This window comes from Phycisphaeraceae bacterium, from assembly GCA_019454185.1.
Classification (GTDB): domain Bacteria; phylum Planctomycetota; class Phycisphaerae; order Phycisphaerales; family UBA1924; genus JAHBWV01.
The window spans coordinates 229,787-460,472 of sequence record CP075368.1 but is presented as its reverse complement, the minus strand read 5'-3'; the positions used below and the strand labels follow the sequence as shown (position 1 = coordinate 460,472).

Below are 230,686 nucleotides of genomic sequence, written 5' to 3'. Positions count from 1 at the left end.
CCGCGAAGCTCGCGCAGCGCACGCTCACGCACGGCCTCGTGCGTATTCACGGCCGCCGCGATCCCGCGTGGGTCGAGCGCTTTCTGCCCACCATGGACATCAGTGTCCTCCTCAGCGAGTTCGAGGGCACAAGCGTCACCATGCTCGAAGCCATGGGCGCCAGCGTTGTCCCCGCGGTCACGCGCGTCCGCAGCGGCGTTGACGAGTGGCTCACCGACGGTGAGTCCGGAGTCGTCGTTCCCATCGGCGCGGTCGATGAGATGGCCGATCGGCTCGCGGCTCTCTGGCACGACCGGAACGCCGGGGGCTCACTCCTTTCCGATATGGGCCGTCGCGCGTGGGAACGCGTTCGCGACACTCTCTCCCTCGACAACGTTGCATCCAAGTACTGCGCCGTCTTTGACGCAGCGCTCGCAGAGCCCCTCGATCGAACACCATCCGACGCTGCACTCCGCATCATGGAACCGTGGCAATGGCTGAAGCCCTGGAACGATGACCCCGCCGCCGCCGACGCGTACGCCCTGCAGGCACTCCGCGATGCCGGATACAAGCGCATCGCGCGGGGCCGCCCCGCGTCAGTCGACGGGCTCGCGTGCGATGCTGTTCTCGTCCGCGCCTTCGATCCCTCCCCTACGCCCGAGGAAGTGGCTACCTGGCGCGCCTCAGGTCTCGGTGTCGCCCTCTCGCCCATGCTCGTACCCACGCCTCATGAATCCCATCTGCACCGCGCCGTCCTGGACGCCATCCACCGTGGCCGCCGCCGCATCGCCATCTACGGCACTGGCCGCCACACCCGCGATCGCCACGCCCTCTTCATTGAGGGCCGCTGGCCCGTCTGGCCCTTCGTTGGCTTCATCGACGACAAGCCGCCTGCTCACGCTCGCCTCTTCGGGTTGCCCATCGTCTCACCCGCCGCCGCCCTCGAAGAACTCGAACCCGATGCCATCGTCCTCTCCAGCGATGTCTTCGAGGAGCAGCTCTGGAAGAACGCCGCTCCCTTCCGCGAAGCGGGCATCGAGGTCATCCGCGTTTACACCGCTGCACCCGTCGACAATCAACCGACGCAACTCCCCCACCCTTCCCGCGTCGCGGAGATCGCCGCACCACTCCCGATAATCTGATCCTTCCGATCATCCCGGGCTCAATAACCCCCTCCGGACAGGCCGATAAGTGCCATCAGGTCCGCGAGCCATGCTTGCGCCGCCATCCGGAGGACACCCATGAGCCAGAAGCCGCAACTCCCCATCGACCACGGCCAGTTCGAAGAACTCGTCCAGCGCATGGTCACCATGGGCAGCACCCCGATTGCCCTCTACGGCGCGGGCGACTTGGTTCAGCACCTCTGCCCCCTCATGCACGCCCCCCAAGGCGTCCTCGCCGGCATCATCGACGACGACGCAAAAAAGATCGGCAAGACCTGGGCCAGGCTCCCCGTCCTCGAACTCGGCGATGCCCTCGCCAAAGGTGTCAAGGGCGTCATCATCACCGCCGCAGGCCCTGGCTTCGAGAAAATCTGGGCCAATCGCGGCCGCCTCCGCGAAGCCGGCGTCTATCTCCTCGCCTATCCCAAACCCTTCGTCGACAAGGGGTGGGACGGCACGCTCATCGAGCAATACGAATACTCCATCGCCACCTCACGCGGCCTCAACCCTGTCTACGACCGCGAGTATCCGCCCGCCAATCCCGTCGCATGGCCTTCGCTCCTCGAACCACTCATGCAGCATGTGAAGCCCGGCATGACCGTCTGCGAGATCGGCAGCGGCACAGGCCTCTGGACCCAGCACGTCATCGAGAAGGCTGGCAAGTACCACGCCGTGGACTACGCCGCACGCCTCTTGTACGAGGCGATCGAACACCGCTTCAGCAAGCACCTCGGCAAGCTCTCGCTCCACCACGACGAAAAGGCCAAGCTCGGCGGCATCCCCGACGCGTCCGTAGACCTTGTGTATTCCATGGACGTTTTCGTCCACTTCAAGGCCGACCTCGTCCACCAGTTTCTTGAATCCATCACCCGCGTCCTGAAGCCCGGCGGCAAGGCCCTCATCCATTTCGTGACGTGGAACGACCGCGCCATGCAGATCTGGCGCGAGCAGCACCGCCCTGACATGGACGGCAAGTACGGCATCATGTTCTACAACTCCATGGACCAGCTCCGCGTCAGCGCCAAGTCGCTCGGTCTCAGAATCGAGCAGGTTGGCCCCGAGATCGGTTGGGCTTTTCTTGCTCGCTTCGAGAAGCCCTGAGAAAAGCCAGCACCGGAAGCCCCGAGCCATGACGCCGCATCCTCACCCATCTCACACGCCGCGCTCACGCGGCATCGACTACATCGTCCTCGCCTCCGCCAAGTCCGGCACCACCTGGATGCAGCGCCTGCTCTCCGCTCACCCCCAAGTACACTGCTCCGAATCACGCCTCTTCGGCCGCTACTTCGACAAGGACAATCCCAGCGGCCCGAATCTCACGGTCGAGTCCTACATCGAGAACCTCGCCCGCCACTACCACCCGCCCGTCCCCACCCCCGACGCACCCGCCTTCTACCAGTCGCTCCTTCATAACGTCATCGACGCCGTCGCACAGACCGCTCGCGATGCATCGGGCAAGCCCCTCTACGGCGAGAAGTTCACGCCCTACCTTGGGACCGGCCAGCACGCAATTGAGCAACTCCATCGGTACAACCCCGCGCTCAAACTGATCAACCTGGTTCGCGACGGGCGAGACGTGGTTGTCTCGGGTGCGGCTCATTGGTCGAATCTGCAACTGCGAACCGCCACTCACGAGAGTGCGCCCGAGATTCGTGACGCTCTCAGCAACCGGCGTGTTCTCGCTCAACCCTTCGAGTTCTTCACCGAGCTCTGGATCGACTCCGCAACAGCCGGCCAGCGAGCAAACTCGCTCTTCGACAGCGTGCTGACCATCCAGTACGAACAGATGCTCGCATCTCCGATCCAGACCACAGTAAGAGTGCTTCGCTTCATCGGGGCTGACCCCGCTCACGCCGAACGATGCGTCGAATCCGCATCATTTCGTGCGCTCTCGGGCGGCCGGAACTCCGGCCAGGAAGATCCGACCAGCTTCTTCCGCAGGGGTGTCGCGGGTGATTGGCAGACATGGCTCTCCGATGAGCAGATAGCCGCATTCGACGCACGAGCCGGCTCGCTGCTCGAATCGCTCGGCTACGAGCGATCCATCACGGCTTCCGCCACCACATGACGACATCAGAATGCGCCCGCCGGACAAGGTACTCATCCGGTGTGAATCGCTCCGCCCACCACTCGGGCCCGCGAACGGTGCGGTGCAGGTTCTCGCCGTGTTGATCCACCATCCCCGCAGGGCGGCATGACGCCGTGCAGAACAGCAAGCCGCCGGCCCTCAGCACGCGCCGGAGTTCATCACGCATTCCCACAACATCAGACTCATCGATGTGCTCCAGCACGTCGAAGCAGGTCACCAGACCGAACTGTCCGTCAGCAAAGGGAATCCTCTCGCCTTCCATCAGACGCACGCGATCCCCTGATGTCCGAGCCGCGGCCCGCTCGACGGCCACGCGGCTGATGTCCGTTCCATAGGACTCAAGCCCGAACAGGTTCCCCGACAACAACTGAACGACAAAGCCGACGCCACACCCAACGTCCAACGCTGGACTTCCGGCCGCACGAATGCGATCGCTCCACATCAGGCAGGCGGCGTATCCGGGAGAGTTCTCGGCGGCGTTGTACCGGGGCTCCGACGAGATGACGTGGTCATAGATGTCCTGATAGTCGGTCGGCAATGCGGGACCTCCATGGCTGGCGTCCCTTCCTATCGGCCGAACCATTGGGATTCGCATAATGGCGGGTTGCCGCCGCCCGGCAAGCCGATGAAAAGGACATGCCGCTGACTACTCCCCATACGGATTCGCGCCCGCAAGCCAGTGAGATCCAGACGCTTCGCAGAGTGCTCGTCGAGAGGGCCGCCGCCCTCTGCGATGCCCGCAACTACCGGCGCATCGCTCTGTACGGCGCGGGCCGCCACACCCTCCCCATCATCCGCCAACCCTGGCAATGGCACGATGTTCAGGTTGTCGCGATCCTCGACGACACACCCCGCGTTCCATCGCTCCGTGGCGTACCCGTCCTGCGCCCCCACGACCTCACCCTTACCCCGCCGGGCTCCATCCACGCCGTCGTGATCAGTTCTGAAACCTACGAATCCGAGATCTACGAGCGCGCCATCCGTAACCCCGCCCTCCGCGGCATCCCCATCCTCCGCATCTACAGCGAGCCCGCCCCCGCGCGCCCATCCCCCGCCGACATCTACGCCCGCCTCATCACCCGCTGGGGACTCACCGAATCCGACGCCCGCTGGCTCGCCGAGAATCGTGACGAACGCCACGACGCCACACTCCCGATGCTCCCGCCGGAGCGCACAGAACTCCACCTCCGCCGCTACGAGTTTGCCGCACGCTACGTCGCGGGTCGCCACGTCGTAGACGCCGCGTGCGGCACCGGGTACGGTTCCTCGCTGCTCACGATTCAGGGTGCCGCAGCCAGCGTCACCGGGATTGACATCGACCCTCGCGCAACCGACTACGCCACGCGCCGCTTCGGCTCACCCAACACCAGGTTCATCTGCGCCAGCGCCACAGCAACGGGCCTTCCAGCCAACTCATACGACGTCGGCGTCAGCTTCGAGACCATCGAGCACATCCAAGACGCTCCCGGACTCTTGAACGAGTTCGCCCGCATCCTGAAGCCCGGCGCAACACTCGTGCTCAGCACACCCAACAACGCGGGGCTCACCAAGCACCACGTCCACACCTTCACCCAGCAGTCACTGGGTGAACTCCTCTCCACTCGCTTCACCGACATCCAGTGGCACGGCCAGTGGGCACGAATGGCCCCGCCTGCCTCAGAGCCCGCTGCGGGTATTCGCCCGGTCGAACCCGACGAATCACCCGAATACCTCATCGCCGTCGCCACGCCGAAGAAGTGAGTGCAAGACACCACCGACTCAGGGTTCACGCGCACACACACCGAGAGATCCGCTCACCAGATTCACGATTCTCTCAATCGCCACGCGATACGTGAACTGCTTCCGCACACGCCCCGCGATCCCAGCCGACGCGCTCTCGCGCCAACGCGGCCGCGTGATCGACCGTTCGAGAGCCCCCTCCAACTCCATCTCGTTCCTGTACATCGTCTCGCTTGGATCACCAAGCATCCACGCGACATCCGGCTCCAATGGCATCTGCTCCCACGCCAGCCGCGCCGCCCCCAGCAACGCCTCCGTCGTCGGGATATTCGGCCTGCTGCCCCGCTCATCACCCATCCGCTGCCACAGCCCCGCCATCCGCATCGCCTCAGGATGATCCGCCACAGCGTACAGATGCATCCGTGGCTCGCCCACGCGGCACGCGTGTGCCACGCCCCCGTCCGCCAGACGCATCGCCGTGAACCCGTGCAGCATCGCAAAGTCGTCCCACTTCGCGCGGCACAATGGCATACCGCCTGACAACGCGCACTCCATCACCCGCTGATGGAACGGCCAGTGAACCGAAACGTGCAGGTGCGCGCCCGCCGACTGATACGACGCCCGTAACTCATCTCCGTGCTCGATCGGGCGTCCCGCGTACCTCGCGAACGCCCCGTGCCCATCCCACCCTCGCCCGTGTATCTTCAGTTGCCAACCCCTGCGCTCACAGATCGCCGCGGCCCACCGCAGGGTCTCATGGCGGAGCAATCGGTCCGCAAGCGGCAGCGTGTACTGATTGCATATCCGTGTCAGCACGCGCGGATCCGCGTCCCTTCCGATCACATGGCGAGCAGCATCTTCTGTAATCTTCCGCAGCGTCGCTTGCAGTGGAATCTCAGCCGCCCTCGCCGCCGCCTCGCGCACCCGTGGCTGCAACGCCTCAAGCGTCGCCGCCACCGCAATATCCCCTGCCATCGCCGATACCCGCTCGTGCAACCGCTCCGGCGTCTCGCTGTGGTGGCTCACATACGCCACGTCACAAGCAAACGCCTCTCTCGCCGAAGTGTCAGCCGGCTCAGTGCGGAACTTCCTCTCCGATGCCACCACCGGAAGCATCAGACTCCGCTCTCGCGGATACCCGAACTTGGCAAACAGGTCGTGGTTCGTGTGCCCGACAAGAAAGTCCATCTCGCCCTGTGCCCCGCCCACCTGATCGTCGTAGATCTCCGCCATCGCGTCCTGGACCCAGCACACCATCGGGATCCCAGCGGGGATCATCCCCTTGAGGTTCGCACGCGTGCGGTTGATGACCAGCACCATGTCGGGCGCATACTCGCGGATCTTCCGCAGATAGCCAACTGTCGAGAGCAGCGATGACTCATCCGGCTCGATCAGAATCTCCGCCTCGTGTCCCGCATCCCTCATCGCCTCAGCAATGTCGAGGGCAGAATGCTTGACAAAGGTCGTGTACCTGCACGTCGCCACGAGAAGCCGGAGAGGTGTGCCAGTTCCTCCAAGCGCCGACGCATAACGCTCTCGCCACACAGCCGGCGTCCGCGCCGAGGCATCACGGTCAAACTCGCCGACGAGCCGCGTCTCCTCCGCTTTCTGCGCGACAACGGCATCTCGGACCACACTCTCAACAACCGGCGATCCTCCCGCGCCGCACCCGCGGCACACGATCACCGGCCCCTGAATCTGCGTCGCGTTCCGTGCCTCCAGATCCGCTCGGAACCGCACCACCGCATCCTCACCAACGAACAGATGCACGCGTGCTTGGCCCAGAACCTCTCGCACATCACACACCGAAAGCCCGTGCAACAGCGCGCCAAGGTCCGGCTCAATCACGTTGATCCGCGCCCAATACCCCGAGTCCAGACACGCAAGCCCATCAGCCACATGCCGCAGAACCCACGGATTGAACCCCTCGATCGTGACGGGCCGAGGCCACGCGGAAACCACGGGGTCTCCCTCTGACCTTGTGCTCTGGGATCGCGCCGGAGGCACCTCATTGACAAATCGCACCCACCCGCCGCTCCCCGCCGCCCGTTCCGCGGGATCGCACCATCGCACCAGCACCGCGCCGCTTAGCGTGCGAAAGCACTCACGTCCGGTGGTCGTCCCACGCCACAACCGGACGAGTTCGACCGGAGCGTGAGAGAGGTCCAATCCTCGCAACTCGCAGGCGGAGAGGTTCGCCCGCAGCATCGCTTCACGCTCATCCACGCCGACACGATCATCCGCCAGCCGCTCAATCGCCGTCCGTACCGACATCACCACCGGGTCGCTGGCGACTTCGGATGGCAGTTGTGCGATCTGCTCGGACGCCGCGGTCCGAAGCCCGAGTTTCGCGTAGTTCGCCGCCAGGAGAAAACGAACTCCGGCATCCGATGGGTGCGCCGCCAGCGCTCGGTGCGCCAGTCCGACAAACTCCCACGGCCGATCGGATTGTCCGATCGCGACGATTTGAGCGCGCGTCACCGAGCCGCTCTGGACGCTCGCGCCAGCACCAGAGTTCTGGCTCTTCGGTACATCGACAACAGGAGTCGTTTCGGGCATCCGTTTGGTATCGTCGGTCCGCCCCATCACCCTGCACATTCAAAGCCCACACGCCGCCAGCACGCCCTCTCAGGCCCCGAAACGGCGCCGATCGACCAATCTCGCCCCATCCGGCCGGAGTTCCACGACAAACAGATCACCGTACTGGCTGTCGTCGATCACGATGGCATCGTTCACGCCCAGAGCCCGCACGATCTCAGGGATCGTGTTGCTATGCCCGGCAATCAAGACCGCGCGCCCTCGCGTGCCGCGACGCACCGCCGCCGCAACTTCGGAGGCGTGCGCCGCGATGTCGCGGCCTGCTTCGATGACCGTCTGTCGCACGCCCGCCCGATCCGCAAGCGGCTTTGCCGTGAGCTGCGTCCGAGTAAACTGCGTGACATACACCGCATCGATCGGCTCTCCGAGCAATGCCACTGCCAATGCCCCCGCCCGCGCAAGTCCCGCCTCCGTCAATCCGGGGTCCGCACCCTCCGACTCCTTCTCGGCGTGACGCACGAGATACACCATGATGCCTCTATCCGGTACGCCAAGCGTCACCTCAAACGCCTCTGACACCGAAGACACCCCCGCAGCTGTCACGCGTGAGTCCGCGGCATACACCCTGCGGAGTGTTGCCGAAACCGACAGCGCACGCAGACCTGAGTCCCCAAATTGCGTGCCTGTCACAACCAAGGTCTCGAGCATTGGCAATGAAGCGAGCAACCCGGCCACTGAGTCGTCTATCCCCGTTCGGTTGAGAGTGAGCGAACGCAGCGATTCGGCGCCAGCGATCGCGGCAAGATCTCCGCTTGTCAGAGCCGAACCCGAAAGATCCAAACGCTGAATACGAGGGAGGATCGGACTGAGCATCGCGAGCGCGTCGCCATCGCACGCTGGCGACATCAACGACAGATTCGCGTCGAGAAGATCCGACTCAGCCGAGACGGGTTCGATCCTTGCTCCGCGAGACCGCAGAGATCGCAACACCGTGATCTGCTCTGCTGACCACGCCTGTGCGCCCGGATCATCTAGGGATAGAGGGCTGTCCACGAAGGGCTCCGAACCCCCTCCACGTTCGCTCGAGCCCAGTGTTGGAAGTACATCATCGACCCGCGCCCCTTCGTTGTTCCTTTCCCGAGCGAGAGAGACGATCCACGCCTCGATCAACGCAATCTCACGCGCAGCCAGTCGCTCACCCTTCGGGGGCATCGCGCCGTCCTCGCTCTGGCTCATCTTCACCCTGGCGATCAGGTCGCTCCGCTCTGGCTCGGCGATGCTCAGCACCCACGGCTCCGCGTCCATTGCCCTCTCAAGTGAATCAAGTCGAAGCGAAGCGCGAGCACGCGAAGGACCGTGACATTCAACACATCGCGCCTCAAAGATCGGAAGCACGTCTCGGTCGAACGACACCGGGCCCGCAATCCCTGCCCCGACCGCACTCCCTTCCCGTGGCGCACGCGGATCCTCATCTCTGATTGGCTCGCTCCTCAGGGGCTCAGCACCCATCTTCAGCGGCGCGAGCAAGTACCCCTCTCCGTACACCATGCTCCCGCCGAGATGCCCTGTAAATCCGATCGCTCCAGCAGCCGCCAAGAGGAGGACCCGAAACACCACGAGCGCACGCCTCGATTTGGAAGCACCCAGTCCAACCACAAACGCGAGCAGCGCACCCGCTCCGCCCCCGATACCCACCCATCGATGCAACTCCAGCGTCTCTGCGTTGCTGGCATGGTTCTCAAAATCACCATTGAGCCATCCGCTCGCTATAGCCGCAGCAGCCGTGAGCACGCCAATCCCCAGCATGTTGATCGATGTTCGCGCCGGTGTCGGCCGCCTCAGGATCGCTCGCCCCGTCTCGATTCCAGCAGCTACCAGCACCATCGCAATCGGGAAGTGAACCAGCATCGGATGCATACGACCGCCGATCCGAAGCAGCGTATCAATCGTGCGAGGACCGGCACCCGCTCCCGTTGCGGCACTCTGTGCCGCGGCGATCCCAGCGATGATCAGCGTCGTCACGCCCACCATCCCGAGCAAACGAGCATCCATCCGTGCCTTCATTCCGTGCTCCCTCGTCGAGATCCTTTATCCCACACGTCGTAGCAACGTCACACGCCCGTTCGGGACCCATTCCGCAACCAGGATGTCCCCGTTCTGCAGGAAAATCGCTGTGTGCGGATGGATGAACTTCCCATCGACAAACTGCTCGCGTGGCTTCCCACGCAACCCCGACGGGTGCCCATCGCCCAGGTGCACCACCGGCTTCCCATCTATCCCAACGAGCGTCACCACGCTCTCAAGATCCGGCACCAGCAGCAACTCGCCCCGCGTCTTGAAGTGACACGGCATACGGATCCCATCTGTCACAAACTCAAGGTGCTCACCATCCAGCGTGAACCGCTGAATCCTGCGATTCGAGCGATCCGCCACCAGCAGCGTCGGTCCCTGCCCACGCGTCACAATCCGATCGTCCACCCACAGCCCATGCGGGCACAGCACCTGCCCGGGCTCCTTTCCGGGCCCGATCGGCGTCGAGATGTACTTTCCATCTGCTGAGTACCTGTGCACATACGACGCGCCGTACCCGTCGCCGACCAACAAGTCTCCGCCGGGGAGGAACGCCACGTTCGTCGGGCACCACTTCTCCCGCGACTCATACTTCCCCGACTCCATCGGGCAATCCGCCTGCCATACCACCTCCCCCATCAGGTCCGTCTTCACGACCAGCCGCCGCGCTGTGTCGCAGTGATACAAGTACTCAGCTCCACCCTCCTCACGCACATCCAGCCCGTGCGCACCGCCCCTGAACTCATCCCCCCACGCATCCAGGAACTCGCCCTCAGGCGAGAACACCGCTACTGCCTGCGCCCGCTGGCTCTCCGCATTCACCGTGTGCGCTACATAGATCCTCCCAGCAGCATCCTGCGCAAGACCATGCGTGTCGCCCCACAGCAACTCCTTGGGCGGCATCAGCCAATCGTGCACACACTCGTAGGAGTGTGCCCCGTCGCCGAGCGGATTCCCAAGAACCGGGTGTCGCAATCCTGCCTTGTCCGACGCCCGAACCGAAGGAGCGAACAGGGCTGAACCTGCCCCCGCCGCCGCCAATCCGACCGTCGCCCGAATGAACTCGCGTCGTTTGATCATCCTTTCAGAATACCAGTGAACGCCAAAGGCCGCATGGCGCCGGCTCACACCGGGATTGGTTGAAAAGCACCCATTCGTTACACTACTTGGCATGCTCGACACCGTCCGCACCCTCGCCCGAGCCATACGACGACTCGCTCTCCCTGTCGTCGCTCTCCTGATCACATGCCCCATCACTCACGGCGCACACTCGGAAGAGCCGGCTCTTCAAGTCCCATCAAGCCCGCTTCTCTTCAGTCGCGATGTCCGTCCCATCCTCTCGAACAACTGCTTCAAGTGCCACGGACCAGACGAACAGACTCGCCAGGCGGGGCTCCGGCTCGACACACGCGATGGCGCGCTCGAAGCCATACGAGCAGGGAACCCCGACGCGAGTCTCCTTATCCGACGGATCGAGACATCCGACGAATCTGAGCGAATGCCGCCGCCCGAAGTCTCCACACACGGGCTCTCCGATCCGCAGATCGCAGTCCTCCGCAGGTGGATCTCTGAGGGCGTCACATGGAGCGAGCACTGGTCCTTTGTGCCGCCAGTCCGATCAGATCCGCCTCCCCCGTCGAACCCCGCGTGGCCGCGCCGTCCGCTCGACAACTGGGTCCTCGCCTCGCTCACGGACGCAGGACTCGAACCCTCCCCCGAGGCAGATCGCCGCACGCTGATCCGTCGCGTCTCACTCGACCTCATCGGGCTCCCACCCACGCCCGAAGAGACGGACGCTTTCGTCAACGACGCGTCGCCGGACGCCTACGAACGCGTTGTTGACCGACTCCTCGCCTCCCCTCGCTTTGGCGAGAAATGGGCCCGCTGGTGGCTCGATCTCGCACGCTACGCCGACACCAAGGGCTACGAGAAAGACGACCGCCGCACCATGTGGCCCTATCGGGACTGGGTCATCCGCGCTCTGAACGACGGCATCCCCTTCGACCGCTTCTCCCTCCTCCAACTCGCCGGAGATCTCCAAGCCGAACCGACAACCGACGATCTCGTTGCAACAGCGTTCCATCGCAACACCATGACAAACGACGAGGGTGGCACCGACGACGAAGAGTACCGCACCGCAGCCGTCATTGACCGTGTCAACACCACGATGGAGATCTGGCAGGGGCTCACCATGGGCTGCGCCCAGTGCCATACCCATAAGTACGACCCGATCACACACACCGACTACTTTGCCTTCGCCGCCATCTTCAACAACACCGAAGATGCGGACCGGTATCCCGTCGAGTCGCCCGTCCTGCCCCTCCCCAGCGATGAGCAACGCAGCAAGATCGACGCGCTCAACGCGGAGATCGCACGCCTCCAAGCCGCGGCCGAAACCGAGCCGGCACTCGCAAAGGACCTTGAGCCACAGCTCGCGGAGCAGCGAAAGCAGCTCGGCGACCTCCAGAATGCCGTGATCAAGATCCCCATCATGCGAGAACTCCAGGGAGATCAGCGCCGCACGACACACCGCCTTTCCGGTGGAAGCCATCTCGCGCCGCAGGAAGCTGTCCAACCCGGCATTCCGGCGATGCTCGCGGGTGTGAGCGAGTCGAATCCAACAAACCGCCACGAACTCGCCGCGTGGCTCTTCGACCCGGACAATCCGCTTACCGCTCGCGTCATTGTCAACCGCGTCTGGGAGCAGCTCTGGGGCGAGGGGCTCGTCACGACACTGGAAGACTTCGGCACACAGGGCGCGTGGCCCACTCACTCCGAACTCCTCGACTCACTCGCGATCGCCTTCCGCGACGGCACCTACTCCGACGCCACCTCACCGCATCCGTGGGACTTCAAACGCCTCCTCCGAGAGCTTGTCACGTCGTCTACATACCGACAATCCTCTGCCTCATCACAAGGTTCATACGCAGACGATCCCGCGAACCTGCGGCTCGCCCGCGGGCCTCGCCTGCGACTCGACGCGGAAACCATCCGCGATCAGGTGCTCGCCGCCTCTGGACTGCTCTCCTCGAAGATGTATGGCCCCTCAGTCTTTCCTTATCAACCCGATGGGCTCTGGATCATGATCTACAGCGGCGATCGATGGAACCAGAGCACCGGCGAAGATGCCCACAGACGCAGTCTCTACACCTTCATCCGACGCACCGTCCCGCACCCGGCCATGACCACGTTCGACGCCCCGAGCCGTGAGGTCTGCATCTCAAGACGCATCCGCACCAACACGCCGCTCCAGGCCATGGTGACCCTCAACGACCCACAGTTTGTGGAAGCGTCGCAGGGCCTCGCTCGCCTCGCCATCCGCGCCCACGTGGACGATGCCTCACGCGCCGCCTTCATCATGCAGCGAGTCCTCTGTCGCCCACCCACAGCCGATGAACTCGCAGCCATGCTCCATTCTCTCGCCTTCCTCCGCACTCGCTACGCCGACAGCCCCGATGACGCACTCGCCGCCGCGACCGAACCGCTTGGCCCGCTCGACCCGGCTATTCCACCATCCGAAGCCGCCTCGTGGAGCGTTCTCGCGTCCGTCATCCTCAACCTCGACGAAGCCCTCACCAAAGAGTGACACCGCGTGCCATCCAACCCCTCAAACCCGCCCCGAGACCCTCACCTTACTCCGTCCCGACTCTCCGAAGCACGCGACGTCACACGCCGCCATTTCTTCGGCGAACTCAAGAACGGCGTCGGCCTCATCGCGCTCGCATCGCTCCTCGGCAACACATCTCGCGCGAACGCCTCGACCGTCTCGCCAGAGCCGTTGCCGGCAGACCTCTTCACCTCACGCATCCCCCACTTCGCGCCGAAGGCAAAGCGCGTCATCTACATGCACATGTCCGGCTCCCCGCCCCAGCAGGATCTCTTCGACTACAAGCCGCGCCTCAACGAACTCGACGGCCAGCTCTGCCCCGATTCGCTTCTCGAGAAAGAACGCTTCGCCTTCATCAAGGGCCATCCGAAGATCCTCGGATCGCCCTATCGCTTCGCAAGAGTCGGCCAGTCCGGCATGTGGTGCTCCCAACTCCTCCCCAGTTTCGCATCCATCGCCGACGAAGTCACGCTGATCCGATCGATGCACACCGATCAGTTCAACCATGCACCAGCGGAACTCTTTCTCTACACCGGCTCACCACGCCTCGGCAGGCCATCCATCGGCTCATGGGCCGTCTACGGACTCGGCTCTGAGAATCAGAATCTCCCCGGCTTCGTCGTCCTCCTCTCGGGCGGCTCAAATCCCTCCTCAGGCAAGTCTGTCTGGGGGAGCGGTTTCCTCCCGTCCGTCTATCAGGGATGCCAGTGCCGCTCCGAAGGCGAGCCGATCCTCTACGTCAACAACCCGAAGGGCGTTGACCGCCCCACCCGCCGCGAGGCACTCGACCTTCTCGGCCACCTGAATCGAACACGCCACGCATCGCACAACGACCCAGAGACACTCAGCCGCGTCGAGCAGTACGAACTCGCCTTCCGCATGCAGGTCTCCGTCCCCGAAGTGATGGACATCTCAGCAGAACCAAGCCACATCCTCAGCATGTACGGAGCCGATCCCGCGGCTCCCAGCTTCGCTCGAAACTGCGTCCTCGCCCGACGCATGCTCGAACGGGGCGTCCGCTACGTCCAACTCTTCGACCACGGCTGGGATGTCCACGGCACACACCCCGGCGACGACATCATCACCCAACTGCCGATCAAGTGCCGACAGACCGATCAGGCAGCCGCCGCCCTCGTGCTCGACCTCAAGCAACGCGGCATGCTCGAGGACACGCTGGTCGTATGGTCCGGCGAGTTCGGCCGCACCGCCATGAACGAAGAACGCGCCGGCTCAAAGTTCCTGGGACGCGACCACCACCCCCACTGCTTCACCATCTGGATGGCCGGTGCCGGACTCAAACGCGGTTATGTCCACGGTGAGACCGATGAACTCGGCTACCGCATCACTCGCGACCCCGTCCACATCCACGACCTTCAGGCCACCATGCTGCACGCGCTCGGCCTCAACCACGAGAAGCTCACGTACCGATTCCAGGGACGCGACTTCCGCCTGACCGACGTCCACGGCCGCGTCATCCACGAGCTCTTCGCGTGATCCAATCCACGCCCCGCGCCCAACGCCCACGCCCCACCCAAGCGCCTCCGCGCCGCGGCACACAACCGCCACTTTCCTGCTGAGGAAACGCCAATTTCCGACCCACTTCGCTTCCGTGCATTGACCATCCGCCCATGGGTCCCTAACATCGCCCCACGATTGCGGGGTAGAGCAGCCTGGTAGCTCGTCGGGCTCATAACCCGGAGGTCGTAGGTTCAAATCCTACCCCCGCTATTTGAACAAGAAGCCGACCCTTGTGGTCGGCTCTTTGTTCAATGGGGATTGGACCTGACCTACGACTCGGACGCGAAGCGGACGAAGTCGGAGGTTCGCGCCGAAGGTGCTGCGGAGCGAGCAAAGCGAGCGCAGCAAAATCCTACCCCCGCTATTCGCATAACCCCCGGGTCGCAAGACTCGGGGGTTGTTCGTTTTCCTGGAGAGGGACCATCAAGAGCCACTCATCAGCAGGAATCGTGGTACCACCGCGGACTTCGATCCCACTACCCTATTGTCTGAGCATGATTAGGCCGTCCCTCGTTGTCCGACTCTCCGTAGTTGGCTTCATCGCCGTTGGCGGCTTGAGCTATTCCGGACCCTTCCGGACTACTGCCAGCACCGCCGCGGATGCCTCGCACATCCCGATGGCCGTGAAATCCGGAGCGATGAGGCCTGTCATGCGCGAGGGCAAGACCGAACCGCGCATCCGTCTCGCCGATGCGATTGCTCAGCCCCACCTGTTCGCGGTTGGTGCGATGGCGGGGCTGGCCGGGGAGATCACGATCGCCGACGGCGAGGTGTGGGTCTCCCAAGTCGTCAACGGCCAGCCGGTCACTTCCGGCCCCGCTCCCGGGCCGGGCGACCACGCGACGCTGCTCGCCGGATTCAGCGTCGAACGCTGGTACACGGTCCCCCTGACCCAGCCCCTTGCCGGAGAGGCTCTCGATGCCGCCATCGAGCAAGCAGCACGCCAGAGGGGCATCGACACCGCAAAGCCCTTCCCCTTTCGCATCAAAGGCGATTTCGCCGCGCTCGATATGCACATCATCAACGGCTTCTGCCCGCATGGCGGCGGTGAAGCGGACGCAGCCCTCCAGCCCTGGAAGAGCAACTTCGCGATGCCGGTGCATGCACGCGTCGTCGGTATCTTCGCCCGCGGTGCCGAGGGGGTGCTGACGCACCACGGCACCGCAGTTCACGCCCACGCTCTCACGGATACGCCGGACGGGTTGGTCACCGGCCACATCGACGCCATGGGGGTTGCCGAGGGTGCGGTACTGCTGCTGCCAGCCCAGTAGCAACGCCCGCGGCACCGGACCTTCATCATGATGACTCTCGATACGGCGTGAACTCATTCCGCGCACAGGGAGAGAGAGTCTGACGATAGCACCACGTTCCCCATGCCCCTCGAGCTTGATGTCCACGCCACTGAATACTGATTCCCATACTATTGCGTGAAGCGATGGAGATCGATCTTGCCGATGCCGTGGAGTCTCGCGCCGACCTCTTGCCGCTTTGGCAACGGCTGCTCCATCCATCTGCCGTGACCCACTTTCTCGGTGGCGAAGCAACAGACGCAAGATCCCTCGACTCAGACAACACCGGCACCGCCCAAGGGCACACCTTCAGAATCAAAGGCGTTGGTGGAGGGGTCTTTCACGCCCGCTTCGACCGGCAAGAAGAACACACAACCGTTGCCTATGTCGTCTGGAGCGAGAAGATGCCGGAGTCACCGATACTCCTCACATACACGATCGACACATCAGCAGATCGAACGCTACTCAGAGGTGTCCTCGCGATGGACATACCCGTGGATGAGGTGCTCGCATCATTCGGACCGATCGCACTGATCATGAAACCGTTCGCTCCTGAACTCGCCCGAAGATTCTCGGCCAGGCAACTCCGCAAGCAGCTGATCGCGATTGCTACCCAGACCCACTGAAACCCTGGCCAATGCGTGCGCCGTCGCGGGTCGGCGATCATCTTATTGGACAATCGACACACATTGTGGACACCACACACCTTTGTGCGTGGGACGAACTCGGTCCACGACGCTGGATCTTCCCGTCTTCCCGATCCCTCTGTCCTGCCATAACCTCGACAGACAGTGCGATCCCAGCCCCGCATCCATTCTGGACGTTTTCAGCGTGACATCCGAATCCAGTTCATCAAACACCTCGAACTCCACGCGGCATCGTCGAGCTTGGTGTAATGTGACGCCCCGTGCCGGCGGCCGGAGCCGCCCAAAGGTATCGGAGATCCTTGCGTGTCCGACTTACCCCATCACGCTCATGCCGCGGCTGACGCTATGGATCCGGGGTCCGTCTCGCAGACCAACAGCATGGACCTCACCCGCTACGCCGAAGCCCCTGGCCGACGAATCCGTGCCGCAAACGTCTTCCCCTATCTCTCGATCCACCTGGTCTGTATCGGGCTGCTCTGGGTCGGCTGGTCTTGGGCGGCTGTGATCGCCTGCGTTGCGCTCTTCTTCGGTCGCATGTTCATCATCACGGCGTTCTACCACCGCTACTTCTCCCATCGCACATTCAAGACCAGCCGCGCCGTCCAGTTCATCGCCGCTTTCATCGGCACAACAACAGCGCAGCGCGGCCCACTCTGGTGGGCGGCACATCATCGCAATCACCATCGCCACTCCGACCATCCCCCGGACGTCCACTCGCCCGGCCTGTGGGGCCTGCTCTGGTCCCACATGGGCTGGTTCCTCAGTGATGACGGCATCAAGACAGATTGGAAACAGGTCCCGGACTGGGCAAAGGTCCCCGAACTCGTCTGGCTCGAGCGATGGCACCTGCTCGGACCTGTCACCCTGGCTCTCGGCTCCTTCGCCGCAGGATCTCTCCTCGCATCATTGGCCCCTTCACTCGGAACCTCCGGATGGCAGATGTTCGTGTGGTGCTTCGGCGTATCAACAACACTCCTCTATCACGGCACGTTCACGATCAACTCGCTCGCACACACCATCGGACGCCGTCGCTTCGCTACATCCGACGACAGCCGGAACAGCTTCATCCTCTCCATCCTGACGCTCGGTGAAGGATGGCACAACAACCACCATCACTACCCCGGCACCGTCCGTCAGGGCTTCTATTGGTGGGAGATCGACCCCACGTACTACGGCCTTCGCGCCATGCAGGCGTGCGGCCTCGTCTGGGATCTTCGTCCCGTTCCGGCAAAGGTGTACGAAGACGCCCACTCTCACGCCCCGCGAGTACGAGAAGAATCCATACGCATGCGCCGACTCCGTCGCGAGGCCCGTCAGTCGATGAACGCCCGTCGCCGAACGGGTGAGGGGGCCGCGTCGTGAGGATCGCGATCATCGGCTCTGGCATCTCCGGCCTTGTTGTCGCCCATCGACTCCATCAGGAGCACGATCTCACGATCTACGAGTCCGCAGGGCACGTCGGAGGGCACACCCGAACACTCACCATCGACCACGAAGGTCGGGGAATCCCCGTCGATACCGGCTTCATCGTCTTCAACACACGAAACTACCCGCTCTTTACCGCGCTCCTCGACGAGCTCGGTGTAGAGTCGCAGCCGACCACCATGTCATTCAGTGTTCGAGACGATGCGCGTCGCTTTGAATACGGCGGCGGCTCTCTCAACGCCATCATCGCCCAACGCGCGAACCTGTTCCGCCCCCGCTTCTGGCGAATGATCGCCGGCTTCCGTCGCTTCGCCACCGAAGCCCCGCGCGCGATCGAATCAGGCGATGAATGGACAACGCTTGGCGCATTCCTTGAGCGCGAGTGCTATCCCGCGCCGTTCAGAGACCACCTCATCGTCCCGATGGCCGCCGCGATCTGGTCCACGCCGGATGCCGACATCCTCGGCCTCCCTCTTGGCTTCTTCGTCCGATTCTTCTCAAACCACGGCATGCTCTCCGTGCGAGAGCGTCCTGTTTGGCGAACGATCGTGGGTGGCAGCCGCACTTACGTCGCTCGCCTGACAGCCCCATTCCAGAGCCGCATCCGACTTCACACACCCGTCCATTCTGTTGTGCGTCTTCGCGATGGCGTCCGTATCCGGACCGCAACCGAAGAACACAGCTTCGATGAGGTCGTCTTCGCCTGCCACGCAGATCAGGCCCTCCGCTTGCTCGAGGATCCCACACCCGCCGAACGCGAAATCCTCGGCTCTCTTCCGTACCGCCCGAATGAAGCGATCCTCCACACCGATCAATCACTCCTGCCCAAGTGTCGCCGAGCGTGGAGCGCGTGGAACTACATCGCTCGCCATAGCAACACACCGGGCGTCGCGGTGACCTACGACATGGAGATCCTCCAGCGTCTTGGAGCACGCCGACACCCGTGCGTCACATTGAACAGCAACGGCTCTGTCGATCCCGCCACGATCATCGACCGCCACACCTTCGAGCACCCGGCATTCGACGTCGCATCAATCAAAGCCCAGCAGCGCCACGCCGAGATCTCGGGAGTGCTTCACACGCACTATTGCGGCGCATACTGGTTCAACGGATTCCACGAAGACGGCGTCCGGAGCGGCACCCGCGTCGCCGACGCTATCCGGGCCTCTCGCAACACCTTCCAAGCGACCCCTCAACTCGCAAGTTCGCTTTAGTCCCGCATCGCATCATGACAACACCATGCAGCGTTCAAACGTCATTCCAGTTCTACCGGCTGCGGCGAAGAAGCTGCCAGAAGCCGCACAAGCACCCATACTTCCTACCCCGTCCCGACGATCGAGTGCGATCTACGTCGGCACCGTGAGACATCGTCGGTTTGCACCGCTCGTCCGCACATTCACTTTCCCCCTCTATATGCTCTGGCTCGATCTAGACGAGATCGAGGAGACCATGGCGACAGGCCGGCTGTGGGGAACCGATCGACGCAGACGAGCCCTGGCCCTTGGCAGATTCAAGCGCAGCGACTACCTCGGCGACGCCGCCAAGGACCTCAAGCAAGAGGTGCTGACTCGGGTCGAAGACGCGCTCGGCTTCCGGCCGAACGGCCCTGTGCGTCTGCTGACACACGCGAGACAGTACGGCTACGCCTTCAATCCCGTGAGCTTCTACTACTGCTTTGAACACAACCAGACGACCGGAACGGAGACTCTCACGTCGATCGTTGCCGAGATTACCAACACACCCTGGAAGCAGCGTCACGCACACGTCCTCGACTGTCGCGCCCGTGCCGGAGCTGCCAACGCACCGCCCCTCTGCGAGAGACGGCGACCTCTCCGCTTCAAGTTCGACAAGGTCTTCCACGTTTCGCCCTTCATGCCCATGGGGCTCGCCTATGACTGGGCATTCTCGATGCCATGCTCGCACGAGGGTTCTCGCCTCGGCATCCACATGACGCTGCGAGAGACCACACACGGTGAGAGCGTTCAAGGGATGGGCACGCATGGAACGCCCGATCGGCGTGTCTTTGACGCGACCCTGAGACTCGATCGCCGTGAGATCGGTCCTTGGACGCTCGACGGCATGCTCCTGCGATTCCCTTTGATGACCGCGCGCGTGACGCTCTCCATTCACTTGCACGCGCTCCGTCTCTGGTTACGTCGCGTTCCGGTCTTTCGACACCCCGGCCGTCGTATCGCCAGCAACCACACACATGTACCCACCGACCGTCCCAGTGGCTCGTGAATCCGGTCAGCATGCCCGACTCGAATCCACCCGAAAGCACTTCAGACGCCCTCGGAGTCCAATTCATGACAACATTCCACGCCGCGAGCGAGCGTGACATCAAGAGACGGACTCCAACGCCACTGGAACGCGCAGGCCAGCGGATTGTGCGCTCAACGCTCTCACGCATCACACATGGCTCACTCACGGTGCAGGACGGAGAAGACTCGACCGTCGCAGGTGACCGCCAGAAGGGACCTCACGTTTCAGTCAGAATCCTGGATCCGGTGTTCTACAAACGTGTGCTGATCGAGGGGCCGGCCGGTGCGGCGGAGTCATACATCGATGGAGAGTGGACGTGCGATGATCTGGCCGGGCTCTTCGAGCTGCTTCTGATCAACCGCGACGCGCTGGAATCCACTCAGTCCGCGCTCTCTCGCACGACAGCGCGATTGGCCGGCCTGCTCAACACGGTTCGACGCAACTCGCGGGCCGGAAGCACCCGCAACATCCGGGCCCACTACGACCTCTCAAACGAGTTCTTCGCGCTCTGGCTCGATCCCAGCATGCTCTACTCCGCGGCATACTTCGAGCGCGCCGAGATGTCGCTCGAAGAAGCCCAACTCGCGAAGGTCGATCGTTGCTGCTCAAAGCTCGACCTCAAGCCCAACGATCGCCTGCTCGAAATCGGCACCGGTTGGGGAGGAGCCGCCATCCGCGCCGCCGAACGCTTCGGATGCAGTGTTGTCACGACGACGATCTCGGAACAGCAGTTCCAGCTCGCGACTGCCCGCGTGCGAGAGCGCGGGCTTCAAAACAGGGTCAGCGTGGTCAGACTCGACTACCGAGACCTCGAACGCGACTACGGACGCGGCTCATTCAACAAGATTCTGTCGATTGAGATGATCGAAGCGGTCGGCCACGAATACCTCCCCCGCTACTTCCAGACAATCTCGCGTATGCTCACAATCGACGGGCTCGCCGTGATCCAGGGCATCTGGATCAGAGACCAGAGGTACGACGCTGCGCGGCGCACCGTGGACTTCCTCAAACGTCGAATCTTTCCCGGCTCATGCCTGCTCGGACTCACCGCTGTCACACGAGCCGTTCGAGACAACACAGACCTCTCACTCATCCACATGGACGACATGGCGCCGCACTATGTGCGGACACTCCGAGAATGGAACCGTGCGTTCCATGCTCGCGTGAACGAGATCCGATCGCTCGGGTTCGACGAACGCTTCATCAGAATGTGGCGATACTACTTCGAATACTGCGAGGGCGCGTTCCGCGCCAGGCACTGCGGTGATTACCAGTTTCTGCTCGCCAAACCACTGGGCAGACCGAGCATCAACTCCTGCGAACACCCCTGATTCATCTCACCTGCCCAGAAACACCTCGCGAACAGTCAGAGCATCGCGGCATCGAATCAGCAGAAACACAAGCGTGGCCAGGTTCCCGAGCATGCAGACCGCCACGACCCACATCACCCGTGCCCAGACGCGTCGCTCAAGCAGGCACAACCACACCATGACGAACAACAGGCCCACGCCGAGGTCAGCGAGTGTCGTGATTCCCCACCACGAACCCGCGACGAGACGCAGGCCCGCGATCAACCCCATCTCAAGCGATGAGACAACGATCAACCCGATCATCGCGGCAATCAATACACAGCAGACACTCGCAAGCACCTTCACTCCCATGTTCGGCTCCTCTGAAACGCCTCTACTGTCCAGACTTCAAGAGTCTTCGCACACCCCGAGGCACTCGATTCGACATCAGGAGACCCCATGCCGACGCTGACACCTCTCGAACAGGTTGTGTGGCTGCTTGTCGCATCGGTCCTGCTCTTCGGGCTGCTTTGGCTGGCGCAACGAAAGACCGGCGACGCCGGAATCGTTGATGTCGGTTGGTCATACGCGGTCGCGCTCGGAGCAGTGTTTGCCGCCGCGACCGGAGAGGGCTCGACTCACCACCGTCTCCTCATCGCCACGATGATCGGGCTCTGGGGCCTCCGCTTGGGCACACACATCCTGACCGACCGGGTCCTCACCGGCCACGAAGATGGTCGGTACCAGATGGCCCGAGAGCGATTCGGCGACCGTTTCCAGCCCTTCATGCTCATCTTCTACCAGTTTCAGGCGCTCAGTGTGCCGCTGCTCTGCCTCGCCCCGATCGCAGCCGCGACGACCACTCGCAACGGACTCGGCACCCTTGCTCTTGCCGGGCTCGGGCTGTACCTCATCGCGGTTGCGGGCGAATCACTCGCCGACCTGCAGTTGAAGCAGTTCAAGAAGCACACTGCAAACAAGGGCAAGACGTGCCGCGCAGGGCTCTGGAAATACTCAAGGCACCCGAACTACTTCTTCGAGTGGCTTCTGTGGGTCTCGTACGCACTCGTCGCAGCGGAGTCGCCGCACTGGTGGCTCGCGCTCGTGCCCGTCGCCACGATGTACCTTCTGCTGACTCGCATCACCGGCATCCCTCCCACAGAGGCGCAGTCCGTTCGCTCCAGAGGCGATGACTATCGCGCATACCAGAAAGAGACCAGCGCGTTCTTCCCTTGGTTCCCAAGGCCGTCTGCCCTCTCTCACACATCGGTCCCCCAACAGCGAAACTCCGAGGATCAGGCATGAGCACCATCAGTGGCCCGCACCCCCGGTCGGGCGGCATTAATCCACCAGTCCAGCGAGTAACTGCCGACCGCTCGCTCCCCGACGCTCCCCAGGCATGGTACGAACCCCTCCTGAACCGAGGCCTTATCCCCGACCCGATCCTGCGCTGGCAGATCCGGCAACGACTCCGGGCGCGTATCCGCCACGAATGCCGCGGAACCATCGAGGATCGCCACCAGCGATTCAGAGCGTTCGTGAACGACCTGCGATCGAGCCCCGTCGCGATCGAGACAGATGCCGCAAACATCCAGCACTACGAGGTCCCCGCACGATTCTTTGAACTCGCGCTCGGACCACGCCTGAAGTACAGCGGCTGCCTCTGGACTCAGGGCGTCCGGACACTGGCGGAAGCCGAAGAAGCGATGCTCGCCCTCACATGCGAGCGAGCCGAGATCAGAGACGGCATGGAAGTGCTCGATCTCGGCTGCGGCTGGGGCTCACTCTCGGGATACATCAAAGAGAAGTTCCCCAACTGCCGAGTCTCCAGCGTCTCGAACTCAGCCCTCCAGCGTGCGTTCATCGAACGCCGCAGAGACGAGCGAGGCATCACCGATTGGGATGTCATCACACAAGACGCCAACCGGTTCATCGAAGAAGCACGCTTCGCCGGCCGTTTCGACCGGATCGTCTCCATCGAGATGTTCGAGCACATGAAGAACTACCAGGCATTGCTCGCCGGCCTCTCCCGAATGCTCAAAGACGACGGACGCCTCTTCGTCCACATCTTCACGCACCGAGAGATCGCCTACCACTTCGAGCGAACCAACGACTGGATCGGGCGATACTTCTTCACGGGCGGCACAATGCCCTCCGATCACCTGCTCCACCACTTCCAGGACGACCTCGTCCTGCAGGATCACTGGCGTGTCTGCGGCACCCACTACCAGAGAACCGCGAACGCTTGGCTCACGAATATGGATGCCCACGCCGACGAGATCGAAACCGTGATGCGTGAGACATACGGCAAGGATGCACAGGCCTGGACACAACGCTGGCGAGCTTTCTTTCTCGCGTGCGCAGAACTCTGGGGGCTCAACCAGGGCAACGAATGGCTGGTCTCGCACTACCTCTTCCGGAAGCATGCATAACGCTCGGGCAAGGCGCCCGAGGTTCTCCCGAAAAGAATCCCGTCTATGAAGGGTCGCCCCCTTCGCTTCATGAACTCGCGATTCGCTGCGACCGTATGTCCTTGACGAGTGAGAGTCCGATACAGATTCAGCACGCGGCACTCACACCCGTACGTCGAGGAGAAGTATCCATGCAGTACATGGTCATAGAGCGCTTCCGAGACGGGTGCATACAAGACGTCTACCGCAGATTCAACGAACGCGGGAGACTCGCGCCCGAAGGCCTTCACTACATCGCAAGCTGGATCGATGAAGGGCTCACGACCTGCTACCAGGTCATGGAGTGTCAGGACCGCTCCCTCATCGACACCTGGATCGCGAACTGGTGCGACCTGGTCGAGTTCGAGGTCATACCGGTCATCAACTCGACCGAGGCAGCGAAGCGGGCCGAGTTCCTGTAACGGCATGCTTGTCCAGAACCTTCTCGAGAATCAGCACCCGTCCGCGCTGCCCAATGAACACCCGCTCGATATGCGAGCCGCCCACGCGCGAGCAGGATTCGTGCGAGCCCGGTACGCTATCGCTCCGTGCGGCTCACGCAAGCCGCGTATCGTCTCAGTCGCCATCTGTAGTATGGGAGCCGGCCATGCATCGTCCTGTGTCAAGAGCGTTCGGAGCCGCGATCGCCGGAGGAATCACCATGCTCACAGGATGCGCCACACCGCGAGAGCGCACCTTCGGCGAAGATGCCGCGTTCCTTGCCCGACACTCAGAGACTGTCGAGATCACCTCTGCCGATGGCCGGGCACGCATCGTGGTCGCCCCGCAGTATCAGGGCCGCGTGATGACCTCAACACTCGGTGGTCCGAACGGCCTCTCCTACGGGTACCTGAACGACGATCTGATCAAGTCCGGCAAACCGGTGCCGAAAATCAGCGTGTGGGGCGGCGAAGACCGCTTCTGGCTCGGGCCGGAGGGTGGTCAGTTCGCCATCTTCTTCAAGCAGGGAGACGAGTTCACGCTGAAGGACTGGCAGACGCCCGCGCCCATCGATTCGGTCGCATATGAAGTCGTCTCCAAGACCTCAGACTCCGTAACACTCAAACACGACTGCACACTCACTAACTACTCAGGCACCACCTTCGACGTGCGTATCGACCGGACGATCCGAATCGTCGAACAGGATCGCGTCGCAAGAGACCTCGGCATCAACCTCGCCGGATGCGATCTCGTTGCGTTTGAATCCGAGAACACGATCACAAACATCGGCACGGCCCCGTGGCGACGCGAGACCGGCCTTCTCTCCATCTGGATCTTGGGCATGTTCAAGCCCTCGGACACCTGCACCGTAGTGATCCCCTACAAGCCCGGACCAGACGAATCACACGGACCCGTGGTCAAGGACGATTACTTCGGAAAGGTCCCCGAAGACCGCCTGACGCTCTCCGACGAGGCGATCTTCTTCAGAGGCGACAGCAGAATGAGAACAAAGATCGGCGTAGGCCCAGGGCGAGCGCTCCCGGTATGCGGCAGTTGGGATCCCGAACGCGGCGTCCTGACCCTCGTCACATACACGCTGCCCCCGGGTGTCAACCTGTCGAGCGAGTACATCAACAGCATGTGGGAACACCAGCAGAATCCATACGCCGGCGACGTCATCAACAGCTACAACGACGCCCCCGGCAAGCACGGCCCCACCTTCTACGAACTCGAAACCTCTTCACCCGCGCTGGCACTCGCACCCGGACAGAGCGCAACCCACATGCACCGAACGATCCACATCTCAGGAGACCGCTCTCAACTCGACGCCATCGCAAGGCGTGTGCTGAAAGCGAACCTGTCCGAGATTGAAAACGCACTCCCCTGACCATTCGCGGACGCTGTCCCCACTCGATGGTCAGCGTGTGCGTCGGAGCAGATACCTCTCAACATCGCCATTCGCCGCGTCGAGCAGGAACTCGTACTCCACGATCTCCCACCCGCCGTTGACCATCGTGTCCACAATCGACATGCGGTTGTACTCCTCGACCACGGGCTGACCCGCCGCCTTGACGATCTCCTGCCAGCGTCGCGCTCGTGCATCGGAAGTCAAGAACGTCGCATCCGTCCCTACGAAGGTCAGCACACCATGCTCGACCCTCGGAGCCACGCGCGCATGCCCCGGCTGTCTCGTAAAGCCCAAGAACACCGCGCTCGACGCCGCAAGACCAATCACAACGGCCAACGTTGCAGGAAATCGCCGACCAAACCCTCGATTCATCATGCACCTCCGGTAGCTGTGTGTCCCGGAGTTGTACCAGAACCGAAGAGAAACAGTGCGATCCGCCGTCACGGCCGTGTCACTTAAACCTCGCCGCGCGGGCACTCACTTCGCAGGCACAAGCCGGATCACATGGTCCGGCTGGTTCAGCACCACATAGATCGAACCATCAGGACCCGTGACAACATCCCTCACCCGACCCATCCCGTGAATCAGTTCCTCTCGCTCAACAACGGATTCGCCCTCGATGCGCAGCCGCTCAACGGTCTGCCCAGCCAGGCCACCCGCGACCAGGTCGCCCCTCCACGCCGGAAACGCCTCGCCATCAGGACCCGCACGCACAGTGTCAAGCCCGCACGCAGCGATGGAGGGGAGCCAGACATACACCGGCATCACGAAGTCCTGACCCTCGGTGGGCCACGGCGTGCGGAATGGCGCATCGCTGTAATTGATTCCGAAGGAGACCAAAGGCCACCCGTAGTTCTTCCCACGTTGCACGAGATTCAACTCATCGCCCCCGCGCGGCCCGTGCTCCGTGTCCCACAGCCGACCATCCAGGCCGAATGCCAGTCCCTGCGGGTTGCGATGCCCATACGACCAGATCGCCTCGTACACGCCGCTCTGCCCGACAAACGGGTTGTCCGCGGGGATGCGCCCGTCGTCATGGAAGCGGAAGATCTTCCCGTTCGGCCGATCCAGACGCTGCGCAAGATCCATCACACCCCGCTCACCCATGCAGAAGTACACGAGCCATTCCGGCTCCGCCCCGTTGATCGAAGCATGCTCAAAGACGATGCGGCTCCCGAAGTGGATATCCCCGTTGCTGTAGTGCTCAGACTTCGCCTCGAAAATCGTCTCCTCATCCGTCCAACGCCACTCAGATCCCTTGCCCTTGATCCTCCCTCGCACGACCTTCGTGAACCCCGGTCCACGAGGCCCGCTCCCCTGAGCATCAGAGAACGTGAGATAAACCCAGCCGTTCGAGCGGTACTCGGGATGCACGGCCACATCCATCAAGCCGCCTTGACCTCGATTCCGTACCGCTGGCACACCAGCCACCGGCGAACTCAGGGATTCTCGTGCCCAGACCTGCAGAGCCCCGGAGCGGCTCGTCACAAGCATCACGCCCGAGGGCGAGCCCTCAGGACCGGCGGCGGGCACAAAATCAACCGACCACGGGATGTCGAGGCCTCGCGTAATCACGCGCTCGACCCTGAACCGCTCGTGCGCTGTCGCATACACACCGTCGCGATCCGGCTTCGGCGAGCCGGTTCGAGCCCGCTCGTTCGCGGCCCGCAACTCGCGTATATGTACGACCAGCGACCAGATCTGCTCGTCCGTGAGTGCCCCCCCATACGCGGGCATCCCCGACTCCACAATCCCGTTCTTCGTCGCATCAAACAGATGGCGATCGGTCGGACCGGTCAGCCACTCGTCATCCAGCATGCTCGATGCGTTGCCGCCCTGTGCATTCTGCCCATGACACGAGACGCAGTTGTTGTTCCAGAGCTGGGCCGCTGTTTGTCCGTGCGCCACAGCTGAATACCCGAACGGGGTGAAAGCAACGACGACCGCGAGGAGCAAGCGGCCTGCTCGCGCGGTGGGCTTGAAAATCGACATGCGAGGGTCTCTCCGAACCCCTGTCGTGAAGGAATGACGTGGGGCGTAATCGGGACATCTCGAGCAAAGGCGGCTGGGGTGAAGCCGACTGAAAATCGGTCAACACGGCCGGCGGGATTCGAACCCACGACCTGCGGTTTAGGAAACCGCCGCTCTATCCAACTGAGCTACGGCCGCACGGAGGATGCTAGGGCGAGTTGCCGCCGTTTGAACGCCCGTTCTGGAGCAGATCAGGAAATGATCCGCAGCATATCCCGCACAGAGTCTACCGCGCCCCCTCCCCCGAGGGGGCACCGGGCCATTGCATGCCGATCACCGGTCCGTGAAATGCCGCATGAAGTGAACGACCGTCCTTGCGAGGATGTCTGTCTCGATATTGACTCGGCTGCCGACGCGCAGATCTCGCAAAGTGGTCAGGTCGAGCGTCGTCGGGATCAACGCGACATCGAACGATGAAGCCGCCACATCCACCGAAGCGATAGTCAGGGAGACCCCCTCGACAGCGACCGAGCCCTTTGGCGTGATACAGGGGAGCAGTTCCGAAGGCGCCTCGATGGTGACTCGCCATTCCCCGACCTCTTTCACGCCTCGTACGATGCCTACTCCTTCCACGTGCCCCTGCACAACGTGCCCGCCCATCAGCGTCGCCGCCGTCGCCGCCCGCTCCAAGTTCACCCGCGTTCCAGGGCCGATGAAGCCCAGCGTCGTCTTGGAGAGCGTCTCGGGCACCACATCGAAGCGCAGCAGGCCCGACGCCGTCCCTGGTCGTGGGGCGAGCGTCAAACAGCAGCCGGAAACAGAGATCGACTCGCCCGGTGCGAACCCAACGCCCCATCCCCCGGCATCGATCAGGAGCTCGGATCCGGTCTGGGTCGGGTTGAGTGCGTGGAGGGAACCGGTGCACTCGATGATGCCTGTAAACATGCTGCAAGGGTAGTTCGCAGGGTTGAGAGGGGCATCAGAGGGGGTATCAAGGCAAGCACCGGGCTTGACTGGCAGGGAACCCCTGTCCATACTGCCACGCCCCCGGATTCCGCCCGCGTTCGGCGGCTTGGGGCATCGACGTGGGAAGAAGTAAGGTTGGGTTCCATGCGCGACCAGCAGAATCGGTCCTCCCTGAGCCGCTCGCTCATTCTTCTCACCTGCGCGACCATCGCAACCTGCTGCCTTGCAACGGGTTGCGAGACCACTTCCTCGCGAACCAAGTCCGCAGTCCCTCAGGACCCCCAAGCCGACGCCTTCGGGCAACTCGGTTACAAACTCGACTGGAGGGGCTTCGCCTTCGTTGACAAAGGCCAGAAACCCAGGTTCATGGAGCCCATGGGAGATGTGCTGGCTTTCCAGGAATCCGGCAGCACGCTCTCGATCCTCGAAGCGAGCAACGGAGGCGTCCGCTGGGCCAGCCAGCTCGCCGGACCTCTGACACTCTTTACAACCCCTACACGCGAAGGACGCTTCATCCACGCCTCCGCAGAGACCGAGCTCTTCACCCTCGCCATCGACACCGGCACGCTCGTCGGCAGAGAAAGCTTCGAGCGAGTGATCACAACCAGGCCAGTCCAGGACGGCGACCTGCTGATCTACGGCACATCCGTCGGCGAGGTCATGGCCCACGTCCGTGGCCTCGGCGTCAAGCTCTGGGGTTTCCGCACGTCCGGCGCAATCGAACGCGCCCCGGTCCGTATCGGCTCGGCCGTCGGTGTGGTCGCGCAGACGGGCGACACCGTCATCCTCGACGCATCGAGCGGCTCGCTCCTCGGGCGAGTTCGCCTCTTCGGCGGCGTCACCACCGACCCGGTATCCGACGGAAACCTGATGTTTGTCGCAGGCAGCGACCAGTCGCTCTACGGCATCGACCCCGACGGTGCCAGAATCGCCTGGCGCATCCGCACCTCACGCCCCCTCACCGTCCAGCCCTCCGTCATCGGCGGCATGCTCTACTGTGAACTTCCCGAACGCGGCCTCTGCTCGATCGAGCCCTCGACTGGCAACGTCAGGTGGGAAAACAAAGACCTTCGTGGAACGGTCGTCTGCTCCAGAGGGGTCAACGTCATCGTGTGGGATGGACGCTCCGCATCGCTCATCGAGCCATCGACCGGTGACATCCTCTCAAAGGTCGAGTTGCCGGGCGTCTCGATCCTTTCCACAGATGGATCCACAGACCCGGTGATCTATGTCACCGACGCAAAGGGCAAAATCGGAAAGTATCTCCCTCGTTAAGCGAAGGGGGTGCCCCTGGAGGCGAGGCGAGATGTCGGACCATGTGCGGATCGCCCGTGCGCTCCTGAGCGTCAGTGACAAAACGGACCTTGTGCCATTCGCACGCGCCCTCACCGAGCGAGGGGTCGAACTCATCTCGACAGGTGGAACCGCGAAGGCCCTTGCCGACGCCGGGCTTCCGGTCACGCCGATCGACGCCTTCACCGGCTTCCCCGAGATGCTCGACGGCAGGGTTAAGACGCTGCACCCGGCGATCCACGGCGGCCTGCTCGCGCTCAGGTCAAACCCCGACCATGTCTCCACACTCAAGGCCCACGGCATCCGAGAGATCGATCTCGTCTGCGTGAACCTCTATCCCTTCGAACAGACGATCGCTCGCGAAGGCGTCACCGATGCCGAAGCCATCGAACAGATCGACATCGGCGGCCCTTCCATGATCCGCTCAGGAGCGAAGAACTTCGCCTCCGTGACCGTCGTCACGAGCCCGGATCAGTACGACCGCGTGGTCTCAGAACTCGCCGCACATGACGGCTGCACGACCTACCGCCTCCGGGCCGAACTCGCGGCAGCCGCCTTCAGCCGGACCAGCAAGTACGACGCCGCGATCGCCACACATCTCGGCAAGCGCGACGGTTCCCCCTTTCCCCCCGTGCTCTCGCCGCGCCTCGTGAAGCAGGAAGAGCTTCGCTACGGCGAGAACCCGCACCAACGCGCCGCCCTCTATGTCGATCCGACCTCGCAGGAAACAAGCATCGGAAACGCACGCCAGATCCACGGCAAGCAACTGGGTTACAACAACATCCTCGATGCCGCCGCTGCTCTCGATCTCGTCGCCATGATGCGCGGCCTCCCCCGCGAAACCGCTCACATCGGCGCGTGCGTCGTCAAGCACACGAACCCATGCGGAGCCGCGATCGGCCGCTCGCCCCTCGCCGCCATCGACGGGGCAATCGCGGGTGATCCCCTCGCCGCGTTCGGCGGCATACTCGCGTGCAACGGCGAGATCGACGAAACAGCAGCAGAGAGAATCGTCCGAGAAGGCACCTTTTTCGAGGTCGTCATCGCGCCGGCCTACACGCCCAACGCTGCCGCGATGATCGCACAACGCTGGTCGAACGTGAGGATCCTCGAAACAGGTCCGTTCCGATCCGGCCGCACCGGCAGGGTGGAACTGCGCTCGATCTCCGGCGGGATGCTCGCACAGGACCAGGACACACGCGTCGGCGACACATCCGGCTGGACACACACCTCAGGACCGACCCCAACCGAGCAGACACTCGCCGCCGCCGCGATGCTCGAAATCGTCTGCCGCTCGCTCTCAAGCAACGCCATCGCAATCGGCGGCATCGACTCAACGACTGCCGATGGCGGTTGCCTTCGTCTCTTCGGCGCGGGCGCGGGACAGATGGACCGCCTCGCTTCCTGCCGCATCGCCACCCAGAAGGCAGGCCCGCTCGCCTCGGGTGCCATCGCCCTCTCTGACGCCTTTTTCCCCTTCCCGGATGGCCCCACCGTTCTGATAGATGCTGGCGTGCGCGTCATCGTCCATCCCGGGGGCTCGAAGCGCGATCAAGAGACCTTCGACCTCTGCGAAAAACGGGGGGTCACCTGCCTCATCACCGGAAACAGACACTTCAGGCACTGAATCCCGGCATCCAATGCCCCTCCACAGCATTTCTCGGACGCCCAGCCCCAAAGCCGCACCGTACCGATCGAAGGGGGCCTCAACCGACATGCCGGGTGCGAAGTCTTTGTGAGCAAGAGATTTGGCATTCCCTTCGGACTTGATAGGCAGCGAGCCGATCTGTAAGGTTACGGGTGCGTGGCGGAGCCACGACTTGAGAGGGAGATATGCAAGGCGACACAGCCGAGCATGGAATCGGCCTTCCGGGGCACATCCTCGACGACACGGATGTCGCTGTCTCTTCGTCGGGCGGGCTCGCCATCGTTCCCGGCATGCTCGGCGCTGACGGCATGAACGCAAAAGTGCTCGTGCTCAACCGGGCGTTCGCCGCCGTCCGCGTCGTCTCCGCGCGCAGAGCGTTCTGCCTCCTCGTCCGCAACATCGCCGAGGTCGTCCACGTCGAAGACGGCAAGTACCTGAATTACGACTTTGAGTCGTGGTGCGAGATCGCCGAGCTCCAGCGCCAATTCGAACGCGAACGCCACGACTGGGTTCGCACCACCCGGACAGAGATCGCCGTGCCGCGCATCGTGCGCCTCCTCGGCTACGACCGCCTCCCCGCCCAGGTCGTGAAGCTGAACCGACGCAATCTCTTCGCTCGCGACCGCAACACCTGCCAGTACTGCGGCCGCCACTTCTCCACAAGCGAGCTGTCGATAGACCACGTCGTGCCCCGCACACAGGGCGGACAAGACACGTGGGAAAACCTCGTCTGCGCCTGCATCAGATGCAACGCTCGAAAGGGCGGCAGAACGCCCGATCAGGCGAGCATGAAACTCGTCCGCCGTCCCATCCGCCCCAAGCGCAACCCGCTCGTGACCCTGCGCCTCGGCAGCGAGAAGTACCAGTCGTGGAAGGCATTCCTCGACCACGCGTACTGGAGCGTCGAACTTCGCTGATCGTGTGTGGATCGCACCCGCTCAAGCCGTGCCCGACACACAAATCCAACGCCCCAAAGAGCCGAGCAGGTGTTCTTGCTCTACCTCTGCGCCTTCGCAAACCCATCCGCTTTGGACGCGAGGTCAAAGTCCTTCATCGTGATCCCGCCCGCATCGTGCGTCGAAAGCGTCAGCGTGACCTTGTTGTAGCGAATCAGAATGTCCGGGTGGTGCTGCGACCGCTCCGCCTCCTCAGCAACCCGCGTCACAAACCCCATCGACTGAACAAAGTCCTGAAAGCCGTATGTCCGATGGATCGCCTCGCCGGTCTCAGACCATTCGGGGAGCTTCGCCAGCTCTGCCTGGATCTGATCCTCGTTGAGCTTTTGCATGGCAACTCCGGCTGCGATGTGGTCGGCCCGGACAGCGGGCGTATGAGGTATGCTACCCGATGCCGGCGCGCAACGCACCCGGGCGTGCCGCACGGGAGAGACGACTCCTTGACGACCTGTGGATGAAGCACCCCCACATTCGAAGACCAGACTCGCGCCGTCCCCCACCGGCGCGCTGCACCTCGGAAACGCCCGCACATTCCTCATCAACTGGGCGATGGCACGTCAGGCCGGATGGAGCGTCCTGCTCCGCATCGAAGATCTCGACGGTCCCCGCATTAAGCCGGGTGCCGACACACATGCCATCGACACACTCGCATGGCTCGGCATCGACTGGGACGAAGGCCCAACCTGGCAGTCGAGTACGCCCGACGTCTATAGAAACGCGATGCAGCGCCTGGCAGAGTCCGGGCTCGCCTACCCCACGGCGCTCTCCCGCTCAGAAGTTGATCGACACACCGCCGCGCAGACCGACGCCGCATCCGCACCGCAAGATGGCTCGCGAGAGGTCCGATTCCCCGCGAGTCTCAGGCCCCCCATCGACCGAGCCGCGATGAACCGCGGGTTCGACAACGACGCCGCGACATGGCGATTCGTCGTCGAGCCGGGCGTGGTCGACCTCCAGGATCGCTTCGCCGGGCACGCTTCATTCGACATCTCGCAGATCGCTGGCGACTTCATCGTCTGGACAAAGCAGCGGGTTCCGGCCTACCAGCTCGCCGTCGTCGTCGACGATTCAAGGCAGGGCATCACCGAGGTCGTCCGTGGCGATGATCTCCTGGACTCTGCCGCAAGACAACTGCTGCTCTACCGTGCCCTCGGCCTCCCCAACGAGCCGACCTACACACACCTGCCGCTCGTCAAGGGTCCCGACGGGCGTCGTCTGGCCAAACGCCACGGCGACACGCGCCTCGACACCTATCGATCGCTCGGCGTGATGCCCGAACGCGTGATCGGCCTGATCGCCTACTGGTGCGCCATGATCAACAGGCCCGAGCCCATCACCGCAATCACGTTCCTCCAGGCATTCTCCCTCGATAAGATCCCCAAGGAAGCGATCACTTTCACGCCGGAGGACGACGCATGGCTTCGCAGGGGCGTTCGATGATGGGCAAGCTGATCGGTGTCTTGGCTTTCCTCGCCGTCGCCGGAGCGATCGCCATCTCTATAGGCGGCGGGCTGGGCGACGGATCAAAGGGCAACGAACGAGTCGTGCTTGCCCCCACAATGACGGTCAAACTGAAGGACAAGCCGTTCAAGCTCGAGGTCGCCGCTACCAACGAGGCGCGAATCAAGGGCATGGGAGGTCGCACCGAGATCCCCCCCGGCACCGGCATGCTCTTCGTCTTCCCGAGGGCTCAGCGTCTGAGCTTCCTCATGCGCGACTGCCCCATTCCCATCGACGTGCTCTTCATCGATGCCACCGGCCGCATCACGGCGATCCACACCATGCAACCCGAGGAGCCGCGACGCCCCGGCGAAGACGACTACGCCTACGACGCACGGCTCAAGAAGTACTCAAGCCGCTTCCCCGCCCAATTCGCGATCGAGATCGAGGGCGGCATGGCCTCGAAACTCGGAATCACAGAGGGCGAGAAAGTCGCCATCGACACAGCCAGACTCTCCAAGGCGTCAGAACTCGAACGCGTCAGAATCGGATCCAAAGACTTCTACCTCGAACTTGCCGCGAGTGATCCGGTCAGGATGATGGGACTCTCAGGACGCGTCGAGATCGCCGAAGACAGCGGCATGCTCTTCGTGTTTCCGGACGCGACCGAGCGACACTTCGTCATGCGCGACTGCCCCATCCCCATCGACATTATCTACCTCGACTCGTCGGGCAGGATCCTCTCCTTCCACGAGATGCAGCCCGAACCACCCCGCGCCCCCGGCGAAACCCCGGATGCATACGAGAATCGCCTGAAGCCCTATCCAAGCAACGGACCGATGCAGTTCGCGATCGAACTCCGGGGCGGCACAATCCGCACGCTCGGACTTCAACCGGGCGCAACAATCGGCATGGATGCCGAGCGGCTGAAGCGGCTCGCACGCTGAGCCGATCCCCAAACAAGGTCCGCGCACATCGGGCCACCAAGGGGAGCAGGATGACGCATCGGACGCTGATCGTCGCGCACGGCGAAGGGCAATCATCGCGGTGCGACGCGCTCCTGGCTCGGATCCTGGAGCAGTGGCCTCCCGAGTACACAGCACCAACCGTGAGAATGGTCGATCACGGCTCGCTCGCGCTCGAGCGTTCCCTCGCCCAGCATCCGACCCTCGTCGTGGGAGACCCGACCCTGCGCGGCGCAAAGCTCACGCAGCTCCTCGACATGCTCGACGGCAGATGCGTCCCCGCCCTCGTGCTCCAGGAGAGCGGCGCCGATCAGGCCGAGACCCCCGGCATCATGGTCTGGAACGCCGACGCGTCGCCCGCACGCATCGCCACCGCGCTCTGCACACTCGCCCTCAGACAGCACACCGTCCAACGACTCGCCCATGAACTCGCGATCGCCCAGCACTGCCAGGGAGGCATGCACGGCGAGATCTCACGCATGCACGAGGAGATGTCGCTCGCGGCAAAGATCCAACGCGACTTCATGCCGCGCGGCACCATTGAAGCCCGCGGCTTCGACATCGCCGTTCTCCACCAGCCCACCGGATACGTCTCCGGTGACATGCACTGCGTGCGACAGATAGACGACCGAACGATCGGCGTTCTCGTCGCAGACGCCGTCGGACACGGCGTCCCCGCGGCACTGCTCACCATGATCATCGCTCGTTCCATCCAATCAGCACCCGCTCATGTCATGGCCGATCCCGGCGCAATGCTCGACCGACTGAACGTGGACCTCATGACGGCTCAGTCCGGCGCGACCAGATTCGTGACCGCGATCTACGCGACAATCGACACAGTATCGAGAGTCGTGAAAGTCTCTGGCGCTGGACACCCACCGCCGCTCCTGATCTCAAAGAGCGGCGTCGAACGCGTCGAGACCGACGGCCCGCTTCTCGGCGTCTTCGATGACGCCAGCTTCGGCGTGACAGAACTCACGCTCGCTCCCGGCCGCACGCTGCTCATGTACACAGATGGGTTCGAGACCTGCTTCCCAAAGGCCGGCGCAGACGCCCACGAGATACGCATGCCCACGACAACATACGTCGAGCATTTCGCTCGACTCTGCGACCCAAAGAGCGCGGCATCGCTCGAAGAGTCAATGGCCGAACTCCGGGGTGTGCTCCTCGAACAAGCCGGCTCGCTCCACCAGGCCGACGATGTCACCGCTATGGCGATCGCCGCTAGAGACGCCGACGCTCAGGCGATGCGAAGAGCCGCTTAAAGCTCGCGGCCCTCATTCAACCGACCCGATACGCCTCAGTCCCTGATGCGATTCTCGACCATTCGGTCGTACTCGATCAGCCCGTCCTTCAGACGCACCACACGCTCGCACCGCTTGGCGATCGAATCGTCGTGCGTCACCATGATGAGCGTCATGCCCTGAGAGTGAAGATTCTCGAAGAGTCTGAGAATCGCCCGGCCGGTGGTCGAATCGAGGTTTCCGGTCGGCTCGTCAGCCATCAGGATGACCGGATTGGTCACGAGCGCCCTCGCGATCGCAGAACGCTGCTGCTGCCCGCCCGAAAGCTCGCTCGGCCGATGCCCCACTCGATCATCCAGCCCGACGAGCGCAAGTGACTCGATCGCCCGCTTGATCCGGTCGTGCTTCGGAACCCCCTGGTAGAAGAGCGGCGTCGCGACGTTCTCCTCAATCGTCAACTGCGGGATCAGGTTGAACGCCTGGAACACGAACCCGATCTTCCGCCCCCGGAAGACGGAGAGTTGCTCATCGGGCATCGTCCGGGTGTCCTCACCATCGACCGTGTACGACCCCTCCGACGGCCGGTCGAGGCACCCCAAGATGTTCATCAGCGTGGACTTGCCGGAGCCCGACGCACCCATGATCGCGATGTACTGGCCGCGTGGGATATCAAGATCGATCCCCCGAAGGGCCTCAACCATCACGGTTCCGTCCGGCTTGCGATAGACCTTGCGCACGCCTCGGAGCTCTGCGACGTTCTTCGTGCTGACTGGTGCGGCTGCGGTTGGCATGGGTCGGGAGTCTACAGGGTGAGGCAGGCAACGGTTTCGGCATCGGCAAGCCGTGCCACGAAGGAAACGGGATCAGAGGTTGTCACGGATCTCCGGACGCAGCCGCTCAAGCACCATCTGCCCGAAGGCAATCGACGCAACCGTCCACAAGAGCATCAAAGCCCAGGTGCCCAGAGTCGGCAGGGTCCCCGCGAGGAACAGATCCCTCACCGCGTGAAGAAACGGATACACCGGGTTAAAGGGGAACGTCGCCCGGAACCACTCCGGCACGATGCGTGGATCATAAACGATCGGAACGGTCCAGAAGCCGATCAGCAGCGCGATCTCAACGATCTGACGCACATCCCTCACAAAGACGAACACGGTCCCCAATGCCATCCCCAGCCCCATACCGAACAGCAGCAGCAACGCCAGCGGCAACGGGAGGAGCAGCCACGTCACAAACGGTCCATGGCCCAGCACCAGTGCCAGACCAAGCAGGAGCACCATGCTGATCACCAGCGAGATACCCGCGCTCAGCACCGACTGCGCGACATACACCTCCTCGTCGATCGCAAGCTTCCGCAAGTACGCCGCGCCGCCGACAAGGGCGTGCGTACCCCGGCTCACCGCCTCCGAGAAGGCCGTCCACGGAAGCAGGGCAGCGCACAGGTACAACGTAAAGTGAATGCCCGTGAAACCGCCCCCGTCCCGCCCCGTCATAACCTGACCGAAGACGATCGTGAAAACCGCGATCAACGCAACCGGACGCAGGATGTTCCACGCCGCGCCCGCCGCGGATCCCACATGCCGATGACGCACATCACGCCACGCTGTGCGGGCGATATAGACGCGATGGCGATAAAGTGCGGCAAGCATCGAGGGACGATGGTAGTGCGCCGACACCGTGAAGCAGGCCACCCGCATCTGCCTGTGTTCATGCCCAGCCGCCGATGGCGACCTTTACTTGCTACGAATGGATCAGGCACGGACCACATCCCATCCCCCGCTCCTCTCGATCGTGACGCCGGTCCGTAATCAGGCACAATTCCTCCCACGCTGCCTGGCATCGGTCCGCGACCAACCCCACGGCATCGCCGAGCACATCGTGATGGACGGCGCAAGCAGCGACGGATCCGCCGAGATTCTGCACCGAGCGCACGGCCTCTCACACCTGCGTTCCGAGCCGGATCGCGGCCAATCCCACGCGATCAACAAGGGCTTCACCCTCGCGCAAGGACGCTTTGGCGCATGGCTGAACGCAGACGACTGGTACCTCCCCGGCGTGCTCCGAGAGGTCGCCGCCTTCCTGCTTGAGAATCCCGAGACCGACATGCTCGTCTGCCGCGCCAGGTTCGTCTCACATGATGGGCGGGTCGTTCACGAGCCGATCCCACCGGAGCGGATCGACGAGCCGGCCCTCCTCTCGCTCCGATCAGCGTGGTTCGCCGGGCACTCCATCGCGCAGCCGGAGGTCTTCTTCCGTCTTGATCTCTTCCGCGAAGTCGGAGGGTTGGACGAAGAGAACCACTACTCGATGGACCACCACCTCTGGCTGAAACTCGTCGAGCGCGGCGCACGCGTCCGCCAGATCCGCACCCTTGTCGCGTGCCAGGGCGTACATCCCGGGCAGAAGACCGCCGATCGGCTGCTCGCGACGCGCTCAATCGTCACGGGTTCTCGCGCTTGGCTCGATCGACGCGCGCAGCACTGGCCGTTGCAAGCCCCGCACGTCCGGGCCGAGATCGAAGCACTCGAACGCAAACTCGAACTTGCCGCACGCTACACCCTATCGATCGACCACGCCTTCGCGCGCGAGGGCCTCGGCCCAGTGCCCTCCGCGCCGCTTGCTCCCCCGCCGCGCACGACGCCTCCCGGTTGGCTCGAAGCGATACAGACAGCATGGAACACCGGTACGCATCCCTCGCAATCCACGCTACTCGTCTCCCCTGAGACGCACTCAAGTGAAGCAGATCAAATCATCACAAGGTTCGGCGGAACCCGTATCACTCCCGACACGCTGCTCAACTCCCCCGCTCCCGCAAACGTCTCGCGTCTGATCCTCCACAGAGCGCTCGGCGATGATCCCGATGCCGAAGCACTGTTCCGCAAAGCGTGCGCCGCGCTCCGCCCCCGCGGCCTGCTCATCGTCTCGGCAGAGGTCTCACCCTCGGAGCCGCACGACCTCTACCTCAAGCGTCTCAGAACGAGAGCCGCCAACAAAGTGACGCAACCCGATGATTTCATCATCGGCCCCCGTGCCGACGCCACGCTCCGGCCCCTGCTCGAGTCGAGCCCGAATCCGTTGATCGCCCACCCCTGGCCCCGAGGGCTCGACCTCGACTCCATGCTCAGCCGCGTTGACGACAAGATCACCCCGCTCACCGACACTCATTTCGGCGGATACAACCAGCTCCCGCTCGCTCCGTTTCCTGTCGTGCCGAAGCTCGGACCGAAGGATGCGAGCGGCTCATTTCGCGACTGCTGGCGCACGATCTCGCTGATGGTCAACCGATAATCGCCGTCAGATCCCGAGCGACTCGCGAATCACCGAATACAACCCGGTGTTGTCGATGATGGGCCCGATTCGCTCCGATCCTGGACCGATCGCCGTGACCTCCACCATGTCGGAGGTGTGATTCGGTGAGAGAAACGCCACCCCGAAGTGGTTCGCCAGCACCGACCCCAGCACAAGCATGCCCGAGTTCGCCGGCGCGAACGGATCCACACGCTCCTTGTTCGCCGCACGGAGCACCATCTCCGCCTCGTGATCCCTCAGCGTCACATCTGTCGCCTCGCGAACGCTCTGCACGAGAATATCCGGACGCTCCTCGGTCCGAGCCGCTGCCAGACGCGCAGCGATCCACTCGAAACTGTGACGCACGCCAAGCAACCGCCCGAACCCCTCGTTGCCCGCCTTCTCGTAGAGCGTCAACCCGGGATTCCCGTTGCCGTGATCCGTCGTGACGATCAGGAGAATCGAAGGATCTCTGGCCACAAACTCCAGCGCGACCCCGATCGCTTCATCGAAATCCAGCTGCTCCGCAATCAGCGATCCCGCATCATTATCATGGGCCGCATGATCGACGCGCCCCCCCTCGATCTGCACCAGAAACCCTCGATCCGACCGCGAGAGTCGATCGAGTGCCGCACGGGTCATCACGCCGAGAGAAGGCACGCTCGGGGTCCGATCGAGCACCCACGGCACATGATCACGCCCGAACAGCCCGAGCAGTCTCCCCGCGCCCTCACGCCCCGTGCCCACATCCTCAGGCACAAGCGAGAGCGCGCCGGCACTCCTCGCAACTGTCACGTCCGCGTGAGGAGCCAGTGCCGCTTCATTGAAGTATCGCTCGCCGCCCCCTAGAACGACATCCACACGCCGCTCAAGAATCTGCGACGCGATCTCGCGCTCCTGATTCCTCGATGGCATGTTCGCCACAAACCCCGCTGGCGTCGCGTGAGTGACACGCGTCGTCGTAACCAGCCCCGTCGCCAATCCCGCTCGCTTCGCCGTGACAAGCACCGGCTCGAACTGATCGCCGTCCGGCGTAATGTTGACAGCCCCGTTGTTGACCTTCTGTCCGATGCCCCAAGCCGATGCAGCCGCCGCTGAGTCCGTCACATACGAATCCGCCGCATCAGTCCGCGCAGAGCTTCGCACCACGCCCGGCACATTCCACAACGACACCCAACGAGAACCTATCCCCGTCCGAAGGCGGCACGCAGCGTCCGCGAGCGTCAGCGTGCCCATCGACATCCCATCTGAAACCATGAAAATAACCGACCTGGCCCGCTTCCCGGACGCCGCGCGACCCCGCTCAGTGCCCCTGGCCGACCCGACCAGCCCCGCCGCGCCGGCAATCGCTGGAAACGACTTGAGAAAGCTGCGGCGTCTCATCGCACACAGCGTAACACAGGTGAATCCTGGACGCACCGGTGATCGCAACAAGATTCCGCGAACAACCCGGCATCAGCAGGATCACCCCACGCCCACGTCAGCCGTGGGACCCTCACCTCAGAACCTCAAGAGATCCGCGATCGCGACGCGAACACCATCCACTCAAGCGTCAGAACCACCAACAACGCGCCGACAAACCACGGCCACAGCTCGCGACGTGTCTCCGACGCCGACGATGCCTCTACCGGCTGCGAGCCGATCGAGAGGCGATCGCTCGTGCGGCACAGCGTCTCATCCCCCTTCAACACTGCAACCGGAACAGGGTGAGACTCCCCATCCTGTTCCGATGCCAACTGGTACACGCCCGCAAGCGGCTGGGCCGGAATCGAAACATCACCTGAGCGATCCGAAGAAACCCGCCTTCCCTCAGATGCTCCCGGTGGCCGAAACACATATGTCGCGCCCCGCGAAGGCACCGACAGAGAAATCGGTTCACCGGCAGACCACACCCGGCCGGACTCGCGCTCGGTCCGGCGCGTCAGCCAGTCGACCGCATTCTCCACAAACAGCGGCCACGACGGCTGAAGCGGCCAGTTGGAAGACGCCACAGGAAACGAAACCGCCACCCAACGACCGGCTCCCGCCTCCGACGCACTGACCGCGATCCCCGCATCGCTCCAGACGATCGGGTCAACCCTTGCCCCGCTCGAATACTCGTACCGCGGCATCTGCGATGCCAGCACCGTGTCAAAAGCGACGTGACGTGTCAGCAAGTGCTCGCGGTCCCAAGCGATGATCCTGCTCCCGGTAGGCCCTTCTCGTTCGAGCTGCACAAGCGGATCAGGCGGCAGCACACCAAACGCGAGCACCGGCACGCCGATCGCTCTCGCACGAGCCCACCACGGCTCGACCGCCGAAAGCACAACAAGATCCGCGAACAGTTCCGCATCATCACGTGTGCCGGCCAGCGCGTTCCACGCCACCGCAGAAACCACACGTGTCGTCGCACGCGGCAACTCCGTCAGCACATCCAAGAGCGGCCACGCACCATCCGCATCAGGGTCACCCGACGGCGTCACAAGCATGATCCGCAGCGGTCGCGACGCCCGAACCCAGATGGACGCCTCATTGTCGGCCTCAAGCACGTCGGCCCTCTCGATCCGAACAGTGATCAGAGCATCCGAAGCGATGTCGATATCCGCAACCACAGAGGCCTCCGGCTGAGCCCCCGCTCGGGGCTCGATCGTCACCGCCCGGCTCACAACAACATCGTCTCCGGCGCGAAAGGTGACGATCACATCACGCCGGACATCCGCAGAACTCAGCACCCGCGCAAAGACGCGGATCCGCGAAGGCATGTCGGCCGAGCGACGCGCCGCGAGCGCGACGATCCCCACGTTGTCAGCCAGGATCCCGGGATCTGGCCCGACCCTCTGAAACTCAATGACCGCGCCCGGAATCGCAGCACCCTCAACCGGAGCTGGCGCGCCGTCGCTGATGACCACAACGCGTGCCGGAGGCGCAGACTCATCCCCGTCGTCCGCGATCATCGCACGGACCAGCTCCATCGCCGCGCCCAAGCCCCGATCATCCTCATGCGTCGGTGTGATCTGGTCAAGAGCACGCTCAAGCAGCCGCCGGTCCGACGTGAACTCCGAGAGCATCACCGGACTCGCGCCAAACACCACGATCGCCGCCGCTGATCGGTCACCCCGTCCGAGGTCACGGATCGAACGCCTCGCCAACTCGACCGCCCCCCTCAGCCGGGTTGTCCGCCCCCCCGACGATTCGACATGGTCCATCGCACCCATCGAGGCCGATCGGTCGATCAAGAACACAACACGCGTCGCCGACTCCTCACCGCCCTGAGAGATCGGGCGCCCGATCGCCGCCGCAAGCAGACCGATCGCCAGAGCGTGCAACAGCAGCAGCCAAGAAGCCCGAAGCATGCGGAGCGGCACATTGACCTCAAGGTCCCGCGCCGATGACTCCCAGAAAAGCGTCGACGCAACCCACACGGGGCGTCGCCTCAGGCGCAGCAGCGAGAGCGCGATCAACAGCGAAAGGCCGATCGCCGCCGCGAGAATCGCGCTGGTCGGAGCAAGAAACGTCACGCAGGAGTCTACGTCCGCCTGTGGGCCGATCCCGAGATACGATCGTTCCGAGTGACATCCCACCCGAGCCCAGATCAATCGATCGTTGGTCCATCCATCGTCAACGGGGCCACCGGCGATCCCTCCGCCCCGGTCGCGGCCGACGAACCGGACCAACCCATCGTCCTCGAAGCGCACGGGCTTACGAAGCGTTTCAAGATCTACAAGAAACCCGCGGACCGACTCGTGGAATGGGCGACGCTCGGCCGCTCCCAGAGACACAAGCCATTCGTCGCGGTGGATGACGTCTCGTTCTCACTGAAAAAAGGCCGATGCCTCGGGCTCGTCGGCGCGAACGGCGCAGGCAAGAGCACCCTCCTCAAGATGCTGACAGGCGTCCTCCGCCCGTCCGCAGGTTCCTATCGCATCCGCGGCCGCGTGCTCTCGCTCCTCGAACTCAGCGCAGGTCTCGACGGCGAGATGACAGGGCGAGAGAACATCCGGAGCATGGCGACGCTCCTCAACTTCCCGCGCGAGTTCGCCGCCCAGCGCACGCCCGAGATCCAGGCGTTCTCAGAACTCGGCGAGTTCTTCGATCGCCCCGTCCGCCAATACTCGACCGGCATGCGCGCACGCCTCGGCTTCTCGATGTACGCGTGCTTCCGTCCCGACATCTTCATCGTGGACGAGGTGCTCTCGGTCGGCGACGTCTTCTTCCGGCAGAAGTGCGCGACCCGCATGCGCCAGCTCCTCGAAGAAGGCATGACGATGATGTTCGTCAGCCACGATGCACAGGCCGTGCTCAACCTCTGCGATGAGGCAATCCTCCTCCAGAAAGGCCGGATGGTCTTCCACGGACCGCCCGAAGAGGTCATGCGCCGCCACCACTCATCGCTCTCTCAGCCGGTGAAGTGGACCAGAAAGCGGTCCCAGAATGCCGCCCAAAGCCCGGCTGAAGCCAGATCCCTCTCCCGTGAAGAGAGCCAACTGGTCGGAGCCGACATCATCGGTGCCCGCCACGATCATCGCCACGGCACCGGAGAAGGCCGGATCATCGCCTGCCGCGTCACAGACAGCCAGAACCGCGACACGACGACGATCGCCATCGACGAGAAACTGACGTTCCACATTCTCGTCGAGGCCGACCGCGCCGTCGAACGACCGAGCGTCGGTCTTCAGTTGTACGACCGCCTGAACAATCTCGTCTTCGCCGCCGCCACCGCCCAGCTTCGGCACAAACTCCCACCCCTCTCCCCGGGTCAGCGCATGGTCGTCTCTCTCACCCTTTCACTCTCCGTGAAAGAGGGCGCGTACACCTTCGGGCTCTCGCTGGCTGAGCCCGGGGCCGACGGTTCCAGCCAACCAACATACCTCGACTGCCTCGATCTCCTCGGGCCTCTCGAGGTCTCAACTCCCGCCGATCAGAAGCGGACGTTCTTCGGCATCGCACGCCTCCCCATGAGCGCGCACCACGCCCTCATCCCGAACGATCAGGCGGCATCGGCAAGCCCGTAACACCCGGCCTCGCGGGCGCGAGCACCCACGGCAGCGGGAGATTCCGTCGTGCCATCCGCAGCGGAACGACCGAGCGAAACGCACGCTCATCGATCAGAATCGGGCGCTCCTCACACTCCACCTCGTCGCACGACCCAACCTCCGTCACAACACTCGGATCGACCGCGCCCGTCGCTCCGTGCTGAACGAGCCAACACGCCATCTCATCAGAAGTCGGATCCTCGTTGCCGGTCTCTTCCCTGTACCGGTCAAAGAAATCCGCCCTCGCGGCAAGAGAGCCGCGGATCGGTGGCGATGCTGCCAAGGTCTCCAACGTGGGCGTACCGAACGGCATGACCATCCCGTCTCGCGCCCGCTCCCACCCGATCGCAAAGTCAGCCACACCCCTGCGGACGACACCCGCAAGCAGCGAGGCATCTCCCCCGATATGCCGCACATCACGCACGCTCCGCGCTTCCTCGCGGACTCCACGTCGGATCGCCTCGCCGAAGACCCGCTCGCGGACAGACACCGCCCTCCCATTGCCGCAGAACCACGCCACACGCGCCGACGATGCCTCCCCCATCCGTGCCCGCTGCTCGCACGAGAGTGCGGCATGCCTCGACATCGCCTCTGCGAGCGAGCCCGGGTCATGGGGAACAAAGATGTGTCCCTCAATCCCCTCTCGCACAAGTTCCGCGATGCCCCCGACCGCCGGCGCAATCACCGGCAACCCCTTCGCCATCGACTCCACAACGGCATACGGAAAGTTGTCAACCGCACCCGGCGCAACGCACACATCCGCCCTCTGGCGTGCATCATCAAGCCGTGCTCGGTCCAGCTTCCCGAGGTGAGACACCCGCGCCCTCATCTCCGCAGGGAGCATCGTGCTCATGCACCGCTGCGCGAACCACGCACCCGTGCGCCAATCCCTCGTATCCTGCCCCGCAATCTCTGCGGAGACATCGATCCCGCGCCTGCAGGCAATCGCGATCGCTCGTACCAGAACGTCAACCCCCTTTCGGGGCTCCGCTCTTCCGATCATCAGGCACCGAAGCCCACCCATCTCCCCATCGACACGCCCTCCCCCGTCGAGTCGCCGCTCGCTCTTCACACCGATCGAACCAAGCGGATACGGCACGTTCTCGACAGATCCGATCCCCCACCTCTCTCGAGCCCACGTGGCAAGATCAACAGACGGAGCGATCACCAGGTCGGCCCACATCGCAGACTCACGCTCCGCCCGTCGCAGCTCGAGTGCCGCACGGTTCGGCGGAGACTCCCGGTTCTGCTCATCGATCCACGCATTCGGAGAATGCAACTGCACCACGTACAGCGGGCTCGCACCATCCGCACGCCGCGCCACCTCCGCACCGAGCCGACGCTGGTTGAGCGTCCACCACAGGATCGCCCCGCACTCAGGACCCTCAACCACATCGATCGCATGCTCCCCGACAAGCCCCGGCAGCGCGTCCGCCACCTGCCTGCTGAAGATGCTCCACGGACCGAGGTGCGAGAAACACGCCCGCGTGATCGGCCCGTCGATCGATGGCGCGGGACAAGACCAGTCATCGCCGACGATGAGTGGCAGCCGGACAACCAGAATCCTGGAATCCGCCGCATGCGCCACCCTCGACTCGCATCCATCTTGCGACATCGTGACGACAACAACGCGGTGCCCGGCATCCGCAAGCGCGACCGCTGCCTGCTCGGTATACGTCCCGATGCCCCCGCCGAAGAAGGGAGGAAATTCGCGAGAGATCAACGCGATGTTCATTCGCGAATCCCCTCACGATTCAACGAAGATCCGCTCGTCTCCTGCCCGATCGGTGCAGACGCCCCCCACCTCGCGATCAACTCACGCCGCTCATGGATCGCCGGCGATCCCTCACCGAGCCGATCAAGCACATACCGAACAAGCCACGCAAGGCCGATCGGGCGCAGCCGCTCCGGATCCTCGCCCACACTCCTCATCCGCGTAGCGCACACACGAGGCAGCGTCGCCACGCGCTTTCCCTGCCCCACGAGCGCAGAAGCAAGCAACCACGAAGCCGCGCAATCCAAGACAGCATCCGCCGGCCCACCTCCATACATCGAGAAGGCATCCAGAGAGGCCGCACGCACCACGATCGGCCCGACCGCCATCGGACGCGCAAGCAGATCAACAAGCCCGAGATCATCCCCAGACACCCCGCCCACGCGAACAACCAGCCCTCCATCACCCTGCGCGACACGCGCCACCGGATCGTTCCACACCCACCAGGCAGCCGCGCCATCCAGCCCCGGATCAACGCGCATCACCTCCGCCAGAGCCGACTCCATCCCCGGCTCCGGAACCCATCGCGGCCCGGGCACAATCACCACCAACCGACGCTCATCGCGCGGAACGCTCGCACACGCGCCGAGCAGTCTCCGAAACGATCCCAGCGAACCATCCGCTCTCAGACAGAGCCACTCCGCAGCCCCGTCCGGCTCTTGCTCCATGCTGGGTCTGGCATTCATCATCTACACGCGGGCTTTCGCGGTTGTCGGGAACCGTTGTTTCAACATAGTATGGGCTGTTCGCCGGGTCCGAGCGGACCTGTGCATGGAGACGCGATGTTCAGACCCAGAGACCCCGAATCCGCACTGATCCTCCTGCACATCCCCAAGACCGCGGGAACGACGCTCGCCATCATCCTCATCGGACACTACGGACAAGAGAACACCAAGGCCGTGACAGGTGGCGACCCCGGACGCGAGGCATTCGCCCAGGAGCCCGAAACCGAGCGGCTCCGACCCGCACTCTTCATCGGGCACCAGCCCTTCGGCATCCACGAGCACGTGCCCCGTAGATGCGACTACGTGACCGTCATCCGCGATCCGGTCGCGCGTGTCGTCTCGCACTACCACCACGTCCTCAACGAAACCTCCCATTACCTCCACAGCATGGTCAGAAGCCGCAAGATGACCCTGCTTCAGTACGCCCAGAACGCCATCGGCACCAAAGAACTCGACAACGGCCAGACTCGCATGCTCGCCGATTACTCGCTCAACGCCAGAACTCCGGTGCGATCCGGATCACGCGATCTGCTCGAAAGCGCGAAACAGAATCTCGAAACACACTTCTGCGCTGTCGGGCTGACCGAGCGGTTCGACGAGAGCATGGTGATGCTGGCGGATAGTCTCGGCTGGAAGTCCATCCCCCCGTACCTCCCGGCGCGGGTCTCGGGCAGAAGCGGTCGCTACCCCCTCTCCCGAGATGTCACCGAAAGAATCCGGGAGATAAACAGTCTGGATGCCGAGCTCTACGAGTGGGTCGCCGCACGCTTCGAGCGTCAGGCCCAGGAATACGGAACGACCCTCGCGGACCGCGTCGCCCGGATCCGGGACCAGAACGCCTCCGCCGCCTCAGCCGCAGCCGCCCCCTGAGGGGTCAAAGCCGACGCCCCCCCACCACCACCCGTTTCATCGATCTTGCGGGGCGTACTTTCCACCGACCAAGAGCCGCACTAGCATCACGCCCTTATGGACCTGAGCAAGATTGTGACCGCACAACTTCTCGTGAACGTCGCCGTGATCCTCGTGGTCGTCCACGTGATCCTGTTGACGGTCGCGTACCTCATCTACCTCGAGCGGAAAATCTCCGCCTACATCCAGGACCGCGTCGGACCGAACCGAGTCGGCTTTGACTTCGGGCTACCCATCCTCCAGAAGCTGACCTTCGGCTTCGGATTCTGGGGGCTCGGACAGCCGCTCGCCGACGGGCTCAAGTTCCTCCTCAAAGAGGACTACACCCCGTCAGGCGTCGACAAGATCCTCTTCACGCTCGGGCCCATGTTCTCGATCATCCCCGCGCTCATGGGCTTCGTGATCCTCCCATGGGGCGGCGTCTGGGTCATGCCCGAACTCACACTCCCCTTCATCGGCACCATCGCGGGCGGCCCCGTCCTCGTCGCCGGCGCCAATGTCAACGTCGGCATCATCTACATGCTCGCGGTCGCATCCGTCGGTGTGTACGGCGTCTCCCTCGGCGGCTGGGCAAGCAACAACAAGTACTCCTTCCTCGGCGGCATGCGCGCAACCGCTCAGATGATCTCCTACGAAATCCCGCTGGGCCTCGCCCTGCTCGCCGTGCTGCTCATGGTCGGCTCACTCACCCCCGAGCGCATCATCGGCTACCAGCTCGAGCACGGCTGGCTCGTCTTCAGCCAGCCCCTCGCCTGCGTGATCTTCTTCATCGCGATCCTCGCCGAGGCCAACCGCGCCCCATTCGATATCGCTGAGGCAGAGAGCGAACTCGTCGGCGGGTACCACACCGAATACTCGGCCATGCGATTCGCCATGTACTTCCTCGCCGAGTACGCCCACATGATCACCTCCTGCGGGCTCTTCGCACTGATCTTCCTCGGCGGCTGGGACGTCGCACCCTTCCACAACTTCCTCCCGCTCGAAACCTCCAGCATCCTCGTTGTCCTCGCCAAGTTCGGCATCTTCTACTCGAAGGTCCTCGTCCTCATCGCCTTCATGATGGTGATCCGCTGGTCGCTGCCCCGTCTTCGCTACGACCAGATCATGCAGGTCGCCTGGCAGGGCGTCATCCCGCTCGCGCTCGTGGTCGTCGTGCTGACCAGCGTGATGGTCTACTTCCGCCTCACCGACGTCGTCCCCATGCTCATCGCCAACGCCGTCGCGATCGGTGCAGTGCTCTGGATTCTCCCACGCCTCCCCCGCAACGAGCCCAACCGCAAGATCCGCCTCGCTGGCTCTCGCTTCTACGCCCCGGATGGGCACGACATCGAGACCGCCCCGACGGATCCCATGGCGCTCGAAGACAGGCCGTACGAGGGATCACTCCCCGCGCACTGATCGCCCCTCGCTCATCCGGTTCCGGCTGAAATCTCGCGAAGTCTCAAGCGCCGGCCGTCTGCGACGGCTTTGCCTCTGCCGTAGACGCAACCCGCGGAGCCCCGATCGTCGCTCGCGTCGGGATGGCTCGCACATTCGTCACAAGCAGCGACATCGGTCGCTCCCCGTGACGCCACTTCCAGACGTGCAACTCCAACGCATTCACGCCCTTCTTCAAGTGCGTGATGAACGCGATCGCCGGCTTATGCCCCGCCGGTGTCTGAGGAACCTCACGCTCGGCAACCACGCCCCGCTCCCCTACGAGCCGCACGCGCTGGCCCTGCTCAAAGTTCCGATACCTGATCACCACCCGATGTGGCCCCGCATCCGCCACGTCCACCTCGAACCTCGCCACCGGCCCGAGGATCCAACGACACCTGGGCAGCTCCTGCTCCGGATACGGCCCCTCCCAGTGGTCAAACCCGCTGACCGCGCGCCACCCCGGCTCAACGGAAGCAAGCCGCTGAGGCGATGGAGGCGTCCGGGTTCCGACACCAAGATCCATCCTCGCACCGAGCCGCAGGGCCTTCTCAAGCCCCGTCTCACGAAAGAACTCCCGCCAGCGATGCGCCGCCGCAGTCATCGACCACTCATTGCGAACATGAATCGGCCCGAGCAGTGAAAGCGTGCGCCGCAGCTCATGATCCCGATACAGCGTCTCGATCGCCCTCGCGAGCGATGCCGGCTCGCACGCATCAGCAACCAACCCGGTAACGCCGTGCGTGATCGCCTCGGGCACGCCATCCACCGGATACCCGACCGAGGGCGTGCCGCACGCAGCCGCCTCCACAAACACCTGCCCAAACGCCTCCTCAAGCGATGGCCCGACAAAGATGTCGCACGCGCTGTACAGCATCGCCAGACGCATCGGGTCATCCATGTACCCCATCGCACGCATCCCGGGTATCGGCGCCGGACGATCGGGCGGCAGGTGCCCCACACACACCACCAACGCATCGCACAGATCCAGAGACTTCATCGCCTCCGCAAGATGCGCAAGCCCCTTCCGCTCATCGTCCAGAGACGACGCGCTCGAAAGCACGATGAACGCATCCTGCGGCAGCCCCAGCAACTCGCGGCACAACCGCCGATCCCGAGGCACAAAGACGTCCGTCTCAAACCCGTACTTGATCCAGGAAACCGGCGGACGAACACCCGTCATCGCACACAACGGATCGCGGGCCACCGCCTCCTCAGCGACCCCGGCCACGTGCCTGCTATCCCCGGCCACAGCCAGCTTCGGCGATGAACTCAGCACGCGCCGCTTCGAGTTCCACATCGGTGCGATCGCCTCGGGCTTCGCATCCGGATAGCCCGGCGGACACGTGCATCGATCCGAACAGCCGGAGAGATACGCCCGGCATCCACCCGTGTACGCACACCTTCCGGTCACCAGCCATAGATCGTGCATCACGAAGACAGTCTGGAAACGACCCGCGATCAGCCCGATCGTCTCCGCACTCACCCCCGCTCCATGCAGATTCCCGATCACCACAAGATCCGGTGAGTGACGCTCAATCTGCTCCAAGACAGACTCGCCCCCCAGCCGGGTCTGCTCCCGCGTCGGATGGACACTCGTCGCGGCCAGCACCACCACGTCATGCCCCATCTCGGTAAACGCCGCCGCCACTCGCTTGTGAGCAATCCCCGCCCCATACGTGTAACCGATGTCATTGAAGAGCACGACCTTCAGCCGCACCCTCCCCTCCGGACGCGCCTTCGGGACCGTGAGCGAACGCTCCCTCGCAAACTCATCCCGAACCCTCGGAAGCTCCGCCCGGTAGTTCTCCGCCACCGCGGTCTTCTGGTCGTCATGGACCCGGAAATGCGCGATCGGGCTCGCGATCACACGCATCTTCGCCCCGGCGTGCGCAAAGCGCAGCCAAAGCTCGTAGTCCATGCTGTAGAAGGCGTCCTCCCTCACATGCGCGCCTGCCCGCTCCCACAGCTCCCGCGTGAACATCACCTCGGGCTGATAGAAAAACCGTCCCCTCAGCCACGAGCCCTCAAGATCGAGCAGCTCGCCCACAGAAAGCGGCCCGTTCGGACATGCCGTCAGATGCCGATGAACAATCTCCCCGTCCCGATACAACTCGCACACACCCGCAACCATGTCCGACTGATGACGCCAGAACGCCAGCGCAGCCGCGTGCAACGCCCCCGGCGCGAGCATGTCATCCGAATTCAGCCACGTGAGTATCTCACCCGTCGCAAGACGCATCCCCTTGTTGATCGCGTCGGACTGCCCCCTGTCCTTCTCCGAGACGACATGCGCCAGCCGCTCCCTGTAGCGAGCCAGTATCTCCCCGGTCTCGTCCGTCGATGCCCCATCAACAACAATGTGCTCAACGCTGGGATACCCCTGGTTGATGACCGAAAGCAGCGTCTCCTCGATGAACCGCCCCTGGTTGAACGTCGGCGTCACGATCGAGATCCGAGGCCACGGCGAACCATCGGGGAGCGTCGCGGGCAATCGCGCCGCGTCGGGCTCGATCCTGGGCCAGCGAAGCCCGGGCATCCCCGAGCCATTCGCCCGAAACGCCCCGCCCGAGCCGCCGTCCGATGGAGACACGCCGTCAGTCATACGCCTCCCTGCCCGTTTCGGCCGGGCTCGCGAGAACCCGCACCAGCGATCTCCTCACGCGAATCCCTCGGCTTGACCTCGCGAATCTCACGCTCCCACGGCATCGTCATCGCAACCCCGAATCGCTGCCCGATCTTCCTCCAGCGCGAAGCAAGAAGCTCGCCGAGGCGCTGACGCAACGTCACGTTCTCAGCCGCGAGCGCATCCGCCCTCGCCCTCTGCCGATCGCGTGCGGCAACCGCCGCCGCCGCTTCCCGCTTCGCCTCAGCCGCCTCCTTCACGAGCCGCGCGATCTCCGCATCTCGTGCGATCACGACCGCGTCGAGCGCGTCCCTGTCCGTCCTCGCGCGAGACACATCGTTCCGCAGCGTCTCCGCACGCGCCTGCGACTGGATCACCGCCTGCTGCATCCGCGCCAATTCCTCAGCAATCCTCGCGGCACGAGCCGAATCCACGAGCGCTGCCGCCCTCGCTGCCGCGGTATTCGCATCCGCCTCCCGCAACTCCCGACGAGCCCTCTGGACCTCGTCCATCGCCTCGCCGACACGGGCACTCTGGATCTCCAGCTGCGCCCTCAACTCGCCCGCAACACCATGAACTCGATGAAGCTCCGCCCCGAGCGTGTGCAACCCGCGCACCTGCTCACGCATCTCCTCGATCTGCGCGCGGGCCGCCGCCAGTTCCGCCTCCCTCGCAGTTGCCAGCGATTGCGCGTGATCGGCCACACGATGCATCCGCTCCAACTCCGCACCGATCTCCGCGACTCTGGCCCCCTCCGCCTCCGCCGCCGCCAGGCGCGACATCAAAGCCGCGTGCTCCTCGGGCGACACCGCGACCCCGCCGTCCTCAAGCGCCCTGATCCGATCACGAAGTCTCGCCACCTCCTGGTGCGCAAGGGTCAGATCAGCCCCGACTCTGTGCAGCCGATCGAGCTCAGACCCCAACTCCGAAATCCGCGCACGAAGCTGCGCGATCTGCGCGTCTCGATCGCGGATCGTCGCGGCTCTCGCATCCAACTGTGTCTGCAGATCTGCCGCGTCGATCGCCTGCGCCTCGATCGCATGCTGCAATGCGAGAATCAACCGAGACGCCTCGCGCAGCGAGCGGGCGTTCTCGATCCCCATGGCGATCTTCGTCACCGCCTCCGAACACGCCGCATCGATCGCAGCCGCCTCCGCCTCCAGCATCTCGCGATGCTCATCCGCCTCGCGATTCCGTCCATATCCGACCGAACCCAGCAACGCCCTCTCCACACCCTCGCACCGGTCCTTGTGGCTCGCCCAGTTGCGGTCACCCTCAAGGAGCGATCTGGCACCATGAAGATCCGACAACTCGCCAATGTGAGACCAAGCCCCCGACCCGAGAACCGCGAAAGCATCCGGAGCAAACGCCGCGACCACCCCCTCGTACTGCTCATCGGACGGACGCGAATCACAGACACGAACCTGCTCAGACCCCCCAGCCCTGAACGCCCCCAAGACCGCCGGCCTTACAAGGTCCAGCACATCATGCCCGTGCCGTCGCAGCGACCGCCCGAGCGCAACAGCGTCCGCAACGTCATTCGGGTCGTCGGAATGAAACAGGGCGATTCGCATCGGGGCTCGCGTGGCGCGTCTGGAATGGACCTTAGCCGTTGTGAGGCCCGGATGCCAGAGCCCCGCCCACACCATCCGCGACCGGCCGGTAGTCGTGCGTCACACGAACCACCCCATCCGGACCGCACAAAACCGTCACCGCGGTGATGCTCACCGTCCTTGCGTCCTCCCTCGCCATCCGCACGCTTATTTCCGGACGTTCCGGCCACACATGGTCATGAAACGCGTCCTGCGCCGGTGGACGCGGCTCGCCCCGGACCATCGCGTCAAACAGCCCGAGCCGCGGCACAACCCGGTCGTCCCCGAGCCCCGAGCTGACAAAGCAGATCGGTGCCGCATGGTCGAGCGTCCAAACCGGAGCCGCCCGATCCCAGAAAAGATCCGCGATGCGCACCCCGGCACTCTCCCCCCGATCCGGCACGATCGCGACCAATCGGAACGGCGGATACGGATCCAGACTCTCCCCTCGCGTGGCGTCGATCATCGCCTCTATCGCGTCAAGCCCGATCAGCCGTTCGATCAGCTCTCCCCGAGAACGCGCACGCCTCGGAAGCGGAACCGGCCGACCGAGGTTCCCGTTCAAGAGACACAGCGTCACACCCCTCTCGGTCGTCGCGACCCAGGTCCCACCCCCAACCGGATCGCGAGGCGACAACACACGCACCCCGCCCAAAGTCCGCCACGCCGGCGGCTCACCCGGCGCGCGAGATCTCTGCTCGTCGCGGCTGGTCACCAGCCGATACGACGGCCCCACACCAGCAAGAGCAACAATCGAGACAGTGCACACGATCAATCACTCAACGACGCGACGACTCATAGTTGAGCGTCGACGGGGCCTTGCCGAACTCATCGCCGACCTCCAGCCCGAACTCCGCCGCGATCGTCTTCATCATCGTGTTGTGATGGATCGCGTGGTGCGTCGCAAACGCCAGCTCACGCCCCAGCGTCGATGCGAGCACCGCATCCCCACCATCCGATGACAGCATCACGCGGATACGCACGGGAGACCCCAACTCGGCCTCTCCCAGCGACGCGATCATGGACTGCATCGACCGGATCGCCGCAAGCGCGGACTCGCGCTCGGTCTCCATGGGCACGTTCCGGGCCCGATGGTCGTAATCGATCGGCTCGCTGCCTAGATGACCGTGCAACGCCGCCGCAAAGTGATCGAGCGAGTGACGGACGTGCTTCCCGATTGTCCCGCCGCGGATCGTCGTCGCGTCCGCCGTGTACACACGCTCCGGAATCGACTGAATGAACGCGGCACACTGATCGAGCAGCGCAACCGCAGCAATCCCGACCAAACCAACCGACGACTGTTCCATACACAATCCTAGGTGCTGCACCGACCGGGAAGATCAGCCCCTTTTCGCGTGCCTTTCGCAGTGCGAACGCCGTCCTTGTACGCCGCTCCCACACCCGAGAATCGCCGCAAGGGAGCCGCCCAGAGCAACAAGACAACCAAACACCACCACCTCGAACCTCTGAAACACAAGCCCGAGCACGACAAACCCGAGCACGATCCCCAGAACAACCGAAACAAGCGCACGAGCTTCCATCACGCGGCTCCATTCCCAGATGTACACCTCTGAACAGAGCACACAGCATCCGGCTGCGAAAGATGGCCGAGAACTCAGCAAATACCATCAACTTTACAACACGCATCCGGATCGTTCAGACACGCGCCGCTTCGAGCACACCCGCAACGATCTCGCGATGATTCGCGCAGCGCGGGCACTTGTGCTGGCCACCCAGCTTCCCCTTGGCTTCCAGCCAGCGGTGGAACGTCCCCACAGGAACGGGCGTGATCGTCGGCGCCACCATCCCGAGGTCATCCGTCCGCTTCGTCGCATAGTCCACGCACTGCGACTTGAGCCCCGCGTCAAACCGCTCCGCGAACCTCACCGAATCACGCGCGAACGCCTCTCGATCCACCTCGACCACCAGCTCCAACCCGCCCCTCCGGCCGCCCTCCGGATACACCGGCGCAGCCGTGAACTCGCCCACCACAACGCCGGTCTCTCTCGACGCCTCGGCGACCGCGTTCTCGATGTGCTCCACGATCAGGTTCTCGCCGAACGCATTGATGAAGTGCCGATGCCTCCCCACGATCCGCAACCTGCACGGGCCGTCTCCGCCCTCGCCGTCCGGACCGCCCGGAATCGTGTCGAACTCGACAACATCGCCGATGATGTACCGCCACAACCCCGCGCACGTTGACATCACCACCACGTACCGCTGCCCCTTCTCGACCTGGTCGCACGTAAACGCCCTCGCGTCCGCTCGATCAATCTCTTCAAGAGGCACAAACTCGTAGAAAATCTCGGTATCGCACATCAGGCGCAACCCGGGGTCGCCCGGCGTGTCCTGCATCGCGATGAACCCCTCCGAAGCCGGATACAGCTCGAAACGCGTCGGGATGTCATCCCCATCCGGAGCCCCGCTGAACGCATGACGCACACGCCCGCCGAACGGCGCATACTTCACCCCACCATGGACAAACACCTCGAGGTTCGGCCAGATCTCGCGGATCGTGCGACGATTCCCGCCCCGTCGCTCCGCGTCCAGTTGCACCACTCGCTCGAACAGCACGATCGCCCACGAGGGCATGCCGCTGATCATCCTCATGTCCATCTCAAGACACGCCCTGGCCATCGCCTCGATCTTGCTCGGCCAGTGCGACATCAGCGCGATCTGCTTCCCAGGCGCATAGATCTCCGAGAGCGGCCAGCGAATCAACGGCGTCACGATCCCGGAAAGATCACCCGTCCGTATGCCGTGCTCATTCACAGCCAGATCGCTCGAACCCCCGAGAAACAGACACTTCCCACCGAAGAGCCGCGAAGTCGGCACCCCGAAGCGATACAGGTGCGAGAAGATGTCCAGCGACGCTCGGTAGTTCGAACGCAGCATCGCCTTTGAAACCGGTATGAACTTGTCGCCGGCGGTTGTGCCGCTCGTCTGCGCAAAGTCCATCACCCTGCCCGGCCAGAGCAGATCCGGCTCGCCACCCTCACGCATCCGCGTGATCGTCTCCTTGAACGCGTACCAATCCGCGATCGGCACCTCGCCCCGATACGCCCGCAGCATCTCCTCCCCCGGTGCCCGCCCGATCCTGCCAAAACCGCGTGCCGCCCCGAACTCGCACGCTGAAGCCGTGTTCAGCAGCCGCCGAAGCTGCAACCGCTGCAGACGAGCCGTATGCGCTCGCCAATACTCCCGATCGCCCAGCAGTCGCCGGCGCTTCCGGAGATACGCCTGCAGTCCGACACCGATCAACGACGTCAGCCGTGCGGGCGGCACCGCCCGACCCGAAGTCGCACGTTCTGCTGTTGAGGCCTCTGTGCTCGTCATGGCAGCGTCAGCGTATGGCTCAGACCAGCGAAACTGTCAGGTCCCGTTCTCGCGCCGATCGAACTCGTCCAGAAACCCGTTCATCGCCGTCGCAAACTCGGCCGGGCACTCGATCATCGGCGCATGCCCGCACTGCTCCAGCCAGACAAGTCGCGTGTCCGGAATCTTCGCGTGGAACTCCTCCGCGGCCTCCGGCGGCGTCACAATGTCCTGCCTGCCCCAGATCAGCAGCGTCGGGCACGAGATCTGAGAGATCTTCGGCCCGAGATGATTCCGACGTGCCGTCCGCGACAACCGAACCATCGCACGCGCCCCGCCCCGAACCGACAACTCCTGATGCGCCCGATCCAGATCCGCCTCACGCATCTTCGATCGGTCATGAAACAGCTCGCCGATCTTCTCGCCCAGCCACTCCCGAGACGGCCGGATCTGAATCTCACGCACCATGGTGCGTTCCAGAAGGCCCGACGCGCCGGCGAGCACCAGCCCCGCCACAAGATCAGGCCTCTCGATCGCAACCCGCAACGCCACGTGACCGCCGAACGAGTTGCCCACAAGAATCGACGGCTCAGGATTCGACGACAGGTACCGGATCGTCATCTCCGTCACAGCGTGGATCGTGCAATCCTCCCCGCGAAGACTCAACAGGGGAATCTCCAGCATCTCGCACGCCGCACGGTGACGGATCGATCGGACCACATCCTCCCAGTGATCGTTCAGACCGACCAGTCCGTGCAGAAACACCACACGCCTGCCGGTGCCCGCCTGCTCGACCTTCGCCTCAATCGGCGTCCCCTCAGGCCCGTACAGAACGCGGCTCCCGACCTTGAAGTCGGAGATCGCAAAACCGAGTTGATCGCTGCCGGTTGACAATGGTCGCTAGGGCTCCAGTCTGACCAAGATAGTAACCACAAAGGTCGTCCAAACCAAACCCGATCCCTCGCCACCCTCACGAACCCGTAATCTACACCAACGGCCTCGAGTGCTCGGCCACCACGCACCCATCCTCAAGCTTCACCACCCGGTCCGCACGCGCCGCAACATGCGCATCATGCGTCACCATGATCACCGTCTGGCGGCTCTCCGCACGGATCCTCCCCAACGCATCCAGAATCGCATCCCCAGTCTTGCGATCCAGATTCCCGGTCGGCTCGTCCGCCAGCAACAGCCGCGGCTCATTCATCAGCGCTCTCGCAATCGCCACACGCTGACGCTCACCACCCGAGAGTTCCGCCGGCCGATGCCGCAGGCGGCTACCAAGCCCGAACGCCTCGAGCAAACCCGTCGCCCGCGCACGCACCCCGGCCTGTCGCGCCGAGAACGCAAACCCGTGCCTCACCATCGAAGCGATCATCACGTTCTGCAGAACATTCAGCTCCGGCAGCAGGTGGTAGAACTGAAACACGAAACCGACCGTTCTCGCGCGGTACCTGTCCAACCCGCCCGCCGACATCCCGTAAATCGACTCGCCCTGAAAGCGGATCACCGACTCCGCACGATCCGGGCTGTCAAGCCCCCCGATCAGATGCAGCAGCGTGCTCTTCCCCGACCCCGACGCCCCGAGAACCGCCACAAACTCACCCTCTTCAACAGAAAGCGAAGCCCCGCGCAGCACCGGCACGCTCACACGCCCCAGGCGATACGTCTTCCGCAGATTCTGCACTTCCAGCAACGGCATCAAACAACCCCATCACTCAAACCGCAGTGCCCGGACCGGAGACAGACACGCCGCACGAATCGCCGGGATCATCGCTCCCACTACCGAAGAAAGCACACCACCCAGCATCACGATCGCCGCCTTGTCCGACTCCACCTCGTTCGGAATCTCCACGAAGTAGTACACCCGCGGATCCCAGATCGTCAGCCCCAGCGCCTCCCCCATCCAATCGTGGATCGGATTGATGTTGAGCACGATCGCATACGCCAACGCGCCCCCGAGCAGAGAACCCATCAGCCCGATCGCCAGACCGTACGAGATCCAGATCATCGCAACGCCCGAGCGGCTCGCGCCGATCGAACGCAGCACCCCGACGTCCTTCGTCTTCTCGCTCACCATCGACCAGAAAATCGCCAGCACCAGAATCACCGCCGTCAGCGAGATGAACGAGAAAATGAACAGAACCAGCCCCGTCTCCTTCTTCACCGCCGAGATCAGCGTCCGGTTCTGATCCTCCCACGTTGAGATCCTGATGTTCTCCGCAGGCGGCACCCTCGCGTGCTTCGCCGCGAACGTCGCATAAATCTCCCTGCACCGCTCCGCAAGCAGTCTCGGATCCCCCTCTGAATCCACACCACGCACCAGCACCGTCGTCACCCGCGCCGGATCGATCAGCATCGCAGGCCCCGCCGCGAGCGACTCGAGCCCCGTCACGGGATCGATGACGACCCTGAACGGGTCATCCTGCCCATCCGGATCGATCCGCTCCGCCTGATCCATGTTGAGCATGTCCTGCACAACATCCAGGTTCACAATCACTGTCTGCTTGTCGATGTCGTACAACCCCGACTGAAACTCATTGGCAACCGGAATCTTCCGCGTCTTCGTATCAACCGTCCGCCCGCTCCCGTCCAGAGCCAGCAGGTTCAGCGTGATCGTCTCATCAAACATCAACACCTGCACATCGCGAGTCGTCCCGTCCGGCTGCGGCACAACCACCACGCCCGGCGTGTACCCGCCCCACAACTCGCGGATGTTGTACCCCGAGACCTCAATCCCCAGAACCGCCGCGCCGACCTGGCGATCCGTGTTCGCGTCATACTCCTTCAGGCCCAGGCCATCCCGATACTTCTGCTGCCACAACCCGTGGCTCCGGTTCCGCCAGTCTCGCTGCTGCTTGTCCTTCGGGTGAGGTGCCGCGAGCGGCTTCCAATACAGCGTCTCCGCGTACCCCGTCACACGATCGAACGACGGGCCATCAACACCCTTGATGACAACCAACTCCGTCCGATCCCCCGGCAGATGCGCAAGCCCGTACGACTCGATCATCGGGCACGCCGCCTCGATCATCGGGTCCGCCTCGAGCATCTCAATCAGATCCTCGTAATGCGCAAAGCCCACATTCGGCCACACGATCGCCACGTCGCCGATCATCGTGCGCCCGCTCTTCACCAGATTCTTCAGAAACCCCCCCATGACAGACCACGTGATCAGCACCATCGCCGTGCACAGCACGACCGCGATCGCCGCCAGAAGGGGCATGATCTTGCTCGTGAGGTACTTGCGCGTCAGGAGAAGCTGGTACACAGGTGTCGAGTGTATGGACGACACCCCCGCAAGGTCCTGACCGAGCAAGGCCGCGCTGAATCCCGCAACCCTCCCCACCTGCGAACAATGCGGCATGTCGCTCGAAACCAAGACCGCCGCCGTCGCCGCATACGCCCGAAGCGTTGACTTCGGACGCGTCACGCTCGACTACGAACGCTACCGACCCGGCCCCCCCGACACGCTCTACGACCGCATCGACGCGCTCCACCGACTCCAGGATGCCCAAGCCATCGACGTCGGAGCGGGAACCGGCGCGGGAGCCATCGCCTTCGCTCGCCGAGGAGCACGCGTCACCGCCATCGACCCTGCCCAAGACCAACTCGTTGCGCTTGCACGCGCCGCAACCGCTCACTCCCTCACCATCCAGACTCGCCCCGCTCGCGCCGAAGAAACCGGCCTCCCCGACCACTCCATCGACCTCTACCTCGCCCTCCAATGCTGGCACTGGTTCGATCGACCCCGCGCCGCACAGGAAGCCATGCGCATCCTCAGGCCCGGCGGCCTCATCGTCTGCGCCTCCTTCGATTACCTCCCCCATCGCTCCGAGCTCGCTCGCGCCACCGAAGAACTCATCCTGAGGCACAACCCCAACTGGCCGATGTCCGGCGGACACGGCGTCCATATCAACCCCCTGAACGACCTTCCAAACGCCGGATTTGTCTCAGTTGAGCAGTTCTCGTTCGAGCACCCACAACCCTTCAACCACGAAGAATGGCGAGGCCGGATGCGCACCTGCAACGGCGTCGGCGCGAGTCTCGACGCCGCCCGTGTCGCCTCGTTCGATGCCGACCTCGCCGCCATGCTGCAGGCCCGCTTCCCTGACACACCCATCCACGTGCCCCACCGCGTCTGGGCCGTCACCGCAAGACGCCCCTGACCAGCGAGACACACCCTCTGCCCAGCGCGGAACCCACACCCCGACGCGATCCGATACGCTCGTACAGTCATGCACATGCTCCTCCCCCCGAACCGCTCCATCCGCATCGTGCGACTCGAAGCCGTCGAGGGAGATGCCGCCGAAGCAAAGAGCCGCTGGGTCTCTGTCTTCTCAGGCCGCGACTGGGCCGTCGGAGCCGAAGTATTCAAACAGTCCCCGCAGAGCTCCGTGCTCAGAAGCATGGTCCTCTCCCGCGACCTCGTCCTCAAGACGCGTCAGGCCTCAGGGCTCAAGGCCCTCGCGCAGTCGCTCAGCCAATCCGGGCGCGAAGAACGACAGTGGTCCGGCTCTGAGTGGCTCCGCTCCATCGGCCTCTCCGCACCGAACTGCGTCGCCATCGTCGCCGGTTCCCGCGACGGAGCCCCTGTACGCACGCTCGTCACCGAATACGTCCCAGGACACACACTCCTCTGGCAGATCGCCAGGGGGCTCGTCAAAGAAGATCCCGAATCACCCCCATCCCGTGCGATCGCATACGAGACCGGCCGCGGCATCGCCCAGATCATCAAGTCCGGCAGGTTCAACCGCGACCACAAGCCCTCGAATCTCGTGGTGGTCGCCGCCGGCCCCCCCGTCGCCCGGATCTCGATCGTCGACGCAGTCGCCATCCAGCCATACAAGCCCGCCGAACGCGCTCACGCGCTCGCACGCATGATCGCATCGCTCCAGATCGAGCCCGCGGGCATCGGACACCCCATCCCGCACACCTTCCTGAAACGCATCGTCGACGCCATCGCCCACGAGATGGTCGGCCCCGCCGACGCAGAATCCTGGTCACGCGACATGCTCTCCAGTGCCGAGCAGCACGTCCAGAAGCACGGCGACCCCACACCCCAGCACGATCCCCTCGTCGGCTCGCATTAGAGCGGTTGAAGTTCAGGCGTAGCGTCCGGAGCGTCGGCGAGACAAGCGTGGCGCGGAGGCCGAAGCAGGCGTATCCCCAGTGATACGCCGATACAGGCCGACAATGCCACGCGAAGTCGCAGCCAGCTCTGGACGCTACGAATGGACTGAAACTGCTCTAACACTTGCGTGCGATTACCAGTTCCCGCACCCCCGACGCGCTCTCACTCCCGGCTCGCTCGCGTACAACCAGCCCCCCAGACCCGCGGCAGACGTACCCTTCTCAATCTCAACGCCCCCCGACCCGGGAACCACCACATGACCGACCGCCTCGGTGTCCTCAAAACGTACAAACTCTTCATCGGCGGCAAGTTCCCCCGCACCGAGAGCGGCCGCTCCCTCCCCGTCACCGACGGCGATGGCAGACCCCTCGCACACGTTTGCCACGCCTCTCGAAAGGACCTGCGAGACGCCGTCGAAGCCGCACGCGCCGCCCTCCCCTCCTGGACCGCAGCAACCGCGTACAACCGAGGCCAGATCCTTTACCGTCTCGCCGAGATGCTCGAGTCACGCCGCGACGAGTTCAAGAACCTCCTCAAGGGCACATCCAACCCAACCATTTCCCCCGACGCAGAAGTTGCCTGCTCAATCGACCGGCTCGTCGCCTTCGCCGGCTGGGCCGACAAGCACGCCCAGGTCCTCGGCTGCAACAACCCCGTCTCCGGCCCCTACTACAACTTCACCTCGCCGGAGCCCGTCGGCGTTGTCGCCGTCATCGCCTCGGACGATGCCCCGCTCCTCTCGCTCATCTCGCTCGCCGCGCCAGCCCTCTGCGCCGGCAACACCATCGTCGCCATCGGCGCAGAATCCAACATGCCAGTCGCCTCCGCGCTCGGAGAGGTCTGCGCCACCAGCGATGTGCCCGGCGGCGTGATCAACATCCTCACCGGTCTCAGATCCGAACTCATCCCACCCATCGCCTCTCACCGCGACATCGACGCCGTGCACGCCGCAGGACTCTCCGCAGTTGCCGCCGAGTCACTCCGCGCCGGAACCGCCGAGAACCTCAAGCGAGTCCAGATCCGCTCGCTCAGCAACGACGCATGGCTCGACGCCGCCGCCTGCGAGTCCCCGTGGTGGATCGAGCCCTTCGTCGAAATGAAGACCATCTGGCACCCGAGCGGTGCCTGAACAGACCGACAGGTCCCGCCTCACCTCACCTGCGCCGCATCTGCGGGTAGATCAACAGCCGATCATGCACCGTCAGCATGATGTCGTGGGCACCATCACCCGTCAGGTCGCCGACCCATGAGGCCGACGGCTCGTACTGACGCCCATCACCCCGCATGAACAACCTGGACTCGAAGACCTTGAACTCGGTCGCGGGCACGATCCGCCTCGACGCCGTCAGCGACAGGATCATGCACATCTGCTCCCGCGCATCCAGCACCACAAGATCGGTGAACCCGTCCCCGTTCACATCACCAACCTCAATGTCATGCTCAAGCCGTGTCTCGCTATCGGCGCGGAACACCGACACCTGCTCGAGCGCGGGCCGCGATCCCTGCAACGCAACCAGCGCGTACCCATCCTCAGCAACCGCCAGAATCCCCGGACGCCCATCTCCTCCGAACGCGCCCGCCCAGATCGGACCAACCGGGAAGCCCAGCACACGGATGTTGTCCGCGATCTCCCACGTCTCGCCAGACCTGGCCAGACGCAATAGACGCCCTCCGGCTCGGTCAGAGACCACGATCGACGCCTCTGCACCGCTTCCGAGAATCGACGCCCCGACGAGCGACGTCGCCGCCGCGCCCGAGTCCGGTACGTTCACCTGCTTCACCACGCGCCACCCGCTGGCAGCGTCGTACACGCAACCCCGCACGAAGTTCTGATCCGCGATGATCAACTCGATGCTGCCGTCCCCGTTCATGTCCAGAAGGGCCGTGTTGTCCGGCCCCGCCGCCTGGATCAGACCGAACTGCTTCATCTCGTCCTTGGTCAGCAGCTGCATCTCGTCCGCACGCTCCGCCCCCGCGTTCCGAACCATCATCAAGGGCTCGCCCGGCGTCAGCAGCAGGAGATCCATCTGCCCGTCACGATCCGCATCAACCGCCGTGATCGTCTGGGGCGGCCGAGTCACACCCTTCAACGCCAGCGAGATCGGCTCGCCCGAAGGACGATGCAACTCAAGCACATGGTCCCGCTTGTCCTTCACGATCACACCCAGCGTCGGGCGGGGCGAACCGCTCGAGCCGAGATCCGCATACCCGATCGCCAGCGGCGTCGATCCCGGCGTCGCGAGCGTGATCGGCGAAGGGAAGCCGATCCCTCCGCTCTCAGCATCGAATCGCGAGACCCCCACCGTCTTCTCATCCTCAGACAGAACGAACACCTCCGGCGCGCCCGCGCCGTCCCACGATCCGACCGCGATCGACTTCGGATTCTTCAGCGTCGGCTGGCGACGCCCCGGAGTCATGCCGACACCGCCCTCCTGCACATGCAACGCGATCGCATTCCCCCGAAAGTCCGTCGCCAGCATGTCCAGCCGCCCATCCCCGTTCAGATCCGCGATCGCCACCGACCGCCCCTTGGACGCGCCATCCACAAAGCCACCGACCGCCGCCTGCAACGACCGCTCCGCGCTCGCATCGTTTGAACGCTCTGCGATATCCGAAGCCGTCACGTCGTACAGCACCACCCGCCGCGATGCACGCTCGATCACCGCGATCGACGCGCCCGCACGCCCGGGAATCCTCACCGGCTGAACCTCCGTCAACGGCGGCATCTCAAACCGCAGCTCCGAAGGCAGCAACCCCTGCTTGCTCCCCCTCGCGCCCGCCGCAGGCCGAGGATCCTCGGTCTGCAGCCACAGCCGCAGCGGCGACGCATCGTCCGGCGCGGCCGCAAGCACATCCATCCGTCCGTCCCCGTCAAAGTCCTCCGCAAAGACCGCGACAATCTGCCCCGAAGATCCCATCTCAATCGGGTTGCCCAGCACACCCTGCGCCGAAAGCGGGAAGACCTGCACACGCCCCCCGGCGACCGCGATCACCTCAGGATCCGCGTTGCCCACCACATCCGCAATCACCAGCGCAGACTGGCTCGACGTCAGGTCCCGAACCCTTCTCCTGTTCCCGATCTCGAACTCCCCCTTGTCATTCTGCCGAAGCACAAACAACTCCGCCGGTGAAGACCCGGCACACACCAGGTCGATCCGACCGTCGCGGTCCACATCGAACGCGCGAATCGCGCCGACACGGTTCGACACACTGATGTTGACCGAGTCATACCACGGATTCGGAGGCAACTCGTTCACGCGATACGCCCGCGATGCCTCGTCCACGCTCCGCTCGGTCGCACGAAGGTAGTGGATCTCGATCCGGCTCTTGCCGTTGTTCACCACCGCGATATCCGGCCGCCCATCGCCGTTGAAGTCCGCGACCGTCACCGGCCCGCACCCGTTCCCGACAACGATGATCCGGTGCGCATCGAACCCGAAGTACGACGCGATCGGCTCGCTCGGTTGCCCGCTGCACACAACGCCCGCCTGCAGCACCGCTACCGATGCAGCCAGCACGCGCACCTGCACTGAACCAGATCTCCATCCGTTGGCACGGTGTACGCTCGAACCCATGCTGCCTCCCTTTTGCGGGCGGGACCAAAGTGCGAACCGAAGGGCCCGCACGCACGATACACTGTAGTGGCTCAGCCAACGAGCCGCGACCAATCGGGAGAACGCACTGATGCAACGGACGCCCTCTCTTCCCACGCTTCTCGCGGCATTCACCCTCGCCGCCGCACTCGCCTCGCCTCCCGCCTTCGCCGCCGACCAACCCGGCAAAGACGGGCTCGTCGGCGACACGCTCGTCCTCACCGACGGACGCTCCATCACCGCCCCGATCCTCAAGGAAACCGCCGAGACGATCTGGCTCGATCTCGGCCACTCCGTCGTAGAGATCCCCCGCTCTCGCATCGATTCGATCGTCCGCGCTCGCCGCGACGAACTCGCGACCGAGGCATCCGCCAAAGACCTCTACCACGTCGCCCTCGACCTCCCCGAACGCGCCCCGCGCGAGCAGGCCGAACGCTTCGGCGACGCCGTCATCAAGGTCTCAACCCCCTCCGGCCTCGGCTCCGGCTTCATCATCAGCCCCGACGGCTACGCGATCACGAACGCCCACGTCATCCAGAAAGAATCCCGCCTCAAGTGCACCGTCTGGGAAAAAGGCGAGAAAGAACTCCGCCGCATCCTCGTCGAAGATGTCGAGATCATCGCCGTCAACAACCACACCGACCTCGCCCTCATCAAAATGAAGCACCCCGACGGCAAGCCCTTCAAGCACGTCTACATCCAGTCGCGTGAAGAACTCGCCGCCGGGCAGTCCGTCTTCGCCATCGGCAACCCGCTCGGCCTCGAGCGAACCCTCTCCCGCGGCGTCATCTCCACGACCCAGCGAAGCTTCGAGGGGCTCACCTTCATCCAGACCGACACACAGATCAACCCCGGCAACTCCGGCGGACCCCTCTTCAACGACCGCGGAGAGGTCATCGGCGTCACCAACATGGGCATCCCCTTCGGCGAAGGGCTCAACTTCGCCATTCCCGCTCGCTACGTCATCGATTTCATCCGCAACCGCGACGCGTTCGCGTACGACAAAGAGAATCCGAACTCCGGCTTCTCCTACGCCCCGCCCCCGGCTCGCACAAACTTCGGGCCGACGCCCGGACTCGACGACAGCACCGCCGGCAACCGCTGATCACGCCCGCCGCAACCCCAGCCCGCAACCCCCGCCACACACCCGACCCCATCCGCGCCGACACGTGCAACCAGGCGCAGACCAGGAGTACCCGATGCGCCGCCCCTCCATGACCGCCCTGCTCTCCGCCGCTTCTCTCACGCTCCTCGCCGGCCTCTGCCACGCCGCAGATCCCGTCATCGCCGATGTCGCGCCCTCCGAGTCGATGCTCGTCGTCTCCGTCAAAGACTGGTCAGCACTCAAGGCCCAGTTCGATCGCACCGGAATGAAGACGCTCTGGGCCACCAACGAGGTCCAGGCCCTCGTCAAGGATCTCGCAAAGGACGCCGCATCCGGATTCGACGAGATGCTCCAGGAACTCGGCGTCACCAAAGACGACATGGTCTACCCCAGCGGCAGCATCGGCATGGCCATGTTCTTCACCCAATCCCTCGACGCCGTCGCCTCACAGATCAACACGCTCGAAGGCGACCTCGATATCGACGCCATCTTCCTCGCCGATTTCGGCGACGATGCCGACAAGTTCGCCGACCTGATCGAGAAAGTCTGCGATTTCGCCTCCGACAAGCACGGCGCAGAGATCCGCCAGACCCCGCACGGCGGGCACACCATCACCTCCATCATCCGCGAGGCCGAAGCCGACGACGCGAACGACGACGAATTCGAAGACTTCGATTTCCCCGGCGTCGGCATGATGATGCCCTTCGAGTCCGAATCCGGCGCATACTCCATCCACATCGTCCGCCTCGGCTCAACCTATCTCGCAGGCGACTCGCTCGATTCCGTTCAAGCTGCGATCGATCGCGCCGCCGACGCCGGCAGGCCCTCCATCGCGGAAGACACCATCTACATCAAGAGTCTCGCCCAGCACCCCGCCGATGCCGGAGCCACCGTCTTCTTCCGCGCCGGAGATGCCTTGAAACTCTTCGCCGCCAACACCACCGCACAGCAGCGCGAGTGGGACGAGACCGCGCCCGACATGTCCATCATGTTCGACGCCCTCGGCCTCCTCTCGATCCAGTCCACGAGCTTCGGCATCCGCCTCGACACCCCCGCCGCAATGGCCGAGGCAACCAGCGGCATCCTTGTCCCCGAGAAAAAGGGAATCCTCTCCCTCCTCTCACGCGGCACACCCGCATTCCAGAACCCCTCATTCGTCTCCGCTGACGTCTCCGCCATCTCGCAGATCGTCGTCGATTTCTCGCGCATCCCCGCCATCGCGCGAGGCGTCATCGAGACCCTCCCAGAAGATGCCCGTGAACAAGCCCGCATGGCACTCGCACAGGCCGAGCCCATCGCGCTCCCCATCATCGAGGCACTCGGTTCCGACATCTACATCGCACAGACAATCACCCAGCCACTCAGCCCGGATAGCCAGAAAGCCCTCTTCGCCATCCGCATCACCGACTCGCTCGTCTTCACCAACCTCGTCACCGCCTTCGGCGCACAGATCGGCCTCCAGGTGAGAGAGTTCCAGGGAACCCAGATCTTCGAGCAGGACATGTTCGGCATCACAGGAGGCATCTCGCCCGAGTGGCTCTTCATCGGCCAGACCTCAGATGTCGAAGACGCCCTCCGCCGCCTCAGCGCGCCCGGCGATGATCAACTCAACGCCCAGCCGGAGTTCAAATCCGCCGTCACCATGCTCCGTGGCGACGCCGTCCTCAACCAGTACCAGGACACAGAGAGAGCAATCCGGTACACGATTTGGTCCTTGCAGAACCAGGACAAGATCGCCGATGCCCAACTCGATGCACTCGACATCGACGAAGAGTTCAAGCAGCAGATCCGCGAAGCCCGCGGCTCTACCCAGCGCGACTGGGCTCGCCTCCTCCCGCCTCCCGAACTCATCACCGAGCACATCGGCGACACCGTCACCGAACTCCGCCCCACGCCCGACGGCTACCGGGGCCAAACCCTCATGCTCCGCCCCAAGCGCTGATCAACCACCCACTCACGCCGGAACACGCGCGACATCGCCAGCCGCTGAGTCCGCGTCGTGAACCGACGGCTGACGCGCCTCCGCCTCGCGCTCGTCCCACACAATCACAAGCCGACGCCCACCGAGCGCAAGGATCGCCTCAAGCTGACGCTCAATGCTCCGCCTCGCCTGCTCCACATACCTCGCGTCCGACTGCCTGAACAAAAGCCCCGCCTGCTCCTGCGCCTGCTGCATCAGCGCGGTCTGCCGGGCCGCATTCATCGGCACAACATCCACAAGCCCGAACACACGCCCGTCCTGAATGTCATACGGCGTCACATCCAGCAGACGCAACATCCCCTCGACCGGCGGCAGGCAAACCTCAACCGATCCATCACGCCGCTCCCGAACCCGATCCGGCCCCAGACTCGAAAGATCCACCCCGTACTGCTTCTCAAAGTGGAAGATCATCGCGATCTTCGCCTGACTCACCAGCAAAGGCGGCAGCCAGCCGATCCCCGCAGTCGCGGTCACGATCTCTTTCGCGCACACCTCAAGACCCACCAGACGACCCACAGGGCGCACCCGCTCCGTGATCATCCGGATATGCGTCGTCGTCAGCTCACTCGACTTCTTCTGACGTCGAAAGTGGCCGCGAACGGCAAGAAACGCGATCACAACAAAGGCGAACGCGAGAACGAGCGTGAAAATCCAGATCTCGAGCATGATGCCCGATCATTCGGAGACGCGATCCGCGCCTTTCGCTGTGGCCGACTCCGGCGCGCCCGGCTGCCCGGCCGGAACGCCGTAACCGAACGCCCGTATCACCGCATCAGCCCCGAAACAGAACAGCCCCCCGAGCACAAGCACGACCACGAACAGCACACAATTCTTGATCACCTCGGCGGCACCGGTCTGAGTGCTCCCAAGCCACCCGCCCCCCATCCCGAACCAGTACACAACAAACGCACCCACCGGTGCCAGCAGCATCCCGCCGACGATCAAACGCCTCCAAGCCCTCGCATCACGCGCCAAGACGGCCAACGCCCCGGAGCCGGCAACCATCGCCGCCGCCGCCGCACGCCCCACAAACCACGGATCAGTCACCACACCCCGTGGTGAAGAGTGAAATGGCAACCGCCCCATCCCCGTACCCACAAACCAAGCCAACGCAACAAGACCAGCACAAAGCCCGCTCCCGGCACGATATCGACCGAGGCCGAGCAACACGCCGAACACCGCAGAGGCCGCGATCACGACCTCGTATCCAAATGTCCCCCACTGTGGGGATGGATCCGCGCTCAGCGTCACATAGACACCAGCCGCCGCGCTCAACAGAACCCCGGCGCTCCCGACAAGCACAACGCCCCGCAAGGCACGCGGCATCGGAGGCGGATCAACTGGCAACATCGGCTCATTCATAATCTGGTCACACGCTCCATCCCCCAGATGCTATCGGCCTTCAGTACGGGCGCGCTCGCGTTGTGTTCGCACTTCTCACGCCCTGGCACACGGTGTGCGACAGCCCCTCTCCCGAATCTCCAAGCCCCGACGCGCAAATTGTGCCTTGAGAAGCGCACCGCTTCCCACCTCACGCACTTCGAGCCAACTCGCCGCGAGGCATGGAGATAAGGGTATCGGAACGCCGATTCAAGGCCCAGTGAAGGCCTGGCGCTCCGCTTGCCAGTTCCCTGACCAGGAGGGATCGCCATGTCAGGCATATCCACCGGCGTTGGACTCATCAGCGGCATCAACACCGGCTCACTCATCAACCAGATGCTCAGCATCGAGGCCAAGCCCAAGCAGTTCGCGCAGTCGCGCGTCTTCGGGTTGCAGCTCCAGCAGACCGCCTACCTCGACCTCAACTCTCGTCTGAGCGCACTCAAGACCATCGCCAACAAGTTCCGCACCGCCAAGACACTCCAGAGCAAACAGGCCACCACCAGCGATGGCTCCGTGCTCAAGGCGACCGCCTCCAACTCGGCCGCACAGGGAACCTATCAGTTCATCGTCGATCGGCTCGTGAGCACGCAGCAGATGCTCTCAAAGGGATTCGCCAACAAGGACTCAACGTCCGTCGGCGCCACAACCCTCACCTTCGAGACCGCCGCCGGCGGCCTTGTGCGCGACACCGCGCTCGCCGATCTCAACGGCGGCAACGGTGTCACAAGAGGCAAAATCGTCGTCACCGACTCCGTCGGCGGCACACAGACAATCGATCTCTCTACCGCCGGCACAGTCTCCGAAGTCCTCGACGCGATCAACGGCGCAAGCGGGCTCGCAGTCACCGCTCGCGTCGAGGGCGGCAGATTCGTCATCTCCGACAAGGCCGGCGGCTCAATCACCGTCGCCGACGCCGTCGGCTCCACAACCGCAACCAGTCTCGGCATCGCGGGCACAGGAACCGGCAGCATCGCGGGTGCAATCGTCTACTCGATCGGCGAAGACACCGCACTCGGCTCGCTCAACGACGGCAACGGCGTCTTCATCTCGGACGCGATCGGTGCCGCACGCTCAGACTTCCGGATCACCATCGACGGCTCCACAAACGTCCAGGTGAACATCGGACCAAAGTACAACTCCGGAGGCACACAGACCGAAGGCGCCGCCTCCACCGTCGGCCAGGTCCTCACACGAATCAACGAGGCCCTCGCCGCCGCCGGATTCGCTGATATCCAGGCCTCGATCGCGCCGGACGGCTCACGCCTCCAGATCATCGACGACCAGGGCACACGCACGATCGCAATCACCGAGACCGGCTCCGGCTCCACCGCCAAAGACCTCGGCATCCTCACCCCCTCGCCCGCCACAGGCACGCTCACCGGCTCGCGCGTCCTCGCCGGCATGAACAGCACGCTCACCCGCAACATCAACGGCGGCTCCGGACTCGGCTCCGACGGAGCAATCGATTTCACCCTCCGCGACGGCTCGACATTCAACCTCACCCTCGCCGCCGACAGCACCATCGACGACATCATCTCCGCGATCCAGAACGCCTCGGGCACGCTCGCCGGCGGAGGACCCAAGGTCTCCGTCACCATGAACGCCTCGGGCACCGGGCTCCAGATCAAGGACAACACCACAGGCAGCAGCCAACTCATCATCTCCGGCGCAGCCGCGACCTCGCTCGGCATCGACACCACAGGCACAAGCGCCGCAACCGTCTCTGGCAAGAACCTCCAGCACGCCTACGTCACCGCCTCCACACTCGTCTCCACGCTCAACCAGGGCAAGGGCATCGGCACCGGCGTCTTCGAGATCCGCGACTCCACCGGCGGCACCGTAGACATCGACATCGGCACCGACACCAAGAACGTCGGCCAACTCATCGCCGAGATCAACTCAAGCGCATCCGGCGCAGGCCTCCGCGTCCGCGCACGCATCAACGCAAACGGCGACGGCATCGAGATCTACGAGAACATCCCCGACGGACAAACACCGGGATCCTCCAAGATCAAGATCACCGACCGCTCCGGCGGCGTTGCCGCCGCACTCCGCATCGCCGGCGAAGCCAAGGACGTCGGCCCGGAGAACAAGATCGACGGCTCATACGAGCGCACCGTCGAGATCGACGCCGACGACACCCTCCAGGATGTCGCCAACAAGATCAACTCCGCAGGCATCCAGCTCGCCGCGTCGATCGTCAACGACGGCACCGGCTCAAAGCCCTTCCGACTCTCGCTCACCTCAAAGACCAGCGGCAGCGCAGGCCGCGTCCTCTTCGACAGCGGAACCCTCGACCTCGGACTCAGCACCATCGACAAAGGCAGCGACGCCCGCATCATCTTCGGCGGCTCCAACGCCGCCAGCGGCCTGCTCCTCACCAGCTCCAGCAACACCTTCTCGAACGTCGTCACCGGGCTCACGATCGACGCCGTCGGCGTCTCCGAGAACCCGGTCCGCATCTCCGTCTCGCAGAACACCGACTCCATCGTCACGGAGATCCGCGCCTTCATCGACGCGTTCAACACCGTCCTCACGCGAATCGACGATCAGAGCAAGTACAACCAGGAGACCAAGACCAAGGGCGCGCTCCTCGGCGACCAGACCTCGCAGTCGCTCCGCCGCAGTCTCCTCACCACCATCCAGAGCAAAGCGATCGGTGCCTCCGGCACATACGACGATCTCGCCGATCTCGGCGTCCGCGTCGGCTCCGGCTCACGCCTCGAACTCGACGAAGAACGCCTCAGAAACGCCCTCGCCACCGACCCCGCCTCCGTCGAGCAGGTCCTCGCCGGATACACACAGGGCGACGCCGAGCAGTACGAAGACCTCGGCAACGGCATCAAGGTCAAGATCCAGAACCCCGAGGGACCGTTCACAGTCCTCGGACTCGCAGGAAAGATCGAACGCCTCGCAAACACCTACATCGACTCCGTCAGCGGCATCCTCACCGGCCGCAAACGCTCCATCGACACCCAGATCGAGTTCCAGAACAAACGCATCGCCGAGATCGACGTTCGGCTCGCCTCACGCAGGCAGGTCCTCCAGGCCCAGTTCGTCGCCATGGAGCAGGCCATCGCGCAGCTCCAATCCCAGCAGAGCGCGATCTCACAGATCGGCCTCCTCGGATAATCCCGCACCTCATGTATCAACGCGCAGAACACGCGCCGCACCACCAGACCCTCCCGCTCAACCCGCCCCCCCCAACCGCCGATAAGCACCTCATGACCGCCACACAAACCCTCTCGACTCAGGCCAACGCCTACCTCAAGACCAGGGTCATGACCGCAAGCCCCGAGGAGCTCCGCCTGATGCTCCTCGACGGAGCCGCACGCTTCCTCCGCCAGGGAATCGACGGCCTCGAAGCCAAGGACTACGAACGATCCTTCAACGGCATCTCGCAGTGCCGCGCGATCATCATGGAACTGCTCACCGGTGTCCGACCCGAGCAGGCCCCCGAACTCGTCGAGCGTGTCCAGTCGCTCTACTCGTTCCTCTACGCCGAACTCGTCGACGCCTCATTCTCCCGCGACGTCAAGCGCCTCGGTAAGGTCCTCGGCCTCATCGAGTTCGAGCGCGAGACATGGCAGATGGCCATGCAGAAGGTCCGCGCCGAAAGAGAGGCCGCAGGCCGCACACCCGCCTCCGAGCACGCCGCCCTCGCAGCCCAGGGCTGAACCAGTCGCAACCGCTCACCGCGACATCGACATCGCACGCGTGATCCCCACCACCGTCGATTCCATCAGGAACGCGAGGCTCACGTTCGCATCCATCAGGCGGTCGGCCTCGCGGATCACATCCACCGCATCGCACACACGCTCCAGCCGCTGCGCACCACCCTCCACCGATCGAACCCGCCAACGCAGCCCCTCCGCCGCCACGCTCAGCACCAACCGGCCCGCATCCTTGTTCGCCTGCTCCTTGCTCGCGTTCGGGTTCGCCGACACATGCGCCGCCGCGATCTCATCCGCAATCGACGCCATCGCCGGCCCGAGTTCGACCACAAACTCACCCGACATCACCCGCTCCAGCATCGGCAGAATCCGCGGCCCCCACTCTCCCATCCCACAAGCCAGACCACCCATCAGCACACCCGGAGATCCATCCGCCACCCGCAGCAGCCACTCCATCGTCCGCTGATCAACTCCAGCACTCGCCGAAGCAAACTCCTCGCTCCCACGCATCCACGCCGACAACGCCTCATCAGAAAGAGGCCCGAAGCCCACCCGCTGGCAGCGGCTCCGAACCGTCGGCAACAACCGCTCCTCCACCGAAGTCACAAGAATCAGCAGCGAGCCCTCGGGCGGCTCTTCCAGCGTCTTCAACAACTGATTCTGCCCGCGAGGATCCATCAACTCCGCCTCATCAACAATGAACACCTTCGACGCAAGCCCGCCCTCGTGCAGCGTCGCAGAGATCTCGATCGGATCGATCAGGTACTCCTTCGTCACACCAGTCGGGATCGTCGTCTGCTTCCGCTCGCGGACCTCGCGGTCCTCGCTGAACTTCGCCAGCTCCTTCACGATCACATGAAAGTCCGGGTGCGTCCCCGCCCGCAGCAACCGCTGCACGCGGCTCTCCGGATCCGGCCTCGGAACCCCGTCCTCCCCCACCCGCGTCGTCGGGTCCAACGCCGCCGCCGCAAACCCGAGCGCGGCCATGAACTTCCCCACACCCTTCGGGCCTGCAAAAATCCACGCGTGATGCAGCCGTCCGGTTGTGAACGCCGCCCCAAGCACCGAGATCGCACGCTCCTGGCCGATCAACTCATCCAGCGGCCTCGGACGTGGCACCACAATCGCCGCAAGCTCCTGCTCCGCATCCCCACCACGCCCTCTCGACGCACGCTTCGCGCCCGCCTTCGGAGCGGCCCTCGAAGCCCCCGCGCTCGCACCAGATCCTGAGGCCTTCTTCGCCATGCGCTCAGCGTAGCACCATTCCGCGCACAGCCGCTCCCGGCACCGCCCCGCTCACACGCTCCGCAGCTTGTTCAGCCCGTTCAGCGCCGCGACCTTGTAACACTCCGCAAGCGTCGGATAGTTGAACACCGCGTTCACCAGATACTCCACCGTGGCATTGAACGCCATCGCCGTCTGCCCGATGTGCACCAACTCCGTCGCACCGGTCCCGATGATGTGCACACCCAGGATCACGTGGCTCTCTTGGTGAATCAGGAGCTTCAGCATCCCGATCTCGTCACCCAGCAACTGCCCCCTCGCGATCTCGCGATACTGCGCGACCCCGCTCTCATACGGGATCTCATCCTTCGTCAACCGCTCCTCGGTCCAGCCAACCATTGAGATCTCAGGTATCGCATAGATCCCGTAAGGCAGCAGATCGTGCACCTGCTCGTACCGCTCGCCGAACATGTGGCACGCCGCGACCCGCCCCTGCTCCATGCTCGTCGAAGCGAGCGCGGGGAATCCGATCACATCCCCCGCAGCATAAATATGCCCGACCGACGTCTGGAAGTGCTCGTTGACCCTGATCCGCCCGCGATCATCCGCCTTCAGTCCCGCCTTCTCAAGGTCCAACTCCTCCGTACACCCCTGCCTCCCCACGCAGTACAACAGACTATCAGCACGCAGCGTCTTCCCGCTCTCGAGCGTCGCCTCCACCATGTACTCATTGCTCGCTCTCGCCCCCGGAGGCGGCGCAATCCGCTGGATCTTCACCACCTTCTCGCCCATCCGCAGCGTCACCCCCGCCTGCCTCAGATGGTACTGAAGCGCCTCCGTGATCTCCGCATCCACAAAGTCCAGCAACCTCCCACGCCCCTCGATCAGCGTCACCTTCACGCCCAGGGCGCACAGCATCGACGCATACTCCGTCCCGATCACGCCCCCTCCAACCACGATCATCGAGTGAGGCAGCGTCTCGAGCCCGAGCAACTCGTCCGACGTGATGATGTCCGTCGTGTCGAACTCAACACCCGGCGCACGCGCCGGCCGAGTCCCCGTCGCCACAATCACGAAATCCGAGTGGATCAGCTCCACCGAATGCTTCTTCGTCACCTCAACCGTGTGCGGATCGACGAACCTCCCCTGGCCCTGGATCGAATCGATCCCGTTCCGCTCAAAGTGCCGCCTCACAATCTCCACCTCAGCGCGGATCACCTGCTGGCAAGACGCGATCAACTTCGGCAGCGTGACGTGCCCATGCGCCTCGCGGAAGTCGCCCATCGCAGGAACCGGCGTCGCTCGTCCCACAGCGCACAGAATCGCCTCACGCAGCGCCTTCGACGGAATCGTCCCCGTGTTGATCGCTACCCCGCCGATATCGTGCCGCTCAACGACACACACCTTCTTCCCGAGCTTCGCCGCCTGAATGGCCGCCTTCTGCCCGGCAGGCCCGCTCCCGATCACGCACAGGTCATAGTGACGCATCACCTCAAAGCCCCTTCGTCTCTCGATCATCCGCCCGAACTCTTACCCGTGCGCCGCACCACAGCGGACACCAGGACGCACACCTCCGCCCCGCGGCTCATGCACGCCCGCGCACAGGTTATCGGCCAGATGCGCCCCCGGTCGGAACCAAAGCACCCACATCCCCACCCAATCACCTACCATCGCACCACTCACGGGCTCGCGCCCGTAACCTTCACAATCCCCAAGACCAGTGCCAGGACCCACCTCCCATGCGCGCCGCAGAAGTCCGCTCAACCTTCATCGAGTTCTTCAAGTCCAAGGGCGGCCTCTCAGGCACCCCGGACGCCGGACACCGCTTCGCCCCCTCCTCGCCCTGCGTCCCCGTGGACGACCCGACCCTCCTCTTCACCAACGCCGGCATGAACCAGTTCAAGCCGATCTTCCTCGGCAACGTCCCCGCCGGTCACCCCCTCGCCGGACTCAAGCGCGCCGTCAACAGCCAGAAATGCATCCGCGCAGGCGGCAAGCACAATGACCTCGACGATGTCGGCAAAGACACCTACCACCACACCTTCTTCGAGATGCTCGGCAACTGGTCCTTCGGCGACTACTTCAAACAAGAAGCCGTCGAATGGTCATGGGAACTCCTCACCAAGGTCTACAAACTCCCCAAGGAAGCCCTCTACGCCACCTACTTCGAAGGCAACGAGAAACTCGGCCTCCCCCCCGACGACGAAACAAAAAACCTCTGGCTCAAAGTCCTCCCGCCAGACCACGTCCTCCCCGGCAACATGAAGGACAACTTCTGGGAAATGGGCGAAACCGGCCCGTGCGGCCCCTGCACAGAGATCCACGTCGATCGCCTCACCGCCATGGGTCTCGAGAAACGCAACGCCGCCCACCTCGTCAACTCCAGCGACCCCGATGTCATCGAGATCTGGAACAACGTCTTCATCCAGTTCGATCGCCAAGCCGACGGCTCGCTCCGCCCCCTCCCCGCCAAGCACGTCGATACCGGCATGGGGCTCGAACGCCTCGTCTCAGTCCTCCAGAACAAACGCTCCAACTACGACACCGATGTCTTCCACCCCATCTTCGAAGCCATCCAACTCGCCACCAACGCTCGCCCCTACCGAGGCAAGCTCGGCGCACAAGATGCCGACCTCGTAGACACCGCCTACCGCGTCATCGCCGACCACATCCGCACGCTGACATTCGCCATCACCGACGGCGCAACGCCCTCCAACGAAGGCCGGGGGTACGTCCTCCGCCGCATCCTCCGCCGCGCTGTCCGCTTCGGACGCCAGAAACTCAACGCCAAGCCCGGCTTCTTCGCCAACCTCGTCCCCATCGTCGTGCAGCATTTCGGCGATGCATTCCCCGAACTGCGCAAAGACCCGCAGCGCGTCCAGAACATCATCCTCGAAGAGGAAGAATCCTTCGGACGCACGCTCGACCGAGGCATCAAGCTCTTTGACGAAGCGGCATCACGCACCGCCGACCAACAGGTCTCCGCCTCCGACGCCTTCCAGCTCTACGACACCTACGGCTTCCCCATCGATCTCACCCTCCAGATGGCCGAAGAACGGGGCCTGAAGGTCGACATCGCCGGCTACGAAAAGCTCATGGCCGAGCAGAAGGAACGCTCCCGCGCCGGCTCGAAAGAGACCGCCGCGACCGGGCTCTCCCTCGACGGCGATGCCGTCGCGCGGCTCGGCAAGATGAACATCGTGCCCACCGACGACTCAGACAAGTTCCACGGACGCGATGTCCGCGCCCGCGTTCTCGCCATCTGGAACGGACACAACTTCGACCAGCACGTCTCCGCAGGCGTCACCCTCAACAAACGCGTCGGCATCATCGTCGATCGCACACCCTTCTACGCCGAAATGGGAGGCCAGGTCGCCGACCACGGACGCATCGTCGTCTCTCGCGAAAGCCGCGAGAGCGCACGCGACAACCACGATGGAGGCGAGTTCCGCGTCGAAGACGCCAGGTCCTTCGGCGGCTACGTCCTCCACGTCGGCATGATCCTCAAGGGAGAGATCCGCGTCGGAGACGATGTCATCCTCCACCTCGACCACAACCGACGCAAGGCCGTCGCATCCAACCACACCGCAACCCACCTCCTCAACTTCGGCCTCCGCGCTGCCCTCGGCGAGCACGTCGATCAGAAGGGCTCCCAGGTCGAGCCCGACCGCTTCCGATTCGACTTCTCAAACAACGGCCCCGTCGAGCCAGCGCACATCGCCGCCGTTGAAGAGACCGTCCGACGCCAGATCGCCCAGAACCTCACCGTCTACGCAGACATCGCTCCCCTCTTCGTCAGCAAGCAGATCAACGGCCTCCGCGCTGTCTTCGGCGAGACCTACCCCGATCCCGTCCGCGTCGTCTCCATCGGACAGCCCGTCACCGACCTCCTCGAAAGCCCCGCCAATCCCGCGTGGCGCGAGCTCTCCGTCGAGTTCTGTGGCGGCACGCACGTCGGCTCCACCTCCGAGATCGGCGCCTTCGCCCTCGTCTCCGAAACCGGTGTCGCCAAAGGCATCCGCCGCATCGAGGCCCTCACCGGCGTCCCCGCCGAAGCCGCGATCAAGACGGCGGACGATCTCGAATCCCGCATCGCCGGCGCATCAAGCGCCTCCGACGATGACCTCCCGAAACTCGCCACCGAGATCGGCAACGAGATCGACCAGTTGACCATCCCCCTCACCCGCAAGCACGCGCTGCGCGCCAGACTGGCCGACCTGCAGGAGCGCGTGAAAGCCGCCCAGAAGCGCGCCGCAGGCGCAAGCCGCGAAAAAGCCGAGCAGATGGCCCGTCAGGTCGCCGAAGCAGCCGCCTCGTCCATGGACGATTTCATCATCGCCACCATCGAGACCGGCTCCGACCGTGCGGCCCTCCAGGCAGCCGTCAACGTCATCCAGCAGAAGGCCGGCCGGGTCGCCATCCTCCTCCTCTCTCCCGACGAGGCGGAAGGCAAGGTCTCGATCGTCGCCGCTGTTCCCAAACCCCTGATCGACAGAGGGCTGAAGGCCGGTGACTGGGTCAGGGAGACCGCCGCCGCCTGCGGCGGAAAGGGCGGCGGAAAGCCCGATACCGCCCAAGGTGGCGGCTCCGACCTCTCGAAACTCAAAGACGCCTCCAAGGCCGCACGGACCTACGCCGCCCGCGTCCTGAACGGCGGCTGAAAGCCCCCATGCCCCGCGATCCCGATCACAACCAAAGCCCCGCAAAGGACTTCGAAGCGGATGGCGATCCCCCGATCGACCCCGACACCCTCGCTCCGCCCCCCCTGCCCGATGTCCTGAAACGCCCCGGCCCCTCCCAGCCCTCACGCCCCGGCACCCCGATCCCCAGATCGTCGGCGATGCAATTCGGGCGTGTCTTTGCCATCGGCATGGACTTCGTCTACGGCGTCGTCGGATGCGCTGCCCTCGGATGGGCCATCGATTGGTGGTTCAAAACCGCCCCGCGCTGGCTCCTCATCGGTGCCGGCATCGGCATCGTCGTCGCCATGTACCGATTCATCCGCGAAGGGATGAAGTTGTCCAGAGGCGACCAGAACCGACGCCCCTGACACATTCCGGCAAGGATCGTCAAATCCGAGCATGTGAACACTCGCCGGACGTGGGTCCCTTCGCTATTGTTTCGCCCCCCGGAACGGCCCTCGTAGGTCGCCCGGTCAGCGTTCAGGACTCGGACTCCCCAGCATGACGTCGATGGTTGCCCAACCCGCAATCCGGCTCCCCGTTCCGACCCTCGCCGCCGGCGCGCTCGCGCCAGGCATCGTTGTCGGCTCAGGCCTCGCCGCCTTCTGGTGGATGCGCTCCGCCGAAGCCGGGCAGGCCGCCACCATCGGAGCGGGAATCGCCCTGCTCGCCGCACTCGCTTGGGTCGGTGCCATGGCATTCCTCCCCCGCCGCAACGCCGCCAAGTGGTCGTTCGTCCTCGTCCTCAGTTCCTCCGCTCGCATGCTCGGCTCTCTGGCATTCGCGCTCGGCCTCTTCCTCGCGCTCCCCATGCAGAAGGCACCCTACTGGGGAACCTTCCTCGCCTGCTCGCTCACCATCCTCGCCGTCGAAACCATCGTCTCATACTCCGCCCTCAAACGTGCCGCACACGCCGCAGGCACCGAGGACTCCGCCCGATGATCGACATCCCCCTCGCAACCCTCTTCACGCTCGCTGCCGACAGCCCCGTCGACCACGTGGTCAACCACCCGTTCCTGAAGAGCGACAGCGGTGTCTGGCTCTGGTCCGCCCACGTCGGAACACTCGTCCTCGCAGGCCTCATCCTCCTCATCCTCGGGCCCATGATCGCTCGCCAGATCGGCACCGGTCCGGAATCCGAGGGCAACGATCGCTACATCACCAAGGGCCGCCTCGCACAGACCGTCGAAGTCATCTGCCTCTACCTCCGCGAAAAAGCCGTCCGGCCGCTCCTCCACGATCGCACCGATCGCTTCATGCCCTTCCTCTGGACCATCTTCTTCTTCATCCTCGTCAACAACCTCCTCGGCCTCATCCCCATCCTCGACGTCATCCATCTCATCAACAGCGACTGGAAGGCCGAGCATCGTGCCCCCATCGGCGGCACCGCCACCAGCAACATCGCCGTGACCGCCGTCCTCGCCTTCATCTCCTTCCTCGTCATCAACGCCGCGGGAATCAAGGAACTCGGCGTCGGCGGCTACCTCAAGCACCTCACCGGCGGCGCGCCCGCCTTCATCTGGCCCATCCTTGTCCCGGTCGAGATCCTCGGCACCTTCATCAAGCCCGTCGCGCTCGCCATCCGACTCTTCGCGAACATGACCGCAGGCCACGTCCTCCTCGCCACACTCTTCATGTTCGTCGGCATGTCCCTCAAGACCGGCCTCGCAGTCGGTGCGCCCGTCACGCTCATCTCATGCATCGGCGCCGTCGCCATCATGTTCCTCGAACTCTTCGTCGCTTTCCTCCAGGCATTCGTCTTCATGTTCCTCACAACCGTCTTCATCTCCCAGCTCTCCCACCACGGCGACCACGACCATGCCCACGATCACGCACACGACCACTCGCACGGGGGACACCCACACCCCGCGCACTGACCCGATCAACAGACCTGCCCACGACGGGGAAGGGCACAGGTCGAAACCATCTCCCGCCCCGCGCACTCTTGTCGCGGCGCTCTTCCCCGGGGAAACACTCAGTCACTCGTTCCAGAAAGGCACTCGACCCATGAAGACCATGATCAAGAACGTCCTCGTCGCCTCCGGCCTCGTCGCCCTCTTCGGCACCGCCGCACACGCCCAGGCGGCCCCCGCAGACACCATCGGCAAGGGCCTCGCTGCCATCGGTGCCGGTCTCGCCGTCGTCGGCGGCGGCATCGGCATCGGCCTCATCGGCAAGGGAGCCGTCGAGTCCATCGCCCGCCAGCCCGAGGCCGCCGGACCCATCGGCACCAACATGATCCTCACCGCCGCACTCGTCGAAGGCGCCACGCTCTTCGCCGTCGTCGTCGGCCTCCTCGCCGCACTCTGATCGTCTCACCGTCCGCATACCACCGTGGCGGCCTCGAAAGACGCCGCCGCGGCTTCCTCTCCCCATCCGGGGAGCTCTATCGATCGATCACCCCACGGAGATCCCTCCGATGACGCGCCTGTTCCGTATCCTCGTCGCTCTCACGCTCCTCGCCTTCACCCCCATGGCCCTCTCCGGCAGCGTTGCACACGCCGCGCCGGATACCTCGCACGCCGGCGACCACGGCCACGAGACCGTCGGCCCCGTACCGACCGTCAAGCAGGCCATGGCGCCCGCCCTCGCCACAGTCATCGTTTTCGCGATCGTCCTCTTCATCCTCTCCACCCAGGTCTGGCCCAAGATCACCAAGGGCCTCGCCGATCGCGAAGCCAAGATCCGCGCCGAGATCCAGAACGCCGAAGACGCCCGCAAGCAGGCCAAGGAAGCCCTCGAGCAGTACCAGCAGAACCTCGCCGAGGCCCGCGCCGAGGCCAACAAGATGATCGAGCAGGCACGCCTGCAGCAGCAGACACTCGCCAACGAACTCAAGGCGAAGGCCGACGCCGAACTCGGAGCCATGCGCGAGAAGGCCATGCGCGACATCGACGCCGCCAAGCGCTCCGCACTCTCCGAGATTTACGCCGAGTCCACCGCCCTCGCGACAACCATCGCCGGCAAGATCCTCCGCCGTGAACTCGGCGTCTCCGACAACCAGCGACTCGTCGACGAATCGCTCGCCGAACTCGGCAAGAGCCGCAACTGATCGCCTCGGGTGGGTCGGCTCTCCATGCCGACAAGTCTTGGTCGTTTCAAGTCCGACGGAGCCCTCCATGCCCCTCATCGAGTCACAGCCCGACGCACTCGCACGCACTTACGCACGCTCGCTCTTCGATCTCGTCGATGCAACAGGCGGCCGCGGAGCCATCGAGACCGTCCTCGGTCAACTCGAAGACATCCTCGAACTCGCCCGTCAGGACGCCCGCTTCAACGAGTTCCTCGCCTCACGCGTCGTCCCCGCCGGCCAGCGTTCCGAGTCTCTCCAGCGAATCTTCGGCAACCGTGCAGATCCGCTCGTCGTCAACTTCCTCAGGGTCCTCAACGACAAGGGCCGCCTCTCGCACCTCCCCGCCATCGTCGCCTCATTCGACGCTCTCGCACAAGAGAAATTCGGGCGCATCGAGGTCGATGTCTTCACCGCAGAGCCCCTCACCTCCGAAGGCCTCTCCGCCATCAAGAACAAGCTCGCCTCCTCGCTCGGCAAGGACATCGTCCTCCATCCCTACACCGACGGCGCCATGATCGGCGGCGTCAAGTTCCGCATCGGCGACCAACTCGTCGACGCCTCCATCGCCACACAGCTCCGGCACATGCGCGACACCCTCGACGGCCCCGGCGCATCCCGCCTCCGCGCCCGCGCCAAGGACGTCCTCGGCGGCTGATCTCCCGCTGCACACCGCTTCCCACGCATAGCATCGCCCTTCGCCCGCTCCGAGAACGGACGGTGCAACGACGATGCACGGACGCGACCACCAACAACCCGAAGAGCCCGCGCTCACGCACGATTCATCACCAGACGGTGCCGGCGCTATAGCCCCCGCTCCGCCCGGCTCCCTCCTGCCCGATCCGACACAACTCGAACAGATCGCCCCCGTCGCGCCCGCGCCGTCCCGTCCCTCTCGTCTTGGCGTACTCCGCCACGCCCACTACCGCACCATCTTCATCGCGGCCTTCGGCTCCTACCTCGGCAGCTGGTTCGAGTTCGTCGCCATCCGCTGGATCGTCTCGCAGCAGACCAAGTCCGAGGCGTGGATGGGGTACCTCGCCGCCGCGCAGCTCGGCCCGACGCTCATCCTCGGCATGTTCGGCGGCCTTGTCGCCGACAGCGTCAATCGCAAGACCCTGATCGTCGTCACGCAGGTCTGCATGATGCTCATCGCCCTCGCGATGGCCGCTGCCGCGTACTTCGGCTTCGCGACGCCCCGGGTGCTGCTGCTCCTCATGCTCGCGAGCTTTTTGCGTCATCGCTTCATTGCCTGTGTGTGTCGATCAAGGATGATGATGGCTTGGATCCATCGACGGACTCGCTCGATGCCGCGCACGTGCGGCGGGATAAGCCCCACATGGTGGGTCATTTCCAGGCGTGCAAACACACGCTCGATCACGCGCCGGAGTGACAGCAGGCCCCTGCCGAAGCCCGTCATGCTCTGCTCCAGCATGTCGATGGCTCGACGGCGGTCCGGATGCGTTCCGGACCGCCGCACGCCGCGACCCACGCGGCAGTCCTTCCGCGGAACCACCAGTTGTCCGCCCTTGCACGCGCAGAGTTCATAGAGCTTCACGCTGTCGTAGTTCGAGTCGGCCAGCACATACCCGTTCAACTCCATGTCTCGCATCATCCGCTTGGCCATCACTGCTTCATGGCAGTGCATGGGCGTGAGACGCCAGGAGACGATCGAGCCCGCGAGATCGCAGATCGCATGGAGCTTGTAGCCGCGCAGTCCCCATGCGCCGAAGGTCGCGGTCCGGTCTCCGGAGTGCGAGGCGACGCGCAGGGCCTTGCCGTCAAGAGCCAGCACCAACGCTCCCGATGCAGAGACCAGATTCTCCGCCTCCGCCGCGGCAAGTAACGCCTGGACGCTGGTGGTTCTCAGCCGCCGGCTCATCCTGCTTGGCGAGGGCAATCGACCACGCCGCCACAACGGCCATGCATCGCGTCGGCACGCCCAGGAGGTGGGTCGTCGGTGCAAGACGGCCCAGAGAAAGGTCAGCACGATGTCCGCATCGGTGAAGGTGAAGCGACCGCCACGCGGGCTCCGATCCAGCTTCCGCACGCTCGCCGCCAACACCCTCCAACTCGCGTTGTCCATGCTCGGTCTCCTGTCTGGCAGCTCCACCAGTGGGACCGAGCATGGCATGAGCCATCAGATCGCGCAAGTCTCCACAATGGAAACACTTGGAACACATGGCGCAAAATGCTCTCGCGCACGGCATCGCTGTTGCCTTCAACATGCCGGCGTGGCAGGTGCTCACGCCGCGTCTGGTCCCCCGCGAGGATCTCTCGAAGGCCATCACCCTCAACGGCATCTCCTTCAATGCCGCACGCGTCATCGGCCCCGCCACCGGCGGCCTGATCATGAAGGCCTTCCAGGGCTCGGCCCCGGTCGCGCTGGCCGGCACCGCGATCGTCGCGGCGGACGCCCTGGGACCAGCAGCCCCCGCCGCAACCGAGAGCACCGCATCCATCAGTCGGGGCGTCTCCGCGCTTCTTCTCTTCAACGCCATCACGTTCATCGGCGTGCTGCTCGCGGTCCTGACGACGCCCGATGCGCCCGCCCCCGCCGCTCTCCGCGGCGCGTGGAAGAAGCCCGGCATCGCCTGGAAACGCACCGCCGAGGCCCTTTCGTGGACGTGGCGACGCAAGGGGCCGCGGGCCGCGCTCGTCGCGATCGTGATCTTTGCTGTTCTCGCGACGCCCATCATGCAGCTCATGCCGCTGATGGTCTCGGAGGTGTACGCCAGGCAGGAAGATGTCTTCGGCCTGCTGCTCGCGCTCATGGGGTGCGGCGCGGTCGTCGGGGGCTTCGCGATGAAACTCATCCCGAAGTGGTACCCCATGCACCACTTCATCCCGCTCAGCATCCTCGGTGCCGGGCTCTCGATCCTCACCTTCTCGCTCATCAACGTCGAGACCTACGCCTACCCCGTCATGTTCATCATCGGGATCTTCTGGATGTGGGGCTTCAACGCCTGCAATGTGGCCATCCAGCACCTGGTTTCAGAGGAGATGCGCGGGCGCGTCTCCGCCGTCGTCAACAGCATCGCGCTCGGGCTCATGCCCGTCGGCACGTGGGTCGCTTCCGCGGCGGGCCACAGCGCGGAGCACGCGCTGAAATCCGTGCGCCCCGAGTGGATACACACGGGATCCGCGACGCAGCTCGGGCTCGCGATTGTGTCCGCAGCACTCATCGTCGCGGCTCTCGTCATGCTCATCTGGCGCACGCCCGAAGTCGATGGCATCGAGCCCGGCCAGCCGGGCTACGACCGCAAGCCGGGATTGTGGCGCGGGATCACCGCGTCGACGCATCGGCCACGCAGATAGAGCCGCGACTGTGAGCGAGTGGGTTGGCTTGAATGGAGCCCCGAGCGCAAGCCCGGCAGTGCTTCACTAGGGAGGGGCGTGGAGAAGTGGGCAATATCGAACGCGAAGAGAACGCAGAGGTCTCAGAGAGCGCCGAGTGGCGCGGAGGAAGAGGTTCACCACTGATCGCAGACTCGCCTCGGCGAGGGGCCACGGAGGACCACGGAGGAGAAGATGAAGGGGATGCGGAAGGGGCTGGGGGGCAAAGGGATGGAGGGGCTGGGGTCCGCTCGCTGACGTTTGCGGCTCGGTTCGAGTCGGATGCCTCGGCCTGGAGCACTGGTTCCGTCTCGCTGGGCTCGGCGGGAACCAGTGGCACCCGAACATCATGTGGCACCGGAACAACCTGTGGCTGGAGCACTGGTTCCGCTTCGCTGGGCTTGGCGGGAACCAGTGGCACCCCATCATCCAGTGGCACCGGAACAACCTGTGGCACCGGAACAACCTGTGGCCGGAGCACTGGTTCCGCCTCGTTGGGCTCGGCGGGAACCAGTGGCACCCCATCATCCAGTGGCACCGGAACAACCTGTGGCACCGGAACAACCTGTGGCCGGAGCACTGGTTCCGCCTCGTTGGGCTCGGCGGGAACCAGTGGCACCCCAGCAATCTGTGGCACCCCGACATCCTGTGGCATCCGAGCATCGTGTGGCACCCGAACAGAGTTTGCGTGCGCGACGGCGAGGATGGAGTCGTCGATGGGGAGGATGCGGGAGAGGCGGTAGAGGTGGTGGCAGGCGCGGCGTGCGCCCTCGGCTCTGCGGAGTTCGAGGCGCTGGGCTTGCAGCGATGTGTCGGCGAGGATCGCTTCGCCGGGGAGGAACGAGCGAGCGGGGTGGGCGTTGAGGTGCGAGGGTGGGAGCGGGTCGTGGCGGGACGCGCCGGGCGCGAGGTGTTCGTGCTGAGCGCGGAGTTCGCGGGCGTGGGCGCGGGTCTCGGTGTAGTCGTCGATGATGGTTTGCAGGACGCCGACGGTGGAGGCGAGAGAGACGGAGGCGGCCATGCGCGTGTGGGCGCAGCCGCCTTTCTCGATGGCGAGCATCTTTTCGCGCGTGTCGGGCTCGGTGAGCCACATCGCAAGGATGTCGACGGCGATGCGGAAGTCGCGCGCGACCGAGCAGAGCGATGAGCCGGGGTGGCAGAGCGCGGAGAGGATGGGGCTGTGGAGGTGGGCGGGGATGAGGGAGGAGGGGGATGGGGAAGGGGCAGAGGGGCAAAGGGACGGAGGGGCAGAGGGAGGTGGATCACTCGCCATCGGGCGAGTGGCACGAGGAGGTGCAGAGCCACCGCTCTGGCCCCCCACGGCGGAGCCACCAAGAGAGGAATCATCAAGAGTTGCCGCGGCGTGTGCGACCATGGGTACGGGTAATGTACGTTATGACGAGGCCCGTGTCAATGGGTTTTGTTTGGTATCGGTGACCTTTCTTGTAACCTGCGTGTTGTACGTTGGTTGCGCTGGATCATCGCGTTCTTGGCGGGAGAGAGGTCGGGCGGAATCGCGAGGACGTTGTGTTCTGCACACGGTATGCTATAGTGCTGGGGTGAACAGCCGCGAGGTTATCCGGAGGTTGGTTGCCGACGGGTGGGTACTTGCCCGCACGAAGGGGAGTCACCACCAGTACCGGCACGCGACGAAGCCGGGGCTGGTGACGGTGCCGCATCCGAAGCGGGATCTGCCGACCGGAACGCTGCGGAGCATCGCCAAGCAAGCCGGATGGAGCAAGCCATGAACTACCCAGTTGTGATCCATAAGGACAAGAAGAGCGACTACGGCGTGAGCGTGCCGGATCTGCCGGGATGTGTCTCTGCGGGCAAGACCGTTGATGATGCGCTCGCGATGATCCGCGAGGCCATCGAGCTTCATCTGGAGGGCTTGATCGAAGAGGGTGGCGTGGTGCCTCTGCCATCGGCGATTGAGGACCTGCGTGATGATCCGGACTATGCGGATGGAACGTGGGCGATCGTGACGGTGGATGAGTCGACCTTGCGTGTGAAGATCGCGCGGGTGGGGATCACGATGCCGCAGCGGGTGCTGGACGCGATCGATCGGCACGCGAAGGCGACGGGGGAGACCCGATCGGGTTTACTCGCGCGTGCGGCGGTGCGGTACATCGGGCGCGAGGCGGGCTCGATGCCGGAGGCGAAGCGGGGCGGGGCGAAGCTGCGGAAGATGCAGAAGCAGAGCAAGCGTCGGTCGGCGTGAGAGGGGGCGGAATATCCCGAGTGACCTCGCGGACGGTTCGGGGTGCCCGGGAGGACCTTCAAGACGATCCGCTCGCTCACGCGCGAGGTTCTCTCTGGACGTTCGCCTTCTCCGTGCCCTCCTGTCGCCCCTCGCCAAGGCGAGTCTGCGATCCGCGGTGAACATCCGGGGCATTTCCTCGTACTGGAGGCGGCAACCACGAGCTCGCGCTCGGGGCTCCCTTCGTCCCTCTACCATTGCCCGCATGTTTACCCGCCGCCCAACCAGACAGATTTCCGTCGGTGACGACCGCGTCGGCATTGTCCGCATCGGCGGCGGCATCGCCGACCGCGCCGGCAACCCGACGACCCCCGCGCCGGTCTCCGTGCAGACGATGACGGCCGGGTACACGCACGATGTGGAGAAGTGCATCGCGGAGATCCACAAGCTGACGACGGCGGGGGCGGACATTGTGCGCGTGGCGGTGCCGGAGAAGAAGGACACCGATGCGCTCAAGGAGATCCTCGCCGCGGTGAAGGTGCCGATCGTCGCGGATGTCCACTTCCACTTTCAGCGTGCGCTGGAGGCGGTGGAAGCGGGTGTCCACAAGATCCGGCTGAATCCCGGCAACATCAGCGACCGCAAGCAGGTGATCGACGTCATCCAGGCGTGCAAGGCGAGGAACCTCCCGATCCGCGTGGGCGTGAACGAGGGGTCGATCATCGAGCGCAAGGACAAGCAGAAGCGTCAGAAGGAGCTGGGCGCGGTCTTCAGCGAGCACAAGCACGGGTATCTGCTGGCGATCATGATCGCGAAGCTCGAGGAGTACCTCGATATCTTCTACGAGCAGGATTTTTACGACATCTCGATCTCGGCGAAGTCGATGGATGCCGCGCTCGTGATCGACGCCTACAGCGAGATCAGCAAGCGGTTCGATCATCCGCTGCACCTGGGCGTCACGCACGCGGGGCCGAAGGAGACGGGGTGCATCCGGTCGATTGCTGCACTTTCCGGGCTGCTGACGCGCGGGATCGGCGACACGATTCGTATCTCTTATGCCAACGACCCGATTTATGAGGTTGAGGATGGGCTGGAGCTGCTGTGGTCGTTGTCGCTGCGCGAGCGCGTGGGGGTTGATCTGATTGCGTGTCCGACGTGCGGCAGGATCCAGGTGGATCTCTTCACGCTGGTGCAGGATGTCCGCAAGCAGCTCGCGGCACAGGTCACGGTGCCGATGAAGGTCGCCGTGATGGGGTGCATTGTGAACGGGCCGGGGGAGGCGGAGGGCGCGGACGTCGCGGTCTTCGCGGGCGATCGGCGCGGCATTATCTATGTGCAGGGGGAGAAGGTCGCGAACGTGCCGGAGCCGGAGATTCTGGAGAGGTTGCTCGCGGAGTGCCTGGCGTTTCAGGGGCGGGTGCTGCGGGGCGAGGCGCAGCTGGGTGAGAAGAAGGTGGACATCGTGCCGCCTGATCCGATCGGGGAACTCGGGAGCGGTTGGGAGAAGATCGCGCGTGAGAAGCTGATCGCAGGTCCGGCAGGATCCGGGCCTCGGGTGACACCCCCTACACAGGTCACATTTGGCCAGACTTGATCAAGATGAACGATTTTTGCTGCTAAATCGGCCTGATGATGCCGACAAAAACGTGAAGAACGTTCAGTGTTGAATCGGCCCGGCTGAGCGATCCGAAGGCGAAATTGCTGGTATTGTTGAGCCACGTGAGGGTCGTCATGACTTCATCGCATGTCGAGCGCGGACATTCTCATTCTGTGAATCGTTCAGCCCTTCCGGAGCCGGAGCTTTCGTTATCGCCGAAGGAGTTGGCGGCGGCGGTCGGGCTGAGCGAGTCAACGCTGAAGCGTTGGGTGGACTCGGGCGTGATTGCCGCGGCGAAGACGCCGGGCGGGCACCGACGGATCCCGAGGTCTGAGGCGATTCGGTTGATCCGCGATTCGAAGTTGTCGCTGGTGAACCCGGATCTCTTGGGTGTGCAGGATGTGGACACGGCCCGGGACACGCCGACCTCGCCGGGGCTTGAGGGGCTGCGGCTGTTTGAGTTGCTGCGCGATGGGCAGGAGCGGCACGCACGCGGGCTGCTGATCTCGCTGTATCTGTCGGGACGTTCGGTGATCGAGATCTGCGACGGTCCTGTGCGGGAGGCGATGCACCGCATCGGCGAGTTGTGGCAGCACGAGGAGTCGGGGATCTATCGCGAGCATCGGGCCAGCGACATCATGGTGAACGCGCTGAATCACCTGCGCGGGCTGCTGCCGGTTCTGCCGGAGCACGCGCCGCTTGCGATCGGCGCGTCACCATCGGGGGACCCTTATGTGATCCCGTCGCTGGTGGCGTCGATTGTGTTGGAGTCGGCGGGGTTCAGGACAAGCAACATGGGGCCGGACCTGCCGATCTCGGCTCTGCGGGCTGCGGCAGCGGACCTCTCGCCGTCGCTGGTCTGGTTGAGCGTGAGTTGTGATGACATCTCGGCGGAGACCGGCAAGGATGCGCTGCGGCTGGCGGATGAACTGGCGGCCCGGCGGATCGCGTTCGTGATCGGTGGGCGGAGCCGCGCACTCATTCCGGCGAGCCCGAACGCTCATCACGCCATGTCGATGGGCGAGCTGGTCGCGTTTGCGAAGGGCGTGTTCACGACGCAGTGAGCAGGGTTCAGAGGCGGATCTCCGCGGCTCGCGCGTGGCCTTCGAGGCCTTCGATGCGGGCGAAGCGGGCGATGTCGCTGGCGAGTGCGGGATCTGGCAAGGCGGGGCCGGAAGCGAGGAATGTGCGGGCCTTGAGAAAGGTGAAGACGGAGAGACCGGCGAACGAGCGTGCGGTGCCGCCCGTGGGGAGGGTGTGGTTGGGTCCGATGCCGTAGTCGCCGAAGACCTCTGCAGCACCGGAGCCGATGAAGATCGCGCCGTAGTTGTTGAAGCGATTGGCGATGGCCGCGGCGTCGCGTGTGAGGATCTCGAGGTGTTCGGGGGCGATGTCGTCGGAGGCGAGGATCAGGTCGTCAAGGGATGGGACGACGCACGCGAAGCCGTTGCCGAGGGAAGCGCGGGCGATCGCGGCGGTCGGGAGGGTTTCGAGCTGGCGAGAGAGTTCAAGGTCAACGCGCGCGGGGAGCGTTGCGTCGGTGGTGACGAGCATGGGGATGGCGTCGGGGTCGTGCTCGGCCTGGGCGAGGAGATCGGCGGCGATGGTCGCGGGGTCGGCCGAGTCGTCCGCGATGATGAGCAGCTCGCTGGGGCCGGCGAGCATGTCGATGGCGACGCGGCCGGAGACGAGCTGCTTCGCGGCTGTCACGTAGCGATTGCCGGGACCGACGATGGCGTCGCAGCGCGGGATGGGCTCTGCGCCGTAGGCGAGTGCGCCGATTGCCTGGGCTCCGCCGATGGCGAGGACACCGTCGGCGCCGGCGATGGCGGCGGCGGCGAGGGTGGCTTCGGAGGGACGAGGTGAGGCGAGCCAGACCTCGCGGACACCCGCGGCACGGGCGGTGACGGCGGTCATGAGGACGCTGGAGGGGAGCGGGAAGCGGCCGCCGGGGGCGTAGCAGCCGGCGCGTTCGACGGGGGCGATGCGGTGGCCCATGGTGCCACCGATGGGAGATGGGAGTTTGATGTTGATGATGGATGCGCGCTGGGCGAGGGCGAAGGCGCGGATGCGCTCGGCGGCGCGTTCGAGGATGCGGCGGTCGGCGTTGTCGATGCGGTTGAGTGCGGCGGTGAGGCGCGGGCGATCGACGATGATCTCGTCGGCGTGCTTCACATCGCCGAGGCGGATGGCGTGCTCGACGACGGCGGCCATGCCGCGGTCGCGGACGTCGGTGAGGATGCGGGAGGCGATGGCGAGCGTGTCGGCATCGACGGGGTCTTTGCGAGAGAGGCGGATGTCGGCGGGTGCGATGAGTTTGAGGAGAGGGGCGGTCATGGTGTGGCCTCGGCGGGCGGTGCGGTCACGGGCGGCTTGGCGTTGCCGGGGCGACGCGTGATTTTTCTGGCGCGGCGGTCGAGCTCGCGTTCGACGTCGGCGAGGGAGACGCCGGCTCCGGCGAGGCGCGCGAGCGTGAAGTAGAGAACATCGGCGGCTTCGCGCGTGATGTGGTCGCGGTCGGTCGCGTCCATGAGTTCGCCGGCTTCTTCGAGCAGCTTGGAGCGGAGGAGAGAGGGGTCGCGAAGGAGGCGGGAGGTGTAGGAGGGAGTTTCAACGCGGAGGGCCGCGGAGGGAAGCGGAGGAGAAGAGGAGGAGGACTCACCACAGAGGCACAGAGACTCAGAGGGGGAAGAAGTCGGCAGGGAAGAGGGAGCGGAGGAAGGAGGAGCATGGGGAGGGGGAAGCGCGCTGACCCGAAGCGGGTCAGTGGCACGCTTGATAGTGGTGAGTCGTGATTCGAGGGAGGCGAGGCCGCGGGAAGGGCCGAAGCAGGTGCGGGCACCGGTGTGGCAGAAGCCGGAGCCGTCCTGCTTCACGGTGAAGCGGATGGTGTCGCGGTCGCAGTCGAGTGAGACGGCGAGGAGTTGCTGGGTTGCGCCGGAGGACTCGCCCTTGCGCCAGATGCCGGCGCGGGAGCGGGAGAAGTAGACGCCGCGGCGTTCGGAGAGGGCGAGTCGGATGGACTCGGGTGACGAGTAGGTAAGTCCGAGTGCGGCGCCTCGCTCGTCGGCGACGACGGTCGGGATGAGGCCGTCGGGGCGGTCGGTCTTGAGCATGGCGACGAGGGCGTCGGCGATGGTGAAGGTGCCGGTGTAGAGGGCCATGCCGATCTGGGCGTCGATGCCGAGCCCGTCGAGGGCGGCGATCTCTTCGACGCTCTTCACGCCGCCGGCGATGGTGAGGCGGCAGCCTAGGGAGCGGGCGAGTTCGCCGAGTTCGGCGGCCCGCTCGATGTTGGTGCCCTGCATGGTGCCTTCGACCTCGACGAAGGTGACGAGGAACTCTCCTGCGAAGTCGGCGAGGTCGCGCATGCGGTCGGCGATCTTCGTGCCGGTCGAGGCGGTCCAACCGTGGGTGACCACGTCGCCGTCGCGGGCGTCGAGGGCGGCGATGACGCGGTCGCGCGGCAGGTCGCGGAGGACATCGGGGACGGCGCGTGTGCCGAGAACTACTCGAGTTGCGCCGGCGTCGAGCCAGCGGATGGCGGTGCGGGCATCGCGGATGCCGCCCCCGACGCGGCAGTCGGCGATGTTGAGGAGGGGCTCGATGAGCGATTCGTTGGTGCCCTTTCCGAGCGCGGCGTCGAGGTCGACGACGGCGATCTCGCCGACGAGGCCGAAGTCACGCGCGATGGGCGCGGGGTCACCGGCGTCGATGACCTTGCGTTTGCCCTGCACGAGCTGCACGGTCTGACCACCCATGAGATCGATCGAGGGGATGATCATGCGACGTACTCCTCGGCGGTGGTGTTCGCCGGTTCTTCGCGGCGGACGCGGAGGCCCAGTTCGGCGAGTTCGCGCTTGATCGCGTCCGGGGTGGTGAGGCCGTCGTGGAAGATGCTTGCGGCGAGCACCGCGTCGGCGCCGGCTCTGACGGCATCGGCGAGGTGCTGCGCGTTGCGTGCGCCGCCGGAGGCGATGACGGGGATCTCGACGGAGGACGCGATGAGTGCGAGCAGATCGAGGTCGTACCCGTCGCCGGTGCCGTCGCGATCGAAGGAGGTGAGGAGGATCTCTCCCGCGCCGCGTGATTGGCCTTCGACGGACCACGCGAGAGCGTCCAGCGGCTCGGGCGTGGTGCCGGAGCGGGTGAGGACGGTGTAGGCGGACGAGCCCGCCTGCGACTCGTCGCGGCGTGCGGCGTCGATGGCGAGGACGGTGCATTGTCGTCCGAATCGGTCGGCGAGGCGCGTGATGAGGTCGGGGTCGCGGACAGCGGCGGAGTTGACGCTCACTTTGTCGGCGCCGGCGTCGAGGAGGCGTGCGGCGTCGTCGATCGATCGGATGCCGCCCCCCACCGTCAGCGGGATGGAGAGGACGCGTCGGATGGCTCTGACGGTTCGCGCGGCGGTTGCTCTTGCCTCGTTGGTGGCGCTGACGTCGAGCATGACGATCTCGTCTGCGCCGGTCTGTTCGTAGAAGGCGGCGCGGGAGGCGGGATCGCCAGCGTCGCGGAGCGATTGGAAGCGGACGCCCTTGACGATGCGTCCGTCGCGGACATCAAGGCAGGGGATCACGCGTGTGGTCAGCATCGCGAGCCCTCGCACGCATCGCCAGCGCCGACTGCGGCAGCTGGACTCAATTGGCCACGGGCGCGGGATTGGGCCAGCACCGCATCGGCTTGGTCACCCTGATCGTCCGACGGCTCGATCGTCGGGCGTCCGATGACCCAGCGGCGGATGAGGTCCAGTCCCCATCGGCCGCTGAGTTCGGGGTGGAACTGGGTGGCGACGACGAGGCGGTCGCCATCGCCCTGTTCGATGGCGGCGACGGGGTTTGATTCGCCGTGGGCGAAGGTGCTGCCGCGCCACCCGCGCGGGATCTCGGGGAGGGCGTAGGAGTTCGCGAAGTATGCGTAGCCGCCGTTGAGCGTGCGGCAGGAGTGGCGGGGCTCGGTGAGGTTCCAGCCCATCTGTGGGACGCGGAGTCCGGGGGCAGCGGGGAGACGGCGGACGACGGCATCGATGAGGGAGAGACCGGTCACGCCCGGTGATTCTTCGGAGCCACGCGCGAGGAGTTGGAGGCCGAGGCAGATGCCGAGAGTTGAGCGGCCGACGGCGAGCCGCTCGCGGATCGCGGAGACGAGGCCGCGCTGGGTGAGTTCGGACATGGCAGCGCCGAAGGAGCCGACGCCGGGGAGGACGAGCCGTTCTGCGAGGAGCACATCGGCGGGATCTGAGGTTGGAATCGGGCGTGCGCCGACGCGTTCGACTGCGGCGACGACCGATGCGAGGTTGGCGGAGCCGGTGCGGACGATGTAGACGTCGCGTGCAGCACCGGGGTCATTCGTGAAGATCGCGTCGTTGTCGAGGTTTGAGACCATCAGAGCACCCCCTTGGTGCTGTTGGAGACATCGGTGGGTGAGAGCGTGGGGTCGCGGCGCACCGCATCGCGGAGGGCGAGCCCGAGGGCCTTGAAGGCGGCCTCGGCGCGGTGGTGGTCGTTGGCGCCCTTGAGCACGTCGACGTGGAGGGTGAGGCGGGCGGACGCGGCGAGCGTGTTGAGGGCGTGGGTGATGTTCTCGCAGGCCCATTGCCCGACGGTCGGACGCGTGAGACCGAGGTCGATCGAGGCGGTGATGCGGGTCGCGAGGTCGACGACGGCGCGGGCGAGGGCCTCGTCGAGGGGTGCGTAGGCGTGTCCGAAGCGGACGAGTCCGACGCGGTCTTCGAGGGCGCGATCGATCGCCTGGCCGAGGACGATGAAGCAGTCCTCGGAAGTGTGGTGGTCGTCGACGTGGAGGTCTCCCTGGGCGATGAGGTCGAGATCGAAGCGAGCGAAGAGGGCGAGGGTGGCGAGCATGTGGTCGAGGAAGCCGATGCCGGTCTTGACCGAGGCGCGGCCGGAGCCGTCGATGATGAGGTCGGCGGTGATGGAGGTCTCGCGTGTGGATCGCTCGATGCGGGCGCGGCGGAGTGCCACGTTGGAGCGTTCTGATGAGGGCACGCTTGTGGGTGTGGTCGTCAAGGGAGCAGCTCCGTGATCTTTGAGACTGTGTTGAGAACGCGTGCCGCGCCGGATGCGACGAGGGTTCGACCGGCTTCGAAGGCGCGTTCTTCCGTGGCGCGGTCTCCCGGCGCGATGACGCCGATGGATGCGACGCCGGCGCGGCGTGCGGCGATGAGGTCGTCGGGGGTGTCGCCGATCATCCACGCGGCTCGTTCGCCGAGGCGTTCGAGGGCGATGGTGATGGGGCGCGGGTCGGGCTTCGGCGGAGCGTCTTCCATCGTGACGACGACGGGGAAGAGGTCGGTGATGCCGAAGTGCTCGAGGAAGCGTTGGGCGTCGCGACGTGGGCGTCCGGTGACGATCGCGAGGGTGAACCGGCGGGCGAGGGCTTCGAGCTGGGCGCGGTCGATGAGGAGGGACTCGGATCGCCAGAGGCCGGGCTTGCGATCCGGGTCATCGGGATCGCCCTGGTAGAAGGACTCGAAGGTGCGGATGACGTCTTCGAGCGGCACATCGACGCCTCGCGCGAGGAGCAGGCGGCGGGTGAGGACCCAATCGTTGTTGGCGTTGCCGGCGTCTTTCGCTCGCGCGATGTCGGTGGCGGAGAGGTTGACACCGAACGTGGCGGCGGTGCGCACGATCGCCTGCCGGTATGACGCGGAGACGTCTGCGATGACTCCGTCCATGTCGAAGAGGATGGCGCGGGGGCGGAGCGCGGAGGTCAGGGCGGTGCAGAGCCGGTTGAAGGCGACCGGTTCGCCTGGGAGTGTGATTCGGAGGTAGGACTCCAACGCGCTCCCGACTGGTAAGCGACGGACGGCGATTCCCTGGGAGGCCAGGAGGTCGGCGACGAGGTGGGCGCTCTGACGCGGTTCGTCGAAGCGTGCGAGGACGAAGTTTGCCTTTGACTCGATGGGCGCTGCGCCGAGGTCGCGGAGGTGCTCGATGAGTTCGCGGCGTTCGAGGCGGACGCGCCGGGCGGCGGCTTCGACGCGGGTTCGCCCCGCTTCGTACCACGCGGAAGCGATCGCGAGCGAGGGGCCGCTGACGGCGTAGGGGTGCCCGACGGCGCGGAGCCAGTTGATCACTTCGGCGGGTCCGATGGCGTAGCCGACGCGCAGGCCCGCGAGTCCCCAGGCCTTGGAGAAGGTGCGGACCGCGACGGCGTTCGGGAGTGAGAGGACGAGTTCGGTGAGGTCTTCGTCGGCGTACTCGGCGTAGGCGAGATCGACGACGAGTAGCCCGGCGGGGATGGCGGCAGAGAGGCGGCGGATGGACTCGGCGGGGATCGCCTGGCCGGTTGGGTTGTTGGGTGTGACAATGAAGATCGCGGCGGTGCGCGGTCCGATCCTGGATTCGATCGCTTCGACGTCGAAGGGCTCGCCGAGCCACGGGGCCTCGATGACATCGGCACCTGCGAGGCGGGCGTAGCGCGAGAGCATCTCGAAGGTGGGCGTGGTGAGGATCGCTTCGCGACCGGGGGCGAGAACGGCGCGGGTGATGCGTTCGAGGGCATCGTCGGCGCCTGCGGTGACGATGACGCGATCGGCGGTGACGTTGTTGCGGGCGGCGATCTGCGCTTCGAGTGCGGCGGCTGATGGGTAGCGGCGGAGCGATTCGGATGCGTTTGGCCTGAGCCATTCGAGGAGGACGCCGGAGGGCGCGGGGCCTTCGTTGGCGTCGAGCTTCAGGTCGATGGGGCGTGGCTGTGCGCCGGGGGTGTAGGGCTTGAGCGCGCGGAGGATCGGCGCGGGGCGGGGGCCGCGGACGGAGTCGGTGTTGATGAGGTCTGTAGTTTCGACGGGGATGCGCGGGGTGGCGCGGGATGAACTGTCTGCGGTTGCGGAGGCCATGTGCGGGCCTTTCGTGTGTGTTTCGGGCGGCGGGATGGTGTGCCAGCCCGGATGTGTGTGCTGGTGATTTAGCTAGGGAACGACTTGCGCGATGGGTGAGATGACGAGGTCTGTGCCGCCGGCTTGTTTGATGGCTGGGATGAGCTTCGGGAGTCTCTCACGGGGAACGGCGGCCTTGACGGCGAAGGCGCGTGGTGTGGTACACGCGCCGGCGTGGAGTGGGGAGATGGTGGGTTGTCGCATGCAGGGGAGGATGGCGACGACGGCGTCGAGCCGATCGGCGGGGACGTTGACCTCGAGCATGACGCGTTTGCGGGCTTCGAGGACGGAGGAGAGGAGGAGTGCGAGGTCGTTGATGGCGGCGCGTTTGGCGTCGTCAGCCATGGCGGCGCGGCTTGCGTAGAGGCGTGTGGAAGAGGTGAGGAGTTCGTCGACGACTTCGAGGCCGTTGGCGGCGAGTGTTGCGCCAGAGGCGGCGATGTCGACGATGCAGTCGGCGTCTTCGGGGGGGAAGACCTCGGTCGCGCCGTAGGAGCGGACGAACTTTGCGTCGAGTTCGCGCGAGGCGATCCAGGCGCGGGTGAGGCGTTCCATCTCGGAGGCGACCACCAGGGGGCGGCGCGGGAGGCGGCCATCTTCGAGGATCTGGGTCGGCGCGGCGGCGACGACGCGGACACGGTCGAGCCCGGTATCGAGGACTTCGACGATGTTGGCGTCGAGTTCGGCGACCCAGTCGGCGCCGGCGAAGCCGACATCGCGCGAGCCGACCTCGAGCATCTCGATGATGTTCTGGGGCTTCAAGATTTTGGCTTCGACGGCGGGGAGGGAGAGGGTGGGGCGATAGCCGCGGGCGGAGGCGGAGAGACGGATGCCGGCTTCGGCGAGGAGTGCGACGATGCCGTCGTACATGCGTCCCTTGGGTATGGCGACGTGGAGTGTGCTCGGCGCGGCTTCTGTGATCGCGGGGATCGAGCCGGGGAGATCTTGTCTTGTGGTGCGGGCGGGGCTGAGCGTTGTCATGGTCCGGGGTCCTGCTTGGGGCTCCCGGCCGACTCGCTCGCTCTGGATAGCGAACGACGCCGGCTTTCGGGAGCCGGCGTCGAGTGGGGTCTATCCGCTGGTTACAGCGACCGCACCATCACCGGCACTCGCCTGAGGCGAGCGGCTTCATGCAATGCTGAAGCTGGTGAAGGGCTTTGGTCACGGGGAGAGTGTTGCGCGAGAGGGGCATGCTGTCAAGGGTTCGAGGAGGCGCGGTTGATGGATTCATGTGCTGCTGATGAGCGTTCAGGGTGTCTGTTCGGCGTTGCCGGGGGGCGAGCTGGATCAGCCGCCCGTTTGCGGACCTTCGGAGGGTTGGGCGCCGGGTTCGTGGTTGTGCTGTTCGGGCGGCGCGTCTGAATCGACCACTCTGAACGGGATCGACGGGAGGATGGTGTGGAGCGGAGGGAGCGCGGGGAGGCCGTAGATGGCGCGGATGCGGTTCTGATCGGTGACATCGGGGTTGATGGAAGCGTTTGAGGGGCCACCCATCCCCATGAGTCGGAGCTGGCCTGCGGCGGGTGTGTTGGACTGGGCGTACCAGTTCGTGTTCGCGGTCGGTTCGAGCGAGACGGCGGCGAGCCAGAGGTGTGGATCAGGCGGGGGTTCAGGGATGTCTCGGATGACGATGATGTCGCCGACGCGATAGGCGATGATGTCGGGCGTGAGTGAGGCGTCGAGGGTGGAGATGAGGGACTGGCGTTCGGTCTCGGATGCAGCGGAGATGATGGGTGCAAGATCAACACCACCCGCGATGACCGCGGAGGTACTCGAGAAATTGTCGCCGAGGAGGTCTGCGATCGTGACCTTGCCTTCGAGGAAGAGTGATCCGAGGTGCCTCTCGCGCCCGTCTTCTGCGGCCGCATCTCGGAGAGCGAGTGAGACAGCGGCGACATCGGCCTGGGCGCTGGTGGAGAGCGTGCCGATCGCGGTGGTGGCGGCTCGCACGGAGAAGAAGATCGCGACGGCCATTGCGGCGGCGAACGCGAGCATGATGGCTACGGGCACGAGCATGCCGGCGATTGCGGCGCGCGTCTTGGTGACTTTGTGGGCGACTCGGAGCATCACGGAGAATGAGACGCCCCACCAGATCATGCCGACGGGTCCGGTCATGAAGCCGAAGACGGGGACTCCCCAGAAGATGTTGGATCCGGAGGAGATCGCGGCGGCGTGGATGGTGGTGCGGAGGGTGCCTGCGGGCTTGCCCCCGCGCAGGACCAGATGGGATGCGGCGGCGGCGATCGGCACGGCCACATACATCAGGAGCCCTGAGCAGGCGACGCCGACAACCCATACGAGGAGCGCGAACCAGCCCTTGGCGTTGATTCCGAACGGCAGAAGAAATGGGGCGAGCGTGACGAATGGGAGGATCACGCTTGTCGCGGAGGCGAGGGCGGCGGTGAGTGCGGCGTAGCCGAGTGTGCGTGAGAGCCGCGTCGAGGGGCTGGTCGCGAGGATGAGCGCGGCGGGCGTGCCCATCGAGAGCACCGTGGTGTGGAGCCAGTCGCGGATGGTGGGTCTGCCGGCGCGTTCGATCCATGGGTTGCCCCGCGCGCGGGTCTTTCGTTCGTCGATACCTGCGGCGGGGACGAGGATCATCTCGTCCATGCGGATCTGGTGTTGGCACGAGACGCAGGTGAAGTCGTCGGGGACGAGGTGGCCGACGCGGGAGGTGCCGTAGTACTGCTGGGCGCAGTGCGGGCAGAGGAAGCGAATGGAGTTGGGTGTGAAGCGGAACTGCGAGGGTGCGAAACCGGTGCCGCACTCGGGGCAGGTGCGGTCTTTGAGGTTCCAGAGTGCGTAGTTGCAGACCTTGCAGAACATCGTTCACCTTCGAGGGTGTTTATCGCCACAGGCGAGTCTGGCGTCGGATCGGCTTCACGGAGAACCAGATGAGGAGGAAGGCGGGGAGCGCCATGGCTACGACGAAGGACATGAGGAGCGATGTCCAGACCATCACAGAGGTCATGCCGGGAACCTGAGGCCCGATTGCGCCCGCATTGCTCATGGCGGCGAGGTTGTCTCTCTGCATGCCGGTGGTCGCCCAGGAGACGAAGATCGCGTAGGGGATCCGGAGCAGCGACCAGATGATCAGGAGATGGACGCCCAGGCGACGACGGGTGAGGAGCATCGCGCCGCCGAAGATGGCGACGACGGCGAGCACCCCTGCGATCGCGTAGCACGCGAGGAGGTATGGCTGCCATTTTTTCGCGACGTCGATCATCTCTCCCATGCCCATCCCACCGACACCGAACAGCGAGTTCAGATCGATCAGCGATGCGGCGGCAGATCCGATTGAGGCGATGAGTCCGAGCCCCTGGAGGACGATGACGCCGATGCCGATCATGTTGGGCCAGATGCGTCCCTCTTCGTTCGGCTCGACCGGTCCGGGCGAGGTCGGAGGGTGGAGGCGGAGGGGTGCGGATTGGGCGCTTGGCGCGAGGGGCGGGGCGTGGTCGGAGACCGGATTCTGAGGGGCTTCATCCACGAATGCTCCAGTCTAACCGGGTGTGTGCGTCTGCGGGTGTGGATCTCGGTGGGGAAGGGGGTGCGTGCCTGAGGCGGCTTCGATAGCATGATACGGAAACGGGTGTCGGGATTGTCACCGAGGTCGAGCGAACGGAGTATGGCGAGCATGGCACACAGCAGGCAGGCGGTTTCTCGGCGTGATGCGCTGGTTGCGATCGGCGGGGTGGGGCTCGCGATGGTTGCTCCGTTCGGGCGGGCGTTGGGAGTGGGCCGCGGAGGGGGCGTGTTGCCGATCTCGCTCGCGCAGTGGTCGCTGCATCGGGCGTTGTTCGCGAAGGAGCTGGACAATCTCGACTTTGCGCGAACGGCGCGTGAGAGTTACGGCATTGAGGCGGTGGAGTATGTGAACGCGTTCTTCTTCGACAAGGCGCGGGATGCATCGTACATCGGCGAGATGCGGAAGCGGGCGGATGGCGAGGGCGTCAAGTCGCTGCTCATCATGTGCGACAGGGAGGGGGAGCTGGCGCACTCGGACGAGGCGAAGCGGAAACAGTCTGTTGAGAATCATCGCAAGTGGCTGGAGGCGGCGGCGGCTCTGGGGTGCCACTCGATCCGCGTGAACGCGGCCGGTGATGCGCCTTGGGACGAGCGGATGAGGCACGCGGCGGATGGGCTGCGGGCTCTGGTTGACCTGGCGGAGCCGTATGGGCTCAACGTGATTGTTGAGAACCACGGCTCGCTGAGCAGCAACGGGGAGTGGCTGGCGGGCGTGATGAAGATGGTGGATCATCCGCGCTGCGGGACGCTGCCGGACTTCGGCAATTTCTGTCTGGACTGGTCGCGAGCGAGCGATCCTGAGGCGTGGTACGACCGGTACAAGGGTGTATCGGAGTTGATGCCTTACGCGAAGGGTGTCTCGGCCAAGAGCCACGAGTTCGACGCGGACGGGAACGAGGTCCGGACGAACTACCGCCGGATGATGAAGATCGTGCGCGACTCGGGGTACACGGGTTACGTCGGGATCGAGTACGAGGGTGACAAGCACTCGGAGCCGGAGGGGATCCGTCTCACCAAGGCGCTGCTGGACCTGATCGCGACAGAGAAGTGAGCGGGTTTCGCTCGGCTTACTCGGACTGCTTCTTCGCGGGGAGCCAGAGGTCGAGGATTGAGAGCAGGCACATGAGGCCTGTCGAGATGGCGTAGGCCGGCCCGGCGACGAGGATGGCCTTGACCCAGATCTCGTTGTCGCGCGCCAGCCACCATGCGCCGAGATCGACGAGGAGCGAGAGGCCGGAGACGCCGATCAGGAGGGAGCCGAGCCCCTTGCTGAAGCGTGACCCGAGCATGAAGACGCCGAGGACGAGCGAGAGCGTGCCGAGGGCAAGGGCGTGGGTGTGGGTCGATGCGGCGAGGATCTTGATGTCTGTGGGCTTGATGTTTTTGGCGAAGGCGAGACGGCGCACGTCGTCGAAGAACTCGAGGGGGATCTTTCTGGCATCTGGGTCGGCCGAGTTTCGGTTGTGGCAGGAGATGCAGTTGGTGGCGATGATGGCATCGGGGGCGTTGTCGCCGAGGTCGATGTTGTCGAAGTCTTCGCTGATGCGCCCGGAGATGAGCCAATCTGTGAGGACCTTGCGGGCCTGTTGGGGGAGTTCGGGGGGGTGATTGGCCTTCATGGCCCTCATGAGCGGGGCGTCGGCGGTGACGCCGTGGTATGCGCCGGCGATGTCGTCGTAGGAGACGCCCTTCTGATCGTCGCGGTTCTCGTGGTGCCAGATGAGATGCGTGGCGGAAGCGGCGAGCCCGCCGACCAGCACGAGCATGAGCATCGTGAGGCCGAGCCGCGCCATGAATGGAAGGTGCCTGAACTGCATGGAGCGGTGTTTCCTGCTTGCAGAGCGAGCGGCTGGAATGACGCTCGGGTGCGGAGGTGGTGGGCGTGCCGGCGATCGGGATCAGACTTTGAGAGAATCGGGCGAGATGTCGATGCGAGAGCCGTCGAGGACCGCCTTGTTTGCGAGGATTGAGATGGCGGTTGCGCGGAGGCCTTCATCGGCGGAGACGACGGCGGGCTTTGCGTTGGCGATGGCGTCGATGAAGTCGCCGATTGCGTAGTAGACGGGCGGGTTGGGGAGTCCGACGCCTTCTTTCAGTTTGCCCTGTGAGGCGAGTTTGGTGGCATCGGCGATGAGGGTGATGCCCTCGTCGTTGTGGAAGCGCTGGCGATTGGCGTAGACCTCCCACCCCTGGGTGGGGGCGTCGGCTTCTTTGAACATCCACGCGGCGGTCCAGGCGAGTTTGATGGCGGCGTTTGTGCCGTAGAGGACCTCGTACTGGCCCTCGTATGAGTTTGCGAGGGTTGCGGACCAGTCCAGCCGCGCACCGTCTTCGAAGAGGAATGTCGCGTGTGTGGTGTCGGGGACCTTGCGTCCATCCTTGTGGAGTCGGATGGAGCCGGTGCCGGAGACGGAGACCGGATACTTGCCGAGATACCAGTTGAAGACATCGACCTGATGGCAGCCGAACTCGCCGGGGAGCCCGATGGAGACCTCGGGGTCGAGGCGCCAGTTGAGGGCGCGATCGTCTTTGGGATCGCTGACGGGGACGCGCCATTCGTTCTTGCGGTTGCTCTGGGCGCGCATGGTCACGAGGTCGCGGACCGAGTCTGAGCGGAAGAAGGTCCTGGCGAGTTTGTAGATGGGGTTTGACCTGGCGTAGAGGCCGACGTGGACGACCTTGCTCGAGGAGCGTGCGGCCCGCGCGATCTCGGCGCAGTCCTCGATCGTGTGGGCCATGGGTGCTTCGATGAAGACGTGCTTCCCTGCTGCGATGGCGTCGAGCGAGATCTCTTTGTGCGTGTGTGTCGGCGTGACGACGAAGACGACGGTGACATCGGTCGCCTTGGCGAGGAGGTCTTTGTGATCGGCGTAGCCGGTTGCGCCCTGCACGCGGCGGAGCGCGGCGGAGAGGCGCGAGGGGACGATGTCGCAGATCGCGGTGACCTTTGCGTTCTCGAACTTGGAGAGCTCGTCGAGGATCGCCCGGGCGTGGCGGCCCGCGCCGATGACGGCGACGTTGATCGGGTCGGCCGCGAGCCCTCGAGCGAACGACCACTCGGGGGTGAGGGCGAGGATGGCGACGCCGGTTGCTCCGGCGGTCTTGATGAACTGGCGACGGCCGTTGGAGGGCGAGCCGCCGGAGAGATGTGCAAAGTCGGTTCCCAACATCGAACGCTCCTAGCAGCGCGAGCCCTGTGAGACCGAGGGGCCCGGCGGAATTGTGTGTGTAATGTACGGACGGTGAGGTCCGACAATCGACCATTGGCGAGGGGGATTGGAGCCGCGTGCCATCGCGCTCGTGAGGGTTTCGGGCATGCTCTCGGGGCGTGAGCCGAGGACGACGAGAGCGGTGGACCACGCCTCGCAGCGTGCCGCGGGCCAGGGATCGACCGCGTTGCCCGTGAGCGCCGACGCAACGGCGGCGGCGAAGACGCCCTGATCGGCGGGCGCGCCGACGCGTGGATCGATGATGTGGGTGGTGCGGCGTGATCCGTCGGGTGTTTCGACGGAGCGTCCTGACGGGGACGAGAAGGAGAGGGCACCATCACAGAGCGTGATGACGGGCGAGTCTGCATCTGATCCCATGGCGATGCGCCACCCATCGGCTTCCGGGGGGGAGCCGATGGCGACGATGCTGCTGGTTCCGCCGTGGACGAGGGCTCGCTCGATACCGAACTCTCGCAGATGTGACGCGGCCATGTCGATGGCGAAGCCCTTGGCGATGGCTCCGAGGTCGAGGACGACGCCGGGGGAGTGGAACCTGATTGTGCGGCGGTCGCAGTCGAGTTCGACGGCGGCCATGCCGCGTGGCCCGAGCGACTGGCCCCACGCGGGATCACCGTGGGTTGCGTGATCGCCGGATTGGTCGTCGGCCGGGAGTATTGCGCCGTCGTGCAGCCCGAGGGCTGTCATGAGCGGGGCGATGGCGGGATCGAAGGCACCGTCTGAATTGCGGTGCACCTCGCGGCAGATCGAGAAGAGTTCGAAGAGTTCCGGTTCGAGAGGGATCGCGGCGTTCAATGCGTTAGCGTTGATATAGGAAAGAAATGAGTCTCGCCTGAAGAGGGAGAGCCGGTTGTGCCAGTGGGTGATCTCTTCGAGGACGTGGTCTGCGATCGGCCCGAGGCGCGAGGGATCATCGTCGTCGAGCACGAGCTCGAAACGAGTCCCCATCGCGAAGCACGCCGCCCTGTGGATCATGTCACCATCACGCCGGCGAGGCCGTCATCGTCTTGGGATCGAACGAGAAGGCCTTGCCCTCCCACATGGAACGGGTGGCGAGGTCAACGATGACCATCACCTTGGTTGAGAGATCGACGCCCGCGGGGGGCTCGTTCCTGGTGCGGACACAGTCGAAGAAGGCGACGCGATGGACATCCTGGTCGTTGCCGATGTTCTCGCATTCGATCGTTCTGCCCTCGACCTCATCGACGAAGAGTCGCTCCGGGCGGACCTGGCAGTTGACGCTGCCGAGGTAGAGGTTGGCTTTGTAGCCGCGGATCATGGTTTCGAGTCCGACCTCGTTGCAGGTGGAGCCGGCGACGATCATCTGTGTGCCGTTCTCCATGGTGATGACGAGATTGGTGAGATCGTGGTTCTCCATGGCCTTGTCGATGATGTGTGATCCACTTGCGACGACGCGTGTGGGCCACGGGGAGTCGAGCGCGAGGAGGAGGGGCGTGACGACGTGGACGAGGAGGTCGCCGATGATGCCTGTGGAGAAGTCGCGGTAGCGGCGCCAGCGTGCGAAGATCTTGGGATCCCACTCGCGTGAGCCGAGCGGGCCGCACCAGCGGTCCCAGTCGAGATTTTCGCCGGGCTTCCAGTTCTTGTCGATGCCGTAGTAGTTCCACTCGCCGTCCTTGGAGGAGCGGCAGTAGCTGGTCTGCGCGAGGGTGGGGTGTCCGATCTCGCCGGAGCGGATGAGCTTCCTGGCTTCGTGGTAGCGCGGGAGCTGCATCATCTGCGTGCCGATCTGGAGGATGACGTCGGGGTGCTTGAGGGAGTATTCGCGGAGGGCGAGCGCCTCATCGAGGCGGAGTGTCATGGGCTTTTCGAGGTAGACGTCTTTGCCTGCGGTGATGGCGTCGATGGCGTGCTGCGCGTGCCAGTGCTCGGGGCTTGCGATGAGCACTGCGTGGATGTCCTCTCGGGCGAGGAGATCCTCGTGCTTGCGGTAGGTATCGACCTTGACGCCCGGCTGCTTCTCTTCGCAGAGCTTCTTGGCTCTGGCCATGTGCGAGTCGCAGACATCGCAGACGGCGACGATCTGAACGTTGGTGCGTCCGTCCTTTGAGAGTTTGATGATCGCATCGCAGTGGCCGGTGCCCATGCCGCCCGTGCCGATCACGCCGAGGCGGATCGGCTGGCCGTCGGGAACGGGGACGCGCTTGGCGGCCTTGATCGAGGATGACGGGGCGTAGACAGATGGCTTCTTCGCGGCACCTGCGAGCAGCGCGCCCGCACCCGCGAGAGCAGCGGTCTTGACGAGAAAGTCGCGCCGGGTATTGCCGGCACCGTTGAGATGAGAGTTCGAGCCGCGCATGATCACTCCTTCGTCCCTAGCCGTATACCACGCTGCGAGCCGTGGGTGCTCGCATTGACGTGAAAAGTGCGGAATCCGTCAGGATCCCGCTGCCCTATCAGCATACAGCAGATAGAGAACGCTGCAAGTGGCTTGGCCGATTCCGTGACGGATTGCCGATGAAGACCACCCCTATTCGACAGCAGACGATGGCGCGGAGGCCCCGATGATTGGAAGAGTCGCAGTGTGTTCGTGGTCCCTGCGGGCCAAGTCCGGCGCGGAACTCGCAATGCTCGCCACGTCGTGCGGGATCTCGCACGTTCAGCTTGCGCTGGACCCCCTGCGTCGAGGGGGCGAGATTCATGGACCAGATGGGGTACAAGCCGCCAACTGGGGACTTGAGGAGACGCTTGCGGCGCTGTCGGAGGCCGGGGTCGGGGTTGTCTCCGGGATGATGGCGTGTAAGGGCGAGGATTACACCTCGCTGGAGACGATCGAGCACACGGGGGGTGTGCGTCTGGATTCGACGTGGGCGGACAATCTGATTGCCGCGAGAGAGAATGCCGCGATCGCGAAGCGGCTGGGGCTGAAACTGGTGACGTTCCACGCGGGGTATCTGCCGGGGTCGACGAACGACCCGGAGCGGCGGGTGCTGGTTGACCGGATCAATGCGATTGCGGATTGCTTCGCGGCGGTGGGCGCCGAGGTCGCGCTCGAGACGGGGCAGGAGACAGCGCAGACGCTGATCGGCGTGCTTGAAGAGATCAACCGGCCGGACCTGGGTGTGAACTTTGACCCGGCGAACATGATCCTGTATGGGAAGGGTGAGCCGATCGCGGCAATGAAGGCCCTTGAGCCGTGGATCCGGCAGGTTCACATCAAGGATGCGAAGCCGACGAAGGTGCCTGGGACGTGGGGCGAGGAGGTCGCGGGGGGCACGGGGGCGGTGGACTGGGCCGCGTTTGTCGAGATCGTGCGCGGGCTGACCGATGCTTCGGGAAGGGCGCGGACGATCGATCTGGTGATCGAGCGCGAGGGGGGCGATCAGCGCGTGAAGGACATTGTGGGGGCGCGGGAGATGATTGAGCGACTTATGCGGTGAGGTCCGGCAGCTACGCGTGCTCTGTGGTTGTCGCTTTCGACGGACGGAAGAGCACAACAAAGGCCACGAGAATTACGGCGGCCATGATGCATGGCGCCATCCAGATCTTGTCCCATGCGACAATGGTTGCTTGCTCGGGCGTGCCCTGTCCGACGACCGACGTGTGCTTGTTCACGAGCCAGCCGAACGCCTGCGCACCGATCAGCATGCCGAGGCCCTGCGTGAGAAGGACGAGAAATCCTTGGGCCTGGCCTCGGATGTGTGGCGGCGCCGACTTCTCGACGAAGACCATTCCGGTCACAAAGAAGAAGTCGTAGCAGATGCCGTGGAGGAGGATGCCGCCGAGGACCATCCACTTAACGTCGTCGGAGCCCGCGCCGCCCCACGCACCGGCGAACAGCCCATAGCGGACGACCCACGCGAGCATGCCGACGGCGAGCATCCACTTTGCGCCGAGGCGGGCGAAGCAGAGCGGCATGATGAGCATGAAGAAGATCTCTGACATCTGGCCGTACGACATCGTCATCGTCGCGTTGGTGAAGCCCGTGGCCTCAACGAAGTTGCGGGCCTGGTTGTAGTACCCCGCGAGCGGGATGCAGAGCAGGAACGACGCGATCAGGAAGACGAGGTACGACGGCTTGGCGAAGAGCGCCAAGGCATCGAGCCCGAGGATCTGGCGGACGGACGACTTTGTGCCCTTGAGCGGCGGCGGTGTGTGGGGCAATGAGAGACTGAAGATTCCGAGCAGGATGCCGGCGGCGCCGGTGACGTAGAACTGCATCGGCGACTTGTCGCCGCTGGCAATCCACTCGACATCAAGCCCCCACGTCTTCAGATTGCCGCCCACGACGATGTTTCCGACGATCCAGCCAATTGTGCCCCAGACGCGGATCATGGGGAACTGGCGCTCGGGCTTGGTCATGTGCGTGAGCGCAAGACTTGTTGTGAGGCCGAGCGTCGGCATGTAGCAGAGCATGTGAAGGAGGAGCAGCAGGATGTAGGGCTGGAGGTAGGCGGCTCCCGAGGTCTTGGAATCGACGAAGGCCGCGGCGGACTGGGGCACCAGCAGCATGACGACGCCACCGAGAACGTGGAGCGCGGCGAGGACTCGCTGCGTCGGGAAGAACTTGTCGGCGATCATGCCGAGGAAGAAGGGCGAGACGATTGCCGCGATCGGTCCGACGGTGTATGCCCAGGAAATCAGGCCTCCCATCCCCTTGTCGAGCATGAAGCCCGTCTGCGAGACATACCAGGCACCCCAGACAAAGAACTGAAGGAACATCATGACGGAGAGGCGGGCGCCGATCGCGCCTTGGGCTGCGGGTGGGGGGAAGCCGGGGGCCGGGGGGATGTTCATCGGGTAGGTCTCGCTGGGGTCTCGCTCTGCGCTGGCGGGCCTTGCTGCCGTGCGCCGGGGGGTGCTTTGGTGGGGACCGAGTGTAAAGACCTCTTTGCGCCGCGTAAAGCACCCTGGTTTCCCACCATCTCGGGTGTGTGAGGAATCGATAGCGAAAGATTCGGCCTTGAGCCGAGCCATCAGGGCACGAGGACAAAGCCACACCGCTCTGGAGAGCGGTGCCACCAAAGGGTGTTGCCCGAGGCGGGGTGTGATCCACTACCATGGCATCCCCCACTTCCCCCCAGTTCTTGACTAAGGAGCCGTTCGATGCCTCGACCCGTCACGCTGTTCACCGGCCAGTGGGCCGATCTGAAACTGGAAGAGATGGCCGCGCTGGCGGCGGAGATGGGGTATGACGGGCTGGAGCTGGCGTGCTGGGGGGACCACTTTGATGTGGAGAGGGCGGTGTCGGAGGATGGGTATTGCCGCGGGAGATGGGACATTTTGGAGAAGCACGGTTTGACGTGCTTTGCGATCAGCAATCACCTTGTGGGGCAGGCCGTGTGTGATCCGATCGACGAGCGGCACAAGTTGATTCTGCCGCCGAGGGTGTGGGGGGATGGGAAGCCGGAGGGTGTGCGTCAGCGTGCGGCGGAGGAGATGAAGAAGACGGCGCACGCGGCCGCGAAGCTGGGCGTGAAGGTGGTGAACGGGTTTACGGGGTCGTCGGTGTGGCACAAGTTGTACTTTTTCCCGCCGACGGGGCAGCCGGAGATCGACGCGGGGTTCAAGGACTTTGCGGATCGGTGGAACCCGATCCTGGATGAGTTTGATCGCGCGGGCGTGCGGTTCGGGCTGGAGGTGCACCCGACGGAGATCGCGTACGACATCCACACGGCGCGCCGGGCGGTGGAAGCGGTGAAGGGGCGGGCGGCGTTCGGCTTCAACTTTGATCCATCGCACCTGGTGTGGCAGGGGATTGATCCGGTGAAGTTCATCGATGCGTTCCAAGATCGGATCTATCACGTGCATGTGAAGGATGCGATACGGACGCTGGACGGGGAGACGTCGATCCTGGCGTCGCATCTGTCGTTCGGCGATCACCGGCGCGGGTGGGATTTCCGGTCGCCGGGACGGGGCGAGGTGGACTTTGAGGAGATCACGCGGGCTCTGAATCGCGCGCGGTACACGGGTCCGCTGTCGGTGGAGTGGGAGGACTGCGGGATGGACCGCGTGCACGGGGCGAGCGAGGCGGTGGAGTTCGTGCGGGGGATGGATTTTTCGCCGAGCGGGTTGGCGTTTGATAAGGCGTTTGAGAAGGAGTGAAGTTGCGGGGCACATGCAGTCGTGATACGATGTAAGGCGAGCGTATTACGGAGCCACTGCCATGCGAAGCGTTCGTTTGGATGCGGATACAGAGCGTCTGCTCGCTGAGGCGTCGCGTACCAGCGGGCTGCACGCCTCGGAGATCATCCGAACCGGGACGCGTGAGAAGTGCGACGAGATCCTCAAGACCTCTCTCAAGGATCGCCTGTCTTACTTCATCGGCGCAGTGGCCGTTGACGGTACAGACGCGAGAAACAGCGGGCGCGAGTTCTCAAAGTCACTGCTTCGGTCGCATGACCGTAAACGTCGGCGGAACAAGCCGTGACCATTGTCGATGCTGGTCCGCTGCTTGCTCTCGTCAACTCGCGAGACCGAGACCACAAGATCTGTTCTCAGGCCACTGAGCGCATCCGCGATGGGCTCGTCACAACGTGGCCGGTCTTCACCGAGGCGATGCACATGGTCGGCGAGCGGCTCTCTCGGTCGGGTTCCCGCTGGCGAGGGCAGGATCTGCTCTGGCAACTTGTGCGAACGGGCGACCTCCAGATCCACGAGATCGGACTGAACTGTTCGGACAGGATGTACGACCTCATGAAGAAGTATCGCGATCTCCCGATGGACCTGGGCGACGCGTCACTCGTCGTTCTCGCCGAGGAGGTCGGCACGCAGAGGATCTTCACGCTCGATGCGCACTTTCGCGTCTATCGCGTGAATGGGAGAAAGGCGTTTCGGGTCATTCCCGCTGAGATCTAGATCCGCACTCGAAAGCACGGAGTTCACGATGCTCACCTACGGCATGGTCGGCGGCGGACAAGGGGCGTTCATCGGGGCGGTCCATCGCATGGCCGTCTCGCTCGACAACAAGGCGCGGCTGGTCGCGGGGGCGCTGTCATCGACGCCGGAGAGGGCGCGGGCATCCGCCAAAGAACTCGGCCTCGCGTCCGATCGGTCCTACGGATCGTGGAAGGAGATGCTGGAGGGCGAGCTGAAGCGTCCGGCAAACGATCGCATCGACTTCGTGTCGATCGTGACGCCAAATGACACACACTTTGAGGTCGCGAAGGCGTTTGCCGCGGCGGGGATCAATGTTGTGTGCGACAAGCCGCTCGTGCACACATCGGCGCAGGCGAATGAACTGGTCGAGACCGTCGCCAAGTCCGGCGTTGTCTTCGCGGTGACGTACAACTACTCGGGCTATCCGCTTGTGAAGCAGGCCGCGTCGCTGGTGCGTGCGGGCAAACTCGGCACCATCCGCAAGGTGTTTGTCGAGTACCACCAGGGGTGGTTGGCGACGGCGCTCGAATCCGGTGGGCAGAAGCAGGCGGACTGGCGGACGGATCCGGCGAGGTCGGGGGCCGCGGGGGCGGTCGGGGATATCGGCACGCACGCGGAGAATCTTGTCGCGACGATCACGGGGTTGGAGATGGAGTCGCTGTGCGCGGACCTGACGACGTTCGTGCCGGGGCGGCGGCTGGACGATGATGCCGCGATTCTGATCCGCTACAAGGGCGGTGCGAAGGGGACGCTGACGTGCTCGCAGGTGTGCGTCGGCGAGGAGAACAACCTTTCGGTCCGCGTGTACGGCACGGAGGGGATGATCTCGTGGAGGCAGGAGGAGCCGAACTCGCTTCTGTTCCAGCCCCGCGATGGCGTGCGGCAGATTTTCACGCGCTCCGGGCCGGGCGTCGGAGCGGAGGCCGGGCGCGCGACGCGGCTGCCGGGCGGGCATCCGGAGGCGTTCATCGAGGCGTTTGCGAATATCTACCGTGGGGCGATCGATGCTATTGCCGCGAAGAAGGCGGGGGCGAAGCCGGAGGGACTGGCGACGGAGTTCCCGACCGTGCGCGATGGTGCACGGGGCGTCCACTTCATCGAACGCGTCGTCGAGAGTGCACGCAAGGGCGCGGTGTGGACGGATGCGAAGTTCACGCTCTGAAGGAACGAAGTGACCACAGAGTACACGGAGAGCGCGGAGTGGCGCAGAGGCCGAACGGGTGGATGCTCTGTGGTCTCTTCACCCCCGGTCGATCGCCACATCCAGCTCCAGCGTTCTCGCACGCTCGCAGGCCGTGTCGGTACAGGCCTGGAAGGTGATCGCGATCAGCGGGTTGCCCTTCCACGGCTTCTCCGGGTCGCGTTCGATCGCGAGGCGCATGTCGAACTCCCCTGCGATGCCGTTGACTCCGGCGAGTCCTTCCACGGCTCCGGAGGCGAGAGACGTTCCCTCCGGATAGTCCGCGTAGACGCGGACGCCGCTGCCGCCGATGATGTGGACGTGCAGCGGCACGAGTGCCGGCGCATCGTTCCCGGCGGCGAACACCGGGCTCAGAGGCGAGATGACGTGGTATCCGGGCAGGACGCGGACCTTCACCACAATCTCCGCGGGCTCATCGTCCTTCACGGTCACGCGCTCGACGCTCGCATAGACCTCGATCGGTGTCTGGAGGCCCGCTTCCGCGCCCGTAGAAGCAGCACCGGGCGCGGGTGCCGGTGGTTCTGCGGACTCTTCGATCATGCCGCCGACGAGGAGGCGGAGCAGGGCTCGCGTTGAGTTAGCTGTGGAGACTGGTGAGTCTTTGACGGCGGGGCTGATCGCTGCGAGGGCGGCGACCGCATCGTCGAGGTAGGCGCGTTCGCCGGTGAGTTCGTGGAGATCGATGAGCGCGTGGATCATGACGCTGGTGCCGCACGGGATGGCACCGTCGTAGGTCGAGCGTGCGCGGACGAAAAGGTCGGGCGCTTCGGGCATGGTGTCGTAGAACCCGCCGCCGTCTTCATCCCAGAAGAGGTCGCGGGCGCGGGCGGCGAGGGCACGGGCGATCGTGATGCCGACCTGGCGATCGGGCTCGGAACGCATCGCGAGCGTCGTCATCCCGTGCATCACGAAGGCGTAATCCTCGAGCGGCGCGGGGTGCTTCACGCCGACCGCCCCACCACTCTCTGCTCCACTGGCACCCTCCCCCGCGCCGATCTTTGCGATGCGGTAGAGCGTTGCGTCCTCGTCGATCATGTGCTCGATGAGGAAGTTTGCGGCTCGGCGTGCGGCGTGGAGGGCTCTTGAATCGAGGTCGCCGGCGCGTGCGAGACATGCGATCATGAGCCCGTTCCAGCCGGCGATGATCTTGTCGTCGATATGGGGCTGCTTGCGTGTGGAGCGAGCGCGGAGGAGTTGCTCGTTGATCGCGTCGAACCGAGTGAGGAAATCGGCGATGTCCATGCCGAGAGCGGCGGCGATGCGTTCCGGCCGGGCTTCGAGTCGGAGGACGTTCACGGGCGCATCGTCGGGGTGGTGCGGGTCTTTGAAGTTTGCGCCGGCATCGACGCTGTAGACCCGACATGCGAAGTCGCCGTCTTCTTCACCGAGCACGCTCACGAGTTCTTCGCGTGTCCAGACGTAGTTCCTGCCTTCGCGTCCGTCTACTTCTGCATCCTGAGCGGTCGCGAAGGCGAAGGCGCGGCTGCTGGCCGGTCCGCTGGATGGCTGGGTTTCAAGCACCATCTCACGGAGCAGGTATCCGATCGTTCGGGCGACGAGGCGTGCGTAGAAGCCGTCGTCGAGCGTGCGAGCGGCGTCGGCGTAGACGCCGAGCAGCATGGCGTTGTCGTAGAGCATTTTCTCGAAGTGCGGCACGGTCCAGTGGGCATCGACGCTGTAGCGGTGGAAGCCGCCGCCGACCTGATCGAACATGCCTCCGATGGCCATGCGGTCGAGTGTGAAGGTGAGGGCGTGATCGATCGCGGCCCGCGTGGCATCGTCGCCCGCGCTGCGGCGTGCATCGAGCAAGAGGTCGAGATAGACGGGCTGGGGGAACTTGGGCGCTCGGCCGAACCCGCCATCGGTGCGATCGAAGAGTTTGAGCAATGCGCCGACAGCGCCTGAGATCTCACCCATGCCGATCGCGACAGGCGGCTGCGCCTGCGTCGCCCCGCCGGCGGCGAGATGCTCTTCGACGGCCTGGCCGAGCTTTGCCGCCTGCTCGATGACTTCCGTGCGTTTGTCTCGATAGGCATCGGACATGCCTTCGAGGACCTGCTTGAAGGAGGGGAGTCCGTGGCGAGGTTCGGGCGGGTAGTAGGTACCGGCCCAGAAAGGGCGGAGGGTCTTGGGTTCGAGGAAGACGCTCATGGGCCAGCCGCCTCGCCCGGTGAGGACCTGCGTCGCGGCCATGTAGATGTCGTCGACTTCGGGCCGTTCCTCGCGATCGAGTTTGATGGAGACGAAGCGCTCGTTCATCAGGCGGGCGGTTGCCTCGTTCTCGAAGGATTCGCGCTCCATGACGTGGCACCAGTAGCAGGTTGAGTACCCGATGCTGAGGAAGACGGGCACGTCGCGGCGGCGCGCCTCTTCGAACGCGTCGGCGCACCAGGGCCACCAGTCCACAGGGTTGCGCGCGTGCTGGAGGAGGTAGGGGCTGCTCTCCTGTGCAAGCCGGTTGGGCGGTCGCCCGGATCCGCTACGGGGTGCTGAGGCCATCGAACAACTCCTCCTTCGGGCAATCAGCCGCGAGCCCAGGCGCGGCCTGCTCTGCCCTTGGCGCCGTCGCGACCCATGACTTTGACGAGCAGCGAGAGCGTCAGTTCGTCGTTGTGTGGTTCGAAGGTATGAGCGGCCCGCGACTTTCGCTCGCGTGTTGAGGAGACGGCGGCGGCGGCGTCTGCGCTTGATCGCAGGGCGACATCCTGCGGCATGGCGACGAGCGAGAGTGCGACGGTGCCGGCGACGGGTCTGACCTCGTCGTCCTCATCGGCGAGGAGTTCGGCTTCCAGCTCGGCGAAGCGTGCGTTGTAGAGGCGTGCCGCGTCGCGTACATCGTCGCGGCTTCCGTGTCCGGCGGCGGCACATTCGAGGGCGAGACGCAGGCCCTGGAGCTCGCTTTCGAGGAGTTCTCTCGCGTGGAGGAGTCGGCTTGCATCTGCCTGCATCAGCACGGGCATGGACCAGGAGACGATCGATCGTGCGAAGGCGGTTTCGGCGCGTTGGGCGAGGGACGTCGGGTGGGACCGTGCGACGACGAGGCCGAAGCGCTGCGCGAAGCGATCGACGCCGGCGGCGATGGGAACGCAGATGCCGGGATCCGGCCCACCCCTGAGCACATCGGCGCAGATCGCGTCGAGGAATGCTTCGGGCTCTTCAACGAGCGACCAGCGCATCCATGCCCGGAGGGGCGACCATGCGTCTTCGTGCTCGATTCTGCTCCACATCGCGTGCACGTCGGCGAGCGCATCGGCGCCGCCGATGTGGGAGGCCGCGACGCTGCGAGCGAAGAGCGGCTTTGCCCATGAGAAACGATCCATGAGCTCGCCGTACCTGGGAACTCTGGCGACGGCCATCGCGAGGTGCTCTCGAGAGTCCGCGCCCATTGGAGCGGGGATGAGGGAGACGCAGCTTCTGGCGAGGAGCATGGCCACCATCGCCGGGGGCTCTCGTGTCGCGAGGTGATATGGGCTGATGAAGAGGTTCACGTGTGTTCCCGGAACTCTATTCGCGTCGGTTCATTCCGGTTCCGGCGGATGGTGCGGCTCTGCGGCTTGCCCGCGCTCCGCCGATTCGAGGGCTTTGTCGATCCAGTCCATGATGCCGCTCATGCGCAGAGGAAGTGAGACGAAGAGTGTTTCGTGGCCGACGTTGAGCAGGCGACGTTCAGGACGACCGAGACGTTCCCAGAGCAGTTCCTGCTGCTGCGCCGGGACGGCGCGGTCGCGGGACGCCTGCACGAAGAGCATCGGCGTTCCCTGCAGGGCCTCGGCGGTGTGGTAGGCGTCGAGTCTTGCGTGGGCGAGATAGTCGCGGCTCAACGCCTCGACCTCGGCCGGTGTTCCCTTCCGGTCGCCCCAACGCAGGCGGACCGAATCGACCCACTCTTCATAGTTGCTCGTCGCGGCGATGGTGGCGAAGTCTGCTCCGCCGGCGATGAGCACGGCGGCGTGGAAGCTTCCGGGTCGTCGCGCGACGACGGGAGGGAGAGACATGGCTCCGCCGCTCCCTCCGAGGATGACTCGCGGCATGTTGCGGATCTCCGGGCGGTTCGACTCGGCCCAGGCGAGGGCGGCTTCGACGGCGTATGCGCACTCGGCGGCGCGCTGATCGAAGGTGGATGCCAATCGGGAAGCCGCGGCGGCGGTGCCGTCCGGATCGATCGAGATGGTGAGCCGCTCTGTGTAGCGCGAGGGCTGTGCCATCATGCGCAGCACGACCCAGCGGCGTGATTGGAAGTGGCGTACGACCTGATCAAAGACGGCTTCGGGCGTGCCGAAGAGTCCGGGCATGACGATGGCGATGCCTCGTGCGGGACCCTTGGTGGGGTCGTAGAGAGAGAACCATGTGCGTTCGATCGAGACCGTCTCTGGCGCGAGACCCGCCCAGGGTGCGTCCGTGCGTTGGCCGCTGACGAACATCATTGCAGCGGCGGGAGGGAGTGATTCCGGGGGCTCGTTCGGCTTGAGCGGTTCGCGATGGAACCCGAAGACGCCGTCGATCGGCTCTGCGAAGAATGTGGTTGCGGGCTGGCCGTTGAGCAGTCTTTCACTGTCTGACGCTGTGTCCCACCACCCGCGGGCGAGTGCGCCGGCCGCGCTGGCGGCTTTCCAAGCGTGCGTTGTTCTACCGGCGGGCAGTTCGACGACCACGCCCTGGATCGGTTGATCGACCGTGCGGCCGAATCGTGGCGGCCATTGGGACGGATCGCGCCAAGAGCCCGATGCGCCCGCGGCGTGGACGCCGGAAACGAGCGCGGCCTCGTTCGGCGCGGCGGACTGGCTGAGAGCCAGCAAAGGGAAGAGAGCCACGCCGAGCAGAGATGCGAGCAGCCGGTTCGGTGTGGGTGTCATCTTGAATCCCCTCCTTGACGCAGTGGGTGTGGTCGTCAGGACTTGTATCCATCGGGGTTTTGACGCATCCAGTCCCACGCGGTCGCGATGATGCGATCGAGGTCGGTCCATGACGCGTTCCAGCCGAGTTCGCGGCGGATTTTTGCGGGATCTGCGAAGAGTGCAGGGGGATCGCCTGCGCGGCGTTTGCCGATAGTGATGGGGATGGTCTTTCCGGTGACTCGTTCGACAGCGGAGGCGACCTCGCGAACGGAGTAGCCGCGCCCGATGCCGAGGTTGTAGGCGACTGCCTCGCGGGCGCGCATGTTCTGCATGACTGTCGCGTGCGCGTCGGCGAGGTCTTCGACATGGACGTAGTCACGGATGCAGGTTCCGTCCGGCGTGGGGTAGTCGTCGCCGAAGATTGTGAGTGCGGGGCGCTTGCCGAGGGCGACCTGGATCGCGATCGGGATGAGATGGGTCTCGGGATCGTGGTCCTCGCCGATCAGGCCTGTGCGATCGGCTCCTGCGACGTTGAAGTATCGCAGGCACGCGGCTCCGAAGTCTCGCCCTTGCCTGGCGGCGGCGCGAACGGCGTCGATGAGCATGCGTTCGACCATGAGCTTGGATGCGCCGTACGGATTGATGGGGAGTTGGGGACAATCCTCGCGAATCGGGACTCGTTCGGCGGGCGGTTCGCCGTAGGTGGCGGCGGTGGAGCTGAAGACGAAACGCCTCACTCCGCCGTGCGGGTGGCTCCAGCTGCGTTCGCACGCGCGGATGAGCGAGAGCGAGCCCGCGGTGTTGTTGGTGTAGTAGTCGAGGGGTTTCTCGACTGACTCTCCGACATAGGTCCACGCCGCGAAGTGCATGATCGTTTCGATCCTTCGCTCGCGGATGACGGACTCGATGGCGTCGGTATGGCCGATGTCGAGGCGTTCGAAACCGAGTCGATCTCCGCCCTTGGCGCGCTGGCGCAGGCGATCGATCGCTGCGAGGTGGCCTCGGAAGAGGTTGTCCACCACGACGACGTCGTGCCCTTCGGCGAGGAGCCGCTGGACGGCGTGTGATCCGATGTACCCGGCGCCTCCGGTCACGAGCACGCTCATGCGTTCACCTTCGCCTTCATCCATCCGCCGAGTTTCGCGGCGTCACGAGACATGAACCATCTCAGGAGCACGAGCCCGAGGATCACCATCAGCACGCTGAGCCATTGGCCGCGGCTCAGCCCCGCGATGCGCTGGACGGCGAGGTGTCCATCGGGCAAGCGCCAGAATTCGGTGGCGATCCGCATGGCCCCGTAGAGAATCAGGAACCAGGACCCGACGACGCCCGGCTTTCTGGGTTTGCGCCAGATCCACCAGAGGGCGAGGCCGAGGATGAGGCCTTCGGCGGCGAACTGGTACAACTGGGATGGGTGGCGCGAGGCGAGGAGGGGGGCGAGATCATGCTTGATCTGTGCCGCTCGCTCGCCTCCGGCGTGGAGCGTGTCGAGCAGACGCTGGTACTGCTGGGCGAAGGTGATGTCGCCTGGTCTGGCGTAGGTTGCGGCGAGTGTTCTGAGGGATTCGACCTGCGAAGCGGAGAGATCCGGCGCGTGCTCGTCGAGGACTTCCTGCGGGAACTTCACGGCCCACCACGGGCCCGGGCCGGCGCCTGGCATGGTGACGATCTTGCCGAGGAGTTCGCCGTTGATGAAGTTGGCCAGGCGTCCGAGCCCGAGCCCGACGGGGCAGACGAGGGCGATGGTGTCCATCATGTGCGGCGCGGGGCATCTGCCGACGCGTTTGCCGTCGGCGTCTTTGAAGCCGCGCGAGATGACCGCGGCGGCGATGATCGTGCCGACGATTCCGCCGTGGCTCGCCATGCCGCCCTTGTTGATTTCGAGGAGAGCCCAGAATGGGAAGCCAGACGAGAATGTGATGAACAGAGCGGGATCGTAGAGGATGGCGTAGCCGAGGCGTCCCCCGAGGACGACGCCGAGGACGAAGAGCATTGCGGCGTCGCCGACGCGGTCGGGCGGGAGGGCGATCAGGTTCTTGCGGGCGAGGCGGGAGAGCAGATACCACCCCGCGATGAACCCGAGGACGTACGAGAGCCCGTACCAGCGGATCGCGACCGGTCCGAGTTGCAGGAGGACCGGTCCGAGGTCGTGGAACCACGATTCGGCGAGTGTCGAGCAGATCGTCGGCAGGGGGCTCACGCGGCTCCTCCCCGGATCGACTCTTCGGGGATTCCGAAGAAGCTCGCGGTGTTCCGGTTGAGCGTGTCGTGGAAGTCCGGCCAGGGTTCGGCGCGCGTCTCTGCGAGGGAGCGGGCGGTGATCGAGACCATCCACGGCTCACAGGGCCTGACGCCACGTTTGGGCTCAGGGGAGAGGTAGGGCGCGTCGGTCTCGACCATGATGCGATCGAGCGGCACGAGTCTCGCGGCGTCGCGGACCTCGGCGGCGTTCCTGTAGGTGGCGACGCCCGTGAAGCTGGCCCAGGCGCCGATGTCGAGCACCTTGCGCATCTCTCGCGGGCCGCCGGTGAAGCAGTGGAAGACCATGCGGGTGGTGTCGAGCCCGCTGCGTTTGAGGATGGGGATGAGATCGTCGAACGCTTCCCGGCAGTGGAGGACGACGGGTTTCTCGATGCCGTCGCGCTTCCAGCGTCGAAGGTGGTCCAGTTGCTCATCGAGCACGGCGAGTTGCACGCCGAACGCGGGTTCGCTGTAGTGCCGATCCAGACCGAGTTCGCCCCAGGCGACGCATTTGGGGTGATGGGCGACTTCGCGGAGCCGATCCCAGACGTGGGGCAACGACCCCGGATCATCGCTGTACAAAGGGTGAACGCCCGCGGTGCACCAGACGTTTGCGTGGTCTCCGGCGATCGCCAGACACTCCGGCGCGTTGGATGTCGAGGTTGATACGGTGATCGCGCCGTGGACCCCGTGCTGCTTCGCGCGGGCGAGCACCTCGGGCACCTGGCCCGCGAACTCCGGAAAGGTGAGATGGCAATGCGTGTCGATCATTCCTGCCCGTTTGTCCGAGATCCAGCGATGATGTCCGAGCCACACGATAGCCCGAAGCCCCGCGTCGCGAATCCGTACAATGCGGCGTCGGACCGCAGAATCTGGAGATCATCCGTGACCATGTTCCGCCAGTTCCATCGCTTTGCTCTTCTGGCGTTCTCTTGCCTGCTCCTCGCGGCGTCGGCTTTTGGTCTGCAGCCGCGTTCGGAGCCGAGGGACCTGTGGTACACGCTCTGGATCGACGGTGTGCGGGCCGGGCATAGCCGGCAATCGGTGACGATCGCGGAGGACAGCATCACGACGTCGAGCCACACGAGTCTTGCGATCAAGCGCGGGCCGGTGGAGATGTCCATCACGATGGAGCAGCGGTTTGTCGAGTCGCACGACGGGCGGCCGATCTGGGCGTCCTCGGAGCAGCGCATCGGTGCGATGCCGCTGAGGACGCTGGTTGAGTTCAAAGACGACGGGCTGGTCGTGACCCGCACGCAGGGCGAAACGACATCGGTCGAGTCGCTGGCACTCCCTTCTGAGAAGTGGCTGGCTCCTGCGGCGGCGGAGCGGTATGTCCGACAGCGGCTCGAATCGGGAGCGACGGAGATCGTGGTCCGCACGCTCGATCCTTCGGCGGGGATCGCACCGATCACGATCACTCGGACGATTCTGGGCGATGATACCGAGGTGGTGGACGGGAAGACGATCAAGACCCGGCTGGCGCGCTCGTCAACTTCATACATGCCCGGCGTCGAGATGATCGAGGAGTTTGATCTGGAGGGCACGACGGTCCGGACAGAGACGCCGATGGCGGGGATGAGCATCGAGTCGCGCATCGCGGACGAGCGATCGGCTCTTGCGGAGGTGAAGGGCGGCGCGGAGGTCATGGTCCGCACGCTGATCAAGCCGGACCGCCCGATCAGGAACGCGCGTAAGACGACCCGTGCGTCGCTGGCCTTGTCGCTGCGATCGGGCGAGCTGCCGCGGTTTCCGAGCGCGGGGGCGCAGCGCGTCGAGCCCGTTGATGCGAGCACGGCGCGGCTGTTGATCGACCTCTCGTCGCCACAACCAGCTTCGGAGGGCGATATCGCGAACGAGGCGTACCTCGCGAGCACCCTTGCGTGTCGGAGCGATGATGAGTTGATACAGCAGCTCGCGGCGAGAGCGGTCAAGGGCGTGGGCGACTCGAGGACCGAACGGGCTGAGGCGATGCGCCGTTTCGTTCGCTCGTATCTGGACCGGAAGTCGCTCGATGTCGGGTTTGCGTCGGCATCCGAGACGGCTCGATCACGTTCGGGAGATTGCACGGAGCATGCGGTGCTCCTCGCGGCGATGCTCCGTGCGGATGGGATCCCTTCGCGTGGCGTGACCGGGCTGGTGTATGTGGACGAGTTCCTGGGTGAATCGGGCGTCTTCGGATACCACATGTGGACGCAGGCCCTGCTGGACGTCGGAGGGGTTCCGACGTGGATCGATCTGGATGCGGCGATCGACGATGCCCGCGCTTCGGACGCGACGCACATTGCGTGCGCGGTCTCCACGTATGCGGATTCCGAGACGGTCGAGGCGTATCAGTCGATCATCCCGCTGATGGGCTCGCTGCGGATCAAGATCGAATCGATCGAGTGAATCACGCCGAACGGCTTCGGGGGCTCATGATGAATCTCCCACCACTTCCGATGCGCGACCCGGGGGGCCACAAGGGCACTTTCGGCACGGTGTCGGTGATCGGCGGCTGCGCGACTTCGGATCAGATCATGGCCGGGGCGCCCGCGCTGGCGGCGCTCGGGGCCTTTCGCAGCGGGTGCGGCCTGGTCAGGTTGCTGGTTCCTCAGCCGGTCGCGCAGATCGCGCTGGCGGTCTGCCCGTCGGCGACGTGTGCGTTGCTGGCGACATCGGACCGGGGGATGATCATCCCATCGGACGCGTGTGGCGCGTTCGATGCGGCGGCGTCGACCTCGCAGTGCGTTGTGATCGGGCCGGGGATGGGGAGCGATCCGGCGGTCGCGACACTGACGCTGCGGGCGTTGCAGCAGCAGTCGGCTCCGGTGGTGGTCGATGCGGACGCGATCAACGCGCTGGCGACCATCCCTGATCTTCACCTCGATCTGCGTGCGAGCGCGGTGCTGACGCCCCACCCCGGCGAGTTCAGGCGTCTTGCATCGGTGCTGCGGATCACCCACGATCCGACCGACGCGAGTTCACGCCCTTCGGCAGCGGCTGAGATGGCGCAGAAGCTCGGCGTGATTGTGGTGCTGAAGGGGCGCGGGACGGTTGTGTCGAACGGGCTTGAGACGTGGACCTGCACGCACGGGCATGCCGCGCTTGCGACAGCGGGGAGCGGCGATGTGCTTGCGGGCATCATCGCCGGGATTATCGCCCAGCATGTCGGGACGGCATCGACGCCGAGACGAGCGGGAGCGGCTCTCACGTTGCTGGACGCGGTGCGGATCGCGGTCTTTGCCCATGCGCGCGCGGGCGAGCGATGGGCGGCGTCTCACCGGGCGAGCGGGGGGATGCTCGCGACCGACCTTGCTCATGAGATTCCGGCGATCCTTGCGGAGCTCGAGGCGCGAGCCCCTTGAGCGTTGTGTTGCTGATCGGCGCGTGAGAGGCGGAGAGCCCGCTGGGGCTACTCGTTGCGCGGGCTGGCACTCGCGACCATGCGGATCGAGGGTGTGTCGAGGTTCGCACCGACTGCGGCGTCCTGCAGATCGTTGGGTCGAACCGTGAGATCGACGGTGGCGCGTCTGAGCGAGGGTCCGACGTCGTACTCGAGTGTGAAGACGGCGTCCACGATGCCGACGAGCAGCGGCCTTTCCTGCTGCTCGATCTCGATACCGTCTCTGACGGTCGTGAGTTGGAGCCAGAGCTCGAAGGGGCCGTCGGGCGAGTCCTCGGGCGCGTCTCGACGCTCGATGCGGACGATCTGGGTCTCGTCGATCGTGCGGCCGTTGACAACGAACTCGATGCTGTTGCTGGTGATGGTCGGCAGTTCGATGGGATTGTCCGGGAACGGGCCGAAGCTGCCGGCCTCGCCTGTGCGGATCATCGTCATGATCCTGTGCATGACGATACGAGTCACGACGTGCGTGGATGCCGATTCGGTTGTGCGTTTGTAGCTCTTGAAGGATGCGTTGAGCGCGGAGAAGGTCGCGGCGAGCAGCGTCGCCGAGATCGTCAGGGCAACGAGCATCTCCACAAGACTGAAGCCCCTGGCGGCGCGTTTCATCGCTTGCCCTCCCGGTAGGTTCCGACGCTCGGTCTGACCTGCAGGGGAAGCATGATGCCGTCGGGGAGCATCATGTCGGGGTTGAATCTGAGCGTGACCCGGCCGAGGCCGTGGAATGGGACGGGAACCGCACCGTTCTCGAGTTCCGCGGCGGTGGGCGTGTCGGTCGGACCGATGTCGGCGATGCCATCGCCGTCGAGATCCCAGCCGACGATCTTGACGCCCTCAAACTCGGGAAGGGTGGCGGGGTCGAGCGACTCGCTGTCGCCGTCGTCTGGGCCGAAATAGCCGAGTGTTGCGTTGAAACCTGCCGGGTTGCCGACGGGATTGCCGAGCGAGTCCTTCATGGGGCCTTCGCCTCGCACGGGGCTGAAGGTGAGGACGAGTGCGCCGTCGATCGTGGCGGTGCCGCGGACGTCGAGGACACCGGCGATGACCGCGCCCTGCAGCTGGACGTTCTGGGTCGGCGGGCTGTTGAAGTTGCCGATGTCGACCGAGTAGTTGGGGAGCATCATGCTGCTCTTGAGGATCTCCTGCATGTCCGCCGACTCGGGGTTGTATCGCGCGTCGTCGGGATACTCGGGATGGACCTTCAGGAATCTGGTCGCACCGGTGAACTGGAACTTGTTGCGGACCTGGGTGTATTCCGTGGGCGTGTCGCTGACAATGGAGCCAACGAAGGTGCAATCGTGGAAGCGGATGTTGTTCGAGTAGGCCCTTGTGTCTGTCACGCGCTTGCCGTCGATCACGAGCGGCGCGGGGAGTTGGGCGTAGCTCGTCGCGCTCACGCTGCCGACCTGGCTCTGGAGCAGGTCGCCCTTGTCGAGCGGCTGTTCGGCGAGGAGGACCCACTGCTGCGGGGGGATGGCTGTTGCGGGGAGCATGTCTGGCGCGTCCGCGCCGTCCTCTTCGTGGGGATCGTCTCCGTAGATCGATCGTGCGCGGTCGGGCTTGGGGCGCCCTGAGGAAGAGTCCATGACCATCTTGCCGTAGAGCGTCCAGTTTGTGTGCGTGTTGCCCGTGTGGGTGCGCACGTAGGTGACGCCGGCGAAGGTGCAGTTCTTGAAGAGCGCGTTCGTCCCGATCGGGATGATGACGTCCTTGAAGACCATGTTCTCGTAGACGGGGCGGTAGTACCAGTCGCTGTACGAGGGGCTGTTGAAGGGGACCTGCTCGAAGTAGGCGGTAGCCCAGTTGTCGGGTCGGCCGTCACCATCGTTGTCGGGATCGACGCGGTAGTAACGGGGCGTGCCCGAGCCCTTCGCTTCCACATACCCGGGGAGAGACTCGACGGAGACGCCGAGGTTGTCGGCGACCTGGCGTGCGAAGCTCTCGCCGTTTGCGGCGGCGCGGAGGGCCGACTCGGTGCTGGTGAAGCTCGACGCGGTGATCCCGGGAAGCTCCGTGTCGTTCATCGAGAACTGGACGGGTGAGCGGTCGCCGGCGTTGATTCCGCCCTCGATGTGGTTCCGCCAACTGCCCTGATTGGCGACCCAGGCGTCGGCACTGACCTTGAACGCGAGGCGTCCGCGGATCTTTGTGTAGCGGTCCATCTTGTCGATGAAGCCGTCGCGGTATCCGAGGACCTGGTCTCGGTAGACGACGTGAACGGGGTCGAAGTCGAGCAGCGACTCGGTGTCGGGGTCCCAGACGCCGTTGCCGTTCTCGTCGATAAAGCCGTAGATCCCGTTCTTGTTGCGATCCGGGTTCGATGAATCAATGAGGAGGGCGAGGTCGTCGTTGATCGGGGCGCCGCCGGGGCCGACGAACTCCGGCTCTCTTCCCTCTGCGGGCGTGCCGACCGTGAGAGCCGAGCTGAGGGTGACGCGTCCGTCGCCATCGCGGTCGAAGTGCCGGATGAAGATGTCGAACTCATCGACGTAGCCGTCGCCCGTGACGTCGAGATAGCTGCCGTCGGGGACGGTGTCTCCGTCGGTGTCGGTGTCCATGGGGATACCGAGACTCTCGACCGGATGGCCGACGCGGAGGCGGTTGTCGCCGTCCACATCGTACTGAGCAACGCCGGCATAGAAGGCCTCGAGCTTGGTGTCGAGCGCGGGGGCGAGCCCGTAGAAGTCCGAGCGGGCGACGATGGGATGGCCGTTCTCGTGTTCGACGCCCATGAAGCGTGCGCCGAGGTCGCCCTCGACGTGGACGTTTCTTCCGAGCATGATGCGGCTGTTGCTGACGATTGCGTGGTTGATCCGCTTCGTGAGTGTGAAATCGCGGCTGACGGTGCGTGTGATCGGGCGCCCCTGGCGGGCGTTATCGAAGTCGTAGCCGGTCACGATCGCCCGGATGGTTGCGCCGTCCTGAAGGGGCGCGTACACGATCTGGAATGAAACGGGCCTCTCACCCTCGGGCCTGCTTTCGAGCCCGATGAGGGGGGTGTAGATCCAGTAGTCGCCGCGGTATACCGAGAGATCCGCGCCGGACGCGGCGGGCCCGATCACGGGAACGCTGAGACCGTCGATGATGACAATCCCGACATCGGCGGCGTGGCGGTTCGCCACTGCCTCGGCGAGGCCGTCCGGCGAGCCGGACTCGCTGAAGCCGCTGGGCGCGTCGAGGATCTCGACGGTGCCGAGCGATCCGAGATTGCCTATCCAGAGGTTCCAACCGGCGTCGCCGTCGATGACACCTCTCGAGACGACGAAGCGAGAGGCCGCTTCCATCAGTCGCTGCTCCGCGACGGCAAGCCCGGTCTCTGCGGCGCCGAGGGCGCGCATGACGTGGAGCTGGGTGTCTGCGGTCCTGATGTTTCCCTTGCTCGCGATGGCCATGGCGGTCACGAGCGAGCCGAACAGAATGAGCAGCATCATGGCAAGAACAGAGGCGACAGCGCGGCGTTGCCTCGCGGCCTGCTTCCGTCCGAGAGCCCTGCATCGTTGACGACTGATCCGATTCATGCGATCAACCCTCGGCCTTCACCCGCGCGACGCTCGAACACCCCGGACTTACTCGGGTACGACCCACGAGACACGCGAGACCTCGATCGGCTCCGGTGCCAGACCGGACTGGTACGTGACGATCACGGTGACGCGGACCGGATAGCCGCCGACGCCGCGTCCGGGCCAACTGCCCGATGCGCCCTCGAAAAAGGCGCGGGGGAGGGTTGTGGCGTAGTCAAAGGGAGAGACCTTCTCGACGATGACTCGCTGGCGCCACCCCACCATCGAGATGAGATTGCCGTCTTCGTCGGTGAGCGGCTGGCCATCGTCGCCGATCTCTGGAATGACCTCGCCGTAGGCGTTGATCGGCCCCGGAAAGTTGCCCCCCTCGCCGAAGACGAGCCCATCGAGGTCGTCGAGGTCGTCGAATGCGTTGACGGCGACTTCACCCGCTTCGGGTCCCCAGCCGCGAAGGGTCTCGCCGTCGAGCCAGAGCCCTGTCACGGGGTCGTGGCGCGAGAGGTGTCTGGCCATCTCGCGGATCTCGTTGGCGAGGAATGTGCCGGTTGTGGCGTGGCTCGACCAGAGCGTGCTTCTGGTGAACGCTTCCTGGGCATCGACCATGGCGACGACACCGACGCCGATGATGACTGTCGCCATGGCGGTTTCGATCAGCGTGAAGCCGCCGCTTGAGTGTCGCACGCGGCGTGCCGCGGCTTGTGACGCACATGAAGACGGACGGTCCATCCTTGCTCCTCCGTTCCCGGACTTCGGCCGGGACCGTCCCGCGCCGGAAGCATCGGTCACTTGACGATCTGGCTCATCTTGAAGATCGGAAGGATGATGGCCATGGCGATGAAGCCGACGACTGCGCCCATCACAAGGATCATGACGGGTTCGATAAGCGAAGTGACCGCCTTGATCTGGTCTTTCAGCGCCTTGGAGTAGTAGACCGAGATCTCGTCGAGGACCTCGCCGAGCTTACCGGACTCCTCGCCTGCGGCGAGCATTTGCACGACGGCCTTGGGAAGGAGGTTGTCCTTCTGGAGCGGCGCGGTGATTTTCTTGCCCTGCTTCACGCTGGTGTGCACGCGGCGCCACATGCCCTTGTAGAGCATGTTGCCGGAGATGTCGCCGGTGATGGCGAGTGTGTCGAGCATGGGGACGCCGGCGTTGATCAGCTGGCCCATGGTCTGGAGCGATCGGCTGATGTAGAGCGAGCGGAACATCGCCTTGACGACAGGCACGGTGAGCTTCGTGCGATCGAGCCAGAAGCGTCCGATCTCTGTCCTGAGGAAGACGAATGCGAGGACCACCAGCCCGACGAGCGCGCCGAGGATGAAGGGCCAGTACGCCACGATGCCCTTCGAGAGGTTCATCAGGAAGACGGTCGCCCAGGGGAGGACCTCTTCCTTGCCCTCGAAGATGCCGTAGAACTTGGGGAGGACGAAGGTCAGGAGGAAGACCGTGACGGTGACGGCCATGCCGCCGATGATGCCGGGGTAGATCGAGGCCCCCACCACCATCTTGCGGGTCTCGATCTGCTGCCCGATGTATCCGGCGATGCGGTCGAGCATCTGGCTGAACGAGCCGGCCATTTCCGATGCCTTGACCATGTTGACGTAGAGCGGGCCGAAGAGCTTGGGGAATCTCGCGACGGCGTCGGAGAACTGCTTGCCTCCCTCGACGTCGTTCTTCAGCTGCGTGATCACGCGCTTGAAGCCGAGATGGGTCGTCTGGTCGGCGATGCCGTCGAGCGCGGCGCGGAGGTTGATGCCGGCTCGGATCATGACGGCGAGCTGGGTTGTGAAGTCGAGCACGTGCTTCTGGTTGGGCTTTCCGGCGTTGAGCTGCTTGAACTTGGCGAGCAGGCCGGTTCCGGTCTCCTCGGCCCCGAGCGCAGTGAGCGAGAGGATGTGGCAGCCCTGGTTCCGCAGCAACGCCGCCGCGCTCGCCGCAGAGTCGGAGGCGAGCATGCCGGTCTGGACCTGCCCCGATGCGTTTCTGACCTGGTAGCGGTAGTTGCCCATGGGTGCCTCGTGGAAGTGACGGAGTGACGGAGTGACGAAGTGACACAGAGACTCTCGTCGCTGGCTCATCCGTCGCTCAATCCGCCCCGCGCCTCCTTACATCTCTTCCACTCTGTCACTGCGTCACTCTGTCACTGTGTCACTGCTCAAGCAACCAGCTGGCGCTCGAGCTTGTCCGGGTAGGCCGACTGTGCGATCGCGTCCTCGCGGCTGATGAACCCGTTGAAGTAGAGCTCTGCGATCGAGGTGTCGAGTGAGCACATGCCGATGGCGCGGCTGGTCTCGATCACGTTCGGGATCTCGAAGGTGCGTGCCTCGCGGATCAGGTTCCGGACGGCCGGGGTGCAGAGGAGGGTCTCGACAGCGGGGATCATGCCGGGCTTGTCGATGCGGCTGAAGAGCGTCTGGCTGATGACCGCCTGGAGCGTGTTGGCGAGCATCGAGCGGATCTGGTTCTGCTGCCCGCCCGGGTACATATCGATGATTCGCTCGACCGTCTGCGAGGCGTTGACCGTGTGCAGCGTCGAGAGGACGAGGTGGCCGGTCTCCGCGGCGGAGATGGCGAGGGCCGTGGTCTCAAGGTCGCGCATTTCGCCGACGAGCACGATGTCGGGGTCCTGACGCAGCGCGTGCTTGAGGCCCGAGGCGAATGTCGGCATGTCGTGGTTGAGTTCGCGCTGCTCGATCAGGCACTTGTCGCTCTGGAAGGTGTATTCGACCGGGTCCTCGAGCGTGATGATGTGCTTGCGATAGCGCTCGTTCATCGCCTGGATCATGGCGGCGAGCGTGGTGGACTTGCCCGAGCCCGTGTCGCCCGTGACCAGCACGAGCCCGCGGGGGAGGTAGGTGAGGCGGGCGATGACCTCCGGGAGCGAGAGGGCCGCGAGCGGCGGCACCTTGGTCTTGATCATTCGCATCGCCATGCCGATCGCGCCGCGCTGTTTGTGGGCGTTGACGCGGTAGCGTGCGAGCTTGGCGACCTCGTACGAGAAGTCGGCGTCCTTCTGCTTGTCGAAGGTCGCGCGTGCCTCGGGGGGTGCCATCTGGTCGAGCATCTGCTCCGCGTCTTCGGAGGTGATCACGGGCATCTTCATGGGCGTGATGACCTGGTGGACGCGCATGACCGGGGGATGCCCGGCCACGAGGTGAACGTCCGACGCATCCGCCTCATACGCCATTTTGAGAATCGTGTGCAGGTCCACGCGGGCTTCCCTCCGGAAGGTGAAGGACCCGAGAACCGCGGCCATGCCGCGCCCTCCCGGTCCATCGATGGGAGATCGGCCAGACGTCCGCTCACCTTCACCCCTCTGGGCACGCGGTAACTCTTCCCTACTCCTCCTGCGCACTCCCGCCGTTACAGAGCGCGCAGACGCACCCGGACAGCGTGCCCGGGTGGATCCGCCCGATAATCAATCGCATCAACCCAGCGCATCGAGCGACGCGCCGAAGTTGATATGGAGCGTTCGTCCACCCATCACAAGTGCTGGAACAGACTTGACGCCCGCGGCACGGGCCTCCGCCACCCGCCCCGTCTCCTCACCGAGGTGAACGATCTCGACCTCGAACCTCGCAGGGTCCAGAGCGCCTGCGAGAGAACGCTCCGCATCGACGCACACCGGACACCCAGCGTGATAGAACCGCACTCGCTCTTTCATTGCTATGCTCACTTTCTGCGGCATGTGCCGCGATCTCCAGAGAGCATCGCCGCCCCAAGGGAACCATCAAGAGGGCACAAAACGGTGCGTCCCGACTCCTCATCATCACCAAGCCCGAATCGCCCTCGCGCACGCAGGATTTCGGCCTCGGTGGAGCCCGCTCAGACCCGGGCCGCGACCACGATCGACGGCCCGGCTCCTGCGGTCGCCGAGATGGTCGAATCCGTTGTCGGATGCAAGTGGTCGCTGCATGTGCTTGCCCAGATCCGCGCCGGCAATGTTCGGCCCGGCACGCTGGAACGCTCCGCACCCGGGTTGACTCACAAGGTCCTCTCAGAGCGTCTGGCGAAGTTCCTGAGATTCGGCATCATCGAGCGGCATGAGATCGCCACCCGTCCTGCGCATGTCGAGTACCGCCTCACGTCCTTCGGGGAGCAATTTGCCAGGATCATTGACGAGGTTGATCGCCTGCAACGCTCGCTGTCCGATCAGAATGATGGACGCGAAGCCGCCGCGTCATGAACGAAAGCGTCGTAGAAGCCGTGCCGCTCCGGATCACGCCACTCGACGCTTCGCCATCGCCTCGTCGTACTTGGCCCGGAGTTCCTCGTCGCTCAGCACCTCGTAGACGCGGGTGATGAACGCGAACCGCTCCGCGGCGTCCGGCTCTTTGCACACATCGGGGTGGAGTTTCTTGGCCAACTGACGGAACGCGGCTCGTACCTGCGCTTCCGTCGCATCGAACACGACGCCGAGCGTCTGGTAGAAACAGGGGAGGTCCGCCGTCACGGTGACCTTGGGGCGTGCCGAGTCCGCGGCGCCTTCCGATGCACCCGTGGTGTTTGCGGAACCGTCTGATGCACCGGTGCTGCGATGCGCCGAGCCAGGCCCTGCTGCACCCACGTCTCGACTCGGCGTGTGGTGCGGTTCGCTCTTTCCATCGTGGACGAAGCCGTACATCGCGATCTGATCGAGGACCTTTCCGACTGCGCCGGTCACGCCGACGAACTGGATGCCGTACTCGAATGGTCCTCCGAGCAGCGAAGCTCTCTTAATCCACGCGATGCGTCCCTGCAACGTCAGGGTCTTCGTGCCGACACGGAGCGTGAACGACGCGACCGCGCCGGGTTTCGCCGGGGGGCGTTCGTTCGATCTGACCCGCATCCCGCCGGTTGAGAGATCCAGCACATCACCCGTGACGCACGTCAGCCCCTCGGTGAGGTGGCGTTCGTGCCTGCGGGGGGATGAAGCGGTCTTGCCACGGCTTGCCATTGGCTACAGGAAACGGATGCCGGGGCTGTCGCGTCCAGCCGGACCCGCGATCAGGAATAGGAGAGATCACCTGCCCCTGCGCACGATGGATGCAGCCCGCACAAGCCGCACGGATTGACACCCGATCGCGACCCGATCACGCGGTCTCTACAATGGTGCCATGCCCGCACGCGCTGCCAAACCCAGAAAGTCACGTCCCGCCCGCACCTCCGAGAAGCCCGCGCGGTCCGGGGCTTCCCGTGCCGCGACGAACGGGCGCATTGGTACATCTTCCAACGGAGCGCACGCCACGGCTGGGAAGGGATCCGCATCGGCCAAGGGTGCGGCTTCGAGCACCAAGCCGCGTGCTTCGGGCTGGGAGTACGCGCCCGCGCCGGAGTCGGTCAAGGTCACCATCAACGCCACGCATGGCCACTTCATCGGCGGCCGTTTCGTTGAACCCTCCGACGGCGCCCGCTTCCCCACCATCAACCCCGGCAACGAGAAGGTGCTGAGCCAGATCGCGCAGGGCTCGGCACGCGATGTTGATGCCGCTGTCGCCGCCGCGACCGATGCGCTCCCCGCGTGGGCCGCACTATCCGGCAAGGAACGGGGCAAGTACCTCTACCGGATCGCGCGGCGTATCCAGGAACGCGCCCGCGAGCTTGCGGTGCTCGAGACCATGGACGGCGGCAAGACGATCAAAGAATCTCGCGATATCGATATCCCGCTGGCCGCGGCCCACTTCTTCTATCACGCCGGTTGGGCGGACAAACTCCAGTACGCCTTTGCCGGGCGCACGCCGCGCCCCGTCGGCGTCTGTGGCCAGATCATCCCGTGGAACTTCCCGCTGCTGATGGCGGCGTGGAAGCTCGCCCCCGCGCTCGCGTGCGGCAACACCGTCGTTCTCAAACCCGCGGAAACGACCTCACTCACCGCACTCCGCCTCGCCGAGATCTTCGAGGAGATCGGCCTGCCGCGCGGTGTCGTCAACATCGTGACCGGCGATGGCCGCACCGGCGCAGCGATCGTCGATCACCCCGGCATCCACAAGATCGCCTTCACCGGTTCGACCGAGGTCGGCAAGCGCATCGCGAAGGCCGTCGCGGGCACGAGCAAGCGGCTGACCCTCGAACTCGGTGGCAAGAGCCCCAACATCATCTTCGAGGATGCCAGCATCGATCAGGCGATCGAAGGCATCATCGAGGGCATCTACTTCAACCAGGGCCACGTCTGCTGCGCGGGCTCGCGGCTGTTCGTGCAGGAGTCCATCCTCGATACCGTGCGGAAGAAGCTTGCGCACCGGCTGAAGTCGCTGCGCGTGGGCGACCCGCTGGATAAGAACACCGACATCGGCGCCATCAACAGCGCACAACAGCTCTCGATCATCAATCGCTACGTCGAATCCGGCAAGCGCGAGGGCGCGACCTTCCACGAGGTCAACGGCTCGCCCCTTCCCACGAAGGGCTACTACTGCCGCCCATCGTTCTTTACCGACGTGCAGCCGAGCCACACCATCGCCCGCGAAGAGATCTTCGGCCCGGTGCTCGCCGTCATGTCCTTCCGCACGCCCGAGGAAGCCCTGACCCGCGCCAACAACACGCCGTACGGACTGGCCGCGGGCGTGTGGACGGACAAGGGCTCCAAGATTTTCCAGATCGCAAGCAAGCTCCGCGCCGGCGTGGTCTGGTGCAACACCTACAACCGCTTCGACCCGGCAAGCCCCTTCGGCGGGTACAAGGAATCCGGCTTCGGTCGCGAGGGCGGGATGCAGGGGCTGCGGGCGTATGTCACGCTCGACTGACCGGATCTCTCGGCTCGGGCGACTGCCAGTACGATTTCCGCCCCTACACTCGCCACCATGAGCATCGGCATCACCGCAACCGGCAATCTCCCCCGCAACCACGCCGCACTCAAGAACCCGGTGCGGTTCTTTGAGTCCGTCGCAGACCTCGCGGCGGAGCTCTTCGCACCCTTCTTCTCCGGCGCACGCATCGCCGAGGACCACGCCCTCCTTCAGCTCTTCCCGAGCGCGGCGGAGGCATCGGTCTCGCTCTCCGAAGACGGCGCGGTGGAGTTCGAGGCGACGACCTCACCGATTGGCGCGGGCTACCACATGCTTGTGGCTGTCCTCATCGAGGGGATCCAGAAGCAACTCGGCGTGCAGTGGTCGGAGGTCTCCGACGACACCGAGTTCTACCAGTCCAAGGACGATGCACGTGTCCGCAAGGAGTTCATCGGGTGGTCGCGGGGGTTGGCCAACGCGATCACGCGCGATCCGGTCGAGAGCGACTCGGGCATCTCCGTGTGCATGGGCATGGGGGTGTTCCACAAGTATCCGGCTCCGTTTCTCACGCCGTTCGGCCCGGTGTCGGCGACGGACATGCGTTTGCGTGCCGAGTCCGACGTGGCGGCCGCGGCGTGGATGCCGTGGATGGACGCGGCCCCCGACGCTTCGACGGTGCTCGCTGCGGCGAAGTCTCTGCTGTGGTGCGATGTCGTGTGGCGTGAGGTCGATCCTGAGGATGCCCCGGATGCCGAGGGTCCGCCCCACCGCGCCATGATGCAGGCGCTCGACCTGCTGGAAGCGGCGTATGAGCTTGATCCTGAGCTTGATTTCCCCTGGCACGAGTGGCTTGAGCTGATGGAGATCGCCGAGGAAGAGAGGCCATTGGCCGCTGAGGTGCGGGCGCAGGCGGGCGCGACACCCGAGCCGGATGAACCGATCGGATATCGCCGCCACGACATGACGATCATGCTCCCCTTCGGGGCGACGATCACGGTGCCCGGCGAGCTGACGCACATGCTGACGGATGACGCGTGGATGGCCGCGGGCGGATCGTGCTCGATCCACATCACGCCGTATGTCGCGAATGAGGGGAGTGCCGCCTCATCCAAGACCGCGACGGAGATGCTGGATGAGGCGTGGGAGTCCTTCATGTCGGACTTCGAGGGTGAGGATGTCGGCGAGCCATTTGCCTTCAGCCACGATGCGTCGGTTGGACGCGCCGTGCACCGTGTAGCCGACCCCGAAGAAGGAGAGGACGAGCCAACGTATCTCACACAGGGGCTCGTCGCGCTGCCCGGTTCGTTCCTGTTCTGCACGATGCTGTACCAGGATCCGAGCGGCTCGGAGTGGGCGGAGCACTGCTTCAGATCCATCTACCTTGAAGCGCCCGGCGACGATGGTGATTGACAAGCCGACGAGGAATCCTGAGACGGCCCCGCCGAGATTCTGTACTCTATCGGGACGTGTTCACGCCCCCCCCACTCGCAGTGCCCCTTCCCGAGACCGTGCCGCACGCGATGAAGTGCCGCGGGTGCGGGTACGACCTGGTCGGGCTGAAGACTCAGGACCCCTGCCCTGAGTGTGCCAAGCCGATCGTTCATACCGTTCGCGCGGCGTTCGATTCCGAGGCCGTCGACTTTGCTGACCTCTCCCGCTATCTGCGGCTCGTGCTCCATGCCGCGACATTCACGTTCTTCGGCTACCCGATCGCGTTCACCTGCACACTGCTCGCGATGCGTGGCACGTATCCGGAACTGCTCTTCTCGGTCGGTGCTGTCGCGGGGCTGGGGCTTTTCCTCTCCTGGCTTGTTTGGTTCGGCTCGTGGGCGGTGCTCTGCAGCCGCTTCGGCACGCGGGACACAGGCGAGACACGCGCCGGCGCGGCTCAGTCGCTGAGCATGTTCCTCTTCTTCGCCGTTCTCGTCAGCGTGGCTGTCGTGCCGCTGGTTGTCGCGTTCGCTGCCGATGGAGCGTATCTGTGCGCGTGCTTCGCAATCCCCATGATCGTGATCGCGAGCATCGCACACCGCCTGTATATCTGTCGGCGCGCGATGTCGCTGACGGATCTTCTGGCCGATCGCCGGCTTTCGGCCCATCTTCTCACACTCGTTGTTGTTCTGAATGTGCTCGGCGTCCTGGCGGTCGGACCTGCGCTGTTCCTCATGCTCGCGCGGGGAGAACCGCTCTGGATGGATTTCGTGGCGGCCCTGTGGTATCCGAACCTCGCGTGCGCTTTCTGGGTCGTGGTGCTGACACGACTCAGAGATGCCGCTGAGACGATGATCGACGGTGGCAGGAAGTAGAGTACACCATGCTGTATGCTCCTTGTATCCGTTCGCAAGCCGCGACGCGATGATCTTCCTGCGATCATGCCCAAGTGCATGCACCCGTGAACGCAGACGGCCCCGCTCTTGGAGCGGGGCCGTGCGTGATTGCGTGAGCTCAGGAAGCCATGCGGCCTTACCCGCGCTTGGCGAGCAGGTCGCGGATCTCGGTGAGGAGTTGCTGGTCAACCGTCGGACCGGCGGGCGCGGCGGCCGGCTTCTCGGCCTCGAAGCGTTTGCGCGCGGTGTTGAAGATCTTGATCATGATGAAGACGCAGAATGCGAGGATGACGAAGTTCAGTGTCTCTGTCAGGAACGAGCCGTACGCGAAGACGGGGCCGTGCTCGCGTGCCGCGGCGAGCGAGAGCGGGGCGCCAGCGGTTTCTGCCGCTTCGACTGCGCTGCTGACCTTTGCGTTCAGCGGGAAGTACAGGTTGGAGAAGTCGGCCTTGCCGGGGATGCTGACAACCGGCATGATCACGTCGGCGATCATCGAGTTGATGATCTTGCCGAAGGCCCCGCCGATGATGACGGCGACCGCCAGATCCAGCACGTTCCCCTTGAGAGCGAAATCCCGAAACTCTTTGACGATTCCCATACGAGACCTCCGCAACCGGCAACGCCGGTGGACCACTGTTGAGATCCGACGCCTCCGCGAGGCCGGACCGATCAGGACTGCTTACTCAGCGTACCAAGCCGGAGCGACGGCGTGTGTCAGCCGCCGAACTTCGATGCTGCCGCCTTCACGGCGTTTTCGAGGCCCGAGAGCGCGGTGCCGAGTTCCTTGGAGAGGGGCTCCCATGTGTCAGCCGCGGCGTTCTTCAGTTCGCCGAGTTTCGACTCAACGCCGACGACGTTGTCCTTGACACCCTTGACGAGATTCTCCATAACGGGCTTCTCAAGGCCTGTCGCCTCGGAGGCCTTCTTGGCCCAACCGTCTACGAGGGGCTTGACCTCGGCGAGTTTCTCTTCGGCGGCCTTGATGGTGGCGTCTTTGGCCTTGAGAGCGGCTTCGCTGACGGCGTCCACGGCTTCGCCCGCCTTGTCGGCGACGGCGGCCCCGGCATTCTTCACGGCGTTGCCCGCACTGCCGAGGGCATCGCCGGTCTTCTGGGCGGTATCATCGACGACGCGCTTCGTCGCATCACCCGCCGACTCACCCTCTTTGCAGGCGGTCATGGAGCCGGTGAGCAGGACACACGAAACAACCAGCGATAGTCTCGCGATCTCTTTCATTGCTTTCATCCCCTGAGCGTCTTTCGACATCCGCACGCGCAGATGACGCGGCGACGCACTATGCCCGATGAATACGAGCATTACGCGAAGGGTATGCACGCGTTCATGGAGCGTTTGTTCGCGTGTCGTACGCACGTCCGAGCACGAAGGCGGCTCCAACCCAGAGGAGTGCAACGGGCATCGCAACGGCACCGAGCGCAACGGCTGCGCTCAGACCGGCGTAGGCGCCGACGGTTCCCCACGCGCCGACCTGGTCTCCGAGTCGGTAGACAAAGGTGTCGATGAAGGCCTTGGTCTTGTACTTCTCATCGACGGTTGTGATGGTGTAGAGGGTTTCCCGTGCCGGGCGATCGATGGCGTAGTGCAGTCCACGGCGCGTGACCTGGAAGATAAACAGGATGATGAAGAGCGTGCGCATGGATGCGGCGTGGTCGGCGTTGCCGTCTGCGGCGTGCGAGAGCGCGGCCCACGCCATGACGCCGAATCCGATCATCGTGACGAGCGGCACAATCAGGAGAGAACCGGTCAGGCCGATCCACCTGAGGAGCCGGGCGGTCAGGAACAGCTGCGTCAGAAGCGTCACGGTGTTGACCCAGAGGTCGAGAGAGGCGAAGGCCCTGGTGCGGTCGGCGCGGTCGGGGTACATCGCGCTGATCACGCGTGCCTGCTCAACGTAGAGCACCGTCGCGGTCACGGTGAACAGGAACATGTAGAGGGCGACTTTCTGGAGGTACTTCGAGCGAGCGAGAAGCCGGAATCCTTCGAGCGGGCGGGGGCCCGGCTCACGCGGGCTCTGCGCTGAGACATCGGGACGGGCGCGCTCGCGCCTGAGAATCGCTCCGGCAACCCACACCGCGACTTCGAGCACGCCCGCGGAGAGGAGAAGCAGATAGCCCATGCGCTCGGGGCCGAGTGCACCGGTAAGCATGCCGGTCGCGGCGGCTCCGCCCATCGCGCCCAGCGTCCCCCCCACTCCTATCGCTCCGAAGAGACGCTTGGCCTCGTCCGGATTGTGAACGTCGGCCATGACGGACCAGAAGATGGAGACAACGAAGAGGTTGAACACGCTCAGCCAGATATAGAACGCGTAGGCGAGCCACAACGGCGGCTCGCCCGCGTTCATCATCAGGGCGACGAAGAACACAACGATGTTGAGCATGAAGAAGCGGTACGTCCACGGGATGAAGACGCGTCGCGCCGTGCGCGACACGAACCAGGCGTACACAGGATTGATCACGAGCATCGCGAGGAGCGTGCCCGTCATGAGCCAGGGGAGTTTTGAGAAGCCCCCCTCAACGCCCATCGTCTCGCGGACTGGGCGGAGCATGTAGTAGCTGAACAGGATCAGGAAGAAGTACGCGGCGCAGAGGATCAGTCGCCGGCCCTCGCCGGGACGAATCTGCATCAGATGCGAGATCGCTCCGGAACGAGCGATGGCTGGGGTGCTGGGGCCTGTTGCAGGAGATGAGTGATCGGCATCTGGCACGCCCTCCAGCGTACCCGCTTGCGATCGATGCGATGCAGGGGAGGCCGCCATTCGCCGAGCATGGTTGATTGATGGACGCCGCGCGGGGGGCGGGGCATGGTGAGCGGGGCTTGGGAGGTGTGGACGGGGTGCCGCAACCGTTCGAATCGGACGATGTAGACACTCGCCGTGCCCCACATCGCGTAGGACCAGCATCGGAGAACGCTCGTGACGATCACCCGCCGCCACTTTGTCCACACCCTCCTTGCCACAGGTGCCGCCACGGCGATTGCCACGCCCCGGGCGCTCGCGTGGCAGCGGCGGGCGGTCAAGCCCAAGTCGATCCTGATCCTGGGCGGCACTGGGTTTCTCGGGCCGGCGACGATCGAGGCGGCTCTCGCCCGGGGGCACAAGGTCACGATCTTCAATCGCGGACGGACAGAGAGGTATCGCCCGCTCAAGCACGAGGCCGTCGAGCATCTCTACGGCAATCGCGACCCTGAGAAGCACGCGCAGGAGGACGACACTACCACGCCGAAGGGCCTCTCTCAGTTGGAGGGGAAGAAGTTTGATGTGGTGATCGACAACTCGGGGTACTACCCGCGGATCGTGAAGGCGTCGGCGGAATGGGCCGCGAAGAACGCGGGGATGTACATCTTCATCTCCAGCATCTCCGCGTATGCCAGCAGCGCGACGCCGGAGGGCGACGAGAGTGCGCCGGTCGGGACGATGGAAGATCCGACGATTGAGAACATGGGGCCTTCGTTCGAGTACTACGGACCGCTGAAGGCGCTCTGCGAGCAGGCCTCCGAGGCCGCCATGCCGGGCAAGGCCGCGATCGTTCGCCCGGGGTACATCGTCGGCCCCGGGGACCCGACGGATCGATTCACGTATTGGCCTGTGCGTGCGAATATGGGAGGCGAGATGCTCGCCCCGGGGAATCCCGACGATCCGATCCAGATCATCGATGTCCGTGACCTTGCGGAGTTCCTGATCACGCTGGCCGAGAACAGCACCGCCGGCGTCTTCAATGCGGTCGGTCCCGCGTCGCCGGCCCGGTGGGGCGACGTGCTCAACGCGTGTGCCGCGGCTGCTGCGAGCAAGCCGACGCTGACCTGGATCGACAGCGAGTTCCTGCAATCCAACGGGCTTCCGGGCGGGTCGCTCCCGATCTGGATCCCACCCCAGGGGGACTACGCGGGATTCCACCGCTGGTCGAACGACCGCGCCGAGGCGGCGGGGCTCCGATTCAGACCGCTTGAGACCATCGTTCGCGACACGCTCGCCTGGTGGCCTTCTGAGGTTGATCGACGCCGCAGGGCCGGGGATCTTCTGACCGAAGAGGCCAAGGCCGCGGGGAGGGAGCCGCCCCGGCTTGGCGATCCGACGCTGCTCAAGGCGGGTATCCCGCCGGAGCGTGAGCAGGCGATGCTCTCGGCGTGGCACGATTCGAGAAAGTGACCTGTGCGACTCCTCCACCACCCGGGTCGGCTTGATGCCGCCCCGGGTGTTTGCTTTGATGCGGGCATGAAAATCGGCATCCCCGCACCTGTCGCCCTCCGGTCGCTCCTCTTGGCGGCAGTCGTCGCCCTGTTCCTGACCGAGTCGTTCGGGCAGGACTCGCGAGAGATCCGCGACGACCAGAGGCACTTCACGATCGAGATCCCCGCCGGTTGGACACGCCTTGCGGACGAGGAGATCGAGCGCGTCAATCGGGTCTGGACGAACTCCCAGGGTGCCACGGACGGGGCTGAGAAGTACCTCATGGGTCTGGTTCCGGATGTGCAGCCGGACACGGGACGCGTGCTTGTGCTGGTTGAATGGGAATCGGGCGGTTATGCGGCATTGAACCGATCGGAGATCGAGCGGATCGTGGGCTCGAACATTGAAGCGGTCAGCCGCGGTTTAGGAGCCGCTGCGGGGGCGGAACTCTCGGATCCCTCGTTCGACTGGGTGCGTTCGAGGATCACGTTTATGACTTCCCTCCCCTCGCCTGCGGGCCCTGTGGAGGCGATCACATATGGGCTGCTCGCGATCGACGGCGTTCTCTGGCTGCACTGCTACACACCTGCTTCCGAGATCGGCTCGATGGGTCCGACCTTTGCGATGCTCGCGAACGCGGTCCGGCTGGATCCGGCGTACGTCCTGAGGCCTATGGCGGATGCCGTGCCTGGGGACGGCCAGAGCGGCCCTGATCCAGCATCGGGCGGGGGTGTCATGCCCCTTGTTCTGGTCGGGCTGCTGATCTTCCTTATCGTCGGCTGGGTGATGATGCGCAAGCAGTCGCCCAGGGCGTAAGTGCTTGTGGCGGTGGGTGCTCGCACTCACTGTTTTGGCTTTATTTGGGTTCCATGGCGTTCTCGGCCTGTGAATCCAGAGAACTTGTATCAATCCTCCGGAATTTGCTGGCCATTCCGAGCACACAGCGCATCTTTAGCCCTAGTTGCGTCCGCTCGGCGTGAAAGCGCCGGCCACGGTTCGTTTTGTGCCGCGGCCAGGGATCGGGCGACGCATGGAGAAATCAGATGCGTCTGACTGTCATCATGATTGCCTCAGCGTGTGCCTCGGGATTCGCATCGTCCGCTCATGCCGACGCCGTCTATGGGCGGCTCGGACTGAAGGCGAACGAGAAGGCCTCATTCGCGGTCGTCGGTTACTCCGCGTCGCTGAATCAGGGCTTTGTGAACTCGAACGGGCACTCGGTCGTTCAGATCGGATCTGAGTTTCAGTCCATCGGTACGACGGTCAATGGCGCGGACATCATCGAGGCCAAGTGGTCAGAGGCCGCTCTTGCGACCGGCAACTTCATCGATGTGATCTTCCGCACGCGTCACGGCAGGGACATGGTGCCGCTGGGCACGCAGGTCAACGGACAGACCGCGGCGTTCTGGGGCTGGAACGTCGGCAAGACCGACGCGATCGAGTTCCAGTCCTGGGTCACCGACTTCAGATTGATCCGCGCGACGTGGTCGTTCTCCCTCAACGGCGGGAACTCCTTCATCCCGGGAGGCAACCACACCGCGCGGCAGCCGAGCCCGTGGAACGGCTTTGATCCGGGAGACCTGCTCGACGGGCAGTACATCGGTGCCGGCGTCAATGCGATCTCCGTCAGGTATCACTTCGAGCTGATTCCGGCACCGAGCGCGGTCGCCCTCTTGGGACTCGCCGGGCTTGTCACGGGTCGGCGTCGGCGCTGAGTCGAATTGATCAACCCACTTTCGCGGCGGTGTCGCTCTGTGGCTCCGCCGCTTGTCTTTTTCAGGAAACGCGCCGGTAGAGAACAGTCGCAGCGCAGCTGCTGGAGCATCACGTACAATCCCGCTCCACGGAGGTTCTGCATGCGTGTACTTCTGCTCCCGATGGCTCTTGCCGCGTTCGCGACTCTTGTCGGCTGCTCATCGACCCAGATCGCTGTAAAGGAGTCGCTCGGCTATGCCAAGCGTGAGCAACTGGTCGATCGCGTGGAGGATGCGCGAGACGGGCAGGAAGCGGCGAAAGTACAGTTCGAGTCTGCGCTCGCCGAGTTCCTCTCGGTGACGGGGGCTGACACCGGCGAGCTTGAGAAGAAGTACGCCTCGATCAAGAAGCAGTACGACAGGTGCGAGGATCGGGCGGCATCCGTGCGGTCGCGCATCAAGGACGTCGATCGCGTGGCGAACGCGCTGTTCAAGGAATGGAACGCGGAGCTCGGACAGTACTCGTCAGCCGAGATGCGTGCGGCTTCCAAGCGCCAGCTCGACGACACGAAGACCAAGTATGACGCGTTGCTCTCCACCATGAAGCAGGCGGCGGCGAAGATGGACCCGGTGCTCGCGGCGTTCAAGGACCAGACGCTCTTCCTGAAGCACAACCTGAACGCGCGGGCGATCGCGTCGCTCCAGCAGACGTCGGGCCAGATCCAGAGCGACGTGCAGGCGCTGGTCGCGGAGATGGAGCAGGCGATCAACGAGGCCAACGCGTTCATTCAGGAGATGCAGGCGGGGCAGGGGTGAGGGCTGGGTCTCGGGGCTTCAGCGGAGGTCGCGGGCGCGGATGCCGCCCTGCGAATGCACGAGCGGGAGATCGCCTACGAAGTGATCCGAGTAGAGTCTCCCGCTCTCAACAGTTGTTTCTACTACCTCAGTCAGTATCATTTGCTCTTGGGAGTAGGTTCCGGCATGGCCATCGGCGCCTGCGACACCCGCAGACCTTCCTAACGCATCGGCAAGTGCAATGAAGCCATCGGACTTCCACGGGTACTTCGCTACAAGTAACGATTTCTGCGACGGATACGTCACCTGTGACAGGCGCTGGGCGGCGATCTGTCTGGGGTGCGGACGCCGTGACTCAAGGACAAAGTGTGCGGCATTCGCGAGGTACACGCACGGAAGTACATAGTAAGTTTCATCGAGCGATCCACCTTTGGTGAACGGAGTAATGAATGACTTGTCGCGGTAGCTTCCCGCGTAATATTGATCGGCGAGTTGAAAGTGCCAGTAACGGCTCATCGCGAAATAGGGAAGAGGGAATTCAATTGTCGCCGATTCACAGCGAGCAACCGAGGAGCCATCGTCATTGAGCTGGAATGCAGGCATGGAGTCCTTGTAGTCGGCTGCATATGAGTGAAGAACGGCAGCGTGCGATCTGAGATTTGATTCATTGATGCGATTCAGTGCAGCGTTCTTAGAACCCATGAGATAAGATGTCGCCAGTGCGATCAAAGTTGCTATAATTACAATGGAAAGGCAGAGCTCCAGCATTGTGAAAGAAGGTCGTATAGATGCAAGTAACTGACGAATGAATGGGTTTGACCGCATAGACATCTCGTTTCCCTAACTGGTAGCCCGCCGCCATCTCGGCAGAATCAATGCGATCATGATCGCGACATTGCGGAATACCACCCACGCAAGCTCTCGATCTCGCTCGGCTTCCGGCGCAACTACACCGAAGCAACCGCATATGGGCGCAATGGGGGATGCTACTACATGCCAGCAGTAGAATATCGTCGCTAGCATTAGAAAGGTCGCCAAAGTGTACTCAATCAAGCATCGCTTGATTCCCAATAGCCACAATCCCGCTAGCAGGCATTCTACTGGGGGTACTACGACAACAATAGCCGATCGAATCGGTACTGGAAAGAGGATCCATGTGCGCAGTGCGATCGCGAAATCTTGAAGGTGAAGGAGCTTGATCGCTCCGGCGACACCAATTGCAATAACTGAAATCCATTTGAGCAGTTTGGTGAGGCGGCGCGCCTGCCCTCCTATCTCATATCGTCCACAAACAATCATCCCGAACACTCAGAGCTGCTTGTGTCTGGTTGAAGCACATTCACATTAGTGGTGCGAGCAGGATACTGCACGATGCAGTTTCCGCCAGGAGTGCATGCGCGTTTGTACCAAGTCACCGTGCAGACCTCGGGATTCTCGATATCAAGAAATCGCCAGCCCGGCTCCTCTTCTTCTACTTGTCTGTTACCGTTTACAATCGGATCCGTATAAATATCATCTGGACACGGAAATCCTGCACACTGTCGTGTCAAGTTCCAAGGAGGCTCATCTGCGAAATATGAGCATGGAGCCAGAAAATAAGTATAGCAGCAACACACAGCGAGTGCAGATGATGCTACTGCACCAAGACAAGTGGATGAACTAATTAGCCGGTACATGTTCACTCCTTTCATCCTATACATGCGTAATTCGGGCCCTCTGGATCCGTACGAGTACCAGAACAATCGTAACAATCGCCAGCATTACCCAGCCGGCGTACTGGAGGCGTTTCAGCGGCTTCACAGATTTACCTGATACTATTGCGCTTGCGCGGCGACTTGCATCGATTGAGTATGTCGCCCCCGACCCATCGCGCAGGTCTTGTAGTTGTACGAACTGCACATCTCCACGTATGGCATCTGTGCCGTCCACACGAGGTAGACGAGTTAGAACTTTGAAATCGCTAGGCGTGAATTCTTGAAAGCCCAAAGAACTCAAGGTATGGATCATTGTTTCGTCAGAGCTCGTCATCTTGTGGGTTAGCGTGCGCGGAGCGGCGATCGACCGCTCCGGCACTTGGATCCAGCCTGAAGTAACGAATTCCTCTCTGCCTGTCTCCTGTCCATCCATAAGAAAAAAGATGGCTACTGTTGCGATGGTGCCGTAGCCACCCACTTCGCTCCACTCGCCATCTGCCTTCACGCGACGACTCCGTGATCCATCGACGGGTATAGTGCAATCGAAGGACCATTTCTGCTTAGTAGCACTCAGGACTGGTGCGCATGTGGATGGGGAATTTTCGAGCATCTTGTCTAGTGTGCACGATGTCAGGCGCGAGAACTCGAAGGCGACGTCGTTGCCAACCAGATCAATTCGGTACTTCGACGATTCGATACCGGCTTGATCATCAATCAAGAGTTGTTCGTTGTTCAGACGCCACGCGAGGCCGCTCGCCCACACCGCGTCGTCGTACTCGATACCCGCGAAGGGCGGCTCGCGATTGAATCGCCACGAGTTGCCGGAACGCCAGATCTGTGACTGGATGATGGGGGCTTCGGCGGTGCCGCGATCGATCTCGCTAACAGGGCCTTTCTGCTCGCCGTAGGTGACGGCAAAGCGGATAGAGATGCCCTCGTACATCTCGGCCATTTTCTCGGTGGAGGTGATGGTGCGCCACCAGGCGAGGAAGGCCTCGTCGACGGGCTGTGAACTCGCCTTGGCGAAGACTGGACTCGTTGCGAGCACGAGAATCGCGAGGACGGTGGTCAGTCGATTCAGGGCGGCAGCAGCAAACATGTCGGCAGCATAAACCGGGGGGGGGGGGCCGTGTCAAGCGGCTCAAGGGGCGTTGTGACGGCAATGAGACTGATCCGATCAAGGGACGTCATCGTCGGCCACGGGACAAGTGAGACTCTTGTCGTACATGCCGGAGCGGTCGAAGCAGCAGGGGCGGCGCTTGCCGCTGGCGAGCATGTCGCAGGCCTTCCCGATGCGGAGGGCGCGGGTCTCGGCGCGTTTGCCGGATGTGATCCACTGGATCCAGTCGCGGCGGGCGGCGGGCGTGATGGACTTCCACGCGGCCCGGGCCGTGGCGCCATCGGGGCCCGCAGCCGCGACGAGGGCGCGGCGGAGGTCGGGGGGCACCACGGGCTCTGGCTCTTCGCCCGGCGCGACGGGCGTGATCTCGACCGTCACGGTCGAGCCGATCTCAATACCGGCGGCCTCGCGAAGCTTGCGTTCGACTTTCAGCCAGTGCCCTCCCCCACCGTCGGGCTGGAGCGTGGCCTCGAAGGGTGCCTGGTTCAGCACGCCTCGCACGGAGACCATGCCTCGGGATGGGAGTTTCGTGCTCGCGGCTTTGGGCAGCGTGAGGAATGACCAGCCGCTGCGGTCGGGCTTGGCGCCAGCGGTCGCCTTGGGTTTGTGGAGCGTGGCGGTGAAGCGGATGGAGGGATGAGCGAGCGGTGCCGATCGCCTGGTTGTCGCCTTGGATGTCGCATTGGCTGTCTTGCTGGACATGGTCGGATCAACTGTAGAAACGATCTGAATGGGATAAGGGGTGGGGTGCATCGAAGTCCGAAGCGAACTTCGATGGCACGAGGAATGGTCAGCAACGAAACGGACCCCGCCGAGGGGCGGGGTCCGGGTGGGACTTGGAGATTCGTTCGGACGGATGCGGAATCAGTTCTCGCGTGCGGCGTCTGTCGCCATGTTCACATCGCGGATCTCGATCTGAGGGACGCCGACGGAGTCGTTGCGATCCGCGCCGAGGGCCTCGGCGGCTTCGGCGGCCTCGGCGAGCATGCGTTCCTCGTCGTCGTCCGTCTCGGCCGGGAGTTCGACGAGATACTTCACGCGAAGGTCCTGGTAGGGGCGGAAGCCGGTGCCGGCGGGGATGAGGTGTCCGAGGAGGACGTTCTCTTTGAGGCCGACAAGGGTATCGACCGCGCCGCGGAGAGCCGCCTCGGTGAGGACCTTGGTCGATTCCTGGAACGATGCGCCGGAGAGGAACGAGTCGGACGAGAGCGCGGCCTTGGTGATGCCGAGCAGGAGGGTGCGCCCGGTCGCGGGGCGGGCCTTGCGGGCCTTTGCCCCTTCCTTGCCTGCGGCCTCTGCCTTGGCGTTGGCCTCTTTGATCTCAGTCCGGGTGACGAGCGCATCCATCGGCAGATCGGTTGATCCGGGATCGGTGACGCGGACCATCATCGCGATCTCGTTGTTCTGCTTGCGGAAGTCGAACTTGTCGACGACCTGATGGGGCAGAAGCTCCGTGTCTCCCGGATTCTCGACGCGGACCTTCCGCAGCATCTGGCTGAGGATCAGCTCGATGTGCTTGTCGTTGATGGTCACGCCCTGAGCCCGGTAGACGTTCTGGACCTCGTCGAGCATGTAGGTCCAGAGGGCTTCCTCACCCTTGATCCGGAGGATGTCGTGCGGCACCAGCGGGCCTTCCGTGAGGGCATCGCCGGCCTCGACGTGGTCGCCCGTGTGGACAAGAAGGATCTTGTCGCTGGGGACGTGGTGGTCCTTCTCGATGCCGGACTCGGAGACGACGCGGATGGTCATCTTGCCCTTGCGCTTGTCGGAGAGGATCTCGACCTTGCCCGAGATCTCGGCCATGACGGCCGGGTCCTTGGGCTTTCTGGCTTCGAAGATCTCCGTGACGCGGGGCAGACCACCGACGATGTCCTGCGAGCGTTCTGCGCCTCGGGGGAGACGCGCGAGCATCTGGCCGGCCTTGATGGGCGCGCCGTCCTTGATTTCCAGTCGGGCGCGAGCCGCGAGGAAGTGGAAGTCCAGGATGTGACCGGAATCGTCCACGATGTTGATCGCGGGACGCAGATCGCCCTTGTGCTCGATGATGACGAGGGCCTTCTTGCCCTGGCCGGCATCCTCTTCGCGGACGGTCTCGCCGATCTCGATATCGACGTACTGCACGTTGCCGGACTTCTCGGCGAGGACAGGCGTGCGGTGCGGGTCCCACTTGACGAGGACGTCGCCCTTCTTGACCTCTGCGCCGCTTGCGCAGAGCAGGTACGAGCCGTAGGGGATCTTGTACTTCTCGAGCTCGCGGCCCTTCGGATCAAGGATCGCGATCTCGGCGTTGCGCTTGAGGACGATGTGGACATCGCGGCCGTCGTCGTCCTTGCCGGGGACCTCGGCGCACTCGCGAAGCTCGACATGACCGGCGTTGAGGGCGCGGTACTCCGAATCGACGATCGAGCGGGTTCCGATGCCGCCCGTGTGGAACGTGCGCATCGTGAGCTGCGTGCCGGGCTCGCCGATGGACTGTGCGGCGATGATGCCAACGGCCATGCCGGGCTCGACGATTCGGCCGGTGGACATGTCCATGCCGTAGTCGAGGACCGAGCAACCGGTCTTGGACTCGGACGTCAAGGGCGAGCGGACGAGCACGGAATCGATGCCGAGATTTTCGATCTCTGCAGCGGCTTCGGCGGTGATCATCTGGTTCTCGGCGATGATCACCTTGTCGGTCATGGGGTTGATGACCGCGTTGACCGAGACGCGCCCGATGATCTGCTCGGAGAGCGGAACATCGACCTGCTCGCCCTTGTAGAGGGCTCGCTTGAGGACGCCGCGCTTGGAGCCGCAGTCGAGCTCGCCCACGATGACGGACTGGGCGATATCGCAGAGCTTGCGGGTGAGGTAGCCGGAGTCGGCGGTCTTGAGCGCGGTATCGGCCAGACCCTTTCGGGCGCCGTGCGTGGATGAGAAGTACTCGAGGATCGTGAGGCCCTCGCGGAAGTTCGAGCGGATGGGCGTCTCGATGATCTCGCCCGAGGGCTTAGCCATGAGGCCTCGCATGCCGGCGAGCTGGAGCATCTGGGCGACGTTGCCTCGGGCACCCGAGTCGGACATGAGGTAGACGGGGTTGAGGTAGGGCTTGCCCTTCTTGGTCTCGATATCGACGTACTCGCCCGCCTCGTCACGGCGATCGTGCTTGAGGGTTTCGACGAGCTTCTTGGTGACCTGCTCGCGGCAGTGCGACCAGATATCGATCAGCTGGTTGTAGCGTTCGCGATCGGTGATGATGCCCTTGTCGAAGTTCTTCTCGACACGATCGACCTTCTTCTGCGACTCGTCGATGAGGGCGAGCTTCTCTTTCGGGATGCGGAGATCGGTGATGCCGAAGGAGAGGCCGGCGAGCGTCGAACGCTTGAACCCGATCTCTTTCATGCGATCGAGGATGCCGATCGTGTCGGGCTTGCCGCAGTAACGGAAGGTGTCGTCGATGACGCGTGCACAGCCCTTCTTGCCGAGCGCGCAGTTGTAGAAGGGCATGCCCTTCTTGAGAATGTCAGAGAAGAGGATGCGTCCGGGGGTGGTGATGACGCGTCCGTCCTTGGGCATCGGCTCCGTGGGGCCTCCCTGGGACTTGACGACCTCGGTGAAGCCGTCGAGACGGACGAGGATCTTCTCGTGGATGCCGATGGTGCCGTGCTCGAAGGCGAGCAGGGCTTCCATGCGGTCCTTGAACGCCTTGTATGTCTTGTTCTCACGCTCGTCGGGGATCTCGGTCGTCAGGAAGTAGACGCCCATGACGATGTCCTGCGACGGCGAGATGATGGGCTTGCCGTTGGCAGGCGAGAAGATGTTGTTGGTCGAGAGCATGAGGACATGCGCCTCGGCCTGTGCCTCGACGGAGAGGGGGAGGTGGACAGCCATCTGGTCGCCGTCGAAGTCGGCGTTGAAGCCGCCGCAGACCAGCGGGTGGAGCTTGATGGCGTTGCCTTCGACGAGGACGGGCTCGAAGGCCTGGATGCCCATTCGGTGGAGTGTCGGGGCGCGGTTGAGAAGGACGGGGTGCTGGTAGATGACCTCTTCGAGGATGTCCCAGACCTCGGCGTCGCGACGCTCGAGCATGCGCTTTGCGGACTTGATGGTGTCGGCGAGGCCGTGCTCCTTGAGCTTCCTGATGATGAAGGGCTGGTAGAGCTCAAGGGCGATCTTCTTGGGAAGGCCGCATTGGTTGATCTTGAGTTCGGGACCGACGACGATGACGGAACGCGCGGAATAGTCGACACGCTTGCCGAGCAGGTTCTCGCGGAAGCGGCCCTGCTTGCCCTTGATCATGTCGGTCAGAGACTTGAGGGGACGGTTCGACGAGCCGAGCACCGGCCGGCGGCAGCGGTTGTTGTCGAACAGCGCGTCCACCGCCTGCTGGAGCATGCGCTTCTCGTTGCGGATGATCACGTCGGGCGCGTTCAGGTCCATCAGCTTCTTGAGCCGGTTGTTCCTGTTGATGATGCGCCGGTAGAGATCGTTCAGATCGCTCGTCGCGAAGTTGCCCGACTCGAGCAGCACGAGCGGGCGCAGGTCCGGCGGGATGACCGGGACCACGTCCATCACGAGCCACGCGGGGTTGTTCTCGCTCTTCCTGATCTGCTCGACCAGTTTGAGCCGCTTGGCGAGGTCCTTGATCTTCTGCTTGCTCTTGGTCTCGCGGAGTTCCTGACGCAACTGGTCGGAGAGGGCGTTGAGGTCGGTCTTCTCGATGAGGTCGCGGATCGCCTCGGCGCCCATGCGGGCCTTGAAGGCGTTGCCGTACTTCTCGACCGCCTGGCGGTGGTCGTCCTCGGTGAGTACCTGCTTGAACTTGAGCTCGGTGTCGCCACCGTCGATGACGACGTAATCCTGGTAGTAGATGACCTTCTCAAGGTCCGAGGTCTTCATGCCGAGGAGCGTGCCGAGGCGGCTGGGCATCGACTTGAAGAACCAGATGTGAACAACGGGCGCGGCAAGGTTGATGTGGCCCATGCGCTTGCGGCGGACACGGGAGTGCGTGACCTTGACGCCGCAGCGGTCGCAGATGATGCCCTTGTACTTCGTGCCGCGGAACTTGCCGCAGCCGCACTCGTAGTCGCGTTCGGGGCCGAAGATGCGCTCGCAGAAGAGCCCGTCCTTCTCGGGACGGTACGTGCGGTAGTTGATGGTCTCGGGCTTCTTGACCTCGCCGTAGGACCACGCCCGGATGTCGTTGGGCGACGCGAGCGTGACCTTGACGGCAGAGAAGTCATTCACGCGCTCGTAGACGGTCTCGGCCATGGGCGGGGACTCCGATGATCGGGCCGCGTGAAGCGGTCCCGTGATGTGCGGGCGGGATCAGGACGACAAACGGGAACGGAGACTGAACGGGGAACGGACCGACGCTCAGAGCAGAGACCCGCCCTGGAGCTGCTTCTTCTCCAGCGCGACGTTCATGCCGAGGCCCTTGAGTTCGTTGCAGAGAACGTCGAAGGCGACGGGCATGCCCGCTTCGAGCTTGTTGTAACCCTTGACCATGGACTCGTAGATCTTGGTGCGGCCCTCGACATCGTCGGACTTGACGGTGAGGAGTTCCTGGAGGATGTACGCGGCGCCGTAGGCCTCGAGCGCCCACACTTCCATCTCGCCGAAACGCTGGCCGCCGGTGCGGGCCTTGCCGCCGAGCGGCTGCTGCGTGATGAGCGAGTAAGGACCGGTCGCACGTGCATGGATCTTGTCATCCACGAGGTGGTGGAGCTTGAGCATGTACATATAGCCGACGGCGGTGCGCTGTGTGAATGGCTCACCGGTGCGCCCGTCGTGGAGCTGGATCTTGCCGCCCTTGGGCATGTGGGCGAGGATCTCGCGCCAATGGGGGAACGTGCCGGTCTTCTCGTAGTTGGCGAGGCGATCGACAACGCTCTTGTTGGCCTCGGCGACTGCGTCGTGAACCTCGTTCTCCGTCGCGCCGTCGAAGACGGGTGTGACGGCCTGGAACCCGAGGATTCGGGCGGCCCATCCGAGGTGCAGTTCGAGGATCTGGCCGACGTTCATTCGCGAGGGAACGCCCAGCGGGTTCAGGAGGATTTCGACGGGCGTGCCGTCTTCCATGAACGGCATCTCTTCCTCGGGGACGATTCGCGCGATGACGCCCTTGTTGCCGTGGCGTCCGGCCATCTTGTCGCCGACGGAGAGGTGACGCTTGGTGGCGAGATAGACCTTCACCATTTCGAGCACGCCGTTGGGCAGCTCGTCGCCACGCTTCATCTGGGCGACCTTGCGCTGCTTCTCCTTCTCGACCGCCTGGATGCGCGGCCAGAACTGAGAGTGGATGCGCTCGGCGTCGGCCTTGGTCTCCTTCGAGCCCTTGATCCACTTGATGTCGAAGGTCTTGATCTGCTCGAGGATGACCTCGCGGATGTCGGACGCGCCGACCTTCTGGCGGGTCATGGGATCGACGGTCTCGGTGCCGACAGCGGTGTTGATCGAGTCGATCATCTCCTTGAAGAGGGAGATCGCGCTGTCGTCCATCGACTGCTCGTAGGCCTCGATGTCCTTCTTGAGCTGCTTCTTCTGAGACTCGTTCATGTGCTGACGACGCGAGAACTTCCGCGCGCCGATCACCACGCCCTCGACGCCCGCGGGAACCTCCAGCGAGTCGTTCTTCACGTCCTCGCCCGCACGACCGAAGATCGCGTGCAGGAGCTTCTCTTCAGGAGTGAGCTCGGTCTTGCTCTTGGGGCTGACCTTTCCGACGAGGATGTCGCCGGGTCCGACGCGAGCGCCGATCCGGATGATGCCGCTCTCGTCGAGGTTGCGGAGCATCTTCTCGGAGACGTTCGGGATGTCGCGGGTGAACTCCTCGCGTCCCAGCTTCGTTTCGCGGATCTCGACGTCGAACGAGTCGATGTGGATCGAGGTGAAGACGTCGTCTTTGACCAGACGCTCGTTGATAACGATCGCGTCCTCGAAGTTGTATCCGTCGAACGTGTTGAACGCGACGAGCACGTTCTTGCCGATCGCGAGCTCGCCGTGCCTCGTCGACGCGCCGTCTGCGAGGATCTGGCCCTTCTCGACCTTCTGGCCTGGCTCGACGATCGGACGTTGATTGAGGCAGGTGCGCTCGTTGAGGCCGACGAACTTGCGGAGGACGTACTCGTCGGAGTTGTCGATGATGATGCGCTGGGCATCGGCGTATGTGACGGTGCCGCCGTTCTTGGCCCGAACGACCATGCCCGAATACTTGCCGATGTCCTTTTCAAGGCCCGTCGCGATGCAGGGCGGATCGACCTTGATGAGAGGCACGGCCTGACGCTGCATGTTCGAACCCATCAGCGCGCGGTTGGCGTCGTCGTGCTCGAGGAAGGGGATGAGCGCGGCGGAGATGCCGACGATCTGCTTCGGCGAGATGTCGATGTAGTCAACCTGCGAGGAATCGACCTCGGCGAGTTCGCCGTTCACGCGGGCGAGGATCATGCCCTTCTTGAGCTTGCCGTCCGGCTCCAGCGCGTCGGCGGGAGCGAGGACGGTCTTCATCTCCTCGTCGGCACGGAGGTAGACATTCTCGCCGGTGGACCTGCCGCCCTTGGCGACGCGGTACGCGGTCCGGAGGAACCCGTACTCGTCGACCATCGCGTAGATGCCGAGCGAAGCGATGAGACCGATGTTGGTGCCTTCGGGCGTCTCGATCGGACAGATGCGCCCGTAGTGCGAGATGTGGACGTCGCGAACCTCGAAGCCGGCCCGCTTGCGGTTCAGACCGCCGGGTCCGAGCGCCGACAGACGGCGCTCGTGGATGAGCGACGAGAGCGGGTTGGTCTGGTCAACAACCTGAGAGAGCTCGGAGCGGCCGAAGAAGAAATCGATAGCCGAGGAGATGCTCTTGGAGTTCACGAGATCGGCGATCTTCGCGACCTCGTCGGGGTTCTTGACGCTCATCCGCTCCTGAACGGTGCGCTTGAGCTTGAGGAAGCCCTTTCGGAGTTCCTCGACCGCGAGCTCGTCCAGCGTGCGCAGACGCCGGTTGCCCAGGTGATCGATGTCGTCAACGGCAGCGGCAGCGCGGCCGGTCTCGGGATCCTGACGATTCGAGCGGAGGTCGAGCATGTACTGCACCACGCGGAGGAAGTCCTCCGACGTGATGAACATGAGGTCCTCGGGGGTGTTCAGATCGAACTTGCGGTTGATGCGGAAGCGACCGACGCGACCCAGCCGGTAGCGGTTCTCGTCGAAGAACTTCTCCTGGAAGAGCTGGCGCGCCTTCTCGACCTGCGGCGGGTTGCCGGGGCGGAGCTTCGAATAGATCTTGAGCAGCGCGCGCTCGTACTCGGTGGACGCCTCGAACTGCTCGAGACGCTCTTCGGCGATCGTGTTGAGGATGAGCGTGTCGCTGGGGTTCTCAACGACGCGGACCGTCTTCAGGGACGAAGAGATGATCTTCGCCGCACCCTCTTCACCGATCTGGCGCCCGACGTGGACGATCTCTTCGCCGGACTCGGTGTCGATGATCGAAGCCGCGGCCCAGTGGTCGGCGCGGACGTTCTCGGCCTTCACGTCGCTGACGACGTAGAAGAGCGAGATCAGAGCGTCGGTGGTTGAGATCGACTCGTCGAGGCATCGCAGGAAGGTGGTCGCCGCGAGCTTCGTCGACTGGTCGATGCGCATCGCCAGGACGTCCTTCTTCGTCACCTCCAGCTCGATCCACGAGCCGCGCTCGGGGATGATGCGGGCCGAGTGCAGTGGGCGATCGGCCTCGCTGGAGACAATGGAGAAGTCCACACCGGGGGAGCGGTGGAGCTGGCTGACGATGACGCGCTCGGCACCGTTCACGATGAACTCGCCGCCGCCCATCATGATGGGGAACTCGCCGAGGTAGATGTCTTCCTCGGGGAGATCGGGGTGGTTCTCGCGCTTCAGCCGGACGGCGATGCGGAAGGGCCGCCCGTATGTCAGCCGGAGTTCGCGGCACTCGTCGGAGGTGTAGCGGGCTTCCTCCAGAACGTAGTGCAGGTACTCAAGAGACATGGTCTCGTCGTACGACTTAATGGGGAAGACCTCCCTGAGGAGGGACTCGAGCCCCATGTGGATGTCGCGTGACTCGGGGCCACGCGCCAACTGGAGAAAGCGCTCGTATGCATCATGCTGGACCTGGTTGAGATCCGGCACATCGATCGCATCGCCGCGCTTTGCGAAGTTCCGCACCTTCGTCGAAGCCATCAGCTACCTCGTGATGGAGAAACAGCCCAGCCCGATCGTTGCCGTCGGGCGGGGCGGTCGGTTGTTACTGAATGCGTTCTAATCCCTGTCGCACCCGTTGCGTTCCGAACCAAACAGTGTATACCCCTCGCGCTTCCATCGCAAGCCCTCCCATGCACCGAACAAGAAGAGACCTGCGAAGCGAACCGCGTGAGGCACACTCAAGACGGGACCGACCCATTCCGGGTCGGCCCCGTTGGTCAATCAGACTTCAATCGAAGCGAGGACCCGATCAGGCGAGGGCGACGGTGGCCCCGGCCTCTTCGAGCTGCTTCTTGAGCTTCTCGGCCTCTTCCTTGGTGACGCCCTGCTTGACGGGCTTGCCGGGTGCCTCGACGAAGGCCTTCGCCTCTGCCAGACCGAGACCGGTGAGCTCGCGGACGACCTTGATGACGCCGATCTTCTTGGCGGCATCGGCGCCCTTGAGGATGACGTCGAAAGAGGTCTGCTCCTCCTTCGCGGCAGCAGCCCCGCCGCCGGCAGCAGCGACCATCACGGCTCCGCCCGAGGCGGCCTCGATGCCGTAGGCCTCTTTCAGGTACTTGCCGAGATCGACCGCCTCCTTGAGGGTGAGGCCCGCGAGCTCGTCGCCGAGCTTGGTGATCTTGGCATCGAAAGTTGTTGTGTCAGACATGTGGATCTCTTTCTTGTGAACGCTCGGTTTCCCGAGCCAACCCGACGCACGAGAGGGACCGAACGATTCGGTGCTTTACCCCCTGAGGGCCAGTCGTGCGAGACTTTGCGAATAGATGATCAGCCGGCCTTGGCGATGGCTTCGCCCTTCTCCAGCTTCGATTCGATGGACTTGACAAGTCCCGCGACTCCGCTGCCGGGACCAATGATCTGGGCCGCGAGCTTGCGAGCGGGGCTGAGCACGAGCGTGACGTTCTGTGCGATCGCCTCTTCGCGAGTCGGGAACTTCGAGAGTTCCTCAACGCCGGCTTTCCCCTCGAAGAGCAGGCCGTCGAGAATCGCGCCCTTGAGCTCGATCCCCGGGAAGTCCTTGAGGGAGTCGACGATCTGTCGCGCAATGTTCACGACCGACTGCTCGGTCGAGTATGCCAAGGCGCTCGACCCCGTGAGGAACTTGTTGAGCGGCTCCAGCGAGGTGCCCTTGAAGTTGTTGCGGGCAAGGGAGTTCTGGACGACCGTCACCTTGATGTTGCTCTTCCGGAGATTGTTCCGCAGGCGGGTGGTGTCGGTCCCCTTGATGCCGCGGATCGAGATCACCATGGCCTCCTCGACACCGTCGAGGCGGTTCTGGTAGTCCCGCATCATGATCTGCTTGATGGTCTTGGACATGGACGTGTCCTCTGGTTACTGGCGTGCGGGAAACTCAGGCCTCGCCCGCGGCGGCGGCGACATACTTGATCTGGATACCGGGCGTCATGGTGCCGCTGATCGTGATCTTCTTGATATAGGTGCCCTTGGCGGTCTGCGGCCTGGCCTTCTCGATCGTCGAGATGAAGGCCTCAAGGTTCTGCTGCAGCGACGCCTCGGGGAACGACATCTTGCCGATCACGGCGTGGACATTGCCAGCCGTGTCCGTGCGGTACTCGACCTTACCGGCCGAATACTCCTTCACGGCGTCCGTAATGTTCGGCGTGACGGTGCCCGCCTTCGGCGAGGGCATCAGCCCCTTCGGGCCGAGGACGCGTCCGAGCTTCGAGATCACTCGCATCATGTCGGGAGAGGCGACGGCGACGTCAAAGTCCATCCACCCCTTCTCGACCTCGGCGACAAGATCCTCGCCGCCGGCCTTGATCGCGCCCGCGGCCATGGCCTTGGGAACGACGTCGGAGGTGCAGAACGCGACGACGCGCTTGGCCTTGCCGATGCCGTTGGGCAGCGACACGGAGCCGCGCAGGTTCTGATCCGCCTGCTTGGTGTCGACGCCGAGGTGGATGCAGACGTCAACCGTCTGATCGAACTTCGGGCCCTTGAACTTCTTGAGGGCGGCAACCGCTTCTGCGGCAGACATGGCCTGCTTCGGCTTGAGCGGCGCGTTGGCCTTGTTTCGCTTGCTGAGGATTGGCATGGGTCAGGCCTCCACCACCACGCCCATCGAGCGGCACTGGCCCTCGATGATGCGGACCGCGGCGTCGATAGACCCCGCGTTCAGGTCGTTCATCTTCTCTTTCGCGATCGCCTCGAGATCGGCACGTCCGAGCTTCCCAACCTTGTTCTTGTTGGGAATACCGGAGCCCTTGTCGATCTTCGCCTTCTCTCGGATCAGCACCGAAGCGGGGCTGCTCTTGATCTCGAACGAGAACGAGCGATCCGAGTAGACCGTCACGACACAGCCGACCACCTTGCCCTTGACGTTCTGCGTCGCGGCGTTGAACTGCTGGACAAACTGTCCGGGGTTCACGCCCGCTCCACCGAGCGCGGGGCCGAGGGGCGGCGCGGGCGTCGCCTGGCCGCCGGGGGCCATGATCTTGAAAACCTTTGTGATTTCTTTCTTGGCCATTGGTCCTCACCTCCCACCCGACTCGGTAGCCATCTGGCCCCGGAGGTCCGCCCCGGCCATGTGGGACGAACAGTCGAGTGGTTCGAACGGTTGATCCGGGATGTCGGCCCCAGAGGGTCCGGCCATGGGGACAGCCCATGGCAAGGGGAGGACTGTAGGCAGATCAATCAGGCAAGGGCAAGCGCAGGAGAGGCGCAATGAAATAGCGAACGCAATACGAACACGCGGTGCCTCAGCGCTTCTTGGGCATAGAATTGGCGATCATCCCGCGCACACGCATGCCGAGAGACTGATCCAGCCCGAATCCCACGCTTCGATCGAGCATCTGGTTCGCGAGAGATGCCCGTCCCTCGGCTTCCATCAACAGCGCGACGACGAGCCACGATGACGCGCTCTGGTTTCGGTTCGCGTGCCCTACGACCCGGGAGACCATGGTTCGGATCCGATGCTCTGACCACTCCGGGATCGCGAGACGGAGCGAGTTGTCCGCAAGCCCGTGGTCCGATTCATACGCCTGATACACCACGGCGATCCCCTCGGAGACACGTCCGCTCTCGATCAACGCGAGCCCGTGACGCACCATCGCCCCGAGTGCCTCGTCAGCGTTCTGCTTCAGATGCGCCTCGTACAACGCGGCAGCTTCCGAGGCGCGCCCGGCGGCGAGCGCCGCATCGGCTTTGGTCAGGTCCGTGCTCTGCTCTGTCGTCGGCCCCTCCATGAACTTCGAGTAGGACGCCGGAATCAGATCTGCGACATTGACCGGCTCAGAGAGAAATCCTCCACGAGCGTCGTCAGGACCTCCCTCGCCGCACGCCCGCCATTCACGGTACGACCTGAACTCGAAGTAACGCGAAGGGTCCCAGCCGCCCGCTGCAAACGCGAGAAATCTGTAATCTGGAAACCCGTACATGGAGCCCGCGCCCAAGAGCCCCCCACTAACAGAGCTCGATACGACCGATCCGTGAATGCCATTCGGGAGTCTGTAATTCGTGATGCCGCCTCCGCTTGAGAGGATGGTCGCGTCGGGCGGAATCTCATATGTCATCTGAAAGTCAGCGATTCTCGCCTGTTCGTCCGTGCGGCGATCGATCATCTGCTGCAGCGTTTCCCTGGGAGACAGCTGCGTCTGCGGCACGCTCGCAGGAGGTGCGGCAGGTCGCTCCACCGGACCAAGACGCGAGGAGGTTCTCGTGCTCGGCAGCCGAGCCCCGGGCCCGGTTGTCGTCGCGGGTCTCGCGGGCGAAGTACGAGGACCGACACCCTTCTGTGCTGGCCCCATGTCTACCGATGGCTGGGCGTGTGCGCATGCACTGGAAGAGCCGATCACGATGGCCGCCAACAGTCCGATTCTCAGCATGGTCGCCTCCACATGAATCGCGAGATCACGGCATCTTACTTATTTTGCGGGGCTGGGCCGCGTGGTCTGGGGCGTGAGTTCCGCTCGCATGCGTGCCGCGAGAGCGGGATCGAGGCCTGCGGCTTCCGCACGATCGAGGAATCGTGTCGCAACCGCTCGCTCCTGGCGTGCTTGCGCGAGGACCGCCGCGACCAGCGCGGCATCGGCACGGCCTCCTCGGGATGCGAGCGCGGCCACGTCGCTCGACACACGACGCAGGTCCGTCGTCCCGCCGGGGAGATTCGCGGGATCGATCGGCTCGCCGACCATCAGCGGATCTGAGGCATAAACGGACGCGATTCGCTTGACGCCGGCATCGGTCCGCTTCAGGAGCAATTCGACGACGCCGAGCATCCGGACCGCGTCGAGATCGTCGGGGTACTGAGACAGATGCTCACGGTACAGGTCGAAGGCGAGTTCGGCATCGCCCTTCTGGAGGGCGGACGCGGCACGCTCGATGACTGGAACTCGTGCGGCTGCCTCTCTGGCCTGGTCTGCAGCGACGATTGCCGCGATCTCGGAGGGTTTGTAGTGCGGAGAGAGCCGCGGGTCCGGCCCGTACTGATCGTTCTGGTTCCGGCTCCATCCTGTTGCGCCACGAGTGGACGCGTGCGTGTACACGCCGGTCGGCACACCGTATCCGTTCAGCGATGCGGGCGCGGAGACCGACGTGCTGATAGCGACGCCGGACGTGATGGGTAGATCGATCGTGTTCACGGGATCCGGCGAGTTCACCTGGGGCTCAGCACTCGGACCGGGAGACGGAGCGACAACCACCGGAGGGCGTGGATCGAGACGAGGCGGGAGCACCCGCTCGGATGGCCGGTTGCCGCCAGTTGCGAACGTGTTTGGCGCGATCATCCGGACGAAGGGCGCACGCACGCCATAGCCGCGCGTCGGGAATCCCTGGTTCGATGTCCCGGGAAGACGCTTGCCCACGGACTGGGTTGGCTGTGCGCCTGCGTTTCCGGCAAGCGTGAGAACGCACGCCAGAAGGGTGAACGCAATCGCCGTGTGTGATCTCGTGCGGCTCGGCATGGATCGCTCCTCGCCTGGTTCTTCGACATTCTCTATCGGCCGCGTTGCGCAGCCACCCCTGCCTGCCCCACTCCACAGCATAACACATGTACGAGGCCGGGCACCCAAACGCCTTGCGTATTCTATACGGACTCGACCGATTCCTGTTGCCCGGGCAGATACCTCAGATGCACGATCACCGGCGGGCGTGTACCTTTATGGGGCATGAAGATCGGAACCTGTTCGCATTCATTCGCCCTTTGGGTCGCACTGGCGTGCTTGTCGTTAGCCGGCGGTTGTACCGCGTCCGTCGGCTCCGCATCGGGAATCCGGCTCGACGGGATCGATTCGTCGATCGGTCTCAGGCCGAAACCGGTGACCCGCGCGTATTACATCACGGACCCGTCGACCGCTGATTTCTACCTGACGGATCTCAGTGAGGACGCGCTTGAGGTCGGATCGAGTCTCTCCGGCGTCAGCGGCACGATCACGCATGTGCATCTCTTCGCGATCCCCAAAGCGGGAAAGACGCCGATCGATCGCACCGCTTCAACTGCTGCTGTCCGGACGCTGGTCATCGCACAGGGGCACCTGGGCGTTTACGGTGGGGGCGGCTTCATGCTCCCCTCGGGCAAACCTGGGGCTCGATCGTTCGGCGGCTCGATCAGCGGGGCATCGATCAGACTGACCGGCACCACGCCCGGCTTTGAGGATCGAATCGGAGCGGGAGAGTTCTCGGCTCGCCTCTCAACGCCGCTCGATCAGGGCACGGCGAATCGCATCGCAGCGCGGCTGGAAGAACTCGTCCGGCTCACCTCTCCCGTCACCATCGGCGATGGCATCTCCGACGATCGGGACAAGGCGAGCGATCCCGATCCGCTCGAAGGGGTCGCGGTCGATCCGTTGGAAAACGAGTGAGCATCCGTCGAGGCAACTGCGGGTTTCGTCAGTCGAGCCATGATCCGAAAACGCGCCGAGCCGCTCCCGCGTAGAGCGTGCGGAGCATCGACGGATCAAGCGACTTGCCTCTCAGCAGGGGGGCATCTGTCGGCGTGAAGCGTGACGGATCAACCATGGCAAGATCGGGATCCGCGATCGGTGAGGGGCCGTTGTAATCGGTCTCCCAGAGCGTTCGCAGAGCCCAGTAGCGGCTCGCGTAGAGCTCGAAGGCCTGCTCGGGCGAACTGGCCAGTTCTCCCGAATAGACGCCCGCCTTTTTCTCTGGCATGAGATGCTCGTCTGTCGTGACGATGTCCGAGCCGAAGAGGATGCGACCGGCGTAGCGGGAGAGGAAGTCAACCACCTCGTCGCGCGAGTGCTTCGAGAGCTCGCGGACCATCCACTTGGTGGCAGAGGTGTCGAGATTCAACGCCGGGTGACGGTCCAAGAGATCAGAGAGAAAGGCCATGTCTTCCGGCCAGCCCCCCATGTGTGCGAGGATCCAAGGACCCGCGAAGCGATCGAGCATCCGCTCCAGCGGCTCATACTGCGAGCGCTTGGTGCCGTAGCGCGAGGCGTCGGCGTACTTGGTGCTGAACCACGTGTCGGGATCAGCGATGTGGACCTTGACCATCATGCCGAGCGACTGGGCCAGTTCGACCTGACGGATGCGCCAGGGCGAGTCGAGCGGGACGTAGTCGTTGGCATCATCACCCGTCGCGAGATCTCGCAGGCGCGGCGCACACCAGAGCTTCATCAGCCGCGCATCAAACTCCGTTCTCCAGCGTTCGATGTCGGCGAGATATCCCGAGGTCATGGCGGTCCGCCGGTCGGCGGATCCATAGTCGGGAACGGCAACGAACCGCGCCATCGGACCGAGGACATCGCGAACCGCGTGCGCCTCGGCCAGGCGTGTCTGTGTCACGATCCGGTCGATGCCGTAGAGCACCGCAACATCCTTGAAGACCCGAGCGGCGTGCCCACCGTTCACGTGGATGTGGGCATCGATGATCGGAACAACCGGCGTGCCGAGCTTCGCCGCCTCGGCGCGATAATCCAAGCCGAGCCGATTGGCGTCGGGGTTGCGTGCGCTCACATTCTGTTTGCTCTCTGCTGCGGCCACGGTCGATCATACCCTCCGCTCGTCCGAGCCCCTGACCCTCTGGAAGACACAGTGCCCGACGAGACCCCATCCAGATCGCTCTCACCAGCGACACGCGTCGCGCTGGCGCACGACTGGTTGTGCACCTGGCGGGGCGGCGAGATGGTGCTCGCCCGGATCGCGTCGATCCTTGAGCGCGAGGCACAACCCGGCACTCTCTACACAATGTTTGATGCGGGAGAGCCGACCGGGTCACCGATCGACCGGTGGAATCGCATCTCCTCGCCCCTCAACGGGCTCCCCGGCGCGATCCGGATGCGCCGCTGGCTCATGCCGCTCTACCCCCGGGCTGTAGGGTCTCTCGGCAAACGGCTGGAGGCGGACCACGCCAACGAGCCGATCGACTTGCTGATCTCGACGAGTTCGGCCGCGATCAAGGGACTTCGATCACCTCTGAGAACGGACGGCTCACGGGTCCCCCACCTCTGCTACTGCCACACCCCTGCGCGGTACGTCTGGTCGCCGGAGGTGCGCGGGGAGTACGCGGGCGGGGGCGGGCTGAGCGCGGCCGCGCTCCGAGCATACGGGCCGCTCTTTCGTCGCTGGGATAGACAAACCGCCTCGAACGTCACGCGCTTCATCGCCAACTCGTCGCACACCGCAAGGTTGATCGAGCGAGCGTACGGGCGAGAGTCAACCGTCATCTTCCCGCCGGTGCGGACGTCCTTTTTCACGCCCGACCCCTTCACGATGCGATCGAAGTCGTGGCTTGTGGTCGCCGCCCTCGAACCCTACAAGCGTGTGGACCTGGCGATCCGAGCTGCGGGGCTTGCCAAGCGGCGTCTGATTGTCGCGGGCGAGGGGTCGATGCGTGCAAGACTTGAAGAGATCGCGCGGGAAGACGCGCCCGGTCTGGTGGTGTTCGAGGGACGGGTGAGCGACGAACGTCTCCGCGAACTCTATCGCACCGCAGAACTCCTGCTCTTCCCACAGATCGAGGACTTCGGGATCATCGCGTGCGAGGCCATGGCGTGCGGCATGCCGGTCGTCGCCAGACGCGCCGGCGGCGCGCTCGACATCGTGCGCGACGGCGTCACCGGAGCCCTCTTCGATGAACCGACGCCCGAGGCCCTGATCGAAGCGACGGAGCGCGTCCCCCGCGCACGCCAGGCCACGTCCGATTCCTGCGAAAAGTTCGCGGCACGCTTCGCCGAGGATCGCTTCGATCGCCAGATGCTCGAAGCCATTCACACGTGCCTCAGCGAGGGCTCTTGAGACACGCCTTCACGCTTCGACCCGGCACAAGACCGAATGTGTCCGCAACGTCACGTCAGTCTTGGTGGCGATCGCGAAGCTTCGGCGACAACCGAAGCATCAGTTGCACGCGCTCCAACTCGTTCACCCAGTCCTGGAGCGTGGCGGCGATCTCGTCGGGCGGGACCGGGGCACCGGGGAGCGGGCATGATGCGCCGAGCTTTGCCGCGGCTATTGCCCGGTAGCGTGCGAGCGAGCGGTCACCCATCAACGAGCAGAAGTCGAAATCCTCGTTCAGGAAGAGGACGGTCGGGACGCGCAGCCCCGAACAGATCGAGAGCGGCTCCGCGAGATCGAGGTTCTTGTCGCGATCGACGACGCGGAGCGCGATCTTCGCGGGGTTGGCGCGTGCGAGATGGTCGAACATGGGGACCTGCTGGACGCAGTCGCCGCACCAGGTGCCCGAGACGATCAGGATGTTCACCTGGCGGGTGAAGCCCGCGATGAGCGTCCGCTGCGGGTCTGTCAGCATGACCCGGGCGTGGAAGTCACGCCACTTGGACTGCTGATCGGGAGTCCCGGTCGCGACGTACGCGTCGTAGGCGTGCCCGGATTGGAACTTGGATTGGAGGAGGGTGTTGGTGAGCATGTGAGACTCCGATGCATCTTGACGAGCATACGTCACAAGACGACAGGCAAGCGTGGTACACTCGGCCCGTGGCTCAGACACCTCGACAGTTCATTGACGATCGAGGCAACCCAGTCCGGATGCCATACCTCCCGGACTTTGATGCCATCTGCTCGCGCATACCGGGCCTGCGCTCCCTGCTTGTCGATCTCGATCCGACACGCCCGCGGCTGAGGAGCACGCTGAGCCCGGGCCAGCTCGCCTGGTACGGCGCGGCGTGCGGGCTTTGGGTCGCCGTGTTCCTCTTCATGCGCGGGCATCCACTCCCGTTCCGGATCGCCGCAGGAGTCGGCGTGATCTCGATCGTGATCGTGGGGTCTTACTTCCGCCGGCGTGCCGGCTTCCGGCGGGGACTCCGGGATGTACGTCGCATCATGCTCGACGCCACTCTCTGCCCCTCATGCACACACTCGCTGGAGGGGCTTCCTCGCCATGAGGACGGGTGCGTGGTGTGCCCGGAGTGCGGTGCGGCGTGGCATAACGGTCCTATCGAGCAGCCCAGCGTTATTGCTCGTCCACCCGTCGCTTGATCTCGCGCAAGAGGTCGAAGGCCTGCATGGGTGTCATGGCATCCAGCTTCATCTCGCGGATCTCGGAGACTGCGGGATGCTCAAGGATCTCGGTGAAGAGTGCGAGTTGTGAACTGGGCGCGCGGGTCGTGATGCGAGAGATGTCGGGCTTCTTTGAGCGCGGCTCCTTTGCCGACGTGCCCTGGGGTTCAGCGGCACGCGGCTCCGTCTCGCGAGTGCCGAAGACGCTGCCATCCCCGGCTCCACCACCCATGTCGTGCTGCACCGCGAGTGAGTCGAGAACTTCCTTCGCGCGATCGGTGACGGTTCGCGGGATCCCGGCCAGTCTCGCGACGTGGATGCCGTAGGACTGGTCGGTCCGTCCTGGCAGGATGCGATGCAGGAAGACGATCTCATGCGAGCCGTCGGGCGTGGTCCATTCGCGCACGGCAACGTGCAGGTTGCGGACGCGCCCCGGCAGACGCTCTTCCAGGTGCGTGAGTTCGTGATAGTGCGTGGCGAAGAGCGTGCGCGGGCCTCGACTGCCTTCACCCTCGCCTGGACCATCGCTCGGGCGCGGCTGTACGAGGTGCTCGGTGATCGCCCACGCGAGCGAGAGGCCGTCGAGCGTTGATGTGCCGCGCCCGATCTCATCGAGCACAACGAGCGAGCGATCGGTGGCGTTGTTCAGGATGTTGGCGGTCTCGGTCATCTCGACCATGAAGGTCGATTGCCCCTGATGGATCGCATCGTCGGCACCGACACGGGTGAAGACGCGATCGACGATGCCGATCGTGGCGCGGTCCGCGGGGACGAAGCTGCCGGCGTGCGCGAGGAGCGTGATGAGCGCGGTCTGGCGGATGAACGTGCTCTTGCCGGCCATGTTGGGCCCGGTGATCAGGGCCAGGGGAGCGCGGGCCGCGTCGTCCGGCACGATCGCGCCGAGTTCCAGGTCGTTGGGCACGAAGTCGCGCCCGAGCCGATCCTCCAGCACGGGGTGGCGTCCGCCATGGATCACCAGTGTCGGCTCTTCGACGATCTCTGGCTTTATCCACCCCTTCAGCGCGGCACGATGCGCCAGCGCATGAAGGGCGTCGAGCTCCGCAACGATCTCAGCGAACGCGCGGATCTCGGTGAGCCGCGCCATCGCATCGGCGCAGAGCGCATCGAAGATCGCCTGCTCGCGACCGACCGCTCTGGCCTCCGCCGTGGAGACTTTGTCCTCGAACGCCTTGAGTTCCGGCGTGATGTAACGCTCGGCGTTCTTGAGCGTCTGCTTGCGCGTGAACGTGGCGGGCGCGGAACGGGCCTGGGCCGCCGTCAGCTCGATGTAGTACCCGAAGATCTTGTTGAACCCGACCTTCAGCCCCGCGACCTGGTGCTCGGCCATCAGACGCTGCTGATACTCGATCATCCACTGTCCGGCGTCGCGCTGGAGCAGGCGTGCCTCGTCGAGCTCCGCATCGATCCCGTCACGGATCAGCCCGCCCTCGCGCAGGTGCGCCGGGGGTGCGTCCACGCACGTCGTTGTGATGCGCGTGGCGAGGGGTTGGAGCGCGTCACGTATCGCGTTGAGGCGTGAGGCGTATGGGCCGAACGCGCCCGCCACACGCCCTTCCTCCGCACCAAGCGAACTCATGATCGCATCGACCCTCGCCAGCGAAAGCCCGAGCGCCACGATGTCCCGAGGCGTGACCCGCGCGAGCGCGACCCTCGCGGCGATCCGTGCCGCATCCTGCACGCCGTCGATCGCTCCGAAGAGGCCCGACGCGAAGCGACGATCCTCGACCAGACATGCGACGCACGTCTGACGTTCTCTGATGCGATCGACGCTCCCGAGCGGGCGCACCAGCCACTCTCGGAGCAGCCGCCGCCCCATGGGCGTCGCGAAGGCGCCGGGTGTGCCGAGGAAGAGTCCGAGCAGGGACCCGTCGCCCGTGCCCGAGAGGTTCCCCGCACCCGCGAACGACAGCTGCCTGAGCGGCCGCTCGATCTCGAGTGCACGCAGACTCGTCGCGTCGATGGCGAGCAGGCCGCCCGCCCCAGCCGCTTCGACGCGCGGGACGGAGAGGTGCGCCAGCGTCGCGCGTGTGAGTGCCGCGAACGCCGAGTCCTTAGGCACGCTCTCGCCCGCTGCGGGAGTCTGTGTTTCCTTCAGGTACCGAATGACCGCGCCCGCCGGGGGCACACAGACACTCCGATCGTCCAACCCGAAGCCGCCGAGCGTCCGGACCTTGTATTGCTCACGCAGTGCCTCAAGCGCCTCGTCGGGCCTGAACTGCCATGATGGGCGGGGCGTGCCCGAGATGCTGAGTGCCTCGATCACTCGCTTCACTCGCGCGGGAGGACGCCCATCGCCCGGATCGGCGTAGAGCAGCTCCGTCACGCCGCGCCTGGATAACTCATCCACCAGAGACGAAGCGGGACAGGCGACGACGGTGAACGCGCCGGTCGAGACCTCGACGACGGCGAGGCCAACCTCCCCTTCGTCCGCTTCGTCATTGCCATCGCCCCAGCCGCTGAACCACGCCGCGCCGAGCCGATTTGTCGCATCGTCCGGAAGGACCGAATCATCGACGAGCGTGCCCGGCGTGAGGACACGGGTCACGGCGCGAGCGACGATCCCCTTGGCCTCGGACGGGTCCTCGATCTGATCGGCGACCGCGACGCGAAAGCCCGCGATGATCGCTCGCCGGAGATAGACCTCCAACTGGTGATACGGCACACCGGCCATGGGCATCCCGGCCGTGCGTTGCGTGAGCGTCAGCCCGAGGGCCTTGCTCAACTTCACCGCATCATCATCGAATGTCTCGTAGAAGTCTCCCATCCGGAAGAGCAGCACGCAGTCAGGATGCTTCGCTTTAAAGGCAAAGTACTGGCGCATCGCCGGCGTCTGGCGCGGATCGTTCCCGCCTCCCGCTTTGGCTCCACTACCGCTTCCGTTCGTGCCGCCCTTCGACATTGCGAACAGGATACGGACTTCGGGCGCAGGAGTCGCGCTCTTCCGCGATGCTTGGACCGAATCACAGACTCCAAAAGGGGCGCGACCCGATCGACGTATCGACCGGGTCGCTGTGGGGGGGAAATGGGGACTGTTTGAGGCCGGGATTTCTCCCGACGGCCAGATCATACCCCTCAAACAGAACGTGTCAATCAAGCGACAATCAGGAGAAAGTTCCTTCCGAGGGGGGGGCGATCCGACCCTCCACCCATGACCTGCGTTCCAACTCGCGGATGGCTGCCGGGGTCGCTTCAGGCGACAGCCCTGCAGGGTCTGCGCTGCCTGGCGTTCCGTCGCTCAGTGCGACGCGCAAGCGCACGCTTGAACCGACCCGTCGCGCGATCGACCGCCCCGTACAAATCGTCGGACCGATCCACGACGACCACCGGCTCACCGGAGGTCGCAAGCCCCGCCTCGATGCGGCACGCCTTGTCGATTCCGCCACGAGGGCCGTTCTCGTCCTCAAGCACAACCGTCACGGTCGAGAGGCGGCTTGCGAATCGCTTCACAGCGCCGAGCACTCGTTTCGACACATGCTCTCGGATCGGATCAGTCACAGGTAGATTGGTCGCGCGTATCACAAGCTGCATCGTGCCTCCTTGGCCTGTGGCCCTTTGACGTGCGGACGACACCCATCCCTCAAGGTGCCAACCGTGATACGCGCAGTGCCGCCGAAGGTTCACGAACAGACGCCGCGTTCGCGCCCGATTCGACCATATGGGGTACACACCCGGTCCGCGCGCGTTCCACGCAACGCGCAAGAAAAAGCCCGGTCGGTGGTGGCTCGACCGGGCCGGGAGAACGAGCAGCTGCTGCGTCCCTGCGGACCGCCAGGAAGGAGATCGCCGAGGGCCGCCCGTCCTTGGGTGGCTTGTCTCGGCGCTTCATGCTGGCGTGGGCGTCGATTCCCTTCGCCGTCCGCTGCTCGTGCGTCATCCTGATCGAGGCGGCTCGCAAAGTTCCGAGCCGCCCCTTCTTGAAACCCCGTGCCCCACTCTCTCGAGTGGAGCCGGGCTGGGCGATCCCTCACCCAACCTGCTCCGCGTCCGGAGCCCCGCATGAATCGAACGTGCTGTCGGTCACCCCCGACCCCACTTCGATCCCGCGGCTCTCAAGCGCCCGTCCGTGGCGCTCGTGGTGAACACTCCCGCTCGCGGCACTCACATCTCGCGCCGTGCCTCGTTCTTCGCGACCAGCGACGGAAGACGCGCGAACCGCTGCGCCAACGTCTGCTTCCACGATGCTCGATCCCGAACCTCCAACCGATTCCCCGCGCCGATCACCACAACCTCGATCCCGCCCCCACCGAGCCCCGCGAGCTCCAAATGAAGCCGCGGCAGCGCGATCCGTCCTGCCGAATCGGGCTCGATCCTCTCCGCAAGTGAGAACAGATCTGCCTCGAGGTCCGCAACATCCTGATCCGGTGTCAGTGTCGCGTGTGCGCCGCTCAACCCCTGCGAGGCGAGCTCTTCGAAGCAGGCCTCCGAGTACAACCTCACGATCCCGCCCGGCCACGGCACGCAGTACCACGCCTTCCCGTCCCGGGACTCTTCCCAAGCGTTCCGATACTTCGCGGGAATCTGCAAGCGCAGCTTCGCGTCGATCGTCAACTCGGAATGTCCGGTGAAGAGCATGACGCGTGGCTCCCTTGCTCATGGCTTGGGATTCTGCCCCACTTCGCCCCACTTTGCAACACTCTGCCACACTTCTTTCTCAAAATGTGGAGAAGATGTGTGTGGAAGGCGACTAGCAGGCGTGCTCAGCGGATCATGTTCATGCTTTAGAAGGATACCGATCGGTCGAAAGCCGGGTTCAGCGTGAGGTCTGTGTTTCCGATACAGTCGGTTGACGATTCCCACACTCGTGAGAAGCCATGGCCGCAGCGAAGCACAACCCCATCGAAGAGGTGCTCGCGATGCTCCCCGCGGCGTTGTTCCTCATGACGGCCGCATATGAGGGCAAACGCGCCGGACACATCGTTCGATCCGTACAGGTCTGCTCCGACATTCCCGTGCTGATCTGCGTCGCAGCGAGGAAGGGACACTCCATCGCCCCGCTGATCCGCGACAGCCACAGATTCGCGATCTGCATCATCCCGCCGGCCGAATCGGCCATGCTCAAACGCTTCGAGCTGGAGATCGCCCCCGACGAGATGGGCGACACTTTCGACGCGCTCTCGGTCGAAACGCTCAAGTCTCAGTCGCCGATCCCCAAACGCTCCCTCGCGGCACTCGATTGCGAGGTCGTCCGCCACTTCGATCTCGAAGCAGACCATGAGCTCTTCATCGGAAGCCCAATAGCGGCAAGAGTTTATCGTTCGAATCCAACAGGGTGACCCTGTCCGTTCGACCAGTACACCACATCCCCCCTCTTCTGGCGGTATCCAGCACCCCGGGGCTCTTCGAGCGTGGCCTCGGCGTGACCAAAGCCGTTATCGGGCAGGTCATGACGCTTATTCCGGCCCTGAGAACTCCGTTCGTCTCGAAGGCAACCGTACAGGTGGCCGCCGCGAACATTTCGTGTAAACTACTGAAATTCAATGGCTTGCGAGAATTATCCGTCTGCGCACAAAAAACTTGACAAAATGGTTGCGAAACGTCATACTCGCCGCACGGTCGGGTATGCTCTGGTGCTCAGAGGTTCACCGGCCGTCGCGAGGCAGAGAGAGACCTCCTCGCACTTCTCGATGTGTTGATTCCAGTCTCGTGCGTGTGCATGGGATCTGACTGGTTGAGTAGAGATTGTCAGGAGAGATAGACATGAAAACTGCGTTGAAGGTTGTTGGGGTCCTCGCGCTTGTCGCCGGATCGGCCTCCGCCGATATCCGCCTGGACATCCCGTCCACTCACGTCATGCTGCCCGCGAGCGCGGTTCAGGCCATTGACCTGGGCAGCGGCGCGGTTTCCCGCGGCACACCCGTGTATTCCAGCATTCCCGGGCCGTACTCCGCGTTCGCGGCGGGCTCGTTCGCCCACATCGATGACTATCAGTCGGTCCACCCGGCCACCGCGTCCGGCAACTTCAAGATGGATGCGTGGCTCTTCGTCGGCGGCGTAACCGCTGTCAACGGCATCCTCGACTTCTTCTTCCTCGACAACTCCAACAACATCGTCTCGTCCTTCGGCGTCTCCCTCCCCTCGGCTGGCGACTTCATCTGGACGATCACCCCGACCGTCCCGGCTGACGTGGCCGTCAACGGCCGCCTCCAGATCCAGAGCCGCGCCGGCACGACCGGCCGTTGGTTCATGACCACCACAGCCCCGCTGCCCGGCACGAACAGTCTCACGTTCGGCCACGGCAGCACGCTCGCTCCGGCACGCTACGGTGCGTTCCAGATCCAGGCCCTCCCCACCCCCGGTGCGGCGGCTCTCCTCGGTCTCGGCGGCCTCATGGCGGCCCGTCGTCGCCGCTGAGTGATACTCGACGCTGACCTGAGAGCGTCGATCTATGATGAACTCAGGTGAACTCGCTCACCAGCCCGGCCCTGTGCCGGGCTGGTGTTCTTTTCGGCCACGAACACTTGGCTTCGCACCTCACTTGATCGGATGTTCCCCACGTTCCGCTCGCGCCTCGTTCACGCGAAGCAGTGCTGGCGGATGCTCACGCAGAAGCTTGATCAGCTGGCTCGCGGTGCACCCGAGCCGGATCGCGGCTTTCTGCGGGTCGAGCTTCATCGCAAAGAGCACATCCATCGCCTCCGCCAGCAGCGATGGGTAGTCCGAGTGATCGGGATTGCACACGATCCGCCCCCCTTGCACACGCGACCTCCAGAGCGCGGAGCCGATCTCGCCGAGCGGCACCGTTTGGCGATGTTCCGTCGCGAGCAACAGTCGCAGCCGCCGGATCGCGACCTGACGATTCTCCGACACGCTGCGCCGCTCTCCGGCGTGCGCCTGCATCCCCGAGGGCTTGTGCGTGAGTTCGACCATCGTCTCGACCTTGTTGCGATGCTGCCCGCCGGGGCCCCCACTCTTGCCACGACCCTGCACGCACTGCGCCAGGAGCGTCTCGTCTGGCAGTGATGCCGGATGCCCGGAACCCTCCGGGCGTTCATCCCGTGAGATGGTGACGGGTCGCCGGCTCATGGCGCGGGCCGACCATCTCGTGTGGTTGCCATGGGTCCGAACCAGATCTGCTCCACGAGCGAGTGCCCATCCGGATCCGCCGCCTTCAACTCGTCGCGCGTGAACGGGAAGAAGTCGTTTCTCCCGAAGTACGCCTCCGAGATCTCAGCGAAGTACTCCATGTGGTTGTTCAGTGCGTAAGCGCGCCTGAGCTCGCCCGGTGTCCCCATCGAGAACGCAACCCGCTCGTACACGCCCGAGGCCACCGCACGCTCGAAGGTGCGCCTGATCTCAATCGGATCGCCCAACTCATGCTGCAACGCGTGCGCGAGTTCATGCACGATGCAGAGGGGCTGCTCCGCCCTCCAGAGCAGATACTCCTCCACATTACAGACCTCAACCGCCCCCGCACGATCCGGCCCATAGCCCGCGTTCACCAGCCAGTCCCGGCTGGGATGGTGGCACAAGCCCCGCGCGTTCCACCCACCCGCCGAGGGAAGATCGGGCGTCAACCAGATCGGCGTCGTGCCCCGGAGCATCTCGATCGCGTCACGCGGCAGCAGCAACGCCGCCAGCTCAAGATCCCACGTCAACGCCGCGATCGCGCGCCGCCCCCCCACCGAGTCCGCAGAGAGCAGGTCGCGATGGACAAGGACCCGGAACCCCGCGATCGTGCGCTCTTCGTAGGCGTCGATCTGCGGGATATCAGGACGGACCGACGCCGGCTCAGTCGGCGGCTGCGGGTGCCAAGCCGTGCCGAGAAAGAGCGATGCGATGATGATGAGCGTGTTCAGCATGCTGTTGTGGGTGTTGGTTCGAGCGTCAGATCATCCCCGCGTCCAGACGCGAACATCGCGTGCCCGAGCCCCGCGATCATCGCGGCGTTGTCGATGCAGTATCTCATCGGGGGCAATCGCACATCGATCCCGCGGTCCTTGCCCAGTCTCATCAACTCGGCTCTCAGGCGGGAGTTGGCGGAGACACCCCCGCCGACAAGGAGCGAGCGGCAGGGCGTCGAGTCGAACGCACGTTCGAGCTTGATGAGGACCGCGCGAACAGCCGCACGCTGGAACGATGCCGCGATATCACGTCGCTCGTCGTGCGTGAGCCGCTCTCCTGTACGCGGGTCCGACCCTGCCTGCGGATCGCCTCTCACGGCGAGCATGGTCGCGGTCTTGAGCCCGCTGAACGAGAAATCGAGCGAAGTCGGACTCAGGCGTGAGATCGGCAGGTCGTGGGCACGATCATTCGCGCCGGGTTCTGCCGCGAGGCGATCAAGGTTCGGCCCGCCGGGAAAGGGCAGATCGAGCAGCGTCGCCGCTTTGTCGTACGCCTCGCCGATCGCGTCGTCGATCGTCGCCCCGAGGCGAGTGAGCACAACCGGCGACTCAAGGCGATAGATCGAGGTGTGACCGCCGCTCACGACAAGCCCGATCGCGGGGTACGCCGGACGTTCGTGCTCTGCGAGATCGAGCAATGGCGAGTACAGGTGCGCGTGCACGTGATCAACGCCGACAATCGGGAGCCCCATCGACCAGGCGATTGCCTTGGCCGCCGTCAACCCCACAAGGAGAGACCCGATGAGGCCGGGCCTGTGCCCGACTGCCACGAGCCCGACATCGTGGAGCGTGGCGTCCGCCTCTCGCAGCGCGGTCCTGAGCACGGGAAGGATGCTACGGACGTGGGCTCGCCCCGCGAGTTCGGGAACGACACCCCGATACTGGGCGTGCAGATCGTTCTGAGAGGCGACTACGGACGACCGAACGCGCCGGCCGTCCTCAACGATCGACACGCCGGTCTCGTCGCAGGATGATTCGATGCCGAGCGTCAGCACGCCTTACTCGCCGGTTCCTTCCTCGGACTTTTTCACATCCGCACTCTGCAAAGCACGCTCAACATTCGGACCGGTGATCTGCAACTCAGAGACCTTCTGCCCGCTCTTGTCGTAGACGATCAGACGCCCGCCAGTGATCTCGATCTCGTCGTCCCAGAGGTCGGGCAACTCGGCCGGCTTGCCGCTTGCCGCCTGGAGCATCTCGATCCGCTCATCGATCCGAAGCAGTTCACGCTCGATGCGGTCCCGCGTCCGAAGCAACCTCGCCAGCTCCTCGCCCGCCTGGGCCCCGCGCTGCGGCAGCGGCTGCCCGGTCTGGAGCCACTCGCCGGTATCGATCTTCGCCTGAATCGCCCGCAGCGCGGCGGCGAGCTGCCGATCCTTCAGCTTCTCGAGGATTCGATCGGGATCCGCCCAATCCGACTCAGAAGCGGACGCGCCATTTCGAATGATGTCCTGCTCACGCCGAACCGTGAAGAGGTCGATCACCTCCTGATCCGTGATCGGCAGATAGAAGCCATCCGTCGGATCGACGCCCCACTCGGCGGAATCACCCTTTCGATGCAGCGAGCGGCCAGAAGGCAGGTAGTAGGCCTGCTCGGTGATCTTGAGCTGCGCGCCGCCCGAGTTGGGCAGCGTCCGAACGGTCTGGACCAACCCCTTGCCGAAGGTCCTCGTTCCGACTACGACTGCTCGCCCGTTCTCAGAGAGAGCTCCGGCCAACACCTCCGCGGCTGAAGCGGACTGCGAGTTCACAAGCACCGTGATGGGAAACTCAGGAAGCGTCCCCGGAGCAGATGCTCTGGCAACCTCTTCCGAGTGCGCGCGTCCCTTCGTCGAAACGATGACACCCTCGGAAAGGAACATATCAGCGATCGCGATGGCATCCTGCAGGACGCCGCCTCCGTTCCAGCGGAGATCGACGATCAGCCCCTTCACCTCGCCCTTGTCAGCACCCGCCGCGACGAGTGCCTGAGCGAACTCGAAGGAGCAGTTCGGTGTGAACTGGGTAAGCCGGAGATACATGATCTTCCTGGCCGGATCGATGTACGCCTGCCATTTCTGGGCATCTGTCGGATCACGGTGGAACCCCTTGACGGACCGCGTCTTGATCGGCTCGCGCACGACCTGCAGCTCGATCTGCTCGCCCTTGCGCTCGATTGTGAGCGTCACGCTCGTCCCCGGCTCGCCCGTCAGCCGCTCCACGCATTGCTCGTCGGTAAGCCCGAACGTCGACTCACCATCGATCTTGGTCACGCGATCGTCGGCCATCAGACCTACGCGATACGCGGGCGAATCCTCCAGAGGCGAGGCGATCGTGAGCCACCCGTCGCGGATCTGGATCTGCGCTCCGATGCCGACATACTCACCGGTCAGTTCCTTGTCGAACTCCTTGCGATCCCGCGCCGGCACGAAGACGGTGTACGGATCGTTCAGCGTCTCGATCATCCCCTGGATCGCACCGATCTGCATCGCCTTCTCATCCGGCTGCTCCAAGTAGTAACGATCGATCGCGCCCTTCACGTCCAGGATCGGATCAAAGAACGCGAAGTCGTCACGCCTGGCGATCGCGAGGGTCGAGCCCACGACAGCCACGCCAAGAATCGAGAACAGAACGGCTTTGGTCGCCAGACGAGCGGTCTTCAAGGGAGTCTCCATGGGGTCCGCACCGGTTCTACAAGCGTAGGTTCGTCCGGTGACAGGTCCGGGTTCGGCTTCCCCGCCAAGTCGCCTTGTCCGTACCATCCTCCCGATGCGGATCCGACGATCAACGGGAGTCCTGATCGTGGCTTTCGTCGCTGCCGTCGTTGCCACCATCGCGATGCCGCGGGGCACAGGTGCCTGGGCCGCACTGCTCAGATTCGCCGCAACCCTGACCCTCTTCATTTCCACCGTCGGACTTCTCTTGCTCGGCATCAATTCCGTGCGTGACACCATCCTCGGGCGCAGGCGATCAAGCCGTCGCTCGTTCCCGGCCGGTCGCTGCCACGCTTGCGGCTACGACACCTCCAGTCTCGTCCGCGGCATCGTCGCCTGCCCCGAATGCGGGACAATCCTCGCATCGATCCCGGACGGGGTCCGAGCCGAGCGCGACGACATGGGAGCCGCTTCCGATACGCCATAGCCGCTCCATCCCTCGCGTACAATCACGCGAAGGCGAGACACTCACACGCATGACCGCAAACAAAGAACGCACGACAATCAAGGTCCAGTCCGAGCGGGCGATCCTCGCCGCGGTTCGACTCCCTGACTCAAACTACGACATCGCCAACCCATTCGGCGAGCTCCGTGCGCTGGCCGAGCAGGCGGGGGCGCTGGTCGTCGGAGAGGTCGAGCAACGTCGCGAACGTCCGGAAGCCGGCATGTTCATGGGGCGCGGCAAGGTCGAGGAACTGCTCGGCATCTGCGACGCCACCGGCGCGACCACCGTGATCTTCGACCACGACCTCTCCCCACGCCAGATCAGCAACATCGAAGAGGTCGTGAAGCGGAAGGTCATCGATCGCAGCGAGCTCATCCTCGACATCTTCGCCAGCCGCGCCACCACCCATGAGGCCAAGCTCCAGGTCGAACTCGCGCAGCTCGAATACACCTATCCGCGCCTGAAGTCGATGTGGACGCACCTCGAACGACAGGCGGGCGGCGGCATCGGCACACGCGGGCCCGGCGAGCAGCAGCTTGAAACCGACCGACGCCTCGTCCAGGCCAGAAAGCTCGACCTCCTCCGCGAACTCCGCCTGATCCAGGACAGAAAGCGCCGCGAGGTCCGCCGCAGAAAGAGCGACCACGTCACCGTCGGCCTCGTCGGCTACACCAACGCCGGAAAGAGCACGCTCTTCAACACGCTCACCACCGGCGGGGCATATGCGGACGATCGCGTCTTCGCGACCCTCGTCACACGAACCCGCGAGTGGGATCTGGGCGGCGGGCTCGCAGTCATGCTCTCGGACACCGTCGGATTCGTCCGCGACCTCCCCCACAACCTCATCGCTTCCTTCCGGGCAACGCTCGAAGAGGCGACACACGCCGACCTTCTCCTGATCGTGCTCGACGCGTCCGATGATGCAGCCGAACTCCAATACCGAACCGTGATGTCAACGCTTGAAGATCTCTTCAAAGAGACGGCCGAGGCAGAGGCCGCGGACGGCGAATCGTGGAGCGAGCCCGCCGTCGCGCTCCTTCTCAACAAGGCCGATCGGCTGCCGACCAACGCCGCCGTCTTGGAGTGGCAGTCGCGCGTGCCGGGCGCGATCGCGATCAGTTCGCTTCCCGGAGCCGACGGCAGGATGCGCCTCGGCCAGGACGCGCTCGAAGACATCGTCCGACGCCACGCGCAGGGAGATGTAGACGAGGTCGAGATCACGCTCCCCCTCAGCGAGGCCAAGTCGATCCACTTCATCGAGAACCGGGGACACGTGCTGGACAGGGCCTACGACACTTCCACAGTCACGCTCCGCGCCAGAATCGGACGACGACAGCTCGACCAGCTCCGATCATCCGGAACCCGCATGCAGGTCCGGAGCGGCGGGTCCGCGTGAGTCCCGAAATACGCCGAACTCACGCCGGGAATGCGCCCCAGCCGCTGACCAATCACGCGGAAAGCACGATTCGAGGGGCCGAGTGTGGACCCGGGGGGGATTGCCTGCGATACTTCGGGACGGTCGCCCGGGCTCGGGAGGCCGCACGCCACCTTAGCTCAGCGGTAGAGCGATGCTTTCGTAAAGCATAGGTCCAGGGTTCAAATCCCTGAGGTGGCTCTTATCGATCATGTCAAACACACGGAGCCCGGTCCTGCGACCGGGCTCCGCTCATTCTGGCCTGGCTTTCATTCCGGCACGATGCCGATTCGGTGATCAGGCACCGCACGTTCCTGACTGCGTCCCGAAGCCATCCATGAAGTCCAGAAAATCAAGGATGTCAACGACCGTGTCGCCGGTGAAGTCGGTGTTCCCGAACTGGCCGCACGGACCATTCTGCTGATCGCAGACCGAGAAGTCGTCCATGAAGTCGAGGAAGTCGAGGATATCGACCAGTGTGTCCCCGTTGTAATCAGCCGTGCAGCGCGGGCGCACCTGCACGATCTCAATACCGTCCGGCACCGGCAGCGAGACGATCGCCTGCCCCAGCGACTCGGAGAACGCAAGATCGGCCGGACTCGCCGAGAGCTCGATCGAGCGGTCCAGCGTCGTCGACGCCCCGGCGGCGTTGAAGATCCAGAGCCGCCCGCCGTTGTTGTCGGAGCCCGCCGCGTACAGCTTGCCATCCACCGGCGACATGTATGTCGATCGGATCGTGCCGTTCGCGCCGAGCAGAACCGTCCGCACCACGCTGTTGGTCGCCGTGTCGATGACAGCCAGTCGCCCCGTTCCGAACCCGGCCGTGCCCACATAGAGGTACGCGTCCGAGGCGTCGAGATCGAGAGACAGCGGCGCATCGATGCCGGGGACGTTCGTGACCACGCTCGATGCCGCGCCGGCGATATTCACCACCGTGATCGTGTCGCCGAAAGTCGTCGAAACATACGCCCGGGTTCCCGTCGAGTTGAACGTCACGCGGATCGGGAAGTCCGTGTTCCCCGTCGGGTTGCACGGCACATCCGCAACCACCGCCATGGTGGAAGTGTCGATCAGACGAAGCAGATCGTCGAACGAGCGGCACACCGCGATCAGCGACCCGTCAGGCGACAGCGCGATCCCGCTGAACTCGGAGAACGAGTATCCAACCGCGCCCGCCTGCCCGGCGATCTGGGTCGCGACCACGCTCGAGCTTGCGCCGTTCAGCGCGATCTTGTGCACCCGATCCGTGCCGGCGATCGACAGCACATAGGCGTACGCGCTGTCCGGGCTGATCAAGACCCGGGCAGGACGGTCGAACACCGGCAGGTTCGCCACGGTCGTCCGCGTCGAAGTATCAATGATCGAGACCGTTTGACCGTCCGCATGTGTCGCGACGACATACGCGCCGTCGGGCGTCGCCGCGGCATCAAGCGTCCGGAACGCCGTCGTCGTCAACGCGGAGAACGTGTTGGCGCCCAGCTCGACAAACCCTCCCGAGCGACTCGTGCAGTTCCCGAAGAACAGCCGACGCCCATCGGGCGTGATCGCAAGCTCACGCGTCGAGTCGCTCTCCAGACCGAGCCCGGTGAGCGAGAACCCCAGAAACGACGAGGAAGCCCCGTTGATGTTGTAGACATGGACGTCCTCACCGAACCGATTGTTCAGCGCGACCGCGATGTTCGCGACCGGGCTCGTCGCCGCTTCCGCCGATGCCGCGAACGTCACCGAGGCGACCTGCGACCGGGTTGCGAGGCTGATCACGCGGCTGCTGAAGTTCGAGATGAACGCGTACAGGCCGTCCGCCGAGAACTCGATGTCACCCGGCGACCCCGTTGAGAGCCGTGTCAGCGTCCCCGTGCTCAGGTTCACAAACTCGATCTCATTCAACTGCGAGACGATCGCGTGGGTCCCGTCCGGCGTGACACGCACCTTCTGCCACGTGTTGTCGGCCGACGTCGCGAACGATCCGTCGATCGTGTTTGTGTCCAGATTGACCCTGACAACCCTGCGCGAAGATCCTTCACACGACACAACGGCGAAGTTACCGACCGGCGAAACGTCAACCGCCGTGGGCTGATCGAACGTCGGGAGTGCTGCGAGTTGCGCCCCGGTCGCGACGTCGTAGATGTAGATCGTGTCCTGGAAACGCTGCGGGTAGATGATCTTTGTTCCGTCTGCTGACAGCGCGAACGCAGTGAAAGAGTCACCGTAGATGCCGTACTCTGGCGTGAAGTACCCCCCGATGACACCCTGCGATGAGGCGTCGATCACCCGGATCTCCGCCAGAGTGTCGAGGTCAACCACCGAGAACGCGCTGAAGACCGCGTCGTTGATGACGCCCACGATCGCGTGCTGCGAATCCGGAGTCACCGCGACGCGATACGGCTGGTCGCCGCTGATCGGGACCTGCGCGATCTCGGTGTGCGTCGCGATATCGACCACCGACAGTGTGTTCGATAGAACGTTGACAGCCAGCGCGTATCGACCGTCCGGCGTCACGGCAACACCGACCGGGTACTCCCCCACATCGACCGAGTGCGTGATCGTGCGGCTGGCGATACTCAGGAAGGTCATCGTGTTGGTCTGTGCGTTGATGATGACGGCCTGTGTCCCGTCGCGGGTGAACACAATGTCTCGTGATGAGTCGCCGTCGGGACCATCCTCGGTCGAAAGAAATGTGATCTCATCACTCCGCGAAACCACAGGAGGCGCAGGGCGCACGATCCGAACCGGCGCGTTGAGCATGAAATGCTCCGGGCATATCCCAGGAGTCGTCATCGCTCCATCGACGGACGTCCATGGAGTCGGACCGGTCGCCCCGGCCGACGCCGCGAGCGTTGACAGCATGATTGACGCCACGATTCGCATCTCTGGTTCTCCTTCGATCACTGACCCGAGTGAGTTCGGTGCCTTCGCGCCGCGTTCGGTACTCCACCGAACGACCGCAGCGTAACAGATCCACCCATCTCCGTTCAAGACTCATCCCACATTGTCGGTTCACGCGCTCTCTCCCTGCCCCCCGCCCAATCTTCGCGTTTCCTTGACGAAACGCTGACCCAAGCCGAATGGGACAGAAGAGCCCATCGTCTATGTTGCTCCCCACTCACGATCGAACGACCGTGCCGGAGCACCGACTTTGCCGCGAAAGTTCACGCTATCTCAGGTTCCATCCAGCTCCGGGTCTCGCGCGTTCACCCTCATCGAGCTCCTCGTCGTCATCGCGGTGATCGCGTTGCTGATCGGGATCCTGCTGCCTTCTCTCGGTGCCGCTCGTGAGGCGGCACGCACCACGGTCTGCGCCAGCGGCCTCCGCCAGCTCGGCATGGGACTCCTCGGCTACGCGAATGACTACCGGGGCGCATACGGAGGTGGCCCGTTCGACAATCGCGTCAAACAGGCGTGGGGTCCCATCGATGAGGCCTCGTGGGTCGCGTCGCTCGCCAACGGCGGCTTTGCACAACCCGGAAAGATCCTCTGCCCCAGCAGCCCCGCACGGTTCAATCAGAACCTGATCATGAATCGCCTCTCCGACGGCTCCAAGACCTGGACGAATCCCACCGAAGCCGAGCGCGACGAGATGATCGCCCGAGGCATCAACACCAACTACACCACCTGCTGGTACCTCGCGTACACCGAGATGAAGCGCCCTTCCGATCCCTTCGCCGACCCCATGAACAAGAACGACGTGGTCGGGCCGCTGACCGAGAAGTACCTGAGCGCGGTCTCCCCCTCGTTCGTTCCACTCATGGGAGACGGCCGCTCTGACGCTGGCGATGCCGGCGAACAGATCGTCTACATGGGCGAACGCCTCCCCACCGTCAAGTCCATGTCCGACGGACCCATCAAGCGAGATCCCGTCTCCGGTGAGTACGCGTGGCAGGACTACGACGACCTCGGCCCAGGACACGGCGGCCGCTCCGTCGGTGCATCCCGCAGCCCCAAGAAGGGGCACACACGCACAATCGGCAACTTCGCCTTTGCCGACGGACACGTCGGATCCTTCCGCGATCTCAACAACGACCAGGAATGGGGCGGCGACTACATCGATGGAAAGTTCGTCTACGACGAACTCCAGGGCAAGGTCTTCGGCGGCATCCTGTCGTCCGGCAAGCGTTGGTAGCAGCGTCGCACTCGCCGCCTGGAAGCGGCGTGATGCAAGGAGAGAGATCATGAACATTCGTACCCTCGCCGCCATCGCGGCACTTACCACCTTCGGTCTCGCGGCATCCGCGCAGGTCGTCATCAACGAGGTCTTCGAGAACCCGCCGGGAAGCACCGATCCGTCTTGGGAGTATCTCGAGCTGTACGGGCGCCCCGGCATGTCCCTCACCGGCTATGCGATCGTGGTCGTCAAGGGCGGCAATGAGTTTGGCGCTCCATCCGAGATCGACGAGGCCTTCCAACTCGACGGGCTCACGATCGGCGCGAACGGCCTGCTCGTCCTCCACAACAACACCGCAGGTGCGAGCTTCATCCCCGCTCGGTGCGCCCCGGGAACCACCGTCGTCACCTTCACGGCCCGGCACATCCCGACGACCGACACCGCCGGCAACCTCGCCAACGATGATTCGTCCACCTACATCCTCATGCGCAAGCGCCCGCTCCACTCCATCGTCGGAGGCGTCAGCGTCTACGCCCCGGGCTACGCCTGGCGCAAGGACATCGACCCCGACATCGACTGGAACAGCCGAGTCGACCTCCCCGGCCATCCCGTCGGCGGCCTGACGCTCGAGGGATACCAGATGGTCGACGATGTCTCCTGGTCCCACCAGGGCGGCAAGGAGTACACACGCTCCACCCAGCAGGAGATCTCCACCACGACTGGATTCAACCCCGACGCCCTCTCACGCCTCCAGTACTACGGCACAAATCCCCGGCGCGGGCACCGCTTCAACAACGACGGCGTCGTCACATTTACCCGCATCGCCGACGAGGAGTGGGTCTACGGCGACATCCTCTCCGTACCCGGCATCCAGTACGACCCCGCCCGTTCAGATGGCCCCACCGATCCCAACGGCCCCAGGTACGACGGCTCCTGCAACCCCGACACCACACCGGGATGCGCGCCCAACCCCTCGGGCGTCTACCTCTTCAAGCCGATCAACCTCACCGGCTTCGCGATGACCCCGGGCAACTTCAACGACGGTGGCGTCGCGGGCATCACCCAGTTCCGCTTCGTCCCCGGCGATTTCAACTTCGACGGTGTCGCAGACATCGAAGACCACTACCTCATCCACGCCCGCCTCGGCGCGACTCTCGACGACACCATCATCGTCGAAGACAACAACAACACCCCGCTCGACCCCTCCGATGACTTTACATACACCGGATGGAAGTGGCAGGGAAGAGACTTCAACGGCATCCTCGCCATGATGGAGATGAGCACCAACGACGGCCCGGGCGGCACAAACGCCCCCTCTGTCACCTTCGCGGACATCGAGGCACACATGAAGCTCATCCGCACCGGCGAACTCAACGACATGACCAACGGCCGCCGCTGATCACAATCGAGCGACCTGGTCAGTCCACGCCTGCTTGCTCAACACCGTATACCAACCCACACGCGGCGGCGTTCACCCGAACGCCGCCGCTGTCTTTCGCTGGCATTGCGTGCGCCGTAGCTGCCCCGCACCTGACCGACTGATCAATTCTGTATCAGTCTCTCACCACAATCTCGTACACCACAACCGTGCCTGATGTCTCGTAGCAGACCACCAGACCCGTGCGTCCACCCGGAAGATCGATGATGCACATCCCTTCCGGGCCGAGGTCGCCATCCCACGCGCTCGGATAGATCGAGACCAAGCGAGGCCGATCCGGCTCTCCAAGATCGATGCACGCGACAGCGCCCGGACGCTCAAGCGACACGAACGCGAAGGTGCCGCCGCCGATCGATGCGACCACCACGCCCTCGGGCTCAGGACCACGATCATCACTTCTTGAATCATCGCCGAACAGGGCGAGCGACGAGACCTCCAGCACCGAGCCCGTATCGCCGACGCGCTCCAGCGTCTCCGCGTCATAGATGCCGAGCGACCGGGAACCAGGAGCAACCACCGAGTCCACGCGCCCGTTTCCATCCCTGTCTGCTAGATCGGTCAGCACGTGAAGCCGCCCCAACCTCTCCCGGCTTGTTATGCCCTTCGGAATCGCGCCCTCGTCCACTCCCCACCACGCTGCGAGGTCGCCAAGCCGTGCCACATCCGCAAGCTCATCGTCCTCTTCCGCCGAGCGGCGCGTACCCCGCGTATCCCCCTCTTCCGCCAACGCGAGATACTTCCTACGCCCGACGCTGAACCCCGCCAGTTGGTCGGGCATCGGAGCCGTCTCAACCGCCCACGTCGAACCGAGCGGCCCGTCAACATCTGACCCATCAAGATCCCGTGTTACAAGACCCAACCCGACGATCCGTAGCACCTCGGGAGGATCGAGCGAGATCACCGCGATCGCGTTGTTCTCTTGGAGCGTCACGTAAGCGGTCTGGTTGCTCGGAGCCAACACATACTCCGGCTCGAGATCCAGCGCGGGCGAGTGCGCAAGCCGAGGCGATATCCGTGGTGGCGTCCGAGACGCCATCGCCTCATCCAACGCCGGCCCGGAGAGCAGCATCGTCTTGACGCGTGACTCCCCGAGCGAAGCCAGATCCGACACGCCTCGAACCTGCCTCAGATCCACCACCGTCACCGAACCCGGCGGGTCCACGATCTCTCCGGTAGAGAGTCTCTCCGGCTGCCCCTCATTGGCGACGACCAGAAACTCCCCGCCCGGCGAGAACGCGCACGAATCCGGGTTGTGCCCGACCGCGACACGCCCGATCTCACGCAGCGTCACCGGATCGATGAACACCACATGCCCATGGCGTGTGCCGAACTTCTCAGGCACGAGACACGCCGCGACGAACCCGCGCCCCGCGGGATCGATCGCAACATGCGTGACGTCATCCCCTCGAGTACCGAGTCGAGCAAAGCCCACCCCTCGCAGCCCCGGGGGATCACGCATCTCAAACGCGTGGACATCCGATGCCGACGTGATCAACAGTCTCTGCGAGACGGGATCGAACGCTGGAATCTCCGCGCCTGGCAGCGGCAGACGCGCCAAGGGAACAAGAGCGATGACGATCGTGTGTTGAAGCTTCATGCAGAATCCATGCAGAGTACTCGCGGCCACGACTCTAGAAAGCAAACGACCCGCCGTGAGGCGGGTCGTCGATCAACCGTGTGAGACTTTCGTGAAATCGCTCAGGCGGCTTCGCGGTTCAGACCGATCCCGGAGCAACCGCTGTTGATCGGCGTGCCGGGCTGAACGAAGTTCGCCGGGAACTGACCGTTGATCGGGTTGAACCCGTATCCGGTGTTGAAGCCAAACCCGGAGTTGAAGCCGTAACCGGGATTGAAACCGAACCCGCCGAAGCCGTAATTGAACGGCGTGTTGTAGCCATAGGGCGTGGAGAAGCCCGTGTTGGAAGGCGTGTTGAAGCCGTAGCCGAAGGGAGAGCCGGTGCCGCCGAAACCGCCGAAGCCGAAGCCGTAGTTGCTCGGGCCGAAGAAGTTCGGGGTGGAGTAGAAAGGCGTGGTCGAGCCGAAGCCGAACGGCGTGCTGGATCCATACCAGTTCTGCTCAAAGCCATTGAAGCCCTGGCCAATGAAACCCTGGCCGATGAACGGCGTGTTGAACCAGCCCTGAGGAATCTGCGAGGTGTAGGGCGTGTTCCACGGAGTCTGGTAGCCGCTGTAGGTGTTCCAGGCGGGCGTGAACGAGCCGCGATAGCCGCCGAAACCGTTGTTGAAGCTGTTCCAGCCGAACCACGGCGTCTGGCCGAACTGATTCCAGGTGTTGAACGGATTGAAGCCGTAGGGGCCGGGATACGAGGTCTGGGTGCCGTTGAACGGCGTGCCGATCGTCGAGCCGGCGAACGCCGCGGGCGAGAACGACCCGTAGTTGAACGGCACCGTGTTGCACGGGCTGTTCTGGATGCCGTTGAAGGGCTGGGCGTAGCTGGGCTGCCCAGTGAAGGGCTGACCGTTGAAGGACTGGCCGTTAAAGGGCTGGCCGTGAATGGGCTGGCCGTTGAACGTCTGGGTGCCGTTGGTCGGGTACGTGGTGGTCATCTTTGCTCCTGGCTTCGAGCCAATCGAATCATGCGATTCCGCGGCCCCACCGAGGGACTCGGCATCGCGTAAAGTTGCATTCCTAACAGAATCCTTCTTTGGAACTGCCGCGTCTCCGCTCTGCACAAGGCGGAGGTGCTGGCCATTCTGCTTTGAAGACTTTCTGCCCAAGGTGAGGGACATATCGGGCCGCGAAATCCCCTTCCTTTGGCCTCGTGAATGATTTCGTGCGTGATCTCCCGCACCGGCAGTTCCTGCGCGATCCGCAAGTCACGCAAACCACGAGGAACCTTGTCATCTTCCCCGAGTCGATCCCCCGGTGAACACCCTGTTTGGATTCGATTCTGCCCCCCCACGCAACTCTCGCATCCGAAGGGCCGAATCGCTAAACTACAGAGGGTGTACGCAAGTTCCGAAGCGTGCTTCGAACCTGCTTGGGCCCGAACACAAACGGAGGCGTCCATGCGCCGCATCGCTGCAATCGTCATCGCCGCCGGACTTTCATGCGGGCTCGTCGGTTCCTACGCGCCAGCCGCGCAGGCACAAGTCGCCAGCCGCGCAGAGATCAAGGCCAAGCGCGAGACCGCCTCGCGCATGCTGCGGCAGGTTTCGATCTCATTCGACAGCCAGCGCCTCGAAGATGTGATGAACTTCATCGAGCAACTGACCGGTGCAGACATGGAGGTCATGTGGCTCGACGACCGTAACCCCGACGGACTCGACAAAGACGCCACCATCTCGCTGACCGTCAAGAATGTCACCGCGCTCACCCTCGTTGAGAAGGTTCTCGCCAAAGCGCAGCAGGACGCCCTCTCCGGCGGCAACTCGTGGCAGATGTCCGACACCGGATCGATACAGATCGGCCCCAAGTCGCGCCTCAACTCGTACCGCCGCATCGAGATCTACGACATCAACGACTTGCTGCTCGAAGTCCCCGACTACGACAACGCCCCTGAGTTCGACCTCTCTCAGGTCCTCCAGAGCAATCAGGGTGGAGGCGGCGGAGGAGGTCAGAGCCCGTTCCAGAACACAAACGACAACGACATCACCATAGTCCCCCGCTCCGAACGCGCAGAGGACCTGAAGTCGCTCATCACCGAACTCGTTGAGTTCGACCAGTGGGTCGACAACGGGGGCGATGCAGCCACGATCCGATACTGGCAGGGCTCGTTCATCGTGAACGCGCCGGACTATGTCCACCGCCAGATCATCGGATACTCGTGGTGGCCCTCTCGCCGCTCCTCACAGACAACCGCAACCGCCGAGCGTCGATGGGTCACCATCGACGGACGATGGGGACACTCCCAGATCGACGGTTTCGCCGAGCGTGCCGTGGGTGCAACCGCAGGAGGCGGCGGCACTGGCACAGGACAGCCCGGCGGCGGTGGCTGATCTCAGCCACACCCTTGCCACAACTCCATCCACGGCAAAGCAGGCACACGCCTGAGTATCTCTTGCGCACAATCGCAGCGAATCCGCATGAAGCGGCGACCTTGCCTCATCCACACAGCCCACTCATCCGCTACGAACAGCTCGCTGCCCGCGAGATCATGATCCACTGCTCCACGATCCCGGATCCTCGGTCATCGGCGGGCACGAACAGATCAGGTTGCGATCGCCGAACGGATTGTCGATCCGACCCACAGCGGGCCAGAACTTGTGGTCGCGTGTCCACGGCGCGGGGAACGCGCCCTGCTCGCGCGGATACGTGTGCTTCCACTCGGACGCGGTCACGGCGTGCATCGTGTGCGGAGCGTGCTTGAGCGCATTGTCCTCGCGGTCCGCCCGCCCCTCCTCGATCGCGCGAATCTCCTCGCGGATCGCGATCATCGCCTCGCAGAAGCGATCCAGCTCGGGACGCGGCTCGCTCTCGGTCGGCTCGATCATCAGCGTGCCGGGAACGGGGAAGGACATCGTGGGCGCGTGGAAGCCGAAGTCCATGAGGCGCTTGGCAATGTCGTCGACCTTGATCCCCGCGCTCTTGTCAAAGTCGCGGCAATCCAGAATGAACTCGTGCGCGCATGTCCCGCTCTTGCCCGTGTACAGGATCTTGTAGTGCTTCTCCAGGCGCTTGGCCATGTAGTTGGCGTTGAGGATCGCCACCTCCGTCGCGTGCTTTAAGCCCTTCGCGCCCATCAGCGCGATGTACACCCACGAGATCAACAGGATCGTCGCCGAGCCGAAGGGTGCCGCGGAGACCGGCCCAGCCGCCTTCGCGCCTGCACTCGTCGGATTCCCCTGCTCGCGGTCGTTCCACGGGCTGAGCACCGGATGGCCGGAGAGGAACGGAGCCAGGTGCGGCGCAACGCCGATCGGGCCCATGCCCGGGCCGCCGCCGCCGTGCGGGATGCAGAACGTCTTGTGCAGGTTGAGGTGGCAGACATCCGCGCCGATCATGCCGGGGCTGGTCAGCCCGACCTGCGCGTTCATGTTCGCGCCGTCCATGTACACCTGCCCGCCGTGATCGTGCACGATCTTACAGATGTCCTTGATCGACTCCTCGAAGACACCGTGCGTCGAGGGATATGTGACCATCAGAGCCGAGAGCGTCTCCTTGTGCTCGGCCGCTCGCTTCTTCAGGTCATCGACATCGATGTTTCCACGCGAGTCGCACGCCACGGGCACAACCTTCATGCCCGCGATCACCGCCGACGCCGGGTTCGTCCCGTGCGCGCTCGTGGGAATGAGACAGACGTTTCGACCATGATCGCCCCGCGACATGTGATACGCGCGAATCGCGAGCAACCCCGCGTACTCCCCCTGGCTGCCGGCGTTGGGTTGGAGCGACACGGCCGCAAAGCCCGTGATCTCGGCGAGCCACGCCTCCAGATCCCGGAAGACCTGGGCGTAACCCTTCCACTGGTCCGTCGGTGCGAAGGGGTGCATCTTCCCGAACTCCGGCCACGTCACTGGGATCATCTCCACCGTCGCGTTGAGTTTCATTGTGCACGACCCGAGCGGGATCATGCTGTGCGCGAGCGAGAGATCACGCCCCTGCAGCTTGAAAATGTACCGGAGCATCTCGTGCTCCGAGTGGTACGCGTTGAAGATGGGGTGGGCGAGATACGCGCTCGTCCGAGCCAGCGACGCGGGCACGCCCGTCTCACTCACCGCCTTGAACGTGGCCCCGAAGACCCTCGCAAGCGTCGTGGCGTCTTCTACCGTCGTCGTCTCGTCAAGTGAGACGCCAAGCGTCCCGTCGCCGAAGTCACGCAGGTTGATCCCCGCCGCCTCAGCCGCGACCATCACCGCGCTCGCGCCCTTCACGGGCTTGACACGGATCGTGTCGAACGCCGCCACTGTCATGACCTGATGCCCGGCGGAGGCGAGAGAGTGAGAGAGCGAGTTCGTCATCGCCGAGACCCGCGTCGCGATCCGCTTCAGGCCCTGAGGCCCGTGATAGCACGCGTACATCCCCGCCATGATCGCCAGGAGTGCCTGGGCCGTGCAGATGTTGCTGGTCGCCTTCTCGCGACGGATGTGCTGCTCGCGCGTCTGGATCGCCATCCGGTACGCCGTGTTCCCGTGCGCATCCTTCGACACGCCGATGATCCGTCCCGGCAGCTTGCGGACGTACTTGTCGCTCGTTGAAATAAACGCCGCGTGAGGCCCGCCGAATCCCATCGGCACGCCGAACCTCTGCGCACTCCCCACCGCAATATCCGCCCCCCACTCGCCCGGTGGCTTGATGAGCGTCAGCGCCAGCAGATCCGTTGCCGCGACAACCAGCGCGCCCGCGCCGTGCGCCTGCTCACAGACCTTCGCGTAATCCCTGATCTCACCGCTGGTATTCGGATATTGCACAAGCACACCGCACAGGTTTCCCTTCGTCCAATCGGCCTTGAAGGGATCACCCGTGACAATCTCGATCCCCAGCGACTCGGCGCGTGTCCTGCACACCTCGATCGTCTGCGGGTGGCAATCATCCGCAACAAAGAACGCCCCCTTTGCCGCGTTCCCTCCGCCTGCGCCGACGATGCTGTAGCACATCGCCATCGCCTCCGCCGCCGCCGTGCCCTCATCCAGCAGCGACGCGCCCGCCAGAGGCAAACCCGTCAGGTCCGCCACCATCGTCTGGAAGTTCAGGAGCGCCTCGAGCCGTCCCTGCGCGATCTCCGCCTGGTACGGCGTGTACTGCGTGTACCAGCCGGGGTTCTCGAGGATGTTCCGCAGGATCACACCGGGAGTGATCGTGTCGTAATAGCCCATCCCGATGTAGTTCTTGAAGACCTTGTTCTGGTCCGCGATCGCCCGGAGCTTCGTCAGCACCTCGTACTCACCAAACGCACGGTCCGTTGGCAGACCCACCAGATTCAGCATCTCGTGCTTGCGGATCGATGCCGGCACCGTCGCCGCCATCAATTCGTCGAGCGTCTTGTAACCAATCAGGCCGAGCATCTCCATCTGCTCTTCGGGAGTCGGCGCAACGTGCCTCGTGAGGAACGTGTCCGAGGGGTGGAGAAGCGCGTCCGCAACGGGCGACACGGGTGCAGACGGCACGGTCTTGACAGGGGCGGCAGGGCTCTGGCTCATCGGTTGACGCGACCTCATCGTCCCCACGCGGTACGGCGTCCGCTCGTCGCGCCACGCACGACGGTGCGAGCCATCCTGAGCCGCTGCCAAGGGATCGAAAGATCGTAGGTATTCGATGCACGATCGCCAATGTGAACATCACCACGGATTCCCTAGACCACCGCTCTCAGACCCGGTCCGGCAACGCCCCGACCCCCGAACGGGTACAACCCCATCGCCCCACCGACCAACTCCCGTCTCGATGTGCTGGTCCCTCGGCCGTTCTCGTCCCCGCCCCCCTCCTAAACTCGCGCCCAAGAATCGCTCATCCCGGAGCCCACATGATGCACCGCCCCGCAAAGTCATCCGTCATCGCCCTGCTCTGCACCGCCGCACTCACGCACGCGGCCATTGCCCAGCCAGCAACTTCCGAGGCCGCCCTCGGCGAGAGCCCGGTCGCGGAACTCCTGACAAAGCTCGGGCCGGATGTCACACGCTACACCCAGCACGTCATGACACTCGCCAACCCGTTCTTCGAGGGTCGCGCCCCAGGTACGCGAGGCAACGAGATCGCGCAGGAGTACATCGAGTTCTGGTTCAAGCAGTTCGGCCTCGAACCCGCCTTCACCGAATCAACCACAATCACCGCCGCGGACGGCTCCGAAGTCATCACCAGCACGCCCTCTTTCCGCCAGCACTTCGAAGTCGGCCTGGAGATGTACGTTGACTCCGCCGCGGTAACGCTCAAACTCGGCCAGGCCGATCAGATCGTGCTCGCCGGAGGCAAAGACTTCTCCGTCCTCGGCATGTCCGGCAGCGGCCAACTCACCGCTCCGATCGCCTTCGTCGGCTACTCGATCGTCGCCGGTCCCAACGAGTACGGCTCGTACTTCGGCGAGAACCCCGACCTCACGGGCAAGATCGCGATGATCCTCCGCTTCGAGCCCATGGACGAGAACGGACGCAGCAAGTGGGTCCGCGAGGGCGTCGAGGGCTGGTCAAACTACGCGGGCCTCGCCCCCAAGATCTCCGCCGCTGTGCGCCGCGGGGCGGCAGGCGTCATCGTCGTCAATCCCCCCGGTGCAAAGGACGACCGCATCGGCAAGCTCGCCACCTGGCGCGAAACGACCGGCCAGGGCGGATCGGGACGCGTCCCCGTCGTCATGGTCACCGAAGACATGGCAGATCGACTCGTCCGCGCCGGGGATCCGAGCGGCCGCTCACTCCTCGACCTCCGCCGGATCGCTGACGACAAGGGCGAGATCATCGACCTCACGAACGCCAAGGTTGAGTTCAGCGTCGCGACCCGATTCGCGCCGAACCGTACCGCCAACATGGGCGGGATCCTCCGAGGAAAGGGTGCACTGGCCGATGAGTTCATCGTCATCGGCTCCCACTTCGATCACGTCGGCTACGGCTGGTTCGGCTCACGAACCGGTGAGGCGGGCAAGATCCATCCCGGAGCAGACGACAACGCCTCGGGCACGTCCGGCATGCTCCTCCTGGCCGAACGCCTCTCCAGGCACTACGCCGCCGCCGGAGCCGACGCCAACCTGCGCTCCGTCTTCTTCATGGGTTACTCCGCAGAAGAATCCGGCCTCAATGGATCTGCCCACTACATCCAGAACATGATCGCGCCCAAAGAACGTCACACCATCATGCTCAACCTCGACATGATCGGACGTGTCCGCGATGGCAATCTCGAGGCCAACGGCACCGGAACCGCCGTCGGACTCGCCGAGATGGTGACGCCCCTCTTCGAGAACTCTGGACTCAACATCGCCGCTCGCCCCGGCGGCACCGGCCCCTCCGATCACGCCTCCTTCTACGCCGCCGGCATTCCCGTCATGTTCTTCTTCAGCGGCCTTCACGAGGAATACCACGCACCCTCCGACGTCGCCGCGCTCATCAATCCTGTTGGAGCCGTCAAGGTCGTCGACCTCGTCGAGAGAATCGCGCTGACCGTGGCCGATCGAACCGAGCCACTCACCTTCACGTCAACCGACGGAGGCGGCGTCGCAATGGGTGGGCAGCGCCGTGTCCGTGTGCGATTCGGCATCGCGCCCGGTGACTACTCCGGATCTCGCCCAGGCGTGCTCGTCGGACAGGTCTTCCCCGACACCTCTGCTGCTGAAGGCGGGCTCCAGGCGGGCGATCTCATGACCAAGTGGAACGATGCCCCGCTTACCAGCGTCGACGATTGGATGCCCCAACTCGAGAAAGCCGAGCCCGGGGACGAGGTCATCATCACCTACATCCGCGACGACAAAGAGCAGTCCACGAAGGTCAAACTGAAGGCCAGCCGCAGGACGCCGGGCGGCTGATTCTCAGCGATCGCTGCCGAACCAGCGAAGCCGCCAGCCGCCGCGCTCGTAATTCATGTCCATGAAGTTCCATCGAAGGTCGGTGGCCGATGGCCCCACGACACGCAGGCGCTGCACACCGCCCCCCACTCCCTTCATATAGACGCCCGGCGTGTACTCCCCCATCGGCATCAGGTTGAAGAGCTTCATGATGTCCATGCGCCGCTTCTTCAGAAGATCGAACGCCTCGCCCGGATCGATCGCACGCTCCAGGAACTCCTTCTTGGTCGCCTCGCTCAGCACCTGCTCGACGAACAGATCCCGCTCGTTCGCGTCGATCGTGTTGATGATGTGCGCCATCAACTGACGGCCGGTCTTCATGACCAGCACTTTCTCACCGTCCGGCAGCTCGACCACAAGCGACTTCGCGTCTGTCGCAGAAGGATCGACCCGCCTGCCCTCGAAGGGATCCCCCACCGGCGCGGTGTTCGATTGTGCCCCCGGCACTGCCGCCAGAATCGGCCTGTAGCGAACAATCTTCTCCTCTGTCTCGCACCCACCGGAAGCGATCGCGCACACCGCCACGAGTACAGCCGGAAGATTGGCATCGGCACGTCTCGCCATGCTCACACTCCCGCCGGATGGGGCGATGAAACCGGCAGCAGCGTCGGCTCAGACGATCCTCGCCGCCAGCAGTCATGGACGGCGAAAGCCGCCTCCTCGCGCGGATGATCGATCCGCGCGTGACACCCGCGCGATTCCTCGCGCCACGCCGCCGACTCGGCCATGATCGAGGCCACGAGCAGCATGTTCTGGACCTCCCACCCCTCGGGATCGTCAAAGATCTTGTCGAGCGTGTACCGCGCCCAGAAGCGCAGCATGTCCACCGCATCCGCCAGTTTCCCGCCCGTCCTGGCGATCCCCACGTTCTTCCACATCGCCGACCGCAGACTCGATCGGACATCCTCAAGGTCGAGCTCACCCGTGCTCGATGGACGCACGTCGCTGACCACAGGCACCGGCGCGGGACGACGCGACGCCTCAAGGCCCAGCGCACCGTTGACAGCGCCCGCGGCGTGCCCCGCCGCATGCCCGATCACGAGCCCCTCAAGCAGCGAGTTGCTCGCCAATCGATTCGCCCCGTGCAGGCCCACAGACGCGACCTCTCCCACCGCAAAGAGCCCCGGCACATCGGTGCGCCCCTCAAGGTCGGTCCTCACGCCGCCCACCATGTAGTGCGCCGCCGGATGCACGGGAATCAGATTCCTTGCCGGGTCCAGATCAAACTGCCCGAGCAGGCGCGCGATCCCCGGGAACCGCCGGTCGAACCGCTCCACGTGCCGGCAATCAAGCCACACATGTCGCCCACCTTGCTTTGAGATCTGACGCACGATCGCCTGACTCACCACATCGCGTGGTGCCAGCTCCGCCAGCGGATGCAACTCGGGCATGAACCTTGCACCCGATGCATCCAGCAGGTGGGCACCCTCGCCCCGCACCGCCTCAGAAATCAGGAACCTCGCCGCGCCCGGCAGATACAGCGTGGTCGGGTGGAACTGCATGAACGCCATGTCGGCAAGGGTCGCGCCCGCGCGGTACGCCATCGCCAGACCATCCGCCGTCGCGACCGACGGATTCGTCGTCTCGCGATACACAACGCCCGCGCCGCCCGTCGCCAGAATCGTCGCTCGCGCCCAGATCATCTGAAGCCCGTACCGAGCGTGATACGTGATCGCGCCCATCACCGCGGACCCCGGCTCCGGCGAGGCCGTAATCAGATCCAGCGTGAAGCAGCGCTCGAACACACGCACGTTCGGGAGCGAACGCGCTGCCGCATTCAGACACCTCTGGACCTCACGCCCAGTCGCATCCCCTCCCGCGTGATAAATCCGAGCCGCCGAGTGCCCGCCCTCCCTGCCCACAAGCAACCGTCCCGAAAGATCCCTGTCAAGGTCCAGCCCGTTCTCGAGCAGCTCACGCATCCGCTCCGCTGCGTGCTCGACGACAAACCGCACCGCCGGCTCATCGCAAAGCCCCGCACCCGCCTCCAACGTGTCACGGATGTGCGACTCCGTGTCGTCATCATCGCGCATCACCGCCGCGATGCCCCCCTGAGCCCACGCCGTGTTGGACGTCGAAAGGTCCGACTTCGCCACCACAATCACATCGCCGTGCGCAGCCGCCGATCGCGCCGCGGAAAGCCCCGCCACGCCCGCGCCGATCACCAGCGTGTCCGTGAAGATCTGCGGCAACAGCGACGACCGAAACGGTATCAGATACCTGCGTTGGTCGAACAGTCTGTCCATGCTCATCCGTTCCCGTCAACGCCCCGAACGCATCCTCCGACTCCGCCGCGAATCACTTGTGACAACCGCAACCCGAGCCGCACCCGCCACGAGGCGTCTGCTGCGCCGGCGACGGCCCGAGGAACTTCTCGATCTTCATGTTCAAGAACCTCGCGTGGTGCTCCAGATGCCACACCGCCATCGAGACAATGTCTCTCACGCGCAGCGCGCCGTACTCCGGGTGCATGCCCTGCCTCATCCAGTGCCCGTCCGCGAGCGTGTCCAGCCACTCCGCTCCCCACAGGCGGATCGTGTGGAGCATCGCCACGTGCCCGCCGCACATCGGCGAAGGGTGCCCGGGAAGCCGCTGGTGCCGATACAGCCCGTTGTCGATGAACGAGTTCTCATCCCACACGCTGAACACGGGATTGTCCTCTCCAACAACACGCCGTGCGCGATGGATATAGACCAACTCCGCATCAGCCACATGACCAAGCAGCACCCGAATCGGCCACCGCCCGACACCCGCCTCGGGAAGAAACGCCTGGTCAACCTGCTCTGGTGCCAGCTGGAACACCCGCTTGTCGATCGTCTCAGAGCCCATCCGATAGCGAGAGATCAGCTCCGGCACCGATAGCGCGTTGATCTGAGACATGCCCGGACACTGCGTGTACACCTTCGGCTCAGAAGAGAGGGTTGTCATCGATAATCCTTTTCGCGTGAGGCGTCCCCGCCGTGCGTCCCAAGAACTTACGGAACATCTGTCCCAACCTCAGGATAGGCCCTCGCATCCACCGACCTATTCTCCTCCCATGCCCACCGACACACAGAGCCCGAACCCCCATTCCGGCGCCTGCCCTGTCAGTGAGCGCCGCCTCGCCCTCCGCGTCATGACACGCCCCCAGGACACGAACCACTACGGCACCATCTTCGGCGGCGTCATCCTCTCCGCCATCGATCAGGCCGGCTTCGTCGAGGCACGCCACAACGGAGCCCACAGGTGGGTCACCGCCTCTATCGAACGCGTCGACTTCCACGCGCCGGTCCACGTCGGAGACATCGTCAACCTCTACGCCTGTACAACCCGGCAGGGCACCAAGAGTGTCACGATCCGCGTCGATGTCGAGGCCGAGCGCAACGACACAGCCGAGGTCGTTCCCGTCACGTCCGCAACCATGACCATGGTCGCCGTTGACTCCCGGGGCAAGCCCATCTCGTTCCGCATGCCCCCCACCATCTAAGAGCCCCGCGTGAGCCCACCACCCTCACCAAGCCGCATCCTCGTCATGCTCTCAGGAGGAGGCCGCACCGCGCTCAACCTGCTCGACGCCATCGACACCCGCACACTCAACGCCCGCATCGTCCACGCCATCGCGTCCAAGCCGTGCGCCGGAGCCGAACGCCTCGAATCGCGAGGTGTCTCCGTCCAGATCCTCCCGGGCGAGATCCCGGGAGACACGCTCGCATCAATCTGCCGCAACCACAACGCGGGTCTCATCGCCCTCTGCGGCTACCTCCGGTACATCCACGTTCCCGCTCAACTCACAGGGCGCATCCTCAACATCCACCCCTCGCTCCTTCCCAAGTTCGGCGGCAAGGGTTTCTACGGCCACCGCGTCCACGAGGCCGTCATCGCCGCCCGCGAGCCCATCTCAGGATGCACCGTCCACGAGGTGGACAATGAGTTCGACCACGGCCAGATCATCCTTCAGAAGTCCTGCCCGGTGCTGCCGAACGACACACCCGAGACCCTTGCCGCTCGCGTCTTCGATCTCGAGTGCATCGCGTATCCGGAGGCGCTGCAACTCGTCATGAATCGGCTCGTACCGAACACTGGCACGATCTCGCACGACCCGACCTCACGCTGAGACCCAGCCCGATGCAGCACACCGGAATCAAACGCGGCTCCATCCGGCTCGCTGCCATCGCATCGCTCTCGTCCTTCGGCCAACCCTCGCTCGCGCAGGACGACGCACCACGCTCGCCCCCTGCCCAATCCGCAACCGATGAGGCCTCCGAAGCACAGTCGCGTGCCTTCCGCGCGATCACGTCCGGCGACTACGAAGCCGCCCGCGAAGCCCTCCAAGAGCAACTCGCGCTCCAACCATCCAGTTTCGTCGTTCACTACAACCTCGCGTGCGTCCACGCTCGCCTCCGCGAGACCGCCCAGGCGATCGACCACCTCCACCGCGCCATCGAACTCGGCTTCATCGACCATCGCCAACTCACGACCGACCCCGATCTCCAATCCATCAGGAACGAGCCCGGATACATCGCGCTCATCGAGAACTGGGAAGCCATCACCAAGGCGCGGGCCGATGCGAACCTCGGACAAGTCCGCGCGATCTATGGCGACGCCTACATCTACGAGACCGACCAGACCCGCCGTCTCATCTACGCAACCGCATACGACGCAGAGTCCTTCGCCATCGCCCGCGATGAACTCGCCCGACTCGCCGACTGGGGCATCGCACGCGTTTTCACCGACCTCGATCCCGACGCAACCGCCGACTCGCCGCAGGATCCCTACGTCACCGTCATCCTCCCCAATCGACAGGACTTCCTCCGCTGGGTCGCCATGACCTACGGCCCCGCATCGCGCAACAACTTCAGCGGCATCGGCGGCGCATACGACCACGATCGAAAGCTCCTCGTCGCCCAGGACCTCGGGGGCACCCTCCGCCACGAGTTCTTCCACGTCCTGCACTGGCGCTCCGCTTCCCGCCGAGGCCAGCAACATCCCATCTGGATCCAGGAAGGGCTCTGCTCTCTTGTTGAAGACTACGACATCCTCAACGGCACCCTGACCCCGGTCCCCTCATGGCGCACCAACACCGTTAAGCGCCTGCTGAACGCAGGGCGCCTCACGCCCATCGAAGAGCTCGCCGCGATCCCGCGCGACAAGTTCACCGCCGGCGGACGCACCATGGCCCGCTACGCCGAGTGCCGCGCCGTCTTCCTCTTCCTCCACGACAGAGGCGTTCTCGGCAACTGGTACAAGACCTACATCACCACCTTCGCCGACGACCCATCCGGCATCGCGGCCATCCTCGACACGCTCGACACCGACCTCAAAGGCCTCAACACCATGTACCGCGATTGGCTCAGGGCACTGCCGACAGTCCCCGAGCCCGGAGGCAAAGAGGGACGCGTCGGCCTCGGCATCGATGTCGATCCCGGCTCCGGCGATGGCCCTGTCGTCACGCAGGCCGTCTCAAGAGCCGCACGAACCAGCAGCATCCGCCCCAGCGATGTCATCTACGCCGTCAACGGTCGCCCCACCCGAGACGTCTTCGAGCTCGTCAGAATCCTCGGCTCATACCAGCCCCGCGAAACCGTCGAACTCTCCGTCCGGCGCGCCAGTCGACACATGCGGATCAGCATCCAACTCGTCGATATCGCCGGACAGTAATCCGGCTCGCACCGCCCCCAGCACCCCCCAGCACCCCACGCCCTCGGATTTTCTCTCATTTCCCGGGATCAGGCATGCACGAGGTGCGTACTATGTGTAGCATAGTATGTCTTTCAGAGCATCCGCCGCGGCCCGCCAGATGGAGCACCCCCATGAAAGTTGAACGTGAACTCATGCGTGGCGCAGGACCCGTCGCCGTCCTCAAGCTCCTCGAACGCCAGGAGATGTACGGCTACGAACTCGTCGAGCGCCTCTCGACACAATCCGGGGGCGTCCTCGCCATGGGCCAGAGCACCCTCTACCCCATGCTCTACGCCCTCGAGGGCAAGGGACTCATCAAGAGCGTCTGGCGAGACGATGCCGAACGCCCGCGCCGGTACTACCGCCTCACCGACAAAGGCCGCAAGCGGCTCGCCTCCGACACCGAGCAGTGGCAGCGCGTCATCCAGGCGATGCAGGCCCTCGGCATCGCCGGGACCCCGCGCGCCGCCTCATGCTCACACCCGCTCGCCGGGGGTGCCGCGTGAACAACGAACCAACATCCGACCGCCCCTCGCCCGGCGTCGTCCACCTTGCGCACACAACACCTCTGAGCGATGCCATCCAAGGCCGTCTCACGGGTCGGCTCGACATCGCGCTCGCGTGCGAGCAGGCAGGGCTGCCCCCCTCGATCCGTGAGCTTGTGCTCCAGACCGCACAAGCCACACGCCTCTGGCGCGTCGAAAGAGCCGATGTCGCGCACGAACTCATCGCCCACTTCCGTGACGGGATCGAAGCAGGCCGCACCCCCGACGAGTTGATCGCCGCCTTCGGCGAGTCGCTCGTCGCCGCGCGGCTCATCCGCAGAGCCAAGAAACAATCCCGTCCCCTCTCGTGGAAACTCTGGATCCTGCTCTGGAAATCGATCGGCGCACTCCTCATCCTGAGCATCCTCCTCTATCTCATCCTCTTCATCCGCTACCACACCGGGAGCCCCGTCGTCAAGGTGAATCCCATCGCGACCCTCAACGCCCCTGCACTCTCGATACCCACCGAAGAACGCGCGTGGAACCGCTACAAACTCGCCATCAGCGCGTACACAAAGCCGCATGATGATCTGATGCTGCCGGGTGCCCAGTGGCCGCACATCCCCGCCGACTCCCCCTATCGAGACCTCGCACTCGCGACGCTCGAAGCCAACAGGCCCGCCCTCGAACACGTCCACGCGGCAGCCGCCATGCCGCGCCTCGGCTACATCCTCAGCATCCAGATCGAACCAGACTCTCCCTGGGCCAATCTTGGCAGTGAAGTCTCGCCGATCCATGACCCCGATAGGCCCGACAACCCGCCCGCGATCGGCATCCTGCTCCCCTCGCTCGGAGAGTTCCGAAAGTTCACGCATCTCCTCATGCTCGACTCGATGCTCGCGCGAGAGCAACACGACGCCCCACGTCTGGCTCGAAACATCCGAACCATACTCGGCATGGCCCAGCACACACGCGAACTCCCCTTCCTCATCTCGGATCTCGTCGCCATCGCCCTCGCCACAAACGCCTGCAAAGAATTACAGGAAACGCTCCATCAATCGCCCGATCTCCTCTCAGAACAAGACCTGGCTTCCCTCGCCCACTCGCTTGCCGCCTTCCCGCGCGACAGCGACGAGATCGTTCGCTACGCTTCCGAAGCATCCATCTTCGACGACTTGCTCCAGCGCATCTACACCGACGATGGCCGAGGAAACGGCCGAGTCACCGCAAAGGGCATACGCCTCTTGCACACAATCACAGACGAGCCCGATTCCCCCTCCGCCCGCAACATGCTCGATCCGATCTCGACGGCGATGCTCGCCGACCGCATCTCGATGAAGCGCGAGTACGAAAGGTTGATGGCCGAAGCGATCGTCGCCGCACGCAAGCCGCTCTGGACCTGGACCAACGACCCCGGCGAACAGATCGACGCGAGCGTGTCAGACTTCGTGTGGCGTCAGCGCTACGCCATCATCGGCTCCCTCATCGCCGCAGTCGGCAAGGCCGCCGCCTCCGAACACCGCTACACACAGACACGCGATGCCACGCTCGTCGCGATCGCGATCACCCTCTCCAAACGCCGCACGGGTGAGTACCCGGCGTCGCTCGAAGGCCTCGTCCCCGATCTGCTCCCGGCGATCCCGCCGGACATCTTCGACGGCAATCCCCTTCGCTACACGCTCATCGACGGCTCACCCGTGATCTACTCCGTCGGGGTCGATCGCAAGGACGATGGAGGCCGCTCTCCGAAGAATCCCGGCTCGCTCCGCGTCAGCGTTTGGCTATCCGGCGAGCAGGCCACGGCACTCATGGCGTCTCCCAACCGCGCGACCATCGATGGCGATTGGGTCCTCTTCCCGCCCCTTCCTCCCACGCCTCCCACACCCCCACCCGCCGACAACTGAACCACCTCGTCCGTACCGCCACCCGCCCATACTCACCCGCCCGCCTCACGCATGTTCTCCCTCCGCGACTTCTTCGCCTGTTCCCACAGGTTCCGAACCATCCTCGCATCCGCCGGAAACGCCCTCACGAACCAGCCGCGATCAGAACGCAATCGCGCGAGATGCGCCTCGATGTTCTGGCCCGTGATCAGAACGCCCAGATCTTCACCCGGCTCCTCCCGCCCCTCTCGCTGCACGCCCGTCATCCGCGCGATCACATCGTCGCCATACTCCTTCGTGAAGTGGCTGGTCTCCAGCCAGTCACGCATCGCACGCCACGGCTCCCCCTCTCCCCGTCGAGGCAACTCCTCCGCGTTCCTCCCCGCGTGCGTCGTAAAGTCCCACACCGGAACCCGCCACGCGCCGACATCCCCCGCGAGCGCACGCGCATTCTCCGCATCCACCATCTCAACGATCCGACGCTTCCACGCCTCGAACGCCCCCCAGTTCCCGCTCACCCACAACATCTCCATGTCCAGCGCGTGGCTCGGAGGCAGCACGATCGTCAGCCGGATCCCCCTCTCGCGGCACGTTCTCAGTATCTCATCCAGCATCGCCCATCGCGAGCCGTCGTCCACATAAGGGCCGTAACTCTTCGGGTTCGTCATGAACCCGCGCAGCAACTTCACCGACTCGCCCCGATAGTCAAACCCCGTGTGAACGCCCCGCGCCAGGAACCCACGATCGTCGTTCGCATCCGTCACGCTCATCCGCGACCGCTCGATCACCTTCCGCGACGAATCAATCGAATACCGGCTCAGCAGCGTCCCCAGGCGATAGTCCGGATAGCGACGCGACTCGTTGAAGATCGACTGACGGAAGTCCCACTCAAACTGCCTGTTCGCGTTGAACATCAGCATGTCCAGCCCGAGCACCACCTGCTCCAGCGGGTCGTGCCGAACCGCATACCGGAACACCCGCAAACCCTCCCACAAGTTCGTCGCACCCAGCCCCATGTTGCACCCGCCACCATCCACACCCCCGAACCCCGGGTGCGCAGGGTCGAACCCACGCTCGACGCGAGAAGTCCCGAGCAGCAGCACGCGGCACGCGCTGTGCCTGAGCACCTCACCCTTCGACACCCGCCTCGTCCCAACCCACGCGTTCGCATACCGCTTCTCGCTGAACCCCGTCCTGAACGCGCGGAACGGATCCACCGCCACGTTGAACGCCGCGATCCCGCCGAACGCCAGCAGCGACAACGCAAGCAACGCCGCCACGAACGGCGCGTGCGAACGCGCTCGCGCTGTGCCGCTTGCTCTCCCGCTCGTGCTCCCCGCATGCTCGCTCATGTCAGAACTGCCAATACACAAAGATCGCCACCCGATCCAGACTCAGCACGCTCCACACCAGCAACGCAACCAGCGGCACCGCCCACAGCGGATTCGGAGCCCACGCCGGATACGCAACCTGCAACGTCCAGAACCGCCACTTCGTCCGCGATGGCGACCAGTCCAGCGCGGGCGACCAACGCCTCATGAACTCCTGCACGTTCGGCATCGTCCACGCGATGAACCACGCCGCCCCGATCCATATCAACGCCCGCGTCTGATCAACCGATACAACACTCGCGCCCTCTCTCGCCCCGGCACCCACCACACCCTTGAGCATCAGCCACGCACCCTCGAAGCTCGACGAGCGAAACAGAATCAGACTGAACGCGAACGCCATGAACGTCAGCAACCTCGCCCACGCGCATCGGAACGTCCGCCTCCACTGCGGCGCATCCGGCTTCAGACGGAACCGCCTCGACCAGATCTGCTGGATCACCAGATAGATCCCGTGCAACAGACCGAACGCCACAAACGTCCACGCGGCCCCGTGCCACAACCCGCTCACAAGCATCGTGATCACGAGATTCATATACCCCCGCGCCCGCCCCGCGCGGCTGCCTCCCAGCGGCAGATACACATACTGCTTCAGAAACCGCGACAGCGTCATGTGCCAGCGACGCCAGAACTCCGAGATCCCCGTCGCCTTCAGCGGCGAGTCGAAGTTCATCGGAAGCCGGATCCCGAACATCCGCGCCAGGCCGATCGCCATGTCCGAGTACCCCGAAAAATCGAAGTACACCTGCATCGTAAAGCCCAGCATCCCGATCCACGCCTGGATCGTTGTCGGCGCATCCCCGCGACCCGCGGCACCGAAAATCGCGTCAGGCCACTGCGCGATCTCGTCCGCGATCACAACCTTCTTGAACAACCCAAGGATGAACATCGTCATCCCGATCGAAAGGTTGCTCATCCGCGCCCGGTACGGCTCCGCTCCCGCGATCTGTGGCATCAACTCGCTGTGATGCACGATCGGTCCGGCCACCAACTGCGGAAAGAACGTCACAAAGAGCGCGTAATCCATGAACGACCGCGCCCGCCCCGGCTCCTTGTACGCGTCCACGATGTACGCGATCTGCTGAAACGTGAAGAATGAGATCGCCAGCGGAATCATGATCCCCGTCGGCTCGACCTCATACCCCAGCGTCCCCAGCGTCGAACGAAGCACAAAGTCCAGATACTTGAACCACGCGAGCGCACCCACGTTCGCCACCACGCCGAGCACCATCAACCTCTTCCGAACGCCCGCGTCTCGACGCTCATCTCCCACAGCTCGCGCGAGCCAGAAGTTCAACACAACCGACCCGAGCAGCAGCGGCAGATGAATCGGGTTCCACCACGCATAAAAAGCCAACGAGGCCGCGAGCAGCCACGCACGCCCCGCCCGACGCCCCAGAATGCCGTTGCACGCATAGAACCCGGCCCAGGCCAGGGGGAGAAAGAGAAAAAGAAACGTGTACGAGTGAAAGAGCATCTCGAGGCGTCATCCCGTTCCGACACGCGTCGGTGCCCGCATGCCCGCGCGGAAACATCGGCGGGACCGGAGGATAGATCGATCTGCCGCCGCACGCACTCCCGCCTTTGGGTGCCACAGCACTCCAGACCGGCGTGCCCATGTATCGTCCCGCTCGCTACACTCGATCCGCCGGCGGAGCCCGGTGCGATTCAGGATGGAGCCGACATGAACCCTGCCCCCCAAAGCCCCCAGGCGCACCACAACCCAGGCAGCGACACCCCCGCCTTCTCGCGCATCCAGCCCGAGTCACCCATGCGCGACGTGATGGGCGGCTCATCTCGCTGGGAAATCAAGATACACGAACACGGCTTCGTCGCCCTCGTCGATGCCATGCCCCGCCTCGTCCCCGAGGGACAGACCGCCGACAGCGCGATCGTCCAGGCCGCGCGAGTCTCCTACGGCCAGGGCACCAAGAAAGTCTCCGAAGACAGAGGCCTCATCCGCTATCTCCTTCGCCATCGCCACACCACCCCCTTCGAGATGGTGGAACTCAAGTTTCACATCGCCATGCCCATCTTCATCGCCCGCCAGTGGATCCGACACCGCACCGCCAACGTCAACGAATACTCCGCCCGCTACTCCATCGTTCCCGATCGCTTCTACCGACCCTCTCTCGAGTCGGTGCGCAAGCAGTCAAAGAGCAACCGCCAGGGAGGCGAACAGACCTTCAGCGCAGCCGACGCCGCCGAAGCCAAGACCGCCGAAGACTTCCTCCGCTTCCTCGACGAGACCGAGGCCATGTACACCCGCTACCAGGAGTTCACCGAGAAAGGCGTCAGCCGCGAGATGGCACGCATCGGGCTCCCCGTCAGCGTCTACACAGAGTGGTACTGGAAGTGCGACCTGCATAACACACTCCGCTTCCTCTCGCTCCGCATGGACCCACACGCCCAGCAGGAAATCCGCGACTTCGCCCGAGCCATGTACGCACTCCTCGAACCCATCGTCCCCATCACGGTCGAGGCCTTCAAAGACTACGAACTCGACGCCCTCCGTCTCACGCGGCTTGAGATCGAAGCGATCCGCGCCCTCGCATCCGGCGGCGATGGCACCATCACATCCGACAACCAGCGCGAGCAGGCCGAATGGGCCGCCAAGCGACAGCTCCTCGGGCTCGATGCCACAGACTCGACCGTCCCCTACGTCCAGACCCCGCGATCCAAAGACAACACACTCAACACCGCCGGCCAGTAAGCCCTCCGGGTCAACACCATCACAGCAGACTCACTCGCTCTCGCCCAGCAACACCGCCGGCTTCGTCCGCCGTTCCAGCACCTTCGCGTGCAGCCGCGCGCTCCTCCGGATGATCGCCTCCGCCTCCTCCGGATCATCGGTGAAGGTGAGCAGATCAACATCCTGCATCGAGATCGTCCGCTCGGCCACCATCGTCCCCGCGATGAATTCCCGCAGCGGAGCCCAGTAATCCGTCCCCATCAGGATCACCGGAAACGACTGCACCTTGTCGGTCTGGATCAGCGTCGCAACCTCGAACGCCTCGTCCATCGTCCCGAACCCGCCCGGCAGCACCACGAACGCGAACGAGTACTTCACGAGCATCACCTTGCGCACAAAGAAGTACCGGAACTCCACGAACTTATCCAGGTACGGATTCGGCTCCTGCTCCATCGGCAACTTGATGTTGCACCCGATCGACCGACCGCCGACATCTCTCGCACCGCGATTCGCGGCTTCCATGATCCCGGGCCCCCCGCCCGTCATCGTCGTCAGACCCATCCCCGCGATCCGCCTCCCCATCTCCCGCCCCAACTGGTAATACCGATGGTCCTCAGCGAAGCGCGCCGAACCGAACACCGTCACGCAGGGACCTGCAAAGTGCAACTGCCGGAAACCCCGGATCGTCTCACCGAAAATCCTGACTGCCCGACCGAACTCCTCGCGCCGCGTCCGAGGTCCGGCAAGAAACCGCCGCTCCTCGATGCTGTCCGTGATCTTCCCCCACACCGTCCGAAGGTCATCGCCCCGCGCAGCGCCCCCGACGCCCATCCCCTTCTGACCTTCAGGACCCGTCTCATCATCAAAGTGACCAGGCATCTCGATCATCCTCACGCAATGAACATTCGCCCCACGCTCCAACCGACAGCGACCGCGCCTAGACCCAGCACCAGGTTCGCCGCCAAAATCCCGAGCGCATGCCACGGACGACCGGACTGTAGCGGACCGAAGACCTCGATCCCGAGCGCGGAGAACGTCGTCAGCCCGCCGAGCAAGCCGTACATCACAAACGCCCTGAACATCCCCCCATGCCCGGCGTCAGCGGTTGCCTGCATCAACCTGGCACAGACGCCGATCGCCGCACAACCCGAAACATTCACAAGCAGCGTCGAAATCGGCCAGTGAGACCATCCCTGCGCTGCCAGAACGTGCGAACAGCCGAACCGGAGCAGCGAACCGATCGCGCCCCCGCCCGCCGCGCCAACTGCCTGCATCCATAACGGTGCACCCATCCGGTTCGTTCCTCTTGCTAGATCCGCACCGCGACACGCAACACCCTGTACTTGGGAAGAAACACGCCATCGCACGCTTCAACAGCCGATAGTACCATAACCAACACGTCCCACACCAACTCAACGGCCGCCGAACTCAGCAATGGAGCTGCGCATGACTGAGTCGAAACCGTCACTCGACTTCCCGGTGTCAGACCACGAAACACTCGCCGAGGCCTTCGCCGCCGACACAAACTGCATGGCCTTCGTGATCGATCTCAACGGGATCATCAGATGGGCCAACCACGCCGCCGCCGCCGCGTGCGGCTTGCCCCGCGAAGCAATCACAAACGTCCCCTCGCTCACCATCCTCCCGCGCGATTACCTCGAAGAACGCATGAGCTTCGCGCGCAAGGCCGTCGAAACCGGAATGCCCGTCGTCTGCGAGGGCATCTCGTGGGGGCTCTACCGGCGCACAACCTTCCGCCCGCTCAAGACGCCCCCCGGCGAAACCGCCATGGTGCTCATCGTCTGTCGCCCCAAGCCCACCGACGAAACCAATCCCCACGACGCCGCAGGCATACTCCCCACGATCCGTGCGAAAGTCGACGACCTCGGCCCCCTCGCCGTTCTCACCGAGCGCGAACTCGAACTCCTCGACCTCATCGGCAGGGGCATGACAACCGCCGAGATCGCCGCCCGCCTCGGCAGAAGCGTCAAGACCGTCGAGTGGCACCGCGTCTCACTCGGCGAGAAACTCAACGCCTCCAACCGCGTCGAACTCGCACGCATCGCCCTCAACGCCGGGCTCTCAGGCGGCACACTCCCCCCGCTCCATCCCGACACCCTCACAGAACCCAAGAGCGGCTCTGCCCACCAGGAAACGCGCTGAACAAACCCTTTCTACCCAGAGCCGAATTTCCCTTGACAAGGTGCAACCCATCGGGCATGATTTGAGAATACGTTCTCAAGTACACCGATGCACGCCGGATCCTCCATCCCCCGCTCGCTCCTCCTGGCGCTCTGGCTCGGCATTGCCGCCGTGGTCCTGCAGGGGTTTGGTGCCGCGCTCCACGCCTGCTCGCACCCCCATCACGACCAGGCACCCATCACGAGCCCGGTTGCCCGCACCCAAACCCACAACGAAGTCCACACCCAAACCTACCCCGCTCACACCTGCTCGCACACCCACCACGCCCATACCTCTCCTCACGAGGCCCCGGTCCCCGAGCGCGATGGCGGCATGCCGCCTGAGGATGACCACGACTCCAACAGCACGCCCATTCGCCACAACGACTGCCCGACCTGCCTCAAACTCGCATCTAACGCTCGCGAGATCCTCTCCTCTCCTCTTTACATCGCAGACGCCCCGCGCCTTCTCACGCTTTGCGTGAAGCACACCGCATCGGAAGCCCGCTCACACATCGCGGATCCGAACCTCCCGGCACGCGGCCCACCGACGCTCATCGCCTGATCTGCGCCCAATTGCCCGAGCACCCATGTGCCCGAGCCCAAGACGCGCCGCATCAGCGCGCCAGCGCCAATCCCCAACCCGACATCCCACCGCTCGCGCCCTCGCCCCGACTCACGCTCCGACGCCGAGCCACGCGAGAGCCCGCTCCCGTACCACCGCCACGTCCGCGCCCAATCAGGAACGCGACCATGCGCACCCGCGCCTTCACACTCATCGAGCTTCTCGTTGTCATCGCGGTGATCGCGCTCTTGGTCGGCATCCTCCTTCCTTCACTCGGTGCCGCCCGGCGCGCCGCTCAAAGCGTCAAGTGCCTCAGCAACATCCGCCAGCTCGCCATCGCCCACACGCTCTACACCGACGACCACAAGGGCCGGTTCATCGACGCGGGACTCGACCACGGCGGACTCGGAGACCTCGACAAGGCCTGGCCCTTCACGCTCCGCGAATACGCAGGCGGCACAGTTGCGCTCCGCTCCCCTCTCGACCGCTCCCGCTTCTGGCCCGAATCCGACGGCGGGCTCCACCCCGGCATCTCACTCACCGTCGCCGCCGCGCTGCTCGCCGACGACGATCCCTCCAACGACCCGACCTCAGCATCCCTCTCGCGCTGGACCAGCTACGGACTGAACAACTACGTCACGACCAGCAAGCACCCGCCTTCGAGCATCATGCGCCAGAAGGCGTACGACGAGCTCCACCGAATCCCCCGCCCACACGCAACTGTCCACTTCCTCCCCATGACGCTCGGCGACTCCGATCCGATCACAAGCTCCGGCACCTTCGCCCGCGCCGACCACGTTCATGCCGAAGACTGGGAGAACGCAGGCCCGGAGGCCGCCGCCGCGTACGCCGCCACCCAGATGCAACTCAACCTCCACCACGGCAAACCCGAGTCCTTCGAGGCCAAAGCCGGGTACGGCTTCCTCGACGGACACGCCGAGGTCCGCACCTTCCGCTCCCTCTACCGCTCCTTCGAGGACAACAACTTCTATCCAGAGACCGCCAAGTAACCAACCACCAAGGAACTCGACCTCTCAAGCACACCACGGAGAAGCCCGCCATGCAACGCCGACGCTCACGACTCATCTCCGCCGCGCTCCTCACCTCCCTCGCGCCGCTCGCACACGCCCAGCTCCACGATGGCGACATCATCCTCACCATCGACAGCAACACCATCACCACGAACGACGCATCAACCGGGTCCATCATCCCCTCTCGCGTCTTCGCCACCACGTTCGGCTCATTCGACTTCACCGACTCACCCGGTTTCGACACGCCGGGCGGCACATTCCCGCCCTCATCCCAGATCGGCTTCAACGTCCTCCGCGCCCTCCAACGCTGGAACGGCTCCGCATTCCCGATGGATGCCTCAGGCATCCCCGCAGAGCGCCTCCGCATACGCAAGACCGGCTTCGGCGACGTCTTCACACCCACCATCGACACCTTCACGCCAGGATTCGGCATCCCCGTCTCGTCCGGCGGCGAGTTCCACCAACACGTCGGCTTCACGCTCCAATCACCCAACGGCGCGGGTATCTACCTCCTCGAACTCGAACTCTGGTCCTCCGTCCCCTCCATCCTCACCTCCGAACCCTTCTGGATCCTCTTCAACAACGACCTCCCGCTCACCGACCTCGAAAGCGCGACCCAATGGGTGCTTGACAACCTGCTCACTCAACCCTGCGCCGCAGACGTCAACGGTGACACCACCTCCGACATCCTCGACTTCCTCGACTTCCTCGACTCGTTCGGCTCCTGCGAGAACCTCCCCTCACCCTGCGCCGGCTCGTCGGGTATCGACGCCGACTTCAACGGCGACACCTTCGTCGACATCCTCGACTTCCTCGACTTCTTCGACGCCTTCGGCACCGGTTGCCCCTGAACCGTCTTCGGTGGTGCCGCTCTCCAGAGCGGTGTCCAACTCGCGCATCACACAGTCTTGTCCCCGCATGTTTCACCAACATCCCCCGCTGGGGGAAGAAAGAGAGATCTCACATGAAGCGTTTCATCTCCACCATCGCGATCGCCTCAGCCGCATCCTTCGCCCTCGCGGACGAGGGACACCTCGACATCACCGTCTATCAATCCGGCGGCATCCTCTACACCGGCCTCATCGACGAGGACACCTCGATCATCACCCCCAACGTCCGTGTCTTTGAGGGCGACTTCCAGAACATCGGCGGCACCATCTTCGCCGACGAGCCCGGCATCGACATCCTCGACGGCTCTTTCACCCCCGGCGCACAACTCCTCCTCAACATCCGAAAGTCGCTCCGCGTCTGGAACGGCTCGGACTTCTTCTCACTCGCCGCGACCGATCTCACCCTCGAGTTCGGACCCCAGTCCCTCACAACACCCGCCGCAGACGGTCTCACCGGACCCATGATCTTCGACTTCGACGCCAACGGCGGCCTCCACGACCACCCCGACTTCATCCTCAACGCCGACATCACCGGCATCTACCTCCTCGAGATCGAGTTCGCGAAGGACGGTTTCGGCACATCGCTCCCCGCGTGGATCGTCTTCAACTACGGCCTCGACGAAGAAGACCACGAACTCGCCGTCGAGTGGGTCGAGCGCAACCTCGTCCCCGCGCCCGGCTCGCTCCTCGCGCTCAGCGGCCTGCTCGCACTCCGCCGCCGCAGAAACTGATCCTCGCTCCACATCTCAACCCCCTATGGGGCCTGGGTCCATCCGCAATGGCCCGGGCCCCTTCTCTTTCGAACGCCGAACGCCATACGCCGAGTTCCCAATGCCGAATGCCGAATGCCGAATGCCGAATGCCGAATACCGAATACCGAATGCCGAATGCCCCTATTCTCTTCCATGCCAGACGCACTCCGCATCACAGACCTCTCTTTCACCTATCCCGGCGCGCCCGACCCCGTCGTCCGTGTCCGCTCGCTCACGCTCGCGCAAGGCGAACAGATCCTCCTCACCGGCTCCAGCGGCAGAGGCAAATCCACCCTCCTCCAACTCATCGCCGGATTGCTCGATCCCTCCAACGGCTCAGTCGAAATCGACGGAACCCCCATCCACTCGCTCCGTGCCGCGAAGCGCGATCTCTACCGCGGCTCTAAGATCGGCATGATCTTCCAGACCTTCAACCTCCTCGCCGGCTTCTCCGCGCTCGAGAACGTCATGGCCCCCATGATCTTCAGCCCCATCCCAAAGCGTGAGCATCGCGACCGCGCCGCCAAGCTCCTGAACACCCTCGGCATCGAGCGCATCCACGCCGAACCCGATCAGCTCTCCCTCGGCCAGCAGCAGCGCGTCGCCGTCGCCCGCGCTCTCGCCTGCGACCCCGTCCTCGTCCTCGCCGACGAGCCGACCGCCTCCCTCGACCCCGAGAACGCCGCCGCCGCGATGGACCTCATCCAGAACGCGTGCCGCGAGCGCAACGCCGCCCTTCTCTGCACCAGCCACGACCCCCGCACCGCCGAACGCTTCACGCGACGCGAGTCCCTCGACCAACTCGCCGACGCACCAACCCTCACCAACGCAGGAGGTCGCTGAACATGGCCATCACCGACCTCACCATCGTCCGCCGCAGCATGAAAGTCCGACTCTTCTCGACCGTCACCACCATCCTCATGGTCGGCGTCGCCGTCGCGCTCATGCTCACACTCCTCGCCCTGAAGGACGCCACGCGCAACGCCTTCAGCCGAGGAACGGGCAACATGCACCTCCTCGTCTCCGCGGATTCCTCCCCGCTCGTCTCGGTCCTGAACGGCGTCTTCTACGCCAATCCCCCCGCACGCCCCATCGAGTGGACCAAGTACGGACAACTCGTCCGCTCCGCACCCTGGGAGTTCTTCATCCCCGTCCAACAGGGCGACTCCTACCTCGGCTTCCCCGTCCTCGCCTCCACGCCGGAGTTCTTCTCCAAGTTCGAGCCCAACGACAAAGAACCGTGGTCCTTCGTCGAAGGCCGCGCCTTCGAGAAGGCCTTCGAGGTCGTTCTCGGCTCGACCGTCGCCAAGTCCAGCGGCTTAAAGCTCGGTGATTCCATCTTCCTCACCCACGGCATCGCCTCCTCACGCCAACTCGGCGATCCCAACGCGATGCAGCCCCACGTTCACACCGACTTCAAGTACACCATCGTCGGCATCCTCGCCCCCACCGGCTCCGCACACGATCGCGCCCTCTTCACCGATCTCGACAGCACGTGGATCATCCACGCCCATGACCGACGCAAACGCGACGCCGCCGACACCCAGACCACAACCGTCGAAGACCTCACCGACGCCGACCGCAAGATCACCGGAGTCTTCGCCCGCGTCGCCACACGCCCCGGCTCGGATGTCTCCGCCGCCATCCCTTCAACCGCCTACCGCCTCCGCGCCGACCCCACCATCACCGTCGCCATGCCCAAGACCGAGATCGATCGCCTCTTCTCCATCGTCTCCAACATCGACAAAGTCTTCATCGCCATGGCCGTCGTCGTCATCATCTCAAGCGGCATCTCCATCACGCTCGCGCTCTACAACTCCATGGAACAGCGCCGACGCCAGATCGCCGTCCTCCGCGTCCTCGGCTCCAGCCGCACCCGCATCCTCCGGCTTATTCTCGCCGAGTCCGCGCTGCTCGGCATCCTCGGCTGCATCCTCGGACTCGCCGTCAGTCTCATCGGTGGCCAAGCCGGAGCCGCGACCCTCAAGGCCCAACTAGGGATCTTCCTGGACCCAACACTTCCCCTACGTCCAACAGGGCTTGTTCTGGGGGGAACCACCCTCCTGGCCATGCTCGCCGGGATCATTCCTGCGATCATGGCGTATCGAACCCCGGTCGCCAAGAATCTGAAGCCCATCGCCTGAGTCGCGGTACTCCTTCCAGAAAGCCACATCAGGCAGCCCGTTCAAGGCAAACCCGACAGATTCGTCCAGCCCCGCCGCAGTGACTGCAACGGAGATCAACACATGGCCCCACGAACCGGCATCCGCATCCGCTCGACCAAGTCGCTCGGACGCATCGGAGCCCTGCTCGTCGCCGCCTCCATCCTCGGTGCTCCAGAGTCCCTGCTCGCTTCCCAGCAACCCGCGCAAGCCGCGGCCGGCGAAGCACCGAAGTATCCCCAGACCGAGGCCAAGATCGTCAAGCAGGAAGACGGCTCGCTCCTCGTCGATGACAAGTTCATCGTCAAAGGTGAAGGCACCAAGGAAAAGCCCTACATCATCACCTGGGACATGCTGGTCTCCGCCCACGAGGAGTTCGATCCTCGTTCCAAGAAAACCACACTCCCCGGTCGTGTCATGATGCTCGCCGACAAGCAGGTCATGATCGACGGCTTCGTCTGCTTCCCCCTCGCCATCGAGCAGCCCCGCGAACTTCTCTCCATGCTCAACCAGTGGGATGGATGCTGCATCGGCGTCCCGCCCACCCCCTACGACGCCGTCGAAGTCCGCCTCGCCCAACCAGTCGTCGATGACGGAAAGTTCGCCACGACCGGCGCAGTACAAGGCACCTTCAAGGTTGAGCCGTACCTCGTCGGCGAGTGGCTTGTTGGCCTGTATCTGATGGAAGACGCCCGGTTTATGCCGAAGGTATTGAGTGGGCTGGGAAGCTGATTCCCCGCTACCCAACGACCCAGGCGCAGCAGCCGCGCACACCCGCCGCGGCAACGGAGGCCGCGTGATGATCGAACTCACGCTCGCCATACTCGCCGGATGCCTCCTCTCCCTGGCCTCGCTCCAGCCGGAGCCCCCACATCCCGTCGCAGAACCGCCCCCTGCCTCATCTCCCAAAGTCGGGCTGCAACCCGTGACCGGTCGTCCCGACGACCAGCCCGCCAAACCCGCCGAGCCCTTCTCCCCTCAACTCAACGCCGGCGATGATGGCAACCCGATCCGCGTCTCATTCGGCACCTCCTACTCCGAACTCGGGCGCACAACCTCCCTCCTCAACTCCATCAACGCAGACGAAGACGGCGACCTTCTCTCAGCCCTCGCAAGGCGCTCTCGAGCCGGATACGGATACGACGCCCAACTCGAACCCATCTTCTCCGACCGCACAAACATTCACGTCGCCACCAACAACCCCGGCGACCACTCCGAGTCACACTTCATCCTCACGAACCTCGAGATCAGCCGGGGTGTCTACTTCCGCGCAGACGGTGTCGGGCGCGCCTTCACAGAGGATCGCCGCTACACCACCCTCTCAGCCGAGGCATACTTCATGCTCGGAGCCAACGCCGGCATGTCGCTCGGCTTCGATCTCATCCGCACAGGCCTCCCCAGCGAAGACTTCAACACCATGATGGACGAAGGGCTCTTCGCCCGGTTCATCATCGGCTTCTGATCTCCACGATCGGTCAGACCACATGCCCCAAGCCGATCCGCGCCGATTCTTCTCGCAAGACGCCGAGTCGCTCGCCCCCGCGCTCCTCGGCACGATCCTCGTGAGAACGCTCGAAGACGGCTCCACACTCCGTGCACGCATCGTCGAGACCGAGGCCTACATCGGCATCCACGATCGCGCCTCACACGCATACCGCGCCCACCGCTCGCCCAGGAACGAGTCCATGTACGCCCCGCCGGGCGTCCTCTACGTCTACTTCACATACGGCATGCACCACTGCGCCAACATCGTGTGCGGCTCTCCCGGCGAGCCCGTCGCCGTCCTGCTCAGATCCCTCGAGCCGCTCGACGGAATCCCGATCATGCGCGCTCACCGCCACAACCCCCGACACACACGCAAAGCCCCCATCCCCGACCACCACCTCTGCCGGGGACCCGGCAACCTCTGCAAGTCGCTCAACATCGATCGATCCCTCGATGGCATCGACCTCGTGACGGACAACCGACTCTGTGTTGAGATTCCGTCAAGGTTGCCGATATCTCCCGAGCAGGTCTCGAAGGGACCTCGAATAGGTATCGGCGACAAGGGTGCGTGGACATCCGCACCACTCCGGTTCTGGATCAGCAACTCCCCGTCGGTGAGCCGCTCCCGCGAAGAAGCCCATCGCCGCCGAGAGGTCTAGCATCTACAGCACGCGGCACACCCGCCGCGGAACGAGCGTGGAGTCAAGCGACGTGTCCGAACAAGCCCTCGTTGATTGGAAGCGTGTGCAAGAGAAGGCAGGCCCTTACCCGCCGGATGCGTTCCAGTTCGTGCGCGAAGGTCTCGCCCACACTGTCCGCCTCATCCACGGCGAGTCGGGCATGTCCGGCGATCTCGAAGACGAGAGCCGCCACGTCTCCGGCCAGCAGCTCTGCATGGGCCTCCGCGACTACGCCGTCGTCCAGTTCGGAGGCCTCGCCCGCGTCGTCCTCGATCGCTGGGGCATCCGCCGCACCGACGACTTCGGCCGCATCGTCTTCGGCATGATCGACGTCGGCCTCATGCGCAAGACCGACGAAGACACTCTCGACGACTTCAGATCCGTCTACGAGTTCGACGAGGCCTTCGCCGGCCCCGAAGCGACCTGATATCGCTCAACCCCGCCCCCGCCACCCAGATTGGGCACAGATCTGTCAAGCCGCCCCCCCGTGCGCGGTCGATCCTCCTCTGAAATGCCCGACCCAAACCAAAATCAGAGCGCAGGCCACTCGCGCTCTCCCGGCATCGACTGGCGCAAGCACCATATCTGGCAGATCCAGCCGGTGCGCGATGTGCTCGTGGTGCTCCTGCTCGTCGGCCTCGTCTACCTCGGCCACAAACTGAGCATCGTCACGGTCCCGCTTCTCCTCGCGCTCCTGCTCGCCTACCTCCTCGAACCCGTCGTCGGGTGGCTCACCCGCAGAACCCGGATGAAGCGACAGACCGCCGTCGCCTCACTCATCGTCGCCACCCTCATCCTCGTCATCGTCCCCGCAGTCATCGGGTCCGCCGTCGCGTTCGTCCAGGTCGCCGGAGCCGCCACATCCGTCGCCGCCAACTCCCGCAACCTCTTGGACAGCGTCCGCGCCGACACCCCCGAGTCCCGACAGGCCGCGTTCGACAACCTCGACGGCCCCGGCTGGCGCAACGTCAGCCACTGGCTCGCCGATCTCAACGACAACGTCAACCGCAAGCGCGCCGCGAACGAACCCGAAGGCACCCAAACCCCCGATCAACCCGACGCCACGAGCGAAGACCTCGACCAGACCACAGCCGAATCGCCACGCATCGCCATCCCCTTCGCCGAGAGCGGCCGGCGCGGCACATACCGCGTCGCCGAGTTCATCCTCGGCTGGGTAAAGGACAACTCCGAAGCCATCGGCGCCGCCGTCGGCAAACGCGCACTCGGCACCGGCTCCGACGCCCTCTCCGCGGCACTCCGCGCCGTCGGCTCCGTCGGCTACATCGCCTTCACGGCATTCATCACCGGCTTCTTCTTCTTCTTCATCTCGACCGGCTACGGCAAGGTCCTCGAGTTCTGGAAAGACCTCATCCCCGAACGAAAGAAAGGCCGCGCCATCGACCTCGGCCAGAAGATGAACGCCGCCGTCAGCGGCTTCGTCCGAGGCCGGCTCACCATCGCCGCGATCCAGTCTGTCGTCTTCGCCGTCGGCTACCTGCTCATCGGCGTGCCCGGATGGATCATCCTCGGCCCCCTCGTCGCATTCCTCTCCATCATCCCCTACGCCGCCCTCATCGGCGTTCCCATCTCCATCATCCTTCTCTACCTGCATCCCAACGCGTTCGAGTTCCAGGAAGCGATCTGGTGGACGATCGGCGCGCCGATCGCCCTCTACGTCGCCGGCCAGGCCCTCGACGATTACGTCCTCACACCAGCGATCCAGGGCAAGTCCACCGGCATGGACACCCCCACCATCCTCTTCGCATCACTCGCGGGCGGCGCGCTGGCCGGTGTCTACGGCCTGCTCATCGCCATCCCCGTCGCCGCCTGCATCAAGATCCTGCTGCAGGAACTCTTCTGGCCCCGCTTCAAGCGCTGGGCCCAGGGCAAAGAAACTGACTTCCTGCCCATCAGCAACTAAAGCCCGCCGCGACCCGCCCCTGTGCCTTCGTGCCTTCGTGCCTTCGTGCCTTCGTGCATCCTGCCTCCGACCTCACTTCCGCTTCTTGAACTTGCTCTTCACGCTCGGCGTGTGGGTCGAGCCGCGCTGCATGCTCGGCAGCGACTGCAACGCCGCCATGTCGCCCGCACCGGCCCGCCCGATCGCGCGCACGGCCTGCGCCTTCGCGCTCGGTGTGAGAGCCGCCATCTGCTTGGTCAGGCGGTTGATCCCCTCGAACTGCTTCACCACTTCCGAGATCTCATGCACCTGAACGCCCGATCCCCGCGCGATCCGGTTGCGTCGTGAGTTGTTCAAGACCGACGGGTCCCGACGCTCCTGCTTCGTCATCGAGCAGATCATCGCCTCGATCCGTCCCAGGCGCGACTCGTCCACGTCCGCGTTCTTCACCATCTGTCCGACGCCGGGGATCAGCCCCATCAACTGCTTCAGCGGCCCCATCTTCTTCAGCGTCCGCAACTGGCTGAGGAAGTCATCCATGGTCATCTCACCACGGGCCATCTTCTCCTGGAGTTTCTGGGCCTCCTCCTCCGTGACCTCCTGCTGCGCCTTCTCAACGAGCGAAACAACGTCGCCCATACCGAGGATGCGCCCGGCCATGCGGTCGGCGTGGAACTCCTCGATCGCGTCGAGCTTCTCCCCCGTGCCCACCAGCTTGATCGATGCACCCGTCACGTGCTTGACGCTGATCGCCGCGCCGCCCCGCGAGTCCGAATCGAACTTCGTCAGCACGATGCCGTCAACCGGCAGTCTCGCGTGGAACGCCTTGGCCGAAACCAGCGCATCCTGGCCCGACATCGAGTCGACCACAAGGAAAATGTGGTGCGGCTGCGTCGCCTTCGAGACCTGCGCCAACTCTCCCATCAACTCGTCGTTGACGTGCAATCGCCCGGCCGTGTCCAGGATCACCGTGTCCACGCCGAGCTTCCGCGCCTGCTGGATCGCCCGCTGGCAGATCTGCACCGCCACGCCCACGGCCCTGCCGTACTCGGCGCACTTGTCCGGCTCGGCATAGAAGTGGACCTGCGAGCCACCGGGCAGCTCGGTCTCGACCTGCTTGGCGACGATCTCAAGCTGCTCGACGGCCGCGGGGCGCTGAAGGTCCGCCGCGACCAGCATCACGCTCCGCCCGCGCTTCTTGAGATACCCGGCCAGCTTGCCCGCCGTCGTCGTCTTGCCCGAGCCCTGCAGGCCGCACAGCATCACGACCGCCGGCCCCGGCGAGATCCGCATCACCGGATCGCTGCTCTCACCCGGCGCAACCGGCTTCGCGCCCGGCGTGCCGCCGAGGAACGAAACCAGGTGCTTATGCACAATGCCGATCATCTCCTCGCCGGGGGCGAGGGACTTGGTCACCTGCGTGCCGATCGCCTCGTCCAGCACCTTCAAGGTGAACGCATCGACGGCCTCGACGCTCACATCCGCCTCGAGCAGCGCGGTGCGCACATCGCCCATCGCCTCGCGGACGTTGGACTCCGTGATCTTGTCCTGCCCGGACAGACGCTTGTACAGACCCTGGAAACTCTCGCTCAGTCGTTCAAACATGCCCGGAGTGTAGGGCCTTTCCGGCTTACCGCTTCCCCTTCAGCCATCCGTGCAACCGGGCCGCATCCCAGGCGTTCACGCACACCTCCGGCGTCACCCACCCCCGCCTGGCCGTCACCACCCCGTACCTCAGGTTGTCATAATCCGACGGATCGTGCACATCGCAGTCGATCGCGATCAGGCACCCCGCCTCAACCGCCCCCTTCACGTGAGTGTCCCTTAGATCCAGCCGCAGCCAGTGCGCGTTGATCTCCAGCGCAACATCGTGCTTCTTCGCCGCCCGAAAGATCGTGCTCATATCCGGTTCCAGCCCCGGCCTCCGGTTCAGCAGCCGCCCCGTCGGGTGCCCGAGGATGTGCACCATCGGGTGCTCGATCGCCCGCACCAGACGCGCCGTCGCCACCTCCGGCTCCTGACTCAATGATGCGTGCGAGCTCGCCACCACCACGTCGAGCTTCGCGAGCAGCTCATCCTCATAGTCCAGCGTTCCATCCGCCAGGATGTCCACCTCCGAACCCGCAAGGATCGTGATCCCCTCCACTTCCTTCCGCGCTCGATGGATCGCCGCGATGTGCTCGAGCAACCGCTCGGGCGACAAACCACCCGCCACCGCCGAAGACTTCGAGTGGTCCGTCACCGCGATCGTGTGGAACCCGCGCCGCTTGGCCTCCCCAGCCAGCTCCACGATCGACATCTTCCCATCAGACGCCGTCGTGTGCGCGTGCAACTCGGCCCTGATATCCCCCACCTCGATCAGCCGAGGCAGCCCGCTCCCCTTCCCCTCCGCAAACTCTCGCTCCGCAAGCGCGATCTCGCCCCGATCCTCTCTGATCTCAGGAGGCACCTCCGCCAACTCCAACGCCGCGAACACATCCCGCTCCGCTTTCGACGCGATCGGCGCGATCCCCCGCTTATGAGGCGGCGTCGGATCATCATCATTCGGAAACAGCCCCCACTCCGTCAGCGTCATCCCCCGCTTCAACGCCCGCTCGCGCAGACGTATGTTGTGCTCCTTCGAGCCCGTGAAATACATCATCGCCGCGCCCCAGCGATCCAGCGGGATCACGCGCAGATCGACCTGCACCGTCGGTCCCGCCGAATCAGCGCCCCACCTCCCGAGATCCGCCGACGCACGCATCCGCACCGACGACTTCCCCTCCCCGCTCGACAACACCTGCACCACACCGGGAAGCTTCGCGAATCGCTCGCTCGCCCCCGCCATGTCGCTCGTCGCAACCAGAATGTCAATATCGCCGATCGTCTCCTTCCCCCGACGCAGCGACCCCGCAAACGCCGCACGCTCCACGCCCGGCCACCGCTCCACCTCGGCAACAATCAACTCCGCAAGGGGCATCGCAACCCCGAGCTCCAGCCGCTTGTTCCCCTCCGCAACAAACGCCATGGACTTCTTGATCTTCTCAACGCTCTTCTCACCCATCCGAGGCAGCGTCAGGATCGTCCCGTCATCAATGATCCGCTTCAGATCCTCCAGCGTCTCCACACCCGCCTTCTCCCACATCATCGCGACCGTCTTCGGGCCCAGCCCCGGAATCTCCATGATCGCCAGCAACCCGGGCGGCACACGCCCCTCAACCTCCTCCAACTCCGCGATCCGGCCGCTGCTCGCAAACTCCGCGATCTTCTCCGCGATCTTCGGGCCGATCCCCTCAATCGCCGTCAACGCCTTCCTGTCCCCCGCGATCGTCGAGAGATCGATCGTCTGCGCCTCAACCGCCCGTGCGGCACGGCTGTGAGCGTTCACCCTGAACTTGTCCTCGCCCAGCAACTCGAGAATCTTGGCAATACGCTCGAACCGCTCAGCAAGACGCGCGTTGAAACTCATGGCAGAACTGTAACGCACCCACAGCCGCACGTGGCGGACGCCACGACGCGATCAGCACCCTCGCAGCAAAGCCGACCACGCACGTAGCACGGCAGAACGCCATGCAGGCCAACTCAGCCGCAGAGCAACGCATCACACAGCACACCGTCACTCGCGGCGTTCCCTATAAAGTGATCGACAAGGCACGCGGGTTCGATCATCTCCCCTTGAGGAGAGAGCGGCGGATGTCCTCGGCGTACCGCATCACATCACGCGGCGTCCAGACAATGTTCCACGAGTTCCACCACGCCGCGTGCTTATCGCCGCCACCCACCCGCAATCCCGCAGCGACCACGGTTGAGCAGTTCCGCTCGATCAGGTCGTACGCCTGAAGAGGACCGTGCAGCAACATCCCATTCGCCTGCAAGCCGACACTTGCCCACCAGTCGAGCATCCTCGCCGTGTCCAATCCGTCAATCGCGATGCGATAGTCCGGCTGCCGATTCGCCTCGGCCTCGATGTCCTGCTCGAGCGTCCGTTGCCGGTAGGGAGAGGTGTTGAACACGCGCCCCGCCTGCTCCGGCCACCATGAGACATACTCACGCCCGATATGCATCGATGCGTGCCCCACGAGCGGCGCTTTCGTCAGAACCAGCGGGTTCCAGACATACACGGTGACCATGCAAGCCCTCCCATCCTGATCGTGCCATACTGACGAAACAGTGTACAGCCGCGCCTCTCGGCTTGCTCGCCCCCTCAACCCTCACGAGACCGAGCGCACGCCGCGGGGCGACATGGCCCCTGTCTTGTTGTAGCAAGGCGTGTCCGGGGCATCCGCCCCCGCTCCGCCAATGAAGATTCTTCGGGCGGCCGGGCGGGGCGGGGGGGCGCAGTGGGGCGTGGGGGGCGCGGTGGGGCGGGGACATTCCGACACGGAGAGAAAGCACCGTGCTTGGGCCGGAGCGGCCAACATCGGTGGCACGGTGCAGCGTGAGTCTCTCACGAAGGGTCGGAGGGGGTCGGCGCAATTGTGCTGGCCGCAACGGTGCTGGCTTGGAAGCCCCAAAGGGGCGTCAGAGCCGGAGCCCGGGGCAAGCGAAGTCGCGCAGCGACGAGCATCGCCCCGGATCCCGTTATGGCGGCCCGTTGGGCCTCAAGAAGCACCGATCTTCGCCGCGGCGGCGAAGATGCGGTGGCGCGGCGGAAGGAAGGACGAGGCCATCGGGCACGATCAAGAAAGGTCGCGGCCACCAGCCGCCTGTCTGTTGTGATTCGTGACGGGCAGTTCAACGTTCGCGTTGCGGTGACGCATGACCCGGGGCACCCAGTCCATCGGTCTTGCGAGCGGCTCACCCTCGACCCCAGCATAGGCCAATCAGCGAGACCGCCATACCGACCGCGAGTATCAGAGCGATCGTGCCCATGAGAGTGTGGGGCGGGGCCTTCTCAAGCCTGCACGCGAGCCGAATGATTTGTATGATTGCGGTTGTCATTGGTACTACCTCCTAGTCCGGAGGCGTAATCGGCGTGAGCGGACGGAGTATACCGACAGCTCTCTGCTGACTGGCTTGCCGCTCCGCGGCTGCGCTGCGCCCCCACGCGTGCCAACACTCCGCCGTCCTGCGGACGCGAGGGGAGAATCGGGAGATGCAGGGCTTGGAACCGAGCGGTCAACCTCAATTGAGTCGAGAGCCAATAGCACTACTTCGACAATCGAGGAGATGATGGGTTGTTTAGCAACCACCACGCTTCCTTAGGCAACCGACCCTGTTTGTTCACACCGATCTCTGTAACAAGGAATCGCTTGCCGCGTCCTGTACCGAACCGCTGCTCTAGGCCCTTCGCGATTGCATGAGCACTGAGATCGCTGGAACAAAACACAGCATTGGGTAGACATGCGTACCAGTATGTAATGCTAGGAACGCTTGACAAGTACTCTTGCACAGACTTGCGTGTTGCGAAAGCATTTGATGACACAATCAAATATGCTTTACTCATCGCTTACCTCCTCTGTTGAAGGAGGCAATGCACGCCTGTCTGGATTAGAAATGGTGTCTATTGATGCCGGATACAGTGGAAGGCGGCCACCTTTTTCTTCGATTAGCTCCAAAGCAGCCTTTCGAATCTGGTAGTCTTCTGACTGAAGCTTGTCTGGATCAACCAGCATAAAATATACGAAACACAGGACAGTGAGCAAGGGCATTGATATAGCGGCAAACACAAGATACTTGGCAAGGGATGCATCCAAGAGCCCCGCAGAGATCAGGCACGTGGGCATTCCAATGGCACACAGCACCAGCAAGGGATTCAAGGCACTCTTGACGCGGATTCGGCCCACGGCAGAGCTTGCTAGTTGCGTGATCTTGTCAATCTGATCTGTCATTGCGCCCTCACCCCACCGCCTTGCACACCTTCACAGCAGCATCCGTCAGGTCCGTCGCCGGTTGCAGCGTCGGAAGCGAGCTCTTCGCATCCGCCAGCAACTTCCGCCCCGCCTCAACATTCGTCCCTTCCAGACGCACCACCAGCGGCACCTTGAAGCCCGTCGAACCATCCGCGTTCTTGTGCTTCGTCGCCGCGTTGATGATCCCCGCGGCGATCACATCACACCGCATGATCCCGCCGAAGATGTTGACCATCACACCCTTCACGCTCGAATCCGACAGAATGATCGAGAACGCCTCGGTCACGGCCTCTTCAGTCGCGCTGCCGCCAACATCCAGGAAGTTCGCCGGTGACCCGCCATGCAGCTTGACGATGTCCATCGTCGCCATCGCCAGCCCCGCGCCATTCACGAGGCAGCCGATGTTCCCGTCGAGCGCGATGTACGAGAGCCCGAACCGCTGGGCCCGCAGCTCCGCAGGGTTCTCCTCCGTCGGGTCGAACATCTGCTGGATGTCCTTGTGGCGGAACGTCGCGTTGTCATCGAACGAGAACTTCGCGTCGATCGCCAAGACCTGCCCGTCCGGATGCGTCGCCGACGGGGGCGTGATGATCAGTGGGTTGATCTCCGCGAGCGTGCAGTCCTTCGCCTCAAACAGCTTGGCGAGCGATGCCATGATCTTCGCGGCCTGGTTGATCTGCGAGCCCTTGAAGCCGAGGTCGAACGCCACACGCCGCGCCTGATGGGGCTGGAGGCCCATCAAGGGGTGCAGCGGCTCTTTGATGATCGCATCCGGCGTGTCGTGCGCCACCTGCTCGATGTCCACACCTCCCTGGCGCGACGCGATCAGGATGTTGCGGCGCGTCGCACGATCGGTCGTGACCGCAAGGTAGAACTCCTCCTTCCCTCCCCCACTGCGATCGGCAATGTCCACGCCCGCCGCGAAGAGCAGCTTCGTGACCTCAAGCCCCTCAGGCCCGGTCTGAACCGAGACCATGCGGTTGGTCAGCATGAATCGTGCGGCGTCCTCCGCCTCCTTGGCCGAACGCACCAGCTTCACGAAGCCCGCCTTGCCCCGGCCCCCCGTATGGACCTGGGCCTTCACGACAACCAGGTCCGAGCCGGACTCCGCCGCGACCTGCTTATAAGTAGTTGCGGCCTGCTCGATCGACTCGACGAGCGTGCCGGCAGGGACGGGAATGCCGAAAGAGGCGAGAAGCTGACGGCCCTGGTATTCGTGGATCTTCATGGGGGGACTCCGGATTGGGCGAAAGTGTAGGGGAAGGGAGAGCGCAGGGGAGTCCGCAAACGACGGGCGCAAGCCACGGTCGACTCGCTCCGCGTGGGTAGGATGTCGGCCGCAACGGGATCGCCCGAGCCGGAGTCTTTATGCGCAGCCCCAGACATGTCGCATGCATCTACCTGATCGCTGCGTGCGCGTGGCTGCCTCTCGCATGCGAGAAGCAGCCGCCAACAGGAGCCGGCACACCCAACGCGGCGTCGCCGCCGGACGGTGAGACACCGCTGGTTCAACGCCCGTTCGGCAAGTTTATCGACGGGTATCGGCTGCTCGATCCGGGCCAGCTCCCGCGCGTGGCGTTGCAGTATGCCCCGACGATCGGTGCCAAACAACTGATCACCTCGCGACACGACCACGGAATGGCCGGTTGGGAAGACGGGCGACGCGTCGGGATCGAGCAGACGCCCAACACGGTCGCCGTGATCAGCATCGAGGCCCTTGAGGTGACAGAGCACGGAACGCACGTGCGATGCGATCAGATGGGGATGTGGGTAAGCGAAGAAGACCCCGCAAGGTGGGAGGAGTGGACCGCGGAGTTCGAGAGGATGTCGCAGACCGCGATGGAACAGATGGTGCTCGCGACGTATGAGCCCTACGGACGCGTCTTTAGCGACCCCACAGAGAGCGACACCGAACGAGCACGCACACAGTCTGTTCTGCACCTCTCGATGCTGTTACCCGTCTTGCTCCCGGATGAACCGATCGGTATCGGTGCTGTCTGGGAGATGAACCAGGTCCACGAGGTCGCGACGGTGCCCATGCAGATGCAGCGACGATACCGTCTCCGCGCGGTCGATGGGAGCCGCATCACCGTCGAGATGAGCCAGCGCCACGTCGGCACGCCCGGCCCCACGCCGACGAGCACGCACGATTCTGCCGAGCTAGTCTCGCGTGAGATCTTCATTCAAGGGGAGGCCGTGATCGATCTCACCATGCCCGGCCCAGTCAGTGGCTGGTTCGGGAGCGACTACACCACGCGTGCCCGCGCATTCAAGGGCGGCGAGGCGACCGAGATCGTCTACATAACAAGCTTCCGCCACTCGTGGGAGCCGTACGAACCGCAAGAGGAATAGACATGGCAAAGCAGGAACTCTCGTCAACCCAGCGCAAGATCGTCGACCGCTACTACAGCAACCTCGACACCATCTCCCTGACGAAACTCCAGGAAGCGGTCTCAGAGCTGTACCTCGCCGAGACCGACAAGAAGAAGGACAAACTCTGGAAGACTGTGGAAACCGCCCTCGCGAAGTTCCCCGAAGCTGACGCCCGAGCCGCGGCGGTCCTCCGGACGAAAGACATCAAGGCCCTGGCCGAACTGGTGCAGAAGCTGTCCAAGTAAGCGATGCGAGCGAGAGAAAGGAACGAGCGTGCTGAAACCCGGCGCAGATCCGATGAGTGTCAACCAGAGCGACGTGCTCTGCAACTTCTGTGCGCGCGAGTGGACCGACGATCTCCCGCTCGTCGAGGGGCACCAGGGAAGCATCATCTGCGGCGTCTGCCTGAAGACCGCGTGCAAGCTGCTCGATGCTGGCACGCTGGCAACGAGCCATCGCACCTGCACCATGTGCCTCGAGCATCGCGATGATCCCGCGTGGGAGAGCCCGTGGGTCGAGGGCTCGGTCATCTGCGGGCGCTGCATCAATCTCGGCGCAACCGCGCTCTCCAAAGACAAGGACTACGCGTGGAAGAGAAGTGACGCAGTGACGCAGTGACGCAGTGACGCACTCACGAAGTCGCGAAGCCCGAACGCCGCGGCACACATGCGAGACACTCACGCGCCGGACGCGCGCCGATTCCGCACCTCTTTTTCGCTGCAATACCGATTCACCTAATCACAAAGAAAAGGGGCGAGTTCCCTACGGAATTGCATCCCTCAACGACGCGAATCGAATAGTGATGTGTTGAGTGGAAAGCTCGTGGCCATGCGAAAGTGGGCAAGCCAAAGAGCGTAGGAAGGGCCAGAAAGAGCCCGAGAACCGACGGGTACTGGCCAAAGTTGGCGAAGGATGCGCAAGGATGGCGCATCGACGGGTGTGTCCGTGGTGTGAGCGGACCACCCGAGGCAAAGCGGACGGGAGACAGAGAGCCCTGAGCAGCATCAAACAGAAAGCAGGAGGGCCGGGTCATGAGAAAGGATGAAAGAGACAAAGAGAACACGGAGCCGGGCAAGCCCGCTCCACTCGATCCCGCGCGACTCATGGACGCTGCCGACGCGATCATGGCCGCACTCGACGAGTACAAGATCGACACCCGCGGAGGGACCATCGCTCCCATCGAGCTGCTCGGCGCGCCGAACCAGCCCAAGGTCCTCTGCGATTACACGCGATGGGAGATAGAGCAGGCGTCGGCGTTCATGACGCGACTCGGGCTCATCGAACCCGTCCGCGCCAGGAAGGCATGACAGATCCGGCGGATACGCCGGGCCCCGCGCGAGAGAGAGAGAGGGCCGCGCGGCACGGATGGCCCCCACCCCGACAACGCACGTGCGTTCACCCACACGCCGGCTCCAGTCCGTGCGTCAGGATCTCCGTGCGCTCTCTCGGGAAGGCGTCGTGCCGACGCGGATTGAAAGTGGGATCGTCGAGTCGGTTTCTCGTCGGGGTGCGTCGCACGGTGCGGCGTCGTGCATCGGGCAACGCGATCGAGTTCGAGTATCTCGGTTCGCTGGAGAGTCATAGGCAGAGCGTGAGAGACACATTGCCGGCGTCATGCATCACGACGCCCTGACGCCGGCGCACGACTTTCTCCCCCGGGGGCACGTGGTGTGAGCGTGCCCCCGTTCCTTTTTCTCTATCTCCCACCACACCCACAACGATGCCACGGAAAAGAAAGAGCCCCGGGCCAGATCGACCCGGGAGCTCAAACGCTTGATCACTCACTATTCAAAGCGGCTGCGGACGAGAATGAGTCGATGTTCGCGGCGCGAGCGGCGGCACGAACTCGACCGCGCCGATATCAACGATCGGTGATGTCCCCGTCCCGGTGTCCGGCGTCGCAGGATCATCCACAAAGCGACGCTTCCCGCGAAGGTCCGTTCTCACATCAGCGGGCACGAAGCCGTTGTTCCCGGCGTCGATCAGCGGCGAACCCGCCAGAGGCGTGAAAGACGCATCGAGACGAGGATCGGCATCGATCACGCGAGGCCCGACCGTCGCGCCCGCAAGGATCGGGCCACGCACCACGCTGTCGGAGATCGACGTGTTGCCGTTGCCGTAGATCTCCACGCCCGTGATGGCACCGAAGACATTCTTCGAGAGAACCGTGTTCCGCACGATCGGGAACGAGTTGTAAGTCGTGTAGATGCCGCCCGGACGATTGTGCACGATCGTGCAGTTGATGATGGTCGGGCTCGCGCTGTTCGCCCAGACGCCCGCGCCGCCGATCCCCGCGATGTTCCTCGCAACCACGGTGTTCACGATCGTCAGGCCGTTGCCGCTCGCGACGTAGACTCCCGCGCCCGCCGCCGCCTTGTTGTCGGTGAATGTCGCACGCTCGATGCGCCCGGTGGTGCTGGTGGCATAGACGCCCCCGCCCCCGAACGTGTGGAATGTCTGCGTGCCGTACGCGTCAACCGTCATCTCGCCGTTGTTCTTCGCATCAACGATGCTGATCTGCGCGTTGGTGTGGTTCAAGAACATCGCACCGCCGAACGAGCCCGCCGTGTTCGCTTCGAGGTCCGCTCCCGTCATCGTGACGGATCCGCCCGTGATCGCGACCGCACCACCGTTGTTGATCGCGCGGTTGCCCGTCGCCACCAGCCCCTCGATGCGTGTGCTCGCCATCTCCGCGTAGATACCCCCGCCGCTGTTCGCGTTGTTGTTCGCAACGGTCAGGTCGAGAAGCGCGGGTGCTCCCCCCACGATCGACACGCCACCGCCGAACACCCCTGAGTTGCCCGTAATGACGAGGTTCTCAAGACGAGGGCTCGAAGAGACGATCCGCACCCCGCCTCCGGTCGGGCCGGATCCGCCCGTGACGCCCAGGCCGCCTCGCACGGTAAAGCCACGAACAACGGTTTGTGATGTCTCGCCGCTGTTGATGGTCACGACATACCGAGCGAGCCCGCCCCCGTCGATCACCGTGGAATCGGGACCCGCCTCAGACTGCACAACAATCGCCTTGCCGCGCAGGTGGATCGCCTCAACGTACACACCGGGCGCAACCAGCACCTCATCGCCCGCAACCGCAGCGTCGATCGCGCTCTGGATCGTCGCAAACTGCGACGGAACCCGAAGCGTCCCCGCAAACGCCTGGCCCGCGGCCATCGAAACCACCAGTGCAAGGCCCAAACCACGCGACATCCGACTCCCCCGGAACGAGACGTGTGCGACACTTGACATGGACTGCTCCTTTCTGTGCGATGTGGCAGGACAGAGAAACCAGCACAAGGCCGAGCAACCACCCGACCCCGCCCTTAACATGAGGCGTTCACCCTATCGCACGAAGTTTCGAGAACGACCAAACTGCCGGATTCAGTGGCCGGAATGAAATCGCGCAAAGAAGTCGCAACGCCATACACAGCAGCACTTTGCGATATGTGAAGAACGCCTCGACATGAGCATGTCGCAGTGCTCACACGCTGGAATGCACCGCTTCTTGCGTACTCACATCCAGAGCTTGCCCGATTCGGTAGTGGGTCAGCCAGTCAGCGCCTCTCATTCCCGAACAACGAGCACCACGCCACGCGGAGCCCAACACAATGCCGACCATGAAGCCGATCATGAAGAAGTTCTCGTCGCTGATCTCCCCAGGGCGCCTCATGGTCGCAGTGCTCCTGGTCTCGGGCGCCGCGTCGCATGCCAGCGCGCAGAGCACGACCGAGCGCCTCATCGATCTGCGCCCGAAACTCGAAAAAGGCCAGGAAATCCGCTACGAAATGCGGACCGAGACCACCACGTCCTACAAAGCGGGCGAAGCCGGCACGCTCTTACTCGACGGCTCATCCAAGATCCAGCAGCAACTGGACCTCAAACTCAAGGTCATCGAGTCCGACACCGAGAAGGGCTCGACTGTCGAGCTCCTCGTCGAGCGTGTCGTGGCCCGACTCGAGACCGACGGCAACGCCATCAACTTCGACTCGGCAAAGCCCCAAAGCCCGAGAAACGCCGACCAGAGCGACACCCGCGCGCTCGAAGCGTTCGCCAAGATGGCCGGAAGCAGCGTGCTCATCCAGATCGAGCCCTCCGGACGCATCGCGTCCATCTCCGCGCCCACCACTCTCCCCGGTGCCGGCTCTCACACAGCCCTCACAAACGCGGGGCTCGGGGGTCTCATGTCCGTCACCGGCGGCATCGGCATCCCCTTCGGCGAACTCCTCTCCATGGGCCACCCCACAGGCCTGGTCAAGCCGCGCGAGACATGGACCAGCACCGACACGCTCGGCGGGCTCGGCATGAACATGATCACCACGCACCGCCTGAAGAGCTCCACAAGCACAAGCGCGAAGGTCTCCATCTCCGGCAAGATCGAGCCGCCGGGCTCACAAGGTGAGGCCGGCTCATCCGCCAAAGCCAGATCCAAGGCCCCCGATCAGGGCCAGCCGATCAAGGGATTCACCTACGAGGGCGAATACGACTGGGACACCCAGCGCGGACAACTCAACAAACTCGACGTCAGGACCGAGTTCAAGTACGACAACCCACCGCTTGTCTATGAGACCCGCATGACCAGCGGCGTCCGCAGGGTTCGATAACCACCCCTACCGCTCGCTCCTGCCGCATCAGCCGCTCGTCTATTCCGTGTCCACCCCGGGAAAGCCCTCAGGTCGCTGAACACCCGGGGTCATCCTGTCGATACGACGTGTTGCGATGCCCGCCCCCACACCCGACAACCCGGCAAAGCACTCGGTCTGGAAAAAGCCGGAGCAATCGCCCGAGAACCAGCGTCGGCACGGCCGCGTCAAGTGCCACGATATCTGCTGCACCCTGGGCGAGGTGCTCGACCTGTCCGCTTCGGGGCTTCGCGTTCGCGCGACGGGCAAACTCCCCGTGCGCAAGGGCGATGCATTCAGCATGACCATCGAGACTCTGGATGGCCCGATGCTCGCTCCGGTCCGGATCGCCTGGATCCGCCGCGTCGGCTTCCGGCGTCACGAAATCGGGGTCACCTTCGTCGAGACCGGCGAGGCATTGGCGCGAGCGCTCGGCACCCTCGCAAGAGCCGCGGCCAATAACGAGGTCATCACCCCCTGGTACCGCCGGAGCGGCGCAGCATAAGCCAAGCCCCGCGGCATAAGCCCCGCCCCCGAACCCCGCCTCCCCACAGAGCGAGTGGCTCCCCCCGGCAAAGGCACAAACCCCCTTCAAGGCCTCTTGTGCGCAGTCCTGGCTCACATGGGCCATTGTTCGTGTTCTGAAAGGGTCCGATAGGCCCGACGAGGCCCTGGCCATGCGCCGCTCAAGGGGCGATTCATCAAAAATGCGAAGTACTTGGGTGAAAAGGGTTGCCGTTTGCGAGACGTGAGGCACTTTGTTCACTGGATCGTGAACGAGTTGTTCGTCCCGACCAACCTGTGGTTGTTCAAGGGTAACCCCAAGATCGTGTGAGGAGATTTCCAAATGAAGAAGATCGTTGCTCTCGTCGCTGTCGCTGGTCTCACCGCTGCTGCTAGCGCGGCAGGCAACCTCGTCCTCTCGATGGTTCCCCAGTCCGCGTCCATCGGACCCGGCGGCACCATGGTGATGGACGTCTACGCCGACTGGTCCGGCGTTGTCGGTGGCCTCTCGCTCGCCGGCTGGAAGTTCGACGTCATCGGCAACGCCAACGGCTCCCTCGCCGGCGCGGTCAACAGCACCAACTTCAACCAGGGCGTCAACAACGGCATCGTCTCCGGCGCCAACCTCCTCGACTTCGGTGGCGGCCAGCTCCCCCCGGGCTTCGGCGGCACCTACAACGCCAACCCCGCTTACCTCGGCACCATCAGCTACACCGACGGCGGCACCGCTGCGGCCGACTACACCGTCGCCCTCTCCGTCATTGACTTCATCGCCCCCGCTGGCTCGCTCAACGTCTACATCGGCGCCTCCGGCACCCAGAGCCGCGCTGGCACCTCCAGCACCTCATCGACCCACACCGTCACCTTCGAGATCCGTCCCTTCGACGTGATCATCCCCTCCCCCGCCTCCATGGCCCTCCTCGGCCTCGGTGGTCTGGTTGCCGGCCGTCGTCGCCGCTAATCAGCAAGAACGCCTCCCTGTAAGGGATGCGATCGGATAATCAAACACTCTCTCGGCCGCTCCATGAGCGGTCGAGAGATTTTTTTGTTGCATTTCGGTGTTTCTTGCTGAAAGGGGCTTGAAGTCGAGAGCAGAGGGCAGTATCTTCGCTCTGGGTCAGGAACGTTGTGTTTCGATTCTTCGTTCCAGTATGTGTTGAGAGAGAGCAATTTTCCCATAGTGAGGAGACGATCAGATGAAGAAGGCTATCGCTCTGTTCCTTGTCGCTGGCGCTGCCAGCATCGCCAGCGCTGCTGGTAACCTCGTCCTCGTCGGCATCCCCAGCGCCGCCTCCACGGGCCCCGGTGGCTCCGTGACGGTCGACCTGTGGGCCGACTGGACCGGCGTCGTTGGCGGCCTGTCGCTCGCCGGCTTCAAGTTTGACGTCATCGGCAACGCCAACGGCACCCTCGCCGGCGCTGTCAACAACGCTGGGTTCAACCAGGGCGTCAACAACGGCATCGTCTCGGGCAGCAACCTGCTCGACTTCGGTGGCGGCCAGCTCCCCCCGGGCTTCGGCGGCACCTACAACGCCAACCCCGCCTACCTCGGCTCCATCACCTTCACCGACTCCGGCACCGCTGCCGCGAACTACACCGTCTCCCTCTCCATCATTGACTACATCGCCCCCGCCGGCTCCCTGAACGTCTTCATCGGCGCTTCCGGCACCCAGAGCCGTTCGGGCCTCACCAGCACCGCTTCCACCCACACCGTTCAGTTCGCGATCGGCTCCTTCGACGTGATCATCCCGACCCCCGCCTCCATGGCCCTCCTCGGCCTCGGTGGTCTGGTCGCTGGCCGTCGTCGTCGCTGAGCATGACTGGCCTTCACTGGCTCGCAAGAGCCCACTGAGGCCACTCTTGTCCACAAATGTCCAAGTCCGCCCCGGCTTCCGCTGGGGCGGACTTTGTTTTTGACCCGCATGCCCCGCATTTTCTCGGAAGCAGCTGGCGTTCTGGACGAGCGAGGGCCATACTTCACATGGACGCCGAAACCAGGCATACCCCACCCCCTTCTCTCTCCTCGCACGCTGACGCCGCCGGAGATCCCTCGATGAAAAGCACCCTCGCCATTCTCGCTCTCGCCGTATCACCCGCGGCAGTTCACGCCGCTGGGAACTTGGTCGTGACCGGTATCCCCCAAGCCCCATCGATCGGCTCGGGCGGTTCTGTGGGTGTGGATCTCTGGGTGAACTTCGGCGGTGTGACTGGCGGGTTGGCATTCGCGGGTTTCAAGTTCGACGTGTTGGGTCACGCGAACGGCACGCTCATCGGCAACGTGAACAACACGGTCTTGAACCAAGGCGTCAACAACGGCATTCCCAGCGGCTCTAACCTGCTCGACATGGGAGCTGGCCAGTTGCCTCCATCCTTCCCGGGCTGCTACCTCAATAA

The 230,686-nt window shown here is 64.3% G+C and carries 198 protein-coding genes and 3 tRNA genes (2 of these 201 cut by a window edge); 102 read left to right on the top strand and 99 right to left on the bottom strand.

What is annotated here, in order from left to right; all coding sequences use genetic code 11:
• The 3 genes from KF838_01915 to KF838_01905 all read left to right on the top strand — a co-directional run.
• Nucleotides 1–1,121 carry the end of a glycosyltransferase gene (locus tag KF838_01915; protein QYK48620.1) on the top strand. It extends 1,816 nt beyond the left edge of the window, so 1,121 of the gene's 2,937 nt are visible here — the last part of the coding sequence; its start codon lies off the left edge, out of view; its stop codon occupies nucleotides 1,119–1,121.
• A gap of 99 nt (nucleotides 1,122–1,220) precedes the next feature.
• On the top strand, nucleotides 1,221–2,243 hold the full coding sequence (locus KF838_01910; protein ID QYK48619.1) for a methyltransferase domain-containing protein: 1,023 nt from the start codon (nucleotides 1,221–1,223) through the stop codon (nucleotides 2,241–2,243).
• 28 nt (nucleotides 2,244–2,271) lie between these two features.
• The gene (locus KF838_01905) at nucleotides 2,272–3,210 is read left to right on the top strand and encodes a sulfotransferase domain-containing protein (GenBank protein QYK48618.1); all 939 of its coding nucleotides are present in this window, start codon (nucleotides 2,272–2,274) and stop codon (nucleotides 3,208–3,210) included.
• Here KF838_01905 and KF838_01900 read toward each other — a convergent pair.
• Nucleotides 3,188–3,769, bottom strand: a complete 582-nt coding sequence (locus tag KF838_01900; GenBank protein QYK48617.1) for a class I SAM-dependent methyltransferase — start codon at nucleotides 3,767–3,769, stop codon at nucleotides 3,188–3,190. The two genes, KF838_01905 and KF838_01900, sit on opposite strands and share 23 nt — an antisense overlap.
• A gap of 98 nt (nucleotides 3,770–3,867) precedes the next feature.
• On the opposite strand from KF838_01900, the gene KF838_01895 reads away from it, so the two are divergent.
• Complete coding sequence (locus KF838_01895; protein QYK48616.1) at nucleotides 3,868–4,971, top strand: class I SAM-dependent methyltransferase; 1,104 nt, start codon at nucleotides 3,868–3,870, stop codon at nucleotides 4,969–4,971.
• Nucleotides 4,972–4,989: 18 nt separating this feature from the next.
• Here KF838_01895 and KF838_01890 read toward each other — a convergent pair whose 3' ends face one another.
• The 3 genes from KF838_01890 to KF838_01880 form a co-directional block, all read right to left on the bottom strand.
• A complete protein-coding gene (locus tag KF838_01890; protein QYK48615.1) occupies nucleotides 4,990–7,509 on the bottom strand; it encodes a hypothetical protein in 2,520 nt (839 codons plus the stop codon).
• Nucleotides 7,510–7,578: 69 nt separating this feature from the next.
• Entirely contained in the window at nucleotides 7,579–9,552 is a 1,974-nt protein-coding gene (locus KF838_01885) for a histidine phosphatase family protein (protein QYK48614.1), read from the bottom strand.
• 24 nt (nucleotides 9,553–9,576) lie between these two features.
• Nucleotides 9,577–10,638: a hypothetical protein gene (locus KF838_01880; protein QYK48613.1), complete on the bottom strand. Its 1,062-nt coding sequence runs from the start codon at nucleotides 10,636–10,638 to the stop codon at nucleotides 9,577–9,579.
• Nucleotides 10,639–10,729: 91 nt separating this feature from the next.
• Here KF838_01880 and KF838_01875 point away from each other — a divergent pair, with 91 nt between their 5' ends.
• From KF838_01875 to KF838_01835, 9 genes are all read left to right on the top strand, one after another.
• The gene (locus tag KF838_01875; GenBank protein ID QYK48612.1) at nucleotides 10,730–13,144 is read left to right on the top strand and encodes a PSD1 domain-containing protein; all 2,415 of its coding nucleotides are present in this window, start codon (nucleotides 10,730–10,732) and stop codon (nucleotides 13,142–13,144) included.
• A gap of 6 nt (nucleotides 13,145–13,150) precedes the next feature.
• Nucleotides 13,151–14,659 carry a DUF1501 domain-containing protein gene (locus tag KF838_01870; protein QYK48611.1) on the top strand — a complete coding sequence of 503 codons (1,509 nt, stop codon included), beginning with the start codon at nucleotides 13,151–13,153 and terminating at the stop codon, nucleotides 14,657–14,659.
• Between the two features lie 160 nt (nucleotides 14,660–14,819).
• Nucleotides 14,820–14,893, top strand: a tRNA-Met gene (locus KF838_01865).
• Between the two features lie 284 nt (nucleotides 14,894–15,177).
• A complete protein-coding gene (locus KF838_01860) occupies nucleotides 15,178–15,954 on the top strand; it encodes a hypothetical protein (GenBank protein QYK48610.1) in 777 nt (258 codons plus the stop codon).
• A 164-nt stretch (nucleotides 15,955–16,118) separates the two neighbouring features.
• Nucleotides 16,119–16,598 (top strand): hypothetical protein, encoded by a 480-nt coding sequence (locus KF838_01855; GenBank protein ID QYK48609.1) that lies wholly within the window; start codon nucleotides 16,119–16,121, stop codon nucleotides 16,596–16,598.
• Between the two features lie 324 nt (nucleotides 16,599–16,922).
• On the top strand, nucleotides 16,923–17,981 hold the full coding sequence (locus KF838_01850) for an acyl-CoA desaturase (GenBank protein QYK48608.1): 1,059 nt from the start codon (nucleotides 16,923–16,925) through the stop codon (nucleotides 17,979–17,981).
• On the top strand, nucleotides 17,978–19,258 hold the full coding sequence (locus KF838_01845; protein QYK48607.1) for an FAD-dependent oxidoreductase: 1,281 nt from the start codon (nucleotides 17,978–17,980) through the stop codon (nucleotides 19,256–19,258). The genes KF838_01850 and KF838_01845 overlap by 4 nt, the downstream gene beginning before the upstream one ends.
• A 145-nt stretch (nucleotides 19,259–19,403) precedes the next feature.
• On the top strand, nucleotides 19,404–20,285 hold the full coding sequence (locus tag KF838_01840) for a DUF1365 domain-containing protein (GenBank protein QYK48606.1): 882 nt from the start codon (nucleotides 19,404–19,406) through the stop codon (nucleotides 20,283–20,285).
• A 65-nt stretch (nucleotides 20,286–20,350) separates the two neighbouring features.
• On the top strand, nucleotides 20,351–21,637 hold the full coding sequence (locus tag KF838_01835; protein QYK48605.1) for a class I SAM-dependent methyltransferase: 1,287 nt from the start codon (nucleotides 20,351–20,353) through the stop codon (nucleotides 21,635–21,637).
• A 6-nt stretch (nucleotides 21,638–21,643) separates the two neighbouring features.
• On the opposite strand, the gene KF838_01830 is transcribed toward KF838_01835, so the two are convergent.
• Complete coding sequence (locus KF838_01830) at nucleotides 21,644–21,967, bottom strand: hypothetical protein (GenBank protein QYK48604.1); 324 nt, start codon at nucleotides 21,965–21,967, stop codon at nucleotides 21,644–21,646.
• A gap of 87 nt (nucleotides 21,968–22,054) precedes the next feature.
• On the opposite strand from KF838_01830, the gene KF838_01825 reads away from it, so the two are divergent.
• From KF838_01825 to KF838_01810, 4 genes are all read left to right on the top strand, one after another.
• On the top strand, nucleotides 22,055–22,900 hold the full coding sequence (locus tag KF838_01825) for a DUF1295 domain-containing protein (protein QYK48603.1): 846 nt from the start codon (nucleotides 22,055–22,057) through the stop codon (nucleotides 22,898–22,900).
• Nucleotides 22,897–24,027: a class I SAM-dependent methyltransferase gene (locus tag KF838_01820; protein QYK48602.1), complete on the top strand. Its 1,131-nt coding sequence runs from the start codon at nucleotides 22,897–22,899 to the stop codon at nucleotides 24,025–24,027. Before KF838_01825 ends, KF838_01820 begins: the two co-directional genes overlap by 4 nt.
• A 170-nt stretch (nucleotides 24,028–24,197) precedes the next feature.
• Complete coding sequence (locus tag KF838_01815) at nucleotides 24,198–24,467, top strand: DUF3303 family protein (protein QYK48601.1); 270 nt, start codon at nucleotides 24,198–24,200, stop codon at nucleotides 24,465–24,467.
• Between the two features lie 185 nt (nucleotides 24,468–24,652).
• Nucleotides 24,653–25,873, top strand: coding sequence for a hypothetical protein (locus KF838_01810; GenBank protein ID QYK48600.1), 1,221 nt, complete (start codon nucleotides 24,653–24,655; stop codon nucleotides 25,871–25,873).
• 30 nt (nucleotides 25,874–25,903) lie between these two features.
• Here KF838_01810 and KF838_01805 read toward each other — a convergent pair whose 3' ends face one another.
• From KF838_01805 to KF838_01790, 4 genes are all read right to left on the bottom strand, one after another.
• On the bottom strand, nucleotides 25,904–26,230 hold the full coding sequence (locus KF838_01805) for a hypothetical protein (protein ID QYK48599.1): 327 nt from the start codon (nucleotides 26,228–26,230) through the stop codon (nucleotides 25,904–25,906).
• A 141-nt stretch (nucleotides 26,231–26,371) separates the two neighbouring features.
• Complete coding sequence (locus KF838_01800; GenBank protein QYK48598.1) at nucleotides 26,372–27,886, bottom strand: PQQ-dependent sugar dehydrogenase; 1,515 nt, start codon at nucleotides 27,884–27,886, stop codon at nucleotides 26,372–26,374.
• A 103-nt stretch (nucleotides 27,887–27,989) separates the two neighbouring features.
• Nucleotides 27,990–28,063, bottom strand: a tRNA-Arg gene (locus KF838_01795).
• 135 nt (nucleotides 28,064–28,198) lie between these two features.
• Nucleotides 28,199–28,810 (bottom strand): riboflavin synthase, encoded by a 612-nt coding sequence (locus tag KF838_01790; GenBank protein ID QYK48597.1) that lies wholly within the window; start codon nucleotides 28,808–28,810, stop codon nucleotides 28,199–28,201.
• Between the two features lie 165 nt (nucleotides 28,811–28,975).
• Between KF838_01790 and KF838_01785 the strand changes: the two genes are divergently transcribed.
• The 3 genes from KF838_01785 (at nucleotide 28,976) to KF838_01775 (ending at nucleotide 32,689) form a co-directional block, all read left to right on the top strand.
• Entirely contained in the window at nucleotides 28,976–30,106 is a 1,131-nt protein-coding gene (locus KF838_01785; protein QYK48596.1) for a PQQ-binding-like beta-propeller repeat protein, read from the top strand.
• Between the two features lie 31 nt (nucleotides 30,107–30,137).
• The gene (gene purH / locus KF838_01780; GenBank protein ID QYK48595.1) at nucleotides 30,138–31,751 is read left to right on the top strand and encodes a bifunctional phosphoribosylaminoimidazolecarboxamide formyltransferase/IMP cyclohydrolase; all 1,614 of its coding nucleotides are present in this window, start codon (nucleotides 30,138–30,140) and stop codon (nucleotides 31,749–31,751) included.
• A gap of 311 nt (nucleotides 31,752–32,062) precedes the next feature.
• Nucleotides 32,063–32,689 (top strand): HNH endonuclease, encoded by a 627-nt coding sequence (locus KF838_01775; protein QYK49803.1) that lies wholly within the window; start codon nucleotides 32,063–32,065, stop codon nucleotides 32,687–32,689.
• An 80-nt stretch (nucleotides 32,690–32,769) separates the two neighbouring features.
• Here the strand turns inward: KF838_01775 and KF838_01770 are convergent, their stop codons facing one another.
• Nucleotides 32,770–33,060 (bottom strand): 4a-hydroxytetrahydrobiopterin dehydratase, encoded by a 291-nt coding sequence (locus KF838_01770; protein ID QYK48594.1) that lies wholly within the window; start codon nucleotides 33,058–33,060, stop codon nucleotides 32,770–32,772.
• A 118-nt stretch (nucleotides 33,061–33,178) separates the two neighbouring features.
• Here KF838_01770 and gluQRS point away from each other — a divergent pair, with 118 nt between their 5' ends.
• The 3 genes from gluQRS to KF838_01755 are packed head-to-tail and all read left to right on the top strand — an operon-like array spanning nucleotide 33,179 to nucleotide 36,398.
• Nucleotides 33,179–34,168: a tRNA glutamyl-Q(34) synthetase GluQRS gene (gene gluQRS / locus KF838_01765; protein ID QYK48593.1), complete on the top strand. Its 990-nt coding sequence runs from the start codon at nucleotides 33,179–33,181 to the stop codon at nucleotides 34,166–34,168.
• Nucleotides 34,144–35,115: a DUF192 domain-containing protein gene (locus KF838_01760; protein ID QYK48592.1), complete on the top strand. Its 972-nt coding sequence runs from the start codon at nucleotides 34,144–34,146 to the stop codon at nucleotides 35,113–35,115. Before gluQRS ends, KF838_01760 begins: the two co-directional genes overlap by 25 nt.
• Nucleotides 35,116–35,165: 50 nt before the next feature.
• The gene (locus KF838_01755; GenBank protein QYK48591.1) at nucleotides 35,166–36,398 is read left to right on the top strand and encodes a serine/threonine-protein phosphatase; all 1,233 of its coding nucleotides are present in this window, start codon (nucleotides 35,166–35,168) and stop codon (nucleotides 36,396–36,398) included.
• A 35-nt stretch (nucleotides 36,399–36,433) separates the two neighbouring features.
• Here the strand turns inward: KF838_01755 and KF838_01750 are convergent, their stop codons facing one another.
• Both KF838_01750 and KF838_01745 read right to left on the bottom strand, forming a co-directional pair.
• On the bottom strand, nucleotides 36,434–37,168 hold the full coding sequence (locus tag KF838_01750) for an ABC transporter ATP-binding protein (protein ID QYK48590.1): 735 nt from the start codon (nucleotides 37,166–37,168) through the stop codon (nucleotides 36,434–36,436).
• A gap of 72 nt (nucleotides 37,169–37,240) precedes the next feature.
• Nucleotides 37,241–38,026, bottom strand: a complete 786-nt coding sequence (locus KF838_01745) for an ABC transporter permease (protein ID QYK48589.1) — start codon at nucleotides 38,024–38,026, stop codon at nucleotides 37,241–37,243.
• 97 nt (nucleotides 38,027–38,123) lie between these two features.
• Here KF838_01745 and KF838_01740 point away from each other — a divergent pair, with 97 nt between their 5' ends.
• Nucleotides 38,124–39,665: a glycosyltransferase gene (locus KF838_01740; GenBank protein ID QYK48588.1), complete on the top strand. Its 1,542-nt coding sequence runs from the start codon at nucleotides 38,124–38,126 to the stop codon at nucleotides 39,663–39,665.
• Nucleotides 39,666–39,671: 6 nt separating this feature from the next.
• On the opposite strand, the gene KF838_01735 is transcribed toward KF838_01740, so the two are convergent.
• The gene (locus tag KF838_01735) at nucleotides 39,672–41,048 is read right to left on the bottom strand and encodes an alkaline phosphatase (protein QYK48587.1); all 1,377 of its coding nucleotides are present in this window, start codon (nucleotides 41,046–41,048) and stop codon (nucleotides 39,672–39,674) included.
• Between the two features lie 125 nt (nucleotides 41,049–41,173).
• Complete coding sequence (locus KF838_01730) at nucleotides 41,174–43,162, bottom strand: VWA domain-containing protein (GenBank protein ID QYK48586.1); 1,989 nt, start codon at nucleotides 43,160–43,162, stop codon at nucleotides 41,174–41,176.
• 51 nt (nucleotides 43,163–43,213) lie between these two features.
• On the opposite strand from KF838_01730, the gene KF838_01725 reads away from it, so the two are divergent.
• Entirely contained in the window at nucleotides 43,214–44,656 is a 1,443-nt protein-coding gene (locus KF838_01725) for an ABC transporter ATP-binding protein (protein QYK48585.1), read from the top strand.
• Here the strand turns inward: KF838_01725 and KF838_01720 are convergent.
• Nucleotides 44,619–46,412 (bottom strand): glycosyltransferase family 4 protein, encoded by a 1,794-nt coding sequence (locus tag KF838_01720; protein ID QYK48584.1) that lies wholly within the window; start codon nucleotides 46,410–46,412, stop codon nucleotides 44,619–44,621. The two genes, KF838_01725 and KF838_01720, sit on opposite strands and share 38 nt — an antisense overlap.
• Nucleotides 46,409–47,140: a hypothetical protein gene (locus KF838_01715; protein ID QYK48583.1), complete on the bottom strand. Its 732-nt coding sequence runs from the start codon at nucleotides 47,138–47,140 to the stop codon at nucleotides 46,409–46,411. The genes KF838_01720 and KF838_01715 overlap by 4 nt, the downstream gene beginning before the upstream one ends.
• A 93-nt stretch (nucleotides 47,141–47,233) precedes the next feature.
• On the opposite strand from KF838_01715, the gene KF838_01710 reads away from it, so the two are divergent.
• Both KF838_01710 and KF838_01705 read left to right on the top strand, forming a co-directional pair.
• A complete protein-coding gene (locus tag KF838_01710) occupies nucleotides 47,234–48,046 on the top strand; it encodes a sulfotransferase family 2 domain-containing protein (GenBank protein QYK48582.1) in 813 nt (270 codons plus the stop codon).
• Nucleotides 48,047–48,142: 96 nt separating this feature from the next.
• Complete coding sequence (locus KF838_01705; GenBank protein ID QYK48581.1) at nucleotides 48,143–49,483, top strand: NADH-quinone oxidoreductase subunit H; 1,341 nt, start codon at nucleotides 48,143–48,145, stop codon at nucleotides 49,481–49,483.
• Between the two features lie 43 nt (nucleotides 49,484–49,526).
• On the opposite strand, the gene KF838_01700 is transcribed toward KF838_01705, so the two are convergent.
• From KF838_01700 to KF838_01660, 9 genes are all read right to left on the bottom strand, one after another.
• Nucleotides 49,527–52,106, bottom strand: a complete 2,580-nt coding sequence (locus KF838_01700) for a glycosyltransferase (protein ID QYK48580.1) — start codon at nucleotides 52,104–52,106, stop codon at nucleotides 49,527–49,529.
• The gene (locus KF838_01695; protein ID QYK48579.1) at nucleotides 52,103–53,701 is read right to left on the bottom strand and encodes a hypothetical protein; all 1,599 of its coding nucleotides are present in this window, start codon (nucleotides 53,699–53,701) and stop codon (nucleotides 52,103–52,105) included. Before KF838_01695 ends, KF838_01700 begins: the two co-directional genes overlap by 4 nt.
• Nucleotides 53,702–53,732: 31 nt before the next feature.
• Nucleotides 53,733–54,488 carry an NRDE family protein gene (locus KF838_01690; protein ID QYK48578.1) on the bottom strand — a complete coding sequence of 252 codons (756 nt, stop codon included), beginning with the start codon at nucleotides 54,486–54,488 and terminating at the stop codon, nucleotides 53,733–53,735.
• A gap of 10 nt (nucleotides 54,489–54,498) precedes the next feature.
• Nucleotides 54,499–55,026 carry a hypothetical protein gene (locus tag KF838_01685; protein ID QYK48577.1) on the bottom strand — a complete coding sequence of 176 codons (528 nt, stop codon included), beginning with the start codon at nucleotides 55,024–55,026 and terminating at the stop codon, nucleotides 54,499–54,501.
• A gap of 33 nt (nucleotides 55,027–55,059) precedes the next feature.
• Complete coding sequence (locus KF838_01680) at nucleotides 55,060–55,260, bottom strand: hypothetical protein (GenBank protein QYK48576.1); 201 nt, start codon at nucleotides 55,258–55,260, stop codon at nucleotides 55,060–55,062.
• Between the two features lie 115 nt (nucleotides 55,261–55,375).
• On the bottom strand, nucleotides 55,376–57,055 hold the full coding sequence (locus KF838_01675) for a GH3 auxin-responsive promoter family protein (GenBank protein QYK48575.1): 1,680 nt from the start codon (nucleotides 57,053–57,055) through the stop codon (nucleotides 55,376–55,378).
• A gap of 36 nt (nucleotides 57,056–57,091) precedes the next feature.
• Nucleotides 57,092–57,928, bottom strand: coding sequence for an alpha/beta hydrolase (locus KF838_01670; GenBank protein ID QYK48574.1), 837 nt, complete (start codon nucleotides 57,926–57,928; stop codon nucleotides 57,092–57,094).
• Nucleotides 57,929–58,019: 91 nt separating this feature from the next.
• Nucleotides 58,020–58,733, bottom strand: coding sequence for an ABC transporter ATP-binding protein (locus KF838_01665; GenBank protein ID QYK48573.1), 714 nt, complete (start codon nucleotides 58,731–58,733; stop codon nucleotides 58,020–58,022).
• A gap of 12 nt (nucleotides 58,734–58,745) precedes the next feature.
• Complete coding sequence (locus KF838_01660; GenBank protein ID QYK48572.1) at nucleotides 58,746–60,299, bottom strand: ABC transporter permease; 1,554 nt, start codon at nucleotides 60,297–60,299, stop codon at nucleotides 58,746–58,748.
• A 94-nt stretch (nucleotides 60,300–60,393) separates the two neighbouring features.
• Between KF838_01660 and KF838_01655 the strand changes: the two genes are divergently transcribed.
• The 3 genes from KF838_01655 to KF838_01645 all read left to right on the top strand — a co-directional run bounded on the left by KF838_01655 (nucleotide 60,394) and on the right by KF838_01645 (nucleotide 63,291).
• The gene (locus tag KF838_01655) at nucleotides 60,394–61,197 is read left to right on the top strand and encodes a class I SAM-dependent methyltransferase (GenBank protein ID QYK48571.1); all 804 of its coding nucleotides are present in this window, start codon (nucleotides 60,394–60,396) and stop codon (nucleotides 61,195–61,197) included.
• Between the two features lie 75 nt (nucleotides 61,198–61,272).
• A complete protein-coding gene (locus KF838_01650; GenBank protein ID QYK48570.1) occupies nucleotides 61,273–62,121 on the top strand; it encodes a hypothetical protein in 849 nt (282 codons plus the stop codon).
• A gap of 297 nt (nucleotides 62,122–62,418) precedes the next feature.
• Nucleotides 62,419–63,291 carry an aldehyde dehydrogenase family protein gene (locus tag KF838_01645; GenBank protein ID QYK48569.1) on the top strand — a complete coding sequence of 291 codons (873 nt, stop codon included), beginning with the start codon at nucleotides 62,419–62,421 and terminating at the stop codon, nucleotides 63,289–63,291.
• Between the two features lie 25 nt (nucleotides 63,292–63,316).
• Here the strand turns inward: KF838_01645 and KF838_01640 are convergent, their stop codons facing one another.
• Entirely contained in the window at nucleotides 63,317–65,737 is a 2,421-nt protein-coding gene (locus KF838_01640; GenBank protein ID QYK48568.1) for a VCBS repeat-containing protein, read from the bottom strand.
• A 109-nt stretch (nucleotides 65,738–65,846) separates the two neighbouring features.
• On the opposite strand from KF838_01640, the gene KF838_01635 reads away from it, so the two are divergent.
• Together KF838_01635 and KF838_01630 are read left to right on the top strand one after the other, a co-directional pair.
• Nucleotides 65,847–66,860, top strand: coding sequence for a trypsin-like peptidase domain-containing protein (locus tag KF838_01635; protein ID QYK48567.1), 1,014 nt, complete (start codon nucleotides 65,847–65,849; stop codon nucleotides 66,858–66,860).
• A gap of 94 nt (nucleotides 66,861–66,954) precedes the next feature.
• Nucleotides 66,955–68,802 (top strand): hypothetical protein, encoded by a 1,848-nt coding sequence (locus KF838_01630; protein QYK48566.1) that lies wholly within the window; start codon nucleotides 66,955–66,957, stop codon nucleotides 68,800–68,802.
• 12 nt (nucleotides 68,803–68,814) lie between these two features.
• On the opposite strand, the gene KF838_01625 is transcribed toward KF838_01630, so the two are convergent.
• On the bottom strand, nucleotides 68,815–69,507 hold the full coding sequence (locus KF838_01625; protein QYK48565.1) for a DUF4230 domain-containing protein: 693 nt from the start codon (nucleotides 69,505–69,507) through the stop codon (nucleotides 68,815–68,817).
• Nucleotides 69,508–69,516: 9 nt separating this feature from the next.
• Nucleotides 69,517–70,203 (bottom strand): hypothetical protein, encoded by a 687-nt coding sequence (locus KF838_01620; protein QYK48564.1) that lies wholly within the window; start codon nucleotides 70,201–70,203, stop codon nucleotides 69,517–69,519.
• A 288-nt stretch (nucleotides 70,204–70,491) separates the two neighbouring features.
• On the opposite strand from KF838_01620, the gene fliD reads away from it, so the two are divergent.
• Together fliD and fliS are read left to right on the top strand one after the other, a co-directional pair.
• Nucleotides 70,492–73,356, top strand: a complete 2,865-nt coding sequence (gene fliD / locus KF838_01615; protein QYK48563.1) for a flagellar filament capping protein FliD — start codon at nucleotides 70,492–70,494, stop codon at nucleotides 73,354–73,356.
• A 92-nt stretch (nucleotides 73,357–73,448) separates the two neighbouring features.
• Complete coding sequence (gene fliS / locus KF838_01610) at nucleotides 73,449–73,901, top strand: flagellar export chaperone FliS (GenBank protein QYK48562.1); 453 nt, start codon at nucleotides 73,449–73,451, stop codon at nucleotides 73,899–73,901.
• A 15-nt stretch (nucleotides 73,902–73,916) separates the two neighbouring features.
• On the opposite strand, the gene KF838_01605 is transcribed toward fliS, so the two are convergent.
• Nucleotides 73,917–75,143, bottom strand: a complete 1,227-nt coding sequence (locus KF838_01605; GenBank protein ID QYK48561.1) for a hypothetical protein — start codon at nucleotides 75,141–75,143, stop codon at nucleotides 73,917–73,919.
• 51 nt (nucleotides 75,144–75,194) lie between these two features.
• Nucleotides 75,195–76,610: a Si-specific NAD(P)(+) transhydrogenase gene (gene sthA / locus KF838_01600; GenBank protein QYK49802.1), complete on the bottom strand. Its 1,416-nt coding sequence runs from the start codon at nucleotides 76,608–76,610 to the stop codon at nucleotides 75,195–75,197.
• Between the two features lie 251 nt (nucleotides 76,611–76,861).
• On the opposite strand from sthA, the gene alaS reads away from it, so the two are divergent.
• From alaS to atpH, 7 genes are all read left to right on the top strand, one after another.
• On the top strand, nucleotides 76,862–79,783 hold the full coding sequence (gene alaS / locus KF838_01595; protein QYK48560.1) for an alanine--tRNA ligase: 2,922 nt from the start codon (nucleotides 76,862–76,864) through the stop codon (nucleotides 79,781–79,783).
• Between the two features lie 8 nt (nucleotides 79,784–79,791).
• Nucleotides 79,792–80,172, top strand: coding sequence for an AtpZ/AtpI family protein (locus tag KF838_01590; protein ID QYK48559.1), 381 nt, complete (start codon nucleotides 79,792–79,794; stop codon nucleotides 80,170–80,172).
• 133 nt (nucleotides 80,173–80,305) lie between these two features.
• Nucleotides 80,306–80,746, top strand: coding sequence for a hypothetical protein (locus KF838_01585; protein ID QYK48558.1), 441 nt, complete (start codon nucleotides 80,306–80,308; stop codon nucleotides 80,744–80,746).
• Nucleotides 80,743–81,681 (top strand): F0F1 ATP synthase subunit A, encoded by a 939-nt coding sequence (gene atpB / locus KF838_01580; protein QYK48557.1) that lies wholly within the window; start codon nucleotides 80,743–80,745, stop codon nucleotides 81,679–81,681. Before KF838_01585 ends, atpB begins: the two co-directional genes overlap by 4 nt.
• A 223-nt stretch (nucleotides 81,682–81,904) precedes the next feature.
• The gene (gene atpE, locus KF838_01575) at nucleotides 81,905–82,114 is read left to right on the top strand and encodes an ATP synthase F0 subunit C (protein QYK49801.1); all 210 of its coding nucleotides are present in this window, start codon (nucleotides 81,905–81,907) and stop codon (nucleotides 82,112–82,114) included.
• Between the two features lie 109 nt (nucleotides 82,115–82,223).
• Nucleotides 82,224–82,856, top strand: a complete 633-nt coding sequence (gene atpF, locus KF838_01570; protein QYK48556.1) for a F0F1 ATP synthase subunit B — start codon at nucleotides 82,224–82,226, stop codon at nucleotides 82,854–82,856.
• A 67-nt stretch (nucleotides 82,857–82,923) separates the two neighbouring features.
• A complete protein-coding gene (gene atpH / locus KF838_01565; GenBank protein ID QYK48555.1) occupies nucleotides 82,924–83,532 on the top strand; it encodes an ATP synthase F1 subunit delta in 609 nt (202 codons plus the stop codon).
• A gap of 127 nt (nucleotides 83,533–83,659) precedes the next feature.
• On the opposite strand, the gene KF838_01560 is transcribed toward atpH, so the two are convergent.
• Entirely contained in the window at nucleotides 83,660–84,115 is a 456-nt protein-coding gene (locus KF838_01560) for a hypothetical protein (protein ID QYK49851.1), read from the bottom strand.
• Nucleotides 84,112–84,960 carry a transposase gene (locus KF838_01555; protein QYK48554.1) on the bottom strand — a complete coding sequence of 283 codons (849 nt, stop codon included), beginning with the start codon at nucleotides 84,958–84,960 and terminating at the stop codon, nucleotides 84,112–84,114. The genes KF838_01560 and KF838_01555 overlap by 4 nt, the downstream gene beginning before the upstream one ends.
• Before the next feature lie 95 nt (nucleotides 84,961–85,055).
• Between KF838_01555 and KF838_01550 the strand changes: the two genes are divergently transcribed.
• The 6 genes from KF838_01550 (at nucleotide 85,056) to KF838_01525 (ending at nucleotide 91,071) form a co-directional block, all read left to right on the top strand.
• Nucleotides 85,056–86,192, top strand: a complete 1,137-nt coding sequence (locus KF838_01550) for an MFS transporter (GenBank protein QYK48553.1) — start codon at nucleotides 85,056–85,058, stop codon at nucleotides 86,190–86,192.
• A 367-nt stretch (nucleotides 86,193–86,559) separates the two neighbouring features.
• Nucleotides 86,560–87,357, top strand: a complete 798-nt coding sequence (locus tag KF838_01545) for a hypothetical protein (GenBank protein QYK48552.1) — start codon at nucleotides 86,560–86,562, stop codon at nucleotides 87,355–87,357.
• Nucleotides 87,358–87,583: 226 nt separating this feature from the next.
• Nucleotides 87,584–87,958, top strand: coding sequence for a type II toxin-antitoxin system HicA family toxin (locus KF838_01540; protein QYK48551.1), 375 nt, complete (start codon nucleotides 87,584–87,586; stop codon nucleotides 87,956–87,958).
• Entirely contained in the window at nucleotides 87,955–88,431 is a 477-nt protein-coding gene (locus KF838_01535; GenBank protein QYK48550.1) for a type II toxin-antitoxin system HicB family antitoxin, read from the top strand. The genes KF838_01540 and KF838_01535 overlap by 4 nt, the downstream gene beginning before the upstream one ends.
• 244 nt (nucleotides 88,432–88,675) lie before the next feature.
• Complete coding sequence (gene ispG / locus KF838_01530) at nucleotides 88,676–90,004, top strand: flavodoxin-dependent (E)-4-hydroxy-3-methylbut-2-enyl-diphosphate synthase (protein QYK48549.1); 1,329 nt, start codon at nucleotides 88,676–88,678, stop codon at nucleotides 90,002–90,004.
• Nucleotides 90,005–90,180: 176 nt separating this feature from the next.
• The gene (locus KF838_01525) at nucleotides 90,181–91,071 is read left to right on the top strand and encodes a helix-turn-helix domain-containing protein (protein ID QYK48548.1); all 891 of its coding nucleotides are present in this window, start codon (nucleotides 90,181–90,183) and stop codon (nucleotides 91,069–91,071) included.
• Between the two features lie 7 nt (nucleotides 91,072–91,078).
• Here the strand turns inward: KF838_01525 and hisD are convergent, their stop codons facing one another.
• From hisD to KF838_01480, 9 genes are all read right to left on the bottom strand, one after another.
• Entirely contained in the window at nucleotides 91,079–92,344 is a 1,266-nt protein-coding gene (gene hisD, locus KF838_01520) for a histidinol dehydrogenase (protein QYK48547.1), read from the bottom strand.
• Nucleotides 92,341–93,792, bottom strand: a complete 1,452-nt coding sequence (hisE, locus tag KF838_01515) for a phosphoribosyl-ATP diphosphatase (GenBank protein ID QYK48546.1) — start codon at nucleotides 93,790–93,792, stop codon at nucleotides 92,341–92,343. Before hisE ends, hisD begins: the two co-directional genes overlap by 4 nt.
• A complete protein-coding gene (gene hisF, locus KF838_01510) occupies nucleotides 93,789–94,598 on the bottom strand; it encodes an imidazole glycerol phosphate synthase subunit HisF (GenBank protein ID QYK48545.1) in 810 nt (269 codons plus the stop codon). Before hisF ends, hisE begins: the two co-directional genes overlap by 4 nt.
• Nucleotides 94,592–95,389 carry an imidazole glycerol phosphate synthase subunit HisH gene (gene hisH, locus KF838_01505; GenBank protein QYK48544.1) on the bottom strand — a complete coding sequence of 266 codons (798 nt, stop codon included), beginning with the start codon at nucleotides 95,387–95,389 and terminating at the stop codon, nucleotides 94,592–94,594. The genes hisF and hisH overlap by 7 nt, the downstream gene beginning before the upstream one ends.
• On the bottom strand, nucleotides 95,389–96,033 hold the full coding sequence (locus KF838_01500; GenBank protein ID QYK48543.1) for an imidazoleglycerol-phosphate dehydratase: 645 nt from the start codon (nucleotides 96,031–96,033) through the stop codon (nucleotides 95,389–95,391). The genes hisH and KF838_01500 overlap by 1 nt, the downstream gene beginning before the upstream one ends.
• Nucleotides 96,030–97,868: a TIGR01548 family HAD-type hydrolase gene (locus KF838_01495; protein QYK48542.1), complete on the bottom strand. Its 1,839-nt coding sequence runs from the start codon at nucleotides 97,866–97,868 to the stop codon at nucleotides 96,030–96,032. Before KF838_01495 ends, KF838_01500 begins: the two co-directional genes overlap by 4 nt.
• A gap of 72 nt (nucleotides 97,869–97,940) precedes the next feature.
• Complete coding sequence (gene hisG / locus KF838_01490; GenBank protein QYK48541.1) at nucleotides 97,941–98,888, bottom strand: ATP phosphoribosyltransferase; 948 nt, start codon at nucleotides 98,886–98,888, stop codon at nucleotides 97,941–97,943.
• Between the two features lie 306 nt (nucleotides 98,889–99,194).
• On the bottom strand, nucleotides 99,195–100,733 hold the full coding sequence (locus tag KF838_01485) for a hypothetical protein (protein QYK48540.1): 1,539 nt from the start codon (nucleotides 100,731–100,733) through the stop codon (nucleotides 99,195–99,197).
• 19 nt (nucleotides 100,734–100,752) lie between these two features.
• A complete protein-coding gene (locus KF838_01480; GenBank protein ID QYK48539.1) occupies nucleotides 100,753–101,397 on the bottom strand; it encodes a hypothetical protein in 645 nt (214 codons plus the stop codon).
• 147 nt (nucleotides 101,398–101,544) lie between these two features.
• On the opposite strand from KF838_01480, the gene KF838_01475 reads away from it, so the two are divergent.
• Nucleotides 101,545–102,486: a sugar phosphate isomerase/epimerase gene (locus KF838_01475; GenBank protein ID QYK48538.1), complete on the top strand. Its 942-nt coding sequence runs from the start codon at nucleotides 101,545–101,547 to the stop codon at nucleotides 102,484–102,486.
• A 16-nt stretch (nucleotides 102,487–102,502) separates the two neighbouring features.
• Here the strand turns inward: KF838_01475 and KF838_01470 are convergent, their stop codons facing one another.
• The 4 genes from KF838_01470 to KF838_01455 all read right to left on the bottom strand — a co-directional run bounded on the left by KF838_01470 (nucleotide 102,503) and on the right by KF838_01455 (nucleotide 106,982).
• Nucleotides 102,503–103,252 (bottom strand): hypothetical protein, encoded by a 750-nt coding sequence (locus tag KF838_01470; GenBank protein ID QYK48537.1) that lies wholly within the window; start codon nucleotides 103,250–103,252, stop codon nucleotides 102,503–102,505.
• A gap of 81 nt (nucleotides 103,253–103,333) precedes the next feature.
• Nucleotides 103,334–104,605: a Gfo/Idh/MocA family oxidoreductase gene (locus KF838_01465; GenBank protein ID QYK48536.1), complete on the bottom strand. Its 1,272-nt coding sequence runs from the start codon at nucleotides 104,603–104,605 to the stop codon at nucleotides 103,334–103,336.
• Nucleotides 104,606–104,614: 9 nt separating this feature from the next.
• On the bottom strand, nucleotides 104,615–105,637 hold the full coding sequence (locus KF838_01460; protein QYK48535.1) for an FAD:protein FMN transferase: 1,023 nt from the start codon (nucleotides 105,635–105,637) through the stop codon (nucleotides 104,615–104,617).
• Nucleotides 105,638–105,644: 7 nt separating this feature from the next.
• The gene (locus KF838_01455; protein ID QYK48534.1) at nucleotides 105,645–106,982 is read right to left on the bottom strand and encodes a Gfo/Idh/MocA family oxidoreductase; all 1,338 of its coding nucleotides are present in this window, start codon (nucleotides 106,980–106,982) and stop codon (nucleotides 105,645–105,647) included.
• Nucleotides 106,983–107,187: 205 nt separating this feature from the next.
• On the opposite strand from KF838_01455, the gene KF838_01450 reads away from it, so the two are divergent.
• A complete protein-coding gene (locus KF838_01450; protein QYK48533.1) occupies nucleotides 107,188–108,063 on the top strand; it encodes a sugar phosphate isomerase/epimerase in 876 nt (291 codons plus the stop codon).
• Between the two features lie 10 nt (nucleotides 108,064–108,073).
• Here KF838_01450 and KF838_01445 read toward each other — a convergent pair whose 3' ends face one another.
• Nucleotides 108,074–109,420 (bottom strand): MFS transporter, encoded by a 1,347-nt coding sequence (locus KF838_01445; GenBank protein QYK48532.1) that lies wholly within the window; start codon nucleotides 109,418–109,420, stop codon nucleotides 108,074–108,076.
• 309 nt (nucleotides 109,421–109,729) lie between these two features.
• Between KF838_01445 and KF838_01440 the strand changes: the two genes are divergently transcribed.
• The 4 genes from KF838_01440 to KF838_01425 all read left to right on the top strand — a co-directional run bounded on the left by KF838_01440 (nucleotide 109,730) and on the right by KF838_01425 (nucleotide 112,664).
• Nucleotides 109,730–110,728 carry a sugar phosphate isomerase/epimerase gene (locus KF838_01440; protein ID QYK48531.1) on the top strand — a complete coding sequence of 333 codons (999 nt, stop codon included), beginning with the start codon at nucleotides 109,730–109,732 and terminating at the stop codon, nucleotides 110,726–110,728.
• Nucleotides 110,729–110,789: 61 nt separating this feature from the next.
• Nucleotides 110,790–111,053 (top strand): hypothetical protein, encoded by a 264-nt coding sequence (locus KF838_01435; protein ID QYK48530.1) that lies wholly within the window; start codon nucleotides 110,790–110,792, stop codon nucleotides 111,051–111,053.
• The gene (locus KF838_01430; GenBank protein ID QYK48529.1) at nucleotides 111,050–111,481 is read left to right on the top strand and encodes a PIN domain-containing protein; all 432 of its coding nucleotides are present in this window, start codon (nucleotides 111,050–111,052) and stop codon (nucleotides 111,479–111,481) included. Before KF838_01435 ends, KF838_01430 begins: the two co-directional genes overlap by 4 nt.
• Nucleotides 111,482–111,509: 28 nt before the next feature.
• Nucleotides 111,510–112,664 (top strand): Gfo/Idh/MocA family oxidoreductase, encoded by a 1,155-nt coding sequence (locus KF838_01425; GenBank protein QYK48528.1) that lies wholly within the window; start codon nucleotides 111,510–111,512, stop codon nucleotides 112,662–112,664.
• A gap of 78 nt (nucleotides 112,665–112,742) precedes the next feature.
• Here the strand turns inward: KF838_01425 and KF838_01420 are convergent, their stop codons facing one another.
• Genes KF838_01420 through KF838_01395 form a run of 6 tightly spaced genes read right to left on the bottom strand, consistent with a single transcriptional unit; the run spans nucleotide 112,743 to nucleotide 120,550 of the window.
• Nucleotides 112,743–115,202 (bottom strand): thioredoxin domain-containing protein, encoded by a 2,460-nt coding sequence (locus KF838_01420; protein QYK48527.1) that lies wholly within the window; start codon nucleotides 115,200–115,202, stop codon nucleotides 112,743–112,745.
• Nucleotides 115,203–115,225: 23 nt separating this feature from the next.
• Nucleotides 115,226–116,191, bottom strand: a complete 966-nt coding sequence (locus KF838_01415) for a hypothetical protein (protein QYK48526.1) — start codon at nucleotides 116,189–116,191, stop codon at nucleotides 115,226–115,228.
• 30 nt (nucleotides 116,192–116,221) lie between these two features.
• On the bottom strand, nucleotides 116,222–117,556 hold the full coding sequence (locus KF838_01410) for an alpha/beta hydrolase (protein QYK48525.1): 1,335 nt from the start codon (nucleotides 117,554–117,556) through the stop codon (nucleotides 116,222–116,224).
• Between the two features lie 35 nt (nucleotides 117,557–117,591).
• Nucleotides 117,592–118,644 carry a UDP-glucose 4-epimerase GalE gene (galE, locus tag KF838_01405; protein ID QYK48524.1) on the bottom strand — a complete coding sequence of 351 codons (1,053 nt, stop codon included), beginning with the start codon at nucleotides 118,642–118,644 and terminating at the stop codon, nucleotides 117,592–117,594.
• Nucleotides 118,641–119,738 (bottom strand): prolipoprotein diacylglyceryl transferase, encoded by a 1,098-nt coding sequence (lgt, locus tag KF838_01400; protein QYK48523.1) that lies wholly within the window; start codon nucleotides 119,736–119,738, stop codon nucleotides 118,641–118,643. The genes galE and lgt overlap by 4 nt, the downstream gene beginning before the upstream one ends.
• Nucleotides 119,735–120,550, bottom strand: coding sequence for a TatD family hydrolase (locus KF838_01395; protein ID QYK48522.1), 816 nt, complete (start codon nucleotides 120,548–120,550; stop codon nucleotides 119,735–119,737). Before KF838_01395 ends, lgt begins: the two co-directional genes overlap by 4 nt.
• Before the next feature lie 114 nt (nucleotides 120,551–120,664).
• Between KF838_01395 and KF838_01390 the strand changes: the two genes are divergently transcribed.
• The gene (locus KF838_01390) at nucleotides 120,665–122,170 is read left to right on the top strand and encodes a transglutaminase domain-containing protein (GenBank protein QYK48521.1); all 1,506 of its coding nucleotides are present in this window, start codon (nucleotides 120,665–120,667) and stop codon (nucleotides 122,168–122,170) included.
• A 29-nt stretch (nucleotides 122,171–122,199) separates the two neighbouring features.
• A complete protein-coding gene (locus tag KF838_01385) occupies nucleotides 122,200–123,126 on the top strand; it encodes an NAD(P)H-hydrate dehydratase (protein ID QYK48520.1) in 927 nt (308 codons plus the stop codon).
• A 47-nt stretch (nucleotides 123,127–123,173) separates the two neighbouring features.
• Here the strand turns inward: KF838_01385 and KF838_01380 are convergent, their stop codons facing one another.
• The 6 genes from KF838_01380 to KF838_01355 all read right to left on the bottom strand — a co-directional run bounded on the left by KF838_01380 (nucleotide 123,174) and on the right by KF838_01355 (nucleotide 130,373).
• A complete protein-coding gene (locus KF838_01380) occupies nucleotides 123,174–123,773 on the bottom strand; it encodes a prepilin-type N-terminal cleavage/methylation domain-containing protein (protein QYK48519.1) in 600 nt (199 codons plus the stop codon).
• Nucleotides 123,770–126,682: a hypothetical protein gene (locus tag KF838_01375; protein QYK48518.1), complete on the bottom strand. Its 2,913-nt coding sequence runs from the start codon at nucleotides 126,680–126,682 to the stop codon at nucleotides 123,770–123,772. Before KF838_01375 ends, KF838_01380 begins: the two co-directional genes overlap by 4 nt.
• Nucleotides 126,683–126,730: 48 nt before the next feature.
• The gene (locus KF838_01370; GenBank protein ID QYK48517.1) at nucleotides 126,731–127,411 is read right to left on the bottom strand and encodes a hypothetical protein; all 681 of its coding nucleotides are present in this window, start codon (nucleotides 127,409–127,411) and stop codon (nucleotides 126,731–126,733) included.
• Nucleotides 127,412–127,467: 56 nt separating this feature from the next.
• Nucleotides 127,468–128,763, bottom strand: a complete 1,296-nt coding sequence (locus KF838_01365; protein QYK48516.1) for a type II secretion system F family protein — start codon at nucleotides 128,761–128,763, stop codon at nucleotides 127,468–127,470.
• A 77-nt stretch (nucleotides 128,764–128,840) separates the two neighbouring features.
• Nucleotides 128,841–129,896, bottom strand: coding sequence for a PilT/PilU family type 4a pilus ATPase (locus KF838_01360; GenBank protein ID QYK49800.1), 1,056 nt, complete (start codon nucleotides 129,894–129,896; stop codon nucleotides 128,841–128,843).
• A 216-nt stretch (nucleotides 129,897–130,112) separates the two neighbouring features.
• A complete protein-coding gene (locus KF838_01355) occupies nucleotides 130,113–130,373 on the bottom strand; it encodes a hypothetical protein (GenBank protein ID QYK48515.1) in 261 nt (86 codons plus the stop codon).
• A 126-nt stretch (nucleotides 130,374–130,499) separates the two neighbouring features.
• Here KF838_01355 and KF838_01350 point away from each other — a divergent pair, with 126 nt between their 5' ends.
• Nucleotides 130,500–130,871 (top strand): helix-turn-helix transcriptional regulator, encoded by a 372-nt coding sequence (locus KF838_01350; protein ID QYK48514.1) that lies wholly within the window; start codon nucleotides 130,500–130,502, stop codon nucleotides 130,869–130,871.
• A gap of 33 nt (nucleotides 130,872–130,904) precedes the next feature.
• Here KF838_01350 and KF838_01345 read toward each other — a convergent pair whose 3' ends face one another.
• Nucleotides 130,905–131,621, bottom strand: coding sequence for a DnaJ domain-containing protein (locus KF838_01345; GenBank protein ID QYK48513.1), 717 nt, complete (start codon nucleotides 131,619–131,621; stop codon nucleotides 130,905–130,907).
• Nucleotides 131,622–131,781: 160 nt separating this feature from the next.
• Between KF838_01345 and KF838_01340 the strand changes: the two genes are divergently transcribed.
• From KF838_01340 to KF838_01330, 3 genes are read left to right on the top strand one after another with little or no spacing between them, the layout of a single operon-like run.
• Nucleotides 131,782–133,404 carry an aldehyde dehydrogenase family protein gene (locus KF838_01340; protein QYK48512.1) on the top strand — a complete coding sequence of 541 codons (1,623 nt, stop codon included), beginning with the start codon at nucleotides 131,782–131,784 and terminating at the stop codon, nucleotides 133,402–133,404.
• Between the two features lie 57 nt (nucleotides 133,405–133,461).
• The gene (locus KF838_01335) at nucleotides 133,462–134,796 is read left to right on the top strand and encodes a hypothetical protein (protein QYK48511.1); all 1,335 of its coding nucleotides are present in this window, start codon (nucleotides 133,462–133,464) and stop codon (nucleotides 134,794–134,796) included.
• Nucleotides 134,797–134,852: 56 nt separating this feature from the next.
• On the top strand, nucleotides 134,853–135,692 hold the full coding sequence (locus tag KF838_01330) for a hypothetical protein (protein ID QYK48510.1): 840 nt from the start codon (nucleotides 134,853–134,855) through the stop codon (nucleotides 135,690–135,692).
• Nucleotides 135,693–135,849: 157 nt separating this feature from the next.
• On the opposite strand, the gene mscL is transcribed toward KF838_01330, so the two are convergent.
• The 3 genes from mscL to KF838_01315 form a co-directional block, all read right to left on the bottom strand.
• Entirely contained in the window at nucleotides 135,850–136,311 is a 462-nt protein-coding gene (gene mscL, locus KF838_01325; protein QYK48509.1) for a large conductance mechanosensitive channel protein MscL, read from the bottom strand.
• A 116-nt stretch (nucleotides 136,312–136,427) separates the two neighbouring features.
• Nucleotides 136,428–137,030 carry a hypothetical protein gene (locus KF838_01320; protein ID QYK48508.1) on the bottom strand — a complete coding sequence of 201 codons (603 nt, stop codon included), beginning with the start codon at nucleotides 137,028–137,030 and terminating at the stop codon, nucleotides 136,428–136,430.
• Between the two features lie 22 nt (nucleotides 137,031–137,052).
• Nucleotides 137,053–138,354 carry a hypothetical protein gene (locus KF838_01315; protein ID QYK48507.1) on the bottom strand — a complete coding sequence of 434 codons (1,302 nt, stop codon included), beginning with the start codon at nucleotides 138,352–138,354 and terminating at the stop codon, nucleotides 137,053–137,055.
• A 288-nt stretch (nucleotides 138,355–138,642) separates the two neighbouring features.
• Here KF838_01315 and KF838_01310 point away from each other — a divergent pair, with 288 nt between their 5' ends.
• From KF838_01310 to KF838_01295, 4 genes are all read left to right on the top strand, one after another.
• Entirely contained in the window at nucleotides 138,643–139,875 is a 1,233-nt protein-coding gene (locus KF838_01310) for an NAD-dependent epimerase/dehydratase family protein (protein ID QYK48506.1), read from the top strand.
• 66 nt (nucleotides 139,876–139,941) lie between these two features.
• A complete protein-coding gene (locus tag KF838_01305; GenBank protein ID QYK48505.1) occupies nucleotides 139,942–140,712 on the top strand; it encodes a hypothetical protein in 771 nt (256 codons plus the stop codon).
• Nucleotides 140,713–140,939: 227 nt separating this feature from the next.
• Nucleotides 140,940–141,611 carry a hypothetical protein gene (locus tag KF838_01300; GenBank protein ID QYK48504.1) on the top strand — a complete coding sequence of 224 codons (672 nt, stop codon included), beginning with the start codon at nucleotides 140,940–140,942 and terminating at the stop codon, nucleotides 141,609–141,611.
• Nucleotides 141,612–141,752: 141 nt separating this feature from the next.
• Nucleotides 141,753–142,406 carry a DUF2959 domain-containing protein gene (locus tag KF838_01295; protein QYK48503.1) on the top strand — a complete coding sequence of 218 codons (654 nt, stop codon included), beginning with the start codon at nucleotides 141,753–141,755 and terminating at the stop codon, nucleotides 142,404–142,406.
• 18 nt (nucleotides 142,407–142,424) lie between these two features.
• On the opposite strand, the gene KF838_01290 is transcribed toward KF838_01295, so the two are convergent.
• The 11 genes from KF838_01290 to KF838_01240 all read right to left on the bottom strand — a co-directional run bounded on the left by KF838_01290 (nucleotide 142,425) and on the right by KF838_01240 (nucleotide 159,307).
• Nucleotides 142,425–143,153: a hypothetical protein gene (locus tag KF838_01290; GenBank protein QYK48502.1), complete on the bottom strand. Its 729-nt coding sequence runs from the start codon at nucleotides 143,151–143,153 to the stop codon at nucleotides 142,425–142,427.
• A 924-nt stretch (nucleotides 143,154–144,077) separates the two neighbouring features.
• Entirely contained in the window at nucleotides 144,078–145,178 is a 1,101-nt protein-coding gene (locus tag KF838_01285; protein ID QYK48501.1) for a hypothetical protein, read from the bottom strand.
• 78 nt (nucleotides 145,179–145,256) lie between these two features.
• A complete protein-coding gene (locus tag KF838_01280; GenBank protein ID QYK48500.1) occupies nucleotides 145,257–145,901 on the bottom strand; it encodes a DUF1905 domain-containing protein in 645 nt (214 codons plus the stop codon).
• A gap of 162 nt (nucleotides 145,902–146,063) precedes the next feature.
• Nucleotides 146,064–150,449, bottom strand: coding sequence for a DNA-directed RNA polymerase subunit beta' (rpoC, locus tag KF838_01275; GenBank protein QYK48499.1), 4,386 nt, complete (start codon nucleotides 150,447–150,449; stop codon nucleotides 146,064–146,066).
• 105 nt (nucleotides 150,450–150,554) lie between these two features.
• Nucleotides 150,555–154,364: a DNA-directed RNA polymerase subunit beta gene (rpoB, locus tag KF838_01270; protein QYK48498.1), complete on the bottom strand. Its 3,810-nt coding sequence runs from the start codon at nucleotides 154,362–154,364 to the stop codon at nucleotides 150,555–150,557.
• A 271-nt stretch (nucleotides 154,365–154,635) separates the two neighbouring features.
• Nucleotides 154,636–155,037 carry a 50S ribosomal protein L7/L12 gene (rplL, locus tag KF838_01265; GenBank protein QYK48497.1) on the bottom strand — a complete coding sequence of 134 codons (402 nt, stop codon included), beginning with the start codon at nucleotides 155,035–155,037 and terminating at the stop codon, nucleotides 154,636–154,638.
• Nucleotides 155,038–155,156: 119 nt separating this feature from the next.
• On the bottom strand, nucleotides 155,157–155,705 hold the full coding sequence (gene rplJ / locus KF838_01260; protein QYK48496.1) for a 50S ribosomal protein L10: 549 nt from the start codon (nucleotides 155,703–155,705) through the stop codon (nucleotides 155,157–155,159).
• Between the two features lie 34 nt (nucleotides 155,706–155,739).
• The gene (gene rplA, locus KF838_01255; protein ID QYK48495.1) at nucleotides 155,740–156,441 is read right to left on the bottom strand and encodes a 50S ribosomal protein L1; all 702 of its coding nucleotides are present in this window, start codon (nucleotides 156,439–156,441) and stop codon (nucleotides 155,740–155,742) included.
• A gap of 3 nt (nucleotides 156,442–156,444) precedes the next feature.
• Nucleotides 156,445–156,873 carry a 50S ribosomal protein L11 gene (gene rplK, locus KF838_01250; protein ID QYK48494.1) on the bottom strand — a complete coding sequence of 143 codons (429 nt, stop codon included), beginning with the start codon at nucleotides 156,871–156,873 and terminating at the stop codon, nucleotides 156,445–156,447.
• Between the two features lie 232 nt (nucleotides 156,874–157,105).
• Entirely contained in the window at nucleotides 157,106–157,966 is an 861-nt protein-coding gene (locus KF838_01245; protein QYK48493.1) for a hypothetical protein, read from the bottom strand.
• A 303-nt stretch (nucleotides 157,967–158,269) separates the two neighbouring features.
• On the bottom strand, nucleotides 158,270–159,307 hold the full coding sequence (locus KF838_01240; protein QYK48492.1) for a hypothetical protein: 1,038 nt from the start codon (nucleotides 159,305–159,307) through the stop codon (nucleotides 158,270–158,272).
• Between the two features lie 204 nt (nucleotides 159,308–159,511).
• Between KF838_01240 and KF838_01235 the strand changes: the two genes are divergently transcribed.
• Nucleotides 159,512–160,204, top strand: a complete 693-nt coding sequence (locus tag KF838_01235; GenBank protein ID QYK48491.1) for a hypothetical protein — start codon at nucleotides 159,512–159,514, stop codon at nucleotides 160,202–160,204.
• A gap of 28 nt (nucleotides 160,205–160,232) precedes the next feature.
• On the opposite strand, the gene KF838_01230 is transcribed toward KF838_01235, so the two are convergent.
• On the bottom strand, nucleotides 160,233–161,348 hold the full coding sequence (locus KF838_01230; protein ID QYK48490.1) for an amidohydrolase family protein: 1,116 nt from the start codon (nucleotides 161,346–161,348) through the stop codon (nucleotides 160,233–160,235).
• A 51-nt stretch (nucleotides 161,349–161,399) separates the two neighbouring features.
• Here KF838_01230 and KF838_01225 point away from each other — a divergent pair, with 51 nt between their 5' ends.
• Complete coding sequence (locus KF838_01225; GenBank protein ID QYK48489.1) at nucleotides 161,400–162,602, top strand: glycosyltransferase; 1,203 nt, start codon at nucleotides 161,400–161,402, stop codon at nucleotides 162,600–162,602.
• Nucleotides 162,603–162,657: 55 nt separating this feature from the next.
• Here KF838_01225 and KF838_01220 read toward each other — a convergent pair whose 3' ends face one another.
• Entirely contained in the window at nucleotides 162,658–163,230 is a 573-nt protein-coding gene (locus KF838_01220) for a thioredoxin family protein (GenBank protein ID QYK48488.1), read from the bottom strand.
• A 68-nt stretch (nucleotides 163,231–163,298) separates the two neighbouring features.
• Between KF838_01220 and KF838_01215 the strand changes: the two genes are divergently transcribed.
• On the top strand, nucleotides 163,299–163,799 hold the full coding sequence (locus KF838_01215) for a hypothetical protein (protein QYK48487.1): 501 nt from the start codon (nucleotides 163,299–163,301) through the stop codon (nucleotides 163,797–163,799).
• On the opposite strand, the gene mutS is transcribed toward KF838_01215, so the two are convergent.
• The 3 genes from mutS to KF838_01200 form a co-directional block, all read right to left on the bottom strand.
• Nucleotides 163,774–166,740: a DNA mismatch repair protein MutS gene (mutS, locus tag KF838_01210; GenBank protein ID QYK48486.1), complete on the bottom strand. Its 2,967-nt coding sequence runs from the start codon at nucleotides 166,738–166,740 to the stop codon at nucleotides 163,774–163,776. The two genes, KF838_01215 and mutS, sit on opposite strands and share 26 nt — an antisense overlap.
• A 290-nt stretch (nucleotides 166,741–167,030) precedes the next feature.
• Nucleotides 167,031–167,369: a ribosome-associated translation inhibitor RaiA gene (raiA, locus tag KF838_01205; GenBank protein QYK48485.1), complete on the bottom strand. Its 339-nt coding sequence runs from the start codon at nucleotides 167,367–167,369 to the stop codon at nucleotides 167,031–167,033.
• A 570-nt stretch (nucleotides 167,370–167,939) separates the two neighbouring features.
• Entirely contained in the window at nucleotides 167,940–168,413 is a 474-nt protein-coding gene (locus tag KF838_01200; GenBank protein ID QYK48484.1) for a hypothetical protein, read from the bottom strand.
• Nucleotides 168,414–168,652: 239 nt separating this feature from the next.
• On the opposite strand from KF838_01200, the gene KF838_01195 reads away from it, so the two are divergent.
• On the top strand, nucleotides 168,653–169,114 hold the full coding sequence (locus KF838_01195) for a flavin reductase (GenBank protein ID QYK48483.1): 462 nt from the start codon (nucleotides 168,653–168,655) through the stop codon (nucleotides 169,112–169,114).
• A 424-nt stretch (nucleotides 169,115–169,538) separates the two neighbouring features.
• Nucleotides 169,539–170,192 (top strand): hypothetical protein, encoded by a 654-nt coding sequence (locus KF838_01190; GenBank protein ID QYK48482.1) that lies wholly within the window; start codon nucleotides 169,539–169,541, stop codon nucleotides 170,190–170,192.
• 120 nt (nucleotides 170,193–170,312) lie between these two features.
• Here the strand turns inward: KF838_01190 and KF838_01185 are convergent, their stop codons facing one another.
• From KF838_01185 to KF838_01170, 4 genes are read right to left on the bottom strand one after another with little or no spacing between them, the layout of a single operon-like run.
• A complete protein-coding gene (locus KF838_01185; protein ID QYK48481.1) occupies nucleotides 170,313–170,864 on the bottom strand; it encodes a hypothetical protein in 552 nt (183 codons plus the stop codon).
• Nucleotides 170,861–171,640 (bottom strand): hypothetical protein, encoded by a 780-nt coding sequence (locus KF838_01180; GenBank protein ID QYK48480.1) that lies wholly within the window; start codon nucleotides 171,638–171,640, stop codon nucleotides 170,861–170,863. The genes KF838_01185 and KF838_01180 overlap by 4 nt, the downstream gene beginning before the upstream one ends.
• Entirely contained in the window at nucleotides 171,634–172,677 is a 1,044-nt protein-coding gene (gene tsaD, locus KF838_01175) for a tRNA (adenosine(37)-N6)-threonylcarbamoyltransferase complex transferase subunit TsaD (protein ID QYK48479.1), read from the bottom strand. Before tsaD ends, KF838_01180 begins: the two co-directional genes overlap by 7 nt.
• A gap of 3 nt (nucleotides 172,678–172,680) precedes the next feature.
• A complete protein-coding gene (locus tag KF838_01170) occupies nucleotides 172,681–174,324 on the bottom strand; it encodes a S41 family peptidase (GenBank protein QYK48478.1) in 1,644 nt (547 codons plus the stop codon).
• Nucleotides 174,325–174,430: 106 nt separating this feature from the next.
• Here KF838_01170 and KF838_01165 point away from each other — a divergent pair, with 106 nt between their 5' ends.
• The 3 genes from KF838_01165 to KF838_01155 all read left to right on the top strand — a co-directional run bounded on the left by KF838_01165 (nucleotide 174,431) and on the right by KF838_01155 (nucleotide 176,435).
• Complete coding sequence (locus tag KF838_01165; GenBank protein ID QYK48477.1) at nucleotides 174,431–174,802, top strand: hypothetical protein; 372 nt, start codon at nucleotides 174,431–174,433, stop codon at nucleotides 174,800–174,802.
• Nucleotides 174,803–174,851: 49 nt separating this feature from the next.
• On the top strand, nucleotides 174,852–176,216 hold the full coding sequence (hflX, locus tag KF838_01160; GenBank protein QYK48476.1) for a GTPase HflX: 1,365 nt from the start codon (nucleotides 174,852–174,854) through the stop codon (nucleotides 176,214–176,216).
• Between the two features lie 147 nt (nucleotides 176,217–176,363).
• Nucleotides 176,364–176,435: transfer RNA gene (locus KF838_01155), tRNA-Thr, on the top strand.
• A 96-nt stretch (nucleotides 176,436–176,531) separates the two neighbouring features.
• On the opposite strand, the gene KF838_01150 is transcribed toward KF838_01155, so the two are convergent.
• Entirely contained in the window at nucleotides 176,532–179,102 is a 2,571-nt protein-coding gene (locus tag KF838_01150) for a hypothetical protein (protein QYK48475.1), read from the bottom strand.
• Nucleotides 179,103–179,370: 268 nt separating this feature from the next.
• Here KF838_01150 and KF838_01145 point away from each other — a divergent pair, with 268 nt between their 5' ends.
• Together KF838_01145 and KF838_01140 are read left to right on the top strand one after the other, a co-directional pair.
• Nucleotides 179,371–180,354, top strand: coding sequence for a DUF1559 domain-containing protein (locus KF838_01145; GenBank protein ID QYK48474.1), 984 nt, complete (start codon nucleotides 179,371–179,373; stop codon nucleotides 180,352–180,354).
• Between the two features lie 49 nt (nucleotides 180,355–180,403).
• Complete coding sequence (locus KF838_01140; GenBank protein QYK48473.1) at nucleotides 180,404–181,735, top strand: lamin tail domain-containing protein; 1,332 nt, start codon at nucleotides 180,404–180,406, stop codon at nucleotides 181,733–181,735.
• 154 nt (nucleotides 181,736–181,889) lie between these two features.
• On the opposite strand, the gene KF838_01135 is transcribed toward KF838_01140, so the two are convergent.
• Entirely contained in the window at nucleotides 181,890–183,371 is a 1,482-nt protein-coding gene (locus KF838_01135) for a hypothetical protein (GenBank protein QYK48472.1), read from the bottom strand.
• Between the two features lie 101 nt (nucleotides 183,372–183,472).
• On the bottom strand, nucleotides 183,473–184,342 hold the full coding sequence (locus KF838_01130; GenBank protein QYK48471.1) for a hypothetical protein: 870 nt from the start codon (nucleotides 184,340–184,342) through the stop codon (nucleotides 183,473–183,475).
• Between the two features lie 462 nt (nucleotides 184,343–184,804).
• On the opposite strand from KF838_01130, the gene KF838_01125 reads away from it, so the two are divergent.
• A complete protein-coding gene (locus tag KF838_01125; GenBank protein QYK48470.1) occupies nucleotides 184,805–185,734 on the top strand; it encodes a hypothetical protein in 930 nt (309 codons plus the stop codon).
• A 156-nt stretch (nucleotides 185,735–185,890) separates the two neighbouring features.
• Here the strand turns inward: KF838_01125 and gcvP are convergent, their stop codons facing one another.
• The gene (gcvP, locus tag KF838_01120; GenBank protein ID QYK49799.1) at nucleotides 185,891–188,875 is read right to left on the bottom strand and encodes an aminomethyl-transferring glycine dehydrogenase; all 2,985 of its coding nucleotides are present in this window, start codon (nucleotides 188,873–188,875) and stop codon (nucleotides 185,891–185,893) included.
• Nucleotides 188,876–189,195: 320 nt separating this feature from the next.
• Here gcvP and KF838_01115 point away from each other — a divergent pair, with 320 nt between their 5' ends.
• Entirely contained in the window at nucleotides 189,196–191,178 is a 1,983-nt protein-coding gene (locus KF838_01115) for a M28 family peptidase (protein QYK48469.1), read from the top strand.
• A gap of 3 nt (nucleotides 191,179–191,181) precedes the next feature.
• On the opposite strand, the gene KF838_01110 is transcribed toward KF838_01115, so the two are convergent.
• Genes KF838_01110 through KF838_01100 form a run of 3 tightly spaced genes read right to left on the bottom strand, consistent with a single transcriptional unit; the run spans nucleotide 191,182 to nucleotide 194,145 of the window.
• Nucleotides 191,182–191,781: a hypothetical protein gene (locus KF838_01110; GenBank protein ID QYK48468.1), complete on the bottom strand. Its 600-nt coding sequence runs from the start codon at nucleotides 191,779–191,781 to the stop codon at nucleotides 191,182–191,184.
• Nucleotides 191,782–191,783: 2 nt separating this feature from the next.
• Nucleotides 191,784–193,463: an L-aspartate oxidase gene (gene nadB / locus KF838_01105; GenBank protein ID QYK48467.1), complete on the bottom strand. Its 1,680-nt coding sequence runs from the start codon at nucleotides 193,461–193,463 to the stop codon at nucleotides 191,784–191,786.
• A 52-nt stretch (nucleotides 193,464–193,515) separates the two neighbouring features.
• Complete coding sequence (locus KF838_01100; GenBank protein QYK48466.1) at nucleotides 193,516–194,145, bottom strand: DinB family protein; 630 nt, start codon at nucleotides 194,143–194,145, stop codon at nucleotides 193,516–193,518.
• A 109-nt stretch (nucleotides 194,146–194,254) separates the two neighbouring features.
• On the opposite strand from KF838_01100, the gene KF838_01095 reads away from it, so the two are divergent.
• From KF838_01095 to KF838_01075, 5 genes are all read left to right on the top strand, one after another.
• A complete protein-coding gene (locus KF838_01095; GenBank protein ID QYK48465.1) occupies nucleotides 194,255–194,683 on the top strand; it encodes an acyl-CoA thioesterase in 429 nt (142 codons plus the stop codon).
• Nucleotides 194,684–194,692: 9 nt separating this feature from the next.
• A complete protein-coding gene (locus tag KF838_01090; protein QYK48464.1) occupies nucleotides 194,693–195,310 on the top strand; it encodes a phosphoribosylglycinamide formyltransferase in 618 nt (205 codons plus the stop codon).
• Nucleotides 195,311–195,321: 11 nt separating this feature from the next.
• The gene (locus KF838_01085; GenBank protein QYK48463.1) at nucleotides 195,322–196,854 is read left to right on the top strand and encodes a hypothetical protein; all 1,533 of its coding nucleotides are present in this window, start codon (nucleotides 195,322–195,324) and stop codon (nucleotides 196,852–196,854) included.
• Between the two features lie 152 nt (nucleotides 196,855–197,006).
• Nucleotides 197,007–197,381, top strand: a complete 375-nt coding sequence (locus KF838_01080) for a helix-turn-helix transcriptional regulator (GenBank protein ID QYK48462.1) — start codon at nucleotides 197,007–197,009, stop codon at nucleotides 197,379–197,381.
• A complete protein-coding gene (locus KF838_01075) occupies nucleotides 197,378–199,264 on the top strand; it encodes a hypothetical protein (GenBank protein ID QYK48461.1) in 1,887 nt (628 codons plus the stop codon). Before KF838_01080 ends, KF838_01075 begins: the two co-directional genes overlap by 4 nt.
• Before the next feature lie 32 nt (nucleotides 199,265–199,296).
• Here the strand turns inward: KF838_01075 and KF838_01070 are convergent, their stop codons facing one another.
• The gene (locus KF838_01070; protein QYK48460.1) at nucleotides 199,297–200,595 is read right to left on the bottom strand and encodes a hypothetical protein; all 1,299 of its coding nucleotides are present in this window, start codon (nucleotides 200,593–200,595) and stop codon (nucleotides 199,297–199,299) included.
• A gap of 1 nt (nucleotide 200,596) precedes the next feature.
• Nucleotides 200,597–202,108, bottom strand: coding sequence for an MBOAT family protein (locus KF838_01065; protein ID QYK48459.1), 1,512 nt, complete (start codon nucleotides 202,106–202,108; stop codon nucleotides 200,597–200,599).
• A 207-nt stretch (nucleotides 202,109–202,315) separates the two neighbouring features.
• Here KF838_01065 and KF838_01060 point away from each other — a divergent pair, with 207 nt between their 5' ends.
• Nucleotides 202,316–203,344, top strand: a complete 1,029-nt coding sequence (locus KF838_01060; protein QYK48458.1) for an FAD-dependent thymidylate synthase — start codon at nucleotides 202,316–202,318, stop codon at nucleotides 203,342–203,344.
• Nucleotides 203,345–203,374: 30 nt separating this feature from the next.
• On the opposite strand, the gene KF838_01055 is transcribed toward KF838_01060, so the two are convergent.
• Together KF838_01055 and KF838_01050 are read right to left on the bottom strand one after the other, a co-directional pair.
• Nucleotides 203,375–204,202 carry a TIGR00730 family Rossman fold protein gene (locus KF838_01055; protein ID QYK48457.1) on the bottom strand — a complete coding sequence of 276 codons (828 nt, stop codon included), beginning with the start codon at nucleotides 204,200–204,202 and terminating at the stop codon, nucleotides 203,375–203,377.
• An 11-nt stretch (nucleotides 204,203–204,213) separates the two neighbouring features.
• Entirely contained in the window at nucleotides 204,214–204,597 is a 384-nt protein-coding gene (locus tag KF838_01050; GenBank protein ID QYK48456.1) for a CrcB family protein, read from the bottom strand.
• A gap of 172 nt (nucleotides 204,598–204,769) precedes the next feature.
• Between KF838_01050 and KF838_01045 the strand changes: the two genes are divergently transcribed.
• The 12 genes from KF838_01045 (at nucleotide 204,770) to KF838_00990 (ending at nucleotide 214,989) form a co-directional block, all read left to right on the top strand.
• The gene (locus KF838_01045) at nucleotides 204,770–205,486 is read left to right on the top strand and encodes a PAS domain-containing protein (GenBank protein QYK48455.1); all 717 of its coding nucleotides are present in this window, start codon (nucleotides 204,770–204,772) and stop codon (nucleotides 205,484–205,486) included.
• A gap of 87 nt (nucleotides 205,487–205,573) precedes the next feature.
• Complete coding sequence (locus KF838_01040; protein QYK48454.1) at nucleotides 205,574–206,068, top strand: hypothetical protein; 495 nt, start codon at nucleotides 205,574–205,576, stop codon at nucleotides 206,066–206,068.
• A gap of 188 nt (nucleotides 206,069–206,256) precedes the next feature.
• Nucleotides 206,257–207,078, top strand: a complete 822-nt coding sequence (locus tag KF838_01035; protein QYK48453.1) for a type II secretion system protein — start codon at nucleotides 206,257–206,259, stop codon at nucleotides 207,076–207,078.
• A gap of 50 nt (nucleotides 207,079–207,128) precedes the next feature.
• Nucleotides 207,129–207,950: a hypothetical protein gene (locus tag KF838_01030; GenBank protein QYK48452.1), complete on the top strand. Its 822-nt coding sequence runs from the start codon at nucleotides 207,129–207,131 to the stop codon at nucleotides 207,948–207,950.
• A gap of 113 nt (nucleotides 207,951–208,063) precedes the next feature.
• Nucleotides 208,064–208,720, top strand: a complete 657-nt coding sequence (locus KF838_01025; GenBank protein ID QYK48451.1) for a hypothetical protein — start codon at nucleotides 208,064–208,066, stop codon at nucleotides 208,718–208,720.
• Nucleotides 208,721–208,894: 174 nt separating this feature from the next.
• Nucleotides 208,895–209,584, top strand: coding sequence for an ABC transporter ATP-binding protein (locus tag KF838_01020; GenBank protein ID QYK48450.1), 690 nt, complete (start codon nucleotides 208,895–208,897; stop codon nucleotides 209,582–209,584).
• A gap of 2 nt (nucleotides 209,585–209,586) precedes the next feature.
• Entirely contained in the window at nucleotides 209,587–210,885 is a 1,299-nt protein-coding gene (locus KF838_01015) for an FtsX-like permease family protein (GenBank protein QYK48449.1), read from the top strand.
• Between the two features lie 102 nt (nucleotides 210,886–210,987).
• Nucleotides 210,988–211,635, top strand: coding sequence for a DUF3299 domain-containing protein (locus KF838_01010; GenBank protein ID QYK48448.1), 648 nt, complete (start codon nucleotides 210,988–210,990; stop codon nucleotides 211,633–211,635).
• Nucleotides 211,636–211,702: 67 nt separating this feature from the next.
• Complete coding sequence (locus tag KF838_01005; GenBank protein ID QYK48447.1) at nucleotides 211,703–212,365, top strand: hypothetical protein; 663 nt, start codon at nucleotides 211,703–211,705, stop codon at nucleotides 212,363–212,365.
• Nucleotides 212,366–212,387: 22 nt separating this feature from the next.
• Nucleotides 212,388–213,047, top strand: coding sequence for a DNA-3-methyladenine glycosylase (locus KF838_01000; GenBank protein ID QYK48446.1), 660 nt, complete (start codon nucleotides 212,388–212,390; stop codon nucleotides 213,045–213,047).
• 52 nt (nucleotides 213,048–213,099) lie between these two features.
• The gene (locus KF838_00995; GenBank protein QYK48445.1) at nucleotides 213,100–213,495 is read left to right on the top strand and encodes a hypothetical protein; all 396 of its coding nucleotides are present in this window, start codon (nucleotides 213,100–213,102) and stop codon (nucleotides 213,493–213,495) included.
• Between the two features lie 84 nt (nucleotides 213,496–213,579).
• Nucleotides 213,580–214,989, top strand: a complete 1,410-nt coding sequence (locus KF838_00990) for an AI-2E family transporter (GenBank protein ID QYK48444.1) — start codon at nucleotides 213,580–213,582, stop codon at nucleotides 214,987–214,989.
• Nucleotides 214,990–215,061: 72 nt separating this feature from the next.
• Here the strand turns inward: KF838_00990 and ffh are convergent, their stop codons facing one another.
• From ffh to sucC, 5 genes are all read right to left on the bottom strand, one after another.
• Nucleotides 215,062–216,573, bottom strand: a complete 1,512-nt coding sequence (ffh, locus tag KF838_00985; GenBank protein QYK48443.1) for a signal recognition particle protein — start codon at nucleotides 216,571–216,573, stop codon at nucleotides 215,062–215,064.
• A 25-nt stretch (nucleotides 216,574–216,598) separates the two neighbouring features.
• Nucleotides 216,599–218,416 carry a DNA polymerase/3'-5' exonuclease PolX gene (gene polX / locus KF838_00980; protein QYK48442.1) on the bottom strand — a complete coding sequence of 606 codons (1,818 nt, stop codon included), beginning with the start codon at nucleotides 218,414–218,416 and terminating at the stop codon, nucleotides 216,599–216,601.
• A gap of 196 nt (nucleotides 218,417–218,612) precedes the next feature.
• Complete coding sequence (locus KF838_00975) at nucleotides 218,613–219,077, bottom strand: hypothetical protein (protein ID QYK48441.1); 465 nt, start codon at nucleotides 219,075–219,077, stop codon at nucleotides 218,613–218,615.
• A 1,308-nt stretch (nucleotides 219,078–220,385) separates the two neighbouring features.
• The gene (locus KF838_00970) at nucleotides 220,386–220,778 is read right to left on the bottom strand and encodes a hypothetical protein (GenBank protein ID QYK48440.1); all 393 of its coding nucleotides are present in this window, start codon (nucleotides 220,776–220,778) and stop codon (nucleotides 220,386–220,388) included.
• Between the two features lie 7 nt (nucleotides 220,779–220,785).
• Nucleotides 220,786–222,027 (bottom strand): ADP-forming succinate--CoA ligase subunit beta, encoded by a 1,242-nt coding sequence (gene sucC, locus KF838_00965; protein QYK48439.1) that lies wholly within the window; start codon nucleotides 222,025–222,027, stop codon nucleotides 220,786–220,788.
• 140 nt (nucleotides 222,028–222,167) lie between these two features.
• Between sucC and KF838_00960 the strand changes: the two genes are divergently transcribed.
• The 4 genes from KF838_00960 (at nucleotide 222,168) to KF838_00945 (ending at nucleotide 224,479) form a co-directional block, all read left to right on the top strand.
• A complete protein-coding gene (locus tag KF838_00960) occupies nucleotides 222,168–223,151 on the top strand; it encodes a hypothetical protein (protein ID QYK48438.1) in 984 nt (327 codons plus the stop codon).
• 2 nt (nucleotides 223,152–223,153) lie between these two features.
• Nucleotides 223,154–223,417, top strand: a complete 264-nt coding sequence (locus tag KF838_00955) for a hypothetical protein (GenBank protein ID QYK48437.1) — start codon at nucleotides 223,154–223,156, stop codon at nucleotides 223,415–223,417.
• Between the two features lie 28 nt (nucleotides 223,418–223,445).
• Nucleotides 223,446–223,790 (top strand): hypothetical protein, encoded by a 345-nt coding sequence (locus KF838_00950; protein ID QYK48436.1) that lies wholly within the window; start codon nucleotides 223,446–223,448, stop codon nucleotides 223,788–223,790.
• Nucleotides 223,791–224,203: 413 nt separating this feature from the next.
• Nucleotides 224,204–224,479, top strand: a complete 276-nt coding sequence (locus KF838_00945; protein QYK48435.1) for a hypothetical protein — start codon at nucleotides 224,204–224,206, stop codon at nucleotides 224,477–224,479.
• Between the two features lie 481 nt (nucleotides 224,480–224,960).
• On the opposite strand, the gene KF838_00940 is transcribed toward KF838_00945, so the two are convergent.
• On the bottom strand, nucleotides 224,961–226,418 hold the full coding sequence (locus KF838_00940; protein ID QYK48434.1) for a hypothetical protein: 1,458 nt from the start codon (nucleotides 226,416–226,418) through the stop codon (nucleotides 224,961–224,963).
• Between the two features lie 368 nt (nucleotides 226,419–226,786).
• Between KF838_00940 and KF838_00935 the strand changes: the two genes are divergently transcribed.
• The 5 genes from KF838_00935 to KF838_00915 all read left to right on the top strand — a co-directional run.
• Nucleotides 226,787–227,770, top strand: coding sequence for a hypothetical protein (locus tag KF838_00935; GenBank protein QYK48433.1), 984 nt, complete (start codon nucleotides 226,787–226,789; stop codon nucleotides 227,768–227,770).
• 115 nt (nucleotides 227,771–227,885) lie between these two features.
• On the top strand, nucleotides 227,886–228,293 hold the full coding sequence (locus KF838_00930) for a PilZ domain-containing protein (GenBank protein QYK48432.1): 408 nt from the start codon (nucleotides 227,886–227,888) through the stop codon (nucleotides 228,291–228,293).
• 342 nt (nucleotides 228,294–228,635) lie between these two features.
• Complete coding sequence (locus tag KF838_00925; protein QYK48431.1) at nucleotides 228,636–229,253, top strand: hypothetical protein; 618 nt, start codon at nucleotides 228,636–228,638, stop codon at nucleotides 229,251–229,253.
• 235 nt (nucleotides 229,254–229,488) lie between these two features.
• Nucleotides 229,489–230,106 (top strand): hypothetical protein, encoded by a 618-nt coding sequence (locus tag KF838_00920; GenBank protein QYK48430.1) that lies wholly within the window; start codon nucleotides 229,489–229,491, stop codon nucleotides 230,104–230,106.
• Nucleotides 230,107–230,345: 239 nt separating this feature from the next.
• Nucleotides 230,346–230,686, top strand: the 5' portion of a protein-coding gene (locus KF838_00915) for a hypothetical protein (protein ID QYK48429.1). The gene runs 277 nt beyond the window's last position; the window shows 341 of its 618 coding nt (coding positions 1–341); its start codon is at nucleotides 230,346–230,348; its stop codon lies off the right edge, out of view.

Coding starts and splice junctions, on each gene's coding strand:
- KF838_01910 (QYK48619.1), top strand. CDS start 1,221: ATGAGCCAGAAGCCGCAACTCCCCATCGACCACGGCCAGTTCGAAGAA.
- KF838_01905 (QYK48618.1), top strand. CDS start 2,272: ATGACGCCGCATCCTCACCCATCTCACACGCCGCGCTCACGCGGCATC.
- KF838_01895 (QYK48616.1), top strand. CDS start 3,868: ATGCCGCTGACTACTCCCCATACGGATTCGCGCCCGCAAGCCAGTGAG.
- KF838_01890 (QYK48615.1), bottom strand. CDS start 7,509: ATGCCCGAAACGACTCCTGTTGTCGATGTACCGAAGAGCCAGAACTCT.
- KF838_01885 (QYK48614.1), bottom strand. CDS start 9,552: ATGAAGGCACGGATGGATGCTCGTTTGCTCGGGATGGTGGGCGTGACG.
- KF838_01880 (QYK48613.1), bottom strand. CDS start 10,638: ATGATCAAACGACGCGAGTTCATTCGGGCGACGGTCGGATTGGCGGCG.
- KF838_01875 (QYK48612.1), top strand. CDS start 10,730: ATGCTCGACACCGTCCGCACCCTCGCCCGAGCCATACGACGACTCGCT.
- KF838_01860 (QYK48610.1), top strand. CDS start 15,178: ATGATTAGGCCGTCCCTCGTTGTCCGACTCTCCGTAGTTGGCTTCATC.
- KF838_01855 (QYK48609.1), top strand. CDS start 16,119: ATGGAGATCGATCTTGCCGATGCCGTGGAGTCTCGCGCCGACCTCTTG.
- KF838_01835 (QYK48605.1), top strand. CDS start 20,351: ATGACAACATTCCACGCCGCGAGCGAGCGTGACATCAAGAGACGGACT.
- KF838_01830 (QYK48604.1), bottom strand. CDS start 21,967: ATGGGAGTGAAGGTGCTTGCGAGTGTCTGCTGTGTATTGATTGCCGCG.
- KF838_01825 (QYK48603.1), top strand. CDS start 22,055: ATGCCGACGCTGACACCTCTCGAACAGGTTGTGTGGCTGCTTGTCGCA.
- KF838_01820 (QYK48602.1), top strand. CDS start 22,897: ATGAGCACCATCAGTGGCCCGCACCCCCGGTCGGGCGGCATTAATCCA.
- KF838_01815 (QYK48601.1), top strand. CDS start 24,198: ATGCAGTACATGGTCATAGAGCGCTTCCGAGACGGGTGCATACAAGAC.
- KF838_01810 (QYK48600.1), top strand. CDS start 24,653: ATGCATCGTCCTGTGTCAAGAGCGTTCGGAGCCGCGATCGCCGGAGGA.
- KF838_01800 (QYK48598.1), bottom strand. CDS start 27,886: ATGTCGATTTTCAAGCCCACCGCGCGAGCAGGCCGCTTGCTCCTCGCG.
- KF838_01790 (QYK48597.1), bottom strand. CDS start 28,810: ATGTTTACAGGCATCATCGAGTGCACCGGTTCCCTCCACGCACTCAAC.
- KF838_01785 (QYK48596.1), top strand. CDS start 28,976: ATGCGCGACCAGCAGAATCGGTCCTCCCTGAGCCGCTCGCTCATTCTT.
- purH (QYK48595.1), top strand. CDS start 30,138: ATGTCGGACCATGTGCGGATCGCCCGTGCGCTCCTGAGCGTCAGTGAC.
- KF838_01775 (QYK49803.1), top strand. CDS start 32,063: ATGCTCGGCGCTGACGGCATGAACGCAAAAGTGCTCGTGCTCAACCGG.
- KF838_01770 (QYK48594.1), bottom strand. CDS start 33,060: ATGCAAAAGCTCAACGAGGATCAGATCCAGGCAGAGCTGGCGAAGCTC.
- KF838_01760 (QYK48592.1), top strand. CDS start 34,144: ATGGCTTCGCAGGGGCGTTCGATGATGGGCAAGCTGATCGGTGTCTTG.
- KF838_01755 (QYK48591.1), top strand. CDS start 35,166: ATGACGCATCGGACGCTGATCGTCGCGCACGGCGAAGGGCAATCATCG.
- KF838_01750 (QYK48590.1), bottom strand. CDS start 37,168: ATGCCAACCGCAGCCGCACCAGTCAGCACGAAGAACGTCGCAGAGCTC.
- KF838_01745 (QYK48589.1), bottom strand. CDS start 38,026: ATGCTTGCCGCACTTTATCGCCATCGCGTCTATATCGCCCGCACAGCG.
- KF838_01740 (QYK48588.1), top strand. CDS start 38,124: ATGGATCAGGCACGGACCACATCCCATCCCCCGCTCCTCTCGATCGTG.
- KF838_01735 (QYK48587.1), bottom strand. CDS start 41,048: ATGAGACGCCGCAGCTTTCTCAAGTCGTTTCCAGCGATTGCCGGCGCG.
- KF838_01720 (QYK48584.1), bottom strand. CDS start 46,412: ATGAACATCGCGTTGATCTCTCGCGAATTTCCTCCCTTCTTCGGCGGG.
- KF838_01715 (QYK48583.1), bottom strand. CDS start 47,140: ATGATGAATGCCAGACCCAGCATGGAGCAAGAGCCGGACGGGGCTGCG.
- KF838_01710 (QYK48582.1), top strand. CDS start 47,234: ATGTTCAGACCCAGAGACCCCGAATCCGCACTGATCCTCCTGCACATC.
- KF838_01705 (QYK48581.1), top strand. CDS start 48,143: ATGGACCTGAGCAAGATTGTGACCGCACAACTTCTCGTGAACGTCGCC.
- KF838_01700 (QYK48580.1), bottom strand. CDS start 52,106: ATGACTGACGGCGTGTCTCCATCGGACGGCGGCTCGGGCGGGGCGTTT.
- KF838_01695 (QYK48579.1), bottom strand. CDS start 53,701: ATGCGAATCGCCCTGTTTCATTCCGACGACCCGAATGACGTTGCGGAC.
- KF838_01685 (QYK48577.1), bottom strand. CDS start 55,026: ATGGAACAGTCGTCGGTTGGTTTGGTCGGGATTGCTGCGGTTGCGCTG.
- KF838_01680 (QYK48576.1), bottom strand. CDS start 55,260: ATGGAAGCTCGTGCGCTTGTTTCGGTTGTTCTGGGGATCGTGCTCGGG.
- KF838_01675 (QYK48575.1), bottom strand. CDS start 57,055: ATGACGAGCACAGAGGCCTCAACAGCAGAACGTGCGACTTCGGGTCGG.
- KF838_01665 (QYK48573.1), bottom strand. CDS start 58,733: ATGCCGTTGCTGGAAGTGCAGAATCTGCGGAAGACGTATCGCCTGGGG.
- KF838_01655 (QYK48571.1), top strand. CDS start 60,394: ATGTCGCTCGAAACCAAGACCGCCGCCGTCGCCGCATACGCCCGAAGC.
- KF838_01650 (QYK48570.1), top strand. CDS start 61,273: ATGCTCCTCCCCCCGAACCGCTCCATCCGCATCGTGCGACTCGAAGCC.
- KF838_01645 (QYK48569.1), top strand. CDS start 62,419: ATGACCGACCGCCTCGGTGTCCTCAAAACGTACAAACTCTTCATCGGC.
- KF838_01640 (QYK48568.1), bottom strand. CDS start 65,737: ATGGGTTCGAGCGTACACCGTGCCAACGGATGGAGATCTGGTTCAGTG.
- KF838_01635 (QYK48567.1), top strand. CDS start 65,847: ATGCAACGGACGCCCTCTCTTCCCACGCTTCTCGCGGCATTCACCCTC.
- KF838_01630 (QYK48566.1), top strand. CDS start 66,955: ATGCGCCGCCCCTCCATGACCGCCCTGCTCTCCGCCGCTTCTCTCACG.
- KF838_01625 (QYK48565.1), bottom strand. CDS start 69,507: ATGCTCGAGATCTGGATTTTCACGCTCGTTCTCGCGTTCGCCTTTGTT.
- KF838_01620 (QYK48564.1), bottom strand. CDS start 70,203: ATGAATGAGCCGATGTTGCCAGTTGATCCGCCTCCGATGCCGCGTGCC.
- fliD (QYK48563.1), top strand. CDS start 70,492: ATGTCAGGCATATCCACCGGCGTTGGACTCATCAGCGGCATCAACACC.
- fliS (QYK48562.1), top strand. CDS start 73,449: ATGACCGCCACACAAACCCTCTCGACTCAGGCCAACGCCTACCTCAAG.
- KF838_01605 (QYK48561.1), bottom strand. CDS start 75,143: ATGGCGAAGAAGGCCTCAGGATCTGGTGCGAGCGCGGGGGCTTCGAGG.
- sthA (QYK49802.1), bottom strand. CDS start 76,610: ATGCGTCACTATGACCTGTGCGTGATCGGGAGCGGGCCTGCCGGGCAG.
- alaS (QYK48560.1), top strand. CDS start 76,862: ATGCGCGCCGCAGAAGTCCGCTCAACCTTCATCGAGTTCTTCAAGTCC.
- KF838_01590 (QYK48559.1), top strand. CDS start 79,792: ATGCCCCGCGATCCCGATCACAACCAAAGCCCCGCAAAGGACTTCGAA.
- KF838_01585 (QYK48558.1), top strand. CDS start 80,306: ATGACGTCGATGGTTGCCCAACCCGCAATCCGGCTCCCCGTTCCGACC.
- atpB (QYK48557.1), top strand. CDS start 80,743: ATGATCGACATCCCCCTCGCAACCCTCTTCACGCTCGCTGCCGACAGC.
- atpF (QYK48556.1), top strand. CDS start 82,224: ATGACGCGCCTGTTCCGTATCCTCGTCGCTCTCACGCTCCTCGCCTTC.
- atpH (QYK48555.1), top strand. CDS start 82,924: ATGCCCCTCATCGAGTCACAGCCCGACGCACTCGCACGCACTTACGCA.
- KF838_01560 (QYK49851.1), bottom strand. CDS start 84,115: ATGACGCAAAAAGCTCGCGAGCATGAGGAGCAGCAGCACCCGGGGCGT.
- KF838_01555 (QYK48554.1), bottom strand. CDS start 84,960: ATGGACAACGCGAGTTGGAGGGTGTTGGCGGCGAGCGTGCGGAAGCTG.
- KF838_01550 (QYK48553.1), top strand. CDS start 85,056: ATGGCGCAAAATGCTCTCGCGCACGGCATCGCTGTTGCCTTCAACATG.
- KF838_01545 (QYK48552.1), top strand. CDS start 86,560: ATGTGGCACCGGAACAACCTGTGGCTGGAGCACTGGTTCCGCTTCGCT.
- KF838_01540 (QYK48551.1), top strand. CDS start 87,584: ATGGGTACGGGTAATGTACGTTATGACGAGGCCCGTGTCAATGGGTTT.
- KF838_01535 (QYK48550.1), top strand. CDS start 87,955: ATGAACTACCCAGTTGTGATCCATAAGGACAAGAAGAGCGACTACGGC.
- ispG (QYK48549.1), top strand. CDS start 88,676: ATGTTTACCCGCCGCCCAACCAGACAGATTTCCGTCGGTGACGACCGC.
- hisD (QYK48547.1), bottom strand. CDS start 92,344: ATGACCGCCCCTCTCCTCAAACTCATCGCACCCGCCGACATCCGCCTC.
- hisE (QYK48546.1), bottom strand. CDS start 93,792: ATGATCATCCCCTCGATCGATCTCATGGGTGGTCAGACCGTGCAGCTC.
- hisF (QYK48545.1), bottom strand. CDS start 94,598: ATGCTGACCACACGCGTGATCCCCTGCCTTGATGTCCGCGACGGACGC.
- hisH (QYK48544.1), bottom strand. CDS start 95,389: ATGGTCTCAAACCTCGACAACGACGCGATCTTCACGAATGACCCCGGT.
- KF838_01495 (QYK48542.1), bottom strand. CDS start 97,868: ATGGCCTCCGCAACCGCAGACAGTTCATCCCGCGCCACCCCGCGCATC.
- hisG (QYK48541.1), bottom strand. CDS start 98,888: ATGACAACGCTCAGCCCCGCCCGCACCACAAGACAAGATCTCCCCGGC.
- KF838_01485 (QYK48540.1), bottom strand. CDS start 100,733: ATGTTCTGCAAGGTCTGCAACTACGCACTCTGGAACCTCAAAGACCGC.
- KF838_01475 (QYK48538.1), top strand. CDS start 101,545: ATGGCACACAGCAGGCAGGCGGTTTCTCGGCGTGATGCGCTGGTTGCG.
- KF838_01470 (QYK48537.1), bottom strand. CDS start 103,252: ATGCAGTTCAGGCACCTTCCATTCATGGCGCGGCTCGGCCTCACGATG.
- KF838_01465 (QYK48536.1), bottom strand. CDS start 104,605: ATGTTGGGAACCGACTTTGCACATCTCTCCGGCGGCTCGCCCTCCAAC.
- KF838_01460 (QYK48535.1), bottom strand. CDS start 105,637: ATGATCCACAGGGCGGCGTGCTTCGCGATGGGGACTCGTTTCGAGCTC.
- KF838_01455 (QYK48534.1), bottom strand. CDS start 106,982: ATGCGCGGCTCGAACTCTCATCTCAACGGTGCCGGCAATACCCGGCGC.
- KF838_01450 (QYK48533.1), top strand. CDS start 107,188: ATGATTGGAAGAGTCGCAGTGTGTTCGTGGTCCCTGCGGGCCAAGTCC.
- KF838_01445 (QYK48532.1), bottom strand. CDS start 109,420: ATGAACATCCCCCCGGCCCCCGGCTTCCCCCCACCCGCAGCCCAAGGC.
- KF838_01440 (QYK48531.1), top strand. CDS start 109,730: ATGCCTCGACCCGTCACGCTGTTCACCGGCCAGTGGGCCGATCTGAAA.
- KF838_01435 (QYK48530.1), top strand. CDS start 110,790: ATGCGAAGCGTTCGTTTGGATGCGGATACAGAGCGTCTGCTCGCTGAG.
- KF838_01425 (QYK48528.1), top strand. CDS start 111,510: ATGCTCACCTACGGCATGGTCGGCGGCGGACAAGGGGCGTTCATCGGG.
- KF838_01420 (QYK48527.1), bottom strand. CDS start 115,202: ATGGCCTCAGCACCCCGTAGCGGATCCGGGCGACCGCCCAACCGGCTT.
- KF838_01410 (QYK48525.1), bottom strand. CDS start 117,556: ATGACACCCACACCGAACCGGCTGCTCGCATCTCTGCTCGGCGTGGCT.
- galE (QYK48524.1), bottom strand. CDS start 118,644: ATGAGCGTGCTCGTGACCGGAGGCGCCGGGTACATCGGATCACACGCC.
- KF838_01395 (QYK48522.1), bottom strand. CDS start 120,550: ATGATCGACACGCATTGCCATCTCACCTTTCCGGAGTTCGCGGGCCAG.
- KF838_01385 (QYK48520.1), top strand. CDS start 122,200: ATGAATCTCCCACCACTTCCGATGCGCGACCCGGGGGGCCACAAGGGC.
- KF838_01380 (QYK48519.1), bottom strand. CDS start 123,773: ATGAAACGCGCCGCCAGGGGCTTCAGTCTTGTGGAGATGCTCGTTGCC.
- KF838_01375 (QYK48518.1), bottom strand. CDS start 126,682: ATGAATCGGATCAGTCGTCAACGATGCAGGGCTCTCGGACGGAAGCAG.
- KF838_01370 (QYK48517.1), bottom strand. CDS start 127,411: ATGGACCGTCCGTCTTCATGTGCGTCACAAGCCGCGGCACGCCGCGTG.
- KF838_01365 (QYK48516.1), bottom strand. CDS start 128,763: ATGAGCCAGCGACGAGAGTCTCTGTGTCACTTCGTCACTCCGTCACTC.
- KF838_01355 (QYK48515.1), bottom strand. CDS start 130,373: ATGCCGCAGAAAGTGAGCATAGCAATGAAAGAGCGAGTGCGGTTCTAT.
- KF838_01345 (QYK48513.1), bottom strand. CDS start 131,621: ATGGCAAGCCGTGGCAAGACCGCTTCATCCCCCCGCAGGCACGAACGC.
- KF838_01340 (QYK48512.1), top strand. CDS start 131,782: ATGCCCGCACGCGCTGCCAAACCCAGAAAGTCACGTCCCGCCCGCACC.
- KF838_01335 (QYK48511.1), top strand. CDS start 133,462: ATGAGCATCGGCATCACCGCAACCGGCAATCTCCCCCGCAACCACGCC.
- mscL (QYK48509.1), bottom strand. CDS start 136,311: ATGGGAATCGTCAAAGAGTTTCGGGATTTCGCTCTCAAGGGGAACGTG.
- KF838_01320 (QYK48508.1), bottom strand. CDS start 137,030: ATGCTCGTATTCATCGGGCATAGTGCGTCGCCGCGTCATCTGCGCGTG.
- KF838_01315 (QYK48507.1), bottom strand. CDS start 138,354: ATGCAGATTCGTCCCGGCGAGGGCCGGCGACTGATCCTCTGCGCCGCG.
- KF838_01305 (QYK48505.1), top strand. CDS start 139,942: ATGAAAATCGGCATCCCCGCACCTGTCGCCCTCCGGTCGCTCCTCTTG.
- KF838_01300 (QYK48504.1), top strand. CDS start 140,940: ATGCGTCTGACTGTCATCATGATTGCCTCAGCGTGTGCCTCGGGATTC.
- KF838_01295 (QYK48503.1), top strand. CDS start 141,753: ATGCGTGTACTTCTGCTCCCGATGGCTCTTGCCGCGTTCGCGACTCTT.
- KF838_01290 (QYK48502.1), bottom strand. CDS start 143,153: ATGCTGGAGCTCTGCCTTTCCATTGTAATTATAGCAACTTTGATCGCA.
- KF838_01285 (QYK48501.1), bottom strand. CDS start 145,178: ATGTTTGCTGCTGCCGCCCTGAATCGACTGACCACCGTCCTCGCGATT.
- KF838_01280 (QYK48500.1), bottom strand. CDS start 145,901: ATGTCCAGCAAGACAGCCAATGCGACATCCAAGGCGACAACCAGGCGA.
- rpoC (QYK48499.1), bottom strand. CDS start 150,449: ATGGCCGAGACCGTCTACGAGCGCGTGAATGACTTCTCTGCCGTCAAG.
- rpoB (QYK48498.1), bottom strand. CDS start 154,364: ATGGCTTCGACGAAGGTGCGGAACTTCGCAAAGCGCGGCGATGCGATC.
- rplL (QYK48497.1), bottom strand. CDS start 155,037: ATGTCTGACACAACAACTTTCGATGCCAAGATCACCAAGCTCGGCGAC.
- rplJ (QYK48496.1), bottom strand. CDS start 155,705: ATGTCCAAGACCATCAAGCAGATCATGATGCGGGACTACCAGAACCGC.
- rplA (QYK48495.1), bottom strand. CDS start 156,441: ATGCCAATCCTCAGCAAGCGAAACAAGGCCAACGCGCCGCTCAAGCCG.
- rplK (QYK48494.1), bottom strand. CDS start 156,873: ATGGCCAAGAAAGAAATCACAAAGGTTTTCAAGATCATGGCCCCCGGC.
- KF838_01245 (QYK48493.1), bottom strand. CDS start 157,966: ATGATCGATCGCCGCACGGACGAACAGGCGAGAATCGCTGACTTTCAG.
- KF838_01240 (QYK48492.1), bottom strand. CDS start 159,307: ATGCCGAGCCGCACGAGATCACACACGGCGATTGCGTTCACCCTTCTG.
- KF838_01235 (QYK48491.1), top strand. CDS start 159,512: ATGAAGATCGGAACCTGTTCGCATTCATTCGCCCTTTGGGTCGCACTG.
- KF838_01220 (QYK48488.1), bottom strand. CDS start 163,230: ATGCTCACCAACACCCTCCTCCAATCCAAGTTCCAATCCGGGCACGCC.
- mutS (QYK48486.1), bottom strand. CDS start 166,740: ATGTCGAAGGGCGGCACGAACGGAAGCGGTAGTGGAGCCAAAGCGGGA.
- raiA (QYK48485.1), bottom strand. CDS start 167,369: ATGCAGCTTGTGATACGCGCGACCAATCTACCTGTGACTGATCCGATC.
- KF838_01200 (QYK48484.1), bottom strand. CDS start 168,413: ATGCTCTTCACCGGACATTCCGAGTTGACGATCGACGCGAAGCTGCGC.
- KF838_01195 (QYK48483.1), top strand. CDS start 168,653: ATGGCCGCAGCGAAGCACAACCCCATCGAAGAGGTGCTCGCGATGCTC.
- KF838_01190 (QYK48482.1), top strand. CDS start 169,539: ATGAAAACTGCGTTGAAGGTTGTTGGGGTCCTCGCGCTTGTCGCCGGA.
- KF838_01185 (QYK48481.1), bottom strand. CDS start 170,864: ATGAGCCGGCGACCCGTCACCATCTCACGGGATGAACGCCCGGAGGGT.
- KF838_01180 (QYK48480.1), bottom strand. CDS start 171,640: ATGCTGAACACGCTCATCATCATCGCATCGCTCTTTCTCGGCACGGCT.
- KF838_01165 (QYK48477.1), top strand. CDS start 174,431: ATGCGGATCCGACGATCAACGGGAGTCCTGATCGTGGCTTTCGTCGCT.
- hflX (QYK48476.1), top strand. CDS start 174,852: ATGACCGCAAACAAAGAACGCACGACAATCAAGGTCCAGTCCGAGCGG.
- KF838_01150 (QYK48475.1), bottom strand. CDS start 179,102: ATGCGAATCGTGGCGTCAATCATGCTGTCAACGCTCGCGGCGTCGGCC.
- KF838_01140 (QYK48473.1), top strand. CDS start 180,404: ATGAACATTCGTACCCTCGCCGCCATCGCGGCACTTACCACCTTCGGT.
- KF838_01135 (QYK48472.1), bottom strand. CDS start 183,371: ATGAAGCTTCAACACACGATCGTCATCGCTCTTGTTCCCTTGGCGCGT.
- KF838_01130 (QYK48471.1), bottom strand. CDS start 184,342: ATGACCACCACGTACCCGACCAACGGCACCCAGACGTTCAACGGCCAG.
- KF838_01125 (QYK48470.1), top strand. CDS start 184,805: ATGCGCCGCATCGCTGCAATCGTCATCGCCGCCGGACTTTCATGCGGG.
- gcvP (QYK49799.1), bottom strand. CDS start 188,875: ATGAGCCAGAGCCCTGCCGCCCCTGTCAAGACCGTGCCGTCTGCACCC.
- KF838_01115 (QYK48469.1), top strand. CDS start 189,196: ATGATGCACCGCCCCGCAAAGTCATCCGTCATCGCCCTGCTCTGCACC.
- KF838_01110 (QYK48468.1), bottom strand. CDS start 191,781: ATGGCGAGACGTGCCGATGCCAATCTTCCGGCTGTACTCGTGGCGGTG.
- nadB (QYK48467.1), bottom strand. CDS start 193,463: ATGGACAGACTGTTCGACCAACGCAGGTATCTGATACCGTTTCGGTCG.
- KF838_01100 (QYK48466.1), bottom strand. CDS start 194,145: ATGACAACCCTCTCTTCTGAGCCGAAGGTGTACACGCAGTGTCCGGGC.
- KF838_01095 (QYK48465.1), top strand. CDS start 194,255: ATGCCCACCGACACACAGAGCCCGAACCCCCATTCCGGCGCCTGCCCT.
- KF838_01085 (QYK48463.1), top strand. CDS start 195,322: ATGCAGCACACCGGAATCAAACGCGGCTCCATCCGGCTCGCTGCCATC.
- KF838_01080 (QYK48462.1), top strand. CDS start 197,007: ATGAAAGTTGAACGTGAACTCATGCGTGGCGCAGGACCCGTCGCCGTC.
- KF838_01070 (QYK48460.1), bottom strand. CDS start 200,595: ATGAGCGAGCATGCGGGGAGCACGAGCGGGAGAGCAAGCGGCACAGCG.
- KF838_01065 (QYK48459.1), bottom strand. CDS start 202,108: ATGCTCTTTCACTCGTACACGTTTCTTTTTCTCTTTCTCCCCCTGGCC.
- KF838_01060 (QYK48458.1), top strand. CDS start 202,316: ATGAACCCTGCCCCCCAAAGCCCCCAGGCGCACCACAACCCAGGCAGC.
- KF838_01055 (QYK48457.1), bottom strand. CDS start 204,202: ATGCCTGGTCACTTTGATGATGAGACGGGTCCTGAAGGTCAGAAGGGG.
- KF838_01050 (QYK48456.1), bottom strand. CDS start 204,597: ATGCAGGCAGTTGGCGCGGCGGGCGGGGGCGCGATCGGTTCGCTGCTC.
- KF838_01045 (QYK48455.1), top strand. CDS start 204,770: ATGACTGAGTCGAAACCGTCACTCGACTTCCCGGTGTCAGACCACGAA.
- KF838_01040 (QYK48454.1), top strand. CDS start 205,574: ATGCACGCCGGATCCTCCATCCCCCGCTCGCTCCTCCTGGCGCTCTGG.
- KF838_01035 (QYK48453.1), top strand. CDS start 206,257: ATGCGCACCCGCGCCTTCACACTCATCGAGCTTCTCGTTGTCATCGCG.
- KF838_01030 (QYK48452.1), top strand. CDS start 207,129: ATGCAACGCCGACGCTCACGACTCATCTCCGCCGCGCTCCTCACCTCC.
- KF838_01025 (QYK48451.1), top strand. CDS start 208,064: ATGAAGCGTTTCATCTCCACCATCGCGATCGCCTCAGCCGCATCCTTC.
- KF838_01020 (QYK48450.1), top strand. CDS start 208,895: ATGCCAGACGCACTCCGCATCACAGACCTCTCTTTCACCTATCCCGGC.
- KF838_01015 (QYK48449.1), top strand. CDS start 209,587: ATGGCCATCACCGACCTCACCATCGTCCGCCGCAGCATGAAAGTCCGA.
- KF838_01010 (QYK48448.1), top strand. CDS start 210,988: ATGGCCCCACGAACCGGCATCCGCATCCGCTCGACCAAGTCGCTCGGA.
- KF838_01005 (QYK48447.1), top strand. CDS start 211,703: ATGATCGAACTCACGCTCGCCATACTCGCCGGATGCCTCCTCTCCCTG.
- KF838_01000 (QYK48446.1), top strand. CDS start 212,388: ATGCCCCAAGCCGATCCGCGCCGATTCTTCTCGCAAGACGCCGAGTCG.
- KF838_00990 (QYK48444.1), top strand. CDS start 213,580: ATGCCCGACCCAAACCAAAATCAGAGCGCAGGCCACTCGCGCTCTCCC.
- ffh (QYK48443.1), bottom strand. CDS start 216,573: ATGTTTGAACGACTGAGCGAGAGTTTCCAGGGTCTGTACAAGCGTCTG.
- polX (QYK48442.1), bottom strand. CDS start 218,416: ATGAGTTTCAACGCGCGTCTTGCTGAGCGGTTCGAGCGTATTGCCAAG.
- KF838_00975 (QYK48441.1), bottom strand. CDS start 219,077: ATGGTCACCGTGTATGTCTGGAACCCGCTGGTTCTGACGAAAGCGCCG.
- KF838_00970 (QYK48440.1), bottom strand. CDS start 220,778: ATGACAGATCAGATTGACAAGATCACGCAACTAGCAAGCTCTGCCGTG.
- sucC (QYK48439.1), bottom strand. CDS start 222,027: ATGAAGATCCACGAATACCAGGGCCGTCAGCTTCTCGCCTCTTTCGGC.
- KF838_00960 (QYK48438.1), top strand. CDS start 222,168: ATGCGCAGCCCCAGACATGTCGCATGCATCTACCTGATCGCTGCGTGC.
- KF838_00955 (QYK48437.1), top strand. CDS start 223,154: ATGGCAAAGCAGGAACTCTCGTCAACCCAGCGCAAGATCGTCGACCGC.
- KF838_00945 (QYK48435.1), top strand. CDS start 224,204: ATGAGAAAGGATGAAAGAGACAAAGAGAACACGGAGCCGGGCAAGCCC.
- KF838_00940 (QYK48434.1), bottom strand. CDS start 226,418: ATGTCAAGTGTCGCACACGTCTCGTTCCGGGGGAGTCGGATGTCGCGT.
- KF838_00935 (QYK48433.1), top strand. CDS start 226,787: ATGAAGCCGATCATGAAGAAGTTCTCGTCGCTGATCTCCCCAGGGCGC.
- KF838_00930 (QYK48432.1), top strand. CDS start 227,886: ATGCCCGCCCCCACACCCGACAACCCGGCAAAGCACTCGGTCTGGAAA.
- KF838_00925 (QYK48431.1), top strand. CDS start 228,636: ATGAAGAAGATCGTTGCTCTCGTCGCTGTCGCTGGTCTCACCGCTGCT.
- KF838_00920 (QYK48430.1), top strand. CDS start 229,489: ATGAAGAAGGCTATCGCTCTGTTCCTTGTCGCTGGCGCTGCCAGCATC.